The organism is Humibacillus xanthopallidus (assembly GCF_006716675.1).
Lineage (GTDB): Bacteria > Actinomycetota > Actinomycetes > Actinomycetales > Dermatophilaceae > Humibacillus > Humibacillus xanthopallidus_B.
Window position 1 is genome coordinate 230687 of sequence record NZ_VFPM01000001.1, and the last position, 230686, is coordinate 461372.

General features: G+C 71.6%; 184 protein-coding genes, 3 rRNA genes, 1 pseudogene and 1 riboswitch (2 of these 189 cut by a window edge). Of the genes and pseudogenes, 76 read left to right on the forward strand and 112 right to left on the reverse strand.

Annotated elements, in window-relative coordinates:
* The 6 genes from FBY41_RS00995 to FBY41_RS01020 all read right to left on the reverse strand — a co-directional run.
* A protein-coding gene (locus FBY41_RS00995; RefSeq protein ID WP_141841570.1) for a hypothetical protein crosses the window boundary here: on the reverse strand, positions 1–940 show its beginning. It extends 3443 nt beyond the left edge of the window; 940 of the gene's 4383 nt are visible here — the first part of the coding sequence; it begins with the start codon at positions 938–940; its stop codon lies off the left edge, out of view.
* On the reverse strand, positions 937–6018 hold the full coding sequence (locus FBY41_RS01000; RefSeq protein ID WP_141841571.1) for a DUF3892 domain-containing protein: 5082 nt from the start codon (positions 6016–6018) through the stop codon (positions 937–939). The genes FBY41_RS00995 and FBY41_RS01000 overlap by 4 nt, the downstream gene beginning before the upstream one ends.
* Positions 6015–9527 carry a DUF6603 domain-containing protein gene (locus tag FBY41_RS01005; protein WP_141841572.1) on the reverse strand — a complete coding sequence of 1171 codons (3513 nt, stop codon included), beginning with the start codon at positions 9525–9527 and terminating at the stop codon, positions 6015–6017. The genes FBY41_RS01000 and FBY41_RS01005 overlap by 4 nt, the downstream gene beginning before the upstream one ends.
* Entirely contained in the window at positions 9524–13942 is a 4419-nt protein-coding gene (locus tag FBY41_RS01010) for a hypothetical protein (RefSeq protein WP_141841573.1), read from the reverse strand. Before FBY41_RS01010 ends, FBY41_RS01005 begins: the two co-directional genes overlap by 4 nt.
* Positions 13943–14314: 372 nt before the next feature.
* Positions 14315–15265, reverse strand: coding sequence for an acyl-CoA thioesterase (locus FBY41_RS01015; protein WP_141841574.1), 951 nt, complete (start codon positions 15263–15265; stop codon positions 14315–14317).
* Between the two features lie 89 nt (positions 15266–15354).
* Complete coding sequence (locus FBY41_RS01020; RefSeq protein ID WP_185748831.1) at positions 15355–19839, reverse strand: FtsK/SpoIIIE domain-containing protein; 4485 nt, start codon at positions 19837–19839, stop codon at positions 15355–15357.
* 227 nt (positions 19840–20066) lie between these two features.
* Between FBY41_RS01020 and FBY41_RS01025 the strand changes: the two genes are divergently transcribed.
* The 7 genes from FBY41_RS01025 to FBY41_RS01055 all read left to right on the forward strand — a co-directional run bounded on the left by FBY41_RS01025 (position 20067) and on the right by FBY41_RS01055 (position 24820).
* On the forward strand, positions 20067–21305 hold the full coding sequence (locus FBY41_RS01025) for a CpaF family protein (protein WP_141841576.1): 1239 nt from the start codon (positions 20067–20069) through the stop codon (positions 21303–21305).
* Complete coding sequence (locus FBY41_RS01030; RefSeq protein ID WP_141841577.1) at positions 21302–22171, forward strand: type II secretion system F family protein; 870 nt, start codon at positions 21302–21304, stop codon at positions 22169–22171. Before FBY41_RS01025 ends, FBY41_RS01030 begins: the two co-directional genes overlap by 4 nt.
* Complete coding sequence (locus tag FBY41_RS01035; protein ID WP_375869850.1) at positions 22168–23145, forward strand: type II secretion system F family protein; 978 nt, start codon at positions 22168–22170, stop codon at positions 23143–23145. Before FBY41_RS01030 ends, FBY41_RS01035 begins: the two co-directional genes overlap by 4 nt.
* A gap of 49 nt (positions 23146–23194) precedes the next feature.
* Complete coding sequence (locus FBY41_RS01040) at positions 23195–23410, forward strand: hypothetical protein (RefSeq protein ID WP_141841578.1); 216 nt, start codon at positions 23195–23197, stop codon at positions 23408–23410.
* Positions 23411–23478: 68 nt separating this feature from the next.
* Entirely contained in the window at positions 23479–23850 is a 372-nt protein-coding gene (locus FBY41_RS01045; protein WP_260439624.1) for a TadE/TadG family type IV pilus assembly protein, read from the forward strand.
* Complete coding sequence (locus FBY41_RS01050; RefSeq protein ID WP_260439486.1) at positions 23847–24323, forward strand: pilus assembly protein; 477 nt, start codon at positions 23847–23849, stop codon at positions 24321–24323. Before FBY41_RS01045 ends, FBY41_RS01050 begins: the two co-directional genes overlap by 4 nt.
* Entirely contained in the window at positions 24320–24820 is a 501-nt protein-coding gene (locus FBY41_RS01055) for a pilus assembly protein TadG-related protein (RefSeq protein WP_141841580.1), read from the forward strand. Before FBY41_RS01050 ends, FBY41_RS01055 begins: the two co-directional genes overlap by 4 nt.
* Positions 24821–24877: 57 nt before the next feature.
* Here the strand turns inward: FBY41_RS01055 and FBY41_RS01060 are convergent, their stop codons facing one another.
* Genes FBY41_RS01060 through FBY41_RS01070 form a run of 3 tightly spaced genes read right to left on the reverse strand, consistent with a single transcriptional unit; the run spans position 24878 to position 28804 of the window.
* Complete coding sequence (locus FBY41_RS01060; RefSeq protein WP_141841581.1) at positions 24878–26662, reverse strand: Dyp-type peroxidase; 1785 nt, start codon at positions 26660–26662, stop codon at positions 24878–24880.
* On the reverse strand, positions 26659–27600 hold the full coding sequence (locus FBY41_RS01065; protein ID WP_141841582.1) for a hypothetical protein: 942 nt from the start codon (positions 27598–27600) through the stop codon (positions 26659–26661). The genes FBY41_RS01060 and FBY41_RS01065 overlap by 4 nt, the downstream gene beginning before the upstream one ends.
* 10 nt (positions 27601–27610) lie before the next feature.
* On the reverse strand, positions 27611–28804 hold the full coding sequence (locus FBY41_RS01070; protein ID WP_141841583.1) for a glycosyltransferase: 1194 nt from the start codon (positions 28802–28804) through the stop codon (positions 27611–27613).
* A gap of 170 nt (positions 28805–28974) precedes the next feature.
* Here FBY41_RS01070 and FBY41_RS01075 point away from each other — a divergent pair, with 170 nt between their 5' ends.
* Positions 28975–30717 carry a hypothetical protein gene (locus FBY41_RS01075; RefSeq protein WP_141841584.1) on the forward strand — a complete coding sequence of 581 codons (1743 nt, stop codon included), beginning with the start codon at positions 28975–28977 and terminating at the stop codon, positions 30715–30717.
* Between the two features lie 246 nt (positions 30718–30963).
* On the forward strand, positions 30964–33018 hold the full coding sequence (locus FBY41_RS01080) for a PhoX family protein (RefSeq protein ID WP_141841585.1): 2055 nt from the start codon (positions 30964–30966) through the stop codon (positions 33016–33018).
* 160 nt (positions 33019–33178) lie between these two features.
* On the opposite strand, the gene FBY41_RS01085 is transcribed toward FBY41_RS01080, so the two are convergent.
* A complete protein-coding gene (locus FBY41_RS01085; protein ID WP_141841586.1) occupies positions 33179–34138 on the reverse strand; it encodes a DNA-3-methyladenine glycosylase family protein in 960 nt (319 codons plus the stop codon).
* A gap of 116 nt (positions 34139–34254) precedes the next feature.
* Here FBY41_RS01085 and FBY41_RS01090 point away from each other — a divergent pair, with 116 nt between their 5' ends.
* Positions 34255–34998, forward strand: coding sequence for a DUF3105 domain-containing protein (locus FBY41_RS01090; RefSeq protein WP_141841587.1), 744 nt, complete (start codon positions 34255–34257; stop codon positions 34996–34998).
* A gap of 15 nt (positions 34999–35013) precedes the next feature.
* Entirely contained in the window at positions 35014–35448 is a 435-nt protein-coding gene (locus FBY41_RS01095; protein WP_141841588.1) for a nitroreductase family deazaflavin-dependent oxidoreductase, read from the forward strand.
* On the opposite strand, the gene FBY41_RS01100 is transcribed toward FBY41_RS01095, so the two are convergent.
* Together FBY41_RS01100 and FBY41_RS01105 are read right to left on the reverse strand one after the other, a co-directional pair.
* On the reverse strand, positions 35417–36427 hold the full coding sequence (locus FBY41_RS01100) for a lysylphosphatidylglycerol synthase domain-containing protein (RefSeq protein WP_141841589.1): 1011 nt from the start codon (positions 36425–36427) through the stop codon (positions 35417–35419). The two genes, FBY41_RS01095 and FBY41_RS01100, sit on opposite strands and share 32 nt — an antisense overlap.
* A complete protein-coding gene (locus FBY41_RS01105; protein ID WP_141841590.1) occupies positions 36427–38565 on the reverse strand; it encodes a glycosyltransferase family 4 protein in 2139 nt (712 codons plus the stop codon). Before FBY41_RS01105 ends, FBY41_RS01100 begins: the two co-directional genes overlap by 1 nt.
* Before the next feature lie 217 nt (positions 38566–38782).
* Here FBY41_RS01105 and FBY41_RS01110 point away from each other — a divergent pair, with 217 nt between their 5' ends.
* Genes FBY41_RS01110 through FBY41_RS01125 form a run of 4 tightly spaced genes read left to right on the forward strand, consistent with a single transcriptional unit; the run spans position 38783 to position 41820 of the window.
* On the forward strand, positions 38783–39469 hold the full coding sequence (locus FBY41_RS01110; protein WP_141841591.1) for a glycosyltransferase family 2 protein: 687 nt from the start codon (positions 38783–38785) through the stop codon (positions 39467–39469).
* Positions 39466–39954, forward strand: a complete 489-nt coding sequence (locus FBY41_RS01115; RefSeq protein WP_141841592.1) for a DUF2304 domain-containing protein — start codon at positions 39466–39468, stop codon at positions 39952–39954. Before FBY41_RS01110 ends, FBY41_RS01115 begins: the two co-directional genes overlap by 4 nt.
* Positions 39944–41077: an LCP family protein gene (locus FBY41_RS01120; protein ID WP_141841593.1), complete on the forward strand. Its 1134-nt coding sequence runs from the start codon at positions 39944–39946 to the stop codon at positions 41075–41077. The genes FBY41_RS01115 and FBY41_RS01120 overlap by 11 nt, the downstream gene beginning before the upstream one ends.
* A 5-nt stretch (positions 41078–41082) precedes the next feature.
* Positions 41083–41820, forward strand: coding sequence for a TIGR03089 family protein (locus tag FBY41_RS01125; protein ID WP_141841594.1), 738 nt, complete (start codon positions 41083–41085; stop codon positions 41818–41820).
* Positions 41821–41885: 65 nt separating this feature from the next.
* Here the strand turns inward: FBY41_RS01125 and FBY41_RS01130 are convergent, their stop codons facing one another.
* Complete coding sequence (locus tag FBY41_RS01130; protein WP_141841595.1) at positions 41886–43748, reverse strand: peptidoglycan-binding domain-containing protein; 1863 nt, start codon at positions 43746–43748, stop codon at positions 41886–41888.
* A gap of 309 nt (positions 43749–44057) precedes the next feature.
* On the opposite strand from FBY41_RS01130, the gene FBY41_RS01135 reads away from it, so the two are divergent.
* Both FBY41_RS01135 and FBY41_RS01140 read left to right on the forward strand, forming a co-directional pair.
* Complete coding sequence (locus FBY41_RS01135; protein WP_141841596.1) at positions 44058–44882, forward strand: CoA transferase subunit A; 825 nt, start codon at positions 44058–44060, stop codon at positions 44880–44882.
* A gap of 1 nt (position 44883) precedes the next feature.
* Positions 44884–45540, forward strand: coding sequence for a CoA transferase subunit B (locus FBY41_RS01140; RefSeq protein WP_141841597.1), 657 nt, complete (start codon positions 44884–44886; stop codon positions 45538–45540).
* A 95-nt stretch (positions 45541–45635) separates the two neighbouring features.
* Here the strand turns inward: FBY41_RS01140 and FBY41_RS01145 are convergent, their stop codons facing one another.
* Complete coding sequence (locus tag FBY41_RS01145) at positions 45636–46208, reverse strand: 1-acyl-sn-glycerol-3-phosphate acyltransferase (protein WP_185748832.1); 573 nt, start codon at positions 46206–46208, stop codon at positions 45636–45638.
* Positions 46209–46330: 122 nt separating this feature from the next.
* On the opposite strand from FBY41_RS01145, the gene FBY41_RS01150 reads away from it, so the two are divergent.
* Positions 46331–47743, forward strand: a complete 1413-nt coding sequence (locus FBY41_RS01150) for an FG-GAP repeat domain-containing protein (RefSeq protein ID WP_141841598.1) — start codon at positions 46331–46333, stop codon at positions 47741–47743.
* Between the two features lie 256 nt (positions 47744–47999).
* Positions 48000–49613: a glycosyltransferase family 39 protein gene (locus FBY41_RS01155; protein WP_141841599.1), complete on the forward strand. Its 1614-nt coding sequence runs from the start codon at positions 48000–48002 to the stop codon at positions 49611–49613.
* On the opposite strand, the gene FBY41_RS01160 is transcribed toward FBY41_RS01155, so the two are convergent.
* Positions 49589–50821, reverse strand: coding sequence for a lipopolysaccharide biosynthesis protein (locus tag FBY41_RS01160; RefSeq protein ID WP_141841600.1), 1233 nt, complete (start codon positions 50819–50821; stop codon positions 49589–49591). The genes FBY41_RS01155 and FBY41_RS01160 overlap by 25 nt on opposite strands.
* Before the next feature lie 73 nt (positions 50822–50894).
* Positions 50895–51929 (reverse strand): glycosyltransferase family 2 protein, encoded by a 1035-nt coding sequence (locus FBY41_RS01165; protein WP_141841601.1) that lies wholly within the window; start codon positions 51927–51929, stop codon positions 50895–50897.
* A 163-nt stretch (positions 51930–52092) separates the two neighbouring features.
* On the opposite strand from FBY41_RS01165, the gene FBY41_RS01170 reads away from it, so the two are divergent.
* Both FBY41_RS01170 and FBY41_RS01175 read left to right on the forward strand, forming a co-directional pair.
* Positions 52093–52800: a glycosyltransferase family 2 protein gene (locus tag FBY41_RS01170; protein ID WP_141841602.1), complete on the forward strand. Its 708-nt coding sequence runs from the start codon at positions 52093–52095 to the stop codon at positions 52798–52800.
* Positions 52800–53183 carry a DUF2304 domain-containing protein gene (locus FBY41_RS01175; RefSeq protein ID WP_141841603.1) on the forward strand — a complete coding sequence of 128 codons (384 nt, stop codon included), beginning with the start codon at positions 52800–52802 and terminating at the stop codon, positions 53181–53183. Before FBY41_RS01170 ends, FBY41_RS01175 begins: the two co-directional genes overlap by 1 nt.
* A 79-nt stretch (positions 53184–53262) precedes the next feature.
* On the opposite strand, the gene FBY41_RS01180 is transcribed toward FBY41_RS01175, so the two are convergent.
* The 11 genes from FBY41_RS01180 to FBY41_RS01230 form a co-directional block, all read right to left on the reverse strand.
* Positions 53263–54249, reverse strand: coding sequence for an NAD-dependent epimerase/dehydratase family protein (locus tag FBY41_RS01180; RefSeq protein ID WP_141841604.1), 987 nt, complete (start codon positions 54247–54249; stop codon positions 53263–53265).
* Positions 54246–55274, reverse strand: coding sequence for a glycosyltransferase (locus tag FBY41_RS01185; protein WP_260439487.1), 1029 nt, complete (start codon positions 55272–55274; stop codon positions 54246–54248). The genes FBY41_RS01180 and FBY41_RS01185 overlap by 4 nt, the downstream gene beginning before the upstream one ends.
* 41 nt (positions 55275–55315) lie before the next feature.
* Positions 55316–56179, reverse strand: coding sequence for a glycosyltransferase family 2 protein (locus FBY41_RS01190; RefSeq protein ID WP_141841605.1), 864 nt, complete (start codon positions 56177–56179; stop codon positions 55316–55318).
* Between the two features lie 3 nt (positions 56180–56182).
* Positions 56183–56755 carry a GtrA family protein gene (locus FBY41_RS01195; protein ID WP_141841606.1) on the reverse strand — a complete coding sequence of 191 codons (573 nt, stop codon included), beginning with the start codon at positions 56753–56755 and terminating at the stop codon, positions 56183–56185.
* Between the two features lie 317 nt (positions 56756–57072).
* Positions 57073–57474: an adenylyltransferase/cytidyltransferase family protein gene (locus FBY41_RS01200; RefSeq protein ID WP_141841607.1), complete on the reverse strand. Its 402-nt coding sequence runs from the start codon at positions 57472–57474 to the stop codon at positions 57073–57075.
* 113 nt (positions 57475–57587) lie between these two features.
* Positions 57588–58622: a glycosyltransferase gene (locus FBY41_RS01205; RefSeq protein WP_141841608.1), complete on the reverse strand. Its 1035-nt coding sequence runs from the start codon at positions 58620–58622 to the stop codon at positions 57588–57590.
* Positions 58622–59428, reverse strand: coding sequence for a CDP-alcohol phosphatidyltransferase family protein (locus FBY41_RS01210; protein ID WP_141841609.1), 807 nt, complete (start codon positions 59426–59428; stop codon positions 58622–58624). The genes FBY41_RS01205 and FBY41_RS01210 overlap by 1 nt, the downstream gene beginning before the upstream one ends.
* 70 nt (positions 59429–59498) lie before the next feature.
* A complete protein-coding gene (locus FBY41_RS01215) occupies positions 59499–61358 on the reverse strand; it encodes a hypothetical protein (protein ID WP_141841610.1) in 1860 nt (619 codons plus the stop codon).
* Positions 61355–63343 carry a DUF5941 domain-containing protein gene (locus FBY41_RS01220; protein ID WP_141841611.1) on the reverse strand — a complete coding sequence of 663 codons (1989 nt, stop codon included), beginning with the start codon at positions 63341–63343 and terminating at the stop codon, positions 61355–61357. Before FBY41_RS01220 ends, FBY41_RS01215 begins: the two co-directional genes overlap by 4 nt.
* Positions 63340–64086: an ABC transporter ATP-binding protein gene (locus FBY41_RS01225; protein WP_141841612.1), complete on the reverse strand. Its 747-nt coding sequence runs from the start codon at positions 64084–64086 to the stop codon at positions 63340–63342. Before FBY41_RS01225 ends, FBY41_RS01220 begins: the two co-directional genes overlap by 4 nt.
* Positions 64086–64886: an ABC transporter permease gene (locus FBY41_RS01230; protein ID WP_185748834.1), complete on the reverse strand. Its 801-nt coding sequence runs from the start codon at positions 64884–64886 to the stop codon at positions 64086–64088. Before FBY41_RS01230 ends, FBY41_RS01225 begins: the two co-directional genes overlap by 1 nt.
* 276 nt (positions 64887–65162) lie before the next feature.
* Here FBY41_RS01230 and FBY41_RS01235 point away from each other — a divergent pair, with 276 nt between their 5' ends.
* On the forward strand, positions 65163–68831 hold the full coding sequence (locus FBY41_RS01235) for a bifunctional glycosyltransferase/CDP-glycerol:glycerophosphate glycerophosphotransferase (RefSeq protein WP_185748835.1): 3669 nt from the start codon (positions 65163–65165) through the stop codon (positions 68829–68831).
* 53 nt (positions 68832–68884) lie between these two features.
* On the opposite strand, the gene FBY41_RS01240 is transcribed toward FBY41_RS01235, so the two are convergent.
* Positions 68885–71371, reverse strand: coding sequence for a glycosyltransferase (locus FBY41_RS01240; RefSeq protein ID WP_141841615.1), 2487 nt, complete (start codon positions 71369–71371; stop codon positions 68885–68887).
* A gap of 243 nt (positions 71372–71614) precedes the next feature.
* Here FBY41_RS01240 and FBY41_RS01245 point away from each other — a divergent pair, with 243 nt between their 5' ends.
* Positions 71615–73636 (forward strand): DUF6541 family protein, encoded by a 2022-nt coding sequence (locus tag FBY41_RS01245; RefSeq protein ID WP_185748836.1) that lies wholly within the window; start codon positions 71615–71617, stop codon positions 73634–73636.
* 94 nt (positions 73637–73730) lie between these two features.
* Here the strand turns inward: FBY41_RS01245 and FBY41_RS01250 are convergent, their stop codons facing one another.
* Positions 73731–74711 carry a glycosyltransferase family 2 protein gene (locus FBY41_RS01250; protein ID WP_260439488.1) on the reverse strand — a complete coding sequence of 327 codons (981 nt, stop codon included), beginning with the start codon at positions 74709–74711 and terminating at the stop codon, positions 73731–73733.
* Between the two features lie 269 nt (positions 74712–74980).
* Between FBY41_RS01250 and FBY41_RS01255 the strand changes: the two genes are divergently transcribed.
* Positions 74981–76657, forward strand: a complete 1677-nt coding sequence (locus FBY41_RS01255) for a CocE/NonD family hydrolase (RefSeq protein WP_141841617.1) — start codon at positions 74981–74983, stop codon at positions 76655–76657.
* A 31-nt stretch (positions 76658–76688) separates the two neighbouring features.
* Here FBY41_RS01255 and FBY41_RS01260 read toward each other — a convergent pair whose 3' ends face one another.
* The 3 genes from FBY41_RS01260 to FBY41_RS01270 form a co-directional block, all read right to left on the reverse strand.
* Positions 76689–77174, reverse strand: a complete 486-nt coding sequence (locus tag FBY41_RS01260; protein ID WP_141841618.1) for a hypothetical protein — start codon at positions 77172–77174, stop codon at positions 76689–76691.
* 99 nt (positions 77175–77273) lie between these two features.
* Positions 77274–80816, reverse strand: coding sequence for an esterase/lipase family protein (locus FBY41_RS01265; protein WP_185748837.1), 3543 nt, complete (start codon positions 80814–80816; stop codon positions 77274–77276).
* A gap of 222 nt (positions 80817–81038) precedes the next feature.
* Entirely contained in the window at positions 81039–82202 is a 1164-nt protein-coding gene (locus FBY41_RS01270; RefSeq protein WP_141841620.1) for an acyl-CoA dehydrogenase family protein, read from the reverse strand.
* 135 nt (positions 82203–82337) lie between these two features.
* Positions 82338–82454: riboswitch (SAM riboswitch) on the forward strand.
* Between the two features lie 24 nt (positions 82455–82478).
* Between FBY41_RS01270 and FBY41_RS01275 the strand changes: the two genes are divergently transcribed.
* On the forward strand, positions 82479–83855 hold the full coding sequence (locus FBY41_RS01275) for a bifunctional o-acetylhomoserine/o-acetylserine sulfhydrylase (RefSeq protein ID WP_260439489.1): 1377 nt from the start codon (positions 82479–82481) through the stop codon (positions 83853–83855).
* Between the two features lie 47 nt (positions 83856–83902).
* On the forward strand, positions 83903–84985 hold the full coding sequence (locus FBY41_RS01280) for a S66 family peptidase (RefSeq protein WP_260439490.1): 1083 nt from the start codon (positions 83903–83905) through the stop codon (positions 84983–84985).
* 31 nt (positions 84986–85016) lie between these two features.
* Here the strand turns inward: FBY41_RS01280 and FBY41_RS01285 are convergent, their stop codons facing one another.
* The 9 genes from FBY41_RS01285 to FBY41_RS01325 form a co-directional block, all read right to left on the reverse strand.
* Positions 85017–86906, reverse strand: a complete 1890-nt coding sequence (locus tag FBY41_RS01285) for a Na+/H+ antiporter (protein WP_141841623.1) — start codon at positions 86904–86906, stop codon at positions 85017–85019.
* A 74-nt stretch (positions 86907–86980) separates the two neighbouring features.
* Positions 86981–88156 (reverse strand): DegT/DnrJ/EryC1/StrS family aminotransferase, encoded by a 1176-nt coding sequence (locus tag FBY41_RS01290; protein ID WP_141841624.1) that lies wholly within the window; start codon positions 88154–88156, stop codon positions 86981–86983.
* Complete coding sequence (locus FBY41_RS01295; protein ID WP_141841625.1) at positions 88153–89190, reverse strand: SDR family NAD(P)-dependent oxidoreductase; 1038 nt, start codon at positions 89188–89190, stop codon at positions 88153–88155. Before FBY41_RS01295 ends, FBY41_RS01290 begins: the two co-directional genes overlap by 4 nt.
* Before the next feature lie 91 nt (positions 89191–89281).
* Positions 89282–90337: a nucleotidyltransferase family protein gene (locus FBY41_RS01300; protein WP_141841626.1), complete on the reverse strand. Its 1056-nt coding sequence runs from the start codon at positions 90335–90337 to the stop codon at positions 89282–89284.
* A complete protein-coding gene (gene neuC / locus FBY41_RS01305) occupies positions 90334–91575 on the reverse strand; it encodes a UDP-N-acetylglucosamine 2-epimerase (RefSeq protein ID WP_141841627.1) in 1242 nt (413 codons plus the stop codon). Before neuC ends, FBY41_RS01300 begins: the two co-directional genes overlap by 4 nt.
* Positions 91556–92623, reverse strand: a complete 1068-nt coding sequence (locus FBY41_RS01310; RefSeq protein WP_141841628.1) for an N-acetylneuraminate synthase family protein — start codon at positions 92621–92623, stop codon at positions 91556–91558. Before FBY41_RS01310 ends, neuC begins: the two co-directional genes overlap by 20 nt.
* Positions 92620–93255 (reverse strand): NeuD/PglB/VioB family sugar acetyltransferase, encoded by a 636-nt coding sequence (locus tag FBY41_RS01315; RefSeq protein WP_141841629.1) that lies wholly within the window; start codon positions 93253–93255, stop codon positions 92620–92622. Before FBY41_RS01315 ends, FBY41_RS01310 begins: the two co-directional genes overlap by 4 nt.
* 1 nt (position 93256) lies before the next feature.
* Entirely contained in the window at positions 93257–94693 is a 1437-nt protein-coding gene (locus tag FBY41_RS01320; protein ID WP_260439491.1) for a hypothetical protein, read from the reverse strand.
* Positions 94694–94747: 54 nt separating this feature from the next.
* A complete protein-coding gene (locus FBY41_RS01325; RefSeq protein WP_141841630.1) occupies positions 94748–96172 on the reverse strand; it encodes a lipopolysaccharide biosynthesis protein in 1425 nt (474 codons plus the stop codon).
* Between the two features lie 172 nt (positions 96173–96344).
* Here FBY41_RS01325 and FBY41_RS01330 point away from each other — a divergent pair, with 172 nt between their 5' ends.
* The 3 genes from FBY41_RS01330 to FBY41_RS01340 are packed head-to-tail and all read left to right on the forward strand — an operon-like array spanning position 96345 to position 98922.
* Complete coding sequence (locus FBY41_RS01330; protein ID WP_260439492.1) at positions 96345–97382, forward strand: Gfo/Idh/MocA family oxidoreductase; 1038 nt, start codon at positions 96345–96347, stop codon at positions 97380–97382.
* Entirely contained in the window at positions 97379–98140 is a 762-nt protein-coding gene (locus FBY41_RS01335; protein ID WP_141841631.1) for an acylneuraminate cytidylyltransferase family protein, read from the forward strand. Before FBY41_RS01330 ends, FBY41_RS01335 begins: the two co-directional genes overlap by 4 nt.
* Entirely contained in the window at positions 98137–98922 is a 786-nt protein-coding gene (locus tag FBY41_RS01340) for an SDR family oxidoreductase (RefSeq protein WP_141841632.1), read from the forward strand. Before FBY41_RS01335 ends, FBY41_RS01340 begins: the two co-directional genes overlap by 4 nt.
* 130 nt (positions 98923–99052) lie before the next feature.
* Here FBY41_RS01340 and FBY41_RS01345 read toward each other — a convergent pair whose 3' ends face one another.
* Positions 99053–100072, reverse strand: a complete 1020-nt coding sequence (locus FBY41_RS01345) for an LLM class F420-dependent oxidoreductase (protein ID WP_141841633.1) — start codon at positions 100070–100072, stop codon at positions 99053–99055.
* Between the two features lie 65 nt (positions 100073–100137).
* Here FBY41_RS01345 and FBY41_RS01350 point away from each other — a divergent pair, with 65 nt between their 5' ends.
* A complete protein-coding gene (locus FBY41_RS01350) occupies positions 100138–100602 on the forward strand; it encodes a CoA-binding protein (RefSeq protein WP_141841634.1) in 465 nt (154 codons plus the stop codon).
* A 79-nt stretch (positions 100603–100681) separates the two neighbouring features.
* On the opposite strand, the gene purE is transcribed toward FBY41_RS01350, so the two are convergent.
* From purE to FBY41_RS01405, 9 genes are all read right to left on the reverse strand, one after another.
* Entirely contained in the window at positions 100682–101230 is a 549-nt protein-coding gene (purE, locus tag FBY41_RS01355) for a 5-(carboxyamino)imidazole ribonucleotide mutase (RefSeq protein WP_141841635.1), read from the reverse strand.
* Complete coding sequence (locus tag FBY41_RS01360; RefSeq protein ID WP_141842990.1) at positions 101227–102471, reverse strand: 5-(carboxyamino)imidazole ribonucleotide synthase; 1245 nt, start codon at positions 102469–102471, stop codon at positions 101227–101229. Before FBY41_RS01360 ends, purE begins: the two co-directional genes overlap by 4 nt.
* Before the next feature lie 38 nt (positions 102472–102509).
* Positions 102510–103160, reverse strand: a complete 651-nt coding sequence (locus FBY41_RS01365) for a GtrA family protein (protein ID WP_141841636.1) — start codon at positions 103158–103160, stop codon at positions 102510–102512.
* Between the two features lie 264 nt (positions 103161–103424).
* On the reverse strand, positions 103425–105266 hold the full coding sequence (locus FBY41_RS23725; protein ID WP_260439493.1) for an HNH endonuclease signature motif containing protein: 1842 nt from the start codon (positions 105264–105266) through the stop codon (positions 103425–103427).
* A gap of 477 nt (positions 105267–105743) precedes the next feature.
* A complete protein-coding gene (locus tag FBY41_RS01375) occupies positions 105744–106772 on the reverse strand; it encodes a sensor histidine kinase (RefSeq protein WP_141841637.1) in 1029 nt (342 codons plus the stop codon).
* Positions 106773–106774: 2 nt separating this feature from the next.
* Complete coding sequence (locus FBY41_RS01380; RefSeq protein ID WP_141841638.1) at positions 106775–107452, reverse strand: response regulator transcription factor; 678 nt, start codon at positions 107450–107452, stop codon at positions 106775–106777.
* Positions 107453–107617: 165 nt separating this feature from the next.
* Entirely contained in the window at positions 107618–108421 is an 804-nt protein-coding gene (locus FBY41_RS01385; RefSeq protein WP_141841639.1) for an enoyl-CoA hydratase-related protein, read from the reverse strand.
* Between the two features lie 41 nt (positions 108422–108462).
* Positions 108463–109644: an adenylate/guanylate cyclase domain-containing protein gene (locus tag FBY41_RS23730; RefSeq protein ID WP_260439494.1), complete on the reverse strand. Its 1182-nt coding sequence runs from the start codon at positions 109642–109644 to the stop codon at positions 108463–108465.
* Between the two features lie 45 nt (positions 109645–109689).
* Positions 109690–110598 carry a biotin--[acetyl-CoA-carboxylase] ligase gene (locus FBY41_RS01405; protein WP_141841640.1) on the reverse strand — a complete coding sequence of 303 codons (909 nt, stop codon included), beginning with the start codon at positions 110596–110598 and terminating at the stop codon, positions 109690–109692.
* 23 nt (positions 110599–110621) lie between these two features.
* Here FBY41_RS01405 and FBY41_RS01410 point away from each other — a divergent pair, with 23 nt between their 5' ends.
* From FBY41_RS01410 to FBY41_RS01430, 5 genes are all read left to right on the forward strand, one after another.
* Positions 110622–112253: an acyl-CoA carboxylase subunit beta gene (locus FBY41_RS01410; RefSeq protein WP_141841641.1), complete on the forward strand. Its 1632-nt coding sequence runs from the start codon at positions 110622–110624 to the stop codon at positions 112251–112253.
* Positions 112254–112281: 28 nt separating this feature from the next.
* On the forward strand, positions 112282–112509 hold the full coding sequence (locus tag FBY41_RS01415; protein ID WP_141841642.1) for an acyl-CoA carboxylase subunit epsilon: 228 nt from the start codon (positions 112282–112284) through the stop codon (positions 112507–112509).
* 63 nt (positions 112510–112572) lie between these two features.
* Positions 112573–114324, forward strand: a complete 1752-nt coding sequence (locus FBY41_RS01420; protein ID WP_141841643.1) for a protein kinase domain-containing protein — start codon at positions 112573–112575, stop codon at positions 114322–114324.
* 52 nt (positions 114325–114376) lie between these two features.
* Positions 114377–116092, forward strand: a complete 1716-nt coding sequence (locus FBY41_RS01425; protein WP_141841644.1) for a DUF885 domain-containing protein — start codon at positions 114377–114379, stop codon at positions 116090–116092.
* Between the two features lie 70 nt (positions 116093–116162).
* A complete protein-coding gene (locus FBY41_RS01430; protein ID WP_141841645.1) occupies positions 116163–116840 on the forward strand; it encodes a Maf family protein in 678 nt (225 codons plus the stop codon).
* Here the strand turns inward: FBY41_RS01430 and FBY41_RS01435 are convergent.
* The 3 genes from FBY41_RS01435 to FBY41_RS01445 are packed head-to-tail and all read right to left on the reverse strand — an operon-like array spanning position 116831 to position 120859.
* Positions 116831–118138 carry a hypothetical protein gene (locus FBY41_RS01435; RefSeq protein WP_260439495.1) on the reverse strand — a complete coding sequence of 436 codons (1308 nt, stop codon included), beginning with the start codon at positions 118136–118138 and terminating at the stop codon, positions 116831–116833. The genes FBY41_RS01430 and FBY41_RS01435 overlap by 10 nt on opposite strands.
* Complete coding sequence (locus FBY41_RS01440; protein ID WP_141841647.1) at positions 118092–119684, reverse strand: acyl-CoA carboxylase subunit beta; 1593 nt, start codon at positions 119682–119684, stop codon at positions 118092–118094. Before FBY41_RS01440 ends, FBY41_RS01435 begins: the two co-directional genes overlap by 47 nt.
* Positions 119681–120859 carry an acyl-CoA dehydrogenase family protein gene (locus FBY41_RS01445; RefSeq protein ID WP_141841648.1) on the reverse strand — a complete coding sequence of 393 codons (1179 nt, stop codon included), beginning with the start codon at positions 120857–120859 and terminating at the stop codon, positions 119681–119683. Before FBY41_RS01445 ends, FBY41_RS01440 begins: the two co-directional genes overlap by 4 nt.
* 87 nt (positions 120860–120946) lie before the next feature.
* Between FBY41_RS01445 and FBY41_RS01450 the strand changes: the two genes are divergently transcribed.
* Genes FBY41_RS01450 through FBY41_RS01460 form a run of 3 tightly spaced genes read left to right on the forward strand, consistent with a single transcriptional unit; the run spans position 120947 to position 122701 of the window.
* Entirely contained in the window at positions 120947–121351 is a 405-nt protein-coding gene (locus tag FBY41_RS01450; protein WP_141841649.1) for a MerR family transcriptional regulator, read from the forward strand.
* 13 nt (positions 121352–121364) lie between these two features.
* Complete coding sequence (locus tag FBY41_RS01455) at positions 121365–122240, forward strand: sulfurtransferase (protein WP_141841650.1); 876 nt, start codon at positions 121365–121367, stop codon at positions 122238–122240.
* A gap of 5 nt (positions 122241–122245) precedes the next feature.
* Complete coding sequence (locus FBY41_RS01460; protein ID WP_141841651.1) at positions 122246–122701, forward strand: SufE family protein; 456 nt, start codon at positions 122246–122248, stop codon at positions 122699–122701.
* Between the two features lie 65 nt (positions 122702–122766).
* On the opposite strand, the gene FBY41_RS01465 is transcribed toward FBY41_RS01460, so the two are convergent.
* From FBY41_RS01465 to FBY41_RS01480, 4 genes are all read right to left on the reverse strand, one after another.
* Positions 122767–124212 carry an APC family permease gene (locus FBY41_RS01465; protein ID WP_141841652.1) on the reverse strand — a complete coding sequence of 482 codons (1446 nt, stop codon included), beginning with the start codon at positions 124210–124212 and terminating at the stop codon, positions 122767–122769.
* 105 nt (positions 124213–124317) lie between these two features.
* On the reverse strand, positions 124318–125193 hold the full coding sequence (locus FBY41_RS01470) for a tryptophan 2,3-dioxygenase (RefSeq protein WP_260439496.1): 876 nt from the start codon (positions 125191–125193) through the stop codon (positions 124318–124320).
* 46 nt (positions 125194–125239) lie between these two features.
* Positions 125240–125737, reverse strand: coding sequence for a DUF3806 domain-containing protein (locus FBY41_RS01475; RefSeq protein WP_141841653.1), 498 nt, complete (start codon positions 125735–125737; stop codon positions 125240–125242).
* 40 nt (positions 125738–125777) lie between these two features.
* Entirely contained in the window at positions 125778–126617 is an 840-nt protein-coding gene (locus FBY41_RS01480) for an aldo/keto reductase (protein ID WP_141841654.1), read from the reverse strand.
* Between the two features lie 37 nt (positions 126618–126654).
* On the opposite strand from FBY41_RS01480, the gene FBY41_RS01485 reads away from it, so the two are divergent.
* Positions 126655–128442: an acetyl/propionyl/methylcrotonyl-CoA carboxylase subunit alpha gene (locus tag FBY41_RS01485; RefSeq protein ID WP_141841655.1), complete on the forward strand. Its 1788-nt coding sequence runs from the start codon at positions 126655–126657 to the stop codon at positions 128440–128442.
* A gap of 99 nt (positions 128443–128541) precedes the next feature.
* On the opposite strand, the gene FBY41_RS01490 is transcribed toward FBY41_RS01485, so the two are convergent.
* Positions 128542–129027 (reverse strand): antitoxin, encoded by a 486-nt coding sequence (locus FBY41_RS01490; RefSeq protein ID WP_141841656.1) that lies wholly within the window; start codon positions 129025–129027, stop codon positions 128542–128544.
* A gap of 113 nt (positions 129028–129140) precedes the next feature.
* On the opposite strand from FBY41_RS01490, the gene FBY41_RS01495 reads away from it, so the two are divergent.
* Complete coding sequence (locus FBY41_RS01495) at positions 129141–129380, forward strand: hypothetical protein (protein WP_141841657.1); 240 nt, start codon at positions 129141–129143, stop codon at positions 129378–129380.
* A 4-nt stretch (positions 129381–129384) separates the two neighbouring features.
* Here FBY41_RS01495 and FBY41_RS01500 read toward each other — a convergent pair whose 3' ends face one another.
* Positions 129385–130788 (reverse strand): NAD(P)H-quinone dehydrogenase, encoded by a 1404-nt coding sequence (locus tag FBY41_RS01500; RefSeq protein ID WP_141841658.1) that lies wholly within the window; start codon positions 130786–130788, stop codon positions 129385–129387.
* A 94-nt stretch (positions 130789–130882) separates the two neighbouring features.
* Here FBY41_RS01500 and FBY41_RS01505 point away from each other — a divergent pair, with 94 nt between their 5' ends.
* Both FBY41_RS01505 and FBY41_RS01510 read left to right on the forward strand, forming a co-directional pair.
* On the forward strand, positions 130883–131716 hold the full coding sequence (locus FBY41_RS01505; protein ID WP_260439498.1) for a purine-nucleoside phosphorylase: 834 nt from the start codon (positions 130883–130885) through the stop codon (positions 131714–131716).
* Positions 131716–133410, forward strand: a complete 1695-nt coding sequence (locus FBY41_RS01510; RefSeq protein ID WP_141841660.1) for a phospho-sugar mutase — start codon at positions 131716–131718, stop codon at positions 133408–133410. Before FBY41_RS01505 ends, FBY41_RS01510 begins: the two co-directional genes overlap by 1 nt.
* 27 nt (positions 133411–133437) lie before the next feature.
* Here the strand turns inward: FBY41_RS01510 and FBY41_RS01515 are convergent, their stop codons facing one another.
* Positions 133438–134067 carry a PH domain-containing protein gene (locus FBY41_RS01515; RefSeq protein WP_141841661.1) on the reverse strand — a complete coding sequence of 210 codons (630 nt, stop codon included), beginning with the start codon at positions 134065–134067 and terminating at the stop codon, positions 133438–133440.
* A gap of 210 nt (positions 134068–134277) precedes the next feature.
* Here FBY41_RS01515 and deoC point away from each other — a divergent pair, with 210 nt between their 5' ends.
* Genes deoC through FBY41_RS01535 form a run of 4 tightly spaced genes read left to right on the forward strand, consistent with a single transcriptional unit; the run spans position 134278 to position 138313 of the window.
* Positions 134278–135264 (forward strand): deoxyribose-phosphate aldolase, encoded by a 987-nt coding sequence (gene deoC, locus FBY41_RS01520; protein WP_141841662.1) that lies wholly within the window; start codon positions 134278–134280, stop codon positions 135262–135264.
* 18 nt (positions 135265–135282) lie between these two features.
* Positions 135283–136752 (forward strand): aldehyde dehydrogenase family protein, encoded by a 1470-nt coding sequence (locus tag FBY41_RS01525; protein ID WP_141841663.1) that lies wholly within the window; start codon positions 135283–135285, stop codon positions 136750–136752.
* Complete coding sequence (locus FBY41_RS01530; protein ID WP_141841664.1) at positions 136749–137636, forward strand: aldehyde dehydrogenase family protein; 888 nt, start codon at positions 136749–136751, stop codon at positions 137634–137636. The genes FBY41_RS01525 and FBY41_RS01530 overlap by 4 nt, the downstream gene beginning before the upstream one ends.
* Positions 137637–137638: 2 nt before the next feature.
* On the forward strand, positions 137639–138313 hold the full coding sequence (locus FBY41_RS01535) for a uridine kinase family protein (protein WP_141841665.1): 675 nt from the start codon (positions 137639–137641) through the stop codon (positions 138311–138313).
* 8 nt (positions 138314–138321) lie between these two features.
* Here FBY41_RS01535 and FBY41_RS01540 read toward each other — a convergent pair whose 3' ends face one another.
* From FBY41_RS01540 to FBY41_RS01600, 12 genes are all read right to left on the reverse strand, one after another.
* On the reverse strand, positions 138322–139500 hold the full coding sequence (locus FBY41_RS01540; protein WP_141841666.1) for an adenosine deaminase: 1179 nt from the start codon (positions 139498–139500) through the stop codon (positions 138322–138324).
* On the reverse strand, positions 139497–139868 hold the full coding sequence (locus tag FBY41_RS01545) for a cupin domain-containing protein (RefSeq protein WP_141841667.1): 372 nt from the start codon (positions 139866–139868) through the stop codon (positions 139497–139499). Before FBY41_RS01545 ends, FBY41_RS01540 begins: the two co-directional genes overlap by 4 nt.
* A 171-nt stretch (positions 139869–140039) precedes the next feature.
* Positions 140040–140156, reverse strand: a 5S ribosomal RNA gene (gene rrf / locus FBY41_RS01550).
* A gap of 77 nt (positions 140157–140233) precedes the next feature.
* Positions 140234–143363: ribosomal RNA gene (locus FBY41_RS01555) — 23S ribosomal RNA — on the reverse strand.
* A gap of 403 nt (positions 143364–143766) precedes the next feature.
* Positions 143767–145294, reverse strand: a 16S ribosomal RNA gene (locus FBY41_RS01560).
* Together the 16S, 23S and 5S rRNA genes form the textbook arrangement of a ribosomal RNA operon.
* A gap of 583 nt (positions 145295–145877) precedes the next feature.
* Positions 145878–147167 carry a thymidine phosphorylase gene (locus FBY41_RS01565; RefSeq protein ID WP_141841668.1) on the reverse strand — a complete coding sequence of 430 codons (1290 nt, stop codon included), beginning with the start codon at positions 147165–147167 and terminating at the stop codon, positions 145878–145880.
* A gap of 66 nt (positions 147168–147233) precedes the next feature.
* Positions 147234–147632 carry a cytidine deaminase gene (locus FBY41_RS01570; RefSeq protein ID WP_141841669.1) on the reverse strand — a complete coding sequence of 133 codons (399 nt, stop codon included), beginning with the start codon at positions 147630–147632 and terminating at the stop codon, positions 147234–147236.
* 176 nt (positions 147633–147808) lie between these two features.
* Positions 147809–149089 carry an ABC transporter permease gene (locus FBY41_RS01580; RefSeq protein WP_141841671.1) on the reverse strand — a complete coding sequence of 427 codons (1281 nt, stop codon included), beginning with the start codon at positions 149087–149089 and terminating at the stop codon, positions 147809–147811.
* Positions 149086–150204, reverse strand: a complete 1119-nt coding sequence (locus tag FBY41_RS01585) for an ABC transporter permease (RefSeq protein WP_141841672.1) — start codon at positions 150202–150204, stop codon at positions 149086–149088. The genes FBY41_RS01580 and FBY41_RS01585 overlap by 4 nt, the downstream gene beginning before the upstream one ends.
* The gene (locus FBY41_RS01590) at positions 150201–151856 is read right to left on the reverse strand and encodes an ABC transporter ATP-binding protein (protein ID WP_260439499.1); all 1656 of its coding nucleotides are present in this window, start codon (positions 151854–151856) and stop codon (positions 150201–150203) included. Before FBY41_RS01590 ends, FBY41_RS01585 begins: the two co-directional genes overlap by 4 nt.
* A gap of 287 nt (positions 151857–152143) precedes the next feature.
* A complete protein-coding gene (locus tag FBY41_RS01595; protein ID WP_141841673.1) occupies positions 152144–153208 on the reverse strand; it encodes a BMP family lipoprotein in 1065 nt (354 codons plus the stop codon).
* Positions 153209–153320: 112 nt separating this feature from the next.
* Positions 153321–154574, reverse strand: coding sequence for an amidohydrolase (locus tag FBY41_RS01600; protein WP_375869851.1), 1254 nt, complete (start codon positions 154572–154574; stop codon positions 153321–153323).
* Between the two features lie 120 nt (positions 154575–154694).
* Here FBY41_RS01600 and FBY41_RS01605 point away from each other — a divergent pair, with 120 nt between their 5' ends.
* The 4 genes from FBY41_RS01605 to FBY41_RS01620 all read left to right on the forward strand — a co-directional run bounded on the left by FBY41_RS01605 (position 154695) and on the right by FBY41_RS01620 (position 158388).
* Entirely contained in the window at positions 154695–155393 is a 699-nt protein-coding gene (locus FBY41_RS01605; RefSeq protein ID WP_141841675.1) for a (2Fe-2S)-binding protein, read from the forward strand.
* Positions 155394–155428: 35 nt separating this feature from the next.
* On the forward strand, positions 155429–156466 hold the full coding sequence (locus tag FBY41_RS01610; RefSeq protein ID WP_141841676.1) for a pseudouridine-5'-phosphate glycosidase: 1038 nt from the start codon (positions 155429–155431) through the stop codon (positions 156464–156466).
* Positions 156463–157341 (forward strand): carbohydrate kinase family protein, encoded by an 879-nt coding sequence (locus tag FBY41_RS01615; RefSeq protein WP_141841677.1) that lies wholly within the window; start codon positions 156463–156465, stop codon positions 157339–157341. The genes FBY41_RS01610 and FBY41_RS01615 overlap by 4 nt, the downstream gene beginning before the upstream one ends.
* A 159-nt stretch (positions 157342–157500) precedes the next feature.
* Positions 157501–158388 carry a DUF559 domain-containing protein gene (locus tag FBY41_RS01620; protein ID WP_141841678.1) on the forward strand — a complete coding sequence of 296 codons (888 nt, stop codon included), beginning with the start codon at positions 157501–157503 and terminating at the stop codon, positions 158386–158388.
* Between the two features lie 86 nt (positions 158389–158474).
* Here FBY41_RS01620 and FBY41_RS01625 read toward each other — a convergent pair whose 3' ends face one another.
* Both FBY41_RS01625 and FBY41_RS01630 read right to left on the reverse strand, forming a co-directional pair.
* Positions 158475–160067: an acyl-CoA mutase large subunit family protein gene (locus tag FBY41_RS01625; RefSeq protein WP_141841679.1), complete on the reverse strand. Its 1593-nt coding sequence runs from the start codon at positions 160065–160067 to the stop codon at positions 158475–158477.
* Between the two features lie 96 nt (positions 160068–160163).
* A complete protein-coding gene (locus tag FBY41_RS01630) occupies positions 160164–160673 on the reverse strand; it encodes a GbsR/MarR family transcriptional regulator (RefSeq protein WP_141841680.1) in 510 nt (169 codons plus the stop codon).
* A gap of 83 nt (positions 160674–160756) precedes the next feature.
* Here FBY41_RS01630 and FBY41_RS01635 point away from each other — a divergent pair, with 83 nt between their 5' ends.
* The 5 genes from FBY41_RS01635 (at position 160757) to FBY41_RS01655 (ending at position 167093) form a co-directional block, all read left to right on the forward strand.
* Positions 160757–161659: an ABC transporter ATP-binding protein gene (locus tag FBY41_RS01635; protein ID WP_141841681.1), complete on the forward strand. Its 903-nt coding sequence runs from the start codon at positions 160757–160759 to the stop codon at positions 161657–161659.
* A complete protein-coding gene (locus FBY41_RS01640) occupies positions 161656–163308 on the forward strand; it encodes an ABC transporter permease (RefSeq protein ID WP_141841682.1) in 1653 nt (550 codons plus the stop codon). The genes FBY41_RS01635 and FBY41_RS01640 overlap by 4 nt, the downstream gene beginning before the upstream one ends.
* Positions 163309–163463: 155 nt before the next feature.
* Entirely contained in the window at positions 163464–164552 is a 1089-nt protein-coding gene (locus tag FBY41_RS01645; RefSeq protein WP_141841683.1) for a mannose-1-phosphate guanylyltransferase, read from the forward strand.
* On the forward strand, positions 164549–166231 hold the full coding sequence (locus FBY41_RS01650) for a hypothetical protein (RefSeq protein ID WP_141841684.1): 1683 nt from the start codon (positions 164549–164551) through the stop codon (positions 166229–166231). The genes FBY41_RS01645 and FBY41_RS01650 overlap by 4 nt, the downstream gene beginning before the upstream one ends.
* 58 nt (positions 166232–166289) lie before the next feature.
* The gene (locus tag FBY41_RS01655) at positions 166290–167093 is read left to right on the forward strand and encodes a GNAT family N-acetyltransferase (RefSeq protein WP_141841685.1); all 804 of its coding nucleotides are present in this window, start codon (positions 166290–166292) and stop codon (positions 167091–167093) included.
* 36 nt (positions 167094–167129) lie between these two features.
* Here the strand turns inward: FBY41_RS01655 and FBY41_RS01660 are convergent, their stop codons facing one another.
* Positions 167130–168113, reverse strand: coding sequence for an SDR family NAD(P)-dependent oxidoreductase (locus FBY41_RS01660; RefSeq protein ID WP_141841686.1), 984 nt, complete (start codon positions 168111–168113; stop codon positions 167130–167132).
* Between the two features lie 247 nt (positions 168114–168360).
* Between FBY41_RS01660 and FBY41_RS01665 the strand changes: the two genes are divergently transcribed.
* Genes FBY41_RS01665 through FBY41_RS01675 form a run of 3 tightly spaced genes read left to right on the forward strand, consistent with a single transcriptional unit; the run spans position 168361 to position 171808 of the window.
* Positions 168361–169017, forward strand: coding sequence for a succinate dehydrogenase cytochrome b subunit (locus tag FBY41_RS01665; RefSeq protein ID WP_141842994.1), 657 nt, complete (start codon positions 168361–168363; stop codon positions 169015–169017).
* A 5-nt stretch (positions 169018–169022) separates the two neighbouring features.
* Complete coding sequence (locus tag FBY41_RS01670; RefSeq protein ID WP_260439500.1) at positions 169023–171068, forward strand: fumarate reductase/succinate dehydrogenase flavoprotein subunit; 2046 nt, start codon at positions 169023–169025, stop codon at positions 171066–171068.
* Entirely contained in the window at positions 171065–171808 is a 744-nt protein-coding gene (locus FBY41_RS01675) for a succinate dehydrogenase/fumarate reductase iron-sulfur subunit (protein WP_141841687.1), read from the forward strand. Before FBY41_RS01670 ends, FBY41_RS01675 begins: the two co-directional genes overlap by 4 nt.
* A gap of 123 nt (positions 171809–171931) precedes the next feature.
* Here FBY41_RS01675 and FBY41_RS01680 read toward each other — a convergent pair whose 3' ends face one another.
* Positions 171932–172774: a class I SAM-dependent methyltransferase gene (locus FBY41_RS01680; RefSeq protein WP_185748839.1), complete on the reverse strand. Its 843-nt coding sequence runs from the start codon at positions 172772–172774 to the stop codon at positions 171932–171934.
* Positions 172775–172825: 51 nt separating this feature from the next.
* Here FBY41_RS01680 and FBY41_RS01690 point away from each other — a divergent pair, with 51 nt between their 5' ends.
* Positions 172826–174388, forward strand: a complete 1563-nt coding sequence (locus FBY41_RS01690) for a serine hydrolase (protein WP_185748840.1) — start codon at positions 172826–172828, stop codon at positions 174386–174388.
* 46 nt (positions 174389–174434) lie between these two features.
* Here the strand turns inward: FBY41_RS01690 and FBY41_RS01695 are convergent, their stop codons facing one another.
* A complete protein-coding gene (locus FBY41_RS01695; protein WP_141841691.1) occupies positions 174435–175589 on the reverse strand; it encodes a YihY/virulence factor BrkB family protein in 1155 nt (384 codons plus the stop codon).
* Between the two features lie 3 nt (positions 175590–175592).
* A complete protein-coding gene (locus FBY41_RS01700) occupies positions 175593–176123 on the reverse strand; it encodes a 2'-5' RNA ligase family protein (protein ID WP_221629189.1) in 531 nt (176 codons plus the stop codon).
* A gap of 69 nt (positions 176124–176192) precedes the next feature.
* Between FBY41_RS01700 and FBY41_RS01705 the strand changes: the two genes are divergently transcribed.
* The gene (locus FBY41_RS01705; protein ID WP_141841693.1) at positions 176193–177368 is read left to right on the forward strand and encodes a glycosyltransferase family 4 protein; all 1176 of its coding nucleotides are present in this window, start codon (positions 176193–176195) and stop codon (positions 177366–177368) included.
* Here FBY41_RS01705 and trpS read toward each other — a convergent pair.
* Together trpS and FBY41_RS01715 are read right to left on the reverse strand one after the other, a co-directional pair.
* Positions 177342–178397 carry a tryptophan--tRNA ligase gene (gene trpS, locus FBY41_RS01710; RefSeq protein ID WP_141841694.1) on the reverse strand — a complete coding sequence of 352 codons (1056 nt, stop codon included), beginning with the start codon at positions 178395–178397 and terminating at the stop codon, positions 177342–177344. The genes FBY41_RS01705 and trpS overlap by 27 nt on opposite strands.
* A gap of 25 nt (positions 178398–178422) precedes the next feature.
* Complete coding sequence (locus tag FBY41_RS01715; protein ID WP_141841695.1) at positions 178423–179223, reverse strand: exodeoxyribonuclease III; 801 nt, start codon at positions 179221–179223, stop codon at positions 178423–178425.
* A gap of 97 nt (positions 179224–179320) precedes the next feature.
* Between FBY41_RS01715 and FBY41_RS01720 the strand changes: the two genes are divergently transcribed.
* Positions 179321–180316: a MauE/DoxX family redox-associated membrane protein gene (locus FBY41_RS01720; RefSeq protein ID WP_185748841.1), complete on the forward strand. Its 996-nt coding sequence runs from the start codon at positions 179321–179323 to the stop codon at positions 180314–180316.
* A 152-nt stretch (positions 180317–180468) separates the two neighbouring features.
* Here FBY41_RS01720 and FBY41_RS01725 read toward each other — a convergent pair whose 3' ends face one another.
* From FBY41_RS01725 to FBY41_RS01760, 8 genes are all read right to left on the reverse strand, one after another.
* The gene (locus tag FBY41_RS01725) at positions 180469–181089 is read right to left on the reverse strand and encodes a hypothetical protein (protein ID WP_141841697.1); all 621 of its coding nucleotides are present in this window, start codon (positions 181087–181089) and stop codon (positions 180469–180471) included.
* A 131-nt stretch (positions 181090–181220) separates the two neighbouring features.
* The gene (locus tag FBY41_RS01730; RefSeq protein WP_141841698.1) at positions 181221–181520 is read right to left on the reverse strand and encodes a PqqD family peptide modification chaperone; all 300 of its coding nucleotides are present in this window, start codon (positions 181518–181520) and stop codon (positions 181221–181223) included.
* Positions 181517–182299: a hypothetical protein gene (locus tag FBY41_RS01735; RefSeq protein ID WP_141841699.1), complete on the reverse strand. Its 783-nt coding sequence runs from the start codon at positions 182297–182299 to the stop codon at positions 181517–181519. Before FBY41_RS01735 ends, FBY41_RS01730 begins: the two co-directional genes overlap by 4 nt.
* Positions 182296–183450: a glycosyltransferase gene (locus FBY41_RS01740; RefSeq protein ID WP_141841700.1), complete on the reverse strand. Its 1155-nt coding sequence runs from the start codon at positions 183448–183450 to the stop codon at positions 182296–182298. The genes FBY41_RS01735 and FBY41_RS01740 overlap by 4 nt, the downstream gene beginning before the upstream one ends.
* A complete protein-coding gene (locus tag FBY41_RS01745) occupies positions 183451–184470 on the reverse strand; it encodes a glycosyltransferase family 4 protein (RefSeq protein WP_185748842.1) in 1020 nt (339 codons plus the stop codon).
* On the reverse strand, positions 184467–185687 hold the full coding sequence (locus FBY41_RS01750; RefSeq protein ID WP_141841702.1) for a glycosyltransferase family 4 protein: 1221 nt from the start codon (positions 185685–185687) through the stop codon (positions 184467–184469). Before FBY41_RS01750 ends, FBY41_RS01745 begins: the two co-directional genes overlap by 4 nt.
* Positions 185684–187033 (reverse strand): O-antigen ligase family protein, encoded by a 1350-nt coding sequence (locus FBY41_RS01755; RefSeq protein ID WP_141841703.1) that lies wholly within the window; start codon positions 187031–187033, stop codon positions 185684–185686. The genes FBY41_RS01750 and FBY41_RS01755 overlap by 4 nt, the downstream gene beginning before the upstream one ends.
* Positions 187030–189048: a glycosyltransferase gene (locus FBY41_RS01760; RefSeq protein WP_260439501.1), complete on the reverse strand. Its 2019-nt coding sequence runs from the start codon at positions 189046–189048 to the stop codon at positions 187030–187032. Before FBY41_RS01760 ends, FBY41_RS01755 begins: the two co-directional genes overlap by 4 nt.
* Before the next feature lie 112 nt (positions 189049–189160).
* Between FBY41_RS01760 and FBY41_RS01765 the strand changes: the two genes are divergently transcribed.
* Positions 189161–190627 (forward strand): polysaccharide biosynthesis tyrosine autokinase, encoded by a 1467-nt coding sequence (locus FBY41_RS01765; RefSeq protein WP_260439502.1) that lies wholly within the window; start codon positions 189161–189163, stop codon positions 190625–190627.
* A gap of 48 nt (positions 190628–190675) precedes the next feature.
* On the opposite strand, the gene FBY41_RS01770 is transcribed toward FBY41_RS01765, so the two are convergent.
* Together FBY41_RS01770 and FBY41_RS01775 are read right to left on the reverse strand one after the other, a co-directional pair.
* Positions 190676–190963, reverse strand: coding sequence for a PqqD family protein (locus tag FBY41_RS01770; RefSeq protein ID WP_141841706.1), 288 nt, complete (start codon positions 190961–190963; stop codon positions 190676–190678).
* Positions 190960–191862: a nucleotidyltransferase family protein gene (locus FBY41_RS01775; protein WP_185748843.1), complete on the reverse strand. Its 903-nt coding sequence runs from the start codon at positions 191860–191862 to the stop codon at positions 190960–190962. Before FBY41_RS01775 ends, FBY41_RS01770 begins: the two co-directional genes overlap by 4 nt.
* 68 nt (positions 191863–191930) lie before the next feature.
* On the opposite strand from FBY41_RS01775, the gene FBY41_RS01780 reads away from it, so the two are divergent.
* Positions 191931–192557 carry a phosphatase PAP2 family protein gene (locus FBY41_RS01780; RefSeq protein WP_141841708.1) on the forward strand — a complete coding sequence of 209 codons (627 nt, stop codon included), beginning with the start codon at positions 191931–191933 and terminating at the stop codon, positions 192555–192557.
* Here the strand turns inward: FBY41_RS01780 and FBY41_RS01785 are convergent.
* Positions 192546–193601, reverse strand: a complete 1056-nt coding sequence (locus tag FBY41_RS01785) for a glycosyltransferase family 4 protein (protein WP_141841709.1) — start codon at positions 193599–193601, stop codon at positions 192546–192548. The genes FBY41_RS01780 and FBY41_RS01785 overlap by 12 nt on opposite strands.
* Positions 193602–193688: 87 nt before the next feature.
* On the opposite strand from FBY41_RS01785, the gene FBY41_RS01790 reads away from it, so the two are divergent.
* Positions 193689–194888 (forward strand): glycosyltransferase family 4 protein, encoded by a 1200-nt coding sequence (locus FBY41_RS01790; protein WP_185748844.1) that lies wholly within the window; start codon positions 193689–193691, stop codon positions 194886–194888.
* Here FBY41_RS01790 and FBY41_RS01795 read toward each other — a convergent pair.
* The 6 genes from FBY41_RS01795 to FBY41_RS01815 all read right to left on the reverse strand — a co-directional run bounded on the left by FBY41_RS01795 (position 194819) and on the right by FBY41_RS01815 (position 201510).
* A complete protein-coding gene (locus FBY41_RS01795) occupies positions 194819–195907 on the reverse strand; it encodes a glycosyltransferase family A protein (RefSeq protein WP_141841711.1) in 1089 nt (362 codons plus the stop codon). The two genes, FBY41_RS01790 and FBY41_RS01795, sit on opposite strands and share 70 nt — an antisense overlap.
* The gene (locus tag FBY41_RS01800; protein ID WP_185748845.1) at positions 195904–197517 is read right to left on the reverse strand and encodes an oligosaccharide flippase family protein; all 1614 of its coding nucleotides are present in this window, start codon (positions 197515–197517) and stop codon (positions 195904–195906) included. Before FBY41_RS01800 ends, FBY41_RS01795 begins: the two co-directional genes overlap by 4 nt.
* On the reverse strand, positions 197514–198461 hold the full coding sequence (locus tag FBY41_RS23245; protein ID WP_185748846.1) for a hypothetical protein: 948 nt from the start codon (positions 198459–198461) through the stop codon (positions 197514–197516). The genes FBY41_RS01800 and FBY41_RS23245 overlap by 4 nt, the downstream gene beginning before the upstream one ends.
* Positions 198458–199447, reverse strand: coding sequence for a glycosyltransferase family 2 protein (locus tag FBY41_RS01805; RefSeq protein ID WP_141841713.1), 990 nt, complete (start codon positions 199445–199447; stop codon positions 198458–198460). Before FBY41_RS01805 ends, FBY41_RS23245 begins: the two co-directional genes overlap by 4 nt.
* An 81-nt stretch (positions 199448–199528) precedes the next feature.
* Positions 199529–200602 carry a glycosyltransferase family 4 protein gene (locus tag FBY41_RS01810; RefSeq protein WP_141841714.1) on the reverse strand — a complete coding sequence of 358 codons (1074 nt, stop codon included), beginning with the start codon at positions 200600–200602 and terminating at the stop codon, positions 199529–199531.
* On the reverse strand, positions 200599–201510 hold the full coding sequence (locus tag FBY41_RS01815) for a glycosyltransferase family 2 protein (RefSeq protein ID WP_185748847.1): 912 nt from the start codon (positions 201508–201510) through the stop codon (positions 200599–200601). The genes FBY41_RS01810 and FBY41_RS01815 overlap by 4 nt, the downstream gene beginning before the upstream one ends.
* A 43-nt stretch (positions 201511–201553) precedes the next feature.
* On the opposite strand from FBY41_RS01815, the gene FBY41_RS01820 reads away from it, so the two are divergent.
* Both FBY41_RS01820 and FBY41_RS23735 read left to right on the forward strand, forming a co-directional pair.
* A complete protein-coding gene (locus FBY41_RS01820) occupies positions 201554–202660 on the forward strand; it encodes a glycosyltransferase (protein WP_141841716.1) in 1107 nt (368 codons plus the stop codon).
* A gap of 53 nt (positions 202661–202713) precedes the next feature.
* Positions 202714–203802: pseudogene (locus FBY41_RS23735) on the forward strand (acyltransferase family protein); the annotation flags it as partial.
* Positions 203803–203910: 108 nt separating this feature from the next.
* Here FBY41_RS23735 and FBY41_RS01830 read toward each other — a convergent pair.
* Positions 203911–204495, reverse strand: a complete 585-nt coding sequence (locus FBY41_RS01830; RefSeq protein ID WP_141841718.1) for a hypothetical protein — start codon at positions 204493–204495, stop codon at positions 203911–203913.
* 66 nt (positions 204496–204561) lie between these two features.
* Here FBY41_RS01830 and FBY41_RS01835 point away from each other — a divergent pair, with 66 nt between their 5' ends.
* On the forward strand, positions 204562–205620 hold the full coding sequence (locus tag FBY41_RS01835) for an LCP family protein (RefSeq protein WP_260439503.1): 1059 nt from the start codon (positions 204562–204564) through the stop codon (positions 205618–205620).
* 45 nt (positions 205621–205665) lie between these two features.
* Here FBY41_RS01835 and FBY41_RS01840 read toward each other — a convergent pair whose 3' ends face one another.
* The 5 genes from FBY41_RS01840 to FBY41_RS01860 all read right to left on the reverse strand — a co-directional run bounded on the left by FBY41_RS01840 (position 205666) and on the right by FBY41_RS01860 (position 210246).
* Positions 205666–206646: a WD40/YVTN/BNR-like repeat-containing protein gene (locus tag FBY41_RS01840; protein WP_141841720.1), complete on the reverse strand. Its 981-nt coding sequence runs from the start codon at positions 206644–206646 to the stop codon at positions 205666–205668.
* A gap of 75 nt (positions 206647–206721) precedes the next feature.
* Positions 206722–207348 (reverse strand): arsenate reductase/protein-tyrosine-phosphatase family protein, encoded by a 627-nt coding sequence (locus FBY41_RS01845; protein WP_141841721.1) that lies wholly within the window; start codon positions 207346–207348, stop codon positions 206722–206724.
* Positions 207345–207980: a dTDP-4-dehydrorhamnose 3,5-epimerase family protein gene (locus FBY41_RS01850; RefSeq protein ID WP_141841722.1), complete on the reverse strand. Its 636-nt coding sequence runs from the start codon at positions 207978–207980 to the stop codon at positions 207345–207347. The genes FBY41_RS01845 and FBY41_RS01850 overlap by 4 nt, the downstream gene beginning before the upstream one ends.
* A complete protein-coding gene (gene rfbA, locus FBY41_RS01855) occupies positions 207980–208867 on the reverse strand; it encodes a glucose-1-phosphate thymidylyltransferase RfbA (RefSeq protein WP_141841723.1) in 888 nt (295 codons plus the stop codon). Before rfbA ends, FBY41_RS01850 begins: the two co-directional genes overlap by 1 nt.
* A gap of 41 nt (positions 208868–208908) precedes the next feature.
* Positions 208909–210246: a UDP-glucose dehydrogenase family protein gene (locus tag FBY41_RS01860; RefSeq protein WP_141841724.1), complete on the reverse strand. Its 1338-nt coding sequence runs from the start codon at positions 210244–210246 to the stop codon at positions 208909–208911.
* A gap of 63 nt (positions 210247–210309) precedes the next feature.
* Between FBY41_RS01860 and rfbB the strand changes: the two genes are divergently transcribed.
* The 8 genes from rfbB to FBY41_RS01900 all read left to right on the forward strand — a co-directional run bounded on the left by rfbB (position 210310) and on the right by FBY41_RS01900 (position 219804).
* Positions 210310–211323 (forward strand): dTDP-glucose 4,6-dehydratase, encoded by a 1014-nt coding sequence (gene rfbB / locus FBY41_RS01865; protein WP_141841725.1) that lies wholly within the window; start codon positions 210310–210312, stop codon positions 211321–211323.
* Complete coding sequence (gene rfbD, locus FBY41_RS01870; RefSeq protein ID WP_141841726.1) at positions 211320–212207, forward strand: dTDP-4-dehydrorhamnose reductase; 888 nt, start codon at positions 211320–211322, stop codon at positions 212205–212207. The genes rfbB and rfbD overlap by 4 nt, the downstream gene beginning before the upstream one ends.
* 495 nt (positions 212208–212702) lie before the next feature.
* Complete coding sequence (gene aqpZ / locus FBY41_RS01875) at positions 212703–213518, forward strand: aquaporin Z (RefSeq protein WP_141841727.1); 816 nt, start codon at positions 212703–212705, stop codon at positions 213516–213518.
* 28 nt (positions 213519–213546) lie between these two features.
* Entirely contained in the window at positions 213547–215313 is a 1767-nt protein-coding gene (locus tag FBY41_RS01880; RefSeq protein ID WP_141841728.1) for a glycosyltransferase family 39 protein, read from the forward strand.
* 1 nt (position 215314) lies between these two features.
* Positions 215315–217165, forward strand: a complete 1851-nt coding sequence (locus FBY41_RS01885; RefSeq protein ID WP_141841729.1) for a glycosyltransferase family 39 protein — start codon at positions 215315–215317, stop codon at positions 217163–217165.
* 46 nt (positions 217166–217211) lie between these two features.
* Positions 217212–217862: a SatD family protein gene (locus FBY41_RS01890; protein WP_260439504.1), complete on the forward strand. Its 651-nt coding sequence runs from the start codon at positions 217212–217214 to the stop codon at positions 217860–217862.
* Positions 217859–218671: a hypothetical protein gene (locus tag FBY41_RS01895; protein ID WP_141841730.1), complete on the forward strand. Its 813-nt coding sequence runs from the start codon at positions 217859–217861 to the stop codon at positions 218669–218671. The genes FBY41_RS01890 and FBY41_RS01895 overlap by 4 nt, the downstream gene beginning before the upstream one ends.
* A gap of 143 nt (positions 218672–218814) precedes the next feature.
* On the forward strand, positions 218815–219804 hold the full coding sequence (locus FBY41_RS01900) for a malate dehydrogenase (RefSeq protein WP_141841731.1): 990 nt from the start codon (positions 218815–218817) through the stop codon (positions 219802–219804).
* A gap of 128 nt (positions 219805–219932) precedes the next feature.
* Here the strand turns inward: FBY41_RS01900 and FBY41_RS01905 are convergent, their stop codons facing one another.
* The 7 genes from FBY41_RS01905 to FBY41_RS01935 all read right to left on the reverse strand — a co-directional run bounded on the left by FBY41_RS01905 (position 219933) and on the right by FBY41_RS01935 (position 228930).
* A complete protein-coding gene (locus FBY41_RS01905; RefSeq protein ID WP_141841732.1) occupies positions 219933–220901 on the reverse strand; it encodes a glycosyltransferase in 969 nt (322 codons plus the stop codon).
* A gap of 17 nt (positions 220902–220918) precedes the next feature.
* Entirely contained in the window at positions 220919–221233 is a 315-nt protein-coding gene (locus tag FBY41_RS01910) for a DUF3017 domain-containing protein (protein ID WP_141841733.1), read from the reverse strand.
* A 9-nt stretch (positions 221234–221242) separates the two neighbouring features.
* Positions 221243–222103: a bifunctional methylenetetrahydrofolate dehydrogenase/methenyltetrahydrofolate cyclohydrolase gene (locus FBY41_RS01915; protein ID WP_141841734.1), complete on the reverse strand. Its 861-nt coding sequence runs from the start codon at positions 222101–222103 to the stop codon at positions 221243–221245.
* Between the two features lie 66 nt (positions 222104–222169).
* Positions 222170–223354 carry a glycosyltransferase family 4 protein gene (locus tag FBY41_RS01920; RefSeq protein WP_185748848.1) on the reverse strand — a complete coding sequence of 395 codons (1185 nt, stop codon included), beginning with the start codon at positions 223352–223354 and terminating at the stop codon, positions 222170–222172.
* 354 nt (positions 223355–223708) lie between these two features.
* Complete coding sequence (locus FBY41_RS01925) at positions 223709–224971, reverse strand: NAD(P)/FAD-dependent oxidoreductase (RefSeq protein ID WP_141841736.1); 1263 nt, start codon at positions 224969–224971, stop codon at positions 223709–223711.
* A gap of 54 nt (positions 224972–225025) precedes the next feature.
* Positions 225026–227038: an ABC transporter ATP-binding protein gene (locus tag FBY41_RS01930; protein WP_141841737.1), complete on the reverse strand. Its 2013-nt coding sequence runs from the start codon at positions 227036–227038 to the stop codon at positions 225026–225028.
* Complete coding sequence (locus tag FBY41_RS01935) at positions 227035–228930, reverse strand: ABC transporter ATP-binding protein (RefSeq protein ID WP_141841738.1); 1896 nt, start codon at positions 228928–228930, stop codon at positions 227035–227037. The genes FBY41_RS01930 and FBY41_RS01935 overlap by 4 nt, the downstream gene beginning before the upstream one ends.
* A gap of 259 nt (positions 228931–229189) precedes the next feature.
* Between FBY41_RS01935 and FBY41_RS01940 the strand changes: the two genes are divergently transcribed.
* Positions 229190–230206, forward strand: a complete 1017-nt coding sequence (locus FBY41_RS01940; protein WP_141841739.1) for a hypothetical protein — start codon at positions 229190–229192, stop codon at positions 230204–230206.
* Positions 230207–230451: 245 nt separating this feature from the next.
* Here the strand turns inward: FBY41_RS01940 and FBY41_RS01945 are convergent, their stop codons facing one another.
* Positions 230452–230686 carry the 3' end of a DUF1116 domain-containing protein gene (locus FBY41_RS01945; protein WP_141841740.1) on the reverse strand. 2831 nt of this gene lie beyond the right edge of the window, so only the last 235 of its 3066 coding nucleotides appear in the window; its start codon lies beyond the right edge, outside the window; the stop codon is at positions 230452–230454.

Below are 230686 nucleotides of genomic sequence, written 5' to 3' on the forward strand. Positions count from 1 at the left end.
CGCCGGCAAGTCCCACGCCGAGCGCCGAGGCCAGGCGGTCGCCCGCGAGACCCCGGCCGGGTGCCGCATCGGTCACGGTGACCCGGGCGGCGAGCATCTCGCTCGGCGATCCGCTGTCGTAGCCGGAGCGCACGTCATCGGTCGTGTTGGTCGCGGTGCCGGGGGTGAGCAGCGCCAGGCCGTCGTCGGCCGCGTGCGCCTCGAGCAGCTGCGCGAGGGTGGCTCCGCCCTGCTGCGGGGTCGCCGTCTCGTCCACCCCGACGACGACGAGACGGTCGATGCCGCCCTCGAGCATCGCCGCCGGGAGCGGCTCGATGACGAGGCCCATGCCCGCCCCGCAGGCGGCGTCGAAGTCGACGAGCCAGTCGAGCGCGCTCGGCACCGGAGGCAGCTCGTCGTCGGTCGGCACCTCACCCTGCCCCGGCCCCGGCCCGACCGCGAGCTCCTCACGCACCTCCGACGACATGCCGTATGCCGGGGGGCTGCCGTCGCGGGTCGCCATCGCCCACCAGCGGGTGGGCAGGGCGCGGGCCAGCGGCGGCCTCGTCCACGCCTCGGCGGGCTCGACAGCCGGGAAGACCGGGCTCACGGGCGCGTCGACGGGAAGCGGCGACGTCGGGCGACCGTCGGGGGCCGGCTCGAGGACGCGGGCGACCCACCGGGCCCGCTCGGCCGTCCCGACATCACCGAGCAGGCGGTCCCAGGCTTCGCGCTCGCGCTGGCCGTTGCCCCCGGCGCGCCACATCGCCGTCCAGTAGTCACGGCCGCGCAGGATCTCGTCGGAGGTCAGGTCGACCTCGTGGGCGTCGACGTGGACGGTGTCGGGATAGATGCGCACCTTGAGGGCGCTGCCGGAGAACCGCGTCTCGAGCCGGACCGGCAGCAGGGTGACCGGCCAGCGCGTGGACAGCGACCAGGTGGCGGGTGGGGTGACCGTCATCGCGGTGAGACCTCCGGCAGGGCGAGCAGGTTGTTGGGCGCCTCGGCGTCGCCACGAGTGCGCACGTAGCGGCGGCCGTCGGCCCGGTCGACGACGACGATCGGGGTGCGGCGAGAGCCGATCTGCACGTAGAAGTGGTCACCGTGGGCGGCTGCGTCGGCGACCTCGTCGACCGTGAGGCGCCACACCGAGCCGGGGTCGGCGTGCTCACCGTGCAGGGCGACGATGTGCCCGTCACGGCGCTCGATGCCGGTGATGCGCCAGCCGTCGAGCAGGGGGCCGAGCATTCGCGCTGCATGGACGGCGATCTCGACCGGCTGTTGCAGCAGGGCCCTCGCCACGTGGGCACCGTTGCGGCCGAAGGTCGCTCCGTCGAGAGTGAGGCCGCTGACGGAGGTGGCGCCGACGGGCAGGAAGCGCGCCGTCGAGACGGCGGCGGGCCCGACGAGGTGCGCCCAGTGCAGGTCGGACCAGTGACTCGGTGGCGTGGCCCACCTCGTGCGGTCCTCGGGCGGGTCGTCGACACCGAACCGCAGGGCCGTGGCCTGCTCGCGCAGCACGATGAACCACCCCGGGGCGCTTCCCCCACCGCGCGCTGCCGCGACCGACAGCGGGAAGCCGAAGAGGAGCAGGTCGGGCGAGAGCCAGCCGCTGAAGATCGGCGCGACCTCCTGGTCCTGCGGGGCGAGGTCCCGGCGGCTGCGCGCGTCATCGGCCCAGACCGCGGGGCGCATGGCGACCGTCGTCGAGGGGTAGCGTCGCAGCAGCTCGCCGCGCACGGCGAGGACGAGGTTGCCCTCGCCGCTCGCGCCCACCCCGGTGGCGTGGCTGCCGAGCGGGCCGCCCCAGCCACTGATCGGGGGGATGTCGGGCGCGCCGCCCTTCGTGCCACGGACGTCCCAGAACTGACGGAACCAGGTCGTCCGGAGGTCGACGGGCACCTCGCGCCACAGCAGCTCGCGGCTCAGCTCGTGGTTGAGCCCGACGAGGAAGGCCTCGATGAAGGCGGGATTGGCACGGAGCAACGTCATCGTCTCGGGCGGGATCTGCTCCACGCCCGGCACGATGTGCTCCTGGCCCACCCGCCGCAGCAGCTCGTAGGACGGCTGCGGGAAGCCCACCTGCCGCACGACCGGCCGCAGCGAGTCGGCGACGGGGTCACCCGTCGTGCTGCCGGGGGGCCGCTCGGGCAGGGCCCGTCCTCCGACGACGATGCGCCCGAGCGTCGCCCCCGGGACCGTCTGGGCGGGGTCGAGCGCCGTCACCAGGCGGGTGGCGGTCTGCGCGACGTCGACGACCTGCTCTCGCGCGGCCTTCGCCAGCGACTGGGCCGGTGCGAGGTAGGCCTGGTGGGCGGCCGATGCAGCGGTGAAGGCCGCGCCCATGGTGGCGCGGCGCTGCACGAGGGCGGGGTCGAGGTCGTAGACCGTGAGCGCAGCACCCTGGTTCTCCCAGCCGAACCAGTAGGGCACGACCTGGTCGCCCGACCAGACCCGCGCCTGCCCGGTCTCGTCCGCGTCGAAGCCGATGCGGATCCGGCCCTCGTTGTCGTACTGGGGGTCGGCGAGGAAGAGCATGACGAGGTCGGGCTTGCGGCTGCCTGTGATGTCGACGACGCACAGCCCTGCGCCTGCGTGTCGCGGTGCGATCGGCGGGCCACCGACCGGTCGCGGCGCGCTCCATGAGCCGACGACGTTGCCCCGGCGGTTGAGCACGTGTCCGATCCGGACGCTCGCACGGTCCGCTCCGCCCGCGTCCTCGACGACGAGCAGGGCGAGGTCGGCCCGGTCGTCGTCGTCGAGGTCGGCCACGTCGACCCCGAGACCCCGCACCGTTCCGACGCCGTCCCACGGGATCGGCTTGGACTCGGACCAGCCGTCACTGACGTTGCCGTTCGCGTCGAGGCGCCAGCCGACGCGGTAGTAGAGCCTGGTGGCGACGCCGGGGCCCGAGACGGCATACGCGACGACGAGCTCCGGTCGACCGTCACCGTCGAGGTCCGCCAGGGCGATGTCGCACTCGGTGACGAGCGTGTTGAGCTGCGAGTGCAGCGCTTTGGGGCCGATCCAGCCGGTCGGCACGCCGTTGGCGTCGAGGTCGGTGCCGATCCAGTAGCGGGCGTCGCACCCCGCCGTGCCCGGCTCGACGGTGAGGACGACGATGTCGGGACGGCCCGTGCCCGTGACGTCGCCGACGGCGATGCCGAGCCCACGACTCTCCGCGCCGAGGACCGGGCCGGCATAGGGGCTGCCGGCCGGCAGCCAGCCGCCTGCGACAGTGCCGTCGAAGCCGAGGTCGCGACCGACCCGGTGATAGACCCGGTTGGCGCCGCCGGGGTTGTCGACGTGGGCGACGACGGCCGAGCCGAACATCGCGAGACGAGGTGCCCACCGCTCCTCGGCCGGCGGCTGGGCCGTGACCGATCCCTGCCCCCCGCTGTCCTTGGGGATGCCGTGGTCGACCCACTGCCACCCGTTCGCGCCGTAGGTGCGTCCCCACAGGTGCCCGTCGGAGGCGGCGCAGAAGAACGTGTGGGCCTGCACGGCGGCGTCGGGCTGGGCGATGATGCTCGCTCCGCTCGGCGGCTTGCCGTGGTAGACCCAGACGTACGCGCTGCCGTTCCACACCCGCTCGGCGACCCCGCCGTCGGAGACCCGCACGAACTGCTTGGACCCGAGCATCGGCGCGCCCGACGGGCTGACGACGGCGCCCTGCGGCGGGCGGCCGTGCGCCACCCACTGCCAGCCGCTCGAGCCGAGGTAGCGCTCCCAGAGGTCGCCCTTCTGGGTCGTGACGAAGAGCTTGGAGCTCTGGAACGACGGCCCGATGTCGGGGATCAGGCCGCCGTCGGGGAAGCCGTGGCGAACCCATGTGTAGGTGCTGGTCACGAGGCTCAGCTCCCACAGCTCACCGAGGTTGCTGATGACGAAGACGGAGCCGTTGATGACGCCACCGGGGCGGCCGACCGCCGACTGGGACGGCCACCAGATCGGCCCCACCGGGTAGCGCGGGATGCGGCCGTGGTCCACCCACCGCCACGTTCCCGGCAGGTCCGGCCGCAGCTCGGCCATCGAGCCGTTGGTGCACGTCACGAAGACGCTGCTGCCCGCTGCCGCCGCGCCGCTCGTCGTGACGTACGTCCCCTCGGGGCGGCCGTGGTCCTGCCACAGCCAGCGGTCGCCGTCCCAGTAGAGGGAGCAGAGCCGGCCGTCGGCCGTGGCGACGTAGACCCTGCGACCTACGGCGGCGCTCACCGAGGAGGCGGCATTGCCCCCCGGCGGACGGCCGTGGTCGCGCCAGACCCAGGTGCCCCCGATGAAGCGGACCTCGAAGACGCGGCCGTCCTCGCTCGCGGCGAAGAACCGGTCCTCGAAGACGAGGACGCCCGGCGGGCTGACGATCTTCGTCGGCGCCTCGACGATGGGGGGCGCGGCCGCACCGGTCTGCAGCAGCCACCACGGGGCGAGCTTCTCGATGTAGGACTGGGTCACGGACTTGAGCGCGAGCGGCACGGAGGCCTCGGCGAGGGCATGCAGCTGCACCGTGCCCGCCGGCGGGTCGAGCGTCGGCGCCTTGCTGATCGTCGTGGCCGCGAGCGCCGCGACGGGGGCACGGAGCGCGGCCCCACCGGCCCGTCGAGCCACCGGCCCGTGCGGCCGCGCGACTCGCCGGAAGGCCGACGACGACACGGCGGCCAGCCCGGGGTTGCCCGAGACGAGCGAGCCGATGCTCTGCCCGCTCCGCGGGGTCACCGACACCAGGCGCGAGACCGGCGCGGTGAGGGCGAGGACCTCGGCCTGCGTGAGGGGTCGCCCCGGACCCTCATCGGTGAGGCGTCTGCGGTGCAGCTGCTCCGAGACGGCCCGCGCGAGCTGTGCCCGCCGCAGCAGGTCGTTCGCCTCACGCAGGCTCGCGGCCTGCGTCCACGCTGCCTCCGCGAGCTCCTCCTGGTGGTCCCGGACGACTCGGGCTCCGAGCCCCGCAGCCACCCGGTGGCGGGGGTCGAGGTTGAGCTCGCGCAGCCACTCGGGGCCGCTCCCGTCGGGCGGGACCTCGACGGTGCCCGCCTGTCCGGAGCCGTAGAGCGGAGGGGTGAGCCGCTCGGGGTGGCCGAGCAAGGCCCGCATCGCGGCCCGGTGCTCCGACCGCTGGGGGTCGGGCCAGGGCGTCGGCCGCGAGGCCGGTGCGCGCAGTGCCCCCTCGAGTCCGAGGACGCCGCCCGGCGCGTCCTCTGCGACCTCGGGCAGGCCGGGGTCGGCCGCCCCGACGAACATCGGACGGCGGCCGACCGTCTCCGGCACCGACCGTGGCTCGATGCGCCGCACGAGGGTCTCGAAGTCACCGCCGACACCGGTGCGGAAGCGCCACGAGTCGTAGACGGGCAGGTCGATCTCGTCGGCCGACGCTGTGTCCCACGCGTCGGTGAGGTCGCCGGTCTCGTGGTCACCGAGCGGCAGCCCGAGACCGGCGAGCCGGCCCGCCTCGAAGGCGGGCACGAGCGCTGCGACGTAGTCGGTGCCGGCGACGAGACGGCGCGGGGAGACGATCCGCGAGAGCGACCGCTCCGTCGCCGCGAGCGCAGCAGCGGGCCCCTCGGCGGTGTCCGCGACGGCGAGCTGGGCATGGGCCCAGGCCCACGACTCCGCAAGCGGGGGCAGCTCGTTCTGCGGGCAGGTGAGGACGGGGAGCGGATGGTCGGCCTTGCCCGTCACCTGCGCGGGTGGCTCGGGCACGACGACGAGGACGAGCCACGGCCGAAGCCGCCCGTCGGCGTCGGGGCCACCGGTCGTGAAGGCCCAGGGGGCATCGGGGTTGTCGAGCTCGACGCACGCGAAGCCCGTCGTCTCCGCGCCGTCCGTGTCGGGCGCGGGGAACCGCCGCACGACCTGCTCGCCGTCGAGGCCGAGCACGTCGCCCGGACCGAAGGTGCCCACCTCGCGGGGCACGGTGACGCCGGCACCATCGGCCCCGAGGACGACCGTCACCGTCACGTGACCGCGGGCCGGCAACGCTGCTGTCGAAGGGAATCCGGCTGACAGACCGGCTCGGACCCACGGCAGGAAGCGCAGCCCGCTCATCGGGTCGCCTCGGCCAGGGAGACGACGGGGACCCGGTCCTCGCCGCGGACGGGGCCGCCGAAGTGCTCGAGCACGGCGGTGTACGTGTCGGGCACGGGACGCAGCCCTCGCGAGCCGTCAGCGGGTGCCATGAGCCCGGAGACGGCATACCTCGGCTCGAGGACGGTGACCTCGGCGACGTCGGTGGCGAAGCGGGCGGCGCCGCCGCGGCGAGCCGGCGCCACGGCTGCCGGGCCGGTCTCGATGCTGCGGGCGAAGCGCTCGGGGGCGAGCGGCTCGGGGGCGAGGGAACGGACGGGCTGCGTCGGCGCGTCGAGGATGCCGCGCTCGTAGGCGACCTCCGTGAACACCCCGGCCGTGGCGTCGGCGGGAACGGAGTAGCCCGGCGAGCCGAACCACGATCCGGACTGGAGCATCTCGAAGTCGGGCCGGCCCAACCGCTGGTCGTCGGTGAGGTCGAAGAACTCCCCGGGGGCGAACGCCGCGAGGATCGGCGACCCCGGCTCGACCGTGGTCGCGGCCCCGAAACGGGCGCCCGCGATCGTGTACATCCGCGGGCGGTCGAGCGGCACCCGGCCGAGCCGCTGAACCGAGACCGCGAGCGGCAGGACGGCCTGCTGCACGCCGACCTGGCCGAGGGGGTGGACGAGGAGTCCGTCGGCCTCGACCGAGCGGAGCGTCGCGACCGAGGAGGCCGAGGGAGGGCGCACCGACCAGGCGCCTGCTGCCGAGAGGGCCTCCGTCGTGCGGCCGGTCGGGTCGAGCGGCATGGGCGCGTCACGCTCGGGCTCGGGCGGCCCCCACCGGCCCTCGACCGGCACGGAGCCGTTGATGAACCACAGGCTGAAGGACGCCTTGCCCTTGAAGACCCACGGCTCCGGGCCCGTGAGCGAGAGCTGGAGCAGGACGGCCATGAGGACGCGGTCGCCGCGCTTGAGCGAGACGCTGGCCTCGAGGTAGAGGTCGAGACCGAAGGGGCTCCAGCGGATGAGCGCGTCGAAGACGAGATGGCCGTCGACGCTGAAGCCGAGCGCCTCGGCGTGCACCTCCACCCGCGCCCCGAGCTGGAGGCTGTTGGACGTCACGGCGAGGTAGGCCGTCAGGGTGATCTTCGGGTTCTTCTTCTTCGAGATCGCGAGCGTCAGGCGCCGCACCTCGGGGAAGCCCGGTGGCGGCGTGTAGCGCGGGTGGAAGCCGCCGGCGCTGAACGCGAAGACCGAGCGGTCGCCCCAGGCCGCCCGCACGAGCATGTCGCCCGTGAGCTCCATCCCGGCGATCTTCGAGTCGACGAAGGTCGCGTCGAGCGAGAACTCCTTCTTGTCGAGGTCGAGGATGCCGACGGCGTCGAGACGCAGCTCGACGGCGGGTGACTTCTCGGGGAGCTTGAGGGCGACGCGTCCGAGGACGATGAGCCGCAGAGGCGCGGGGATCTCGAGCAGCAGCGCGAGCTCGAGGCTGAGCCAGGCCTCGGGCCCCCACGTGAACTTGGCCATGAGCCCGAACACGTGTCGGTCGGGCGCGACGGGGAAGAGGGCGCCGAGGGTCGAGAGCAGCTGCGGCGCGTTGCCCACGGGGTCGGGCGGGAAGAGCACGGCGTCGAGCGCCTTGGTGCGTACCCCCGCCCGCAGCGCGGGGAGGTCGGTCGTGCGATGGAGCCCGACGACGAGACCTGCGCCGGCGATGTGCACGCCGAAGGCGATGTGTACCGGCTTCCACTGCGCGGCCGCCACGACGATGAGCGACCACGTCTCCTTGCCGTCACGGCCGAGGATCGGTGAGCCGTCGGGGAGCTTGGTGTTGAGCAGGCCCAGGGCAGCGAGCTTGAAGTCGCCGAAGCCGAGCTCGAGCGCCCCGGCGTACTGCCCTTTCAACTCGTCGACGAAGAGGTAGCCGCCACCCTTGACCGGGCCGGCCTTGATCGTCATGCCGACGCCGTCGGGCGCCTTGAACCTCGGGACGAGCTGGACGGGGCCGAGGGCCCCACCGCTCGTCTGCGGGAAGGACAGCTCTCCGGTGATGCCGATGCGCTCGACGACGGCCTTGAGGGCGCCGATCTCGAGCTTGACGGTCAGTGCCGCGGTGGCCCCGAGGGTGCGGGTCGCGACGTCCGCGTCGAGGGCGAGGTAGACGGAGTCGATCTCGAACGGGCCGAGCCCGAGGTGGATGGGCAGCGTGACGGCGGTCGAGAGGCCGCCGGCGATGGCGAGGCCGCCGCGCCGCGACCACGCGAGGCCGAGGTCGAACTCGACGCGCAGGCCCTCGGTCGGCAGCACCCGCTTGAGGAAGGCGTCGCCGTCGCCGGCGCGCACGACGACCTCCGCCTTCTGGGCAGCGAGCCCGAGGCCGAAGTCCTCGCGGCCGGTGCCCATGACGGCGAAGGCCTCGAGCACCGCCGAGCCGACCGCCAGGTGGGTGCCGTCCGCCGGGCCGAGCAGCAGGGCGAAGCCCGACCCGTCGGGCAGCCGCGAGGCCCGCGCCCGGGCACTCAGGGACGGCGTCGACCCGTGCAGCTCGAAGCCGTTCTCGTTCAGCTCGATCGCGCCAGGGGCACCGGCGTCGAGCTCGAGCTCGTAGCGCCACCGCGCGACCGCGTGGCTGAGCCCGACGCCGACACGCGGCACGACGACGAGCCCGAGGGTGCCGGTCGTGCCGCTCGAGCCCGGGTGGTAGCGCAGGGCGATCGTCGCACCGAGGGGCAGGGTGACGCTGCTGCCGAGGCGGATCGTCCCGGCGATGGAGAGCATGTGGCCGGACAGGGCGACGCCCGCCGGGCTGAGCGCCGACACGATGTCGTCGGAGATGCCGTAGCGCGCGGGCACGCCGAGCTCGCCGAGGAGGGCCGCGACGCGCGGGAAGGCCATCGACGCGAGGCGGTCGGCGTCGCCCTGGCTCGTCACCCCGTTGGGCAGGTAGACGTCGTGGAAGTGACCAGCAGGGTCGGCCAGCAGGTCGATGATCCGGTCGAGGTGGATGGTGTCGCGCCGCCGCGGCAGCCGCACCGGCGGGGTGCCGTCGACGTCGGGCTGCGGGATGCTCGGGGCGCGGTCCGCCGCCGGGGTGATGAGGCCGAGCAGGACGGCCGTGCGGTAGGCGACGGGCGACGCCGCGTGGAGCCGGTTGACGGTGAGGTAGGAGAGCAGGTCGACCGACATGTCCTCGGCCGAGAGCCCGGCCGGGAGGGTTCCCTTGAGCAGCGGCGGCACAGACGCGACGGCGCTCGCCTTCGACGCCTCGTCGGCGATCCGCTTGACCTTCGCGAAGCCCCACTCCCCCTGGTCGGCGATGACCGCCGCGAGGGCGCCGAGCGCCGCCTCGACTCCCCCGAACCAGGCCGTCAGCTGTTCCTCGCTCGCGCCCGTCAGCGCGGTGAGGTCCCAGCCCAGGGCCTCGAGCAGCCGCGCGCGGGCCCACGGGTTGGTCGCGGCCGCGACGACCGGCGCGCTGAAGGCCACCGCCTCGTCGGCGATGATGTGGACGAGGTCCTTGCCCTCGCTCGGCGGGTCCGTCATGCCGGGCTCCTCGGTAGGTCGGAGACATCGAGCCGGAAGGAGCCGCGGCCTCCCAGCAGCGTGCGCTCCCCGGCCGGGAGCGCGTCGACGGGCAGGGCGAACCCTCGCGGGTTCGTCGCCGTGACCGTGCCGCCCGAGGGTGTCCAGGCGGGCCAGGCGAGCACGGCGACAAGGGCGGTATGCAGCGTGGCGTCGGTCGTCGTGCCCGCGAGCAGCGCTGCGGTCAGCGCCTGCTCGTGGGTATCGGTCCACGCCGTGGTGGGCGCGCTGAAGTCCGCTGCGCCGGAGGCCTTCGCGGCGTCGAAGGCAGCGTGGAGGCGGGCGCCGGCCCGGGGCTTGGCCCGCTCCTCCTTGGGCATCTCGGTGTCGGGGCCCGGCCCGACGACGGCCCCCGGGTCGGCCTGGTGCCAGGCGAGGAGCAGGGCGACTCCGCGCTCGCTCGTCACGAGGTCGCCGATCCGCGCACGGCGGGTCTTGTCACCGGCGGGCAGGTCGGGCACCGTGGGCGCGCCGAGCGGCCCGTCCCACGGGGCGCTGAGCAGGTCGGCCAGCCGCTGCCGGGCGAGCAGCCACATCGAGCGCCTCAGCCCGTCCTGCTCGGCGACGGCGGTGACGACCCGGTTCACCCAGTGCCACGACCGGAGGTAGTCGTGGTCTGCGACCTTGTCGATCGCCTTGGCCTCGCCGCTGCGGTCGGTGAGGGCGGGCAGGGCCGCGAGCACGAGGTGGGTCTTGTCGAGCAGGTCGCCGCCGTCCTTGCCCCAGGCCTTCGACGCCGAGAGCCCGAAGCGACCGGCGACGGCCTCGAAGGTGTCCGGGTCGCGCCGTCGCAGGTAGGCGAGCAGCGGCAGCAGGTCGCCCTCGGCGACCGACCAGTCGCGCAGCGGTTTCGGCCCCTCGATCTGTGGGGGGCTCACGGGGCGACCGGACCCCCAACCGCCGAGCCCGACGGCGAGCGCCGGCTCGGCGTGGGCCCGGACCGCGTCGAGCTGCCCGTCCGAGCGCACCTCGGAGACGGCGCGCAGGACCTTGAAGCTCGAGAGGCGCTGGGCCGCCCGCGTCGCCACCGACGTGTCGGACGACCCCCGGTCGGCGACGAGAGCGGCAAGGCTGGGCCCGGCTGCGCCGTCTGCCACCCGGGGCAGCAGCACCTCCGGACGCACCTCGAGCTCGGGCGAGCGCTGGCCGCGGAGCGGGTCGCGACGGGGACCGCCGAAGCCCTCGACCGTGGCGTAGGCGTCCCAGCCCGCGAGGAGCCGTGGCGCACCGGCTGCTGCGCCTGCGGGCACGGTGGAGAGGTCGGTCACGAAGTAGCTCGCGGTCGCCACCGGGCACTCGTCGTGGCGCCACAGGTTCTCGGCCGGCCTGCTGGGCACCGTCGGTGTGGCGGGGATCGTGGCGAGCGAGAGCCGGTCGCCGGCCGCGTTCGTCGTCCATCCCTCGACGATGACCGGACACCGCCAGCGCCGCTCCTTCCACGTCGTGATGACCGCCTCCGTCGGCAGGTCGACCGAGCCGTGCACGATGCCTCGGTAGCGGTCGCCGGTCGGCACGTCGACGGCGCGCAGGGACTCGACGTAGCGCGAGGGACGGGGCACGGGCTGGACGTCGACCGCGACTCTCGAGCGGGCGGCATACACCTGCAGCTCACGGACGGCGAACTGTGTGAGCCGGTCGAACTCACCTGTGGCCGTGCGGTGCTGGGCGAAGCCCAGCTCGAGCAGGTCACGCTGGAGGGTGGCGACGTGAGCCGGTCCGGTGTAGCCCTTGCGCTCGACGCCGCCGTAGGTGGGCGGCTTGTCGGCTGCCGCGTCCTTGTCTCCCCGCTGGAGCAGGAAGCCGCCGTAGCGCGGGGGCTGGAAGAGTGTCGAGCCGAGAGCCAGGTCGACGACGTAGCGCGTCAGTGGGGCGGCGGTCTGCCGGTCGGCGCCGCGCTCGAGGCGCCACCACAGGGTCTGCGCGACCGACTTGCGGTCCTCGGCGCCCCAGAGGAAGCGGATCTCGCCGAGGTTGACGCGTCCGACGATCTCCTTGCCCGAGCCCCACGGCCCGAGGTAGTCCTGATGGTTGCCCGCGGCGGCGAGGTACTGCGCCAGCGCCTGCTGCGTGTCCCCGCCCGGGGCCGAGACGTCGCGCGCGGCGACGTCGCGCGGGGGCACCTCGGGATCCGCCTCGTCGTGCTTGACGAAGGAGATCTCGGCCCGGATGTCGGGCTCGCTCGTGACCACCCTCGTGTCGGTGACCTCCCCGACGGCCGGGCGCCCCGAGACCTTCCACGGGCGCAGGCCCGACCCGCCCCAGCCGAGGCCGAGCTCGTTGCCGACCTGGATGCTGGCGCCGGCCTCGTTCCGCCATCCGACGATGCGGCGCTCCGGGAGGCGGTCGAGCACCGGCTCGAAGCCCGTCGAGTGGAGGAAGCGGGTCTTGCCCTCCTCGTTCTTCAGCGACGACGAGACGAGCTGGGCGGCCACCCCCTCGACGCGCGTCGAGGCGAGGGCCGCGGGCGCACCCGGTGCGGTGTGGGGCGCCCGTGCCGAGAAGCGCAGCCGTGCCGCGTAGCCGTAGTGGACATCGCCCGAGAGCAGCACGACCCGCCGCGAGTGGGTGCCGTCGGCGGCAGCCGTCGCAGCGGTGCACAGCCGCGGCAGGAAGGACTGGAGCCCCGCCTGCTGCAGGCCCCAGGCCTCGTTGTCCGTGAAGACGCTGCCGGCATACGACCGCCCGACGAGGGGCTGGATGAAGTCCTCGATGAGCGGAACGCCCACGACGGGCGCCGGAGAGACGACGACGGTGACACCGTCGTCAGCCGGGTCGCCGAGGTCGTGCAGCATCGCCCGCAGGGCGACGTCGTCACCGATGAGGGCGGGCGGGTCGGTCGGACCACCGGGGAAGCCGCGACGGGTGCGGGTGTCGAGCACGATGAGCTGGTAGCGCGGCCAGCGCACCTCGTAGTGGTAGTCGATCGCCGTGTCCGCGCGCTGGAGGAGCTTGCCCCGCTCGCGGGGTGGGTCCACGTCGGTGTCCTTCGGGGCGTCCGAGAGGTCGACGGGCGTGCCGACCCGCTGGGCGATGTCCTCGGCGGCTGCGACGCTCGCGTCGTCGCTGCCGGCCGTCCACGCGGAGAGCTTGGTGAGCAGGTCGCGACCCTTCTGGCCTGCGTCGCCCTGCGCGGCGAAACGGTCCGGCGTGTTGCCCCATGCCTGGAAGATGGCGCACGCAGCCATGGCGTTGGCCGCGATGCGGCGGCCGAGCCGGCTCCCGGTGTCGGCGTCCTTGGCGATGACGGAGTCGGTGCACCAGCGGCGGCAGAGCAGCCAGTCGTCGGTGACCTCGTGGTCGTCGAACATCATGAGCGTGGGGACGTTGGCGAGGGCCCGACGCACCTCGGGCAGCGAGTCACGGAAGTCCTGCAGGGGCTTGGCCTGCTCGACCCACCGCTGCATGCGCTTGACTGACTCAGGCACCACCATGGCCGGATAGGCCTCTCCCGCAAGGGTTTTGCTGTAGGTCTCCTCTCCCATGTCACGCTTGAGGTGGGGGAACTCGTCTCCGAACTCGGGGAGGGTCTGCGGCCAGAGGACATCGGCCCACACGAGCAGGTACATCCCGACGAACTCGGCGAAGCTGAACAGGTGGCTCGCACCGACGTCGCACGTCAGCTTGGCGATCTCGAGGACGGCGTGCTGGCGCATGCCGACCTCGGCGTGGCGGTCCTCGAGGAGGGCGCCGCGCTTCTTCGCCGGGAGCTGCTCTCGCGGCATCCCGAGCGCCGCCATCGCGTGGGCGGCGATGGCGAGGAGGGGGTCTGCGACGTCGTCGGCGTAGATCTGGTCGCCGGTGAGGAGCAGCTGGTGGGGTCGCAGCTCGGCCGAGTCGGCTGCGGGGGCGATGATGTCGGCGACGACCGGGAGCATGTCGAGCCCGCCGCCGTGGGGCTTGCGGCAGGAGCCGTGCAGCAGGCGCAGCGTGGCCGGCGTGGGGGGCGGCGTGGCGAAGCTCGGCAGGCGGGGAGCACCGGCAGTGCCGAAGGTGAGGGCCGCCCGGGCGGCGGCCTCTGTCGGCGCGACGACGCCGGCACTGAAGAGGGTGGGGGCGCTCTCGGGGGCTTCAGCCCCACCGGCGGCGCCGAAGAAGACCTGGTAGCGGTAGAGGCGTCCCGGCGCCAGGGGCGCGGCCGCCGTGGCCGTCACGGCGACGACGTGCAGGTTGGTGCCGAGGCTCACCGTGCTGCGAGAGCCGGTGGCGACGACCCCGGAGCCCGCGCCCCCGGACTCGCTGTCGTAGACCCGGAGGGTCGCGGTGCGGGCTTCCTTCAGGGCGAGGAAGACCGTGACGGAGGTCGGGTCGACGCGCCGCAGCATCGGCCCGACGAGCACGAGCGGCAGCTCCGCGGGCTGCTTCGGACCCCAGACCATACGTCCCCTCAACGTCACACGGATCCCGTCGAGGCGGCGAGCACCATCCCCGTCGAGGAACCGCACCATGGCCGTGCGCCGGCGCTGCGCACGACACAGAATGTAGAAGCGACGCGGCGGGGCTCGTGAGGAGATCGGCGCATTCCTTTGCCAACTATTTACCTTTGCAGGCCCGGTCGGCCCCGGGCACGGGGATCCTCGACGTCGTCGTCATGACGACCACGTGGCGCCCCCGGGCCACCCGCACACTGTGGGGTCAACCGCACACCTCGGGGTCACCCGCGCACCGTCGGCGAGGTGCGCCTGACCTCGTGCGGTGTCGCTCGCGGCACTGTCCTCACGCTGTCGCGCGACGCGACTCGGTGGCTGGCCTCAGGGCACGTGCCGCTCGGAGTCGATCTGGTGGCGCAGCGCGACGAGCTCGAGCGCGTGGTCACGCAGCGCGACGTCCTCCGCCGAGACCGGCTCCCAGGAGGGCGCCGGCACCGCGTTCCCGTCCTCGTCGAGCGGCACGAAGACGATGAGCGAGTGCGTCGTCAGGTCGAGGTCGCCCGTCGCCGGGTCGCCGGAGCGCACGTGCACGCTGATGTGCATGCTCGAGGTGCCGGTGAGGACGAGCCTCGCCTCCACCTCGACGAGGTCACCGATGCGCAGTGGACGGTAGAAGCGCACGCCGCCGGCATAGACGGCGACGTTCGCAGCACTCCCGGTCCAACCCGTGGCGAGGACGTGCGCGGCCTCGTCGATCCACCGCATGACGATGCCGCCGTGCACCTTCCCGCCCCAGTTGACGTCGGTCGGGGCGGCCAGGAAGCGCAGCACCGTCCGCGGCGCCGTGCCCGCCTCGCTGTAGGTCTGGGCCGCCATCGCGGTCGCGATCTCGGACCGCAGGTCGATGCGCCGCTTCGCGCTCTCCTGCCAGCGCCGGTCCTCGTCGTCCTGGGGCTCGTAGACGGGGACGGGTATCGGCCGCCCGTCGGCCCCGACCGCGACGAACACCATGAGGCACTCGGTCGTCGGCACCAGGTCGGGATGGCGTGGGTTGCCGGCCGACACGGTGACGAGGATGTGCATGCTCGAGGTGCCGGTGTGGATGATCCGTGCCGTCGCCTCGACGAGGTCTCCGACCTCGACCGGACGGGTGAAGCGCACGTTGCCGACGTAGGCCGTCACGCAGTAGGTGCCGCTCCAGCCGGCGGCCGCCGCATAGCCGGCCTTGTCGATCCACTCGAGCACCCGTCCGCCACCGACGGTCCCGGAGTAGCCGACGTCGGTGGGGCCGGCGAGGAAGCGGAGGGTGATCTCGCGGGCACCACGCGGCATACGGGCTCCTCGGTCGGGCGGCGGGGGTGGAGCGAGCGTGGCAGCCTACTGACGAGTCGCCAAGGAACCACGTCGAAGTGGAGCGCAGGTCACACTCGAACCTCCCCCGCTCGGCCGCGCCCGGGCGACCCGTCGACCGCAGGTCGGCTGCCGTATGCCGTCTGCCCGGGATCGTGCCCCTCCGGCACCTCTGCACGCGCCGCGCGAGCGACCTGGATCGGCACGCAGCGCGAGTCGAGGACGAGACTGCCCCGGCCGGGGATGCCGCGGCCCACCGCATCTGGCCGTGCCTGGAGACAATCGCCGTCGGCCGCCGCTGTAGGACAGAGGACGACGCCGCTCCCGTCCTGCGCGACGGCCGGGATGAGCCCCCGGAACGCCGCGTTGGCCCGCGCCGTGTCGGCACTCGCCCAGATGATGCCGTCGGACTCGTCGGCGAGACCGGCACACTCGACGAGTGCGCGCTCGAGGTCGCTGCTCTCGACGGACTCGGCATCATCGACGAGGACCGCGAGGTCCGGGTGCGCCCGTCGGAGATCGATGAAGCGGCGATCATCGCCGGGCGAGAGCACGTGCACGCCACGCTCGCCGGCCAGCACCTGCAGCGGCGAACGCCGTGCTGCGACGACGGCCACCACGCGCCCCCGCCCGAGCAGCTGCCGGGCAGCGACCTCGAGCACGTTGGACCGGCCCGACCTGGGTGGCCCGACGACGAGGAGCCGTCGAGCCGGGCCCGCCACGTCGACACCGGTCGCGCCCGCATCGTCCCCGCCGACTCCGAGGCAGACCCATTCGCGGTCGTCCGACGTCGAGCTGGACGGGACGCCCGCCTGCTGGAGACGGAACGCGAGCTCGGTCCAGCACACGAGGCGGGGCAGCGGGACGATGCGCCACGGCTCCCGCAGGACGGGCGAGTCGGTGGACCGTCTCAGCGATGCTGCCAGCCGGTGCACTCCGGCTGTCTGTTCGTCGGGGGACGGACCGGAGCCGACCGTGGCGACCTGGAGCTCGGAGCCGTCCGTGAGGTCGACGGCTCGACCGGGGACGCGCAGGTGTCGAGCGGCAGCCGGGTCGAGCCCCACGAGGGTGAGGTCCACGGGGTCGGGCATCGGCAGCACCAGCCGGCGGTCGAGCAGGCCGGACAGGCGGCCGGAGCCCACGGCCCGTCCACCGGTGACGATCACGCGAAGCCCGAGTGCCGCGCCGTCGCGGATGAGCCGGAGCAGGGCGTCGGCTCCGGCCCCACCTCCGGCGCTGCCGAGCGCATCCTCGACGGCTTCCCACCCGTCGACGACGAGGACGAAGAGGCGTGGACGGTCGCTCGGGCTGCGGTAGAGGTCGTCACCGAGTCGCTCGACGACCCGCCGCAGGAGCAGGGAGTCGGTGGCGGCGACCACCGACCCCACGTGGGGGAGCTCCGCAAGGCTGACGAGTGGTCCGGGAGCGCCCTCGAGGACGTGGACATGGACGTCGTCCACCACCCGGCGCTGAGCCAGCGCGGTGACGAGGGTTCGCAGCAGGCTCGTTCTGCCGGAACGGGATCCGCCGATGATACCCAGGTGACCGTCGACCTCAGGATTCCAATGAGCCACCAGCTGCTGTTGCTCGTGTGGCCGGTCGACGAGGCCGAAGGGCACCCTGACGTCTGTCGTCGCATGGTCCGCAGGGGCCGCCGCGGAGGGGTCGAGGGCGGCGAGTCCGGCGAGACCGTCAACACCCACCCACTGCGGCAGCGGCGGCAACCACGGCGACGGGGGCGTGTCGATCTCGAGCGATGCCGCGACGTGGCGCGCGGCGTCGACGAACGCGGCGAGCTCGGTCACCGTCTCGGTGACGTCATCGTGGACGACCTCCGTGGGGGTCTCCGTAGGGGGCTTCCTGGCCCACTTCGTGCGCCTCTCCGGGAGCGTCGTGACGGAGACTCGTCGGGCGGCCGCGGGTTCGTCGACAGCGCCACCCAGGTGGGCGGTCTGCAGCGCCACGAGCTCGCCGTCGCCGCCCCGAAGGCAGGCGCGGCCGGGCGCGCGGTCGGTCAAGGTGGAAGCGCCAGGGTCGTTGATGACGTCCTCGCTGTCGGACCGGTCGCGCACGCGCAGGCAGATGCGCAGAGACATGTTCGAGCGCATGTCACCGGTGATGATCCCCGCCGGCCGCTGGGTCGCGAGGACGAGGTGGACGCCGAGCGACCTTCCTTGTGCGGCGATCCGTACGAGGCCGGTCACGAAGTCGGGCAGCTCGTCGGCGAGCAGCTTGAACTCGTCGACGACGATGACGAGCCGAGCCAGCCGGGACCGGTCGGCCCGTCTCCTGTGGAGACGGCGGAAGGTCTCGAGATCCTTGGCGCCGGCGTCCGCGAGGACACGCTCGCGACGCCGGAGCTCCGCCGTGAGGGAGGCGAGCGCGCGAGCGGTCAGGTGCTCGTCGAGGTCGGTCACGAGCCCAAGCGTGTGTGGCAGGCGGGCGCACTCGCGGAAGGCAGCACCTCCCTTGTAGTCCACCAGGACGAAACCGAGGTCGTCCGGCCGGTGCGTCGCCGCGAGCCCGACAACGAACGCCTGCAACAGCTCGGACTTGCCTGAGCCCGTCGTCCCCCCGACGAGCGTGTGCGGTCCATCGCGCACCAGGTCGATCTCGTGCGGGCCGTCCTTCGTGAGACCAAGAAGGGCGCGCGGTGTGCCTGCCGGACGGGACCAGGCTTTCTCGAGGTCTTGGCGCTCGAGAGGGTCGAAGCCTGCGGCACGGTGCAGCGCGCGGAACGCGACTGTGGGCGGCAGGGCGGCCTCCGGGCCCTCGGGCGTCGCGTCAGTGAGGGGTGCGAGCCCTCGGCCCATTCTCTCCAGCCAGCCAGGATCGGGCAGGTCGAGGGTCACGTCGGTGACGACCTCGTCCGGCAGGGTCACTGTGGCGCGCAGACCCCGGCGGTCCACCTCCACCACGGCCGCAACCTCCCCCGGCAGCGAGGCGCGGTCATCGGCGATGCAGAGGAAGGTCAGCCCTGCTGCGGGGCCCAGCCTCAGGAGGTCGGCCACGCCTGGGACCGAGCGCAGCTCCCGAGCCCCGTCGAGGACGACGAGGATGTCACTCGTCGATGCCGAGGAGTGTAGGACCGCAGGCCCGCTCATCGTCGCGCGTCGGGCCGATGTGCGCTCGACGACGGCAGCGGTCAGCGAAGCGATGAGCGAGGCGAGGTGGCCAGACTCGAGGACGCTCGCCTCGCAGCCGATCTCACCGTCCTGGCGTTCGAGGAGGTGCGGCAGGAGCCTCGCCCATGTCCAGTCGCTCGCATGCACATCGTCTCCCGTGAGCAGCACGATCCGGAGGCGCCTCGGCGAGTGCCAGACGGCAGCCTGGGCCACGAGGCTCGCGGCGAGCGCCAGACCGTGGGAGCGAGAGGCCGCCACTCCCACGACGGCTGTCTGGGACAGGTCGACCACGACGGGCACGCCCACCACCACAGGGTGCTCGCCCACAGGGGCCCCGGCGCGCACGATCCGCGACGCACGATCCGCGCTGCCGAGCCGCAGGACGAGCCAGTCGGCGTCGTGGGTCCGACGCTCCCACAGGCGGGCTCCACGCGCGTCCACGATCTCGACGGCGAGACAGAGGTCGGGATGCTCCGCCCGGCGTCGCCGCACCTCGTCAGCGAGGGCCCCGCGCATCTGGTGCGAGACGGCTTCAAGGCTCTCGCCGTGCTGCCTCAGGAGGCGCCGGTGGGAGAGTCGTCCATGCCTCCGGTCGCTCCACCACTGCCCGATAAGCAGCACGGGCGACATCAGGGCGAAGAGGAGCATCACGGGTGATCTCATCGCGAGAGCCAGCGCGCCGGACAGGACGAGCGGCGCCAGGGACGCGAGCAGCGGCAGGCGACTCCCCTCCGGCCGACGAGGTGCCTCTGGCGTCGTGATCTCGACGCGAGGGGCCTGCCGTGCGAAGCGTGGTCGCACGTGCACGAGGACGCGACCCTCCCGTACGGCGTGTGCCACTGACGGCGTCAACCGCTGCCGCAGCACCAGAGTCGTTGATCCCACGCGGAGCACGGAGTCGGGCCGCAAGATGGCACCGTCGACCGGCAGGGGCCCGTCGTCGAGGAGCGAGGGGTTGGCCGGCTCCAGGTCGCGAACCATGATCTCACCGTCGCCGACGGACAGGAGGCAGTGCGCGCGCGAGACCCCCTCGTCCTCGAGCCTCACGGAGCAGGACGTCGACCGGCCGAGGACGTGCTCTCCCCGGCCCAAGGAGAGGGTGCGACCCGCACCGGGGCCACCCACGACCCGGAGGTCCGCGAGGCCGACCGCGGCGGACGGCATACCGAGGCGGTGAGGAGGAGCTGCGACGACGAGGGCGCCGCGCACGAGCGGAGGCCGGCCGAGGACCGCGTCGTCGTCGAGCCGTCGACGGCCGACCTCGAACTCCACGTCATCTGCGGCACGGAGGTCCTCGTCGCAGTTCACGAGTGTCGTCAACCTCGCCCGGATCTCGCCGAAGGTGGCATCGGGTGGGGCGTCGACGAGGACCTCCGTCAGTCCGATGACCGCGTCGGGTCGGCTGTCGATGAGGCTAAGGCGCAGTCGCACGTCGTGGTCTCCTTCCTGCACCGATGACAGCAGGTGGAGCCGGACGAGATCCCGCGTCATCCACAGGCAGCGGCTGAGACGTCGGCAACCGCCTGGGAGTCGCACAGTTATCCACAGATTTTGTCCGGAACATACGTATTGCGGCGCTTCCACCTACTTTTGAACGCGCCGGATCACGACGTCGCGGGCAAGATGACCGGCACAACAGCCGACCGTCAGGGGGTCCGATGTCGACGCAAGAGGCCGTGCGCCATGTCGAGGGTGAGGTCCGCGAGCTCATCCGGCGCTCCGGCATCGACCCCACGAGCAACACCCTCGAGGTGCGGCGGCTCGTCCAGGACGCCGTGCAGGACTACGACGAGCGCTCGCTCCACGGGGGCTTGCCCTCGCTCGGGGACATGCGGTCGGCGGTGCACTCGATCCTCGCCGTCGTGGCGGGCTACGGGCCGCTCCAGCAGTACTTCGACGACCCTGCGGTCGAGGAGATCTGGATCAACGAGCCTGGCAAGATCTTCGTCGCGCGCGGTGGGATCGCCGAGCTCACACCGACCATCCTCACCTCTGACGACGTTCGCGACCTGGTCGAGCGCATGCTGAAGAGCAGTGGTCGACGGGTCGATCTGAGCAATCCTTTCGTCGACGCGACCCTCCCTGACGGCTCCCGGCTGCACGTCGTCATTCCCGACATCAGTCGCACGCACTGGCAGGTCAACGTGCGCAAGTTCGTCGTCAAGGCCGACCACCTCGACGACCTCGTGCGTCTCGGCACGATGACGCGACAGGCCGCGACCTTCCTCGATGCCGCTGTCGCGAGCGGGCTCAACGTGCTCGTTGCCGGCGGAACGCAGGCCGGCAAGACCACGCTGCTCAACTGCCTCGCGGCCGCGATCCCGCCGCGCGAGCGCGTCATCACCTGCGAGGAGGTCTTCGAGCTGAAGATCCCGCTCAGGGACGTCGCGTCGATGCAGTGTCGCCAGCCGAGCCTCGAGGGCACCGGCGAGGTGCCCCTTCGACGCCTCGTCAAGGAGGCCCTGCGGATGAGGCCGTCGCGTATCATCGTCGGCGAGGTGCGGCAGGAGGAGAGCCTCGACCTGCTGATCGCCCTCAACAGCGGGGTTCCAGGCATGTGCACGGTGCACGCCAACAGTGCCCGCGAGGCCGTCACCAAGATGTGCACACTTCCGCTGCTGGCCGGTGAGAACGTGTCGAGCCGCTTCGTCGTGCCGACGGTGGCGGCGGCTGTCGACCTCGTCATCCACGTCGCTCTGGAGCGAGACGGGGTGCGGCGGGTGCGCGAGATCGTGGCGGTGCCCGGTCGCGCCGAGGGTGACGTCATCGAGATCGCCGACCTCTTCGTGACGAGGCAGGGGCAGCTGAGGCGCGCGGACGGCTTCCCACCCCAGCGCGAGGCGTTCGAACGTGCCGGCTACGACGTCGCAGCGCTCCTCGCGCAGGAGGCTCCATGACATCCCCCGTGGTCATCGGACTGCTTCTGGGCGCCGGGGTCTTCTGCATCTACTGGTCGTTCTGGCCCCAGGTGTCGGGCGACAAACCCGTGCACCGAGGGGGCTTCACCGCCGAGCTGCGAGACCACCTCAACCAAGCCGGTTACCCCTCGATCAGCCCCAGCAACGTCATCGTCGGCTCCGTCGTGCTCTTCGTTGTCACCTTCCTGCTCTTCGCAGTCGTCACCAAGGTGGTGCCGATCGCCCTGTGCTTCAGCGTGATGGCGGCAGCGGCGCCGATCTCCTTGGTGCGTATGCGTGCTCGCACGCGCCGCTCTAAGTTCCGCGACCTGTGGCCCGACGTCGTCGACAACATCACCTCCGGTGTGCGTGCTGGTCTCGCCCTGCCCGAGGCGCTGTCGCAGCTCGCCGAGCGAGGGCCCGTGGAGCTACGCCCCGCCTTCGCGTCCTTCGCCCAGGACTACCGAGCGACGGGACGGTTCCACGACTGTCTCGACCGGCTCAAGGATCGCCTCAGCGACCCGGTCGCGGACCGCATCGTGGAGTCGCTGCGGATCGCCCGAGAGGTGGGCGGCAGCGACCTCGGCCGACTGCTCCGCACCCTCTCGGCATTCCTGCGCGAGGACGCACGGACTCGTGCTGAGCTCGAGACACGTCAGAGCTGGACGGTCAACGCCGCGCGGCTCGCGGTCGCGGCACCCTGGATCGTCCTAGCCATGCTTGCCCTCAAGGGCAACTCCCTGTCGGCCTACTCGTCGCCCGCCGGCTGGGTGATCCTCGCGATCGGGGCCGGCCTGTGCGTGCTGGCCTACCGCGCCATGGTCTGGATCGGCCGACTCCCCGACGAGGAGCGGGTGCTGCGGTGAACGAGCTCGTCACGCGCCTCAGCGCCGTCGTCGAGTCGGGCTGGTCCTGGCTCGGCGCTTCGCTCGGCGTCATGGTGCTCGCAGGGGCGACTCTGGTGCTGGCCGGGCTGCCGATGAGTCGGGTCCCGACCCTCGACGACCGGCTTGAGCCCTACCTGCGTGACACCCCGCGTCCGTCCTCGCTGCTGGCGGCACCGCCGCCGGAACGTGGTCCCTTCGGCCTGCTCGAGCTCCTCCACCCCTATGTCACGGCAGCAGGAGGCGTGGTCGGCGGGATCCTCGGGGGCAGCACCTCCGTCGCGCAACGTCTGCAGCGCGCCGGGTTGCCCGCCGATGTCGACCGGTTCCGCGCCGAGCAGGTGCTCTGGGGCGCCATCGGTGGAGTCGCCGGGCTTGCCGTGACGAGCATCATCTCCGTGGCCCAGTCGAACCTCTCTGCACCCGTGCTCGTCGGTCTGGTGCTCGTCGGGGTGCTCGGCGGCGTCACGGGACGCGACTACGCCCTGTCCCGCACCGCCGCTCGACGAGAGGCCAGAATGCTCACCGAGTTCCCCACGGTCGCCGAGCTGCTCGCGCTGGCCGTCTCGGCGGGCGAAGGGGCGATCGGCGCGCTCGAGCGGGTGTGCCGACTCTCGCGGGGCGAGCTGTCCGACGAGCTGCGGCACTGTCTCGCCGATGCTCGTGCCGGCGCCAACCTGCCGACGGCCCTGCAGGGTCTCGCCGACCGCACCGGACTCATCAGCCTGAGCCGTTTCGTCGACGGCATCGTCGTCGCCGTCGAACGGGGCACACCCCTCGCCGAGGTGCTCCGGGCCCAGGCGCAGGACGTCCGCGAGGACAGCCGCCGCACCCTCATGGAACAGGGGGGCAAGAAGGAGATTCTCATGATGGTGCCGGTCGTGTTCCTCATCCTGCCCGTCACCGTGCTCTTCGCCATCTACCCCGGAGTGAGCTTCCTCCGATTCCAGCTCTGACGATCAACACCCAAACACGCCAGCGCAGTTCACCGACAGGGAGAAGAACATGAAGTCCATCCTCACCGCCCAGCGCCGTTACGAGAGAAAGATGCTCACGATCCTGGCGCGTCGTCTCGGCGGGCGCGCCGACCGCGGGGATGTGCCCGGCTGGGTCCTCATCACCATCATGACCGCGGGCCTCGTCACAGCTCTCTGGGCCATCGCCGGGCCACAGCTGAGCTCGCTCTTCAGCGACGCGATCTCGAGCGTCAAGGGGCCGTGACGCTCGGCAACCGGTGGCGGCGAGCGTGGCACACATTCCAGGCCGGCCACCGTGAGCGAGGTTCGGCCATAGCGGAGTTCGTCATGGTCTCGGCGTTGCTCCTCGTCGTCGCTCTCGCGGTGTTCCAGCTCGGGCTCGCACTCTATGTGCGCAACACCCTCATCTCGGCCGCCTCGGAGGGCGCCCGATACGGCGCCCGAGCAGACGCCGCCCCGGGCGACGGCGCCGCCCGCACATCCGCACTCATCACCTCCTCGTTGAGCGCGTCCTTCGCCGAGGACGTCTCCGCGGCGACGCGGACGACCTCGGGCGGTGTGCAGGTCATCGAGGTGACCGTCTCGGCACCCCTGCCGGTCATCGGACCGGTCGGCCCGTCGGGCCTGCTCACCGTGAGCGGCCGGGCGTTCAGCGAGCAGCAAGTGACGCGAGCCGCGCCATGACCACGCTCCTGACCCGCTGGACCGTGGCCACCGGGGCTGCTGGTCGGGGCCGCAGCCGAGACGAGGGTCGCGCCATCGTGGAGTTCATCTTCCTCGGGCTCCTCCTGCTCCTGCCGCTCGTCTACCTCGTGCTCACCGCCGCGCGTCTCCAGGCTGCCTCCTTCTCTGCGTCGCTTGCCGGTCGCGAGGCGGGCCGCGCCTTCGTCACCGGCGCCGCCGACGGGGAGGCGCTGGCCCGGGCCCGCTCGGCGGCCTCGCTCGCCTTCGAGGACTTCGCCTTCACGGAGGGCGCGACCGTGGATGTCGCGTGCGACGGCTCACCGTGCCTGCGCCCCGACGGGCTGGTCACCTCCACAGCCACGATCGTCGTGCAGCTCCCCTTGATCCCGGACTTCGTCGCCGACCATGTGCCGGCGTCGGTGACCATCAGCTCGACGCACGTCTCCTCCGTCGACCGTTTCGTGGCCCGATGAGCACCTTCCGCCTCCGGTATGCCGTCCGGCCCGTCTCGCTCCGCCAGCCGCCGATCCCTCGGGGTGAGGACGGTCAGATCGGCATCCTCATCCTCGGCCTCTTCAGCCTCGTGCTCGTGCTCATCCTCGGGGCCGTCGATGTGACCGCGGCCCAGCTGGCCCGGATGCGTCTGCTCGATGCTGCCGACGCGGCTGCTCTCGATGCCGCAGACGCGCTCGACGAGCGGGCCGCCTACGAGTCGGGCGTGCTCGACAGCCTTGCCCTCACCGACGGATCCGTGCAGGAGGCAGCGCAGAGCCATCTGGCCCGCATCCCCCGACCGCCGGGCATCACGGCTTGGTCGGTCGTGCCGCAGACGGGCACGACCGACGGAGCGACGGCAGTCGTCACGGTGCAGGGGACCGCCACGCTGCCGATGAGCGGCTGGGTCCTCCAGTCCCTCGGTGGCAGTGTCACGATCACCGTCACCTCCCGAGCCCGCGCCCCGCTCAGCTGAGCACCCGGGCCGGCGCCGGGCAGCGAGCCGAGCCCTCGGGCGATGTGGCCGACCGCGCTACCCGCCGGCGAGGATGCCGTCGAGGGCCGAGATCGGCGGTGCGAAGAAGTAGCCGCCACCGGTCGGGGTCACGAAGTCGCTCTCCAGCCGGAGGGCCACGTCGCCATCCGCTCCCGGCCAGACGACCTCACGCCCGCGCACGCCTGCGCGGTCGACCTGGCCGATGACGGGGTCGACACCACCGGCGTTCGGCTGGTCGACGGAGTTGGCCCAGCGCCGCGAGACGAACTCGAACTGGTCCTCGATCGAGCTCATGCAGGCGACGAAGAGCAGCCCCCGCTCGGCCTCGACGAGCTCCGGCGGAGGGTCAGCCACTCCCACGAGCGCAGGACCGTAGGGAATGCCGCGCCGCAGCATGAGGCGGGTCAGCGTGTCGGCAGGCGCACCGAAGTCCGTCGCACTGTCGCGCGGGTTCACCTTGCGGATGTGCGCTGCATGCGGGCACACCCGGGCGAGCACGTCGGCCGCGGCGGCGGGGTGGGTGTCACCGGCATACCCCTCGATGGGCACGAGCGACGAGGGGCGCGTGTCGTCCTGGAAGAGGAAGTGGTTGCTCGCGAAGTCGTCTCCGGCGAGAGCCGGGTCGTCGTGGTGGGGAGAGCGCATGACCGGTGCCCCGCTCGGCCACCGCCCGACGAGCGCCGACGCGAAAGCGACCGGATCGACGCCCAGCGCCTCGGCGGCTGAGCCCATCCAGTCCCAGAAGCCGACGACGTCCTGGGCGAGTCGACGCACGACGACGTAGGAGCCGAGCCGAGCCCACTCCGGGAAGGCCGTGGCGGCCGGCGCTGCCACCGTCGGGTCCTGCGGGTCCTGCCGCGGCTCCCCGAGGAGGAACTGGCCCGGCCACACGAGCGGCTGACCGGGCTTGCCGAAGAGCGCCGCGTGCGGGTCGTCGCCCGACAGGCAGCGCGGCGTGATCTCGTCGCCGGGCACCGTCGACCGCGCACCCCGGATGCCGGGCTGCGAGATCCCGTCCTTGAAGCCGAAGTGCTCATGGCCTGCGAGATCGCCCGGGAGGTTGTCGCCCCGCTGGCTCAGCACGATCGTGAGGCCATGCTCCTCCGCGGTCGAGACGACCGCTTCCACCGCCGCCTCGAGGTCGTCGACGGCGTCGGCCGCGACGGTGACGAGCACATCCGCCTCGTTGTGAGGACCCCCGACGACCCAGTGGTCCCGGTGACCAGGATGCGCGGGGCCTGTCGGGTCGCCGAGGTAGGTCGACCGAGCGGCCAGCCCCTGCCCGAAGCTCTCGTCACCGAAGCGCCTCGCCTCCGCATCGCCTGCCAGGAGCGCAATTCCCTTGCAGGAGAATGCGACCGACGTCCATGTCGCCGTCAGCTCGGGAACCCTCGACCCCTCCGCGGCCAGCCCCGGGTCTCGCACGCCGAGCCGCAGCCGGGCCGCCCTGAACGCCCGCCGGAAGTCGAGCACCTCGTTCATCGTCGAGATGCGCGGCGCCAGCCACCGCAGCCACGCGCGCGCCCGGTCGACGTCACCGATCTGCAGGAACACGAGCTGCTGGTGGTCCTTGTTGAAGCCCGGCACGACGGCGCCCTGGATCTCGTTGCCGGCCACCCGTCCGTAGACCGGCTCCCCGAGCGCGGTCACGACCGGCGCACCCTCCTGACTGCTCGCCCCGACACCCAGCTCGCGCTCCCGCGATCCCGACGGGTCCGACGTAGCCGACGTCGACGGAACGACCGGCAGCTCGACACCACCCAACAGCTCGGCCCCAGCGGAGCCGAGGCCCGCGAGCACCCCCGCCGTCGCGGGCCTCATCGCCGGCTCCGTCCGACGAGACCGTGCGCACTGACGGTCACGTGCTCGGCGACCTGACCGCCGAACTCGATCGGACGACCCCCGATGCGGATGTCCCCGACGGAGAAGCCCTCCGACTCCGGCACCTCGTAGACGACCCGCAGGGCCGCGCCCGGCGCGCCTCGCACGACTCGCCAGTAGCTGCCCACCGGTGAGCCGTCCGGCTTCTCCCACCCGGTGTCGTCCCAGCCCGCGATGTAGAGCCCTGGCATCTCGTCGGTCGACACGGCATACCCCTTGCGGCTGAGCGCCCAGATGTCGAGGTTGAGCCGTGCGTCGGCCCCCGTCTTTCGCTTGTAGGGCAGCGCGTCGTAGCCGTCGAGCGCGCGACGCGTCGGCTCGGACTCCTGGGACACCCCGAGCAGGTCCCGCATCGAGTTGATCCGCATGACGTAGTGCACGATGCCGTCGGTCGTGTTCCACCGGTTGAGGGGGTCGTATGCCGCACCGCCCGGGAAGAGGTCACCCTCCCTCACGTCGGGGCTGACGAGGTCGCGGTAGAGCTGGAGCACCCGAGCACGGTCGGCCGCGGCGAGCGCCTTCCAGTACTCCGGCGTCTCGGTCGTGAAGATGATGCGCGTGATCGTGTCGCCCACCCGATCCACGCGCCACTCGAGGTACTCGATCTGCACGTCACGGCTCTCCCCCGCCACCCAGGCGGCCCGCCGGTCGTCGCGGTGCTCGACGAGCAGGGGCCTCGGGAAGCCGGTCCACGTGTAGAGACGGCGTCCGATGACCTCGACGTCGCGGCGGCTCGGGTCGACGTAGCGCCCGCTGCCGCTGACGGCGGTGCTCGTCGCGACGAGCCGCTCGACGGTGCGGTGCCACTCCCCGTAGAACGGCGAGCCCTGCGGCAGGTCGCGCACCCGGCCGGGGGTGTCGAAGGTCAACAGCGCCATGTGCGTGAGGCTAGCGGCTCTTTGCGAGTCCTTCGATCGTTTCCACGATCTCCGAAACGTCTGGCAGAGAGGCGATCTCGTCGGCCACCGCCTCCGCGACAGACCGCATACGGCTGTCGGAGAGCACCTGCGCAACGGCCTCCCCGACGTGCTCTGCAGCGTCCTGACGGCCACCGAGCCGTATGCCGGCGCCCACCTCCGCGACCCGCGTCGCGTTGATCTCCTGGTCGAAGGCGAAGAGCGGCACGACGACCTGGGGCACGCCGGCGGTCAGGGCCGACATCGTCGTGCCGAAGCCGCCGTGGCCGACCATCGCCGCCGCGAGGGGCATGACGTCATCCTGCGGCCACCACTGCTCGACGCGAGCGTTGTCGGGCCACGGCCTCAGCTCCTCCGGGTCGCCCGCGTGTCCCGTCGTCAGGAGGACGCGGATCGGCAGCTCACGCAATACCTCGAGGCACCTGCCGAAGACGACGCGAAGGTCCGCGAAGCCACCGGTCACCGAGCCGAACGTCACGTAGACGAGGGGGTGGTCGCCGTCGCCCCACGCCCTCGGCAGCGAGCCCACCCGACCCCTGCGGTCCCCGCCCCGATAGCGAACCGCCCTCGGAACGTTCTGCGCCGCAGCGCCTTTCGGTGACCCGACGGCGCCACCATCGAGGCTCTGCGGCACCGATGTGAAGACCGGAGCGCTTGCCAAGGCTGCCCAGCATGTGCCGCCCGGCAGGCCGACGATGGCATCGAGCTCGTCGAGCGGCTCGACGAGCAGGTCTGAGGCCCACAGCTGCAGCCTCCCGAGGCCGATCGCCACCTCGGCGTGGGGCACGCCGGCTCGCACGGCGGCGGCCAGCGACCCGAACTCGCACGGGTCACGCAGCACGACGTCGGGCCGCCACCGCTCGACGACCTCGCTCACGCCCGGGAAGGCTGCCTGCGCGTCGAGCCGCCCGAAGACGTCACGCACGACGGTGTGGTTGGCCTCCAGCATCGACACCGACGACAGACCCCCGAAGATCGGACCCAGCACGTCGGGTGGCACGTCGTCGAACGGATCGTGCGCGAGTCCCGCCCGCTCCACATGGCTCGCGAACGACGCGGGTGCCGCGACCCGCACCTCGTGCCCCGCAGCGGCGCAGGCCCGCGCAACCGGCACCATCGGGCCGAAGTGGCCCGTCCCGGCGGTCGTGGCGCAGAGCACGCGCATCCGACCAGCGTGGCACCAGAGCCGCACCGACGCTCCCGGAATGGGCTCAACCGACCCGGAAGCCCCGATATCACCTACTTGTCACATGGGATTTCCGCGATCCCGCCCCCTCAGCGCGCTGACGGGAGAACCATGGTCCCGTCAGGGGACCCCCTCACACAGGAGCAGAAGTGAGATCACCACACCGGGCCAGGCAACTGGTCGCCACGGTGGCGGGACTCACCGGTGCCGCCCTGGTCGCAGCCGCCCTCGCGGCTCCGGCCGTCGCCACGACACCCGCGAGATCCGCCGAGCAGGCTCGCCCCGTATTCACCGACAACGTCGCCCACGACACCTCCAGACCGCTCTCCGTCCTGGCACGCGCGCCACGATCGCTCGACGCGGGGTCGGCACGCCTTCCTGAGGAGCGCGGCGCACCGGGCGCTTCCGCCCCCGCCCAGGGTTCTGGCACCGACCCGGTCGCGCAGACGGCTGAGGTCGCTGCCGCCACGGTTGGGGCGCCGCTCGCGAACTTCGAGGGCCTGTCCAACCAGGACAACTTCACCATCTTCGGTGGCCGTGTGAACCCGCCCGACCCGGTCGGTGACGTCGGACCCAACCACTACGTCGAGATGGTCAACCTCGCCTACGCGGTCTACTCGAAGACCGGCACGCTGCTGCTCGGGCCCGTCGACACCGGCACGCTCTGGCAGGACTTCGCGGTGCCGGACTGCACCGACCCCTCGGGTGACCCGATCGTCCTCTACGACCAGCTCGCCGACCGGTGGATCCTCAGCCAGTTCACGACGCGCGGCCTCGACGACCCCACCCTGCCGTTCTACAACTGCGTCGCCGTCTCGACGACCGGCGACCCCACGGGGTCGTACTACCGCTACGCCTTCGAGACAGAGAACTTCAACTTCTTCCCTGACTACCCGAAGTACGGCGTGTGGACCGACTCCTACGTCATCACGACCCGCGAGTTCGGCCCGACCGTCGAGTACGGCATCGGCGTCTACGGCCTCGAGAAGAACAAGATGCTCAACGGCCAGCCGGCCCGCGCTGTCACCTTCTTCCTCGACGGAAACGACCCCGCGGTCCTGCCACTCGTCGGCGACGGCCTCCTGCCCGCCGACATCGACGGCAAGCAGAAGCCGATGACCGACGCGGCGATCCCGCTCGTCGGCACGCAGGACGACGGCGGCGGCTACGGCGCGACCATGGACGCTGTCAATGTCTGGGACCTGCGCGTCAAGTGGCGCTCGACCCCGACCGCCAGCCTCGAGCTCAAGGCTCAGCTGCCGACGGCGGCCTTCGACTCCATCTTCCCGTGCGCACCGACGTCCCGTGACTGCCTGCCCCAACCCGGGATCACGAACCCAGCGCAGTACCTCGACATCCTCAGCTACCGCCAGCGGCCCACGTGGCGACTCGCCTACCGCAACTTCAAGGGCTACGAGTCGCTCGTCACCACGCAGTCGGTCGAGGCCGCGCCCAACGTCGCAGGCATGCGGTGGTACGAGCTGAGGCGTGACGGCTCCGGCACCTACAGCCTGTACCAACAGGGCACCTACGCCCCTGGCGACGGCGTGAATCGCTGGATGGGCAGCGTCGCGCAGAACAAGAAGGGCGACATGGCCCTTGGCTACAGCGTCGTCAACGGCACGACCGTCTTCCCGGGCATCCGCTACACCGGACGCCTCGCGGGCGACTCCCTCGGCCAGATGACGCTCGGCGAAGGTGTCGTCATCGACGGCACGGGCGTGCAGAGATCGACGAACTCCCGTTGGGGTGACTACACGTCGATGAACGTCGACCCCGTCGACGACTGCACGTTCTGGTACGTCAACGAGTACTACACCGCCGAAGGTCAGGCCTCGAGCACTGTCGGCTGGCAGACCCGGATCGCGAGCTTCAAGCTGCCCGGCTGCTGACCCGTTCGAGACCCATCCACCACGAGAGGCGCGTATGCCGTCGGGCTGAGCCCGGCGGCATACGCGCATCTGCGGCCTGCCGCCGGGCTCGCACCGGCCAAGCGCTCACGCGGTGTTCACCGAGCGGCCACCTCGGGCACACCCGGGGACCCGGGGCGGGCTCCTAGCGTCGGAGTCGGCGATCGCCGCGCCGACCTGGAGGAACGCGGCACACGCCTACCCGCTGTCTGCCGAAGGAGCACCCGCGTGACCCCCCAGCCACTCCCCCTCATCTCGTCGCCGCGTCACGGATCCCGCAGCCTGGCGACGTGCCACTACCGCTGCAACAACGCCTGCGACGCCCCGGTGCCCAACGAGACGGACCACCCGGCCATGCGGGACCTCGTCGAAGGCGCCCTGGCCCGCCGATCCCTTCTCAAGGGCAGTGCCGTCGGCGCCGGAGCGCTCGTGCTCGCTGGCCTGGGCACCGCATCCCCCGCTGCAGCCGCACCGAATGCGCTGTCCGCCAAGGACGCCCGCTCGACGCCGAACGTCGGTCGGGCATCCTTCACGCCTGTCGCTCCCAACCGGGTCGACGCCGTGACGAACGCACCGGAGTTCACCCACAACGTCGTCATCCGGTGGGGAGACCCCGTCGAGGCGGGGGCGCCCCGCTTCGACGTCGACGCCCAGACCCCCGAGGCCCAGGCGAAGCAGTTCGGCTACAACAACGACTACGTCGGCGTGCTGCCGCTCTCGGGCCGGCAGTCGCTGCTCGTCACGAACCACGAGTACACCGACGAGAACCTCATGTTCCCGACCGGCGCCTACGACGACGCCACGACGAAGAAGATCGCGATGGCCGCCCACGGCATGGCTGTCGTCACGATCGAGGGTGGGCGCGCCACCGGGTCGTGGGTGCGGGCCGACCACCGTCGCGCCGAGCACAACCGCCGCATCACGGTCCACACCCCCTTCGCGTTCGAGGGCCCCGCTGCCGGTCACGAGCTCCTGCGCACCGCCGACGACCCCACCGGGCGCACCGTGCTCGGCACCTTCGGCAACTGCGCCGGCGGCACGACCCCCTGGGGCACGGTCCTGTCCGGCGAGGAGAACGTCAACGGCTACTTCGACGCGAGCGGGCCGGTCGACCCGGCCAACGCCACGTCGTTCAAGCGCTACGGGCTCGCGACCGCCGCGGTGACCAACCGCGGCTGGTCGAGCGTCGACGAGCGCTTCGACCTCGCCAAGCACCCCCACGAGGCCTACCGCTTCGGCTGGGTCGTCGAGCTCGACCCCTACGAGCCCGAGTCGACACCCGTCAAGCAGACGATGCTCGGACGCTTCAAGCACGAGGGCGCCAACGTCATCATCAGCAGGAGCGGTCACGCCGTGGCCTACATGGGCGACGACGAGCGCGGCGACTACCTCTACAAGTTCGTCTCGGCTGACACCTTCCGCAAGGGCGGCTCGCGTGCCGCTCGCTCCCACAACAAGAGCCTTCTCACGCGCGGCACGCTCTACGTCGCCCGCTTCACCGGCGACGGCACGGGCGACGGTGAGTACGGCGGCGCCGGCACGTGGGTCGCGCTGACGTCGGACACGACCTCCTTCGTGCCCGGGATGTCGGTGGCCGAGGTGCTCATCAACACCCGCCTCGCCGCCGACACGGTCAGCCCCACGAAGATGGACCGGCCCGAGGACGTCGAGCCCAACCCCGTCAACGGCAAGGTCTACGCCGCCCTCACGAACAACAGCAACCGCGGCACGAGCTACCCGACCGACGAGGTGAACCCGCTCGGCGCCAGCATGACGCGGCCCGCCCTCGGAGCCCCGCTGCGCACCCAGTCGGGCAACCGCAACGGCTACGTCCTCGAGCTCGAGGAGCGCCGGGGCGACCACACGAGCACCTCCTTCACGTGGGACCTCTTCCTCGTCTGCGGGGACCCCGAGGCGCCGGAGACCTACTTCGCCGGCTACGACAAGAGCCGGGTCAGCCCGATCAGCTGCCCCGACAACGTCGCCTTCGACAAGGTCGGCAACCTCTGGATCTCGACGGACGGCAACGTCCTCGGCTCCAACGACGGCCTCTTCCGCGTGCCGGTCGACGGGCCGGAGCGCGGCAGGGTGCAGCAGTTCCTCACCGTTCCCTACGGCGCGGAGACCTGCGGTCCGCTCGTCACCGACGACCAGCTCTCGGTCTTCGTCGCCGTGCAGCACCCGGGTGAGACCGACGGCGCCACCTTCGAGGCGCCGACGAGCACCTGGCCGCACACCGACGGCTTCCCGCGCCCGAGCGTCGTCGTCTCCTACCGCACGTGAGCCGGCGCTCCTGACCCGCGACGGCCCGGCATCCACAGGGGGGTGCCGGGCCGTCGTGCCCCGTCTCGCCGCTCCCGTATGCCGGGTGGCCGGCTCCCGCGTCCAGCGGACGTCACGCGAGCCGACGGAGTGCTCTCTCGATCGGGGCGTGCTGTGGTTCTCAGCGGGGGCGGCGGGTGGGCAGGTGGGTGCGGGGTGCCATGCGCGGGCCGCGGCGCGGCCGGTGGTGGCCGGCGAGGCCGAGCAGGTGCTGCACGCGGTAGCGGTGACCGGCATACGGCTCGAGCAGCTCGGCGAGCCCGTCGTCGTCGACGGGCGTGCCCGTGAGGGCCCAGCCGATGTCCTTCGCGACGTGGTAGTCGCCGAACGACACGGAGTCCGGGTCGCCGAGGGCGCGCTGGGCCACTTCGGCGGCGGTCCACACGCCGACTCCCGGCAACGCGCGCAGACGACGGTGGGCCTCCGCGACCGACACGCGGGCTCCCTCCTCGAGCCGGCCGGCATACCGCGCGGCGCGGACCACGGTGCGCGAGCGGGCGCCGTCGACGGACGCCTGCAACCACGCCCACGACGGGATCCCCGCCCACCCGGCCGGGGTCGGCGGGGCCATCAGATCGGGGAAGGGCCCCGGTGCCGCGGCGCCGAAGCGGCGCACGAGCATCCGGTAGCCGGCGAAGGCCTCCTGCCCCGTCACCTTCTGCTCGATGACCGCGGGCGCGAACGCGTCGAAGACGAGACCCGACCGAGGCACCCGCCAGAAGGAGAACCGGCGCCACGCCTCGGCCACGAGGTCGTGCGCCGGCTCGAAGCCGGCCGGGTCGTCGTCGTCGCCGAGCAGTGCCGGCACCTGGTCGAGCAGCCAAGCCGCCCCGGGGCCCCACGCCAGCGCCTCGACCTCGGAGCCGTCCGGACGGCAGAGGAGGTGGAGCGTGCCGATGCCCTCGGGAGTCTGGCTGGCCCGGACGACCGACCGGTCGGCGCCCCACCGCATCGTCGGGTCGCCGGCCCCGCGGCGGAAGACTCCGAGCTGCGCCCGGAGGTGGATCTCCCGGTCGCTGTGCCAGACCCGGCGGAGCGCGGTCGCGGAGGGTGCCGCGACGGGGTCAGGGGGTTCGGCCACCCTGACATCCTCGCCTAGACTCGGCACGATCGCCGAGGGCCGGTCGTTGGATGCACGACGCCGCCCGCAGCCGGCAGTGCAGCTCACACGCCCCCTGGAACGAGGAACGAGGAACGATGGCCCGCGAGACGAGCCGAGACAGACGCGAGCGAGTGGCCGCCATGCAGGCCGCCCAGAAGAAGGCCGAGCGACGCCGGCTCCTCGTCGTGATCGGCGCCTGCGTCGCCGTCGTGGCCATCATCGGCGCCGCTGTCGCCTGGGCCGTCCTCGGCGAGCAGAACAAGAAGGAGGAGGCCCTCAGCGCGATCAGCGGTGACGTGGCGGCCGCCGCGTGCGACCCCATCACCAACGACCCCGCGAGCGGGTCGAGCGAGCACGTCGGCCCGGGCACGAACCAGCCCAACCTCACGACGGTGAAGTACGCCACCGTGCCGCCGTCGAGCGGGCAGCACTTCGCCGCGCCGGCCGTCGACTCGCGCCGCGTCTACACCGTCGCCGACGCCCCGAAGATCGAGACCCTCGTGCACAACCTCGAGCACGGCTACACGATCCTCTGGTACGACCGCTCGGTGGAGACCGAGCAGGCCGCGGCCTTCCAGGCGCTCGCGACGAAGGTCAACGCGATGAAGGAGTCGGCCAACAAGTTCCTCATCAGCCCGTGGGACCCGGCCTACGGCGCCTTCCCGGCCGGCAAGAAGTACGCCCTCTCGCACTGGGCCGCCGACGTCGACCAGAGCACCGGCAAGGTCGGCCAGCAGATGGGCCACCGGCAGCTGTGCGGCGGTCTCAACACGACCGTCGTCGAGGACTTCGTCAAGAAGTTCCCGTGGAGCTCGGCACCCGAGCCGGGCGCGGCCTGAGGCGGGCGGGGAGCCATGACGACCCCGGGCGAGTACGTCCCGAGCCCCCGCAAGGGCTCCCGCGACCAGGTCAGTGAGATCGAGCGCACCGGCACCACCGAATCGGTCGACATCATGGGCCTGCCCGTGGTCCTGCTGACGATGGTCGGGGCGAAGACGGGCGCCATCCGCAAGGTGCCGCTCATGCGGGTCGAGCACGACGGGCTGTATGCCGCCGTGGCCAGCATGGGCGGCTCTCCCGAGCACCCGAAGTGGTACTGGAACCTGCGTCGCCACCCCGAGCTCGACCTGCAGGACGGCACCGTCGTCACCCGGCGGCGTGCCCGCGAGCTCGATGGCGCGGAGCGCGACGAGTGGTGGGAGCGCTGCGTGGCGGCCTTCCCGCCCTATGCCGGCTACCAGCGCAAGACCGACCGGCTCATCCCGGTCTTTGTGCTCGAGCCGGTCTGACGCCCGGACCACCGGGACCGTCCGCGTCGTTGCTGTCGTTGCTGTCGTCGCTGTGCGCGGTGACGAGGTGGTGCCTGCGCGCGTAGAGCCAGCCACCGAGCGCGGCCAGCACGTCGATGATCGTGACGATGAAGCGCGACACGATGGCGACGGCCGCGGCTGCCGGGGGCGGGATGGCGACGGACAGGATGATCGTCAGCAGGCCCTCCCGGGCACCGAGGCCGGCAGGGAGCACGATCGTCAGCATGCCGAGCGAGACGGACAGGGCGTAGCCGCACATCGCCGCTCGCGTGAGGTCGGGGTGCGGGGCGTCGCCGGCGACGGCCTGCGCGAGCAGCAGCGTGTGCACCCCGAAGGCGATCCAGACGAGCACGAAGATGCCGACCGACGCCAGCACCGCGCGACCTGACAGGTCGTGCTCGAGCGGCTCGCGCCGCAGGGTGCGCAGCATGAGCGCGATGATGGCGTTGAGCAGCCGCGGCCAGCAGAGCACGACGACGAGCGGGATGGCGAGCAGCACCCACCACGAGAAGGCGTCGGAGTCGCGCCGCAGCAGGAACGACGTCGCCGGCAGGCCGACGAGCAGCCCGGTCAGCAGAGAGAGTCCGAGGGCGAGCAGCCCGGTGACGGCCGTGCGGCGGCGAGGCACCTTGAGGTGGCTCGCGATGTCGGCCTGCACGAGGACCGACCACAGCGAGCCGGGGAGGTACTTGCCCAGCTGACCGACGAAGTAGACGCCCGAGGACGGCGCGAGGTGCAGCTCGGAGCCGAGGTCGCGCAGGATGACCCGCCACCCGAGCATCGTCAGCCACGTGCCCACCGCGGCGGCGAGCGACGAGAGGGCGAAGACCGGCCAGGAGATCTGCTTGAGGTGCACCGACACCTCGGTCCAGTTCTTCGCGACCGCCCACACGACGGCGGCCAGCACGGTGACGGAGAACGCCACCCTGACGACGGTCAACACACGCGTGCGGGTCATCAGCGCCGCCTCAGGGTCAGTCGGACGAGACCGTATGCCGCGTCGTCGGCTCGCGCCCGGGCGGCGGCGTCGCGCATGCGCGCGGTGACGTCGCCGTCGAGGTCGCCGACGAGGACGAAGCCGAGGTCATGGGCCCGAGCGAGGATGCCGCGCACGTCGGCCGGACCGACGGCGCCCTCCGCCGAGGGGGGACCGATGGGGACGGTGACGATGAGCAGGCCGCCGGAGCGCAGCGCCCACGAGGCCTGCTCGAGCACCTGGGTGATGTCGCTGGCATCGCAGCCCCGCGGGTGGATGCGCACGATGACGTCGAGCGAGCCGGTGTCGACGTCGAGGGCGGCGACGCTCGGGTGGGCCCCGGTGAACTCGATCTCGACGGGCGCGAAGCCGACGGCCCGCGCCCATCGCGACAGGAGCGACCGCGAGCCCGTCTCGTCGACGATGACGGCGCTGCGCCGCCCGTCGTCGCGCACCCGGAGGATCGCTGCGAGAGCCCCCAGCGCGGCCCACGACGAGACCCCGTCGAGCGATCGCGGCAGGCCGAGGATGCGGGCGAGGTGCTTCGCGTCGTCGGCCTCGGCAGGGTCACCGAGCACGTCGGTCGCGAGCACCCAGTCCGGCACGTCCTCGGGGCGCAGGTCGAGCACGTCGCGGTGCGATGCGAGCGACTGCCGGACGCGGTGGCGGGCGGCGCCGGTGAACGCCGTCCACGAGCGACCCACGGCGACGCCGGCCCGCGCAGCGAGGTCACCCACCCGGGTGCCAGCACCGCCCACGGCCCCGGACTCCGAGGAACGTTGCGCCGCAAGCGAACCCGAGCGTGCGGCATACCCCTGCTCGGGATCGTCGAGACTGTCGAAGCTGTCGTCGCTGTCGCTGTCGGACGTGGCGTCGGCCTCGGTGTCATGCGGCTCGGCGCCGAGGCCGAGGAGCGACTCGTCGAGCGACAGGGCCTCGATCGTGCCGAGGTAGTGCGCCCAGGGGCCTGAGAGGTCGGGCGTCTGGACCCCGTCGGCGAGGCGGCGCCGCACCTCGGGGTCGCCCAACCGACGCAGCGCGCCGGCGAGGGCGCGCTCGTCGTCAGGAGGCACGAGCAGCCCGTTGACGCCGTCGACCACCTGCTGCGAGAAGGGCACGACGTCGGAGGCGAGCACCGGCAGGCCGTGGGTGTGACCGAGCACGACGTTCTGCGAGGCCGTCGCCGAGCGGTAGGGCAGCGCGAGGACGTCGTGGTCGGCGAGCAGCGAGGCGAGGGCGTCTGCGGGGACGTAGCCCTCGCGGATCTCGACCCGCCCGGCGAGCAGAGGGTCGGAGGCGAGGTCGCCGATCACGCGCCGGACGGGCCCGCTCATCTCGCCGGCGATCGTGAGGGTCACCTCGGGCACGGAGCGCATGGCGCGCAGCAGCACGTCAATGCCTTTGTGCTCGCGGATGAGGCCGAGGGCGAGCAGCCGGGTCGGTCCCGGGCGCGGGCCGCGCGAGATGGGACGACCCCCCGGCACGTGCGGTGGCAGGTCGGCGACGGACACCCGCCGGGCGCCGAGGTCGTGGGCCAGCCGCGCCTGGTCGGCGCTGTGCACGAGCACCGAGTCGACCCGCGAGAGGAGCAGGCCCATGAGGCGGGCGTCGCCGGGGCGCAGCTCGATCGGGAGGACGTTGTGGCAGACGACGATCGACTGCGGGCGCGGCGTCGGGACGGCGTCAGAGCCCTGGGCACTGGGCAGGGCGCCCGCCGCGCGCAGGAGGGCGAGGTGGGCCGGGACGGCCGGCGCGATGGCGTGCACGACGACGACGGCGTCGAGGTCGCGCAGGCGGCGTCCCACCCGCACCCACGTGTCCGGCCGCGCCCAGCTGAGTGCCCGGATCGTGCGCGGGAACGGCGGCACCTCGGGCACGTCGACGCCCCCGCGGGGCACCGTGACGTCGTCGCGGTGGAGGCGGGACGGGTGCAGGTGGGCCCAGGAGACGAGGACGACGTCGTGGCCCGCATCGTGCAGGTGGTGGGCGAGCATCGTCGTGTGTGCGGCGATCCCACCGGTGTGCGGGTGCGTCGGCCCGACGACGGCGATGCGCAGCGCCGCCGCTCCCGCTCCGTCGGGCACGGGCTGACCCGTGTGCTCGATCCTCGCCTCCGTCATGGTGCTCCGACTCTAGTTGGCTCGTGGGGGCGCGCGAGCCACCTGCACCGTGGCCGAGCCGTGGCCGAGCCGCGGCTGCGGTGTGGCCGAGCCGCGGCTGCGGTGTGGCTGAGCCGCGGCTGCGGTGTGGCTGAGCCGCGGCTGCACCGTCGCACCGTGCCGGTGTCCCCGGGAGTGCTGGTCGGGCCCGACCGCGGACGGCCCTACGCTTGTCCGCATGCAGAACGACGACGTGTGGCTGGTGGTGCCGCTCTACAACGAGGCCACCGTCATCGCCGAGGTCGTCCAGCAGGCCCGTGCCACCTTCCCCCACGTGGTCTGCGTCGACGACGGCTCACGGGACGGTTCGGCCGAGGCGGCCGAGCGCGCGGGCGCCGCGGTCGTCCGTCATCCCGTCAACCTCGGGCAGGGCGCGGCCTTGCAGACCGGCTTCGACTACGCCCTGAGCGACCCCGCGATGCGCTACGTCGTCACCTACGACGCCGACGGCCAGCACCAGGTCCGCGACGTCGAGGTCATGGTCGAACGCATCCGACACGGTGACGTGCAGGTCGTCTTCGGCTCCCGCTTCCTCGACGAGCGCACCGAGGCATCGACCATGAAGCGGCTCGTCCTTCGCGCCGCCGTCGCCTACACGAACCTCACGACCGGGACACGCCTCACCGACGCCCACAACGGCCTTCGGGTGCTGCACCGTGACGTCGTCGAGCGGCTCGACATCACCCAGAACCGGATGGCACACGCCTCCGAGATCGTGGCGCAGATCGGCGCGATGCGTTTCGACGGCGCCAAGGTCGCCTACGCGGAGGAGCCCGTGCACATCCTCTACACCGACTACTCCAAGGCCAAGGGCCAGTCGCTCTGGAACGCCGTCAACATCCTCGCGGAGCTGATCTGGCGATGAGCCGGCAGAGCATCATCCAGGTCCTGCTCATCGCGGGCGTCCTCGCCGTCGCGTGGCGGCTGCTCGCCGGATCGGGGCAACGCACCCAGGCGCTGCGCCGGCTCGGCCTGCTCCTGCTGCTCGCGCTTGTCGTCTACTCGATCATCGACCCGAGCAAGACGTGGACCGGCCTCGCCCGGGCCCTCGGCGTGGGTCGAGGCGCCGACCTCATCCTCTACGGCCTCGCCATCGCGTTCTTCGGCTTCGTCGTGACGACCTACAAGCGCTTCCGCGCCATGGAGACGCGCTACACGCGGCTCGCCCGACGGATCGCGCTCGACGAGAGCGAACCGCCGGCGGTCCACAGGTCGAGAGCCGACACTGGGTCCCCCGCTGCGCCGGGGACCCGCACCGACTCGGGGAGCCACGGCGACGCCGCAGCTCCTAGCGAGGCGTGGCCCCGCAGTGCGCGACCCACCCAGCACGAGGTTTCTGATGCCGACTGACGCCCGCCGCCCACAGGGCCAGCCCGACGACGCCTACGTCGTCGACACCCGTCGACGACGCAGGAGCCCGTCAGGTGCCGCCGTGGCCCGACCGTCGGGGTCTCCGACCGGCCCGGCATCCGAGCCGGGCCACCGGGTGCGCAAGGGACGGGTCGTCGCGCTCGTCGTCGGCCTGCTGCTCGTCGCCTGGCTCGCTTTCCTCATCTGGGTGCCGGTGAGCGCTTGGAACTCCGTCGCCCGCGTCGACAACATCCCCGACGGCGAGCGCCCGGTCGACACCTCGGGGCACAACTACCTGCTCGTCGGCTCCGACAGCCGTGCCGGCCTCACCAAGGAGCAGCGCAAGAAGTACGCCACGGGCAACGCCGCCGGCACCCGCACCGACACGATCATGCTCGTCCACGTGTCCGAGAGCGGCGGCAAGCCGGTCATGGTCTCGCTGCCCCGTGACTCCTACGTGCCGATCCCCGGCCACAACTCCAACAAGATCAACGCCGCCTACTCGATCGGCGGCCCCAAGCTGCTCACGGCGACGGTCGAGAACGTCACCGGCATCCACATCGACGGCTACGTCGAGATCGGCCTGGGCGGCTTCGCGTCGGTCGTCGACAGCGTCGGCGGGGTCTACATCTGCGTGCCCCGCAACATGAAGGACCCCAAGGCCGGCATCGACCTCAAGAAGGGGTGCCAGACCCTCGGCGGCGCCGACGCGCTCGGCTTCGTCCGTTCCCGCTACGAGGACCCGCTCGGCGACATCGGACGCGCCGCCCGCCAGCGGCAGTTCCTCGGCGCGCTCATGAAGCAGGCGGCCACGCCCGCGACGGTGCTCCTCCCCTGGCGCTACAAGGCGTTCGCCGACGCCTCGGCCGCTGGTCTCGCCGTCGGCACCGAGACCGGCCTCATCGACGCCGTCAGGGTGCTCCAGGCGATGCGGGCCGTGAGCAACGACCAGGGCCTGTCGCTGTCGGTGCCGACGAGCGACCTCGCCTACCGCACGAACGCCGGCCTCGCGGTGAAGTGGGACACCGAGCGGGCCAAGGCGCTCTTCGCAGCGCTGAAGAACGACGAGCCGCTCACCGAGCCGCCCGCAGGCACCGTCCCGACCGAGCCGTCGGGGAGCTGACGACGGTGGCCGACCGACCGAGCACCCAGCCCCTGCCCGCAGCCCTCCTCGCCCGGCTGCTCGCCGCCGACTCCGCCCGGCCCCGGCTGACCTGGTACGACGACGAGCCCGACGCCACCGCCGGTGAGCGCATCGAGCTCTCGGGTCGGGTGCTCGCCAACTGGGTGTCCAAGGCGGCCAACCTCCTGCAGGACGACGCGGCTGCCGAGCCGGGCACCACCGTGGGCCTCGACCTGCCCGCCCACTGGCGGTCGGTCTACTGGGCGCTCGCGGCCTGGTCGGTCGGTGCGACCGTCGTGCTCGGCGAATCCGCCACGGGCGCAGACGTGCTCGTCACCGACTCACCCGAGCGGGCTGCCGCTCACGGCCGTGACACCGTGCTCGTCACCCTCGCCGCCCTCGCGCGGTCCAACCCCCGGGCCGCCGAGGCTCCCGGAGCCGTCGACGAGGCCCGTGAGCTGTCGACCCACGGTGACACGTTCTCGCCGATGGCCGATCCCGAGCGAGCCGACGTCGCGCTGGCCACGGAAGCCGGCGACACGGCATACGGCAGGCTCGTCATGCCGGAGACGGGCTGGGGCGAGGCCCCCCGGGTCGCGCTGCGCGGCCCGGTGGAACGGGTGCTGCGGGGCTGCCTGTCGGCGTGGGCGGCCGACGGCTCGGTCGTCATCATGCGCGGCGAGAGCGCCCGCGACGCCGAGCGGCTCGCCTCCGAGGCCGTGACCGTCGACGCTCGTGACTAGGCAGGGCGTATGCCGTCCGGCGCGCTGCGAGTCCCCTCCTCCCTGTCGCTGAGAGACGGTTCTCGCTAGGCAGAGAGCCGGTCGAACAACGACCACGTGCGTGATGCGACGACGCCGGTGCTCGCCAGCCCCGCCCGGGCCTGGGCCTTCTTGACGGCGTCGCGGGTCACGCTGTCGAAGACGCCGGTCACGCGGATGCCGAGGAGCCGCTGCACAGCGACGACCTGCGGACCCGAGTCGCCCTCGCGCAGGACCGTGGACCGGCTCGTCGCGAACGGGAAGTCCCGTGCCTCGAGCACCTCCCACACGTCCGGCGTCACGACGCCGGTGGCCGGCAGCGCGACGGAGCGCTGGAGCGCCGCGACCTTGTCGCGCGTGACCGAGCCGAACACGCCGTCGACGGCGAGGCCGCCGAGGCCGCGCTGGAGCACCCGGACGGCGGCGCCTCGCGAGCCGACCGCGAGCGTGAGGTCCTTGAAGCGGGTGTAGGCCGTGTCGACCTCGACCCGGGCGACCCCGGGGCTGGAGTCGGCGCGTGCGGTCGCGAAGGTGGTCATCGCCTGCTCCTTCTGGGTGGGTGCCGAGGTGGCGAAGGACGCCGGGCTGGCGGTCGACCAGCCACGGGAGTAGAGCACCTGCTGGGTCCGGGAGTCGGCGACCCCCGTCGCCGGCAGGCCGACGAAGCGCTGGTAGGCCGTGACCCGCGCCTGCGTCAACGTGCCGTAGTAGCCCGTCGTCGGCAGGCTGCCGAGCTTGGCCTGGAGGGTCTTGACGGCCGCCGACGTCATGCCGAAGCGCAACGTCGGGTAGGTCGTCGGTGCCGGCGCTGCGGGTCGGGTCCACCCGCGGACCCACAGGCGGTCCTGCGTCACGGGGTCGGCGACGCCGGTCGTCGGCAGGCCGACGTACTTCTGGTAGGCCGTGACCCGGGCCTTGGTCAGCGTGCCGTAGTAACCGGTCGTCGAGACGCCACCGAGCTTGGTCTGCAGGGTCTTGACCGCGGCCGACGTCATGCCGGGCCTCAACGTCGGGTAGGCGGCAGCGACGGTTCGCCAGCCGCGGCGCGCGAGGATCTCCTGCGTCTTGAGGTCGGCCACCCCGGTCTGGGGCAGCCCGACGAACTTCTGGTACTCGATGACCCGCGCCCTGGTGAGGCTGCCGAAGTAGCCCGTGACCGGCAGGCCGCCGAGCCGGGTCTGCAGCGTCTTCACGGCGGCGCTCGTCATCCCGAAGGAGAGCACCCCCGCCGGGGCAGGCACGGGCGTCGAGGGAGTCGGGGCGGGCGGCGTCGTCGGGCTCGACGGCAGCGTCGTCCCGGCCGGCGGGAGGGTCGTGAGGACGGTCTTCTGCGCCACCCCCGTCCACCACGACGTGCGACCGGCGGCGCCGTTGTAGTTGAAGCTGAAGTGGATGTGGTCGGTGTGGGGTGAGCTGCCGTAGTAGGGGGCCCAGCCCCGCTCCGGAGCGTAGGAGCGCCACATCTTGCGGTTGTGGATGATGTACATGATCCCGAACCGTCGGGCCATGGCGCCCTGCACGCCGTTCTTGTCGGGGGCCGTCAGCCAGGCGAGCACGGACTGCGCGACGGCCTCCTGCGACGGGTTGTTGACGTTGAGCATCCAGTCCCACGCCCGGCCGTCGTAGTGCTCGGACGGGCCGCTGCCGCAGGTGCGGCCGATGAGCGCGAGCGAGCCCATGGCGTAGTGGGTCGTCATGAGCGTCGCGAAGGCGACCACGCCGGGGCGCGGTCGCGGGTCGCAGATCGTCTGTCCCTGGTAGGGGACGTAGACGTCGAGCGCGGCGGGGAGGCTCTTGGTCGGCGGCGCCTTGACGGCTGCACCCGCGGGGGCGGCCGGCATGACCACGGCCGGCGCGACGAGGGCCGGGAGGGTGAGGACGAGGCCCAGCTGGCGTCGGCGGGAGGTCATGGGGGTCTCGATTCAGCGCAGGGACGGCACAACCTGACCATTTATGCACTCCCGTCACACGCATCACAAGGGGCCACTTTGAATTACATGAGTGTTCTTTCGCCCCACCCGTCACCCGCCAATGTCCGGTGAGCATGGGTGGCGCACACAGGGGCGGCTGGGCGAGACGGGGATCACAGGGGCGCCGGGGCCCCGGCGCCCCTGCCGGGTGGCGCCGGCTGGTCACGTGGGTGGGCGACATGTCCGGCACGCGCCGTGTGGGCTCACCCCACGTCCGGCACGACCCGCGGCGCGGATAGAGTCCGGAGCATGGACAAAGTCGTCTCCTCCCCCCAGGAGGCCATCGCCGGCATCACCGACGGCATGTCGCTGTCGGTCGGCGGGTTCGGCCTCTGCGGCATCCCATCCGTGCTCATCTCCGCCATCCACAACGCGGGCACCAGCAACCTCGAGGCGGTGTCGAACAACTGCGGCGTCGACGACTGGGGCCTCGGGATCCTGCTGCGCGACAAGCGGATCCGTCGCATGGTCTCCTCCTACGTCGGCGAGAACAAGGAGTTCGAGCGGCAGTACCTCTCTGGCGAGCTCGAGGTCGAGCTCACCCCGCAGGGCACCCTCGCCGAACGGCTTCGCGCCGGCGGCTCGGGCATCGCCGCCTTCTTCACGATGACCGGCGTCGGCACCCAGATCGCCGAGGGCGGGCTCCCCTGGCGGTATGCCGCCGACGGCACCGTCGCGATCGCCTCGCCACCCAAGCAGACCCAGGACTTCGACTGGATGGGCGAGACGAAGACGTTCGTGCTCGAGCAGGCCATCACCACCGACTTCGGCCTCGTGCGGGCGGCCCGCGGCGACCGCCACGGCAACCTCGTCTTCCACGAGTCTGCCCGCAACTTCAACCCGCTCTGCGCGATGGCCGGCCGGGTCACCGTCGCCGAGGTCGAGGAGCTCGTCGAGCCGGGCGAGCTCGACCCCGACCAGATCCACCTGCCGGGCATCTTCGTCCAGCGCGTCCTGCCCCTCACCCCGGAGCAGGCCACCGACAAGCGCATCGAACGCCGCACCGTCCGCCCCCGCCCCACCAGCACGACCGGCACGACCGGCACGACTCGCACGAGAGAGCAGGAGGCCTGAGATGGCACTGACCCGCGAGCAGATGGCCGCCCGCGCGGCCGCCGAGCTCTCCGACGGCGCCTACGTCAACCTCGGCATCGGCCTGCCCACCCTCGTGCCCAACTACGTGCCCGACGACGTCGAGATCGTCCTGCAGTCCGAGAACGGCATCCTCGGCGTCGGCGCCTACCCCCTCGACGGCGACGAGGACCCCGACCTCATCAACGCCGGCAAGGAGACCGTCACCCTGCGCAAGGGCGCCGCCTTCTTCGACTCCGCCACCTCCTTCGGCATGATCCGCGGCGGCAAGGTCGACGCCGCCATCCTCGGCGCCATGCAGGTCAGCGAAGGCGGCGACATCGCCAACTGGATGATCCCCGGCAAGATAGTCAAGGGCATGGGCGGCGCCATGGACCTCGTCCACGGCGCGAAGAAGGTCATCGTCCTCATGGAGCACAACGCCAAGGACGGCTCCTACAAGATCGTCAAGGACTGCACCCTGCCCTACACCGGCCGCGGCGTCGTCCAACGCATCATCACCGACCTCGCCGTCCTCGACGTCACCCCGACCGGCCTCGTCCTGCGAGAGCTCGCCCCCGGCGTCACCGAGGACGAGGTCCGCCACCGCACCGAACCCGACTTCACCGTCGACCTCCAGCCCGCGCCCACGCACGGCTGACGACCCGTGAGGACCCCGCGCGACGCAATCGTGTCGCGCGGGGTCAGCGGGACCACAGGATCAGCGCGGCAGCGTGAGTATGGCCGCGAGCTCGGTCAGCTGCCGCCAGCCGCCAGCTCCTCGCGCAGCCGCGGCTCGGTGCGGCGCTCGGGGTGGATGCCCCGCTTGTCGCGGTAGAACTCGCGGACCTTGTCCATGTCGGCGACGACGTCGGCCGTCGCCATCAGGGTCGGGCCAAAACCGGCAGTGCGGCTCGGCCCGTCGATGAAGGCCAGCACGATCGGCAGCTTGGCCGAGCGGCCGATGCGCCAGAAGCCGGACTTCCAGTACTCCCCCTTCTTCCGCGTGCCCTCGGCGGCGAGGATGAGCAGGAACGGCTCGCCGCTGCGGGCCTCACGCATCAGCTCCCGGACGACACTGCCCGGGTTGGCGCGGTCGACGGGGAGCCCGCCGAGGCGGGTGAGGAGCCAGCCGAGCGGCCCGCGGAAGAGCTCCTTCTTGATGAGGACCCGCGGCGTGACCCCACCGCTCCACATGATGAGCAGCATCATGACGAAGTCCCAGTTGGACGTGTGGGGCGCACCGACGAGCACCCCGGTTCTGGGCACCTCGCCGACCGCGGTCCAGCCGCTCAACCGCAGCACGAGCCTGGCAAGTCGGGTCCTCATGGCGTTCCTCTCCTGCGGGCCGGCTCAGCGTGTGCTGACTCCTCACAACCTAGGGGACGGCGAAACGGCGGCAGGCCAGACGCCACCTCACGGAATGGTGCCGAATCGCCCACTCGGTGCATATGCCGCGCGAGCCGCTAGCATCACGGCGTCAGCGGGTCGCTGGCAATCAGGGAGAGAAGGCAACAATGTCAAGACGACGACGTCTAAGCGCCGCGGTCGCTGCCTCGGCGATGGTGCTCGGGGGCACCGCAACCGCAGCGAGCGCAGATACGACCGGCAACTGGTACTACCTGCAAGGCGCGATCAACAGTGGTCCGTCGGCCTACGCGCAGTTCGGCACGGCGACCGACAGGATCCTCGTCGGGGACTGGGACGGTGACGGTCGCGACACGCTGATGATCCGGCGCGACAATGTCTACTACGTGACGAACTCCCCGACGGGCGGTGCGACGTCGTACTCGTTCCGGTACGGGTCCGGGAGCGACGAGGTGATCGTCGGGGACTGGAACGGCGACGGACGGGACACCCTGGGTGTCCGGCGCGGGAACGAGTACTTACTCACGGACGGGACACGGGGCGGTACCGCCACCCACGTGTTCCGCTACGGATCGGCGATGGATGAGCTCGTGGTCGGCGACTGGAACGCCGACAAGCGCGACACGTTCGGGGTCCGCCGCGTCAACGAGTTCTACCTGACGAACCGCGAAGGCGGGTCAGCCGAAGTGGTCGCCAAGTTCGGTTCGGCGGGCGACATCGTCATCGTCGGAGACTGGAACCGGGACAACCGCGACTCCCTCGGGGTCCGAAGAGGCAACGAGTACCACTTGGCGAACGCCATCGTGGGTGGCCGAACCGATGTCATCAACCGCTACGGAGCGGCCGGTGACACGTCCTACGTCGGGGACTGGAACGGCGACGGAGTCGACACCATCGCTGTGCGTCGCCCGGTCGGGCCGCCTCGCGCCTATGGGGGCGACCGCACGTACGCGGTCGGCAACGGATTCGTCCCGGGCCTCTACCGTGGCAGCGCCGCCAGTGGCGCGGGGTGCTACTGGGAGCGAGCATCGGACTTTTCGGGTGACCCGGGTGCCATCGTCGCAAACAACTTCGTCGTTGGCCCGACCGCGCCCCTGTACGTCGAGGTCAAGAGCAGCGACGCAGTCTTCGCCTCACAAGACTGCGGGACATGGACGGAGGCCCGATCCTCCGACGCCGCTCGATACCTGACTGTCGATGATGGCGAGTACCGCATCTCGAAGGACATGCCGCCGGGCGTCTACACCGCCCCCGGCGGGTCCGGCTGCTACTGGGAGACGTCGACCTCGTTCGACCACGAGTTCGGCTCCGTCCTCGCCAACGACTTCGGAACGACATCCCCCATCGTGGATGTCACCGGGGCCTTCGGTTTCCTCTCGTCGGACTGTGGGGTCTGGACCCCTCTCGCGACGGCGTCGAAGGCGGCTCCGACGAACACCGTCGACCGGCAGGCATTCGAGAAGCACCACTCCGACACGGGGTCGGCCCTCAGATGATCTGAAGCCGCGCGGCGCCCGGTGCGCCGCGCGGCGCTGCGGGCCCGTCGCCCCCTGGCGAGTGGCCCGCAGCGCGGTGTGGGGTCGCTGGCGGAGCGGCAAACCTGTCGCCTCGGTTAGAATTGCGACTTGTCGGGCACTGCCCCGTCGACGGTTGGGCCTTGCTGCACCACCGTCGGATCACTCGACAGCCACGACAAACACACACGTGACCAGCCCGGTGGATGACTCCGCCCCAGAGCGAAATGCGTAATTGATGGCGAGCCAGACCCCGGCGACGATCTCGAACACCCACGAAGCAGCAGCCCCCCCGTCGGTGACCAGGCCCGACGGTCTGGCGGGTCGCCCCTGGACGCGGAGCGACTTTGCCGTCGCCGCGGTGGTCGCCTTCGCCACGATGGTCATCGCGACGGTCTTCCGGACCGAGATCGTGTCCAGCGACCCGTGGCACTACGGCATGGCCGCCATCGAGTTCCCGCAGGACACCTGGGTGCCCTTGGGCTACACGCGCTACGGCATGATCATTCCGCTGGTTCCCGTGGCACTGCTCTTCGGCCAGGCTGCGATGACGTTCTACCTCCCCGCAGTCCTCGCTTCAGGCGTGCTGGCAGGCAGTCTGTATCTTCTCGGCCGGAGGTGGTGGGGCCGCATCGCGGGAGTCACCGCCGTGGTCCTGCTGGTCACGAACTGGATCGTCTTCACCAACCTCTCACGGTTCTACCCGGACATCCCGTCGATCTCTCTCGTCATGGCCGCACTCGTGCTCGCCGTCGCAGCACGCGGCCGGCAGCTCACGGGTGGGCGCGGGAGCGACCTGCTGCCGCTGGCGGCCGGCTTCCTGCTCGGGTGGAGCTTCGAGGCCCGTGAGACCGCCCTCTTCGCGTGGCCGGCGCTCATCATCGTTCTCTGGGTCCATGGGCGCGTGTGGCGCAACGCCGTGCTCACGGCTCTCCCCGTCCTCTTCTGGGCTGCGGTCGACGTCACCGTGAGCGCTGTTGCCTACGGCGACCCACTGCTCAAGCTGCACACGTTCACCCGGCAGGACCTCAGTGCCACCACCAACCCCGGTGACCTCGCGGTGGTCGACCAGTTCGTGGGCCTGCCGCGCATGGACTACCTGACGTTGATTCCGCGGTTGACGCTCGAGCGCGACGTCCCGGGAGGTGTGTGGTTCCTCGTCCTCGGAGGCCTCGCTCTCCTGGCCCTGCTCGTGCGCAACACCGCGGTCCGTCTCGCTGCGGGAAGCTTCCTTGCCTCGTACGTGCTGTTCGTAGGGGTGAGTGGTTTCTTCGTGCCCAGCCACCCCGCAGGACGTCTCGACGTTCAGCGCTACTGGATCCAGTTCGTACCCTGGATCGCCCTCGCAGTGGCCGGCGCCCTGCACGTGCTGGTGAGGGGTGCCATGCGCCGGGCCGACCCCCCTCGGCCGCAGCTGGCACACGCCCTCGCGGCCGCCCTACTGGTGGCGGTGCCGCTGATGGCCCTCGTGCCGGCTGTGTCGTCGTCGCCGCTGGTCGCGCCCAACGGGGGTACGCCGATGGCGGGAATCTCCGCTGAGCTGGCGAGAATCAGCCCCTCGAAGGACGTCTCCGTCTTCACCGACTGGCAGAGCGCCCGCATCCTGCCCATCTATCAGCGGCCGGCCTTCGGCGGCGAGAAGCTGTGGCAGGCGACCGTGCGGTCCATCACTGGTCAGCGGCAGCCCCAGAGCGGGGACTACGCCCTGCTCGTCGCCAGCAAGGACAGTCCGTGCGGCTTCTGCACGGATGCGCTCGAGCGATGGCGGGAACGCAACCCCACGGTTCCTGACAACTGGGAACGCGTCTACGCGTCACGCAACGACGGCTACGTCCTGTACGCGGTGCGCTGAGCGAAACCGCCGGACGACAGGCCGCGCCGGACGACCCATCCCAGTCCGGCGGACACGGTGAGGCTGACCGTCGCGATGGCGATGCTCACCGCGGTCGAGGCGTCTGTGGGTAGTAGCCATGCCACCGCGAAGGTCAGGGCTCCCACGACCCAGACCACAGCACTGGCTCGGTGTTTGCCGAGCGCGACCGCTGAGGGCTGGAGGACGAGAGTGAGCAGATAGCAGGCGTATGCCGCCGTCAGCAGGACCATGTCGAGGCGCGGGAGGTCGTACTGCGGCCCCGCGAGGAGAGCCAAGAGCCACGGGCCCGCGACGGCGACGCCCACGACGCCGATCAGTCCCAGCGCCAGCGTGGGCACCAGAACTCGTAGCACCGTGGCGCGGAAGTCGGCGGCGTCGTTGCGAACGACTGCACGCGCGAGCCGCGGCATGAGGACTGCCTGGACGGCTGCGAAAGCGAAGATGGGCAGCCGGGCGATGAACGCTGCTGCCAGATAGCTGCCGTCATGGGTGGGGTCGGGCACATCCTGGACGTATCTGATGGCCACCGGCCCCAAGTTGACGAGGGTCAGCGAGATCAGTGAGGCGACGACCAACGGTGCCATCGACAGGGCCACGTCGCGGACCAGGGAGGGTGACGTACTCATGAGCCTCTCGTCACGTCGCCAGGTCACTGCGACTGCCACCAGCAGCGCCACCGGCACCACAGCCGCATAGCCCCAGGGATTGGCGACCCCGATCGCCACGCAGAGACCCACCAGCGCGAGTCGAACCGCTCCCTCGGCCACGAACTGTGCGCTGTAGCGGCCGAACGAGCTGCGACCGGAAAGCAGTCCGCGGGACACGTAGGCGATGCCAAGGGCCACGAACGAGGACGTCGTGACCAGCCACAGCAGGCTGTTCGCGCCGCCCGACGCGTGGAGCACGAACGGCAGGACAAGGGCTGCGAGGACGACGGAGAACGCCAGTGCGACGGTGACGCCCGCGGTGAGGGTCCGCCCGACCCTCCCGTCGGTGTGAACAGCAGTAGCAGTGCGGCGACTCACCTCCTGCTCGAAGGGCAACATGGCCCCGAGACCCACTCCGTATGCGAGCCCCCAGAAGAGATTGAAGTCTGCGAACCGCTCCGGCCCGAGCGCCCGCAACACGACCGCTGTGAACACGTAGGTGGACAGCCCGAAGAAGCCCAGGCCCATGGCGACCGTCATCGTCCCGTTGCGCAGAGCACTTAAAGACGCGAGCCGGCTCCTCGAAGCCGAGCGAGGGCGCTTAGGGATGTGATCATCGAGCACGGGCCACCAGCGACCTACGGGCTCGCCTCCAGTAGGCCTCCAGACCGCCGTTGACCACGCCCATGCCCGGCGGGAGCGACATCATGGGTGGCTCGACTCGGGAGACGAGGAGTCGGGCAATGTCCGCGTCAGATGCGGTCACGTGCGCCTGTACTCGTGCCCGCCGATCGCGCAGCACTCCGACATGGCGCGCGATCCACCACCAGGAACGGAGCTTCTGGGCCGACCAGCCTTGGAGGAGTGCCTGCACCAGAAGCAGCGCCTCCATGCCGAACATCGCGGGCAGCACCACACGAAGGAGCCGGTCCGGGTAGTCGGTGAGCACTGTGACGAGACGGTTCCGCTCCACCAGGTACATCTTGAGAGGCGAGCGCCCGAACTCATAGTGATGCTCCGCCACGGCATCTGGGACGTACAGCACGCGCCAGCCACGAAGCCAGGCCCGCAGTGACAGATCGGTGTCCTCGTTGTAGGCGAAGTACATCTCGTCGAACCCGCCCAACGCGTTCCACATGTCGCGATTCATCGCCAGAAGACCCCCCGTGGCCACGGTGACGTCCTGCTCGATCTCATGGTCGACCGCCGGTTCGCCGCAGGCGCCAGCCCACGAGATACCGCTGAAGTGCAGGGGGTTGCCGACAGAGTTGACGAGGTCGGGCTGGTCTGCGAGCAAGAGACAGCCGCACGCGATCGCGACCCCCGGCTCGAGCGTGCCGCGTGTCAGCGCGTCGAGAGTCCCACGCCTCAGGATCGCATCTGAGTTGACGAACACCAGGATCTCCCCTTCAGCTGCGTCAGATCCCCGGTGGCAGCCGCCCGCGAAACCACTGTTCTCGCCGTCGCCGACGACTCGGACCCGCACAGGCCACGCGTCCTGGCGTACCGCACGCGACTGGATGCCATTGTCGACCAGGATGATCTCGTCATCCGAGGCGCAGTCGGCATCGATGGCATTCAGAGCGTCCTCGAGGAGGGGCTCCGGGCCGAAACCAAGGACGATGACACTGCGTCTGAGCGTGTTCACGGGCTCTCATCCTTGTCGGGTACAGTGATTCATCGGAACGGAGCAGGCCGCCATCGGCTAGCCCATCAGCGCCCGTAGGCCGCGACAATCCTCGGAGATCGTTGCAGCAAGCCTAACTCTCGCTCCGGCGGGCTCGACAACGTACGCGAAGGAACACAGCTACATGGAGTCAGGCCCCACGCGCCGCAATGACGACGTCTGGGTGATCGTACCCTGCTACAACGAGGGACCTGTCGTACGAGGGGTTCTCGAGAGGGTGCGGGAGCACTTCCCGCATGTGGTTGCCGTCGACGACGGCTCGCGCGACAACTCCGCCAGCGAGATAGCCGCTGCCGGCGCGCGGCTCGTACAGCATCCCGTCAACATGGGGGCGGGGGCGGCCTACCAGACGGGCATCGAGTTTGCTCTTCGCGATCCCGAGGCCCAGATCTTTGTGACCTTCGATGCGGACGGCCAGCACCGCGTGGAGGACGTTATGGCCATGGTCGACCACTTGCGCAAGTCCGATGTGGACGTCTTGATCGGCTCGCGCTTCCTCGGAACGGTGGACGGCATGTCGATGTCGCGACGGGCGCTGCTCCGGGCCGCAGTCGTCTTCGAGCGCATGACCACAGGCATCGCCCTGACTGATGCGCACCAGGGCCTGCGCGTGTTTCGTCGTTCCTTCGCACGCGTCCTAGACCTCAAGGCGCATGACATGAGCTGGGCCAGTGAGTTCCTCACCCGGATGTCGGAACACCAGACATCGTACGAGGAGTACCCGGTTCACGTGCTCTACACCGACTATTCGCGAGCCAAGGGCCAGAGGTCCATCAACTCGGTCAACATTGGCGTGGACGTCCTGATCAACAAGTTGCTGCGAGGTCGCTGATGCAATACATCAAGATTCCTCTGGTCTTGGCCGCGGTCCTCATCCTGGTGATTGTCTTTCGCAACAGGCAGCGTGTCGAGCTGCGGGCAGGATCTCGCGTCCTCGTTCTGGCTCTGGCGGCTATCGCGATCGTGTCGATCATCGATCCGGACATCCCCCAAGCGATTGCGAATCTCCTCGGGGTGACCAGAGGCACGGACCTCCTGCTCTACCTACTGATCGTTGTCTTCGTCCTGACGAGCTTGGGACTCTACTTCCGGCTGCGAGACACGGACCAACACCTCCGGCGGCTCGTCCGCTCCCTTGCGATCGACGACGCCATCCGGAAGGACGGCCCTCCCAGAAGCGATGCGGACCTCGGGCCCGACTCGCAGTCCACCTGAGAGCGGGCTCGACACTGCCGATCTCAGCTCGCCCAGCACTGACATGTGAAGGGAGAGTCGGTAAATCAGGGCCGATGCTTCAGCTCCCGCGCGACTGCAGACGCTCCCGAAGATCCTGAAGTGTCGCTGACACGCCAGCCGGAAAGGTTGTCAGCGTCCTCTGGTCGAGCTCGGGCCATACCCGCGAGCGAAGGCTGAGATCACGCGACTGGAGGGCGGACACGGGTGAGGCGCCCAGGACGATCGTCGGACGCCGACGGAAGATCCTCCGCAGGTCGGCGATCACTGCGCCGACGGTGATCGCTCGCTGGGTGGCGAGGATCTTCACTACGACGAGCGGCTCCTGAGAATCCGCCGTAGACGTGAGGTGCTGGGGGGCGCGCTCCGAGCGGGCTCGGTCGAGGCAGTCGAGCACCATCTGGGCACAGTCGGGCGCATAGAGGTAGTCGCGCAAGGTGTCGAGGGAGACCCAGATCGACGCCGGTCGGCGCTCGAGGTAGGCGGCGCAGAGCTGCGACACGAGACCTTGCGGCTTGTCGAGGTTCTGGCCGGGCCCGTAGAGGTTGGCGATGCGCCCGATGACGACCGGGGTGCCGCCTCGGGCCCAGTCGGTCACCGTCTGCTCCGCCCTCAGCTTGGCCCACCCGTAGGCAGCCAGCGGCTTGGTCGGCGAGCTCTCGTCGTAGGGAGCTGCACCTGCTCCGGCATAGACCCCGCCGGCGGAGGACGCGAGGAAGAAGACGCCGCGAGCCGCCTGCGCCGGAACTGCGTGCAGGCCCTCGAGCGCGGCGACGAGCAGGCTGTGCTCGGCCTCGAAAGACTCGGCCGAGGAGCCCGTGACACCCGCACCCGCACACCAGACCACCTGCCACGGTCCGTCACCCGCGGCCGCGAGGAGCGCACGAGCCGTGTCGGCGAGCACCCGAGCAGCCTGGTCCGGCTCGGTCCACGGCACACGCGGCGCGTCGAGGACCTGGGCTCGGCCTCGCAGGACAGCCACGACGTGCTGCCCGAGCAGACCTCCGGCCCCCACCACCCAGGTGAGCGGGGGCTGGCCCGCGGTCATCGAGGGATGCTTCGGGACCCGGGACGCCGGCCGAGCGGCCCGTTGCCGGGGTCGCTGATGATGAGGTAGGGCGGCTTACCCATCGCCATGCCGACGGCAACCCCGATGTACTCGGCGATGACCCCGAGCGAGAAGAGGATGGCGCCGGTGCTGAGCAGCACCACAACCATGTTGGAGGTCCACCCCTCGGGGGTGCGCCGGCCAAGGCTCACCGAGATGACGAGGTAGATCGCGAAGAGGATGCCCGCCAGGCCGAAGACGACTCCGAGGCCGCTGACGACGCGCAGGCCGCGCGTGCCGCTCGAGAGCACGAGCCGCCAGAAGTGCGAGAGCAGCCGGCGCAGGCTGTACCCCGAGGGACGACCGCCCTCCTCCCGCAGCTCCACGTCGACGTGCGAGATGCGGTCGACGACCCACCCGAGGGCCACGTCGAGGTAGACGCCGGCGCCGGCATACGCGGCCACACTGCGGCCGAGCTCTCCGAGGACGAGGCGGTAGCTCTGGAAGGTCTGGACGGCGCCGCCTGCGAGAAAGCTCGCGAACACCCACTTGGCACCCTTGGACGCGAGGTTGCGTAGCGCCCCGTGCGGTGGCTCGTTGGTCGGCGCCGCGTAGACGAGCTGCGCGTTCTCGTTGAGCGCGACATCGAGGAAGCGGCCGATGTCAGCGGGGTTGTGCTGTCCGTCCTCGTCGAGGGTGACGATCCAGTCGCCGCTGCTCGAGGCCATGCCCGCGAGCGTCGCGGGGTGCTGGCCGTAGTTGCGGCTCAGCCAGATCGGACGAACGAAGTCGTGCTCCCGGGCGAGCGCGGCCATGGTATCGGCCGAGGCGTCCGGTCCGTTGTCGTGCACAAGCAGCCACTCGGTCAGCACCCAGCGGTGCCCGTCGGGAGTGACCTGCTCGCCCATCAGGGCCGTCATCTCCTGCGCGAGGCCCGGGAGGGTGTGCTCCCCCTTGTAGACCGGTGTCACCACCGAGATGCGGTGCGTGCGTTCGGGCTGCTGATCGGCCTGCGGGTCGGACACGGTACGAGCGTAGGGGATCATGATGGTCGCGCCCGCCGGTGTCAGACCGTGGCCTGCTCGACAGCTGAGTCGGGCGGCGTCATCTTGCGACCGAGCCAGATGTAGGCGAGACGCCGGACGTAGGCCATGGCTCGCGCGAGGTTGTCCCCGCGCACCAGGTCGGCTCGCGAGAGCAGCCCGGGATTCTCGGCCGCGAGGCGATGGTGGAAGCGCACGACCTGGTCGGACTGCTGCCGGGCGAGGTTGACGCTCCACTGCGAGGAGCTGAGACGGAAGCTTGCTAGCGACTGGGGCAGCGCATAGAAGTCGCCGAACATGAGGACGTTGCAGTAAGTCTGCTGATCGATAACGTAGGGCTCCGAGTCGGCCCAGCCCCCTACCCGCTCGAGGGCGTCGCGGCGCATGAGGACGCAAGCAGGCTCGCCGAAGATGTTGGATCCGACGATCACCGCGCGCCGGGCCGCGGTGCGCCCTGGCTGCAGCCCGGTGAGTCCGGCGAGACCGCGGGCCTCGGTGATGGTGTTGCTGCGCGCGTCGATGAGCGTGCGTCGGCAGGAGGACAGGACAACCTGGGGGTGCGCCGCCATGGCCGCGACCTGCTGCTCGAGGCAGCGCGGGTTTATCAGGTCATCGCCGCAGACGAGCTTGATGTAGTCGCCGGTCGCCTCACGGGTGACACGGGACCAGTTGGCCGGCGCCCCTCCGCCTGCGGGCGTCTGCATGAGCCGCACCCGAGGGTCCTCGGCGTAGCACTGGATGCGCTCCCACGTGTCGTCGGTGCTCGAGTGGTCGGCGACGAGCAGCTCAAAGTCCGAGAACGTCTGAGTCAGGATCGAGTCGAGGGTCGCTTCGATGAAGTCGGCGTTGTTGTAGGCGGGCACGACGACGGAAACGGTCGGCGGCACAGATCACTTCTCCTGGGGTCGGACGGTGATGGTTTGCGCGCCCGGCGCCGTGGCGACGGGGTCGTCCTCGACGGCGGGCCGGCGGAAGGAGTAGCGGTTGTGACCGACCCAGCTGAGCACCGTCGTCACGAAGGTGATGAGGCACTGGGAGAGGAACGGGTGCCAGTGGAAGAGGTGGACCATCACCCAGAGGAGCACGAGGTTGATGGCGAAGGCCGAGATGTAGACGGTGCTGAACCGTGCGAGGTCGCGCAGCACGTTGCCGTGGACCTTGAAGACGATCTTGCGGTAGAGCACGAACGCACAGAGGATCGAGACAATGTAGGTCAGGACCAGTGCAGGGTAGTGGCCGTAGCCGTTCCACTTCGTGCCGAGCCAGAAGTCGAAGAGCAGGAACCACATCGTGCCGATGGCGGTGTTGAGCCCACCGACGAAGAGGAAGGCGACGCGCCGGTCCTTGATGATGCGAAAGAGCAGTCCGTCCTCACCGCCGACGCCGGGCGGCAGGTCGTCGTGCGGCCTCGGGTCGCTGACGACGACGGGGGCGCCGCGGTCGTGGTCGGAGGGCTGATGCACCCATCGATGGTAGTGGCAGGCGCGTGCAGGGCCCCAATCGACGCACCCGCCCGCGCGCGTCGCACCGTGCGCAGTCCCCGGGGATTCGCCCTCGACCGCACCTTCCGTAGCCCGGGCGACGTAAGTGCCGGGAATGTGCGTCCAAAACCGCACTTCCGGTAGCCCGGGCGACGAAACCGCCGGCACGTGCGACGAAACCGCACATCCGGTAGCCCGGGCGATGGAAATGGCCGGGTATGGGCGGTTGAGCGCACTCTTGGTAGCCCGGGCGGCGAAAAGCTGCCGGTGGGGCAGCCGCGGACTCGGGCCGAGACCCGTCAGGACATGCCGGCGATGTGCTCGATGAGCCCGGTCGTCGACACGGAGGGGGTGCGCGGCAGGTAGACGACGTCGCAGACGTCCTTGACCCAGTCGAACTTGCCGGCCCAGTCGTCACCCATGACGAGGACGTCGGCCTGCTGCTCGATGATGTAGTCGCGCTTCTTCTCGAGCGACTCCTCGAGGAAGACGCCGTCGACGACGCGCAGGCTGCTGATGATCTCGAGCCGCTCGTCCTCGTTGAAGACCGGGGAGCGGCCCTTCTTGGCGAAGTTGAGCGCGTCGGACGAGACCCCGACGACGAGGCGGTCGCCGAGCTCGGCGGCGCGCTGGAGCACCCGGACGTGCCCGACGTGGAAGACGTCGAACGTGCCGAAGGTGATGACGGTCCTCTGGGACAACGGGCTCCTCCTTGAGAGGACGTGCTGGAGTGGTGCGCCGGGCGCAGGAGCGCGGTCGCGCGGTCGCAGCCACGCGGCGCCACCGCGTCAGAGGCTACCGCCTCGCCGCCGCATCACCGAGCGAGGCGGGTGAGGGCACGGGACGCCGCCTGGGCGAGGGTCGTCTCGACGAGACCGGCACCGTCGCTGACCCGGCCCCCGTGCAGCACCGCCTCGGCGACCGCCGCCGGGTCGATGCCGGACAGCTCGACGCCACGCGGACGGGGTGCGAGGTCGCTCGCGACGACCCGCGCACCGAGGGCCAACGCCTCACGCACGATGACGGAGTCGCCGTCCCAGCTCGTCGGCCGCAGGAAGACCCCGGCCCCGGCCAGCACGGCGCTGACCTGCTCCGGGGTGAGGTCGAAGGAGAGGTCCACCCAGTCGAGCGAGGCGACCACCGACCGCAGCGCCTCGAGCTCCGGACCCTGGTGGCCGTAGGCCAGCAGCCGGAGGTGCGCATCCGGCCACTCGGCCCGGACGAGCCGCACGGCCTCGACCCCGGCCTGCGCGTTGTAGTGCGGGAGGCCGGCGTTGGTTGCCAGCACGAGCGCGTGCGGGTCGCGCGGCGTCGCCCCCCGGGCGGCCACGCCCCTCGCGTCGAAGGGGGTGACGACGGTGGTGCGGGCGGCGAGGTCGGCGGGGAGGAGCTCGCGGATCGCGGCGTTGACCACCCAGAGCTCGTCGAAGGTGCGGAGCACGCGGAGCACGGCTCGCCGGCGGGAGGGGGTCATCGCCGACAGCTGCCCGGCGGTCGAGCCGGAGTGGAGCACGAGCGCCTTGGCCCCCGGCAGGGTGGCGAGCAGCGGGGCGAGCTGGGCGGCTCGCCAGAGCCGGGTGATGTGCAGGACGTGAAGAGCACGCCGGCTCCACAGCGACGGCACCGCGCGCGCGGCTCGCGAGGCCGAGCCGGTGTCGACGTAGCTGACGTCGTGCCCCTCGGCTCGCAGCACCTCGGTCATCTGCCGGTGACTGGTCAGCACGCCGCCGACCTCGCCGTGCTCCTGGGCCCACTGCACCACCCGCCCGGGGGTATCGGCGCGGCGCGGCCCGCCTGCGCCGTCGGTCGGGCCGGTGGGGTCGGGGAGGTCGGGGAGGGTCTGCGGCATCAGTCCAGCCTCGAGCTGGTGAGCACGCCGAGCAGGTGCCCTGCTGCAGTGAGGAGGGCCAGCGGAACCATGACGACGACGAGCACCTGGGTGCCGAGCAGGTCACCTCGCAGCACGTCGACGACTGCCGCCGCGAGGGCGAGGAGGCTCGCCTCGACCGCGACGAAGGCCCGGAAGAAGGGCAGGTGGCCGGCTGCACGACGCACGGCGGCGATGCCGGAGACCTTGGACGCAGCGGTCTGCGCGACGTCGTCGAGCAGCGGCCGGCCCGTCTTGGCCCGCGCCACGACGACGAGGTCGGTGAAGGCCTTGTTGACGAGGACGATGACCGCGACGACCAGACCGAGGACCGTGTAGCCGCCGACGTCGGCCGGCTGCGCGAGCGACCAGTCGTCTGCGCGCAGGCCGATCGCGATGGGGATGGAGGCCTCGGTGAGGTAGTGGCCGATGCGGTCGAGGTAGATGCCGGCCGGTGAGAACCGCTGCCGCCAGCGCGCCACCTCGCCGTCCGAGCAGTCGAGCAGGATCTGCAGCTGCATCGCGAGCACCGCGACGAGGGGGCCGACGAGACCGCCGAACGGGATCGCGAACGCCCCGACGACCCCGACGAGGATCATCAGCCAGGTGACCCCGTTGGGCGTGATGTGCGTCGGCAGCAGGGCCCGCGTCGCGTAGATCGACAGGTGCCGGATGTAGAGCGCTCCCGCCCAGTGCTCGGCGTTGTAGCGCGCGATGTGCTCGGGCGGCTGCGCGACGGCCTTGAGCTCCGCGATGCTCGGGCGGTCGTTCGTCGGGTCGTGCGTCACGAGCGCCCATCTTGCCCTGTATGCCGTCGCGCCGGGTCACGAGATCGCACCTCGGGCCGCACGTCTCGGCTCACGAGGACGGACAGTTCCGGTCCACCGCCCGGCCGAGGATGGTGTAGCGCGGCCCGATGAGACTGACGCGGCTCACCCTGAGGACCTCACCTGCGTAGGGCGCGCGCTGGGTCGGGCGAGGGGCGTACTCGCCGAGGACGCAGACGCGCGCATCCGTGAACAGGGACGTGACGTAGCTGGGGTAGCCGGGCTCGCGGCGGTAGTCGTAGATGATGGGCCCCGGCTGGTGGAAGCCGAACCACTCGTAGCCGGCGTCGACCGTCTCGGCGGCGTAGCCCAGTCGCGTCGCCTCGGTGCCGAGGCTCCACTTCGTGCCGTCCAAGGTCGCCGAGGCGTCGACCTGGGCCACCCCGACGAGCGCGAGCACGGCGACCGCGGCGCTCGCGACGATGCGGCCGAGAAGCTGTGGCGCCCGCGACCGTGAGGCGTGGATGGCTGCCGCGGCGAGGAAGGGCACGGCGCCCACGACGTAGCGGTCGAAGGGCCGGCCGTGGGTGATGATGACGACCACGACGACGAGAGCCACGGTGACCACGCCGAAGCTCAGGGCGATGCGCGGCGAGGGGTCCAAGGATCGCAGCGGAGTCGCGCGAGCGACCGCCGGCACGGTGCCCACGTCCGTCGCTGAGCGCCGACGACGACGCCAGGCCACCAGCACGCCCACGCTGCGGGCCACGGCGAACGTGATGAGCAGCGAGGTCGCGACGTTGGCGGCGGCCATGATGCTCCACCAGGCCCGGCCCGAGAACACGGCCGGAGCCACGCCCGCGATGGTGCCGGAGTAGGAGCCGCCGAGCCGCACGTAGTTGCCGACGAGCAGGGGGTAGCCGAGCACGCTCGAGGTGTAGGTGAACAGCGCGACGAGGGCGACGGCGAGCGGCCACCAGCGCAGCAGCATCCGCCAGAGTCCGCCGCGCCACACGGCGAGGGCGACGGGGAACATGAGGAAGCCCGTCGTCGTCAGCAGCCCGGCGAGGACGTAGAAGACCCGCTGTCCGAGCTCGATCTCGGCGCTGAGCGCCCGCGGCCCGACCACGAGGGTGTCGCGCCACAGGAAGAGCGCGGCCGCGAGGAGCACCCAGACGACGCCGACCGCGACGACGGCGAGCAGCAGCGTGACGCGACCCGTGGGCCGGCGGCCGTGCGTGAGCAGCGCCGCGATGAGCACCGCCGCGGCAGCCGCGAGCGAGTACTCCCTCACGCTGAAGGCCAGCAGGGCCAGGCCGAGCGACAGGGCGAGCCACCCCCAGCGCAGGCGCGGCCCGCGCAGGGCCGGCACCGCGGCGCAGAGGCAGAGGACCTGCAGGGCGATGGCCGGCACGTCGGACATGAACGACACGCTGAGTCCGCCCCAGATGGGTCCCACGGCGATCAGGGCGACGCAGAACGCGGCCCAGAAGGCGGCGAGGAAGTGTCGGAAGAAGAAGTAGGCGGCCGCGAGAGCCACGGCCGACAGGAGCGCGACGGCCACCTGCAGCGGTGCGATCTCGGCGCCGAAGACGGCGATGACCGGCTGGGCGGCGACCACCTGTCCCACGAGCAGGGTGCTCGAGTACGGGTCGAACGAGAGGTGGCCAGTGCTCGCGAGCGAGAACGCGAGCCGGTAGTAGACCCAGTCGTCGTTGCGGGCGGCACCGAGGGCGCCGTGCGCGGCGGCGTCGACGAGGTAGAGCCCTGCGACGGCGAGCGCGGCGCACCACGCGAGCACGACCTCGACCCGGAGCAGGCGGGGGCGCGGGACGTCCGTGCCCGCCTGCGGTTGGGCCTGGCCAGAAGGTGGACGGGTCGCATCCGGCGCGGCAACCGCCGCCGTGGCGTCGTTCGGGGCGAGGTCGTCGACCCCCTGCTGGTCGCTCATCCGCTGCCTTCCTGTGGTCGCAGGTGCGCGCGCCATCCGACAGCGGACTCAGCCGCGTAGAGGACGGCCAGCACGGCCGCCCCGGCGAGCAGGGCGAGCGCGGGCTCGGTCAGGGCACCTCCGATGAGGGCCAGCACGACGACGCGCACCTCGAGGCCGGTCCCCCGACGCAGCCACGTCGCCGAGCCGCGCCCGGTCTCGCGGAGGCGGTAGACGTTGTCGTAGACGTGCCAGCACACGACGGCCAGCCACGCGTAGGCAGCGGCGCGGGCCGTCACGTCGGCGCCGGCGGCGAGGAGCAGGGCGGCGGTCTCGATGGCGAGCAGCAGCGCGGGAACCTGCCAGGAGAGCCGCCCGCGGCCGGTGGGCCGGGGCAGCACGGCGAGGTCGCAGAGGTCGGCCAGCTGCCGGTCGGGACGGTCGCCCCGGAACCCGTCGCGGCGGGTGACGGCGCGCAGGAGGCGGCCGCTCTGGGTCCATCCGAAGGCGATCACCGAGGCGACCCCGAGCGCCCAGAGCACGACGGCCGGACTCATCGTGAGCAGTCCCACCGACATGATGAGGTAACGCTCGGCGATCGGCAGGTGGAGCACCTGCTTGACGGCCCGCACCCGTCGAGCACGTGCCCCGGGCGGCGGGGGCACCTCGGTGGGAGCCCCCTCGGGCCCCCCGTCACCGAGCGCCTGGCCGTCGCCGAGCCCGCCACCGAGCCCACCCTCGGGTCCATCAACGAGCCCACCGCCGAGACCGGCGACGACCGGGTGCTCGGGCCAGCCGGGCGCGCCGAGGAGCTGGGCCCTGCGGCGCATCGCGTAGGCGTGGTCCTCGACGTGGCGTGCCGCGAGGACGGCGAGCACGAGCACGGCCAGCCACCAGAGGTCGCTGCCCCTCCGTGCCGCGCCCCAGGCGAGGGCCGCGACCATCGTGAACTCCTTGACGCGGTCGCTGACGGCGTCGAGCCACCCGCCGAGGGGGTTCGAACGGCGAGTGAAGCGGGCGATCTCGCCGTCGACGCAGTCGACGACGAGCGAGGCCTGCAGCAGGACGGCACCGAGCAGCCAGGCCCACCACCACCCGGTGGCGACGGCCGCACACGCAGCCAGCCCCAGCGCGAGGCTCACCGCCGTGACGACGTTGGGCGACCAGTCGCGCCCGAGGCCGTATGCCGTGAGCCTGCGTGAGAGCGGGCGGATCGCGACCGTGGAGAACAGTCCGTCGTTGCCGCGCGAGGCGGCCCGCAGCCGCTGCTGCCACGGTGACCCTGCCGCTCCGGGCGCCTGCCAGTCGCCCCGCTTCACGCCCTGGTGCGTGAGGGTGACCGCGCGCACGGGCAGCCCGGTCCGCACGGCGGCGAGCAGCGCCGCGTCGAACGGCGCGGAGTCGTCCCACCCGGCACGAGCACCCGCGGTCGCCGCGGCCTCGGTCGCCGCGGCCTCCGCGGCCTCCGCAAGGGCGGCCCCCAGCGCGGGGCGGTCGGCGGCGCGGACGCGAAGGACGCCGACGGCATACCCCGTCGGGCCGGTGACGACGCGACCCGCGGCCGCGACGGAGACGACGCGGCGGCCGGCCTCGGAGACCCGCACGACGGCGGGAGCGCCGTCCCGGTCGGCGACCGAGGGGCCGTCGAGGACCGCGGCACACGTGATGTCGGACGCGTCGAGCACGTCGAGCAGGCCGACGGGGCTCATGACGAGGTCTGCGGCCACGAGCACGAGCGGAGAGGCGGCGTCGGACGTGGCGATCGCCGCAGCCTGCGCGAGCACCGCCGGGAGCTCGCCCGACAGCGGGCGCGGCGTGAGGTCGTAGTCGACGGCGAGCCCCGACACCCCGTCACCCCCGTCACCCCCGTCACCGCCGTCGGCCGCGGACGCCGCGGCAGGAGCAGCGGGCTCGGCGCCGAGGACGAGGAGCGTGCCTCCGGCGGAGGTGCCCCGGAGGGCGCGGGCGCGCGGGCTACCGACGAGCGGAGGCCGGCTCCAGGTCACCTCGCCGCGTCCGCGTCCGCGTTGTACTGCTCGATGATCTCCTCGACCGGGCCGTCACCGACGAGCCTTCCCTGCTGGAGGTAGAGCCCGCGCTTGGCGAAGCGGCGCAGGTCGGCCTCGCTGTGCGACACCATGAAGAGCGTCTTGCCACCGGCCAGCATGTTCTCCATGCGCAGATAGCACTTCTCGCGAAACGCGCGGTCGCCGACGGCGAGCACCTCGTCGACGAGCACGATCGGCTCGTCGAGGGTCGTGATGAGCGCGAAGGCGAGACGCACCTGCATCCCCGAGGAGAAGTGCCGGTAGGCCATGTCCATGCCCGCCCGCACCTGGGGGCCGGCGAAGTCGACGATCTCGTCGTAGCGCTCGTCCATCTGCGCCTTGCTCAGCCCGTGGAGGCCGCCGGCGAGGTAGAGGTTGTCGCGGGCGGTGAGCTCGCCGAGGAAGCCTCCGGTCAGCTCGATGAGCGGGGCCACTCCCCCACGCACCTTGACGCCGCCCTCGTCGGGGATCATGACGCCGGCGATCATCTTGAGCAAGGTGCTCTTGCCGCTGCCGTTGCCTCCGACGAGGCCGACGGCCTCACCCTGCTCGACCGTGAACGAGATGTTGCGCAAGGCCCAGAAGGTGTCCTTGGGCGCGAGGTTCTTGCCCTTGAAGACGATCTCGCGCAACGACATCTTGCGCCGGCGGCTGCGGTAGAACTCGATGCCGAGGTCCTTGGCCTCGATGACTGGACGCATCAGATTTCCTTGAGCACGGGGGCTTCGAGCCTCTTGAACACGATGGTGCCGGCGATGAGGGTCGCGAACGTGATGACGAAGGACGAGATGATCGACGGCACGTTGAGCTCGTGCGGGAAGAACCCGGCACGGTACATCTCGAGGATCCCGGCCATCGGGTTGAGCAGCAGGATCTTCTGCAGCACGGGAGGCGCCGCGTGCACGCCGTAGATGATCGGGGTCGCGTAGAAGCCCATCCGCAGCGCGATGCGCACGATCCTCGGCATGTCGGTGAAGAGCACGGTCACCGGCGCGAGGATGAGGCCGACCCCCACGGAGAGCAGGAACTGCAGCACGATCGCGACCGGCAGCAGGACGATCCGGTAGTGGATCTTCGTCTCACCGACGGCGATGAAGAAGATCGCGAAGCCGAACATCACCGGCAGCGAGAGCAGGAACTCGATGCCCTTGGCGACGACGATGCGCACGACCCAGAGCTCGCGCGGGAGGTTCGTCGAGCGGACGAGGCGCGACTCCGCGAGCAGGGCGCGCGACGTCTCGGTCGCGCACTGCGAGAACCACTGCCAGGCGAGCACCCCGATGACGATGAAGAGGACGTAGGGCTGGTAGCCGACGTGCCGGGCCTCGAAGATGTAGGTGAAGACGACGAAGTAGATCAGCGCCATCGCGAGCGGGTCGAGGATGGTCCACAGGTAGCCGATCGGGCTACCGGCATAGCGGACGTGCAGGTCGCGCCTCACCAACGTGTCGAGGACCTGCCTCCGGGCGATGATGCCTCGCGCCTGGGGCAACAGGATCATGCGAGCGAGTCCTACCTTCTGAGGTGTGGGGCTGAGAGCGGCGGCGCGGCGTGAGCCGCCCGGCCGGGCCGGCGCCGAGGGGAAGTCTAGGCCCCCGATCATGGGTGGCGCCCGCGCCGTGCCCGTATGCCGTCCGGGAGGAGTCTGTGCCCTCGGGGTCCCACCGTTACCCTTTGCCAGACACAACTGACTCCGACGACGACGACACCTGACGGACACCAAGGGGCGAATCACGTGCTGGGCCGATCTGAAGCGAAGCAACGGGCGAGTCGGGCGATGCACGCGGTGCGTCGCTCGATCCCGCACCACAGGTGGGAGGCCGTCCGCGACCGGCTCCACCCGGCCCTGCGCCAGACGCTCGCCGCCGCGCTGACGCCGTCGACCCCGAGCCTCGGACGGGTCTCGGTCATCGTGCCCTGCTACAACGTCGAGGAGTACCTGCCCGACTGCCTCGACAGCATCATCGGCCAGAAGTACCGCGACCTCGAGATCATCGTCGTCATCGACGGCAGCCCCGACGCCAGCGCCGAGATCGCTCGCGGCTACGCCCGCTGGGACCGGCGCGTCACCGTCGTCGAGCAGCCCAACGCCGGCCTCGGCGCGGCCCGCAACACCGGGATCCGCGCCGCCCGGGGCGAGTTCATCGCCTTCGTCGACTCGGACGACACCCTGCCCCCCAAGGCGATCGCGACGATGGTCTCCTGCCTGTCGACGTCGGGCTCCGACTTCGTCGTGGGCAACCTCCAGCGCCGCAACGCCGCCCGCAGCTGGGTGCCGGCCTGGGCCCAGGAGGTGCACCGGCGCGACCGCACGGGCCTCACCCTCGACGAGTTCCCCGAGGTGCTCGCCGACGTCTTCGCCTGGAACAAGCTCTTCCGCCGCAGCTTCTTCGACCGCGCCGTCGGCTCCTTCCCCGAGGGCATCCGCTACGAGGACCAGGAGCCGTCGGCAAAGGCCTACGCGAGCGCCGCCGCGTTCGACGTGCTCCACGAGGTCGTCTACTCCTGGTACGTCCGCGGCGACGGCACCTCGATCACCCAGCAGAAGTCCAACATCGTCGACCTCGCCGATCGCCTGACCGTCATGTCCAACGTCGCCGACGTGCTGCGCGAGCGGGCGAGCGCCAAGGTCCGGCACGAGTGGCAGGCGAAGTCCGTGGGCCTCGACCTGCGCGCCTACTACAACGAGGTCCCCCGCACGGGCGACGACTACTGGCACGCGCTCGCCTCCGGGGTGCACGCCGTCACCAAGGACATGGACGATCACGCCTGGGGACTCGTCAGCCTCCACGACCGGCTCCTCGCCCGGATGGTCGAGCAGGGGCACCGCGACGACATCCGCATCGCGCTGCGCCGGCGCAACGAGGTGGGCGACGCGTGGGAGACCGACCTCACGGTGGAGCCGCCCCAGGCCCGACCGCTCTACCTCGAGGACCTGCAGACCTACCGTCCGACCGCGAGCGACCTCGCCCTCACCGACGTCGACAACCGGATGCGCATCGTCGGCTTCGGCTACGAGGTCGACGGCGACGAGCTCGTCGTCAGCGGCATGGCCTGGGTGCCCGGGCTCGACCTCGCGAGCACGCCGTCGACGCTCGAGGCGCACCTCGTCGACGAGACCGTCGAGGGGCCCCACACGCCCGACTCCGACATCGTGCTGTCGGTCGAGCGCTTCGACGACGCGACCCTCGACGAGCTGGCCGGCTGGTCCTCGCCGAGCCAGGCCACCACGGGTTTCCGCGTGCGCATCGACCTCGCCGACCTCGCCGCGGCCCTCGAGGCCCGGCACCCGGCCGTCGACGACGTCGTCGAGTCGCACCCTGGCTGGCACCTCGAGCTCGAGCTCGCCGTCGCGCGACCGGACGGCGCTTTCTCCCACAGGTGGCGCTCGCCGCTGACGTCGTGGGACCGGCGCTGGACCGGCAACGACCTCGAGGTCTCGCCGCTGCACGACGGCAAGCGCGTCGTCGCCCTGCACTCCGCTGCGCGCGGCGTGCACTTCCACCTCTTCGCGCCGCAGGTCACGGCGACGACGGCCCGTCTCGAGGGGCGCGACCTGCACCTCGTCGCGACCACGACCGGTCCCGACCCGATCACGGAGTTCACCCTCTCGTGCGGCAAGGTCGGCCTGCGCCGCTCGTTCCCCGCTGTCGCCGTGGACGGCGGCTACGAGGCCACCCTCGCCGTGCCGCCGCTGCCCCTCGGCGCCTCGCCGGTCGTCGACCACCAGTGGGGGGTGCGTGCCGTCGTCGGCGGCGAGTCGCTGCCGATCGTCTGGGCGGGCTCCACGGGCGAGCTCTCGAGGATCTCCCCGCACACGAGCGGCCTGCGTCTGGGCGTCTTCGGCCCGGGCCGCGTGCGGCTGCTCGACCGCAAGCTGCACGCCACCGTCCACCGGGTCGACGTGGCCGACGACCTGCGCTCCTTCACCGTCACGGGGTATGCCGCCGCAGACGTCGGTGCGCAGCCGCGCCTCGCGCTCGTGTCCCACCAGGGAACGGGGCTCTGGACCCCCGAGGACGTGCGCCACGACCTCGCCACGGGACGCTTCGACGCCGACTTCTCCCTCACGACGCAGGCCTGGGGCACGACGGTGGCTCGGGCGACCGGCGCCTACTCGCTCCGCCTGCTGCACGGCGACGGCGACGTCGACCGCGCCGTCTGGCTCCCCGTCGCGCCGCACGCCGTCGACGACGTCAGCCCGCGCTTCCTGCACTGGCACCGGGCCGGCGACATCGCCTTCCGTTTCACCCTGACCTCGCGGGCCCGGGCGCTCTGGGTCAACACGCGGAGCGCGGTGCCCGAGGAGGACTGGAACCGCGCCGGGCAGTGGTCGATGCGACGCGGCATACCGGCGCTGCTGTCGTCACCGATCGAGGACGGCGTGCTCTTCTCGACCTTCGGCGGGCGGTCGGCGGGCGACTCGCCTCTGGCCCTGCACGACGAGCTCGTGCGGCGCGACTACCCGCACCGGCTCGTCTGGGAGGTCGCCGACGGCACGTCCGTCGTGCCCGACGGCGCCGAGACCGTCGTCATCGGCACCCGCGAGCACCTGCGTGCGCTGCACACCTCGCGCCACCTCGTGGCCAACAACAACTTCCCCTTCTACTACCGCAAGCACCCGGACCAGACCTACCTGCAGACGTGGCACGGCACCCCGCTCAAGAAGATCGGCCAGCACGTGCCGGCCCAGGGCCTGTCCCTGTCCTACCGCGACCTCATGAGCCGCGAGGCGAAGGCCTGGGACCTGCTGCTCGCGCAGAATGACTTCGCGAGCACGACCCTCCCCGAGGCGCTCGAGTTCGAGGGTGAGGTCCTCAACGTCGGCTACCCCCGCAACGACCTGCTGAGCACGGGCTCCGACGCCGACCGCGCCCGCATCCGGACGCGCCTCGGCGTCTCGCGGGACGCCCGGCTCGTGCTCTACGCGCCGACGTGGCGCGACAACGTGCGCACGGCGACCGGCGGCTACGCCATGGTCAACCACCTCGAGCTCGATGCCGTCTCGCACGCCTTCGGGGCCGACTCCGTGCTGCTCGTGCGTGGTCACAGCAACACGCCGGGGCTCGGCGACGCGACGGCGTCGAACGTCGTCGACGTGTCGCGCTACCCCGACATCACCGAGCTGATGCTCGTCGCCGACGTCCTCGTCACCGACTACTCGTCGATCATGTTCGACTTCGCGAGCACCCGCCGGCCGATGCTCTTCCTCACCCCCGACCTCGCGGAGTACGCCGGCTCGACGCGCGGCTTCTACCTCGACTTCGCCGAGATCGCGCCGGGTCCGCTGCTCACCTCGACCGACGAGGTGTTGCGCTCGCTCACCGCGCTCCCCCAGCTGGAGACGACGTATGCGGACCGCTACGACACCTTCCGCACCACCTTCGCGCCGCGTGACGACGGTCGCGCGGCGGCACGGGTCGTCGACGCCGTCTGGGGCCGCTGACGGGCCCTCCCGCGCGGCTGACCTGTCGCTGACGGGCCCGCGGCCCGTCAGGCCTACGGGACGGCGCCGATGGCGCGCTCGAACTCCTGCACGACCGCTGCGTTGTAGCCCTCGGGGTCGAAGTCCGTGCGGGGCACGCGTCCCTCGACGGCGGCGACCATCCCGTCGGCCAGGGCGTCCACGGTGCGCTCCACGACGAGGCCCTCCCCCGGGCCCAGCGCCGAGCCGACGGAGTCGAACGACGTGGACACGACGGGCAGTCCGAGGGTACGCGCCTCGAGGATGACCATCGGCTGCCCCTCGTAGTCGCTCGACAGCACGAAGCACTCGGTGGCGGCCATGATCGACCAGGGGTTGCGCTGCAGCCCGACGAAGAGGACGAGCCCGCTGAGCCCGAGCCGGGCGACGAGCGCCTCGAGGTCGACGCGCAAGGGGCCGTCGCCGACGACGACGAGCCGGATCTCGGGGTGCCTCCGGTGCGCGAGCTGGAAGGCCTCGACGAGCCGGGTGTGGTTCTTCTCCGGCGACACGCGCCCCACCGTGACGAAGACGTAGGGATCGGCGCCGTCGTCGGTCGCTCGCAGCCGGTCGAGCGTGCCCTCGGGCGCCGCCTCGCTCGCCCCGCTCACAACCCGCTGGACGTCGATGGTGTTGCGCGCGGCGGCGAACTTCTCCCGGGGCGCCCACTGCGCCAGGGACCGGGCGTTGATGTCGCGCAGTGCCTCCGACACCGAGACGACGTGGTCGAAGCGGGCGTAGCTCGTGAAGACGGCACGCAGGTTCGCCTCGTGCGGTCTCCTGCCCTGGACCTCGCGCATCTGGTCGGCGAGCAGGTCGTTGTGCTGCCACACCGAGCGGGAGCGCGCCGGTGCGTGCCCGAGCAGGAAGGTCCACGCCGGCGAGTAGCCGCTGAAGTCGACGACGTGGTCGAAGGAGGCCGAGCCGACGACTCGTCGCCAGTCCTGGGCGAGCGCGGCGTCGATCTTGGCCAGTGCCTCGGGTGGGACCGCATCGATGTGGCCGCGCATCATCCGGCGGCGATTCAGCCAGTGCGCCTTGCTGATGGCCGGCGTGCCCTGGCGCACGAACAGGCGCACCCGGGGGTCGATCGCCTCGGCGTTGGCCCGGCGGTCGTCGTTGTCGATCGGGCCCGTGACGACCGAGACGTCCCACCGGGTGTGGTCGAGGCTGCGCAGCAGGTTGAGGGCCGAGCTCGTGATGCCGTTCGACATCATCCCGCCGAGGTAGAGCATGAGGGTGCGGCGCCCGTCGCGCCGGGTTCGCCGCACCAAGTGCCCGTCCCGGCGCCCCCGCACGACGACGTCGATGACGCGCTGGGTCGCCCCGCCGTCGTCGCGAGGAGCGAAACGGGCGCGCGCGGCGGCATACGGACGTCCGTGGCTGACGGCGGGGTCGAGGGCCGTGCCCGTGCCGACGGCAGCGACGACGTCAGCGAGCTCACGCGCCGAGCCGACCTGGGGGCCCGGCAGCTCGTCGGGAGTGAGGTAGCACCCGCGGTAGCCGTCGTACTCCTCGCGGTCGGGCGTGTGGAAGACGATCGGGCGACCCGTGCTCAGGAAGTCGAAGAAGATGCTCGAGTAGTCGGTGACGAGCACGTCGGTGATGCCGAGGACGGCGTTGGTCGGCAGGTGGTTGGGCACGAGCCGGCCGGCGAGGCGCGGCTCGGCGGCTGCGAAGCGGTAGACCTGCTGGTGCACCTTGAGCAGCACCCGGTGCCCGGCCGGCAGCAGCTGCTCGAGCTCGTCGACGAGGGCGGCGAGGTCGGCGGCGTCGTTGCGCGGGGTGTGGAACGACTCGCCCTTCCATGTCGGGGCGAGCAGGACGAGGCGCTGCCCGGCTCCGATCACGACACCCTCGGCCCGCAGGCGCGCCCGGGTGCGCTCGAGCCGGTCCGCGTCGGCGAGCTGGAGGTCGGTGCGGGGGTAGCCCACCTCGACGAGCTCGCCCGGAGCGATGTTGACGAGGCGGTAGGCGTGCTCGTACATCTGCTCCGACATGAACGCGCTCGTCGAGAGCAGGTAGTCGGCCATCATGAAGTTGCGCAGCACGTTCCGGGCCCCCCAGCCGCCCTGCGCCTCGTCGTAGCCCATCGCTTTGAGCGGCGTGCCGTGCCACGTGTTGAGGTAGGTCTGGCCCGGTCGCTTGCCCCAGTCGGGCGGGAAGGTCGCGTTGTTGACGAGCAGCCCCGCCGTCGCCAACGCCCGGTGGTAGGGGACCGAGCCGCGCCGCACGAAGCGCACCCGCGGGTCGTCCGCGAACTCCGCGACGGTCGAGGCGTATGCCGCGAGGTCGGCGAGCACCCAGACGTGACGGAGGTGCTGCTGCTCGGGGTCGGCGAGCAGCGCCCGGAAGATCGCCTCGGGGTTGCAGAGCATGCCGTTGCCGGCGAACGACTCGTAGACGACGAGGTCGGGGTCGACCGGCAGCGACCGCGCCGCCGCCTTGAGCTCGTGGGGTGCGGCCTGCCCGACCTTGCGGGCAAGGCGTCTCAGCTCGCGCACCGGGCGGGGCAGCTCCATGAGGGTGGACTCCTTGGTCTGCGGGGGTTGCTGGGGGTTCGTTCCGGGCCGCCGGGTGTGCCCGGCGCTGCTCCGGGTGCCCGGTGCTGCTCCGGGTGCCCGGGGCCGCCCGCAATCGTAGTGACCCCCGCACGATCACCCGCAGTCCGTCCGAAGGGGGCCAGCCCGATTGCCGTGCTGGGTGACGATGTCGGTACAGTCGCCCCGGCCATCGACGACGACTGCCGGACGACGAGAGGGGTGGTGCAAGTGCTCACGCCGGGCACCACGTCGTGGAGCGACACCGCTCTCGTCTTCCTGGTCGCGGCGGCACTCGTCTTCCTCCCCGGTCTTGCCGGAGGGCTGCTGCTCCGCTTGCGCCCCCTTGCCGCGCTGGCGGTCGCTCCGCTGCTGTCGACGAGCTGTCTCTCGGTCTCGACCGTTGTCGCATCGGCACTCGGACTGCGCTGGGGGGTCCTACCACTCGTCGTCGGATCGCTCGTGACAGCCGCCGTGGCGGCCCTCCTCGGGGCCATCGCTCCCCGTGTCAGCGCCTCGCTGGCGGCTCGTCGCCCGGGCCCGAGCCGTTGGCTGGAGCGACCGGTCGGACCCCGCTTCGACGCCGTGTGGTGGACGACCGTCGCGAGCGCGCTCGTGGTCCTGCTCCTCGTGCTCGTCACCGTGCGGACCGAGCTGCGCACGCCCGAGGCGCTCCCCCAGGGCCCCGACACCATCTTCCACGTCGCCGCGCCGCAGTGGGGGCTCGAGAGCGGCACCCTCTCGTCCTTCGAGATCGGACGATTCAACTTCCCGACGTGGTCCGGCTTCTACCCCGCCGCGTTCTACGCCTTCACGGGGACGATCGCGCTCATCACGGGTGCGTCGGTCGTCGTCTCGACGTCGGTCTTCGTCCTCGTCCTCGTCGGGCTGGTCTGGCCGCTCGGGTGCATCGTGCTCGCGCTCACCCTGCTCGGCCGCCGGGTGGTCGTCGTGCTCTCAGCCGCGTTCCTCAGCGTGGCCTTCACGACCTACCCCTACATGCTCATGGGCTTCGGGGTCCTGTGGCCCAACCTGCTGGGTCAGGCGATCCTGCCTGCTGCACTGGCGGCCCTGGTGGGGGTCTTCCGGGCCCTCGGCAGACCGCCGTATGCCGTTGCCGACCGCCTGCGCTCGGGTCTCGTCCTCGTGGCCGGGCTCCCCGGTGTCGTCATGGCGCACCCCAACGCTCTCGTCAGCCTGTGTGTCTTCGGTGGTCTGCTCGTCCTCGGCCGCGTCCTGGGGTTCATGACCCGTCAGCCGACGTGGCCACGCCGGCTCGCGGTCCTGGGCGCCATCGTCCTCACGCTCGGCGCCGGTGCGATGGCCACCGTCGTCCTGCGGCCGGCATCCATGCTCGGCACGGGGGCCGCGGGCCCGGAGCGGCCCACTGACCTCGCGTGGCTGGACCTGCTGACCTTCGCCCCGCGCCTGACCCGCCCGTTGCCGCTGCTCGCCGCGGTCGTCGGCCTGGGAGTCGTGGCGCTGCTCGTGCGCCACCGTGGAGCCCGTTGGGTCGTGCCCGCCCTGATCGCGATGCTCTCCCTCTACTGGTTCAACATCGCGGTCGACACCGACGTCACGCGGTGGTTCACCTGGCCCTGGTACAACAACGCCGTCCGCCTCCACTCCGTGGCGATCCTGCCGGCCGTCGTCGCGGCGACTGCGGGGCTGCTCGCCCTCGTGGACCTGGTCGCGCGACTCGCCTCCCGTCGCTGGAGCCCCACCGTCGCCACCACCGTCGCAGCAGTCGTGGTGCTCGGCGCGATGAGCCTCGACGTCGGTGCCCAGCTCGACGCGCACCGGCACATCCTGCACCGCTACTTCCATCCGAAGCCGCCCGACTCCTGGGTGAGTGGCCCGGAGCTGCTGGCGCTGCGGCAGCTCTCGACGCACCTGCCAGAGGATGCGGTCGTCGCCGCCAACCCGTGGAACGGCGCCACGTACCTCTACGTCGTCAGCGGTCGGCACCTGCTGGTCCCGACGGAGAAGACCAACACACCCGGTGACCGCCGGCTGCTGGCCGCGAGTCTCGACCGGGTCGGCACGGACCCGAAGGTGTGCGCCGCGGCCAGCCGGCAAGGCGTCACCCACGCCATCACGGGCGGACAGCCCTTCTCCTGGGCGGGCAGCCGGGTCGAGGAGTACTCCGGCATCGACGGCGTCGGCAGCTCGCCGGCGTGGCGACGCGTTGCGACGTCCGCGCCGTTCACGCTGTACGAGCGGGTGGGCTGCGCAGCCGGCTCGTGAGCGCACCCCACCACCCCGGCTGCCTCTTGGCGAGCGGTGGGCGGCCGGTCTGCCACCGTGGTGCTGCCGGTCTGTCGGCCCGGCGGTGCTCTGGTCAGCGGGTCAGGCGGCGCGGGCTGGTGATGAAGCCGATCCCCCACGCCCAGTGCATCGTCGCGAGCACGGCCGGCGTCGCGACCCGGGTGCGAGCGGACTCACCGCGCGAGATGGCGGCGCCACCCGCGACGATCCCGGCGGCATACGCGGCGGGCACGGCCCACGCGGGGGCCCAGAAGAAGCCCGCCACGGTGGCGGCGGTCGTCACGACGACCATCGTGGGGGGCGCGAGGTAGCGGGGGTTGATCGTGCCCTCGTGGTGACGAGCCACGACGCGGCGCCACCGGCCGTAGTGGAAGTACTGCTTGGCGAGGGCCGTGACCGAGGCCCGGGGCCGGTAGGTCACCCGCAGGTCCGGGGTGAACCACACGGTGCCGCCGGACTCGCGGATGCGGTGGTTCATCTCCCAGTCCTGGGCGCGGGCGAAGTGGGGGTCGTACCCGCCCACGCGCTCGAGCGCCGAGCGACGGAACACGCCGAGGTAGACGGTGTCGGCCGGACCGGGCTCACCACCGGTGTGGAAGCGAGCGCTGCCGACCCCGATGGGGCTGCGCATCGCGCACGCGACGGCGCGCTCGAAGTCGGTGCTCCCCCGGGCGTCCATGATGCCGCCGACGTTGTCGGCGTCGACCCGCTCGAGCTCCGCGACCGCGACGCGGATGTAGTCGTCGGGGATCTCGGCGTGGCCGTCGACACGGACGATGATCTCGCCGGTCGCGGCGCCGATGGCGGCGTTGAGCCCGTCCGGGGTGCGTCCGGACGGGTTGGGTACGAGACGGACCCGGGGGTCGTGCGCGGCCACGTCGGCTGCCACCTCGTCGGTGCGGTCACGCGACGGGCCGAGGGCGAGCACGACCTCGAGCGGCCCCGGGTAGTCCTGGGCGAGGATCATGGCCACGGCGTCGCGCAGGTGCCGCTCCTCGTTGAGCAGCGGCATGATGACGCTGACCGGAGGGGTGGCCCCAGAGGTGGCGGTCACGCTGTCGTCCTTCGTCGTCGTCGGGCTTGGGCCGCAGGCGGCCGAGGGCGGCTGAGTCCGATCCAGCCGGCCGGGTCGAGCGCGGGCAAGCCTACTTGAGCGACCAGCCCGGGCTGAACCGTCGCGGCCCGGGCGGGACGGGAGCGAGACGGAGCCGTGCGGGGGCCGGTCGGGCGCCGCGGTCCGGGTGGTTGTCGCGGTTGCGGGTGGCGTGCGGGGCTCGTGTGACACCATCGTCGCGTCCAGCACCCAGCGACGGGACGACCTCGATGACGACACCTGCCCGGCACGGCTCCGAGACCCCGCGTCTGCCGGCCTTCGAGCGGGTGCGCCACTGGCAGCTGACCCGAAGCCTCGAGTCCGTGCCGGTGAGCGAGGTCGTCGTCGAGCGTGGCGTCCGCGTGGCCATGTCTGACGGCACGGTCCTGCTCACCGACCACTGGGTGCCGACGACGCCCAGCCCCGGCGCGCCCGTCCTGCTGACGCGCACGCCCTACGGGCGGGACGGGTTCGGCGCCGAAGCACTCACCTTCGCGGAGCGCGGCCACCACGTCGTCGTGCAGAGCTGCCGGGGGCACTTCGGCTCGGAGGGGACGTTCAACCCCTTCTTCGACGAGACCTCCGACGGTCTCGACTGCGTCGCGTGGATCGAGGAGCAACCCTGGTTCACCGGGCGGATCCACACCTACGGCGGCAGCTACGTCGGCATGACGCAGTGGGCGCTCACGCCGCGGCTGCCCGACTCGGTCGAGGCCATGGTCATCGGCATCTCGGCCCGGTCGTTCCTGCGCTCGATCATCCACCACCGCGGGGGGTTCGGCCTCGAGACCGCCGTCGCCTGGCACGTCGTGCTCGGCTCGATGGAGGACTCGGCCGTGAGGCAGGTCCGCACCCAGCTCGCCGCGCGGGGCGCCGTGGCGCGTGGCGGCGACGCGATCCCCCCGACACGGGCGGTCGAGCGGGCGACGGGCACCGACACCCCGTTCTTCCAGGACTGGTTGGCCCACGACCCCGACGACCCCTGGTGGGCACCGACCGACTTCGAGCTGTCTCCCTCCGTCGTGCCCCCGCTCGTGCTCGTCGCCGGCTTCTACGACCTCTTCGGCCATGCCCAGGTCGAGGACTTCGTCGCCCTCCGTGCGGCCGGTCGGCCCGTGCGGCTCGTCGCCGGTCCGTGGACGCACGTGTCACCCGAGATCAGCCGGGTCGCGATCGCGGAGTCGTTGCGCCAGCTCGCCGGGGTCGAGGCCGCGCACGCCGAGCCGGCAGTGCGCATACGGCCGATCGGCGGGTCCTCCTGGCTGAGCTTCGACGCGTGGCCCCCGCCCGGCCACCTCCTCACCCTGCACCCGCACGAGGACGGCAGCCTGCGCCCCGACCCTCCGGCGCGCGCGGCGCGGGTGGGCTACCACTACGACCCCGCGCAGCCCACCCCGATGGGCGGTGGCCGGTCGCTCAACGTCTGGACCGCCGGGCGCCGTGACCAGAAGGTCCGTGAGGAGCGCGACGACGTGCTCGTGTGGACGAGCGGCCCGCTGACCCGCGACACCCTCGTCGCGGGCGAGGTCGAGGTCACCGTCGAGATGGCCTCGACCAACCCGACCGTCGACCTCTTCGCCCGCCTCTGCGAGGTCGACCGGCGGGGCCGGTCATGGAACCTCGCCGACGGCTACCTGCGCGCCACGCACGACGGCACCGAGCGCGGGCGGCTCGGACCCGTCCGCCGCCACGTCGTCACCCTCGGGGCGATGGCGGCGCAGGTGCGCCGCGGCCACCGCCTGCGGCTGCAGGTCTCGAGCGGCGCGCATCCCCTCCACCTGCGCAACCCCGGCACCGACGACCCCGTGCGCGACTTCAGCAAGCTCGTCGGCAGCGACCAGCAGGTCGGGCTCGGCCCGGCCTCCACCCACGTCGTCATCCCGATCGCCGAGGTGCCCGGCTCCTGAGTGCGGACTCGGAGCCGTCGCGGGCCCGGCCTCAGCCCGGACGGGTCGCCGACACGGTGACCGTGACGACGGATCGGCTGCCGGCCGGGGCCTTGTCGCCGGACGCGACGGCGCGGGCCACGACGTTCGCCACCGTGCCGGGGTCGCTCGCGAGGGCGCCACTGCCCTGCCAGCCACCGATGGGTCCGCCGCGGTTGTCGATGAAACGCCACTGCGCGTCGAACTTCGCGTGCACGTCCTGGCCGACCTCGGCGGGCGTGCGGGGAGAGGCGTAGACGACCGTGGCCGTCGACGAGTTGCGGATGGCCGCATTGCCCCCGCCCTTGGCACTCGTCCTCGACAGCTCCGCGGCTCCAGGGGGGACACTCAGGACGTCGAGCGTGAGGAGCCTGTCGATGACCTGCTGGTCGGCTGCATCGGTGTTCGTGCAGGCACCGAGCCCGGCCGCGACGACGACCACGGCGGCCGCCGTGAGCGTCGTCGCCACCGCGAGGCGTCTAGCCCGTCCACGCATCATGCCTCCAGTCTCGTCCGTCGCGGGGCACCCTCGGGGCGCATTCGCACCGCCCCGCCGCTACCCCGTCGCGCCCCCACGGGAGGCAGTCGGCTGCGGCGTTCACAGCGTCGCCTGCAGCGTCGAGGCATACCCGGTGAGGCGTGCGCGCCAGTCCGGGTCGACGCCGGTCGCCTTGCCCACGTCAGTGACGAAGACACCGAGGAGGCTGCGGGCCGTTGCCGGATCGCCGCCGGCGATGGCCCGGGCGACCCGCTCGAGGCGGTTCGACTCCGAGACGTAGAGACCGAACGGCGACACGGCGTCGCTGTCCTGCGCCGCCTTCCACATCTGCTGCAGCGTCGTGACGTTGGGGGTGCCCCCGACCCACTGGCTCGAGTCGAGGACTCGGGTCTGGACCTGGTGGACCCGGTCGGTGTTGCGAGGGTTGTCCACGGCAGTGAGGGTCAGCCCGGTGAGCGAGTACCGGCCGGAGCCGTTGGCTCCGACGAGCTCACCCGGGAAGTCGACGGAATACGCGGGCCGTCCCGCTGGGAGGGTCACCGTCCTGTCGAACGTCCCGACGACGAGCCCGGTCGGCGAGAGCAGCGTGGCCGAGAGCAGGTAGTCGCCGGGCGTCGGAACCGACACGGCACCGGCGAAGCGCAGCGTGTCATAGCGCCCGTCGCGGTTGCTGTCGACGCTGCTCGGGGCAGGACGCGACAGGACCACCTGCGCCGTCGGCACCTGAGCCGTCGCGAAGGGACCGGTCGAGCCGATCGTCGTCTGTCGAGCGACGATCCGACGGGTCGCGGTCCCCTCGGTGAGGACGGCGGCGGTGACGTCGTAGGGCCCGTCGACACCGGTCAGGAGGAGCTCGCGGACGGGGACGTCGAGGTTGACGACACCGGCTCCCTCCTGCAGCTGCGCGCTGCCGCCCGCGCTCAGGACGGCGCCGGCGCTCGTCGCGAGGTCCACCGCGACCTGGTAGGTCCCGGCGGCCGCGACGTCGACCCCGACGGGAATCCGGAACACGTCCGGCTTGCCGTCGCCGGTCGTGTCGACGAGCGACGTCCCGCCGACTCCGGTGAACGACCCGGTGCCGTCGGCCACGACGACGCCGCTGGTCAGCATGCGCGAACGGCCGGCGACGTCCACGCTGATGTCGACCGGGACGAAGCTGCCGGCCGGCGGCAGGAACGAGCCGCGGAAGACGTCTGCCGCGGAGTCGTACGTGAGCGTCGTCGTGCGCTGCGTCGCCCCGTCCTGCCAGGCTGCGGAGACGGTGCCGGCCTTGGCCGCGGCCGAGCTGACGCCCGGGACCTTGACGGCAAGCTGCGTCGCCGCTCCGGGCGCCCCCGGGGTCACGGTCACGGTCGCCGTGGTCGGCCCTGCGAGGACGGTGCTCAGCAGGCCGACCTGCGCGGCGCCGCTCGGCGTGACCTGGACGCGGCGAGTCTGGCCGGCGAGACCCGTCAGGGCGACCTGGTAGCCGGTGTCACCGAAGAGGTCGACCGGGGTGACGGTCGCCGACGTGTCGGGCGCCCCGGCCGTGTCGGTGACACTGACGGTCGCCGTGACACCCGCCGGGAGGACGACGGTCGCCCGCGCGCGGTCGCCCCCCTCCGGGTCGACGGTGAACGCCGCCGGAGTGGTCGGGGAGCCGAGGGCCGTGCGCGGCACCTGGTCGGCCGACGCCGCCGAGCCGAAGACGTCATCGGTCGACGTGGTCGAGGTGCTCGACGTGCTGGCCGAGGCGCGAAGCGCGGTCCGGCCCCCGCAGGAGCCGCCCGCCAGCCACTGGTTGCCCACGCTGTCGAGCGGGTAGAGCTCGGCGAGCACTCTCGTGATCGGGCAGGCGCCGGTGCGCATCCCCGTGTGGTCGGCGTCGAAGAGGGGCGAGAGGGCCTGCGCCAGCCCGTCGCTGTATGCCGTGGTGCGCGCGAACGCACTCTCGACGCAGACCACCGTGTCGCCGTGCATGATGCCGTCCGCCCCGCCCTTGCACTTGGCCAGGGCGTTGGCGCCGTTGCACGACACGCGTCCCGTGCCCCCGCAGTCCCCCGCGGCCACGACCTTGAGGTGCTCCGGGTGGTCACGGACGATGACGTTGAAGACGTCCCGCATGTAGCCGGTCTGGAGGTCGAAGAGGCCGTCCGCCTCCGTCTCGCAGGGACCCATCTCGGCGAACGGCTTGTCGCCGATTCCGAACGGCAGGCGCCGCAGGACGCACAGCGTGTCGGCCGAGCCGGAGCCGCCGTTGGGTGTGGCCAGCATGCCGAGCGAGTCGAACAGCTCGGGGTGGTTCCACATCGCCACCCGTGTGTCGAGTCCGCCCTTGGAGTGGGCGATGACGTTCGCCTTCGGCGCGCCCGCCTGCGGCAGCAGCGTGCCGCGCGTGTAGTCCACGATGGCCTGACCGTTCGTCCACACGCTCGTGATCGCACCCGTCGGCACGCTCTGGCGACCGCTGAGGTTGGGGACGGTGTTCGCGGCCTCCTGCAGGGCCACGTCCATGTCCGACGCCTGCCCGGTGATGCCGTGGGCGCCGAGCAGCGGGTAGGTCGTGACCGGCCGGCCCCCGGAGACGACCTCGATGTCGCGGGTCACGATCTTCTCGGCGGCGTTGTCTGCCAGCGTCGTCACCGAGATCGGCTGCATCCCGACGAGGAAGGGCTCGACCGGGGTGACGGTCCACGTCACCTGCTGCGTCTGGTTCGTGTCGAGCGGATCGGTCAGCGCCACCACCGTGGGCTCGGCGACGGTGAACCCGGAGGGCACGTAGAGCCTGGCGAACCCGTTCGTCGCAGGCCCGGTGCCGACGTTCGTGACGTAGACGCTGACCTGGAACGGCGAGCCGAGCGCTGCCTGCGCGGGCGCGAGCACCGTCATGCTGAGCGGGGGTCGCAGGTCCGAGCTCGTGCTCGCCCGCCCGTAGCGCGTCGTGAAGGTCACCGACTCACCCGCGGGGATGGTGCCCCCGGTGGACGGGGGGCGGAAGTATGCCGCGACAGCACTGTCGTAGGTGATCGGCGTGGCCGGGTTGGTCGTCACGTCCCAGACGTTGCGCGAGAGGTTCGGCCACGTGCCGAAGACCACCCGGCTGGGGACGATCTCGCCGGGGACCTTGAGCAGGCCCGCGCCGATGTGCTCGGGGTCCTGGAAGTTGGCGAAGGCGGCATAGAAGTCCGGGACGTCCGACCCGGAGAACTCCCGTTCGGTCGTGACCGGCCCGACTCCGGGGATCTGGAAGGGGGCACCGTCGTTGTAGTTCAGCTCGGTGTCGAGCATGACGCGCAGCTCCGCCGGCTGGGCCTCACCCGTCGGGTTCGCGATCGTGTAGCTCGCCTTGACCATGTCGAGACGGTTGGGGGTGAACCCCTCCCCGATCTCGAGCCGCTGGGTCACCCGCAGCCCAGAGGGCAGGAGGTACTCGCGCTCCGAGACCGTGTCGGGGCTGCCCGGTGCGGCGTCCACCGATCGCACGGGGGAGACATCCTCGCCGAGGACGTACGTGCCGCTCCCCGACTTCACCGTCGTGAAGGAGGTGCCCGGCCCGTAGGGCCACCGGTACATGAGATCCCAGCTGCCCGCTTGGGGCTCGCACCGGTCGTTCGTCCCCACCCCGGCGTTGAAGAACCCCGCCGCGTCGACCTGGTAGGCCACGTGCTGGGTACAGGGGTCGGGCGCCGCAGGCGGCGTATCCTTCCCCTCCGCGGTCGCCGATGCGACCGGGAAGACCAGTGCCGACACGAGAGTCGCGCACACCGCCAACAACCATCCACGACGCATCTTTGCCCCTGACCGCGAACCAGTGATGGTCGGACGCTAGCGAGGCAACGGCCGGTTTGGACCGAAATGGATAAGTTGCGTACAGGCGATGGTCGGCTACCGCAGCAGCGACCGCGCCATGACGATGCGCTGGACCTGGTTCGTGCCCTCGTAGATCTGGGTGATCTTCGCGTCGCGCATCATCCGCTCGAGCGGGAAGTCCGTCGTGTAGCCGGCCCCACCGAGCAGCTGCACGGCGTCGGTCGTGATCTTCATCGCGACGTCGGAGGCGTAGCACTTGGCCGCAGCGCCGAAGAACGTGAGGTCCTTGTCTCCCCGCTCGGACTTCGCTGCCGCGACGTAGACCATCTGGCGCGCGGCCTCGAGCTCCATCGCCATGTCGGCGAGCATGAACTGGATGCCCTGGAAGTCGGCGATGCGCTTGCCGAACTGCTTGCGCTCCTTGACGTAGGCCAGCGCCTGGTCGAGCGCACCCTGCGCGATCCCGACCGCTTGCGCCCCGATCGTGACGCGGGTGTGGTCGAGGGTGTGCAGCGCGAGCTTGAGCCCGCCGCCGACCTCGCCGACGACGCGGTCGGCCGGCAGTCGCACGTTGTCGAAGTGCAGCTCACGTGTGGGGCTGCCCTTGATGCCGAGCTTGCGCTCCTTCTCACCGAAGGTGAAGCCGGCGTCGGACTTCTCGACGACGAAGGCCGTGACGTTGCCACCGCGCGGACCGTCGGGGTCGGTGACGGCGAGCACCGTGTAGTACTCGGAGACGCCCGCGTTCGTGATCCACGACTTCTGGCCAGAGAGCACCCACTCGTCGCCGTCTTGGCGCGCGCGGCACTTCATGGCGGCCGTGTCGGAGCCGGCCTCGCGCTCGGACAGGCCGTAGGAGAAGGTCGTCTTCCCCTGGGCGAGCGGCGTGAGGTAGCGCGCCTTGAGCTCCTCGCTACCGGCGAGGATGAGCGGCAGCGACCCCAGCTTGTTGACCGCGGGGATGAGCGAGCTCGACGCGCAGACCCGCGCGACCTCCTCGATGACGATGCAGGTCGCGAGCGCGTCGGCGCCGACACCGTCGTACTCCTCCGGCACGTGCGGTGCGAAGAAGTCGGAGGCGACGAGGGCGTCGTGCGCCTCCTGCGGGTAGCGGGCCTCCGCATCGACGGCCGCGGCATACGGCGCGATCTTGTCCTCGGAGACCGCTCGGACCGCCTCACGCAGGGCCTCGTGGTCCTCGCTCGTGCGGAACAGGTCGAAGTCGGTGTCGGTGCTCACGGTGGGATCCTACTCACCGGTTCGGATTAGTAGGACGTCCTCGTGATCGACGCCACGCCCGCCCCGGCCCCGCGCCCGTCCACGATGAGGACGGCCGTTTCCGGCCTCGGAATCCTCCCTCGTAGACTGCCCTCAGGTCATGAGCGCCAGCGACAAGCCCCGGCTCGCTGGCCGGCAACCCTCCAACCGCGGTGGGGTGCCCCGGGTGAAGACCTGGCCCGTCGCCGTCCGGCGCACGGGCAAGCGCGGAGACTCCTCTCCCGCACCGCCTCGTCGGTGCTCGGGCCATCGCCGGCCCGGTCGTCGACACGAACGAGAAAGTCGAGCACCACGATGACCGACGGCCCCAACTGGTCCTTCGAGACCAAGCAGATCCACGCCGGGCAGAGCGCCGACAGCGCCACGGGCGCCCGGGCCCTGCCGATCTACCAGACGACGAGCTACGTCTTCAACGACACCGACCACGCGGCAAACCTGTTCGGGCTCAAGGAGTTCGGCAACATCTACACGCGCATCATGAACCCGACGACCGACGTCGTCGAGCAGCGCATCGCCGCCCTCGAGGGCGGCGTCGGGGCCCTCCTCGTGGCCTCCGGCCAGTCGGCGACGACCCTCGCGCTGCTCAACATCGCCGAGGCCGGCGACCACATCGTCGCCTCGCCCAGCCTCTACGGCGGCACCGTCAACCTCCTGAAGTTCACCTTCCCCAAGCTCGGGATCGAGGTGAGCTTCGTCGAGGACCCGACCTCGCTGGAGTCGTGGCGCGCGGCCGTGCGGCCCAACACCAAGGCCTTCTTCGGCGAGACGATCGCCAACCCCAAGGCCGAGGTGCTCGACATCGAGGCCGTGGCCGCGCTCGCCCACGAGCACGGCGTGCCGCTCGTCGTCGACAACACCATCGCGACCCCCTACGTCATCCGTCCCATCGAGTGGGGCGCCGACGTCGTCGTGCACTCGGCGACGAAGTACCTCGGTGGCCACGGCACGTCGATCGCCGGCGTCATCGTCGACGCGGGCCGGTTCGACTACGCGGCGGACCCGGAGAAGTTCCCCAACTACAACACCCCGGAGGAGAGCTACCACGGTCTCGTCTTCGCGCGCGACCTCGGCGTCGGGAGCGCCCTCGGCGCCAACCTCGCCTACATCCTCAAGGCCCGGGTGCAGCTGCTGCGCGACCTCGGCCCGGCGGCGGCCCCCTTCAACGCCTTCCTCGTCGCGCAGGGCATCGAGACGTTGTCGCTGCGCATCGAGCGCCACCTCGACAACGCCGCGAAGGTGGCAGCGTTCCTCCAGGACCACGACCAGGTCGAGAGGGTCGTGTGGGCCTCCCTGCCCGACAGCCCCTCCTACGAGCTCGCGCAGAAGTACGCCCCACGAGGCGCCGGCGCCGTGCTCTCCTTCGAGATCGCGGGAGGCCTCGAGGCGGGCAAGAAGTTCGTCGAGGCGCTGACCCTGCACAGCCATGTCGCCAACATCGGCGACGTGCGCTCGCTCGTCATCCACCCGGCGTCGACGACGCACTCGCAGGGTCCCGAGGAGGACCGGCTCGCCGCCGGCGTCACCCCGGGGCTCGTCCGCCTCTCCGTCGGCATCGAGCACATCGACGACATCATCGCCGACCTCGAGCAGGGCTTCGCCGCCGCCAAGGCCTGACCCCCAGCCGGCCCGCCCCGCCGAAAAGTGGGCTGAGGCGGATCGGCATGACTGGCACAGTGGCAGTCATGCCGATCCGCTACCCCGCTCCCCTGCGCCCCGGTGACCGCATCGGGGTCACCTCCCCGAGCTCCGGCGTCGCCGACGACCTCTGGCCCCGCTTGACGTATGCCGTGGACTTCTTGCGCCACAAGGGTTTCGACGTCGTCGTGGGCGAGCTCAACCACACCTCTCGCCACTCCCCCTCGCACGTCAGCGGCCCTCGCGAGGCGCGCGCCGCCGAACTCATGTCCATGCTGCTCGACCCCTCGATCCGCGCCGTCGTGCCGCCGTGGGGCGGCGAGACGTGCATCGACCTCATCGACCTGCTCGACTGGGGCGCCGTCGCAGCGGCCGAGCCGACGTGGTGCGTCGGCTTCTCCGACACCTCGACCTGGCTGACCTCGCTGACGGTCACCACGGGGATCGCGACGATCCACGGGCAGAACCTCATGGACACCCCCTACACGCTGCCGGACGGCATACGGCACTGGGTCGACGTCGCGACCACCCCACCCGGCGGCGAGATCGTGCAGCGCTCCCCCGGCGTCTTCCGGACGACGGGGCACGACGACTACGCGGCCGAGCCGGAGGTGTCCGACTACCGGCTCGACGGGCGCGGCGGCTGGGTGCGTCTCGACCCGGGCCACGCGGGCGAGCCGGTGACCCTCGCCGGACGGCTTGTCGCGGGCTGCGTCGAGACGGTCGGCTTCCTCGCCGGTGGGCGGTTCGCCGACCTCGACGCCTTCGCCGACACCCACGCGCCCGAGGGCATCGTCCACGTGCTCGACATCGCCGAGTGGGCATCGACCGACATCTGCAGGGCCCTGCACGCGATGCGGCTGCGCGGCTGGTTCGACCGCTCCACCGGCATCGTCGTCTCACGCACGCGCGCACCGGGCCTGCCGGACTTCTCGCAGCACGACGCCGTGCGCGACGCCCTCGGGATGCTCGGCGTGCCGATCCTCGCCGACGTCGAGTGCGGGCACGTGCCGCCCTTCCTCGCGCTCGTGCAGGGAGCCGAGACGACCGTCTCCTTCGAGGAGGTCGACGGGGTGGGGCTGGGCACCGTCACCCAACGGCTGACCTGAGCGTCCAAAGGTCCGACGGCCGACGGCCTGCTCAGCCGGTCAGCTCGTCGACGTAGCACCAGCGCCACGCCTCGCCGGGCTCGATGGAGCGCATCACCGGGTGCCCCGTCTCGTGGAAGTGCGCGGTGGCGTGCTTCATCTCCGAGGAGTCGCAGCACCCCACGTGGCCGCACGTGAGGCAGAGGCGCAGGTGCACCCATGTCGTCCCGTCGCGCAGACACTCCTCGCACCCCTCGGGCGTGCGCGGCTCGACGCACGACTCGGCGACGTCGCGCAGGTGGTCGCAGGCGGGTTCGATGGTCTCCATGGGCAGCACCTCACTGTCTGCCAGGCGCTCGGCCTGGTCGTCGATCCGGTCGAGCATCGTCTCCTCGAGGTCGAGCGCGCTGAGCACGACCCGGAGCACCTCGTGGTCGGCGCGGCCCTCGTCGCGCAGCCGGAGCACCTCGGTGCGCTCGGCCTGCAGCATGGCCAGCCGCCCGCGCCGGTAGCGGTCGCTCGGGGTCTCGTCGACGCCCGCGCCGCGCGCGCCGAGCCGCTCCCACATCGCGTTGACCCGGTCCTCCGACCGCGACGTCAGCAGCTCGCGGGTCTCGGCATCGATGGCCGGCGTCGCGGCCAGCTCCGCGAGCCCGGCCCGGCTCGCCGCAGCGAGGACGGTGGCCGCCTGCAGGGCGTCCTCGCGCGGGTCGGGCCCTCGCACACCGAGCCGGCGCGCGAGGGCCGGCAGCGTCGTGCCCTGGATGAGCAGGGTGCCGACGGTGACGACGACGGCGATGAGGACGAGCACGTCGCGGTAGGGAGTGTCCGTCGGCAGCAGCAGGGCGGCCGCGAGCGTCACGACGCCGCGCATGCCCGCCCACGACAGCACGGCCGAGTGCGTCCACGGCGCCGGCGCCTCCCGGTGGAGCATGCGCGTGGTGAGGAACCGGAACGGGAAGACCCAGACCGGCCGCAGCAGGAGCACGACGACGAGCGTGCCGACCGCCGCGAGGGCGATCTGTCCAGCGGTGAGCTCCGAGGCACGCACCCGGTCGAGGACGTAGAAGACCTGGAGGCCGATGAGGAGGAAGACGGCGTTCTCGAGGAGGAACTGGATCGAGCTCCAGTTGATCCGCTCGCTGAGGCGCGAGGCGGCCGACTGGGTCCGGGGCGACTTGTGCCCGAGGATGAGTCCCGCAGTCACCACGGCGATGACGCCCGAGGCGTGCAGCTCCTCGGCCGGCACGTAGGCGGCGAAGGGCACCATGAACGACAGCACGGTGTCGAAGGCGGGCTCGCCCGAGAAGTGCTTGCGCAGGACGGTGACGACGAACGCGACCGCGAGCCCGACCGCGACGCCGCCGAGCGAGGCCCAGAGGAAGTCGCCGACGACCGTGCCGACCGTGACCTCGCCGCCGAAGGCGCTCGCGGCGAGACCGGCCGCGGCCAGGGCGGTGCGCAGGGTCACGAGCGCGGTGGCGTCGTTGACGAGCGACTCACCCTCGAGGATCGCGACGAGGCGTCGTGGCAGCCCGATCTGGCGACCGATCGAGGTCGCCGCCACGGCATCCGGCGGAGCGACGACCGCGCCGAGGGCGAAGGCGACCCAGAAGTCGATGCCGAGGGCCCACTGGAGGAAGACGGCGACGCCGAGCGCGGTGAAGAGGACCAGCCCGACCGAGAGGCTGAGGATGACGCCCCGGTTGTTGCGGAAGTCGACGAGCGACGTCCGGATCGCGGCGGCGTAGAGCAGCGGCGGCAGGATGCCGAGCAGCACGATCTCCGGGCTGAGGGCGACCTCGGGCACGAAGGGCAGGTAGGACCCGACGATGCCGATGACGATGAGCACGAGCGGTGCCGACACGCCCAGCCGTTCGGCGACCCACGCCCCGGCGAGAACGGTGGCCGCGATGGCGAGCAGGCCGATGGCGATCTCCACCGGCCCATCCTGCCGCACCCCGTCACCCGGCGCGCGACCCGCCCATCCCGCTCGAGTGAACTGGGGCCGCTGGCTCAGGAGGAGAAGAAGGACCGGACGCCGGCGATGACGCGCTCCTGGTCGCTCTCGGTCAGCTCGGTCGCGCACGGCAGCGAGACGCCGCGCTCGAAGAGCCCGTCGGCGACCGCTCCCCCGACGACCGGGGCCGCCGCGAAGGGCGGCTGGGCGTGGAGCGGCCGCCACAGCGCGCGCGCCCCGATGCCGAGAGCGCCGAGGTGGTCGAGCAGCTCGTCGCGGCCGCGGCCGTCCGCCTCGGGCACGAGCACGGAGTAGAGCCAGTACGTCGCGTCCAGCCCGTCGACCCGCGGCGGCAGGACGACCGGCAGGTCGCCGAGGGCCTCGTCGTAGCGCGCCGCGATCCGGTGCTTGGCCGCGACGAAGTCGCCCAGCCGCTCCAGCTGGGCGAGCCCGAGGCCGGCGGCGATGTTGGTGAGGCGGTAGTTGTAGCCCACCTCGTCGTGCAGGTAGCCGACGTCGGGCACCTTCGCCTGGGTCGTGAGGTGACGCGCCCGGGCAGCCAGCGCGTCGTCGTCGGTGACGATCATGCCGCCGCCGCCGGTCGTCGCGATCTTGTTGCCGTTGAAGGAGAAGCACCCGATCGCACCGACGGTGCCCGTGTGCCGGCCGGCATACCGTCCACTCGACCACGTGGCACCGAGCGACTCCGCGGCGTCCTCGAGCAGGGGTATGCCGTGTCGCTCGCACGCGTCGACGAGCGGTTCCATGTCGGCGGGCTGGCCGAGCACGTGCACGACCTCGACGACCTTCGGCAAGGGTTCCCCGGCGGCGGCACGGCGGTCGAGCTCACCCGCGAGCAGGTCGGGGTCGAGGTTCCACGTGCGGGTCTCGCTGTCGACGAGCACGGGCCGGGCCCCGAGGTAGGCGATCGGGTTGACCGAGCCGACGAAGGTGAAGTCGGAGCAGACGACCTCGTCGCCCGCCTGGACGCCGAGCAGGATGAGGCCGATGTGGATGGCAGCCGTGCCCGTCGAGCAGGCGATGGCGTGCTTCGACCCGACGTGGTCGGCGAAGCGCCGCTCGAACTCCGAGACGAAGGGTCCGACGGACGAGACGAAGCCGGACTCCACCGCCTCGAGGACGTAGCGCCGCTCGAGCTCGCCGATGTTCGGGACGGCGAGCGGCACGGTGCCCTGGGGTCCCCGCGCTCCCGGTGCGTGCGCCTCGGTCACCGGTGGTACCGCGCTGCCGTGTCGGGGTCGACCCGGGGGCGCAGCCACTCGGCGGTGGCCGCGAGACCCTCCTCCAGCGACACCGTCGGCGCCCAGCCGAGAACCTCGTTCGCGAGCGAGGGGTCCGAGAGCAGGATCTGCACCTCGGAGCCCTCGGGGCGGATGCGTGCCTCCTCGGTGACGATGCGGGCCTCGCTCGAGGTCACCTTCGCACAGAGGTCGACGACCTCGCCCACCGAGACGGTGCGGCCGGTGCCGAGCTGGATCGTCGTGCCGGGCGCGACGTCGGAGAGGGCCGCGCGCACGAAGCCGTCGGCGGTGTCGGTGACGAACGTGAAGTCGCGCTTGGGCGTCACGTCGCCGAGCCTGATCTCGGCCGCGCCGGTGAGCATCTGCGAGAGCACGGTCGGGATCACCGCCCGGGTCGACTGGCGCGGGCCGAAGGTGTTGAAGGGCCGCAGCGTCATGACGGGCGTCTCGAAGGACAGCGCGTAGGACTCGCACATCTTGTCGGCCGAGATCTTGGTCGCCGAGTAGGGCGACTGCCCCCGCAGCGGGTGCGCCTCGGTGATCGGCACGGACTCGGGCGTGCCGTAGACCTCGGACGTCGACGTGTTGACCATCCGCGGCGTGCCGTGGCGCCGCACGGCCTCGAGCACGTTGAGCGTGCCGATGACGTTCGTCTCGACGTAGGAGCGGGGCGCCACGTAGGAGAAGGGGATCGCGATGAGCGCCGCGAGGTGGAGGACGACGTCGACGCCCTCGGTCGTCGCCATGACGTGCTCGGGGTCGCGGATGTCGCCGAGCACGACCTCCGCCTGCCCGTCGCGCACAGCCGCGCGGAACGTGTCGGACTCGTCGAGCCAGCCCGTCGACCCGTTGGAGTTGTAGAGGCAGAAGGCCCGCACGTGGGCCCCGTCGGCGAGCAGTCGCTCGACGACGTGGGAGCCGATGAAGCCGTCGGAGCCCGTCACGAGCACCGTCTTGCCGGCCACGGACCCCTCGATGGGCCGGGTGGTCAGTTCGTCTGTCACAGCTGCCTTCTCGTCGATCGTGAGTGATGTCGTATGCCGTCCGGCCGGGTGTGCGAGTGCCTGCCCGGAGCTGGGTGGGGCCGCCGTGGGCTCACGCGTGGCCCTTGGCCCGCGCGAGGTCGATGGGGGTGCCGACGTCGATCCACTCGGCCGTGATGGGCCAGGCAGTGACGACCTCGTCGCGCTCGAGGCAGGTCTCGACGAGCTCGGGCATGGTGCTCGCGCGACCGGCAGGGAGCCAGGCGAGCGCTCGCGGCTCGACGGCATACACGGCGGCGTTGATGTCGAAGCTCAGGGTGGGCTTCTCGGAGACGTCGGTGACGCGGCCCCCTGTGATCTCGACGACCCCGAACGGGACCTCGTGCTGGTAGGTGCGCGTCGCCATCGTCACCGTGGCGCGGGTGCGGCGGTGGGCGTCGAGGAGGTCGTTCGCGTCGAACTCGACCATGAGGTCGCCGTTCATGACGAGCACCGGGTGCTCGAGGTCGGGCCGCTCGGCGCGCAGGAGGGTCAGCGAGCCCGCGGTGCCGAGCGGCACGTCGGGGTCCTCGCGGAGGTAGCGCACGGTGCAGCCGAGGCGCGACCCGTCGCCGAGGTGCTCCTCGATCTGGTCGGCGAGGTAGTTGACGCTGACCCAGATCTCGCGCACGCCGTCACCGACGAGCCCGAGGACGATCCACTCGATGATGGAGCGTCCGGCCACCGTCATGAGCGGCTTCGGCGTGTGCTTGGTCAGCTCGCCGAGCCGGGTGCCACGGCCCCCGGCCATGATGACCGCGATGTTGGGCAGCGGTGCGGACCCCACGACGTCGGAGAGGGTGTGCAGGCCGACGAGTGTGCGGTCGTCATCGAGCTCGGGCACGACCGAGATGCGCAGGGCCTGCATGAGGTCGAGGACGAGCGCGCGCGGTGAACCGGCCGCGACGAAGTGCGGTGACCTCGTCGCGTGGTCGATGGCGGCGTCGTCGAGCGAGCTGCCCTTGAGGAACGCTCGGCGCAGGTCGCCGTCGGTGAGCAGCCCGGCGAGGTGGCCGGCGTCGTCGACGAGGAGGCAGACGGCCGTTGCGCTGCGGTCGACGACCTCGAGGGCGTCGCGGATCGATGCGGTCGTGGGTGCGCACGCGGCGCGCAGGTCGCGCTCGGTCACGGCTCCTCCTCCCGGTCTCGCTCGCCGCTGCCGCCCTCGGGGTCGTGCGGCAGGTCGACGAAGTGCTTGGCCCGGCTGCTGCCGGGCGCTTCCCGAACGATAGCGAGGATGCGCCGGCTCGCCCCACCCGTGCCGTAGGGGTTGCTCGCGGCCGCCGTCCGGTCGCGCCACGCCGGCGACAGCGCGGTGCGCAGGGCCGCCTCGACGGCGGCGCGCCCCTCGTCGGCGTGCACGACGTTGTCGCCGCGCAGCCTGCCCCGCTGGCGGTCGCCGACGTCGACGGCCGGCACGTGCACGGTCGCCGCCTCGATGACGCCCGAGCTCGAGTTGCCGACGACGACGTCGGCCGCGGCCAGCACTGCGGGGTAGCTGCGGCCGAGAGCGGTGACGAGGTGCAGTCGCGGCTCGGCGGCGGCGAGGTCCGTGAGGGCGGCGAGCACCTCGTCACGCCCCTCGTCCATGCCGGGGTGGGTCGCGAGCACCGTGCCGCACACGGCGAGCGCCGCCTCGGCCGCCTCGCGGACCCACTGCCCGACCGGGGCGCCGTGCTGGGCCGTCGGTGGGTGGTAGGTGAAGAGGGCGAACGGTCGCTGCACCGACGCCACCCCGAGGAGGCGGGCCAATACCTCGTCGTCGGCGGGCCCGGCCACGGCCAGACGATCGAGTCCCGGCGCGCCCGTCACGTGGATGCGCTCGGGCGCCTCCCCGAGCTGGCGCAGGCGGGAGGCGGCGTCCTCCGAGGCGACGCAGTGCTGGTCGGCGAGCTTAGTGACGGCGTGACGCACCCGCTCGTCGAGCGCGCCCTCGGTCACCTCGCCCCCGTGCAGGTGCACGACCGGCACGCCGAGCAGCACGGCCGGAGGCACGACGTAGAGCAGCTCCCAGCGGTCGCCGAGCACGACGAGCACATCGACGGACTCCTCCTGGAGCGCCCGCCCCGATCCCCGGGCGAGGACGGCTCCCTGCTCGAGCTGGGCACCGACGGTGACCTCGGCCATCGGGTCGGCGAGCGAGATGATGCGCTCGTGCCACGACGGCACCGACCCGCTGGGGGGCAGGGCCTGCGCGAGGTCGTCGGCGGCATACATGACGCCGGTGAGGATGCGCAGCCTCACGTCGGCAGCGCCCGCGAGCGCCTCGATGACCGGCAGCAGCGGCCCGAGGTCGGCACGCGTGCCGACGAAGACGGCGACGGTGAGCGGGGCGGTCACGCGCGCCTCAGCGGGCCAGGTCGTCATCGGTGACGGGAGCTCCTGCGGCGACGTCACGGGCGAGAACCCGGCCGCGGATGTCGACCGCCGGGCTGATGCCGCCCTCCGGTCGGAGCAGCAGGAGGTCGGCGCCGCTCAGCGCGGCTCCGGCCGCGAGGTCGTGCGCGGCGTGCCAGGAGCGGCGCACGAGGACGGCGTTCTCCTCCTCCGAGGGCATCCGCACCTTGACGCCGTCGCCCAGAGCGCGGGCGAGCTGCTTGGTCTGCGTGACGTAGTCGGCGAGCGCCTCCGGCTCGAGGCTCGCGAGGTGGTCGGGCCCCGGCAGGGTGCGGTCGCTCGTGAAGTGCTTCTCGAGGACGGGCGCCCCGAGCGCCACCGCGCCGAGCGCGGTCGTCAGCCCGGGCGTGTGGTCAGACCACCCCACCGGTATGCCGTGTCGCTCGGTGAGGCGCGGGATGACCCGCAGGTTGCACTCCTCCACGGGCGCCGGGTAGGCGGAGACGCAGTGGAAGAGCACGAGTCCGGGGGCGCCCCCGCAGGCCTCGACCGCCGCGGCCACCTCGGCCTCGGTGCCCATGCCGGTCGAGACGAGCAGGGTCACCCCGAGGCGGGCGAGCTCGCGCAGGTAGGGCAGGTTGGTCAGCTCGCCGGAGCTGACCTTGAGCGCCGGCAGCCCCAGGCCCACGAGCATCTCGGCGCTGTCGAGGTCGAAGGGCGTCGACAGGAACGTCGTGCCCGCCTCGGTGGCGTGGTCGCGCAGCTCGACCCACGCCTCCGTCGGCAGGGTGAGGGCCGCGAGCAGGCTGCGCTGGTCGGCCGAGCCGCCCCGGTCGCGTTGGTAGGGGGTCGTCGCCGCGGCGGATGAGACGAGCTTGTCGGGCGAGAAGGTCTGGAACTTCACCGCGTCGGCGCCGGCCTGCGCCGCGATGTCGACGAGGCGGTGGGCGAGGTCGAGGTCGCCGTTGTGGTTGACGCCGGCCTCGGCGATGACGTAGACGTCGCCGGCGGTCGGCACCGCCCGCCCGGCGATGTCGACGGGCGTGACGGCGGGCTGCTGCCTGGGCGGGGTGGTCATGCGGATCCTCCACGTCTGGTCGCCGGGACACCGACGACGGTCTGGCCGTCGCTCACCGGGCTGGTGACGACGGCCCCCGAGCCGATGGTCACGCGGGCGCCGACCCCGACGCCCGGCAGCACGCGGGCTCCGCTCCCGACGAGCGTGGCGTCACCGACCGAGGCTGCTCCGAGGAGCACGGCGCCGGGAGCGACGTGCACCCCCACCCCCACGACGCAGTCGTGCTCGACGACGGCTGCGGTGTTGACGATGACGGCGTCACCGAGGTCTGCGGCCGGGCCCACGTGGGCATGCTCGAGCACGACGGTGCCCGCGCCGAGGCGGCTGCGCGGCGAGACGGTGGCGGTGCTCGCGACGACCGGGGGCGCGCTGAGCCCACGGGCGAGAAGGTCGGCCACGAGTCGGGCCCGCGCGGCGTTGGCTCCGACGGCCACGCAGGTGTGGAGCCCGTCGCGCTCGGCGAGGGCGAGGGCCTCGGTGTCGTCGGCGAGCACGTCGACGTGCCAAGGCTGCCCGCCGGTCAGGCCCGAGACGGCGACGACGCTCTGCCCAGCTCGCTCGAGCACGTCGACGACCGAGCGGGCGTGGCCACCGGCCCCGAGCACGACCCAGCCCCGGCTGGTGGTTGCCACGTCAGGCCGTCCCGGCGGGAGCCACGTCGTCGGCGTGGTGGCCGAGCGAGACGGCCGCCTCGCCGAGGGCCGCGCCGACCTTGCGGATGTTGGCGGGCTCGAGGACGGCGGGCACGCGCGGGGGGTCGAGCACGAGGCCCTCCCACGAGTTGCGCACGTAGTCGTTCACGAACCACTCGTCGATGCTCGCCCGGTCGGCGTGCAGCGACTCCCAGCCGCGCTGCGCCACGAACGCCGTGAGGTCGTCGGGCGCGTCGAGCGTGAGGACGTTGGCGAGGCCGCTCCACGGCATCTGCGCACCCGCGACGACGGGGAGGCCGAGCAGGCCGGCCTCGAGGCCGACGGTGCCGGTCGCCGTGACGGTGAAGACGGCGTCGCGCATGAGCTCGCGCGAGTCGGCGAAGGGGTCGATCGTGGCGATGTTGGGGTGGGCGTCGAACTGCGGCCAGTAGTCAGGGTCGCGACGCCACATGAAGTGAGCGTGCTCCTTCACGGCGACACCGATGTCGAGCGGCGCGAGCGCATCAGCGAGAACCCTTGCGGTGTAGGCCTGGTCGCGCCACTCCTGGCCCATGACGTCGACGCTCGACTCCGGCTGCACCTGCAGCGGGAGGAAGACGAAGCGATCGGGCAGGGGGTCCCACCGGCGGCTCTGGTACTCCCGGAGGTTGAGCCGCGCCTTGACCGGGTTGAGCCACGGCAGGCGCGCGTAGTCGCTGGGCTTGGGCAGCTGGAGGTTGGCGCCACGGTCGACGGCGAACTCCTTGACGCGGTCGGTGGCGAGGCGCCAGACCTCCTGACCGGTCTCGACCTGGAGGTTGCGCGCGAAGCCCATCGGCCGGCCCTGCTCGGCCCGCCACGAGCGGATGAACTCCTCGCCCGCCGCGAGCGCCGAGGCGTCCTCGACCTGTCGCTGCCAGAGCGTGATGCCCTTGGGAGCGCCGATGAGGCCGAAGCGGTCGGACGGGAGCCGGATGCCGCGTGGCCAGGTCGCGAGGCCGCCGTGGTGGGTGACGAGACCGGCCGTGAGCAGCTCGGAGGTCACGGTGAACTCCGTGAGGGCGAGCACCGGCCCGCGGCCCGCGATGACCGACTCGAGCTCCTCCGCCGCGAGGTTGAGGAAGTTCATCGCGGTGTCGACCCGGTTGCGGCGCAGGGCCCGCTCCGAGACGAGCAGGTCGAGCACGTCGAGACCGACCCCGGCGCACGCGCGCTTGAGAGCGGCGTGGGGCGCAAGGCCACTGACGACGTTGGCCTTGCGTGCTGCGGCATACGGCAGCCGGACCGTCGTGGCGCGTGGGGCGTGCTGGCGCACCCAGGCGAGGTTGGCGTCGGTCCGCACGACGAGGACGAGGTCCTTCGTCTCGAAGCCGGCGTGCACGAGGGCCGGCACGAGCAGGTCGTCGTAGCCCAGTCCCATGTGGACCAGTGGTGTCACCACGAAAGCGTCTCTCCTGCGGGTCGGTCGGAGCGGGTGGGCGGGCGCCTCATCCTAGCCGCGGAGCGTGCGCAGGATCCGCGGCGCGAGCAGCAGCCCGACCGCTGCGACGGCCGCAGCGGCCACGAGACGCAGCCAGAGCGCCCCACCCGCTGACGGCGCCGCCGCACCGGCGAGGGCCACGAGCACGGCTCCCACGGCGACGAGCCACAGCCTCGGCGGCCATCGCAGCGGGCTGTGGGCCCGGGTGAACCACGTCGTCAGGGCCATGAGCGCGGCATACCCGAGCGCCTTGGCGACCGCGACGCCCACGATGCCGTAGGCGGGGGCCAGCCACAGCGCGAGCACGACGAGGACGGCGAGCGCGGCCAGTGCCGCCCACGCGAGGCGACCGGTCCGCTCGGCGTCGAGCACCGCGAGCGACGAGCCCTGGTAGATCATGTAGGAGACCGACACCGTGCAGATCACCCCGAGCGCCGCGACCATGGCGACGCGGTCGAAGCCGGAACCGGCCATGAGCGTGACGAGCCACGGGCCGAGCAGCGACACCCCCGCTGCCCCGAGGCCGACGACGGCGGTGAGGGCCGTGCCGGTGCGGGCGGTCCAGCGCCACCGCCGGTCGAGCGGGTGCGACAGGACGAGCGGGCCCCAGGCGTTGAAGAGCGCGACGGCGAGGACGAACGGCATGTTGCCCAGCTGGAGCGCCACCTGGTAGGCCCCGGTCGCTGCCTCGCCGACGAGCCACCGGGTGAGCAGCACGTCGCCGGAGAGCAGGCCCAGCATCGCCGCCGCCTGCGGCAGGAGGGGGGCCGCGAGGCGCACTCCCGCGCGCACCCGCTCGCGCTCCGCCGTGGGCCAGAGCGGTCGGCCGAGGAGCGCCGCGACGATCGCCGCCACGACGACCACCCCCGCGTATGCCGTGAGGTAGGCGCCAGCCGTCGGCTCGGCCCGCGCGGCGAGCAGTCCCGCGAACTGTGCGGCAACCGTCGAGAGCACCGCGAGCGCGAGGAAACCCCAGGGCTGCAGGCGAGCCCGCATGAGCGCCTGCCCGGAGACCACGGTGGTGAGACCCGCGCTGGCGAGCACGAGTGGCACCCACTGCGAGAGGTCCGCGTGACCCGCTGCCGACAGGACGAGGGCGAGGCCGATGCCGAGCGCGGCGAGGACGAGGGCGAGCAGGATCATCGTGCCGGCGAGCGCGCGGGCGGCCCGCGGGCCCTCGGTGCCGCGGTGGTGCTCGCGCAGGATCACCTGGGGCAGGCCCGCGGCGGCGAGGGTGCCGATCATCTGCACGACGACGAGGCCGGTGGCGACCCGGCCGAACTCGGCCGGGCCGAGGGCTCGTGTGGCGAAGGGCAGCACGAGCAGGACGCCGAGGCCCTGCAGGGCCGTGCCGACGAGGTAGACGACCGAGTGCGCGCCGAGCGAGGCGCCTGCCCGGTCGGCGGGGGGCGCGGTGCCTTCGGGCGGGCTCGTCACAGACCCGAAGGTACCGGTGCGGGCGGCGCGATCCGGCCACCTGCACGCGTCAGCGCCGGCCGCACACCCCGAGCCGGGCGCACACCCCGGAGCCGGCCGCAAACGGCAGACGCGGTGCCGCTGACCCCGAGGTGTGCGCGCCGCGGGCCGGTGCGTCCTCTAGCCTGCAGGTGTGCCCAGCCCGTCCGCCCCTGCGCTGCGCGTGGTCGTGCGCGGCTCCGGCTCCATCGGGCGACGGCATGCCCGGGTCTTCCGCCAGGTCGGCGCCGACGTCTCGCTGTGGCCGGTGCGCGACCGCGGGCTCGCAAACGGCGCCGCTGACGACGCGACGGGCGCCCGCCTGCTCGACGACTCGACGGGTCCAGCCAGCCTGCGCGACGCGTTCGTCGTCGTCGCGACCGACACGTCCCGCCACGTCGGTGATGCCCTCGAGGCCCTCGACGCCGGCGCCGAGATGGTTCTCGTCGAGAAGCCGGTGGCCCCGACCGCGGCCGCCGCGCATGCCCTCGACGAGCATCCTCGCCGGTCCGCGGTCTGGGTCGCGGCCCCGCTGCGCGCCCACGAGGGGTTCCGCCACCTGCGCCGCCTCGTCGGCCGCCTCGACCGCGGCGGCGCGGCTCACGTCCGGTCGCAGTCGTGGCTCCCGGACTGGCGACCGGACCGCGACTACCGCGAGTCCTACTCCGCTCGGCCGGACGAGGGCGGGGTGCTGCGTGACCTCGTCCACGAGATCGACTACGCGACAGTGCTTTTCGGCCAGCCCGCCCTGGTCGGGGCTAGTATGGTGACCGGCGGCCCGCTCGACATCGAGGCCGAGCAGGGGGCCACCCTCCTCTGGGGCAGCGGGCTCTTCGACGTCACGACGCGGCTCGACTACGTCACGCGCCCGACAACCCGCGGCGTCGTCGTCACCTCGCCCGACGGCATCCTCGAGTGGGACGTCGTCCGCGCCACGGTGCGCCACACGACGCCGGGGGGAGAGCGCACCGAGCAGGTGTTCGACCACGACCTCGACCGTGACATCGTCATGGGCACGCAGGCCCGCGCCGCCCTCGCGCTGCGCCCGTCGTCGCCACTCGACGAGCGCATCGCGCGCGGCGCGCCGGCGACGTTTGCCGACGGCATCGCGGCCGTGCGCCTCTGCGACGAGGCTCGCGCCTTCGGCACGCGGGGGCCTGCCGCCATCTCGAGCCCGGAGAACCCAGCGTGAGCGAGCAGAAGCCACCCCGCGTCCTCGCCGTGATTCCCGCCAGAGGCGGATCGAAGGGCCTCCCGGGCAAGAACACCCGCCGGCTCTTCGGCCTGCCGCTCATCGTCCACAGCATCCGCGCCGCCGAGCTCACCCCGTCGATCACGCGGTGCGTCGTCTCCACCGACTCCGGGGAGATCGCCGCGGTGGCACGGGCATTCGGCGGCGACGCCCCCTTCCTGCGCCCCGCCGAGCTCGCCGGCGACGACGCCCCCATGGCGCCGGTCGTGCGGCACGCGCTGGAATGGTGCGAGGCCGCCGAGGGCGAGCGCTACGACGCCGTGCTGCTGCTCGACCCGACGAGCCCCGCCCGGGTGCCGGAGCAGCTCGACGACGCCGCGCGACGCCTCGCCGCCCACCCCGAGCTCGACGGTGTCATCAGCGTCTCGGAGCCCACCTTCAACCCGGTGTGGGTGGGCGTGCGACCAGCCGCAACCCCCGACGGCGCGCTCCAGCGGTTCTTCGACGCCGGTGCCGGGGTCACCCGCCGCCAGGACGCCGACCGCTTCCTGCGCATCAACGGCAACTTCTACCTCTGGCGCGCCGACTTCGTGCGCCGACTCGAGAAGTCGTGGTTCGACGAGGGCAGGCACGCCGGGGCGGAGATCCCCGAGTCGCAGGCCTTCTCGATCGACGACGAGTACGAGTTCCGCCTCATCGAGGCGCTCATCGTCGCCGGCATCATCCGGTTGCCGTGGATCGAGAGGGAGACCCCATGACGTCCGTCCCCACCGACCTCAGCGGCCGGACGGCCGTCGTCACCGGCGGCGCCGGCCCGCTGGGAGCCGTCCTGGCCGATGCGCTCGCGACCGCGGGCGCCCGGGTCGTCGTGGTCGACCTCCACCCCGACACGTGCGCGGCGACGGCTGACGGCCTGCCCGGCGAGGGCCACGTCGCCGTAGCCGCGAATCTGCTTGAACCACAAGGACTCTCGAGCGTCGTCGCTGCAGTCGGCGAGCTGGGTGCTTGCGATGTCCTCGTCAACAACGCCGCCTTCACCGGCACCTCCGGAGTGCCGGGGTATGCCGTGCCCTTCGAGGAGCAGACCGACGAGTCCTTCGCGATGGCGCTGGCTCTCAACCTCACGGCACCCTTCTCGCTGACGCGAAGGCTCGCTCCCCTGCTGCGAGCGGGTGGCCACGGCAGTGTCGTCAACGTGTCGAGCATCTACGGCCTCGTCGGGCCCAACATGGGTCTCTACGAGGGGACACGCATGGGCAACCCCGCCGCATACGCGGCGAGCAAGGGCGGGCTCGCCCAGCTGACCCGCTACCTCTCCACGGTGCTGGCGCCCGAGGTCCGGGTCAACGCCTTCGCCCCCGGTGGCATCGCGCGTGGCCAGGACGACGCCTTCGTCGAGCGCTACGAGCGGCTCACCCCGCTGGCCCGGATGGGCACGGAGGACGACTTCCGCGGTGTCGTCACGTGGCTCGCCTCCGATGCCTCGGCCTACGTCACCGGCCAGGTCGTCGCCGTCGACGGCGGCTGGACCGCCTGGTAGCCCATCGAAAGAGCAGTTCGTCGGGAGGCCGCCCGCCCGCAGCCAATCGAAAAAGCAGCTCGTCGGGAGGCCGCCCCGCGGCCGAGGCGACGAACTGCTCTTTCGATTGGGGCTGGGAGAGCCCCCTGGTTCAGCTCGTGAGCTCGGGGGCGACCGTCTGCTCGAAGAGCTCGATGCCCGAGCGGTCGTAGGCGGCCTCGGCGAAGTACGTGATCGCATACGTCATGCCGCGCGACTCCATGTCCTTGAGGGTCGCGACGATCTTGTCGGGCGTGCCGACGGCGGGCTGCGTGCGCAGGTCCTCGACGGAGGCGGCGGCCTTGTCGTCGGCGACGCCGCCCTTGCGCAGCAGCTCGCCGTAGAACTGGAGGCGGTCCTCGACGTCGGCGTCGGTCTCTCCGATGACGACGTTGTAGTTGGCCGACCGCACGATCTCGCCGAAGTCGCGGCCGAGGTCGTCGCAGTGGCCCTTGAGGATCTCGCTCTTGTGGTCGAAGCCCTCGGCGGTGCCGTCGAAGTTCGTGTAGTCGGCGTACTGGGCCGCGATCTTCAGCGTCACCTTCTCACCGCCGCCGGCGATCCACATCGGGATGCCGTTGAGGGCGCTACCCGGGTGGCTCGTGCCCTGGAGGGGTCGCGGTGCGCAGATGGCGCCGTCGACCTGGTAGTACGTGCCGTCCAGCGTGGCCGAGCCGGACATCCACATGTCGCGGAAGACCTGGACGCCCTCACGGAGCGCGCCGAGCCGGTCGCCGGCCTTGGGGAAGCCGTAGCCGTAGGCGCGCCACTCGTGCTCGTACCACCCGGCGCCGATGCCCATCTCGGTGCGGCCACCGGAGATGACGTCGACCGTCGCCGCGACCTTCGCGAGGTAGGCGGGGTTGCGGTAGGCCATGCACGTGCACATCTGGCCCAGGCGCACCCGGCTGGTCACGGCGCCAAAGCCGGCCATGAGCGTCCACGCCTCGTGGGTCGCCTCGCCGGACGGCTGGGGCACCGTGTGGAAGTGGTCATAGACCCAGATCGACTCGAAGGTGTCGCCGTCGTCGGCATGCCGGGCCAGGCCCGCCATCACCTCCCACTGCCGAGCCGGCTCGATGCCGACGAGATCCATGCGCCAACCCTGGGGAACGAACAGTCCGAATCGCATGGCGCCCATCCTGTCACTCCGCACCGCTCGGCGCCCGGGTGGCAGGTCGTGCCACGATGAGCGACATGAGCCCCCACCACAACGCGCCCGAGGTGGTCCGCGACCTGCTGCACACCCCCGCCACGTGGGCGGTCGTGGGCCTCGGCGACAACCCCGACCGGACGGCATACCACGTGTCGCTCTGGCTGCAGCGCGAGCTCGGCATGCACCTCGTCCCCGTGCACCCGAGCGCCGCGACGGTCCACGGCGCGACGGGCTACGCGAGGCTCGCCGACATCCCCGACGGCACCGTCGTCAAGGTCGTCGACTGCTTCGTCAACAGTGCGCACGTGGGCGCCGTCGTCGACGAGGCGATCGCCGAGCGCGACCGCCTCGGCATCGAGGCCCTGTGGCTCCAGCTCGGCGTCGTCGACGAGGCCGCGGCGCAGCGAGCGGAGGCGGCCGGGCTCGCCGTCGTCATGGACACGTGCCCCAAGATCGAGTGGCCCCGCATCCAGCCGGGCGACGGAGCCGACGCCGTCACCGGCTGACGTCCTCACCGGCCGACCGGCTGACCTGGCTGACCAGCTGACCCGGCTGACCAGCTGACCCGGCTGCCCGGTCGCCGCCTCAGTCCTGCAGGCCGCGCGCCACCTGCTCACGCAGCGCCGCACCCTTGGCGTGCGCCTGGTCGCGCAGGTCGGACTGGAAGGTGAGCATCTGCTCGCGCACGTCGGCGGCGAGGTCGTCGCTGCCGGAGCCGATGATGCGGGCAGCGAGCAGTCCGGCGTTGCGTGCCCCACCGATCGACACGGTGGCGACCGGTACCCCCACCGGCATCTGGACGATCGAGAGCAGCGAGTCCATGCCGTCGAGGTAGCGCAGCGGCACCGGGACCCCGATGACCGGCAGCGGCGTCACCGAGGCGAGCATGCCGGGCAGGTGCGCAGCTCCCCCGGCCCCGGCGATGACGACGCGCAGCCCGCGGCCGGCAGCCCCATGCCCGTAGGCGATCATCTCGTCGGGCATGCGGTGCGCCGAGACGACGTCTGCCTCGTAGGCGATGCCGAACTCCTGCAGGGCCGCTGCCGCCTCGCGCATGACGGGCCAGTCGCTGTCGCTGCCCATGACGATGCCGACGACAGGGTCGCCGGCCGGGACGGGATCGCTCGCGCTCATTCGGTGATCACTCCTCGGAGGTAGTCGGCGGCGTGGCCGGCGCGCCCGCGGGCGTCGGCGAGGTCGGGTCCGCTGACGTTGACGTGACCGATCTTGCGGCCGGGTCGCACCCCCTTGCCGTAGACGTGGACCTTGGCGCCGGGGTCACGCGCCATGATGTGCCGGTATGCCGGGTAGAGGTGCTCGTAGTCGCCGCCGAGCACGTTGGCCATGACGGTCCACGGCGCGGTCGGGCGGGGGTCGCCGAGCGGGAGGTCGAGCACGGCGCGCAGGTGCTGCTCGAACTGCCCCGTCACGGCGCCGTCCATCGACCAGTGCCCGCTGTTGTGGGGGCGCATCGCGAGCTCGTTGACGACGTATGCCGCCCTGCCGCCGCCCGCGCGCACCTCGAACATCTCGACCGCGAGGACCCCGGTGACGCCGAGCTCGCCCGCGACGCGCAGCGCCGCCTCCGTGACGACCGAGGCGAGGTCGGGGTCGAGACCGGGTGCGGGCGCGAGCACCTCGGTGCAGATCCCGTCGGTCTGCACCGTCTCGACGACGGGCCAGGCCGCGGCCTGGCCCGAGGGGCTGCGGGCGATGAGCACGGCGAGCTCGCGGACGAAGTCGACCTTCTCCTCGAGGAGCAGACCGTCCTCGACCGGCCCCGGCCGACCCACGCGGCCCAGCCAGTCGGACAGCTCGTCGGCCGACGCGACGACGCTCACGCCCTTGCCGTCGTAGCCGCCGCGCGGGGTCTTGGCGACGATCGGCCAGCCGACGTCGTCGCCGAAGGCCGTCACCTCGTCGGCGGTCGTGGCGCGGGTCCAGCGCGGACAGGCGATCCCGAGCCCGTCGAGGCGCTCGCGCATCGCGAGCTTGTCCTGCGCGAAGCGCAGCGCGGCCCGGGTGGGGTGGAGGGCGACACCGTCCTCCTCGAGGGCCTGGAGGATGTCCTGGGGCACGTGCTCGTGGTCGAAGGTGACGACGTCGCAGGAGGCCGCGAAGTCCCGGATCGCCTCAAGGTCGGTGTGGTGGCCGACGGGGGAGCTCGGCACGACGAGGGCTGCAGCGGCGGTCTCGCTCTCGGCGAGGATCGACAGCTGGATGCCGAGCTCGACGGCCGGACCCTGCATCATCCGCGCGAGCTGCCCTCCGCCGACGACTCCGACGACGGGGAATCCGCCCGGGGCCCGTAGGGGCCGGCTCGCCTTGCTGGGCCCGCTCTGCTTGCTCGGTTGGCTCGGTTGGCTCGTCGGCACGCTCACGACGCCCCAGCCTAGTCGCCGCTCGCCGGTGCTCAGGCCGCCGGGTCGCCGCGGCCCGCGCCGGTCGGGGCGGGGGCCTGGAGCCCGGCGCTCGCCCGGTCGCCGGCCGGCTCGCCGAGCGCCTCCTCGAGGTGGCTCGGGTCGGCGAGGTCGGGGTGGTGGGTGCGCACGGCCGTGAAGGTCCACAGCTTGTTGAGCACGAACGACACGGGCGTGACGACCGCGATGACGATGAGCTGCGCCCAGTAGAGGCGGGTCCGCAGACCCGTCGAGTTGTCGAAGACCGCCTCCGGGAGGTGCAGTGGCGACCCCTCGTGCATGAGCAGCGTGAGCAGCACGAGCCCGACGAGCTGGCCGAGGAGCCCGACGGTGAAGAACGGCAGGTACTCGCGCCACCACGCGGCGCGCTGGCTCGAGCGGAAGGTCCACGACCGGTTGAGCTGGAAGTTCCAGAGGTTGGCCACGAGGAAGGCGATCGTCGAGTAGACGTGGTACCACCGCACGTTGAACTCGGTGAAGGGGATGCCGACGATCGCCTCGCGAGCATCCGGGCCGAGCTTCTTGACGACGATGAGCGTCAGCATGTTGACGAGCACGCCGGAGGCGCCCACCAGCGCGAACCGGCCCAGCAGGACCCAGTTGTGGCGGTGGCGCACGAAAAGGAAGTGGTGCAGGCGCCTCACTCGGGCACCCTACCCCGCGAGCCTTGGAGTCCTTTCGGGATCGCGGGCGTGAACACTGACCGGCAGCCGGCCTGCACCCTGCCGCCGGGGCGCGCGTCAGGTTGGCGGTGTCGGGGCCCGGGCCTGGCCAGAGGACGCGCTCGCGGGTGCTTTGGCGCAGGGTGCCGTCGGCACAGGATCGTGAGATCGTCGGACCGGGTAGGGCTTCCCGTGCCGGGCATACCGGGGTCCCCGCCGGGGTCGGCGGGGGGCGGGGCGGGTGGCTCAGGTGTGCCAGGTGACGCCGTGGGCGGTGACGGTTGCGGTGAGGTTGCGGCGGTGGACCTCGGTGTGGTGTCTCGGGCACAGCAGGGCCGCGTTGAGCAGGTCGGTCGGGCCGCCGAGGGCCCAGTGGGTGACGTGGTGGGCGTCGCACCAGCTCGGGGGCATGGTGCAGCCCTGCCAGCTGCAGCCCTTGTCGCGCACGCCGAGGGCGAGGCGTTGGGAGCGGGTGAAGAGGCGTTTGCGGTGGCCGACGTCGAGGGGTTTGCTGTCGCCGCCGAGGACCATGGGGATGATCTGGGCGTCGCAGGCCATGCGGCGCACCACGCCCGGTGACAGGACGTCGCCGCTGAGGGTGATCCCGGTGCCGGTCCCGGTGCGGGTGCCGGTGCCGGTGCTGGTGCTGGTGCTGGTGCTGGTGCTGGTGCTGGTGGGGGGCTTGCGGCGGAACGGCTGGGGGATGTCGTCGGGGGTGTCGTGGGGGGTGTCGTGGCCGAGGTCGTCGCTGAGGTTGGTGAGGAGGGTGTCGAGGTCGATGAGGACGACGACCTTGGCCTTGTCGGTGGTGGGGACCCGGTCGGCGGAGGCGACGCCGCGCTGGAGCATGGCGAGCAGGGCGTCCATCCGGCGGCGGGCGGGGGTGCGGTCGTCGGCGGTGATGGTGTGGCCGTGTTCGTCTCTCTCGGGGCGGGGGAGGGAGAGGGGGTCGATGGCGGACTTGAGGATGGCGGCGCCTTCGGGGTCGAGGGTGCCGCGCAGGCCGACCATGCCGGTGGCGTTGGGTGGGGTGAACCACAGCCCGCGCGCGGTGCGGCGGCGGTGGTCGAGGTCGTCCTGGTCGCGGGGTGGTGTGATCTGTTCGGTGTGGTGGCGCACGAGCCGGGCGAGCTCCTCGGGGCGGAGCTGGCGGGCTTGGTCGGTGAGGTCGGCGAGGGCGGTGGTGAGGTCGCCATCGTCGGCGACCGGGGCGGTGCGGGTGTGGAAGTCGAGGATCTGGGCGGCGTTGCCGGCGGTGACCTGCCCGGTGGTGACGAGCAGGCGCAGGCGCGCCCAGCGGGGGTCGGTCAGGGCGGTGCCGACGGTGACGAGGGCTTTGGCCTGCCCGGCGGTGAGGGAGGCGTCGTGGCGGCGGAGCCAGTCGACCCGTGAGAGTCCGTCCGGAGCCTCGGTGCCGCGGGAGACCAGCTCGGAGACGATGCCGACGAGGGTGACCTCGAGGGTGGCGCGCTGCGCGGCGACCCGCTCGGCCGCGGCCGCGAGGTCGGTGTCGGCGTGAGCCACCAGGGACCGGCCGACGACCGCGTCGAGCTGCACAGCCTGCTGGGCGTCGGCGCGGCTACGGTCGCTCTCCCAGGTTGCGGCGCGGGCTGCGGTGGCCTCGATCCACTCCGGGTCGTCGACCATCGCGAGCCACTCCGTCTCCGAGAGGGGCTCGAGCCCTTGCGGGTCGATCGCGTCCAGCACCTCCACAGGCACCCCGGACCACGGCCCCCGCGGCGAGGTCACCGGCCGCACCTGCGGCGCGACCCGACGGCTCGGCCCGCGCCGCGACGTCCCCGTCGATCCTTGGGACGGCCCCGGCTCTGCCGGGCCGCTCGTGGTCCTGCCCCACTCGGCCCACACGCCCGCCCCGTCAGCCTCCGCGGGTGCAGTCGTCACAGACGGTCGCGACGGGCCCGACGCGGTCGCGGAGGACGCGTCGGGCGCGGACGGGCCGGACGGCATACCGCCCGTGAGGCGCTGCCAGAAGTCGCTCGCGGACGTGCCGCCGCTGGAACGCTGCCGCGTCTCCAGGTCGGCGAGCCGGCTCCTCAGGAGCTCGAGCACGTCTGCGTTCTCTGCCATGAAACGACACTAGAGGCGACCACCGACAGTGCCCGTTCCGCCAACGCACGACAGGTGTGCGTCGGGTTGATGGTTCTCGGTTCGGCCCGGCCAGAGGGGTGTTCGCAGCTGACCTGGCGCAGGGTGCGTAGCTCATGTGACCAGGTCGGCTGCTCGCTCGTCGAGGTGCAGTCCTTGGACTGCCCTGGCGATGGCTGGGTGTTGCCGCGTCACGGGCGTCAACCGAGTGTTCGAGCGTGACTGGGGTCGGCGAGGGACGCTCTTGGCGTAGGAGCATCTCCGCGTCAACCAACGCGCACGACCCGCCCAGGGCCCGGGAACAGGCGCGGCCGGCGTCACCGAGAGGGCCATCGAGGGATGCGGCGACTCACGATCGGCGCAGGGTGGACCTGCGCTCACTCATGGACCGACACGTCCATGACTCACAACCGTCCCGCTCCACACCGGCGCGGGCCGGGCGACCCGGCGCGGCCGCGCTCAGTCGGTCTCGGCCTCGGAGAGGAAGAGGGCGAAGCGGGCGGGCTGGGCCTGCACGAGGTCGAGCCGGCCGCCGTTGGACTCGGCGAGGTCGCGGGCGAGGGCGAGGCCGAGGCCGGTGCTGCCGCCCGCGCCACTGCTCACCGACCGCTCGAAGATGTGCGGCGCCATGGCCGAGGGCACGCCGTCGCCCTGGTCGCTGACCTCGACGACGACGGAGGGCCCGGAGCGGCGCGCGTGCACGTCGACCGTGCCGCGCCCGTGCACGAGGGAGTTCTCGAGCAGGGTCGAGAGCACCTGCGAGAGCGCGACGGGGGTGGAGCGTACGAAGAGTCCCCGCTCGCCCCTGACCCGCACCGACCGCCGGGCCTGCTCGAAAGCCGGCTGCCACTCCCGCTGCAGCGCGGCGATGACGGAGTCGAGAGACACGGCCGGGGCCGGCCCGCCCGACCCCCGTGTGCGACCGAGGAGGTCGTCGACGACCCGCGTGAGGCGCTCGACCTGGGCGATGGCGATGTTCGCCTCCTCCTTGACGACGTCGGCGTCGTCGGTGAGCGAGATCTCCTCGAGGCGCATGAGCAGGGCCGTGAGCGGGGTGCGCAGCTGGTGCGAGGCGTCGGAGGCGAAGTCGCGCTCGGCAGCGAGCGACTTCGTCATGTCGTGGGCGCGGCGGGTCATGACCTCCGAGACCGTGTCGATCTCGGCGATGTCGGAGCGCACGGGGGCGAGGCGCGCCTCCCCCGCAGCCAGCCGCTTGGCGACGGCGACGAGGTCCTGCGACGCTCGCTCGATGTGCGCGCGCGTCCCTGTCGTCGCCAGGTGACCGGCGAGCACACCGAGCAATCCCGCCCCGATCATGACGGCCGCGAAGCGCGCCACCCCCGTCGTCGGGTCGGCCGTCAGCCATTCCGCGACGACCGAGGCTCGGGTGGTCAGGACCCACCACACGACGCCCGTCGCGAGCACCGCCGCGACCACCGCGCAGACGAGCGCACTGGTGAAGGAGGTGCGCGCCAGCAGCCGGCGCACGGTCAGTCTGCCTGCGGCCGCTCGAACCGGAAGCCGACACCACGGACGGTGGCGATGTACTGCGGCGACGTCGCGTCGTCACCGAGCTTCCGGCGCAGCACCGAGATGTGCATGTCGAGCGTCTTCGTGGAGCCGAACCAGGCGGTGTCCCAGATCTCGCGCATGAGCTGCTCGCGCGAGACGACCTTGCCCTGCTCGCGCACGAGCACGCGGAGCAGGTCGAACTCCTTGGCCGTCAGCTGCAGCTCGATCCCCTTGAACCAGGCCCGGCGGCCGTCGGAGTCGATCCGCACGAGCTCACCGGTCACGGCGGCGTCGGACGGGGTGCGGCGCAGCAGCGCGCGCACCCGGGCGAGCAGCTCGGCGAGGCGGAAGGGCTTGGTGACGTAGTCGTCGGCGCCGGCGTCGAGCCCGACGACGGTGTCGACCTCGTCGGCGCGTGCCGTGAGGATGAGCACGGGGATCGTGCGGCCCTCGGCCCGGATGCGCCGGCACACCTCGAGACCGTCGATCTTGGGCAGGCCGAGGTCGAGCAGGACGAGGTCGGGGTTCTCCTTCGCGCCGTCGAGGGCTGCTGCCCCGTCCTCACGAACGTCGACCTCGTAGCCCTCACGCCGCAGGGCACGGGCCAGTGGCTCCGAGATGGCGGGGTCGTCCTCCGCCAGGAGCACTCGAGTCATGTCACCGTCCTCGTTCCATCGCACATCCGTCGCCCCCGACGCGTCGAAGCCTATCCACAAGGCCCGCGGGCGCACGTCGTGGCAGCCCCCAGCGCCGGGGCCGGTCGGTGTCGGCGACGCTCGCCGAGCGGACGCCCGACGAGCAGACGCTCGCCGAACGGGGCCTCACCGACCGGGCCAGACCGGCGTGCGCTTCTCCGCGAAGGCCGCGACCCCCTCGCGCCGGTCACCGGAGAAGGCAGTGGCCCGCCAGCACGCGTCCTCGACCTCCAGCCCGGTCGCGAGGTCGACGTCGGCGCCGAGGCGCATGGCCCGCTTGGCGTTGCGCAGCCCGACCGGCGAGTTCGCGGCGATCGCCCCGGCGAGCTCGAGCGCACGCGCCCGGGCCGTGCCCGCAGGCACCACCTCGTCGACGGCGCCGAGCTCGAGCGCGGCCGCGGCGCCGAGCCGCTCGGCCGTGAAGATCGCCCGGGCCGCGCGCGACCAGCCCACCCGCCGCACGAGCAGCTGGGTGCCCCCGCCACCGGGGATGACGCCGACGCTGACCTCCGGCAGCCCGACGAGGGCGCCCTCGCCCGCGATGACGAGGTCGCACGACAGCGCGAGCTCGAAGCCTCCGCCGAGCGCGAAACCGTCGACGGCCGCGATCGCGGGCACCGGCAGCGCCAGCACCCCGCCGTATGCCGCCCGCGCCACCGGCCGCTGCTCCATGAGGTCGGCGTCGGTGAAGGAGTTGCGCTCCTTGAGGTCGGCTCCGACGCAGAACGCGCGGTCGTGGCTGGAGCTCAGCACGACGCAGCGCACCGAGTCGTCGGCCGCCACCTGGGCGGTGGCCGCCGCGATGGCCTGGGCCATCGCGGTGGACACCGCGTTCATCGCCTCGGGACGGTCGAGCACGATCTCGGCCACGTGCTCGAGACCGGGCACCTCGAATCGGTCGACGCGCACGAGGGCGGGGCGGGGCGGCATACGGGCTCCTTGGTCTGCGCCCGAGAGGGCGGGTGGGTGGGTCAGGTGGTGCCGCGGCCGGCGCTCGAGGCGCGCCGCAGCACCGAGGGGGTGACGGCGCCGACGCCGCGCAGCACGCGGCGGCGCTGCCCGGTGAGGACGAAGCCCGACATGCTCGCGAGCTCGCGGGCCATCGGCGCGTCGACGAGCACGGAGCCCGCTCCGGCGACGGCGGTGAGGCGCGACGCCCGGTTGACCGTGGTGCCGAAGACGTCGCCGAGGCGCGAGATGATCGGCCCGCGGGCCATGCCGCACCGCACGTCGGGGAGCACGTCGTCCTCGGTCATCGTGTCGACGAGGTCGAGCGCGATGGCGGCGGCCGGCGCTGCGCCGACGGTCGTGAAGAGCACCTCGTCGCCGACCGTCTTGATGAGGCGCCCGCCGTGGGCGGTGATGACGTCGGCCGACAGGGCCTCGAAGCGCGAGACGAGCCGGGCGAGGTCGCGCTCCGACAGGCGGCGCACGAGCGCCGTGAAGTTGACGAGGTCGGCGAAGCCGACGGAGCGCATCTTCGTCAGGCCGAAGGACTCCGGGTCGGCGTCGGCCATCATGCGCGAGACCGTCGCCGACAGGTGCCGTCGCCACGCGTAGACGAGCAGCGGCTCGAGGCGGTCGGTCAGCTCGGCGAGGCGGCGCGCCGTCTCCGCCGCCGTCTCGACGCCGGGCACCGATCGTGACTCCGGGGACTCCGGGGACTCCGGGGACTCCGGGGACTCCGGGGACTCCTGCGACTCCGGCGACTCCGGCGACTCCGGCGACTCCGGCGACTCGGCACCGTCCGCCGCGACAGCCAGCTCGGCCGGTGCCCCGTGCTCGGCCTCGATGCGCAGCGTCGCCTCCGCCTCGACGGCCTCGGCGATGAGCTGCGACTGCCAGCCGGCGAGACGGTCGGCCGACCGCGCGAACGCGCGGGTCATCGCGAGCGCCGTCGGCTCGTCGAGCAGCCCCTCCCGGACGATGCCGGCGACGGTCGCGAGCGCCTGCTGGTCGGCCTCGGTGAACAGCTCGTCGTCGGTGTCGACGACGGGGAAGCCCAGGGCGTGCCAGAATTTGCGCGCCGACAGGAGCGACACCTCGGCTCCACGGCTCACGTCGCGCCGCCGGAGCACGCGGGGCTGGCCGAGCAGCTGCTCGGTGAAGTCCTGCCCAGCCCGGTCGGCTGGATCTGAGCCCGGGGCGGTCATGGCTCCGATCATGCCAGCCGCCCGGTCAGGCGCATCACGGGATCATCAGGGCCGGCGCACGTGCACGACGTCACCCGCCGCGAAGGTGCGGCGCCCGCTCGGGGTGACGACGACGAGGCCGCCGTCGCGGTCGATGTCGACGGCCTCGCCGACCGCTTCCACACCGCCCGGCAGGTGCACCCGCACCCGCGCACCCACGGTGGCGCACGCGGACACGTAGGCCGCGCGGGTCGACTCGTCCACCGCCCCGACGGCGGGAGACCCACCTGAGGTCGTGCCCTCGAGGCCTCGCAGCAGCGCGGCGAGCTCGCGCAGGTAGGCGACGACGACGTCCTCACGCCGCACCGTCGCGCCGGCGAGGGCGAGGGAGGTCGCCGTGTCGACGGGCAGCTCGTCGCGCGACTGGTCGACGTTGACCCCGGTGCCGACGACCACGACGTATGCCGTGTCGTGAGCTCCCGGCCGCTCCGACGGCAGGGGGACGAGCTCGCAGAGGATGCCGCTCACCTTGCGGTCCTCGTCGTCGCCGAGAAGGACGTCGTTGGGCCACTTGAGGCGCGGGTCGAGCTCGTGGCCAGCCGCCCGGCTGACCGTCCGCAGCGCCCGCGACAGGGCGAGCCCCGCGAGCAGCGGCAGCCACCCGGCCACGGCGGGCTCCGTCACCGGCACGGCGCAGGACACGGCCACGGAGGCCCGGTCCGGCACCTCCCAGACCCGACCGAGACGCCCGCGGCCGCCGGTCTGGTGGTCGGTCAGCACCACCCACCAGAGGCAACCGTCGCGCGCACCCGGGGCGGCGGCATACGGACCGGTAGGGGTGGCGGCACGGGTGACGAGCTCGCGCAGCCGGGTGTTGGTGGAGGCCAGCGCAGCATGGAACTCGACGCCGCGCCACGGCTGCCCCGACGTGACCAACCCCGCACCGACGATCTCCGCGTCAAGCGAATCGCGCACGTCGCCAAGACTAGAGTGCGGCCATGGCACCCGATCAGGCACTCGCTGCCGCCCAGACGGCCGATCGCACCGACCTCGACCTGACGACCACGGCGGGCAAGCTCGCCGACCTCAAGCGTCGCGTGGCCGAGGTGGCCAACGCAGGCTCCGAGCGGGCCGTCGAGAAGCAGCACGCCCGCGGCAAGAAGACGGCCCGCGAGCGCATCGAGATGCTGCTCGACGAGGGCAGCTTCATCGAGATGGACAAGTACGCCCGGCACCGCAGCAACCAGTTCGGCCAGGAGGCCAAGCGGCCCTACGGCGATGGCGTCGTCACCGGCTACGGCACCGTCGACGGGCGACAGGTCGCGATCTTCGCGCAGGACTTCACCGTCTTCGGTGGCTCCCTCGGCGAGGTCTTCGGCGAGAAGATCGTCAAGGTCATGGACTTCGCGATGAAGATCGGCTGCCCCGTCATCGGCCTCAACGACTCCGGCGGCGCCCGCATCCAGGAGGGCGTCGTCTCGCTCGGGCTCTACGGCGAGATCTTCCGCCGCAACGTGCACGCCTCTGGGGTCATCCCGCAGATCTCGCTCATCATGGGCCCGTGCGCCGGCGGTGCCGTCTACTCGCCCGCCATCACCGACTTCACGGTCATGGTCGACAAGACCTCGCACATGTTCATCACCGGCCCCGACGTCATCAAGACCGTCACGGGTGAGGACGTCGGCTTCGAGGAGCTCGGCGGCGCGCAGGCGCACAACACCCGCTCCGGTGTCGCGCACTACATGGGCAGCGACGAGCAGGACGCTGTCGACTACGTCAAGGCGTTGCTGTCCTACCTGCCGAGCAACAACCTCGAGACGCCGCCGGCCTACGGCGAGGGCGAGGCCGACCTGTCGGTGACCGACGACGACCTCTGGCTCGACACCGCGATCCCCGACTCGCCCAACGTGCCCTACGACATGAAGCACATCGTCGAGCACGTCGTCGACGACGGCGAGTTTCTCGAGGTGCAGCCGCTCTTCGCGCCCAACATCATCACCGGCTTCGCCCGCGTCGACGGCATGTCGGTCGGGGTCGTCGCCAACCAGCCCATGCAGTTCGCCGGGTGCCTCGACATCGACGCCTCCGAGAAGGCGGCTCGCTTCGTGCGCACCTGTGACTGCTTCAACGTGCCGGTCCTCACCTTCGTCGACGTGCCGGGCTTCCTCCCGGGCACCTCGCAGGAGTGGGACGGCATCATCCGTCGCGGCGCCAAGCTCATCTACGCGTACGCCGAGGCGACCGTCCCCAAGATCACCGTCATCACGCGCAAGGCCTACGGCGGCGCCTACGACGTCATGGGCTCCAAGCACCTCGGCGCCGACATCAACCTCGCGTGGCCGACGGGCCAGATCGCCGTCATGGGCGCGCAGGGCGCCGTCAACATCCTCTTCCGCAAGGAGCTCGCCGCCACGGCCGCCGAGGGTGGCGACGTCGAGGCCCACCGCAGCCAGCTCATCCACCACTACGAGGAGACGCTGGCCAACCCCTACATCGCGGCCGAGCGCGGCTACATCGACACCGTCATCTCCCCGTCCAACACGCGGATGAACGTCACCCGGGCCCTGCGGGCGCTGCGCAACAAGCGCGAGTCGCTGCCACCCAAGAAGCACGGGAACATCCCGCTGTGACCCGGCTGTCCACGACGAGGAGGCTGCGGTGAGCGAGACCACGGCGCCCACGGGCGCGGCGAGCCCCACCCTGTCCGTGTCGGGCAACCCGACGCCCGAGGAGCTGGCGGCGCTCGTCGTCGTGCTCTCGGCCCTCGGCGGCGGCGACGAGTCCGACGCGGGCACGCGCCGCTCCGCCTGGGCCGACCCCGCCTGGCGCCTCGTCGGCCCGTCGACGCGGATCGGGGGGTGGCGCGCGAGCGCCCTCCCCCGCTGACGGGCAGCCGGCGGACGCCTGCGTTTGACGCCCGCCCCGACCGCTGCCCTAGGGTTGTCCGTCATGTCCGCCGACTCCTCCACGCCGGTGCGGCTCTCGGGACGCTACGTGCTCGGCGAGCCGCTCGCTGTCGGCGGCATGGGCGAGGTCCACGTCGCCACCGACGAGCGACTCGCCCGACGGGTTGCCGTCAAGCTGCTCCACCGCGCCCACGGCGGCTCCGCGGAGGCCGTCGAGCGCTTCCGCCGTGAGGCTGTCGTCGTGGCCGGGCTCATCCACCCCTCGATCGCGCAGGTCTACGACTACGGCGTGCACGACGACGGCATCGACGAGCCGTCGCACTTCATCGTCATGGAGCTCGCGCCGGGCACCGACCTCGCTGACCTGCTCCGTCGCCGCGGGCGCCTCGACCCGCACGAGGCCGTCTCCATCGCCACGCAGGTCTGTGCCGCTCTCACCGCGGCGCACCGCGCCGGCGTCGTGCACCGCGACATCAAGCCCGGCAACGTCATCGTCTCGCCCGAGCTGCGGGTCAAGGTCACCGACTTCGGCATCGCGCGCAGCCTCGGGCACAGCGCCCTCACCGACGTCGGCACGATCCTCGGCACGGCCGCCTACCTGCCGCCGGAGCAGGCCCGCGGCGAGGCCGCCACGCCGGCGTCCGACCTCTACTCGCTCGGGATCCTGCTCTACCAGATGCTGACCGGGCGGCCTCCCTTCGAGGGTGACACGCCCGTCGCCGTCGCCCTGCGCCACCTCGACGAGCCGGTCCCGGCGCCGAGCGCCTCGGCCCCGGGGGTGCCGGCCGGGCTCGACCGCGTCGTCGCGGTCGCGACGGCCAAGGACCCGGCCGACCGCTATGCCGATGCCGCAGCCATGGCTGCGGCTCTGCGGGACGCTCTCCCCGACGACCCCGCCGCTAAGGCACAGGCGGCACAGGCGGCACAGGCGGCACACTCAGGGCAGCCGGCGAGACCTGCTGCGGCCGGCACGGACGCCACGGCGCTCGTGGCCCTGCCCCTCGACGCGACGCGCGCCATGCCGGCCCTGCCGCCCGCCGTCCCCGCAGCCCCCCGGACAGCCCTGACAGCCCGGACAGCCCGGCACACCGCGTCGTCCGCCGCCCGGTCCGGACGCCGTGTGGCGTGGGCCGCCGCGGCCGTCGCAGCCCTCGTGCTCGTCGTCGGCGGGGGCATGCTCCTCGCCGACCGCCCCGAGGCCCCGCGCGTCGCGTCCGGGCCCTCCGTGGCCCCCGGGCCCGCTACGACGACAACCGGCTCGCCCACCCCGACCCGCGTGCCGACGTCCAAGGCCGAAGCCCCCACGCCCGAGCAGCCCACCTCGACCCCGCCCGCGGACGAGGTGCGCCTTCCCGACGGGCTCGTCGGCACGCGGTCCGCGGACGCGAGGCGCACCCTCGAGGTGATGGGCCTGAAGGTCCAGACCGTGCAGGCGCGCTCCCGCGCCGACCGTGGCCAGGTGCTCGCCACGGTGCCGGGCGCCGGTGCCACCGTGCCTGCCGGACAGACCGTCGTTCTCGTCGTCAGCCGCGGAGGGGTCAAGTCCGAGAGCAGGTCGGACGGTGGCCCGTCCCGAGGCGACACCCTCACCGTGCCCGGGTGGATCGTCGGGTCGTCGGCAGCAGACGTGCGCGACGCCCTGCCCGACAACCTCCGCACCGACCTGCGCGTCACGACCGTCTCCGTGCCGTCAGCCCAGCCGAAGGGCACCGTCGTGGCGACGTGGCCCGCGGTGGGCGAGCCGCTGACCGACGGCCAGCTCGTCCTCGTCGTCGCGAGCGGGCGGGGCGACTGAGCGACCCGAATTGCGTCGCCACGCAGGCGGGGTCGTGCAGTACGTTCGGCGGGTGACCGACACCCCTGACACCCAGACCGATCCGTCGCAGGCCACCCGCCCCCAGACCGACGTCGACCGCATCGCCGAGCGCTACTTCGACGCCGCGGTCGCGCTCAGCCCCATCAACGCCACCTTCCTCGGCGTGCCGGGCGGCGAGGAGGATCTCGACGACCTCTCCCCCGCCGGCAATGCCGCCGCGTCGCAGGTGCGCCGCACCGCGCTCTCCGAGCTCGCCGGCGCCTCTCCCGTCGACGACGTCGACCGGGTCACCGTCGCCGCGATGACCGAGCGGCTCCAGCTCGCCGAGGACCGGTATGCCGCGGGCCTCGACGAGATGTCGCTCAACGTCCTCGCCTCCCCGCTCCAGAGCGTCCGCGACGTCTTCGACCTCATGCCCCAGGACTCCGAGGGCGACTGGCGCGTCTTCGCGACCCGCATGGGCAAGATCCCGGCCGCCCTCGAGGGCTACCAAGAGGCGCTCCTCGTCGCGCGCGACCGCGGACAGGTCTCGCCGCGCCGCCAGGTCGAGGCTTGCGCCGAGCAGTCACGCGACCTCACCGCCGACGACGGCTACTTCGCGAAGGTCGTCGCCGACGCGACGGTCGGCGACGAGCCGCTCACGGGTGAGGTGCGGGAGGCGCTCGCCGCGTCCGCGAAGGCCGCCGCGGCGGCATACGGCTCGATGGCCGACTGGCTCGAGCGTGAGCTGCTCCCCCACGCTCCCGAGGACGACGCGTGCGGGCGCGAGCGCTACGCGCTCGAGTCGCGCTACTTCCTCGGGGCGACGGTCGACCTCGAGGAGACCTACCGCTGGGGTCAGCAGGAGGTGGCACACCTCCACGCCCAGATGGCCGAGATCGCCGAGGGCCTCGAGCCCGGGGCGAGCGTGCAGCGCGGCGTCGAGATCCTCGACGCCGACGAGAAGTACCAGCTCCACGGCACCGACGCGCTCAAGGCCTGGATGCAGGAGCGGGCCGACGAGGTCATCGCCGACCTCAAGGACGTCCACTTCGACATCCCCGGCCCGGTCCAGCGCATCGAGTGCATGATCGCGCCGACGCAGACAGGCGGGATCTACTACACCGGGCCGTCCGACGACTTCAGCCGCCCGGGCCGCATGTGGTGGTCGGTGCCCAAGGGCAACACCGAGTTCCGCACGTGGAACGAGCTGACGACCGTCTACCACGAGGGCGTCCCCGGCCACCACCTCCAGGTCGCCCAGACCGTCTACCGCTCGGGGCTGCTCAACAAGTGGCGCCGGCTCGAGGCGTGGACGTCGGGCCACGGCGAGGGGTGGGCGCTCTATGCGGAGCGCCTCATGGCCGAGCTCGGCTACATGGACGACCCCGGCAACCGGATGGGTTGGCTTGCCGGACAGTCGCTTCGGGCCGCCCGCGTCGTCATCGACATCGGTGTGCACTGCGGCTTCGACGCCCCTGACGAGGTCGGCGGCGGGGCGTGGGACTACGACAAGGCGTGGACCTACCTCACCCGCTACGGCTTCATGGACGAGAAGGTCCTGCGCTTCGAGCTCAACCGCTACCTCGGCTGGCCGGGGCAGGCCCCGAGCTACAAGATCGGCGAGCGCCTCTGGCTCCAGCTCCGCGACGAGGCGAAGGCACGCCAGGGCGATGCGTTCGACCTCAAGGCCTTCCACCGCCGCGCCCTCGACATCGGCGGGGTCGGGCTCGACACCCTCCGGGCCGCGGTGCTCGACGAGATCTGACCGTCGCAGCCACGCGCCGCGCCGTCCCGACCGCCACGGTCGGGGCGGCGCGGCCGTCCTATGCTGCGGTATGCCGCGCAGCCCGCTCACCTCGCAGCCCGCCGTCCGTCTCGTGCTGGCCTCCGCGTCGCCGGCCCGGCTCACGACGCTGCGCGCGGCGGGGATCTGGCCGACGGTCGTCGTCAGCACCGTCGACGAGGACCTCGTCGTCGCCGAGGCGCTCGAGCGCTACGGCCCGCTCGAGGCGGGCGACATCGCGTTGCTCCTCGCACGCTCCAAGGCGGAGGACGTCGCCTCGGCCGGTGACCGGGGTGCGGTCGTGCTCGGGTGCGACTCGGTGCTCGAGCTCGACGGCCAGGTGCACGGCAAGCCCGCCGACGCTGATGAGGCGAGGGCGCGCTGGCGCCGGATGCGCGGCCGGTCGGGGGTGCTGCACACCGGTCACTGGGTCGTCGACGACCGCGACGACCACGGCGGGGCGACGCTCGGGGCGACCGCCTCGACGACGGTCCACTTCGCCAAGCTCTCCGACGACGAGATCGACGCCTACGTCGCCACGGGCGAGCCGCTGCTCGTCGCCGGCGCCTTCACGATCGACGGCCTCGGCGGCGCGTTCGTCACGGCGATCGAGGGCGACCACCACAACGTCGTCGGCCTCTCGCTCCCGCTGCTGCGTGACCTGCTCGCAGACGCCGGCATCGGGTGGTTCGACGTCGTCGGCGCGGCGGCCGGAGACGATCAGGGGTAGAGGTCGTCGGTGAGGTTCTCGATGACGAGGTAGTGCTGCAGCCAGTACCACATCTGCGCTGCCCCGAGCAGGACGATGCCGAGCAGCAGCCAGTAGCGGTAGCGCCGCCACCATGGCAGCTTGAGGAACCACGCGATGATGAGCGTGAAGGGGAAGGCGAGCATCGCGTAGCGCACCCGGCTCGGCGTCGTGCTCGTCACGAGGATGATGTAGGCCGGGTAGGCGCCGGCCCAGCCCCAGATCTCCGGGCCCCAGCGCCACGAGTTCTTCGAGAGCATGAACCACGTGAAGCCCGCGACGCCGAGGACGCCGAGCACCTGGCCCGCGATGCCCCAGTAGTCGTAGAGCAGCCCCCACCAGAGATAGAGCTTGAGCTTGGTCTCGATGTTCCAGGCGAGCATCGTCTGGTTGTAGGCATCCGGGGTGTCGGTGCCGATCGAGACGATCGTCGGCCACAGGAAGGTGAGGGTCGCGGCATACGCGGCGAGCGCAGCCATCCCCCACCGGAAGCGCACCGGGTGGGCGCCCTCGTCGTGCTGGCGCCAGCGGACGACGGCGTGAGCGATGATCACGGGCACCATGGCGATGACGACGTTGCGGGTCAGGGAGAGGGCGAGCAACGCGACGACGACCCACGCATACCGCCTGGCCCGCAGCAGCAGCATGACGGTGACGACGAGCAGCAGCGCGGCCGACTCCGTGTAGGACGCCGAGAAGGCGACCGAGGCGATGTAGAAGCTCGTCGCCGTCACGGCGACGATGGCCTCCCAGCGCCCGACGGCCTCGTCGACGAGCTTGAAGAGCAGGTGCATCGCGACGAAGCCGAGCAGCGTCGACAGGAGCGGCCCGACGATCTCGAAAGGCAGACCGGTCACCTTCATGATGGCGCCGACCGTCATCGGGAAGACGGGGAAGAACGCCCACGGGTTCATGTCGATGCCGCCCCACCCGGCGCGCGGCAGCACCGCCGGGTAGCCCTGCTCGGCGATGACGCGGTACCACTGGCCGTCCCAGCCGCTCATCACCGTCCAGTAGCCGGGGCTCTCGGGCGAGGGGTAGAAGATGCGGATGTTGGCCGTGCCGATGGGCAGGGCGATCTGGGTGCGGGCGAGCACGATGCCCGCGATGAGGACCCAGATGCGGGAGAGTCCGTAGACGGCGAACGGGAACCAGACCGGGAAGCGCCGGTAGAACGGCTGACGGGCCTCGGCCTCGCGGTCGGGGTGCTCGAGGCGGTGACCGAGGCGCGGCTCAGACCGGCGGGACGGAGCGTCGGCGCTCGCTGAAGTGACGGTCACGCCGGGAAGCATAAGCCAGGCGTCGGCTGACCTCCGAGCGAAGCTCATCGGCCTCGACGACCGCATCGAGCACGAGGTCGGCCGCGAGACGCTCGATGTCGACGTCCTGCTCGTACTCCCGACGACGCTCGGCGACGAACGCGTCGCGGGCCTCGGGGCCCTGCTCGGCGCCGATCTCGGCGATCTTGTTGGCGTAGACGGCGTTGACCGCGGCTTCCGGTCCCATGACGGCGATGCGGGCCGTCGGCAGGGCGATCGTCGCGTCGGGGCCGAAGCCGGGACCGCCCATCGCGTAGAGGCCGGCGCCGTAGGCCTTGCGCACGACGACACAGAGCTGCGGCACGGTCGCGGAGGCGACGGCGCTGACCATCTTGGCGCCGTGCCGGATGATGCCGCCGCGCTCGACCTCGGAGCCGATCATGAAGCCCGGCACATCGGCGAGGTAGAGCAGCGGGATGCCGAAGGCGTCGCAGAGCCAGATGAAGCGGGCCGCCTTGTCGGCGCTGTCGGTGAAGAGCACGCCGCCCTTGACCGCCGAGTTGTTGGCGACGATGCCGACGCTCTCGCCGTGGATGCGCCCGAAGCCGATGACGAGCTCGCCCGCCCAGAGCGGCTTGAGCTCGAAGAAGGAGTCCTCGTCGACGAGTCCGTCGATGACCTCGTGGATGTCGAAGGGCACCGACTCCCGCTCGGGCACGGTGTGCGCGGTGAGGGGCACCTCGGGCTCCTCCACGGCATACGTCGGCGGGTGGTCGCGCCACGTGCCGGGGACGTAGGAGAAGTAGAGCTTGGCGAGCTCGATGGCCTCGGCGTCGTCGTGCGCGAGCAGGTCACCGACCCCCGAGACGGTGCAGTGCATGCGCGCCCCGCCCATCTCCTCGAGGGTCACCTTCTCGCCGACGACCATCTCGGCCATGCGCGGGCTGCCGAGGTACATCGAGGCGTTGCCCTCGACCATGATGATGAGGTCGCAGAAGCTCGGGATGTAGGCGCCGCCGGCAGCGCTCGGGCCGAAGAGGCAGCAGATCTGCGGCACCCGGCCCGAGAGGGCGACCTGGTTGTGGAAGATCCGCCCGGCGCCGCGGCGGCCGGGGAACATCTCGACCTGGTCGGTGATCCGCGCCCCCGCCGAGTCGACGAACCAGAAGACCGGCAGCTCCTCGCGCAGCGCCATCTCCGTCGCGCGCACGATCTTCTCGACGGTGCGCGCGCCCCACGACCCGGCCTTGACGGTGGGGTCGTTGGCGATGACGATCGCGGGCCGCCCGTCGACCGTGCCGCGTCCGGTGACGACGCCGTCGGCGGGCAGCCCGGGCTGCAGCGCGTTGGCGTAGCGACCGTCCTCGACGAAGGAGCCCTCGTCGAAGAGCAGGGCGATGCGGTCGCGGACGTAGATCTTGCCCTGGGCGTCGAGCTTGGCCTGGGCCTTCTCGGGGGCGCTCGCCGAGGCGAGGTATGCCGCGTGGAGGCGGGCCCGCACGTCGGCGACCCTCGGGTCGGCGTTGGGGTTCACCGCCGCGGCCGTGCCCGTGTCGAGCTCGGTCATGCCGGCAGGCCCAGTCCACGGGCGATGAGCATCCGCTGCACCTCGGAGGTGCCCTCGCCGATCTCGAGGATCTTCGCGTCGCGGTAGAAGCGGGCCACGGGGTACTCCTCCATGAAGCCGTTGCCGCCGAAGACCTGCGTGGCGATGCGGGTGGCCGACACGGCGGCCTCGGTCGAGTAGAGCTTGGCGATCGACGCGGCGTGCTTGACCTCCGCGACCGAGCGCCGCCCCGCGTGCAGCTCGTCCTTGAGCCATGCCGCCTTGTAGGTCATGAGCCGGGCGCCCTCGACCATGACGGCGAGGTCGGCGAGCTGGAAGGAGATGCCCTGGTTGACGCCGATCGGACGGCCGAAGGCGATGCGCGTCTTCGCGTAGTCGGTGGCGAGCTCGAGGCAGGCCTGGGCGCAGCCGACGGCGAGCGCGGAGATCGCGATCCGGCCGTCGTCGAGGGTCTTGAGGAACTGCTTGAAGCCCTGCCCCGGCTCGCCGAGCAGGTTGTCGACCGGCACCCGGCAGCCCTCGAAGGTGAGGCCGTGGGTGTCGGAGACGTGCCAGCCGAGCTTGTGGTAGGCGGGCTCGACGATGAAGCCGGGGGTGCCCGCCGGCACCATGATGGCCGAGATCTCGGGCGAGCCGTCGGCGTTGGTGCCGGTGCGGGCGGTCACGGTGACGACCGAGGTGATCTCGGTGCCCGAGTTGGTGATGAAGGCCTTGGCGCCGTCGATGACCCACTCGTCACCGTCGCGGACGGCTCGGGTGCGGCTCGCTGCGGCGTCCGAGCCGGCCTCGGGCTCGGTGAGGCCGAAGCCAGCGAGGGTGCGACCGGCGACGAGGTCGGGCAGGAAGCGCTGCTTCTGCTCCTCCGTGCCGTAGGTGAGGATCGGGTTGATGCCGAGCCCGACACCGGCCGACAGGGTGATGCCGATGGACTGGTCGACCCGGCCGAGCTCCTCGATCGCGACGCAGAGGCTCGTGAAGTCGCCGCTGTCGCCGGCGCCGCCGTACTCCTCCGGCACGACGAGACCGAAGAGCCCGAGGTCGCCCATCTTGGGCACGAGGTCGGTGGGGAAGTAGGACGCGGCGTCCCACTTGGCGATGTTGGGCGCGACCTCCTTCTCGGCGAAGTCGCGGACGACCGCGCGGAAGTCCTCGTGGTCCTGGCTGAGCTCGAACATCGCTGTTCTCCTGAAGGTGGTGGGTCGCCATCACGCGCTCGTGGCCCGTGCTTGACGTTGACGTAAACGTAAAGCATGATCGGGCCCATGACAAGTGCCGCGGCGACCCGCACGTCCGAGCAGACGTGGACCATCGCCCAGGTGGCGGAGGAGTTCGGCGTCACGCACCGCACCGTTCGCCACTACGAGGACCTCGGCCTCATCTCCCCCGAGCGTCGCGGCACGCAGCGGGTCTACCGCCGCCGCGACCGGACGCGGCTCGGGCTCATCCTGCGCGGCAAGCGCCTCGGCTTCCCGCTCGAGGAGATCCGCACGATCATCGACCTCTTCGACGCCCCGCGGGGGCGGCGCACGCAGCTCGAGTACGTCCTCGGCCAGATCGACGAGCGCCGGGCCGACCTCGACCAGCGGCTCAAGGACGTCCAGGACGCCATCGCCGAGCTCGGGGAGTTCGAGCGACGGTGCCGCGAGGACCTCGACAGGCTCGCGTGACACGATGGGTCGCATGAGCGCTGACCCCAAGATCTCCGAATACGCGCACCCCGAGCGGCTCGTGACCACCGAGTGGCTCGCCGAGCAGATCGCGGCCGGCCGGGTCGGCGGGCCCGACGGCATCGCCCTGCTCGAGTCCGACGAGGACGTCCTCCTCTACGCCACGGGCCACATCCCCGGTGCGGTGAAGATCGACTGGCACGTCGACCTCAACGACCCGGTGTCGCGCGACTACGTCGACGGCGAGGGCTTCGCGAAGGTCATGGGCGAGCGCGGCATCCGGCGCGACACGACGGTCGTCATCTACGGCGACAAGAGCAACTGGTGGGCGGCCTACGCCCTCTGGGTCTTCAGCCTCTTCGGGCACGACGACGTGCGCCTGCTCGACGGCGGGCGGGCGAAGTGGATCGCCGAAGGACGTGAGCTGACCCGCGACGTGCCGACCCCGACCCCGGTCGACTACCCGGTCGCCGAGCGCGACGACGCCCCGATCCGTGCCTTCAAGGACGACGTCCTCGCCCACCTCGGCAAGCCGCTCGTCGATGTCCGCTCCCCCGGCGAGTACTCCGGCGAGCTGCTGCACATGCCCGACTACCCCCAGGAGGGGGCGATGCGCGGCGGCCACATCCCGGGAGCCAAGTCGGTGCCGTGGGCCCGCGCCGCCAACGACGACGGGTCGTTCAAGTCGCGCGCCGAGCTCGAGGCGATCTACCTCACCGAGCAGGGGCTCGCGCCGACCGACGACGTCGTCGCCTACTGCCGCATCGGCGAGCGGTCGTCGCACACGTGGTTCGTGCTGACGCACCTGCTCGGCTTCCCGTCGGTGCGCAACTACGACGGCTCGTGGACCGAGTGGGGCAACGCCGTCCGCGTGCCGATCGAGAAGTGAGTGCGGTGAGCGACACCCCACTGCCGGCGCCCCTCGCCGAGATCGCCGACGACTTCCGCTCCGCGAGCAACGACCTCAAGCTCCAGCTGCTGCTGGAGTTCAGTGACGAGCTGCCGGCGCTCCCGGAGCGGTATGCCGGCCGGCTCGACCAGTTCGAACGTGTCGACGAGTGCCAGTCGCCGCTCTTCCTCACCGTCGAGGTCGACGACGGCGCCTCGCTCGAGCAGCGCGAGGTGCACCTCTTCTTCGACGCGCCGGCCGAGGCCCCGACCACACGGGGGTTCGCCGGCATCCTCCACGAGGGGCTCGACGGGCTATCCGCGGCGCAGGTGCTCGCGGTCCCCGACGACGCGCCGATGCGCTTCGGGCTCGCCGAGGCGGTCTCGCCGCTGCGCCTGCGCGGCATGGTCGCGATGCTCGGGCGGATCAAGCGCCAGGTCCGCGCCAAGACCGCCACCTGACCCAACCCGCCCCCGGGCACTCCCCCGGATCGAGGTGATCCCGGGCCCGACGTGGGGTGCCGGCATCACCTCGACTCGCGGTGCGGAGGGGGCGAGGTGAGGTCGTCGGGGTCGCGGAAGTAGGTCTTCTTGGCCCGCAAACCCCGGTTCGCCAGCCAGGTGAGCACCCAGAGCAGGACGCCGAGAACGAGCAGCCCACCGCCGATCCGGTAGTGCTCGGCGGGCCGGCCCGAGAGCGGCAGCACGAGGAAGAAGCAGGCGAGGGCCCCGACGACCGGCAGCGCCGACGGGGTGACGAAGTGCGGGCCGGGCCTCGGGTCGCGGCGCAGCACGAGGACGACGATGTTGACGATCGTGAAGACGCCGAGGAGCAGCAGCGACGTCGTGCCCCCGAGGGCTGCGATCGCATCGGTGCTCGCGAAGGAGACGTATCCGATGAGGCCGAATGCGATGAGCGTCGTGAAGACGATCGCGGCATACGGCGTGCGGCGTCTCGGGTGCACCCTGCCGAGGACGTGCGGCAGCACGTCCTGACGGCTCATGCCGTAGAGCAGCCGCGAGGCCATGAGCATGTTGATGAGCGCCGAGTTGGCGACGGCGAACATCGAGATGAACGGCAGCAGGTCCTTGATCGGCACACCGGGGGCCGCCGTCTCGACGACCGTCACGAGCGGTGTGTCGCTGTCGGCGAGCACCCCCACGGGCACGAGGGCCACCGAGCACAGCGAGATGAGCACGTAGATGACTCCCGTGATGCCAAGTCCGGTGAGCATCATCTTCGGGAAGATCCGCACCGGGTCCTTGGTCTCCTCGGCCATGTTGACCGAGTCCTCGAAGCCGACCATCGCGAAGAAGGCGAGCGAGGTCGCCGCCGTCACGGCGAAGAAGGCCGACTTGTCGCCGGTCGAGTCGAAGATGAGGGTGCGCGACCAGTCCCCCTTGCCGCCGAAGAGCGCGAAGAACCCGACGAAGATCACGAGCAGCAGGCCCGACAGCTCGACGAGGGTGAGCACGATGTTGGCCTTGACGCTCTCGCCGACGCCCCGGAAGTTGATCGCCCCGACGAGGGTCATGAACGCGAGCGCGATGACGAGGATGAGCCCGCTGTTCTTGTCGTCGAGGCCGAACCCCTTGGCGAGGTTCGAGGCGAACGCCCGCGAGGCCGTGGAGGCCGAGGTGATGCCCGAGCACATCACCGTGAAGCAGACGATGAAGGTGAGGAAGTGGATGCCGAACGCCTTGTGCGTGTAGAGCGCCGCACCGGCCGCCTGCGGGTACTTCGTCACGAGCTCGAGGTAGGAGAACGCCGTGAGGATGGCGATCGCGAAGGCGACGAGGAACGGCGCCCAGGCGGCTCCCCCGACCTCCGCCGCGACGTCGCCGGTCAGGGCATAGACGCCGGTGCCGAGGATGTCTCCGACGATGAAGAGCAGGAGCAGCCCCGGCCCCATGACCCGTTTGAGCTCGCCGGTCTCCTCGGCCTCCCGCTCCTTCGCTGCAACGTCAGCCATGTCGCCTCCCTGCGTCTGGTGGCCGTCGCGACCAGAGTCGCTCCTTTCACCTTGGCCGAGACGGCACGGGTCGGCAACGCGAGAGTCTGCTCCGACAGGGCCGCGTCAGGCGCCGACGCGCGTGCGCACCTCGTAGAGCTCGGGGAAGAACGTGAGGTCGAGGGCCCGGCGCAGGAAGTCGACACCGGTCGATCCGCCGGTGCCGGTCTTCTGCCCGATCGTGCGCTGCACGACCTGCAGGTGCCGGAAGCGCCACTGCTGGAAGTTGTCCTCGACGTCGACGAGCTCCTCGCACGTCTCGTAGACGCCCCAGTGCTCATTGGGTCGGGCGTAGACGTCGGCAAAGACGTCGACGAGGCCCTCGCTGAGGCGGTAGGGCTGCGACCAGTCACGGTCGAGCACCTCTGCGGGGACGGCATACCCCCGCCTGCCGAGGTACGCGAGGAACTCGTCGTAGAGGCTCGGCTCGCGCAGCAGCGCGTCGAGCGCGATGCGGGCGCCCTCGTCGTGCGAGAAGACCGCGACCATGTCGGCGTTCTTGTTGCCGAGCAGGAACTCCACCTCGCGGTACTGCGCCGACTGGAAGCCCGAGCTCGCGGCGAGGAACGGCCGGATCTCGGCGTACTCGCTCGGGGTCAGGGTCGCGAGCACCGACCACTGGTCGGTGAGAGTGTGCTGGATGTGCTTGACCCGGGCCAGCCGCTTGAGCGCCGGGCCGAGGTCGTCGCTCATGAGCAGCGTTCTCGCAGAACGCAGCTCGTGGATGAGCAGCTTGAGCCAGAGCTCAGACGTCTGGTGCTGGATGATGAAGAGCAGCTCGTCGTGCTGAGGCGGGTCGCTGAGCGGCTGCTGGGCGCTGAGGAGCGTGTCGAGTCGCAGGTAGTCGCCGTAGGACATCTTGCGCGTGAAGTCGCGCTGGATGCCCTCCTCGAGATCGCGCTTGCTGCGGGGGTCGGTCACTCCGTCGACGGCACTGTCCATGCCGCCGATCCTAGGCGCCGCCGGATCTACCCCGCCGCGAGACGGCTCAGGAGGGTCGCGGGCGGATGCGCACGAGGTGCGACACCACGCCGGGGACCCACCCCGTCTCGCGGCGCATCCACCGGGCGCCGACGAGGTTGTGCGGAACGATGACGGTGTCGGCGCGCGCCGCGACGAGACCGAGGTCGGTGCCGAAGACGTCGGTGACGACCGCCCACTCGCGGGCGCTGTGCCGCGCGAGGTGCTCGCCGATGGCGATGGCGTACGTCTCGACCACGGCGTCGGGACTCACCGCGCCGGGGTCCTCGGACGCGCGGCGGAAGGCCTCGTCGTAGTGCGAGCCGATCGACTCGAGGTCGTCGACATCGACCCCCTCGGCGCTCGCCGCCTCGAGGGCGGCCGCGATCCGGGCCCGCTCCGCGTCGTCGAGCGGCCGTGCCACGGGCCGGTCGGGCAGATCGGCGTCGAGGTCGTCGTCACCGGTGAGGTCCGGCTCGACCTCGAGTGTCGCTGCGTCCTTGTCCTTGCGGGAGAACAGTCCCATGACGCCAACCTAGTACGGCCCGGCCTGTCGCGCTCCGGCGTCAGCCGAAGGTGTCGGGGTCGGGACCGGTGCGGGTGCCCCGGTCGAGGGCCGAGAGGGCCTCGAGGGCGTCGCCGCCGAGCGTGAACCCGCCGACGCCGAAGTTCTCCTCGATGCGGGCGGGGGTCACCGACCGGGTCAGCACGACGTTGCCGAGCTCGATGTGCCAGCGCAGGACGAGCTGGGCCGGCGTGACGCCGTGGGCGGCGGCGAGGTCGAGCACGAGCGCATCCTCGAGCAACCCCGCACGCACGGCGAGCGGGCTCCAGGCCTCGGTGACGATGCCGTGCTCCGCGTGGAAGGCACGCAGCTCGCGCTGCTGGAGGTAGGGGCTGAGCTCGATCTGGTTGATCGAGGGCAGCACCCCGGTCTCGTCGAGGAGCCTCTGCAGGTGCGGCACCTGGAAGTTGCAGACCCCGACCGAGCGCACGCGCCCCTCGCGCTGCAGCTCGAGCAGGGCCTTCCACGCGTCGACGTAGGCGTCCTGCTTCGGCGCGGGCCAGTGGATGAGGTAGAGGTCGAGGGTCTCGATGCCGAGGCGCGCCATCGAGGCGTCGAAGGCGGCGGCCACGTCGCGGTGGTCGTCGTTCCACACCTTCGTCGTCACGAAGATGTCGTCGCGCGGCACGTCCGACGCGGCGAGCACGCGGCCGACCCCGGCCTCGTTGCCGTAGATCCGGGCGGTGTCGATGTGGCGGTAGCCGATCTCGAGCGCGCGACCCGCGGCCGCGTCGACCTCGGCGTCGGGCACCTCCCAGACTCCGAAGCCGAGCTGCGGGATCGCGAGCCCCGGCGTCGAGGCGTGTCCGAGCGGTAGGGAGGCAAAGGTGTCCGACGTCATGATTTCACCGTACCCACGTCCCGCTAGGCTCCGATCCATGGCATCCATCAGCAAGGTCCTCATCGCCAACCGTGGGGAGATCGCGGTCCGCATCGCGCGGGCGTGCACCGACAGCGCGATCGCCTCGGTCGCCGTCTACGCCGACCCGGACCGTGATGCCCTGCACGTGAAGGTCGCCGACGAGGCCTACGCCCTCGGCGGCTCCACGCCCGGTGACAGCTACCTCGACCAAGCCAAGCTCCTCGATGTCGCGCGCCGCGCCGGAGCCGACGCCGTGCACCCGGGCTACGGCTTCCTCGCCGAGAACGCCTCGTTCGCCCAGGCGGTCATCGACGCCGGGCTCATCTGGATCGGCCCCGGTCCCCAGGCCATCGACTCGCTGGGCGACAAGGTGAAGGCGCGCCACATCGCGACCCGCGCCGGCGCCCCGCTCGTGCCCGGCACGAAGGACCCCGTCTCCGGAGCCGACGAGGTCGTCGAGTTCGCCAAGGAGCACGGCCTGCCCGTCGCGATCAAGGCGGCCTACGGAGGCGGCGGCCGCGGCCTCAAGGTGGCCCGTGACATCGACGAGATCCCGCACCTCTACGACTCCGCCGTCCGCGAGGCGGTCACGGCCTTCGGTCGCGGCGAGTGCTTCGTCGAGCGCTTCCTCGACCACCCGCGCCACGTCGAGACGCAGTGCCTCGCCGACCAGCACGGCAACGTCGTCGTCGTCTCGACCCGCGACTGCTCGCTCCAGCGGCGCAACCAGAAGCTCGTCGAGGAGGCACCGGCGCCGTTCCTCACCGAGGAGCAGCACACCGAGATCCTCCGCGCGAGCAAGGCGATCCTCAAGGAGGCGGGCTACGTCGGCGCCGGCACGTGCGAGTTCCTCGTCGGCCCGGCCGGCGACATCAGCTTCCTCGAGGTTAACACCCGCCTCCAGGTCGAGCACCCCGTCACCGAGGAGGTCACCGGCATCGACCTCGTGCGCGAGCAGTTCCGCATCGCGGACGGCGAGAGCCTCGACTACCCCGACCCCGAGCCGCACGCGCACTCGATCGAGTTCCGCATCAACGGCGAGGACGCCGGCCGCGGCTTCCTGCCCGCCCCCGGCACCGTGACCCGCTACCGACTGCCCACCGGCCCCGGCGTGCGTGTCGACTCCGGCGTCGTCGAGGGAGACACGATCGGTGGCGCCTTCGACTCGATGCTCGCCAAGCTCATCGTCACCGGACGCACCCGCCAGCAGGCGATCGAGCGCTCCCGCCGGGCGCTCGCGGAGTTCGAGGTCGAGGGCATGCCGACGGTCATCCCGTTCCACCGCGCCGTCGTCTCCGACCCCGCCTTCGCGCCCGAGGACGGCTCCCCCTTCACGATCCACACCCGCTGGATCGAGACGGAGTTCGACAACACCATCGCCCCGTATGCCGGTGGGTCGGCTGACGCTGCCGAGGTCGAGCCGCGCCAGACCGTCGTCGTCGAGGTCGGTGGCAAGCGCCTCGAGGTCTCGCTGCCCGGCGACCTCTCGCTCGGTGGCGGAGGTGGTGGTGGCGGCGCGGCCGCCCGCAAGAAGGCGCCTAAGCGCTCCGGCGCCGGCAAGGCCGGTGCGGCCGCTTCCGGAGACTCCCTCACGGCGCCGATGCAGGGCACGATCGTGAAGATCGCGGTCGAGGAGGGCGCCACGGTGGCCTCGGGCGACCTCGTCATCGTCCTCGAGGCGATGAAGATGGAGCAGCCCATCACCGCGCACCGCGACGGCGTCGTCACCGGTCTCACCGCCAAGGTCGGCGAGACCGTCTCGTCCGGAGCCGTGCTCGCCGAGATCAAGGACGCCGAAGCCTGACCGACGGTATGCCGCGGGCCGAGCCACGCGGCATACGCCGGCGGCGACGCCGAGTGGCCACGACCTGACGGTCGTGGCCACTCGTCTGCGTGCGGTCGGTCAGGGGCGCTGCGGAGGGTCGCCGAGGGTGATGTCGCCGTGGCCCCCGGCGGGGAGGTTGGGGTTCGGCACACCCGGAAGGTCCTGCTCGCCCGCGGGCTCACCGGCCGGGGGGATCTCCGACGGTCCCGGGCCGCCCGGAAGGCTCGGGTCGACCGGCGCCGGGTCGACGGGGTCGACGGGCGGAGGTGTCGGGGCGGGCTCGGGCGTCGGGGCCGGCTCCGGCAAGGGCGCAGGCTCCGGGCTCGGCGCGGGCTCCGGCGTGGGGGTCGGTGCGGGCGACGGCGGAGGGACGGTCTCGGCGTCGTCGGCCTCGGGCGGCAGGCCGAGCCCTTCCCGGATCTTGTCGGTGCCCTGGTCGAGCTGGTCGGCGTAGCTCCCGCCGGTGCGCTCGTTGATGATCTCCTCGGCCTTGTCGATGCCCTGCCCCGCCTGGTCCGGGTGACCCTTGATGAAGTCCTTCGCCTTCTCGATCCAGTCGCTCATGCGTGTCCTCGTGGTTGGGTCTCGCGCAGCCGCGGGTCGCTCTCGTGGCCACCCCCGACGCGGCGGCAGGCGCCGCCACAGTCGGGAGGCTACGCCTCTGGCACACTGCTGGGGTGCTTGCGACCCTGCCCGTTGCCACCTCGTCCCAGCCGGGGTTCTCCTTCACCAACCTGCTCATCCTCGCGGTGGCGGTGGCTGTGCTCTATCCCGTGCAGAAGAAGATCCGCGAGGTGGCCTCGCGGCGTCGCCGGGAGCGGTGGGCGCGCGAGGACCGTGAGGCGGAGGAGCTGCTCCGCCAGCGTGACCGCGACGACTCGGACGGCTCCGCCGGTCGGGGACCTGACGGGTTCTGAGCCGTCAGTCCGACTGGTGCAGCTGACGCGCCGCCTCCGCGATCGAGCCCGAGAGCGACGGGTAGACGGTGATGGTGCTCGCCACCTGGTCGACCGAGAGCCGGTTCTGCACGGCGAGCGCCACGGGGTGGATGAGCTCTGACGCCTTCGGCGCGACGACGACGCCGCCGAGCACCGTGCCGTAGCCCTTGCGGCAGAAGAGCTTGACGAAGCCGTCGGTGATGCCCTGCATCTTGGCGCGCGGGTTGCGCGCGAGCGGCAGCATGACCGACTCGACGTCGGCTGAGCCGTCGGCTGCGGCCTGCCCGATGCCGACCGTCGCGATCTCGGGCTCGGTGAAGATGTTGGCGGCGACGCCGGTCACGTTGAGCGGCGACACGGCGTCGCCCAGCGCGTGCCACATCGCGATGCGTCCCTGCATGGCGGCCACCGAGGCGAGCGGGAGCACGCCGGTGCAGTCGCCGGCCGCATAGATGCCGGGAACGGTGGTGCGCGAGACCCGGTCGACCTGCAGGTGGCCCTGGGGTCCGAGCTCGACCCCGATCTCCTCGAGGCCGAGACCGGCTGTGTTGGGCACGGAGCCGACGGCGAGCAGGGCGTGCGACCCCTCGACGGTGCGGCCGTCGACGAGCGTGACGACGACCCCGTCAGCGGTGCGCTCGACAGCGGCTGCGCGCGACTTCCCGAGGACCTCCATCCCCCGCTTGCGGAAGACGTCCTCGATGACGGTGGCGGCGTCGGCATCCTCGCCGGGCAGCACGCGCTCGCGCGACGAGACGAGCACGACCTGCGAGCCGAGTCCGAGGTAGGCCTGGGCGAGCTCGGCACCCGTCACGCCGGAGCCGATGACGATGATGCGCTCGGGCAGCTCGTCCAGGGTGTAGATCTGCTGCCAGGTGAGGATGCGCTCGCCGTCGGGTCGCATCGTGTCCATCACCCGGGGCGAGGCGCCGGTCGCGACGAGGATGACCTCGGCGGCCAGCTCCTGCGCCTCGCCGTCGGCGAGCTCGGCGACGATGAGTCCCCGGTCGGCGATGCGGGCCGTCCCGCGCAGCACGGTGACGCCGACCTGCTCGAGGCTGCGCTGGATGTCGGTGCTCTGCGCCGCTGCGAGGTCGAGGATGCGGTCGTTGACGGTGTGCGCGAGCGCCACGGCGTCGGAGACCTCGTCGCCGTCGGCGTCCTGCAGCCGCACCCCCAGTCGGGCGGCGACCTCGAAGTCGGACATGTAGTCGGCCGTGGCGATGAGCGCCTTGCTCGGCACGCAGTCGGTGAGCACCGCCGCGCCGCCGACGCCGTCGCGCTCGACGACGGTGACCGTGGCCCCGAGCTGGGCTGCGACGAGGGCGGCCTCGTAGCCGCCGGGGCCACCGCCGATGATGACGACGGACGTGTCTCGCGTGATCACGCGTCCATCCAACCATCCGCCTCGCGGCCGCCGACGTCGGCTCGTGCGGGGCATCGGGGTCCGCGCTTCTCCGGGCGTCGCTAGAGTCCTGTGCGTGACGACGACACCCGACCTCCTGTCCGACCCGGCCACCGACCCCTTCGCCGTCGCGGAGCAGGCGGCAGCCGTCATCGCCGAGCGCACCGGCGCCGAGCGGCACGACGTCGCTCTCGTGCTCGGCTCGGGATGGGGCCAGACCGCCGATCTCGTCGGCGAGACGCTCGCCACGGTCGACCAGGCGCAGGTGCCGGGCTTCCACGGCGCGGCCGTCGCCGGGCACTCGAGCGTCATCCGGTCCGTCGCCATCGGCGACACCGGGCGGCGGGCCCTCGTCTTCGGCACCCGCACCCACTTCTACGAGGGCCGCGGCGTGCGGGCCGTCGTGCACGGCGTGCGCACGGCCAGGGCCGCCGGCTGCTCGACGATCGTGCTGACCAACGGCTGCGGCGGGCTCAACCCCGCCTGGGGCCCCGGCACCCCGGTGCTCATCCGCGACCACATCAACCTGACGGCGCACTCCCCCATCGAGGGCGCGAACTTCGTCGACCTCACCGACGTCTACACCCCGCGCCTGCGCGACATCGCCCGCGAGGTCGACCCGGACCTCGACGAGGGCGTCTACGTCCAGTTCCGCGGGCCACACTACGAGACGCCGGCCGAGGTGCAGATGGCCAAGGTCATCGGCGGCGACCTCGTCGGCATGTCGACCTCGCTCGAGGCGATCGCTGCCCGGCAGGCCGGCCTCGACGTGCTCGGCATCTCGCTCGTGACCAACCTCGCCGCCGGCATCTCGGACACCCCGCTGTCGCACGCGGAGGTCCTCGAGGCCGGCCAGGCGGCTGCCGCGCGCTGCGGCCGCCTCCTCGCCGAGGTCGTCGGGAGGATCTGATGGCTGCGGTCCCCGCCACCGACTCCGCCGAGACGCTGTATGCGGCCGCGCGGGCCTGGCGCGACGACGACCCCGACCCGACGACCCGCTCCGAGCTCGAGTCCCTCCTCGCGTCCGCAGAGTCCGGCGACGAGGCTGCTCGGGCCGACCTCGCCGACCGGTTCGTCGGCATGCTCGAGTTCGGCACGGCCGGCCTGCGCGGGGCCCTGGGCGCGGGCCCCAACCGGATGAACCGCAGCGTGGTCATCCGTGCGGCAGCCGGCCTCACGGCATACCTCAAGCAAGAGGGCAGGGCGGGCGAGCGACCTTGCGTCGTCATCGGATTCGACGCGCGCTACAACTCCGACGTCTTTGCCCGTGACACGGCTGGGGTCGTCGTCGCGGCGGGCGGCCGGGCGCTGCTGCTGCCCCAGCCGCTGCCGACACCGGTGCTCGCCTTCGCCATCCGCCACCTGGGCGCCGACGCCGGCGTCATGGTGACGGCGAGCCACAACCCGCCGCAGGACAACGGCTACAAGGTCTACCTCGGTGACGGCAGCCAGATCGTGCCGCCCGCCGATGCCGACATCGCCCGCCACATCGCCGCCGTCGAGCACGTCGCCGACGTGCCGCGGGCCCACGAGGGCTGGGAGACCCTCGGCGAGCGGCTGCTCTCCGACTACCTCGACGCGGTCGTCACCGTCGTCGACCCGAGCTCCCCGCGCGACCTGTCGATCGTGCACACGAGCCTGCACGGTGTCGGGCACGGCACGGTCCACGAGGCCTTCATCCGAGCCGGGTTCGCGGCCCCCGTGGCGGTCGACGAGCAGGCGGTGCCCGACCCCGACTTCCCGACCGTGGCGTTCCCCAACCCGGAGGAGAAGGGCGCGATCGACCTCGCGCTCGCCCGGGCCCGCGAGGTGCGCTGCGACCTCGTCATCGCCAACGACCCCGACGCCGACCGGTGCGCCGCGGCGATCCTCGACCCGGCGACCGGCGACTGGCGGATGCTGCGCGGCGACGAGGTGGGCGCCCTGCTCGGCGCGCACCTCGTGGCCCGGGGCGTCGAGCGGCGCGATGTCTTCGCCAACTCGATCGTCTCCTCACGCCTCCTGGCCGCCATCGCGCGCGCCGCCGGCATCCGGCACGAGGAGACGCTCACCGGCTTCAAGTGGATCTCTCGGGTCGAGGGCCTGCGCTACGGCTACGAGGAGGCCCTCGGCTACTGCGTCGCCCCCGACCTCGTGCGCGACAAGGACGGCGTCAGTGCTGCGCTGCTCCTCGCCGAGCTCGCGGCGGGGCTCAAGGCGCAGGGCCGCACGTTGTCAGACCTGCTCGACGACCTCGCCGCCGAGCACGGCGTGCACGCCACGGACTCCTTTGCAGTACGGGTCGAGGACCTCGGCCAGATCGACACCCTCATGGGTCGGTTGCGCGCCGAGCCCCCGAGCTCCGTGGCCGGCATCGACGTCGTGAGGCTCGACGACCTGAGCCGCGGCGACGGCGGGCTGCCTCCGACCGACGGGTTGCGCTTCCTGCTGTCCGACGACTCGCGCGTCATCGTCCGCCCGAGCGGCACCGAGCCGAAGGTCAAGGTCTACCTCGAGGTCATCGAGCCCGTGCACACGCGCGACGACCTGAGCCGGTCGCGGGCGCTCGCCGAGACGCGGCTCGCGTCGGTGCGCGCAGACGTCGAGCGCCTCACCGCCCTCTGACGAGCCGGCAGGCATCCTCGAGAACTCCTAGAGGACGCCGATCCCCAGGGCGAAGAAGGCAAGGGCGACCGCGAGCAGCCCCACCGAGACGGGGTCCCAGCTCTGGTGGGCGATGCGAGGGGTCGGGTCGCCCTTGCGCCGCCGGTCGGCCTCGATGAGCGCCTCGACCTCGGCCGCCACCGACTGGGCCTCGACCTTGGCCCGCTTGACCGGCTCCTCGGCCGGCCGGGTGCCCGAGGCGGTGACGCTGCCGGCCTTGGCCATCCGGTTGGCGGGCACCGTGAGCAGCGACCGGCCGTACTTCGGACGGCCGGGGTCGGCGGGCACGCCCCACGCGGTGTACTTCTTGCCGTCGGCCACGAGCTCGAGGGCCCACTTGGAGCGCACCTCGGTGATCGTCGGCCACGTGAGGTCGACGACGCGCATCGGGTTGACGAGCCGGATGCCCTCGTCGTGGATGACGGCGGCCGGCCGCACGACGAAGAGCCACAACAGCACGAGGGCTAGCGTCACCGAGGAGACGAGCGCCCAGCTGCGGGGCTCCGTGAGCAGGGCCGGCACGAGCAGTGCGAGCCCGGCGACGGCCGCGATCGCACCGACGGCGATGCTGGAACCCGGTCGGAGCGTTCGGCCTTTCGGCCGGCTCGTATCGCCCATCGTCACTGCTCCTCGCCTCCACGCTCGTCCAGCCGCTGTCTCGCCGGGGCGACGTCAGGACGTTTCGACCCTGTTCGTCCCGGTGTGCGCACCGGTCGGTCCCGGTCTGGCAGAGACTGTCTCACGCCCGGCTGTCAGAACGCTGTCCCGGGTCACCCGTCGACCCGTCGGGCGGACGTCGCCGTCTCGAATCGTGGATAGACTCCCCGGGTGACTGTAAGCACCACCACCCGCTCGGCTGCAGAGCTGACGGCCCAGGCGCGCGACGTCCTCGGCGTGTCACGCCTGACGAACCGTGCGCTCACGTCCTGGCTCCACGGGCTCCCCGGCGTCGACCAGGTCGGCTGCGAGGGCCGCGTCGCCGGGCTCGGCACCCGGTCGATCAAGACGACGAGCAAGGCCTGGGCGATCGACACCGCGATCGCCATGATCGACCTGACGACCCTCGAGGGCTCCGACACCCCGGGCAAGGTCCGGTCGCTGTGCGCCAAGGCGCTCGTGCCCGACCCGCTCGACCCGACGACCCCGCGGCCCGCGGCGATCTGCGTCTACGGCGACATGGTCGCGACGGCGAAGGCCGCGCTCGGCGACAGCGGCATCCACGTCGCCGCCGTCGCGACGGCGTTCCCGTCGGGCCGGGCGAGCATGGCGGTCAAGCTCGCCGACACGCGCGACGCCGTCAAGGCCGGCGCCGACGAGATCGACATGGTCATCGACCGCGGCGCGTTCCTCTCCGGCGACTACCTCACGGTGTTCAACCAGATCGCCGAGGTCAAGCAGGCCTGCGGCGACGCTCACCTCAAGGTCATCATGGAGACCGGCGAGCTCGTCACCTACGACAACGTGCGCCGGGCCTCCTACCTGTCGATGCTCGCCGGCGGCGACTTCATCAAGACCTCCACCGGCAAGATCCAGCCGGCGGCCACCCTCCCCGTCACGCTCATCATGCTCGAGGCCGTCCGCGACTGGCGCGAGCTCACCGGCGTGCAGGTCGGCGTCAAGCCCGCCGGCGGCATCCGCACGACGAAGGACGCGATCAAGTACCTCGTCATGGTCAGCGAGATCGCCGGGGAGGACTGGCTGACGCCCGAGTGGTTCCGCTTCGGCGCCTCCGGCCTGCTCAACGACCTTCTCCTGCAACGGCAGAAGCTCGCGACGGGTGCCTACTCCGGCGCCGACTACGTGACGATCGACTGACCGACGAAGGAACTGCGCATGCCCACGTTCGACTACGCCCCCGCGCCCGAGTCGCGATCGGTCGTCACGATCGCCCCGACCTACGGCTTCTTCATCGACGGCGCCTTCACGCGCCCCAAGGCCACCTTCGCCACCCTCAACCCTGCTGACGAGTCGGTGCTCGCGGAGGTCAGCCAAGCCGGTCCCAAGGACGTCGACAAGGCGGTCGCCGCCGCCCGGCGCGCGTTCGAGGGCGAGTGGGGTCGCCTCAGCGGCGCCGAGCGCGGCAAGTACCTCTTCCGCATCGCGCGGATCCTGCAGGAGCGGGCCCGCGAGTTCGCCGTGCTCGAGACCCTCGACAACGGCAAGCCGATCAAGGAGACCCGCGACTTCGACGTGCCGACGGCCGCGGCGCACTTCTTCTACCACGCGGGCTGGGCCGACAAGCTGGAGTATGCCGGCCTGTCGGCTCCCGGGGCCACGGCCCGTCCGCACGGGGTCGTCGCGCAGGTCATCCCCTGGAACTTCCCCCTGCTCATGCTCGCGTGGAAGATCGCCCCGGCGCTCGCGACCGGCAACACCGTCGTGCTCAAGCCGGCCGAGAGCACTCCCCTGTCGGCGCTGCTCTTCGCCGAGGTGTGCCAGCAGGCCGACCTGCCGGCGGGCGTCGTCAACATCGTCACGGGTGACGGCCGCACCGGCCAGGCGCTCGTCGAGCACCCCGACGTCGACAAGATCGCCTTCACCGGCTCGACGGAGGTCGGCAAGATCATCGCCCGCTCGATTGCCGGCACGGCGAAGAAGGCGACGCTCGAGCTGGGCGGCAAGGCCGCCAACGTCGTGTTCGACGACGCCCCCATCGACCAGGCCGTCGAGGGCATCGTCGGCGGCATCTTCTTCAACCAGGGCCAGGTCTGCTGCGCCGGATCGCGCCTGCTCGTGCAGGAGAACGTCCACGACGAGGTCGTCGCCAAGCTGAAGCGCCGCCTGCAGACCCTGCGCGTGGGCGACCCGATGGACAAGAACACCGACCTCGGCGCCATCAACTCCCGCGAGCAGCTCGACCGCATCACGACCCTCGTCGACGCCGGTGTCGCGGAGGGCGCGGAGCGCTGGAGCCCGGCATGCACCCTGCCGACCAAGGGATTCTGGTACCCCCCGACCCTGCTCACCGGCGTCGCGCAGACCCACCGGGTGGCGACGGAGGAGATCTTCGGGCCGGTGCTGTCGGTCCTCACCTTCCGCACACCCCAGGAGGCCGTCGCCAAGGCCAACAACACGGCATACGGCCTCTCGGCGGGCGTCTGGACCGAGAAGGGCTCGCGCATCCTCTGGATGGCCGACCAGCTGCGGGCCGGCGTCGTCTGGGCCAACACCTTCAACCGCTTCGACCCGACGTCGCCCTTCGGTGGCTACAAGGAGTCGGGCTACGGCCGCGAGGGCGGACGCCACGGCCTCGAGGCCTACGTGACGACCACCCCTGCGACCCCGACGGGAGCCACCCGATGAGCCGCCTCGACGTGCGCAAGACCTACAAGCTCTACATCGGCGGGAAGTTCCCGCGCAGCGAGTCCGGACGGTCGTATGCCGTGCAGTCGGCCTCCGGGGAGTTCCTCGCCAACGCGTCGATGGGCTCGCGCAAGGACGTGCGCGACGCCGTCGTCGCGGCCCGGGCGGCCTTCGGTGGGTGGGCCGCCGCGACGCCGTACAACCGTGGTCAGGTGCTCTATCGCGTGGCCGAGGTGCTCGAGGGCAGGCGGGCGCAGTTCATCGACGAGGTCGCCGCCGGTGAGGGCCTCACGGCCCGCGCTGCCGCGGGTGTCGTCGACGCCGCGGTCGACCGTGTCGTCTGGTATGCCGGGTGGACCGACAAGATCGCCCAGGTCCTCGGCAACCTCAACCCCGTCGCCGGTCCCTACTTCAACGTGTCGGCGCCCGAGCCGACTGGAGTCGTGGGCGTCCTTGCGCCGCAAGCCTCCTCGCTGCTCGGACTCGTCTCGGTCGTGGCTCCGGTCATCGCCTCGGGCAACACGGCCGTCGTCGTCTCGTCGGCCGCGCGGCCGCTGCCCGCGGTCACGCTCGGTGAGGTGCTCGCGACGTCTGACGTGCCCGGCGGCGTCGTCAACATCGTCACGGCCCAGACCGCCGAGGTCGCGACGTGGCTCGCCGCGCACCGCGACGTCAACGCCATCGACCTCACGGGAGTCGCCGGCGCCGAGGGCGTCGACTGGGCCGGTCTCGAGGCCGAGGCTGCCGGCAACCTCAAGCGCGTGCTTCGCCCCCAGGTCGCCGGCGGCGTGCCCGTGGAGCCGGACTGGACGGCCGCGCCGGGGCTCGAGCGCATCCGCGCCTTCGTCGAGACCAAGACCGTCTGGCACCCCAAGGGCCTCTGAGGTTGGCCCCGACACCCGGCCCGGCCGGCTCCGAGTCTGCGGCTGCTGGTCCGGCCGCCGGCCGTCGCCGCGTCATCCTGCTCACCGGTCCCAGCGGGGCGGGCAAGAGCAGGCTGGCGGAGCGCCTGAGCGCCGCCCACGGCTGGCCGGTCGTGCGGCTCGACGACTTCTACCGGGAGCACCACGACCCGCACCTGCCCCGCTCCCCCCTCGGCATCCCCGACTGGGACCACATCGACTCCTGGCACGCGGACGCAGCCGTGGAGGCGCTGCGACAGCTCGTCGACGAGGGCCGCGTCGAGGTGCCCGTCTATGACATCGGCACGTCGGCCGTGACGGGTCGCCACGTCGTCACGGCGGGCCCGCACGACTACGTCCTCGCCGAGGGGCTCTTCGCCGCTCGTCTCGTCGACCAGCTCCGCGAGCAGGGGCTGCTCGCGGAGGCGCTCTGCGTGCGCCAGAACCGCTTCCTCACCGCGCTGCGTCGCTTCGCTCGTGACCTCGCCGAGCGGCGGAAGCCGCCCCACATCCTCGTCCGCCGCGGTCTGGCCCTGCTGCGCGACGAACCACGGGTCATCGCCGAGGCGCAGGCCCACGGCGCACGCTGCATCCACCCCAGGCAGGCCGAGAGCGAGCTCTCCGGCCTGCCTGCGACGGCCCTGCCGGCGGGTCCCTGAGACGACCGTCAGTGGGTGGGGGCCCCGTCGTGGCCCAGGGCGGCATACCCCGGCTTGATGACGTCGTTGATGAGCGCGAGCCGCTCGTCGAACGGGATGAAGGCCGACTTCATCGCGTTGATCGTCACCCAGCGCAGGTCCGCGAGGTCCCAGCCGGCGGCCTCGGCGAGCAGGGCAGCCTCGCGGCTCATCGACGTGCCGCTCATGAGGCGGTTGTCGGTGTTGAGCGTGACGCGGAAGAGAAGCCGCTTGAGCAGGGTGATGGGGTGAAGGGAGATGGAGAGCGCGGCCGAGGTCTGCAGGTTGCTGCTCGGGCACATCTCGAGCGGGATGCGGGTGTCGCGCACGTAGGCCGCGAGACGCCCGAGGCGCACCCGCTCGAGCTCCACCTCGACGAGCGCTGCGGGGTTGCCCTTGGCTCCCTCGAGCCACTCGGCGAAGGGGGCCCCGTCGATGGTGATGTCGTCGACGATCCGCACGCCATGGCCGAGACGGTCGGCGCCGCACCACTGGATGGCCTCCCAGATGGAGGGCAGCCCGAAGGCCTCCCCCGCGTGGATCGTGAAGTGGGCGTTCTCGCGCCGGAGGTACTCGAAGGCGTCGAGGTGGCGGGTCGGCGGGTGCCCGGCCTCGGCGCCGGCGATGTCGAAACCGGACACGCCCTCGTCGCGGTAGCGCACCGCCAGCTGCGCGATCTCCGTCGACTTGGCGGCGTGACGCATTGCGGTGAGCAGTGCCGTGACGCGGATCGGGTGGCCCGCCTCCGCCGCCTTGGCCTCGCCGTCGCGGAAGCCGGCGTTGACCGCCTCGACGACACCCTCGAGGGTCAGGCCTGCGCGCAGGTGCTGCTCCGGCGCGTAGCGGCTCTCCGCATAGACGACGCCATCGGAGGCGAGGTCCTGCGCGCACTCGCTCGCGACGCGGAAGAGCTCTTCGCGGGTCTGCATGACCGCCAAGGTGTGGTCGAAGGTCTCGAGGTAGCGCGGCAGCGAGCCTGAGTCGGCGCTGTCCCGGAACCACTGGCCGAGCGCGTCGGCGTCTCCCGCCGGGAGTGCGTCATAACCGTTCTCAGCCGCCAGCTCGATGATCGTCGCCGGGCGCAGACCGCCGTCGAGGTGGTCGTGCAAGAGCGCCTTGGGCGCCTTCGCCGCGGTGTCGGCGTCGAGAGCCGTCACCGTGCCGGTCACGCCTCGTCCTCGCGGTGCACGGAGTCGGGTGAGAAGGCCGGCAGGCACACGGCGACGTACTCGGCCCCCTCGGGCCCGCAGGAGTAGCGGATGCGTTCGCCGCCGCGGGTGATGACCGTCTGGCCGGCCGGGACCTCGAGGGTCCCGCCGTCGTGGTCGACGAGCACGGTACCGGCGAGCACGAGCGTGATCTCGTCGAACTCCGGCGTCTGGAACGGCTCCGACCAGCCTCCGGGAGCCTTCATGTGGGCGACGGACACGGAGGCCTGGAGGCCGGCATTCGGCGTCGTGACGCCGCCGACGTGTTCCTCGATGACCTTGCCGCCGGGCACGGGGATACGAGTGGGTGAGGGGATCAGCTCTGGCACGCACCAACCCTACGCCCTGGTCACCGCCCCCTTGCTCACGCCCGCTCAGCACGGTCCCGCGCTGAGCTGTGCAGGCCCCGGAGTCGTCCAGCACGGTGCCGGTCCTGCTCGAACAGGACCCGGAAATGCGACAACCCCGCCGGGATACCCGGCGGGGTTGTCTTAAAGTATGTCCGGCTGCGTCCTACTCTCCCACACCGTCACCAGTGCAGTACCATCGGCGCTGAAGGGCTTAGCTTCCGGGTTCGGAATGGAGCCGGGCGTTTCCCCTTCGCTATGGCAGCCGTAACTCTATGGAGATATCAATCAGTGGGTGGTTCCCGTTTGTATCTCGGGAACTGCACAGTGGACGCGTAGCATCTTTGTAAGTCAAGTCATCGGCTTATTAGTACCGGTCAGCTCCACACATTACTGTGCTTCCACGTCCGGCCTATCAACCCAGTAGTCTAGCTGGGAGCCTCTCGCCCTCGCGGGCCTGGAAACCTCATCTTGAAACGTGCTTCCCGCTTAGATGCTTTCAGCGGTTATCACTTCCGAACGTAGCTAATCAGCGGTGCCCTTGGCAGGACAACTGACACACCAGTGGTTCGTCCATCCCGGTCCTCTCGTACTAGGGACAGCCTTTCTCAAGTTTCCTACGCGCACAGCGGATAGGGACCGAACTGTCTCACGACGTTCTAAACCCAGCTCGCGTACCGCTTTAATGGGCGAACAGCCCAACCCTTGGGACCTACTCCAGCCCCAGGATGCGACGAGCCGACATCGAGGTGCCAAACCATGCCGTCGATATGGACTCTTGGGCAAGATCAGCCTGTTATCCCCGGGGTACCTTTTATCCGTTGAGCGACGGCGCTTCCACAAGCCACCGCCGGATCACTAGTCCCGACTTTCGTCCCTGCTCGACATGTCTGTCTCACAGTCAAGCTCCCTTGTGCACTTACACTCGAAACCTGATTACCAACCAGGCTGAGGGAACCTTTGGGCGCCTCCGTTACCTTTTAGGAGGCAACCGCCCCAGTTAAACTACCCACCAGGCACTGTCCCTGATCCGGATCACGGACCGAGGTTAGATATCCAGAACGACCAGAGTGGTATTTCAACGTTGACTCCACCATCACTGACGTGACGGCTTCACAGTCTCCCACCTATCCTACACAAGCCGTACCGAACACCAATACCAAGCTGTAGTAAAGGTCCCGGGGTCTTTCCGTCCTGCTGCGCGTAACGAGCATCTTTACTCGTAGTGCAATTTCGCCGAGTTCGTGGTTGAGACAGTGGAGAAGTCGTTACGCCATTCGTGCAGGTCGGAACTTACCCGACAAGGAATTTCGCTACCTTAGGATGGTTATAGTTACCACCGCCGTTTACTGGCGCTTAAGTTCTCAGCTTCGCCGTGAGGCTAACCGGTCCCCTTAACGTTCCAGCACCGGGCAGGCGTCAGTCCGTATACATCGTCTTGCGACTTGGCACGGACCTGTGTTTTTAGTAAACAGTCGCTTCTCCCTGGTCTCTGCGGCCGATCACGCTCACCCAGCTAGTGGGGTCACGATCAGGGCCCCCCTTCTCCCGAAGTTACGGGGGTATTTTGCCGAATTCCTTAACCACGATTCACTCGATCGCCTTGGTATTCTCTACCTAACCACCTGAGTCGGTTTGGGGTACGGGCGGCTCGAACCTCGCTAGAAGTTTTTCTCGGCAGCATAGGATCACCCTCTTCCCGCATTCGCGGTCACTATCAGGTCTCAGGCTTCATGCGGTCCGGATTTGCCTGGACCGCGCCCTACACCCTTGGACGTGGACTACCATCGCCACGCGGAGGCTACCTTCCTGCGTCACTCCATCGCTTGACTACTACAAGGTCGGGTCGTGCGCTCCACACACCCGGTGACCCCGAAGGGTCGATGGGCGTGCTTCAGGCACTTAGCATCACTCGGTTCATCAGGGGCGGTTCTTCGCCGGTTCCGGAATATCAACCGGATGTCCATCGACTACGCCTGTCGGCCTCGCCTTAGGTCCCGACTTACCCAGGGCAGATTAGCTTGACCCTGGAACCCTTGGTTATTCGGCGGACGGGTTTCTCGCCCGTCATTCGCTACTCATGCCTGCATTCTCACTCGTGTGGCCTCCACGGCTGGTTCACACCGCCGCTTCCCTGGCCACACGACGCTCCCCTACCCATCAACACGCCTGGACACCGAACCCGCAGGTGTCGGTGCCGAGCAAATATGTCAATGCCACAGCTTCGGTGGTGTGCTTGAGCCCCGCTACATTGTCGGCGCGGAATCACTTGACCAGTGAGCTATTACGCACTCTTTCAAGGGTGGCTGCTTCTAAGCCAACCTCCTGGTTGTCACAGCAACTCCACATCCTTTCCCACTTAGCACACGCTTAGGGACCTTAGCTGGTGATCTGGGCTGTTTCCCTCTCGACTACGGAGCTTATCCCCCGCAGTCTCACTGCCACGCTCTCACTTACCGGCATTCGGAGTTTGGCTAACGTCAGTAACCTGGTGAGGCCCATCAGCTATCCAGTAGCTCTACCTCCGGCAAGAAACACGTGACGCTGCACCTAAATGCATTTCGGGGAGAACCAGCTATCACGGAGTTTGATTGGCCTTTCACCCCTACCCACAGCTCATCCCCTCAGTTTTCAACCTAAGTGGGTTCGGTCCTCCACGCAGTCTTACCTGCGCTTCAACCTGGCCATGGGTAGATCACTCCGCTTCGGGTCTAGACCCAGCGACTCATTCGCCCTGTTCGGACTCGCTTTCGCTACGGCTTCCCCACACGGGTTAACCTCGCCACTGAGCACTAACTCGCAGGCTCATTCTTCAAAAGGCACGCTGTCACCCCACACGCCCAACGGCGGGAGGCTCCAACGGATTGTAGGCACACGGTTTCAGGATCTATTTCACTCCCCTCCCGGGGTACTTTTCACCTTTCCCTCACGGTACTTGTCCGCTATCGGTCACCAGGGAATATTTAGGCTTAGCAGGTGGTCCTGCCAGATTCACACGGGATTTCTCGGGCCCCGTGCTACTTGGGAAATCCACCGGGAGTCCACACCATTTCGTCTACGGGGGTCGCACCCTCTGTGCCGAGCCATTCAATGCTCTTCGACTATGACGCAGATTTCTCACTCCCTGCCGGCCTGTCAGAGCCAGCTGGCGGGTCCCACGACCCCGGACATGCAACGCCTGACAGCTATCACACACGCCCGGTTTAGCCTCATCCGCTTTCGCTCGCCACTACTCACGGAATCACTGTTGTTTTCTCTTCCTGTGGGTACTGAGATGTTTCACTTCCCCACGTTCCCTCCACACACCCTATATATTCAGGTGCGGGTGACTGGACTTGCCTCCAGCCGGGTTTCCCCATTCGGAAATCCTCGGATCACAGTCTGGTTATCGACTACCCGAGGCTTATCGCAGATTCCTACGTCCTTCTTCGGTTCCTGGTGCCAAGGCATCCACCGTGTGCCCTTAAAAACTTGAACACTACAAAGATGCTCGCGTCCACTGTGAAGTTCTCAACATACAACCGGCACCCCACACCCGAAGCAGCAACGCCGCTCCATCGATGAGGCCCACGACCAGAAGAAACCAGCCGGCACACACCACCACCACGACCACACCCTCAAGGTGCCGCCGTGCCGGCCAGTGCGCGTCGCCCGATCCTTCAGGACCCAACAACGTGTCAGGCACCCACTCCGAACCACCCCCACGTTCCACTGCTGATTCCACTGCTGAAACCAGCCTGTACTTGCGGGAGCACCCCATCACGAGCGCCGATAATCGATGTTCCACCCTTGAGCACCCGCTGCCCCACACTCGGGGACAGACCGGGCTCTGGACCACACCCAGACCCCGCAGGGACCGGTGTGGGCAGATGCTCCTTAGAAAGGAGGTGATCCAGCCGCACCTTCCGGTACGGCTACCTTGTTACGACTTAGTCCCAATCGCCAGTCCCACCTTCGACGGCTCCCCCCACAAGGGTTGGGCCACCGGCTTCGGGTGTTACCGACTTTCGTGACTTGACGGGCGGTGTGTACAAGGCCCGGGAACGTATTCACCGCAGCGTTGCTGATCTGCGATTACTAGCGACTCCGACTTCATGGGGTCGAGTTGCAGACCCCAATCCGAACTGAGACCGGTTTTTTGGGATTCGCTCCACCTTGCGGTATCGCAGCCCTTTGTACCGGCCATTGTAGCATGCGTGAAGCCCAAGACATAAGGGGCATGATGATTTGACGTCATCCCCACCTTCCTCCGAGTTGACCCCGGCAGTCTCCCATGAGTCCCCAACCACCGAAGTGTTGCTGGCAACATGGAACGAGGGTTGCGCTCGTTGCGGGACTTAACCCAACATCTCACGACACGAGCTGACGACAACCATGCACCACCTGTACACCAGTCCGAAGACGCACCCATCTCTGAGTGATTCCGGTGTATGTCAAGCCTTGGTAAGGTTCTTCGCGTTGCATCGAATTAATCCGCATGCTCCGCCGCTTGTGCGGGCCCCCGTCAATTCCTTTGAGTTTTAGCCTTGCGGCCGTACTCCCCAGGCGGGGAACTTAATGCGTTAGCTGCGGCACGGATCTCGTGGAATGAGACCCACACCTAGTTCCCAACGTTTACGGCATGGACTACCAGGGTATCTAATCCTGTTCGCTCCCCATGCTTTCGCTTCTCAGCGTCAGTAGTGGCCCAGAGACCTGCCTTCGCCATCGGTGTTCCTCCTGATATCTGCGCATTCCACCGCTACACCAGGAATTCCAGTCTCCCCTACCACACTCTAGTCTGCCCGTACCCACTGCAAGTCCGGGGTTGAGCCCCGGATTTTCACAGCAGACGCGACAAACCGCCTACAAGCTCTTTACGCCCAATAATTCCGGACAACGCTCGCACCCTACGTATTACCGCGGCTGCTGGCACGTAGTTAGCCGGTGCTTCTTCTGCAGGTACCGTCACTTGCGCTTCTTCCCTGCTGAAAGAGGTTTACAACCCGAAGGCCGTCATCCCTCACGCGGCGTCGCTGCATCAGGCTTCCGCCCATTGTGCAATATTCCCCACTGCTGCCTCCCGTAGGAGTCTGGGCCGTGTCTCAGTCCCAGTGTGGCCGGTCGCCCTCTCAGGCCGGCTACCCGTCGTCGCCTTGGTGAGCCACTACCTCACCAACAAGCTGATAGGCCGCGAGCCCATCCCAGACCGAAAAAACTTTCCACCCCCTGCACATGCGTACGAGGGTCATATCCGGTATTAGCTCCGGTTTCCCGGGGTTATCCCAGAGTCTGGGGCAGGTTACTCACGTGTTACTCACCCGTTCGCCACTGATCAGACCAAGCAAGCTTGATCGTCACCGTTCGACTTGCATGTGTTAAGCACGCCGCCAGCGTTCGTCCTGAGCCAGGATCAAACTCTCCGTTGATGTTCAAACACCCACCACCCAAAAGGCAGCGAGCAAACTTTGAACCCAAAAAGGGTCCGAAACCCAGCTGAAGCCGAACAACCAGCTCAAAAAGCTAGGTCATTCGTTCAACCAAAGGATAAATCACCCCGAAACCAACCAACCACACCAAACGATGCGACCAGCCAGCCCCGAGACGAGGTAATTGGCATCGATTATCTGACACGCTGTTGAGTTCTCAAGAATCGGACACACACCGTTTCACCGCTTCGTGAGCGATGATCAGGGGCAAGGCCATCTAAGTTACCCGCCGGTCTGATCGGAGTCAAACTCGCCGCGGCTCCAGGAGCCGCACCTCGCTTGACCCGCCAGAAGCGGGCCCCGCCACGAGACGACCGGGCGAACCGACCGTCCATCTGTCTTGGGGATCAGCCCCGGGACCGGCCAACTTCGCTTGGTGATCTCTCACCGCCGCGGTGGCGTCCGTTCCTCCCTGTCGGGCTGACGAAGAGAACATTACACGGGGCCTGCGGCAAACGCCTAATCGGTCCTCCGGCCCTCCTCGCCGCCCACCCCGACAGGCCTCTGACCTGCGCGAACGACCTCAGGAGACGCGTTCGATGACGATCGGCGGCAGATCGGGCCTCGACCCCTCCGGGGCGATGAGGAAGCCACCCTCGAGCGACTCCAGCGCACGGTCGAAGCGCTCCGGCTCGTCGGTGTGCAGCGTGAGGAGCGGTTCGCCGCCGCGCACGACGGCTCCGGGCTTGGCGTGGATCTCGACACCGGCGCCTGCCTGCACGGGGTCCTCCTTGCGCGCACGGCCCGCGCCGAGCCGCCACGCGGCGACGCCGACGGCGAGTGCGTCGAGCTGGACCAGGACTCCGTCGGCCGGCGCGACCACGACGTGCGTCTCGCGGGCCGTCGGCAGCGGTGCGTCGGGGTCGCCGCCCTGGGCGCGGATCATCCGGCGCCACACATCCATCGCGCGACCGTCGGCGAGCACGTCTGCCGGGTCGACGTCGTCGCGACCCGCGCCGGCGACCATCTCGCGGGCGAGCGCCAGGGTCAGCTCGACGACATCGGGCGGTCCCCCGCCCTGGAGCACCTCGACGGACTCGCGCACCTCGAGCGCGTTGCCGGCAGTGAGCCCGAGAGGGGTCTCCATGTTGGTGAGCAGCGCGACCGTCTTGACCCCCGCGTCGGTGCCCAGACGCACCATCGTCTCGGCGAGCTCACGCGCCTGGCCCAGCTCCTTCATAAACGCGCCGGAGCCCACCTTGACGTCGAGCACCAGCGAGCCGGTGCCCTCCGCGATCTTCTTGCTCATGATCGACGTGGCGATGAGGGGCACGCAGGACACCGTGCCCGTGACGTCGCGCAACGCATACAGCTTCTTGTCGGCAGGGGCGAGCCCGGTGCCGGCGGCGCAGATCACCGCGCCGACGTCCTCGAGCTGGGCGAGCATCTCCTCGTTGCTCAGCGAGGCGCGCCACCCCGGGATGGACTCGAGCTTGTCGAGCGTGCCCCCGGTGTGGCCGAGCCCGCGCCCGGAGAGCTGCGGCACCGCCACGCCGCACGCGGCGACGAGCGGCGCGAGGGGCAGCGTGATCTTGTCGCCCACTCCCCCGGTCGAGTGCTTGTCGCTCGTCGGGCGCGAGAGCCCGGAGAAGTCGAGCCGCTCACCCGAGCGGATCATCGCGTCGGCCCAGCGCGCGATCTCGCGTGGGCTCATGCCGTTGAGATAGATCGCCATCGCGAGGGCCGACATCTGCTCCTCGGCCACCACCCCTCGGGTGTAGGCGTCGATCACCCAGTCGATCTGGGCGTCGGACAGCTCCGCCCGGTCGCGCTTGGCAGAGATGACGTCGACGGCATCGAAGGCTTCGCTCACGTGCCCATCCTCACCCATCCACGCCTCTCGACGCAGGTTCTCGGTTGGGCACGTGGCGAACGAGGTTCACGGCCGTGCGTCCCCGCCCCCGAGGTTGGCGGGCCCGAAGGCCTGTGGCAGGACCTCGGACATCGGCAACACGCCTTCAGGTGTCATGACGAGGCAGCCCGGCCCGCCGTTCTCCCAGAGGAGCTGGCGGCAGCGCCCGCAGGCCATGAGAGGCGCACCGTCGCGCCCCACGCAGTAGACCGCTGTCAGGCGCCCTCCGCCGGTCGCGTGCAGCTCCGAGACCATGCCGCACTCCGCGCAGAGCCCGACGCCGTAGGCAGCGTTCTCGACGTTGCACCCGGCGACGACGCGGCCGTCGTCGACGAGCCCGGCCACCCCCACGGGGAAGTGGGAGTAGGGCGCGTAGGCCCGCTCCATGAGCTCGACCGCACGAAGGCGCAGCGCCTCCCAGTCCACCGGGGCAGGCTCCGCGCTCCCGCTGGGGTCGGTGCCACCGGGGGGAGCCGAGGTATGCCGCGAGGCGCGCCCCGCGGCATACCCGGGCTCGTCGGTTGGCTCGGTGGGCTCCGACGGCTCGGTGGGCTCCGTCGGCTCGGTGGGCTCCGTCGGCTCGGTGGGCGGCGAGGACGCCACTAGTGGCCCTCGCCCTTGCGGTAGACCTGCCCGTCGGCCGCCGGCATGCGCAGGCGTTGCGAGGCGAAGGCGAGCACGAGCAGGGTCGTGACGTAGGGCGTCGTGCCGGACAGCTCGGGAGGCACGATGTCGGTGAGGGCGTACCACGTGCCGACGAGCGCACCGACGACGATGGCGAGGATGCCCTGGACCTTGCGGCCCTTGCGCACGATCTGCCACACGCCGATGGCGATGAGCAGCACGGCGAGCAGGAGCAGGAAGGCGTGGACCGTCGTGCCACCCCCGCGCAGCTGGGCCGCGTCGGTGTAGCCGAAGAGCGCCGAACCTGCGAGCAGCCCGCCGGGGCGCCAGTTGCCGAAGATCATGGCGGCGAGGCCGATGTAGCCTCGGCCGCCGGTCTGGCCGTCACGGAAGACGTTGGCCGCGACGAGGGCGAGGAAGCCACCGCCGAGACCGGCGAGACCGCCGGAGATGAGCACGGCGACGAACTTGTAGCGCAGCACGTTGACGCCGAGCGACTCCGACGCCACTGGGGACTCGCCGACCGACCGCAGCCGCAGCCCGAAGGCCGTGCGCCACAGCAAGAAGTACGTGAGGACGAAGAGCAGCACCGCGAGGATCGTCACGACCGAGACGTTCGTGACGAACGCGCGCAGGATGCCCGCGAGGTCGGAGACGAAGAAGAGGCGCTGCCTCTCGAGCGTGCCGAGCGCGTCCGACAGCCCGGGGATCGTGACCGTCGGCAGCTCGGGCAGCGGCGGCGACTGGGTCGGGCCACCGCCGGGCAGCGGGCTGAAGAAGCGCACCGAGAGGTACTTGGCGAAGCCGAGGGCGACGATGTTGAGCGCGACGCCGGAGACGATGTGGTCGACGCCGAAGGTCACCGTGGCCACCGCGTGCACGAGGCCGCCGACGACCCCGCCGATGACGGCGCCGACGAGGCCCCACCACGGACCCAGGTGGTAGCCGAGGAAGCCGGCGCCCCATGTGCCGAGGATCATCATGCCCTCGAGGCCGATGTTGACGACGCCCGCGCGCTCCGACCAGAGACCGCCGAGGCCGGCGAGGGCAATGGGCACGGCGAGACCGAAGGCCGCGATGAGCAGGCCGGAGGAGTCGATGTCGTTGGCGCCGGTGACGACGCGCAGGACCGACACGACGAACACTCCGGCCAGCAGGACCCCCACCCACTGGAGCCGGGTCAGGTTCAGCCCGCGCTTGCGCATCGGGGTGCTCTCGGGCACGACCTCGGTGCCCACCTGGAGATCGGAGGCGCTCATGCGGCCGCTCCTTCCACGCTCGGGGCATCGGATCTCGTGCCGGCCAGCTCCCTCGCGACGCGCTGCTGCTCGAGCCGCACGTCGGCCCGTCGGATGAGCTCGTAGGCGATGACGACGGCGAAGAGGATGACGCCCTGGATGATGAAGACGACCTCGGAGGCCACGCCGGCCTTGATCTGCAGGGCGTTGGACTGCACGTCGAGGAACGACCACAGCAGGGCCGCGACGGCGATGCCGAGCGGGTGGTTGCGTCCGAGCAGCGCGATGCCGATGCCGGCGAAACCGAGGCCGGCCTGGAAGGTCGTGCCGTAGCTGTGGTCCTGGCCGAAGAGCAGCGGCATCCCGATGAGGCCCGCGAGCGCGCCGGAGATGACGAGGGTCGAGACGACCATGCGGGGCACCTTGACGCCGCTCGCCACGGCCGCCGTCTCGGACCGACCGGTGGCGCGCAGGTCGAAGCCGAAGCGGGTCTTGCCGATGAAGAACCAGTAGGCGACACCGACGACGATGGCGAGCAGGAGGAGCGTGTAGACCTTGTTGCTCGCCCCGGGGACGATGGCGAGCCCGTCCAGCTGCGACGACTCGGGGATCGGCGGCGTCGAGATCGTGTTGCTGCCCTGTTGCTTGACGGCCACCTTGAGCAGGAGCCACTGGACGACGCCGGTGGCGATCGCGTTGAGCATGATCGTGCTGATCACCTCGGAGACACCGCGCTTGACCTTGAGGTAGGCGGCGATGCCGGCCCACATGCCGCCCGTGGCCATCGCGACGACGAGGGTCAGCAGCACGTTGAGCGGTCCCGGGAACCACGCCTGGCCGGCGAAGAGGGCACCGGCGAAGGCGGCGACGCGGTACTGCCCGTCGACGCCGATGTTGAAGAGGTTCATCCGGAAGCCGACGGCGACCGCGATGGCTGAGAGGTAGTAGACGGTGGCGCCGTTGATGATCTGGACGAACTGGCGTGGACGCGGCCAGGACAGGATCGTCTGCCAGACCTCGACGACGGGGTCACCGAGGGCGAGCAGGATCGCGGAGGTCACGAGGAAGGCGACGAGCAGGGCGAGCAGCGGCGCAGCGAGGCCGAGCAGCGCCTTGCGGGCGTTGAAGGTGCTCATCGGCTCTCCTCGGCGTCGCCGGTGTGGTCCGTCGGCGGGGCCACAGCGGGCGGGGCGGTGCTTCCGTCGCCGGCCGGCGCTTCGCTGGGCTGGACGTCGCTGGGCTGGGCTTCGCTGGGCTGGACGTCACTGGTCTGGACGTCACTGGTCTGGACGTCACTGGTCTGGGCATCACTGGTCGGAGCCCCAGCGTGGGCGGCCGGGGCCGCGGCGCCGGTCATGGCTGCACCGAGGTCCTCGGCCGTGACCGTGTCGGGGTCGAAGGTGCCCGTGAGGCGCCCGCGCAGGAGGACCTGGATGGTGTCCGAGAGGCCGATGAGCTCCTCGAGGTCGGCCGAGATGAGCAGGACGGCGAGGCCGTCGCGGCGGGCCTTGCGGATGATGTCCCAGATGCTGGCCTGCGCGCCGACGTCGACACCGCGGGTCGGGTGCGAGGCGACAAGCACCTTGGGCTCGTGGCTCATCTCGCGACCGACGATGAGCTTCTGCTGGTTGCCACCCGAGAGGGAGCCCGCGGTGACGAAGATCGACGGGGTGCGGACGTCGTACTCCTTGACGATCCGCTCCGTGTCGGCCTTGGCACCGGCGGCGTTGATGAGGAAGCCCTTGGCGTTGGGCTCCTCGGTCTGGTGGCCGAGGATGCGGTTCTCCCAGAGGGGCGCCTCGAGCAGCAGGCCGTGACGCGTGCGGTCCTCGGGGATGTAGGCGACGCCGGCCTCGCGGATCTCGCGGGTGCGCCAGTCGGAGATGTCGGTGTCACCGAGGAAGACGAGCCCTGAGGTGGGCTCGCGCATGCCCATGATGACCTCGACGAGCTCGGCCTGGCCGTTGCCCTCGACGCCGGCGATGCCGAGCACCTCCCCGGCGTGGATCGTCAGCGAGATGCCGTCGAGCACGTTGCGGCCGTCGCCGACGCCGGCGAGGACGAGGTCCTCGGTGCGCAGCACGACCCGGTCGGTGACGGTTGACTCCTCCGTCTGCGGAGTCGGCAGCTCGGCTCCGACCATGAGCTCGGCGAGCTGGCGGGCATTGACCGACGCGGGGTCGACCGTGTCGACGGTCGTGCCCCGGCGGATCACGGTGATGGTGTCGGCGACCGACAGCACCTCGTCGAGCTTGTGCGAGATGAACAGGACGGTGAGCCCCTCCGACTTCAGCTCGCGGAGGTTGTCGAAGAGCTCGTCGACCTCCTGCGGCACGAGGACGGCCGTCGGCTCGTCGAGGATGATGACCTTGGCGCCGCGGTAGAGCACCTTGAGGATCTCGATGCGCTGGCGCGCGCCGACGCCGAGGTCCTCGACGAGCGCGTCGGGGTCGACGTCGAGGCCGTAGGCCTCGGAGATGCGCCGGATCTCGCGCCGGGCGCCGTCGCCGATGCCGTGCAGCTTCTCGGCGCCGAGGACGACGTTCTCGAGGACGGTGAAGTTGTCGGCCAGCTGGAAGTGCTGGAACACCATGCCGATGCCGGCATCGATGGCGTCGGACGGTGAGTTGAGGTGCACCTCGCGACCGTCCACTCGGATCGTGCCCTCGTCGGGGCGCTGGACGCCGTAGAGGATCTTCATCAACGTCGACTTGCCGGCGCCGTTCTCGCCGACGATGGCGTGCACGGTGCCGCGGCGGGCGGCGAAGCTGATGTCCTTGTTGGCCACGACGCCGGGGAAGCGTTTGGTGATCCCCTCGAGCTCTACGGCGTTATCGCTCGCAGCCGGATCGGCGGCTCGCTCGGGTGCTGCAGCAGTGATGGCGACAACTCCTCGTCCGGGCCCGGGCGCGGGGTCCGGGCTGAAGTGGCGGCTCCCTGAGCCGGGGACGGACACGGCCCGCGATGACGCTACCGCGCCTCGCGGGCCGTGTCGCCCTTCTCAGGAATCTGGCTGGTGAGCCTCTGTGCTCGGACCAGTCAGCCGTACGGGGTCAGACTCTGATCAGGCTGAGATCAGGGGGCCGTCGGGACGGTGATCTCGCCCGAGATGATCTTGGCCTTGTACTCGTCGAGCTTGGTCTTGATGTCGTCGACCTTGCCACCGGTCGTCGCGTAGTCGACACCGCCGGCCTTGAGGTCGAAGACCTTGTTGCCCGTGATGTCCTTGCCCTCGGAGCCGGCCTTGAGGAAGCCGTAGACCGCGACGTCGACCTTCTTGATCATCGAGGTGAGGATGACGTCACGCACGTCGGGCGTGGCGGTCAGGGCCTGGTCGGAGTCGACGCCGATCGCGAGCGCGCCCGCAGCCTTGGCGGCGGTGAAGACACCGGAGCCCGAGCCACCGGCCGCGTGGTAGACGACGTCGGCGCCGCCCTGGTAGAGGCCCTCGGCAGCCGTCTTGCCCTTGGCGGGGTCGTTGAAGCCCGAGAAGTCCGGCGGCTGCGAGAGGTACTGGCTCTTGACCGTGATCGACGGGTTGGCCGCCTTGGCGCCGGCGATGTAGCCCGCCTCGAACTTCTTGATGAGGTCGGTCGCGACACCACCGACGAAGCCGACCTGGTTGGTCTTGGACTTGAGGGCAGCCGCGGCGCCGACGAGGAAGGAGCCCTGCTCCTCGGCGAAGGTCAGCTGCGCGACGTTGGGGCCGGCGGAGTCGGCGGAGGCGTCGTCGATGATGGCGAACTTGACGTCGGGGTTGGCCTTGGCGACCGCACCGATGGCCTTGGCGTAGGCGAAGCCGACGCCGATGACGTGGGTCGCGCCCGCGTCGACGAACTGCTGCAGACGCTCCTCGGTCGCGGCCTCGCTCTCGCCGTTGACCTGCGTGGCCTCCTTGTACTCGATACCAAGGTCGGCCTTGGCCTTGTCGAGGCCGGCCGCGGCCGAGGCGTTGAAGGACTGGTCACCGCGACCGCCGACGCCGTAGGCGATGCCGACGACGAGCTTCTTGCCCGCCGCAGCGCTCGTGCTTCCGGCGGCCGCGGTGCCCGCGGGGGTCTCCGGGGTGCTGCTTCCGCAGGCCGCGAGGCCGAGCGCGGCGGCGGCGACGACGGCCGCGACCTTGGTTGCGTGACGCAAGGGGTGCTCCTTAAATTCCGCGGGGCCGACGACGACATCGGCCCACATAGCACGGAACCATAGACCCGCAACCGCGAGGATCTGCGCCGACTGGGGGATCTACCGGGAAGTGTTATCGATCCGCGACCGCAGCAAGAGGAGCAATCCCGCCCAGGCCCGGCGAACCAGCTGCCGAGGACGCGGCGGTGAAGACGGCTCCGGCGAGGGTGCGGGCGCCGATGCCGATGGCCGCCTCGTCGACGACGAGGTCGCCGCGGTGCAGGTCGTAGGTCGGGCCGCCCGGTGTGCGGGTGCCGAGTCGCGCCATGGCGCCGACGACGTGGGTGAGGTACCACGCGAAGTCCTCGCCACCGAGGGACTGCGGCGTCGGCGCGACGTGGGCGCCCGCCCCGGTCACGGCGGCGGTGAGCGCGTCGATGCACGCGGCGTCGTTGACGACGGGCGGCACGCCCTTGGTGATGAGGACCTCGGCCTGGACGGCATACGGCGCCACGACGGCGTGCACGACCTCCTCGAGGAGGCGCTCGACGCCCTCCCACACGCTCGCGTCGAGCATGCGGAGCGTGCCCCCGACCTTGCCGATGCTGGGGATGACGTTGTGCGCGCCACCGGAGTGCACCGAGCCCCAGACGAGGGCGGCACCCGCGCGGGGGTCGAGCCGGCGTGAGAGCACGCCGGGGACGTCCGTGACGACCTTGGCGAGGGCGTACGTGAGGTCCTGCGTGAGGTGCGGGCGCGACGTGTGGCCGCCGCGACCCGAGAGGGTCACCTCCACCTGGTCGGCGGCGGCGGTGATCGCCCCGACCCGCAGGCCCACCTGGCCGGCGTCGAGGGACGGGTCGCAGTGGAGGGCGAAGATGCGGTCGACGCCGACGAGTCCGTCCTGCGCGACGACGTCCTCGGCGCCGCCGGGCATGACCTCCTCGGCAGGCTGGAAGATGAGGCGCGCGCCGATCCCGGCGGCGACGAGGCGCTCCTCGACGGAGCGCAGCGCGAGCGCGGCGCCGATGAGCGCGGTCGTGTGCACGTCGTGTCCGCACGCGTGGCTGACGCCGTCGGTGGCCGAGGCGAAGTCGAGGCCGGTCTGCTCACGGATCGGCAGCGCGTCGATGTCGGCGCGCAGGGCGATGCGCCGGGTCGGCTGCGTCGCGCCGAGGTCGGCCACGAGGCCCGTGCCCCGCAGGTGGCGCACCCCGATGCCGGCGCGCTCGAGCCGCTCGGAGACGACCGAGGTCGTGCGCACCTCGCCGCGGGCGAGCTCGGGGTGGGCGTGCAGGTCGCGCCGGATCGCGACGAGCTCCGCAGCGTGCTCGGAGACGGCACGGGCGATGGCCTCGAACGGGATCGCGAGAGCGGACTGGGTCACGAGCACGGGAGTCTAGCGAGAGGATGGCCCTGCCACCGACGCTCACCCCGAACGGCCGGTCCCGGCTCGACCCCGGTTGGCCGGCCTCCCCCGACGCCCACAGAGAGCAGGACCGACGCCGTGAGCGAGCCCGTGCCGCAGGCCGCAGGCCGTGCGCTGCTCATGCGGATCGACCGCGCCCTGCCCTTCACGACCGTCGTCACGGCGGGCTCGGACGCGACGGTGTGGTGCGCCGACGTCACGTCGCGCGCGCGTGCCGGTGAGGACCCCCTGAGGCCCTGGCGCGACGCCCTCCAGGGGCAGCAGGAGCGGATGCACGGGGTTCCCGTGCCGCCGCACGTGCCCGCTGCCTTCGTGCTCCAGTGGTGGTGCGAGGTCGTCGCCACCCCGCTGGCGTATGCCGTCCGGCTCGGTGAGGGGGTCGTCGTGCCCGACGCGGGTGGGCTCGGTTTCGAGCTCGCGCCGGGCCTGCACCCGCACCGGATCGTCGTCGACCCGGACCGCCTCACGCGCCTGTCACCCCCCGAGGGGGACGCGGGTGCGACGGCTCACGGTGCGGGCGCCGAGGCGGCGCTGGAACTGGCCCGGACGGCATACCTCGGGCTCGTCGAGGACGTCGTGCGCGACTTCGCGCCGGACGTCGTCATGGGATCGCGGCAGCGGTGGGGCGTCGTCGACGACATGTGGCAGACGGCCGTGCGGCTGGCCGACGGCGCGGCCGGGGTGTCGGTCGGGCCGGCGCCGAGGCGGGTGTCGTGCTGCTTCATCTACGCGCTGCCGGGCATGCGCGAGTGCGCGTCGTGCCCGCGTGGGGGCTGAGGCCGGGCCGGCGCCCGGGCCCTAGGGTTGCTGTCATGTCGAGCGTGACCGTGCCCCCGTCGCCCGTGTCGCCGCGGTCGACCCCGTCGACCCCGTCGACCCCGGTCGTCGTGCAGGAGGAGGTGCAGGCAGCGCTCGCGGACGGCCGCGGTGTCGTCGCGCTCGAGAGCACGATCCTTGCCCACGGTCTGCCGCACCCCGACAACATCGAGATCGCCGCCCAGATCGAGGACGCCGTGCGCGCCGGCGGCGGCGTGCCCGCGACGATCGCCGTGCTGGGCGGTGTCGTGCACGTGGGCCTCGGGCCCTCGGAGCTCGAGCGCATCTGCACCGCCCCCGACGTCGCCAAGCTGTCGATGCGCGACCTCGGCGTCGCCGTCGCGCTCGGGCTCGACGGCGCGACGACCGTCGCCTCGACCTCGGCGGTCGCCCACCTCGCCGGCATCCGCGTCTTCGCCACGGGCGGCCTCGGCGGGGTGCACCGGGGCGCCTCCGCGACCTTCGACGTGTCGGCCGACCTCGGCGTGATCGCCTCGACGCCGGTCCTCGTCGTGTGTGCGGGCGTCAAGTCGATCCTCGACGTGCCGGGCACCCTCGAGACCCTCGAGACGCTCTCGGTGCCGGTGCTCGGCTACCGCACCAACGCCTTCCCCGGCTTCTACCTGTCGGACTCCGGCCACGAGGTGCCGTGGCGGGTCGAGTCGGCGGCCGAGGCGGCTGCGGTGGTCGTCGCGCGAGACCGGCTGGGCACCGATGCCGCGGGCGTCGTGCTCGCCAACCCGCTGCCGGTGGACCGGCAGGTCGAGCGCGGACTGCACGACCGGCTCGTCGCCGAGGGCCTCGCCGTGCTCGAGCGCGAGGGCGTGCACGGCAAGGACGTGACGCCGCGGCTGCTCGAGTACTTCCACGACAACTCCGGCGGCGAGTCGCTGCGGGCCAACGTCGAGCTCGTGCTGTCGAACGCGCGGCTCGCGGGTGAGGTGGCGGCGCAGATCGTCGCGCAGTCGGCGGCTGCGACCGACGTGGCCGGCGTGGCCGGCACGGTCGCCGACGCGACCGGGCTCGGCTCGTGAGCGGTCGCCCGGTCGTCGTCGTCGGTGACGTCGGGCTCGACGTCATCACGCGGCCACGGGGCGAGATCCACTGGCACTCCGACACTCCGTCGGCCGTCGCCCTCGTGCCCGGTGGCGCCGGGGGCAACTCGGCGTCGTGGCTCGCAGCGGCCGGTGCCGACGTCACCCTGCTGGCGCGCATCGGTCACGACGCCGCCGGGCTGGCCTGCCGCAGCGAGCTCGAGGCCGAGGGGGTGCACTGCGCCTTCAGCGTCGACGAGACGCTGCCGACGTGCATGGTCGTCATCCTGCTCGACGCGCACGGCGACCGGACGATGTTTCCCGACCGCGGCGCCAACAAGGCGTTCTCGGTGGCAGACGTCGACCTCGCGTCGCTCGGACTGCCCGACGACCCGCTCCCCCACCTGCACCTGTCGGGCTACGTCCTCTTCGACACCGGGTCCCGCGCGGCCGGGCTCGAGGCGTTGCGCCAGGCCCGCGCGCTCGGCTGGACGACGTCGGTCGACCCCCAGTCGCCTGCCCTCATCGCGCGCGAGGGCGTCGGCACCTTCCTGTCCTGGGTCGACGGTGTCGACCTGCTGCTGCCCAACGAGAACGAGGTCGCGACGCTCGGCGGCCTCGAGGCGATCCTGCGCCACACCCAGCAGGTCGTGGCGACCTTCGGAGCCGCCGGGGCCCGGTGGGTCGCTGACGGTCTCGACGTCTCGGCCGAGGCGCCGCACGTCGCCAACGTCGACGCCACCGGGTGCGGCGACGCCTTCAACGCCGGCCTGCTCGCGGCCTGGCTCGCGGGCGAGGCGCCGGCCGACGCCCTGGCCGCCGGGGTCGCGGCAGGCAGCGCGGCGGCAGCCCGCGTCGGCGCCCGACCCCGCTGAGCGGCATACCCCCTCCTCGCTCGCGGGCACACGGACCTCCACGAACCGAGCGGAGCGCCGAGGCCACGCTCGCGTGCGCTCGACGGCGGTGCTCGTGGCGGTCCGCCTGCCTGTGGAGGGCGACCGCGCCGGTGACCTCGGGCCGGGCACGCTTGCCCCATGGACGTCCACGCACTGCTCGCCCAGCGGGGTGGGACGTGCACGTGGCGCGACCTGCGACGGTGCGTCCCGCGTCACCGGATCAGGGTTGCCCTCGCATCGGGCGCGATCGTGCGGGTGGCCAGAGGCCGGTATGCCCTGCCCAGCCTGGCCGCCGCCCGCTGCCTCGCCGTGGGTGCCAGCGCGATGGCATCGCACACGACGGCGGCGCTGCACTGGGGCTGGCAGGTGAAGCACGAGCCGGAGCTACCTCACCTCACCCTGCCGCGCGGCCGCAAGCTCCGCGCCGCCGCGCGCACCGGGGTGCGACGCCACTGGCGCGACCTCGAAGCGACAGAGGTTGTCGACGGCTGGGTGACGAGTCGCGAGCGCACGGTCATCGACTGCTGCCTCGACCTGCCCTTCGACGAGGCTCTCGCCGTCGCCGACTCCGCTTGGCGCGACGGGCTGTCACCCATCGCCGCCATGACGGCCGCCGCTCGGCTGCCCCGACGACTGCGTCGGCGAGTCGCGAGGGTCCTCCAGCATGCCGACCGCGGGGCGGCCAACCCCTTCGAGTCGGTGCTGCGTGCCCTGTGCCTCCAGGTCGAGGGACTGAGCGTCGTGACGCAGCACGTCATCGCTGATCGGACGTTCTACGCCAAGGTCGATCTGGCGGACGCGGCGCTGCGAATCGTCATCGAGGCAGAGGGTTTCGAGAACCACGGCACACGAGCGGCGCTCAAGCGCGACTGCCGGCGCTACACCGGGCTGGGCGCACGCGGGTGGGTGGTCATCCGGTTCACCTGGGACGAGGTCATGTTCGACCCGGACCATGTCCTCACAGCCCTGCGCCAGGTCGTTGCCACGCGCACACGGACCGCCACGACCGCTCCGGTGACGGCGTAACCCCGTCTGAGACCGGGCCACAGCGTCAGTGGTGGCGGTCCGTCTGCCCGGGCTCAACGGCATACCGCGGCGGTATGCCGGGTGGCTCAGAAGGTCTCGCGCGGCTGGTAGACGCCCCACACCTCGCGCAGCGCGTGCGCGACCTCGCCGCCCGTCGCGCGGGCGGCGAGCGCCTCCTTCATCGGGTAGAGGAGGTTGTCGGTGCCGCGGGCGGCGTCCTTGAGCCGGCCCAGCGCGGCGTCGACGACAGCCTGGTCGCGGTCGGCGCGCAGGGCCTCGAGCCGGGCCCGCTGGTCGGCCTCGATCGTCGGGTCGACGCGCAGCGGGTCGTAGCGCTCCTCCTGGTCGAGGGTGAAGCGGTTGACGCCGACGACCGTGCGCTCGCCCGAGTCGATCTCGAGCTGCACGCGGTAGGCGGAGCGCTCGATCTCCGACTTCTGGAAGCCCTGCTCGATCGCCGCCACTGCGCCGCCGAGGTCCTCGACGCGCTGGATGAGGGCGAGCGCAGCCTCCTCGATGTCGTCGGTCATCGACTCGACGACATACGAACCGGCAAACGGGTCAACGGTTTTCGTCACGTCGGTCTCATAGGCGATGACCTGCTGCGTGCGCAGCGCAAGCCGCGCGGCCTTCTCGGTCGGCAGCGCGATGGCCTCGTCGAAGGAGTTGGTGTGCAGCGACTGCGTGCCACCGAGCACCGCGCCGAGACCCTGGAGCGCCACGCGCACGAGGTTGACCTCGGGCTGCTGGGCGGTGAGCTGCACGCCGGCCGTCTGGGTGTGGAAGCGCAGCATCATCGACTTGGGGTTCTGCGCGCCGAACTGCTCCTTCATGATCTTGGCCCAGATGCGCCGGGCGGCGCGGAACTTCGCCACCTCCTCGAGCAGGGTCGTGCGGGCGACGAAGAAGAAGGACAGGCGGGGTGCGAAGTCGTCGACGTGCAGGCCCGCGGCCTCGGCCGCGCGGACGTACTCGATGGCGTTGGCGATGGTGAAGGCGATCTCCTGCACGGGCGTCGCCCCGGCCTCGGCCATGTGGTAGCCGGAGATGGAGATGGTGTTCCAGCGCGGCATCTCCTTGTGGCAGTAGGCGAAGATGTCGGCGATGAGGCGCAGCGACTCGCGCGGCGGGTAGATGTAGGTGCCGCGCGCGATGTACTCCTTGAGCACGTCGTTCTGGATCGTGCCCGTGAGCTTGTCGCCCGGCACCCCCTGCTCCTCGGCGACGAGCTGGTAGAGCAGGAGCAGCGTCGAGCCGGGCGCGTTGATCGTCATCGACGTCGAGATCGTGTCGAGCGGCAGCCCGTCGAAGAGGGTTCGCATGTCGTCGAGGCTGTCGATGGCGACACCGACCTTGCCGACCTCGCCGTGGGCGATCGGCTCGTCGGAGTCGTAGCCCATCTGCGTGGGCAGGTCGAAGGCGACGGAGAGACCGCCGGTGCCGGCCTTGACGAGCTGGTGGTAGCGCTCGTTGCTCTCCTTGGCGGTGCCGAACCCGGCGTACTGGCGCATCGTCCACGGGCGACCCGTGTACATCGAGGGGTAGACCCCGCGGGTGAAGGGGTAGCGCCCGGGGGCGCCGAGCTTGACGTCCGGGTCGAAGCCCTCGAGGGCCGACGCGTCGTAGACGGGCTCGATGGGCAGGTCGGACTCGGAGCGCGCGCCAGTGCTGTCAGCCATGGTGCCGAGCGTAACGGCGGGGTGCTCGCCCGCACCCCGAGCGCGGCGGATCGTTGCCGATGTCACGTCGCCGCTGCCGTATGCCGTCCGGCGGGGTCAGTGGTCAGCAGGCCAGTCCCGGGTGATCTCGGCCTTGCGGACCTGCCACTCCTGCTCGATGTCGCCCATCCGCTCGGCGAGGAAGGAGAGGAACTCGACGGAGAGCTGCAGCCTCCGGCCGGCGGCGGCCGAGGTGCCGCCGACGGCGGGCACCCCGGACCTCAGGCTCGACTCGATCTGCGCGAGCACCCGGTCACGGCTCAGCATCGCGCCGTGCCACGCGTCGCTCTGCACGACGTAGACGTCTCGGCGGGAGCCGCGCTCGCGCTCCTTACCGATGAGGTAGGTCTGGGTGAGGTAGCGCACCGCCCCCGAGATCGCGGCGGGGCTGACTTCGAGGGCCTCGGTCAGCTCTGCGGCCGTCATGCGGCCGTCGTCGTCCGAGAGCAGGCAGGCGAAGACGCGCGAGGCGAGGCGAGGCATGCCGGCGTCGGTGAGGGAGGCGCCGAACCTCTCGACGTAGGCGGCGACCGCGCGCTCGTCGCGGACGGGTGGTCGTGCGGCCACCGCACCTCCTGGATCGTGATCGATGACATTTCGGATGACTCACTATATTCAGTTAATCGTGAATCCTGTGTATCGTCGAGACCATGACCTCTGCGATCCAGGTGCAGGGCCTGCACAAGAGCTTCGGACGGACGGTCGCCCTCGACGGCCTCGACCTCGACGTGCAGACCGGCGAGATCCACGGCTTCCTCGGCCCCAACGGCGCGGGCAAGTCGACGACGCTGCGCATCCTGCTCGGGTTGATGCGGGCCGACGGCGGCAGCGCCACCCTGCTCGGCGGCGACCCGTGGCACGAGGTCGAGTCGCTGCACCGGCGCCTCGCCTACGTGCCCGGAGACGTGGCGCTGTGGCCCAACCTCACCGGCGGCGAGGTCATCGACCTGCTCGGCAACCTGCGCGGAGGGCTGCACGATCAGCGCCGCGCCGACATGATCGAGCGCTTCGCCCTCGACCCGACCAAGAAGGGCCGGTCCTACTCCAAGGGCAACCGGCAGAAGGTGGCGCTCGTCGCGGCCCTGGCCGCCGACGTCGAGCTGCTCCTGCTCGACGAGCCGACCTCGGGGCTCGACCCGCTCATGGAGGCGGTCTTCAAGGACGCCGTGCGCGAGTTCCGCGCGGCGGGCGGCACCGTGCTGCTCTCGAGCCACATCCTCAGTGAGGTCGAGTCCGTCTGCGACCGGGTGAGCATCATCCGCGACGGCCGCAACGTCGAGTCCGGCACGCTGACCCAGCTGCGGCACCTCTCGCACACGACGCTCGAGGCGACGCTCGATCGCCCGGCCGACCAGGCCGACATCGCCGCGCTCCCCGGGGTCACCGGCGCCGTCGTCTCCGGCACGCACGTCACGTGCGCGGTCGAGAGCGGCCACCTCGGCGCCGTCCTCGAGCACCTCGGCACCTTCGGCATCCACAGCCTCACGAGCGCGCCGCCGACGCTCGAGGAGCTCTTCATGGAGCAGTACCGCGTGCCAGCGGCGACGCCATGACGAGCACCAGCGCACCCACCGCACCGAGCAGCCCCCGGGTGGGCAGCGCCAGGGGCAGCGGCCTGACGGGCACGACGCGGCTGCTGCGCCTCGCGGCCCGGCGCGACCGGGTCCTCATCCCGGTGAGCGCCGTGACGCTCATGGCCGTCGTGGCGGGCTCGGCCCAGGCGACCTTCGACCTCTACCCCGACCCGTCGCTCGCGTCGCCGGCGCTGCGCGAGACGCTCGACAACCCGGCCCTCGTCGCGATCTACGGGCCGGTCGCCAGCCTGACCGTCGATGCCCTCGCGACCTTCAAGACCGTCCTGCTCGGTGGCGTCTTCCTCTGCCTGCTCGCCTATGTCGTCGTGCGCCGGCACACCCGCACCGAGGAGGAGGAGGGGCGCCTCGAGCTGCTCGGCAGCGGGGTCGTCGGCCGACGCGCGCCGCTGGCTGCGGCGGTGCTCCTCGCCACCGCGGCGGTGATCGGCACGTCGGTGCTGACGATCCTCGGCGCCGTCGCCGTCGGGCTCGACAGCGCTGGCTCGGTTGCACTCGGGGTGTCCTGGGCTGTCATGGGCCTGACATGGGTCGGGGTGACCGCGGTGTCTGCCCAGATGACCGAAACTGCCCGTGGCACAGCGGGATTCGCGCTGGGTGCGCTCGCGGCGGCATACCTCCTGCGGGCGCTCGGCGACGCGGCGGGCAGCGACAGTCCGGCGCGCGTCCTCACGTGGATCTCCCCGCTGGGCTGGGCCGAGAAGGTCGAGCCCTACGGCGCCAACCGCGTGTGGGTGCTCGTCGTCGGCGTCGTCGCGTATGCCGTCCTCGTCCTCGTCGCCTTCGCGCTCCTCGAGCGCCGCGACCTGGGCGCCGGCGTCCTGCCGAGCCGCCCGGGGCCGGCTCGCGGCTCGCTCCGCACGGTCGGTGGCCTCACCCGGCGTCTCGCGCGCGGAACCGTCATCGGGTGGACCATCGGTTTCGTCGTGCTCGGCGCGGTCGTCGGGTCGCTCGGGGGCAGCGTGCAGTCCTTCGTCGACTCGCCCGAGATCGCCGAGATGCTGCGCAAGCTCGGCGGCGGGGCCGGCACGATCATCGACACTTTCTTCGCCACCGAGCTGCGCTTCGCGGCGATCGCCGCTGCGGCTCTCGGGATCGCCCTGACCACGCGGATGCGGACGGAGGAGACGTCGGAGCGGGCCGAGGCCGTGCTCGCCACGCCGGTCACCCGGCTGCGCTGGGGCGTCTCGCACATCGTCGTCGCCGTCGCCGCGACCGCCCTCGTGCTCGCCGTGGCCGGCGTCGTCGCCGGTCTGCTCGACGGGCGTCGCACGGGCGACGTGGCCGGCTCAGTGGGCCGGCTCACCGGCGGGGCGCTCGCGGCGCTGCCCGCGGTGTGGGTCTGCATCGCCGTGGCCGTGCTGCTCGTCGGGCTCGTGCCGCGCCTGACGGGGCTCGTGTGGGCCGTGCTCATCGGCTTCCTCGTGCTCGGCGAGTTCGGCCCGATCATGAACCTCCCGTCGTGGATGACCGCCGTGTCCCCCTTCGACCACCTCTCCCACCTGCCCGGCGGCACCCTCGACACCGCGGCGGTGCTGGGTCTCGTCGTCGTCGCGGTCGCGCTCACGGCAGTCGGGCTCGCCGGGCTCCGTCGCCGCGACATCGCCTGAGCGTTTCGACCTCTTCCCCGATCGAAAGAGCAGTTCGTCGGCTTTCGGTCAGTCCCCGGTTCACCCCGGACCGCTCTCCGATTCGAGGTGCACACGGCATACCGCGGAATGTCGACCCGCGCGGCGACGACCGCGGTTGTCGCTACCCTCTGCCCATGACGGGCATCGATGGGTTCTGGGCGGTCATCCCGGCCGGCGGGTCGGGCACGCGCCTGTGGCCCCTCTCGCGCAGGGACTACCCGAAGTTCCTCCACGACCTCACGGGGTCGGGGCAGACGCTCCTGCGCGCGACCTACGACCGGCTCGAGCCCCTCGCCGGCGACCGCATCCTCGTCGTCACCGGAGCGGCCCACCTCGATGCCGTGCGCGGCCAGCTGCCGATGCTCGCGCGAGACGCCGTCGTGGCCGAGCCGAGCCCGCGCGACTCGATGCCGGCCATCGGCCTCGCGGCCGCGATCCTCGAGCGCCGCGACCCCGAGGCGGTGCTCGGCTCGTTCGCCGCCGACCACGTCGTGACCGACACCGAGGCCTTCGACCGCGCCATCGCGGAGGCCGTCGTGCTGGCCCGCCGCGGTGACCTCGTGACCATCGGCATCGAGCCGACCCGTCCGGCGACGGGCTTCGGCTACATCCGCCTCGGCGAGGCGCTCTCGGTCGAGGGGGCGCCGTCCGCCCGCCGCGTCGCGGACTTCGTCGAGAAGCCCGATGCGGACACGGCGAAGGACTACGTCGCCACCGGTGAATACCGCTGGAACGCAGGGATGTTCGTCGTCGGCGCCACCACCCTGCTCGAGATGCTCGCCGAGGAGCACCCCGAGATGACGAGCCACCTGCGCACGATCGCCGGTGACGAGTCCCGCATGCGCGACCTGTGGCCGGCACTGCGCAAGATCGCGATCGACCACGCCGTCGCGGAGCCCGCCGCCCGGGCCGGGCGCGTCTCCGTCGTTCCGGCCGCGATGGGGTGGGACGACATCGGCGACTTCACCTCACTCTCGGACCTCATCGAGGTCTCGGAGACCGTGCCCGGGGTCAAGGTCATCGGGCCCGCCGACGACGTCATCAGCATCGACTCCACCGCCACGGTCGCGACGGGCGGCCGGCTGATCGCGCTCATCGGCGTCGACGACCTCGTCGTCGTCGACACGCAGGACGCCCTGCTCATCACGCGCCCGGAGCGAGCGCAGGAGGTCAAGAAGATCGTCGAGACCCTGACCGCCCAAGGACGTCTCGAGCTGACATGACGGCACGACAGACCGAGAGCGCCGCCTCCTCGGGGCAGCCGACCGCCCCCGAGCAGCCGACCTCCGCGGGGCAGCCGACCTCCCCAGAGCAGCCGACCACCGCGCCCGAGGGCTCGGGGCACGGGCTGAGCGGTGGCTCCGTCGCCGCGATGACCGGCATCGTCCTCGTCTGGCTCGTCACCCTCCCGCGCATGGTGCCGAGCCTCTTCGGTGACCACGGCAGCTACGTCTCCATGGCCGAGCGGCTGCTCGCCGGAGACCGCCTCTACGTCGACGTCGTCGACAACAAGGGTCCGCTCTTCTACGCCGAGCTCGCGGCGGGCCGGCTGGTCAGCCCGTATGCCGACATCGCGATCGAGATCGCGTGGGTGATCATCGCCTGCCTCGCCGTCCGCTCGCTCGCCCGAGCCGCGGGCGTCGGCTGCGTCGTCGGTCTCGTCGTGGCCTTCGCCGGTGTGCCGGTCGTCGTCACGGGCAACGCCTACGGCCCCGGCATGACGCACCTGCCGGGCGTCGCCCTCTGCCTCGCCGTCGCCGCCCTGGCGGTGCGGCGGCGGTGGGTGGTCGCGGGTCTGCTCACCGGGGTGCTGCTGCTCAGCAAGGAGATCATGGTGCCGATCGCCGTCGCGGCGATCCTCACGGCGGCCTGGCACCGCCGCACCTGGCTCGGGGTCGCACGCGCCGCTGCCAGTTCCGTCCTCCTGGCCGCCGCGGTGCTCGTGGTCATGTGGGTGCGGGGCGAGCTGGGCGCCTTCGTCGACATCCTCGTGTCCAACGTGCAGTATGCCGACGGCTCCCTCTCCCAGTCCCGCTACGGCAGCTTCGTCGGGCACCTGCTCAACGCCATCCCCGAGGACGGCCGGGGCGGCGGGCTCATCACGATCTCCGCCGTCCTCCTCGCGCTCCTGGCCGTGGGGCGTCGCCGCGACCAGCACGGGCCGGACGACGCCGAGGACGCCGGCGCCGCCCCGGTCGTCAGCAAGGAACTGGTCTGGGACCTCACGGCAGCGACCCTCGTCGCCGCAATCCTCGTCATCGGCGCGAGCGGCCAGTGGGCCCACCACAGCCAGTCGCTCTACGTCGCGGGCTGCCTCGCCCTCGTCCTCGTCGCGTTCAGGCTCTCGCAGGCGGTCGCTGCCGGCGACCACGCAGACTCCCCCGCCCCGCCCGGGTCGCTCGCCTCGCGCCAGCCCTGGCGCGCGGTCGGGATCGTCGTCCTCGCCGCCTTCATCACCGGCGGCACCCTGCACCCCTATTACTACCTCGAGTCCGCACGCGAGCTCCCGAGCAGGGTCGCGGCACTCGGGCGCACCTCCGTCGAGAGCGTCGTGCTCGACCAGCAGCCCAAGGTGCGCACCTACGCCCGGGCCGGCGCCAACGACGACGGTGCGCACGCAGTAGGACTCCGCTCCCTCGATCTGGTCTGCCCGCGCTTCCACCACTACTCGTTCGAGGGCAAGGCCGTCTTCGACAAGATCTACGCCTGCCTGCCCAGGGCCGATGCCCTCATCGTCGACCAGAACATCCGCGACGAGGTCGACCGCCCGGAGTGGAATGCCTATGTGGCAGAGGTGCGCCGGCTCGTCAGCACGGGCTACACGTGCGTTCCGACGTCGCGGTCGCAGGTGTGCATCAAGAGGGACCTCTACGTCGCGCCCAGCCCGACGCCCGCGGGCTGACCGCGCCGATCTCCCGAAATCCCGACCACACAACGCCGCCCGGCGCGACAGTGGAGCCATGAGCTCGATGTTGCCCGAGGAGGGCGAGTACCTCACGACCGGCTGGGAGGACGACCTCGACCCCGGCGACTCGGTCGAGCGTCAGGCCGTCCTCGCCCACGTCTCCTGGGCCCGTGCGCTGACGGGAGCCGCGCGCGGCGACTTCGCCGAGGGTCCGCACTGGTGCGCGGGCAGCGGCGGCGGGGCCTCGGCGCTGCTCAACTGGGCGATCGTCACCAGCCCACCGCGCGACTGGGCCTCGACCGTGGAAGGCCTGTCGGCGGCATACCCCGCCGGGGTGTCGGCGATCGTCATCAGCCCCTTCCCGACGCCAGACCTCTCGGCCCACGGGCTCGCGCTCGTGGGGCACCCGCCGCTGATGTTCCGGCCCACCTCGACCGTGACGGCGACGCCGACCACGCCTCTCGAGGTGCGTGAGGCGACGACGGCGCAGGAGCTGCAGGACGCGGAGCGCGTGCTCATCGAGGGCTACCCGATGCCCGACATGGCGGGCCTGCCGCCGGGCGACTTCTACCGCCCCGACGTCGTCGTCGGCCCGACGCGGGTCTTCGTCGGCTACGACGACGGCGTGCCTGTCGCGACCGCTGCCGCCCACTCCGCCGCGGGCGTCACCGTGGTCGAGAACGTCGCCGTCCTCTCCACCGCGCGCGGCAAGGGCGCGGGCGCGGCACTGACGTGGGCGGCGACGACCGCCTGGCCCGAGCAGGCGGCCGTGCTCATCGCGAGCGACGACGGCCAGCCGGTCTACGAGCGGCTCGGCTACCTGCGCATCGTCCGCTGGACCTGCTGGCTGCGCCCCTGACGCACCGCGCACCCCGGCGTATGCCGTCCGGTCGGATCAGCGCGCCGTCCCGGGCACTCCCGTGGTCTCGCAGACAAAGGCCCAGAACCGCTCGACCTCACCCGGCGTCTCGACGCGCACCGGCGCGTAGTGCATGGCGCGCTGGCGCCGGTCGTGCCAGAACCTGCCCGAGGGGATCGGCTCTCCGGTCGCGGCCAGCCACACCGCGGTGTCGGCGCCCTGCTCGGCATCGCGCAGCAGCGGCCCGGTGACCTTGGCGAAGCCCGGCAGCGACTCCGTCACACCCGGCGTGTCAGCCCATCCGGGGTGCATCGAGGAGACGGTGACGCCGTCGACGGCGAGCTCTCGCGCCCACAGCGGCGCGAGCACCAGCTGCATCCGCTTCGTGCGGGCGTATGCCGCCGTGCCCGAGTAGGTGCCCCGCGTGAACTCGGGGTCGTCGACGTCCAGGCGCTGCGCGTAGGCGCCACCCGAGGTCACGATGACGACGCGCCCTCCGGCGGCGAGCGACTCGCGCAGGCCGAACGTCAGGACGTGCGGGCCGAGGACGTGCGTCGCGAGGGCGAGCTCTTTGCCCTCATCGGTCGTCGTGCGCTGCGGCGGCATCACCCCGGCGTTGTGCACGACGGCGTGGAGCCGGGGCACCCGGGCGGCGAGATCGCGAGCGAACTCCGCCGTGCCCGCGAGGTCGCTCACGTCTGAGACGTGCGTCTCGACGGTGGCACCGGGCTGGCCCCCGAGCAGCACGGCGCGGGCCCGGTCGAGCCGGCCGGCGTCCCGCCCGGTCACGTGGACGACGGCGCCGAGCCCGGCGAGTCCGCGAGCCGTGGCCAGTCCGAGGCCGCCCGTGGCGCCGGTGACGAGCACGTGCCGTCCGGTCAGTACCCCGGGCTCGGGGTCGGCGGGCCACCACCGGCGACGCAGCGCCGGACCGACCTTCGTGTAGCCGAGGACGAGGGACTTGTCCATGACCCAGTCGAGCGCTGCGGTGACGCCGGAGACCGGCTGGGAGGCGACCATGGGCCCACCCTACGGACCGCCCCACGGAGCGCGGCTGCCACCATGAGGCCACCGGACGGCATACCCGCGTGGCAGACGCACCCCGCGGGAGGTTGTCGAGGGTTCTTGTTGAGATTGTCACAGTGGGGGTGCTACCCGGGGGTACGAGATGGGGCTCGCGCAAACGCGGCGATAGGGTGCGCCTGTGGCCACCAACACCCTCCCAGTGACGGGAAAACCCCGACCCGCGTCGGCGCGTCGCACCACCGTGTTCATGAAGCTGCTCATGGCACTGTCGGGCGCGCTCTTCGTCTTCTACGTGCTCGTGCACATGTACGGCAACCTCAAGATCTTCGGAGGCGTCGAGGCCTTCGACGAGTACGCCCTGCACCTGCGCACGATCCTCATGCCGATCCTGCCCTTCGGCGGATTCCTCTGGCTCTTCCGTGCGCTGCTCGTCGTGGCGCTCGTCGCCCACGCCTGGTCGGCGTTCTACCTGTGGAGCCGGGCGCGCGGCGCGCGCACGACGCGCTACGTCGCCAAGGAGGCGGCGAAGGCGACGCTGAAGTCGCGGATGATGCGCTGGGGCGGCGTGGCGCTGCTGCTCTTCCTCGTGTGGCACCTGCTGCAGTTCACGATCCTCAAGTTCAACGTCGGCCCCGAGGCCGCCGGTGACAGCGCCGGCAAGCTCGTCATCTCGAGCTTCCAGGTGTGGTGGGTCGTGCTCATCTACCTCCTCGCGCTCGTCGCGCTCGGGATGCACCTGTGGCACGGCGTCTGGAGCGCCTCGCAGACGCTCGGCTGGACCTCGTCCGCGCGGTCGCGCCGCACGGCGAAGTCGGTGGCCACCGTCATCGCGCTCGTCACGGCCATCGGTTTCGCACTGCCGCCGCTCGCCATCCTCTTCGGAATCGTGAAGGGCTGAACCGCATGACCGACCTGCACAGCGACACCATCGCCCCCGAGGCCCCCGAGGCTCCCGCCACGGACTCTCCGGAGGCCCCCGCACCCGACACCCTCGTGCACGGCCTCTACCGCGAGGGCGAGCCGATCGTCGACACGAAGGCTCCCCGCGGCCCGATCGCCGAGCGCTGGAACACCCGCAAGTTCGAGGCGGCCCTCGTCAACCCGGCCAACCGCCGCAAGCTGACCGTCATCATCGTCGGCACCGGCCTCGCCGGTGGCGCGGCGGCGGCCACCCTGGGCGAGGCCGGCTACAACGTGAAGTCCTTCTGCTACCAGGACTCCCCGCGCCGAGCCCACTCGATCGCCGCGCAGGGTGGCATCAACGCCGCCAAGAACTACAAGGAGGACGGCGACTCGACGTTCCGTCTCTTCTACGACACCGTCAAGGGCGGCGACTACCGCTCGCGCGAGTCGAACGTCTACCGCCTCGCCGAGGTCAGCGCCAACATCATCGACCAGTGCGTCGCCCAGGGCGTGCCGTTCGCCCGCGAGTACGGCGGCCTGCTCGACAACCGCTCCTTCGGCGGCGTCCAGGTGTCGCGCACGTTCTATGCCCGCGGCCAGACGGGCCAGCAGCTGCTCATCGGCGCCTACCAGGCCCTCGAGCGGCAGGTCGCGGCCGGCACGGTCGAGATGTTCGCCCGCCACGAGATGCTCGAGGTCGTCATCGTCGACGGCAAGGCCCGCGGCATCATCGCCCGCGACCTCGTCACCGGCGAGATCGAGACGCACCTCGCCGACGCCGTCGTGCTCGCCTCCGGTGGCTACGGCAACGTCTTCTTCCTCTCGACCAACGCCATGGGCAGCAACGTCACGGCGACGTGGCGTGCGCACCGCAAGGGCGCGCACTTCGCGAACCCCTGCTACACGCAGATCCACCCGACCTGCATCCCCGTCGCCGGCGAGCACCAGAGCAAGCTGACGCTCATGTCGGAGTCGCTGCGCAACGACGGTCGCATCTGGGTGCCGAAGAACGCCGCCGACTGCGAGAAGGACCCCCGGCAGATCCCCGAGGAGGACCGCGACTACTACCTCGAGCGGATCTACCCCTCCTTCGGCAACCTCGTTCCCCGCGACATCGCCTCGCGCCAGGCCAAGAACGTCTGCGACGAGGGTCGGGGTGTCGGCCCCAAGGTCGGCGACTTCCGCCGCGGTGTCTACCTCGACTTCACCGACGCCCTGAAGCGCATGAGCGCCGAGGCCGTCGCGGAGAAGTACGGCAACCTGCTCGACATGTACCAGCGGATCACGGGTGAGAACCCCTACGAGGTGCCGATGCGCATCTACCCCGCGGTGCACTACACGATGGGCGGCCTCTGGGTCGACTACGACCTCCAGTCGACCATCCCCGGCCTCTTCGTCACGGGCGAGGCGAACTTCTCCGACCACGGCGCCAACCGCCTCGGCGCAAGCGCCCTCATGCAGGGGCTCGCCGACGGCTACTTCGTCCTGCCGAACACCATCCGCGACTACCTCGCCAAGGGCCCCTTCCCCAAGCTCGAGGAGTCGCACGAGGCCGTCGTCGAGGCGCGTGCCTCCGTGGACGCCCGCGTGCAGAAGCTGCTCTCCATCAACGGTGACCGCTCCGTCGACTCCTTCCACAAGGAGCTCGGCAACATCATGTGGGAGTACTGCGGCATGGAGCGCTCGGAGGAGGGCCTGCTCAAGGCCATCGACCTCATCCGGGGCCTGCGTGACGAGTTCTGGCGCAACGTCAAGGTGCTCGGCGCGGCCGACACCCTCAACCAGAGCCTCGAGAAGGCCGGCCGCGTCGCCGACTTCCTCGAGCTCGGCGAGCTCATGTGCATCGACGCGCTGCACCGCCGCGAGTCCTGCGGTGGCCACTTCCGCGCCGAGAGCCAGACCGAGGACGGCGAGGCGCTGCGCCACGACGACGAGTACGCCTACGTCGCGGCCTGGGAGTGGGGTGGCCAGGACGGCGCACCCACCCTGCACAAGGAAGACCTGGTCTACGAATTCGTCGAGATGAAGCAGCGGAGCTACAAGTGAACCTCACCCTCAAGATCTGGCGCCAGGCCGGCCCGAAGGCCACGGGCGAGATGGTCACCTACCCGGTGAGCGGCATCTCCGAGGACATGTCCTTCCTCGAGATGCTCGACGTGCTCAACGAGCAGCTCAACGCCCGCGGCGAGGAGCCGATCGCCTTCGACTCCGACTGCCGTGAGGGCATCTGCGGCATGTGCGGGCTCATGATCTCGGGCAAGGCCCACGGCCCCGAGGTCACGACGACGTGCCAGCTGCACATGCGCAGCTTCTCCGACGGTGACGAGATCACCATCGAGCCGTGGCGGGCCGACGCCTTCCCGGTCATCAAGGACCTCGTCGTCGACCGCAGCTCCTTCGACCGGATCATCCAGGCCGGCGGCTTCATCAGCGCCAACACCGGCTCTGCTCCCGAGGCGCACTCCGTGCCGGTGCCCAAGCCCAAGGCCGACCGCTCCTTCATGGCGGCCGCCTGCATCGGCTGCGGCGCCTGCGTGGCGGCCTGCCCCAACGCCTCCGGCATGCTCTTCCTCGGCGCGAAGATCACCCATCTCGGTGAGCTGCCGCAGGGCCAGCCGGAGCGCGATGCTCGGGTCGTCAACATGCTCACCCAGCACGACGACGAGGGCTTCGGTGGCTGCACGAACATCGGCGAGTGCTCCTCGGCGTGCCCCAAGGAGATCCCGCTCGACGTCATCAACCAGCTCAACAAGGACCTGCGGCACGCCCTCGCGCACGGCGAGTGAGCGTGACCGTCGGTCGCCCGTGACAACGGCCCACCCCGCGTGACGGGGTGGGCCGTTGTCATGCGCGGGGGTATGCCGTCCGGCCCGGGAGCCGTCGCGCGCACCCGTCGAGGGTGGCGGGTGTCAGACCGGACGGGCGACGGTGCGCAGGTAGCCGCCGAGACCGGCCCGGCCGAGTGCCCACTTCGCGGACTGCTCGCCGGCCTCCCGCAGCCGCCCCCGGCGGGCGGCATCCACGGCGAGCCGCCCGGCATGGGGGTAGGGCGTCGAGCTGTGCACCACCTCCCACCCGGCGAGACCCAGGGTCGTCGCGAGGCTGCGCCGCGAGAAGAAGTTGATGTGCTCCGGCGGACGGAACTGCGCCCAGGCCGAGCGCCGCACGATCCGTCCGGCGCTGTGCCACTGGGGCAGCTCGATGACGAGGTAGCCGTCCGGCGCGACGGCCCGGCGCGCCAGCCGCAGGACCGCGAGGGGGTCGATGAGGTGCTCGAGCACGTGGTACATGCTGATCACGCCGAAGGCTCCCGGTGCCTCGTCGATCGTCGCAACGGCGGTCAGGCCCTTGGCCCGTGCTGCCTCTCGAGCGGTGTCGCCGACCTCGCAGGCCACGGCCTCCCACCCGTCTGCCTGCGCCCGCAGCGCGAACTCGCCGGTGGCGGCTCCGACGTCGAGGAGTCGACGGCTCGACACGCCCTCGATCTCCGGCGCCCACTCGTGCAGCTCGTCCCAGGCCCGCACGGCCTGGACCCCCGCCCAGCTCGCCCCGTCGTAATCGCCGTAGCCGAAGCCCGTGTCGGCGGTGAAGTAGGCGGCACCGTAGAAGTCGGCGAGATCCTGCTCCGTCGGGCGCGGGAAGGCCCAGGCGGTGCCGCAGGCGGTGCACCGGTGGAGCCGGTACTCGCGGTCGGTGGTCCGCGACAGGCGGAGCTCTCGGGTGGGGCTCGCACACACTGGACACGGGTTCACGTGCGCAGTGTATGCAGCCCGCCGCGGGCCGGGGGCTAGTCTGGCCCGGCAATGACGGTCGAGCCCCCTCACCGCCGCCGCAGCCTGCCGGTGCACGCCGCGGGGGTCGCGCTTGCACTCCTGCCGCTCCTCGCGGGCGTCACGACGGCGTATGCCGCCTCGCCCGTTCTCGAGTCAGCCCGGGTCGTCGGGGTGGCTGGCAACGCGCCCGCCGCGGCGCCGACGTGTCGGCCCTGGCAGACCCCGACGACGGTGCCGCCGGGAGTGGTCCTGACGCCACGGGTCTTCCCTCCCCCGCCAGCTGCCCCGTCGACCTCGGCGAGCGCGCCCTCGACGGCGCGCGCCAATTCCCCCGCAGCGACGGCGTCGTCGACCGCGAAACCGGCGACGCCCACGAAGCCTGCCAAGCCCGCGAAGCCACGAGTCATCTGCCGCAACGCCCCGCCGATGCCCTTCGATCACCCGCAGTGGGCGCCCGGCTCCGTCGTCGGAGGCGAGCGGCTCGGCGAGAGCGGGGTCGTCGCAGAGCTGGGTGCCGGCGTGGCTCCTCCCCCGGAGGTCTATGACGTCTCCTACGTGATCGCCGACCTCGACTCCGGCGAGATCCTCGCTGCGAAGTCACCGCACGCCTGGCTCCGGCCGGCCAGCACCCTCAAGACGTTGACGGCACTGACCCTCATGCCCCGGCTCGACCCGCGCAGGGTCGTCGTCGCGAGCGAGGACGCGCAGGAGGCTGCCGGCTCGCGGGTGGGCATCCTCGCCGGCAATCGCTACACCGTCGGCAACCTCGTCGACGCGATGCTGATGTTCTCGGCCAACGACGCCGTCTACGCCCTCGCCGACGCAGCCGGCGGCTACGACAAGACGGTCGCCCTGATGAACGACACGGCCCGAGAGATCGGTGCCCACGACACGGTCGTCGTCGACCCCAGCGGGCTCGACGAGGGCAACCAGCGATCGAGCGCCTACGACCTCGCCCTCATCGCCCGCGATGCGATGCGCCTGCCGGCCTTCCGCGCCGCGGTGGTGAAGCGTGACGCGGTCTTCCCGGGCGGCAAGGACAAGCAGGGCAAGGAGTGGAAGCCGTTTCACGTCTACAACATCAACGAGTTGCTCCGGCACTACCCCGGCGCCATCGGTATCAAGCCCGGCCGCACCGACCGCGCCCAGCACACCTTCATCGGTGCCGCGACGCGCGGTGGCCGCACCCTCGTCGTCGCGCAGATGGGAAGCATCACGGGCTCGTGGAAGCCGACGGCAGCTCTGCTCGACTGGGGCTTCGCCAACGCCGACAGGGTGACCCCCGTGGGCACGCTCGTCGCCCCCGGCGAGGCCGGGCCGCCGACGCCGCAACCGTCGCTCACGAGCCTGCCCGACGGGTCGGCCGCCACGACGCCGGGGTCCGCACCCGAGACCGGCACGCCCGCACCGGCCCCTGCGACCGCCGACGGGTCGATGTCAGCGACGGCCGCCGCCACCCCCACGGCGGCCGACCACCTCTCCCTCGTCACGGTCAGCGCCGCGGGAGCCCTCCTGACCGCGGCGGTCGCCGGCCTCGTGATCCGCCACCGGCGGCGTCGCGAGCACGCCGATCCTCCGGGCCCCACGCCGTAGACCGGTGGGGCAGGGTCGAGCTCGGCCCTGCTCGTGGTGCGCTCGGTCAGCGGCGCCGACGACGGAGGGTCGCAGCAGCCCCGGCGCCCACGGCCCCCACGACGGCACCTGCCGCGATGCTGACGCGGTCGACCCCCCTCGACGACCCGCGGTCGTTCGCCGCGTCCCCGGCGGGCCGCCCCGAACCGCCTGTGGAGGAGGCTTGCGACACGGTGAGCGTTCCCGCGACCGGGGGCGACGCGGCATACGGCAGCAACGACGTGTCGGCGGTGGCCGGCAGCGGGGCGAGGAAGCGGGGGCGGGCAGCGGTCGCCAGTGCCGTGCGGCGGGCCTCGTCGGACAGTGTCGCCAGGTCGACGTCACCGGCCGACCACGAGCTCGCCAGCAGCACGACTCGCGACATCAGGTTGAGCCAGAAGAGCAGGCCGACCGGGATCGCCACAGCGCTGAGCAGCGGGTTTGAGGTCGCATGGCTGATGAGGAAGCCGCCGAAGAGCTTCATCACCGTGATGATCGTGCCGCCGAGCAGGGCGCCCTGACGGACGTTGCGCCACGGCAGTGGGGCGCTCGTCAGCAGACGGAGCAGGACGACCATGATGAGCGTGTCGAAGACGATGCCGGCGAGCAGTCCGACCACGCCGACGAGCACGGCTCCCCCGGTCAGCCCGACCCAGTCGGCGATGGCGCCGGCGAGTCCACCGATCGCGCTCGAGAGGATCGCCGAGACCGCGATGAGCACGCCGAGGACGCTGAGGACGCCGAGGTCGCGCAGCTTCGTCGTCACGGCGTTGCCGGTGGAGGCCTTGAGCCCGAAGACCGTGCGGATGCCGGTGCGCAGGGCGCCGACCCAGCCGAGCCCGGCGAGCAGCAGGGTGACGAAGGCGATGATGCCGGTGATCGTCAGGGTGAGGCTCGCCGGGGCCGTGAGGCTGATGATGCCCTCGGGATTCTCGGCCGTCTTCACGCTGCCGGGCAGCGCCTGGTCGAGCGAGTCGGCGATGGTCGCGAGCAGCTCGGGGTGGCCCTGGAGCACGAAGCCGAAGATCGCGAAGGCGAGCGCGAGGGCGGGGAAGATCGAGAAGAAGGCGAAGTACGCGACACCAGCGGCCAGCAGGTCGCCGTTGACGTTCCCGTAGCGCTGCCACGCCGACCACCCGCGCGTGGTCTTCAGCCAGTCAAGCGCCCGCTGGAACGCCCCCACCCATCAACCCCCCGACAGCTCGAACTCGTGGACGGGACGCCACACGTCATCCGTACCCAGTTCGTAGAGATGGAAGGCGGGCACACGGAAGGCCACCGAGTAGTCGGCGAGCTCGGCGAAGGCGCGATCGAGCGCGACCTCGCCGACGTTGTGCGCCACGGTGACGTGCGGGTGGTAGTAGAACTCGAGCTGGCGCTGCACCGGCCCGCGGCGCAGGTCGACCTCGAGAGCCTCGCACGCCGAGACCCCCTGGGCGACCTGGATGAACACGACGTCGGAGAGCGGGCGGAAGGTGCCGGTGCCTCGGAGGACGACGTCGAAGGCCGTGTGCGCGGACGCCACGCTGCCGCAGTGAGCGAGGAAGGCGGCATACACCGCCTCGTCGACCGGGGTCGGCGGCAGCAACGTGATGTGGGCCGGGATCTGCCACGCCGACGGGTCGCCGAACTCGGCACGGCGGGCCTGGAGGTAGTCGCCGTGCGGGTCGGGGATCGGGATGGACACGCCGATGGTCGTGGAGGGCGCAGACGTCACGGAGCCGACGGTATCGAACGTTGCCGCACCAAGCCGAGCCGAGGCCACCCGGCACTACGCTGGCGGGCGATGAGCGCGCTCCCGCACCTGGCCCACGTCCCCATGCCGCTGGCTGGTGACGGCAGCTCGGTGGCCCACGTCGTCCGGGCCCTCACCCACGAGCACGCGCGGCGTGGCGGGCGGTCGACGGTCGTCACGTCGCACAACCGCGAGGCGACCTACCCTGACGCGACGATGCTGCCGGTGGACTACACCGAGAACTGCCCCAGGACGCACTTCACGACGGCGGAGTACCGCCAGGACTGGGCGCTGGGCGCCCTGCTCGTCGAGCGACCGCACGCGGCGCGCCTCTTCGAGCCGGCAGCCCGAGCCCTCGCGGCTACCGCACCCGACTGGGTCATCGTGCACGAGGGCCACTACGCCGTGACCTCGCTGCCGCTCTTTCGCCGGATGCTGCCGCCGCGCACGCGCATCGCCCTGCACCTGCACAACGCCATCTCCGGCTCGGTGCTGCGGCCCGAGCTCACGCACCTGCTCCGCGCTGCCGACGCCCTCGTGTCGGTGAGCGCCTTCATGGCCGAGGGGGTGCGGCGCCGGGCGTGGTTCGACGAGGCGAAGCTCATCACGGTGCCCAACGGCGTCGACCTCGAGCGCTTCCCTGCCGTCGAGCGGGAGCCACGGCCGCAGGGCGCGCCGCTCCGGCTGCTCTTCGTCGGGCAGGTGGCGCCGCACAAGGGCGTGCACCTGCTCCTCGGCGCGCTCGCGGCGATGGGTCGGCACGCCGAGCACCTGGAGACGCGCATCGTCGGGAGCTCGGAGCTGCGGGAGTCCGAGAGCCTCAGCGACTACGAGAGAGAGCTGCGCGCGATCGCGACCTCTGTGCGGGGGTCGGTCACCTTCGAGCCCTACCGGTCTCAGGCGGGCGTGTCCGAGCTCTACCGCTGGGCCGACGTCGTCGCCGTGCCCTCGCAGGCCGAGCCCTTCGGGATGGTGCCGCTCGAGGCGATGGCGTCCGGCGCCCTCGTGCTCGGCAACCACTCGGGGGCGCTCCCCGAGGTGCTCGGCCAGGCCGGGCGGCTCGTGGAGCCGACGGTCGCCGGGTGGGTGGACGCGCTGACGACGCTCAGTCGCGCCCAGGTGGAGGGCGCGCGCAGCGCCGCGAGTGCACGCGGTCGCTCGTTCACGTGGGAGCGCAGCCACACGGCCCTGCTGGAGGGCCTACAGCGCCTCGACGCGACCGGCTGAGGGCAGCAGGCCCACGCGGTCGTAGACGCGGCGCACCGTGGCCTCCGCGACAGCGCGTGCACGCTCGGCGCCGTCGGCGAGGATGCGGTCGAGCTCGGCCGGGTCGGCCATGAGCTCGAGCGTGCGCTCGCGAAACGGCGTGACGGCCTCGACGACGACCTCGGCGACGTCCTTCTTGAGGTCGCCGTAGCCCTTGCCCTCGTAGGCGGCCTCGAGCTCGATCATCGGCGTGCCGGTCAGGGCGGCGTGGATCGAGAGCAGGTTGGAGACGCCCGGCTTCGCGTCGACGTCGAAGCGGATCTCCCGCTCGGTGTCGGTGACCGCCGACTTGATCTTCTTGACGGTGCGGGCCGGGTCGTCGAGCAGGCTGATGAGCCCGGTGTCGGTCGCGGCCGACTTGCTCATCTTGGCCGTCGGGTCCTGGAGGTCCTGGATCTTCGCGGTCGCCTTCATGATGTGCGGCTCCGGCACGACGAGCGTGTCACCGAAGCGCGCGTTGAAGCGGCCGGCGAGGTCGCGCGACAACTCGAGGTGCTGGCGCTGGTCCTCCCCCACGGGCACGACGTTGGCGTCGTAGATGAGGATGTCGGCGGCCTGGAGCACGGGGTAGGTGAAGAGCCCGACGTTGGGGCCGGCGCCCTTGGCCGACTTGTCCTTGAACTGCGTCATGCGCCCCGCCTCGCCGAAGCCGGTGAGGCAGGAGAGGACCCACGACAGCTCGGTGTGCTGCGCGATGTGGCTCTGCACGAAGAGCACCGACCGCGCGGGGTCGACCCCGCCGGCGATGAACTGGGCCGCCGTGAGCCGGGTCCGCTCGCGCAGGACGGCCGGGTCGGGCGAGACCGTCAGCGCGTGGAGGTCGGCGACGAAGTAGAACGCGTCGTGCGTCTCCTGCAGCCGCACCCACTCGACGAGCGCACCGATGTAGTTGCCCAGGTGCAGGGAGTCGCTCGTGGGCTGCATGCCGGAGAGGCTGCGCGGCTGGTGCGTCGGCGTTGCGGTCGAAGACATGGCTGCATTCTGGCCCATGGCGGCGGTATGCGGTCCGGCGGGCTCAGACGTCGTAGTCGACGACCACGGGGGCGTGGTCGCTCCACCGGGCGGCATACGTCGGGGCGCGGCCCACCCACGCGTCGGCGACGGTGGCGGCGACCGGGGCCGACGCGAGCTGGTAGTCGATGCGCCAGCCGGAGTCGTTGTCGAACGCCTTGCCGCGCCAGGACCACCACGTGTAGGGCCCGGGGCCCACGCCCGCTGCCCTGCGCACGACGTCGACCCAGGCGCCCTCGCCGAGCCAGGCGTCGAGGTGGGCCCGCTCCCCCTCGAGGAAGCCGGCCTTGCGCAGGTTGCCCTTCCAGTTCTTGAGGTCGGCCTCGCGGTGCGCGACGTTGAGGTCGCCCGTGACCACCATGCGCTCCCCCGAGCGTGACGCCCGGGCCATCCGCTGGGTCATGGCGTCGAGGAAGGCGTACTTCTCCTCCTGGCGCTCGGTGCCGGCCTCGCCGGTGTGCACGTAGGTCGAGGCGATCGTCAGCGGGCCGGATGGGGTCTCGACCTCGACCTCGACCCAGCGCCCGGCGTCGGCGAACGCACCGCCGGCGAGCCCGACGGTCTGCGCGCGGTGCGGTTCGCGGCTGACGACGGCCACCCCTGCTCGGCCCTTGGCGGCGCCCTCGGTGTGTGCGACCGACCAGTGCCCCCAGCCAGCCTCGGCGAGCACCTTGCCGAGGTCGACGTCGCCGGCGCGCACCTCCTGGAGGCAGAGCACGTCGGGCTCTACCGCCTGGAGCCACGGCACCGCTCCGCGACGGGCCGCCGCACGCACGCCGTTGACGTTGGCCGAGATGATGCGCATGCCGCAGATTGTCGCCGACCGGCCTGCGGTGGCGTGGGTGGGGTCCAAACCCTCGCGACTGCACCTGTGCACGGCGAGGGCCTGCCTAGAATGCGCTGTGCCCACAGATGCCCTCGTCATCGCCCCTGCGATCCTCGCCGTCGTGCTCGTCGTCAGCGCGGTGGGCAAGCTCCGGTCGCCGGCCGCGTCGGCCCAGGCCTTCACCGCCCTGAAGGTGCCGCGCCCGCTCGCGTCACCGCTGGTCGTGAGAGCCCTGCCCTGGGTGGAGATCGTGCTGGGGCTGGTCCTCATCGTCGTGGGCGGGTGGTTGGGCGTCGTCGTCTCGCTCGCCGTGCTCGCGCTCTTCGGCGCCTACTTCGCGCTCGTCGTGCGAGCCCGCGGCTTCGAGACCGACGTCGACTGCGCGTGCTTCGGCAGCCTGGGACCGGGACGGATCACGAGGGTCACGGTGTGGCGCAACACCTGGCTGCTCGCCCTGGCGGTCGTCTCGGTTCTCGTAGCAACGACGGGCGAGGCCCTGCTCGCTCGGATCATCGACGGGACGGCGCCCTGGCCGTGGCTCCTCGCGGCGGCTGCGGCCGCACTGACCGTCCTGCTGGTTCTCGGCACCGAATCCTCGCCCGCGTCGGATGCTCCGACCGCCGTCGTTGGCGACCTCGCCGTCGAGGAGGGTGACTACCTGCGTGTGCGCACGCCAGCCCTGCCCGTCATGCTCGGTGACGGGACCACGACCCACCTCCGACGTCTGAGCGAGCAGCGCCCGCAGCTGCTGCTCTACGTCTCGCAGTCGTGCGGAAGCTGCGCCGAGGTGATCGACGCGGTGCCCGGGTGGCGTGGCGAGCTACCGATGCTCGACGTCCGCCTCGTCCTGCGCCAAGCACCAGAGTCGACCACGTTGACATCGACAGCAGAGCCGCTGACGCTCCACGACACGGACGGCCTGCTCGCCGAGACCTTCGAGATGCGGGGGACCCCGAGCGCGCTGCTGCTTGGTGCCGACGGCCTGCTGGCGGGTGGGCCCACGGTGAGCACCCCGGCGGTCATGGAGTTCGTCGGAGACATCAAGGCAGAGCTGGCCAGCATCGAGGTCTGATCCACTGGCGGGCGGTCGCCAGGACGTCGCCTGGACGCAGGACCTGCCGCCGCCCCCGTTGGACGGGAAAGGCCCCGGAGGAACGGAGAGGCCCCGGCCCCCCAGTGGGGGGCCGGGGCCTCTCGCGTGGCCTTACTGCATGCGACCGACGATCACGGGCCGGCGCAGGCTGCGCTGAGGGTGGGTGCAGGCACCGCGCCCTGGATGTTGCAGGAGCCGCCGCCGCCGGTCGCCGGCGGGGTGGAGAGGCTGCCGCTCGAGATCGACACCGGAGTCGGGTCGATGGCGGTGCAGGTGCTGCACTCGTAGCGCTGGTAGTCCAGGCTGAACGAGGTGTTCTGGCTGTTCTGCTGGCTGTTGGTGTAGACGAAGATGCGCTGCGTAGCCCCATCAGGCGTGCAGAAGGTGTTGCAGGTGGTCGACCCGGGAGGCGTGCAGGTGCCACAGGTGCAGGTGCTACCTGAGTACACGACGACCTGGTAGCCGGTGACCGGCACATTGTTGATCCGGACGTTGGTGATGACCGTGACGCCGGTGACCGGGTTGGGGCCGGGTGCGTTGTAAGCCGAGAGCTCGAAGACGTAGCCCTTGAAGATGTCGTTGGCGTTTCCGGGGAGCTTGCAGGCACCTCCGGTGAACGTCAGCGGACCCTGCGAGGCGGCGACGGTCGGAGCAGCAGCGGCGACCGCGACGGCCGGCACGGCCCAGGCAGCGCCCTTCACGACCGAGCGACGGCTCGGAGACGTCGGAGTGACGCCGTGGTTGTGCGACATGGATGAATCCCCCACTCGAAGACTGAACCCCCAAGAACGGAGACAACATACCGCACGGCCAAGGGGGCTCGGGACCTGAATCCACCCCTCGATCACGCCCGTTAATGTCACGATTGCGTCACATCAGGCGCTCAGGCGACGCTCAGGAGCCCTGCGTCGACCAGTCCCTTGACCGCTGCCTGCACCGCCCGCGAGAGGTCGCCGTCGGGCGGCGGACCGAGCCGCTCGAGCATCGCGGCCTCGAGTGCGCCGAGCGTCGTGCCCCCGTCGACGGCCGCGAGCACCTCCACCCCGAGGCCCGACAGGCGCACGATCCGGTGGGCAGCACCCGACTCCACCATGACGACGGTCCCGCCCTCTGTCTCGAGCCGGTCGACGACGGGCAGGACGGACAGGGCGGTCGTGGGCAGCCAGACGGCGTCGTCGCTCATCGGACCGCCGCCAGCACGTCGCTCACGAGGGGGTCGAGATCGGCGGCGTCGTGGTAGCGCACGACCCGGAGACCGCCGATCGTGTGCAGCAGGTCGGACAGCGCGTGGAGCGGCCGGTCGAGCCGGGCCAAGGACGAGGTCTCGGGGCCAAGCATGACGAGGGCGTCGAGCGGGTCGACCTCCTCGACCTCGACGGGCTCGCCGGGCTCGAGGTCACGCCGCAGAACCACGACCCCGGCGAGCCACGGCGTCACGCGCGGCAGCTCGAGACCGAGCGCGAGGGGCGACGTCTCGTCCTTGGGGCCCCCGCTCGGTCTGCGCACCGACAGCGGCTTGCTGTAGGTCTCGATGACGCGGTCGGCCCGCACCCCCACCGTCTCGTCGGTCACGTAGCCGCGACCGGGACCGAGGGTCCGCACGAGCGTCGTCTTGCCGGTGCCCCCCGGAGCGACGAAGGCGAGCGTGGCACCGGATGCCTGGTCGCTCAGCGCTCCGGCGTGGAACATGAACAGCTCCCCCGCGCGGGCCTGGATCGCCGCCCGCGTCACCTCCTGGGTGATGTGGCTCAAGGTGGACGCGAGCTCGTCGGTGGTGCGGTCGGCTCCCTCGCCGGACGGCCCCGGGGTGCGCACCCGCGGGCCGTCGTCGGCCGGCTCGCAGAGCACCGCCTCCCAGGCCCGCTCGAGCGGCGCGACGAGGGCCTCGTCGGCCGCGTCGATGGCCACCGTGGTGCCGAGCGCCCGCACGTGCAGGACCGACCCGATGCTGTCGGCGCTCATGCCGAGCCCCGGGCGCCCAGCCCTGCGAGCACCGTCGCCATCTGGCCGACGCGTCGTGACCAGTCGATGGAGGCCAGTCGCTCGGGGTCGACGCGACGGGCTGCGAGAGCGCCCGATGACCCTTCTGCGTCGAGGACGCGCGTCACGGCTGAGACGAAGCCGTCGGCATTTGCCACCGTCACGAGCTCGTCGTCCACGTCGCGGAAGCCCGCGACCGGCGTCGAGACGACCGGCCGGCCCGCCGCCTGGTACTCGTAGAGCTTGATCGGGTCGAGGCTGTCGGTGAAGGGCGTGACGACGTGCGGCACGAGGAGCACATCGGCGTGCTGGAGGTGGGCGGGCACCTCGCCGCTAGGTCGCGCCCCGAGGAGCACGACTCCGGCGTCCTCGAGCACGGATCGCTGGGCGGCCTCGAGTGCGTCGGGTCCGAGCAGCACGAGGTGCGCTCGGCCCTCCAGGGCGAGAGCGACCCGGGCGCACAGCGCAACGTCGAGGCGGTCGCCGTGGAGCGTGCCGGCATACAGCACGACGGGACCGCCGGGCAGGCCGGCGGGACGCTCGTGCGCCACCGCGTAGGCCGCCGCATCGACGCCGTTCGGGATGAGGTGGACGACACGGCCCTCACCCTTGCTCGCAGCCAGAGCCGGGGAGCAGACGACCACCTCGTCACAGCGCGACAGCAGCACCGACTCCTGCGCCCGGATGCGAGCCGTCTCGGCGGGCGGGCGGTCGGCCAGGGTCCAGTCGTCGGTGATGTCGTAGAGCGAGCGCCACGTCGTCGCCTCGACCAGCAGCGCCCCGCGGGGGTCGTTGACCCAGAGCGCCGGGTCGCCCATGCCGAGCCCCCGCGCGGCCCGCACGACCTGCCGCGCCCACCGCTCGTCGACCGACCGGTCGACGCGGCGCGGGAGCCACTTCGTCGGCTCGAGGAGCCACAGCGACCCCGCGCGTATGCCGTCCGCCTCGTGGGCGCGTAGCCCGCGGCCGCGTCGTGGCCGGCCGCCGCCCAGTCCGGCATGGAGGGGATCGGTCGCCGGCTCGACGAAGAGCACCCGCAGGGCGGGGTCGCGTCGGAGCAGGCCGGCCACGAGGTGCTGGTTGCGTCGCCACACGGTGTCCCAGGCCTCGAGCGACGTCACGACGAGGTCCACTCAGATCACCTCGCGATAGACGGCCGCGGTCTCGAGCGCCTGGTGCTCCGGGGTGAACCGCTCGCGCTGTGCTCGCTGGAGCGCGGCGCCGTAGGCATCCCGTGCGGCGGGGTCGCGAGCGAGCTCGGCGAGCAGCGAACCGGCGGCGTCGGCGTCACCGGCGGGATGCAGCGCCGCGCCCGGCACGCTGCCGACGGTCTCGAGGTGGCCCCCCGCAGCCACGGCGACGACGGGCAGCGCCTCGGCCATCGCCTCCAGCACGGTGAGGCCGAGCCCCTCGACCCGGCACGGGGCCAGCAGGACCGAGGCGCGCCGCATCAGCTGCGTCACGTCGCCGCGGTGCCCGAGGAAGTCGGTGGAGGGTGCGATGCCGAGCCGGCCCGCCAGGGCCTCGAGGCGCTCCCGCTCGGCTCCGCCCCCCGCGAGCTCGAGGCGCCAGCCTCGCCCGGCCAGTCCCGACCGGGCGAAGGCCGTCATCGCGACCTCCGTCTCCTTCTCCGCCTCGAGGCGCTGGGCGACGAGGACGACCGGGCGCCGCTCCGACGCGGGGATCGTCGAGGCGGTCGACAGGACGCCGGGGTGGATGACCGTGCTGACTCCCCCGATGCTCCGCGCGACGTAGTCACTGATCGCCATCTGAGCCGAGACCCGGGTGGCGGCTGCAGTGGCTGCGAGAGTCGACGCCGGGTTGCTGCCGCGCACTCTCGCGAAGTGCCGGGTGACGACGAGCGGCGTCGATGAGCCGAGCAGCGCTGTGGCGCAAGCGATCTCGGCAGCAGTCATGTGGGCGTGGACGATGTCGGCGCCGCGCTGCCAGTGGCGCACCGCTCGCACCACCTCGGCGACGGTTCGGGCGGGCACGAGACGGGCAGCGCCCTCGACGGCGGCGGCCATCCGGTCCGGGTCGCCGCCGATGACGACGACCTCGTCGCCGGCGGCCACCTGCGCGCACGCGAGCCGTGCCACGTGGCTCTCGACTCCGGCGAAGGCGTCCGAGCGCACGGCGTGCAGGACCCTCACGGACGGCCCCCGTTCGACACCGGGCGGGTCGCAGCGATCGGGTCCGCGCCAGGCGGCTCGCCGAGCAGGTCGTCTCCGCGCGCGTCGGCGAGCGGGTCGATGCCGCGCACGGTGCGCAGCAGGTCGAGGTAGCGCCGGGCCACCCTCGACCACGAGTGCTGCTCGGCTGCGGCCCGGGCGTGACGCGAGAGCTCTGCGGCATCCCCGTCGAGCACCGCGGCGAGGCCCCGTGCGACGGCGTCGGGAGTGGCGTCGACGACCGCGCCGTTGACCCCGTCGACCACGAGGTCCGGCACGCAGCCTGTCGGAGTCGCGACCACGGGCACGCCCGTCGCGAGCGCCTCGAGGACGACGAGACCGAAGGACTCGTAGGCGCTCGGCATCACGAGCACGTCGGCAGCGCGCAACCACGGCCGCGGGTCGGCGTGCGGACCGTCGAAGTGCACCCGCTCCCCGAGCCCGGCCGCGGCGGCCGAGGACGAGGCCTGCGCGACGAGGTCGGGGGTCCCGCCGACGACGTGGAGGTGGGTGCGGTCATCGAGTCTCGCCATCGCCTCGAGGAGCAACGGCAGGCCCTTGCGACCGAACTCGTTGCCGATGAAGAGCACGACGCGGTCGTCGGGCGTGCGACCGAGGGCGGCCCGCGCGTCCGCCCGCTCCGTGTCGCTCGGGGGGCGGAAGCGCTCGATGTCGACCCCGTTGCCGATGACGACCGTCGGGATCGCGAGCCGCGGGTAGCTCTGGCGCAGCAGAGCCTCCTCGGCGCTGACGAGGTTGACGACGACTCGGTGCGACCCGCGCCGGGAGTAGCGGAGACGGTCACGGGTCGTGGTGAAGAGGTGGAGCGGGTTGCGCAGCATCCGCAGCCGGTAGTGCCCCCGGGCGCGCATCGCAGCCTGGACGATGCCGTGGTTGACGTAGACGTCACCGGCCACCACGTCGTTGTGGCAGACCGAGAGCTCCTCGGGGTGGGCGCGCAGGTAGGCGCGGGCGCGACGCGTGCCGACGGTCGAGAACCAGACGACCCGGGTGATGAGCGCCAGCCGGCCTCGCACCCCGCCGCCGGGCTGGGGCAGCCAGTCGCCGCCGGCCTCGCTCAGGGAGAAGCGCCGGACGTCGATGCCGAGCCGGGTCCACTCCTGCTCGAGGTGGTGGGCGACGGCACCGACCCCCGTGCCGGGGCCGATCTCGGGGGTGATCTGCACGATCACGGTCATCGGGCGACCAACGGCTTGGCGGCTCCGGTGGCCTCGGCCGCGGCGTGGGAGTCAGCGCTCTGCTCGGCATGACGTTGCGCGCCCAGGCAGAGACCGAGCACGACGAAGGGCAGCGAGGACTGCACCGCCGCCCAGTAGAGGTCGAACTGGCCCTGGACGAGCCGCGAGACGAGGACGGCCACCGCGAGGGAGCCGTAGACCGGGTCGAGGCGCCACGACACCCGCAGCGCCACGACCATGAGCACGACGAAGCCCAGCAGCCCCAGCACACCAGCCGACGTCAGCACCTCGATCTCGGCGTTGGGGGGCTGGAACTGGAAGGGGAAGCGGTCGGTGTACCACCACCGCAGGCCCACGCCGAACCACGGGTCCGTGCTCCACACCGTGAGCGAGTCCTGGAACCACGAGAGCCGCTGGAGTGCGGAGTTGAACTGGTTGTCGGACTGGAGCTGGTCCTGCACGAGGTTGGTGACACCGACGAGGATCGGCGCGAGGAGCAGCAGGAGGAGCTTGGAGCGTTTGCGGTCGGTGTTGGACCGGAGCACGAGCACGAAGACAGCACCGATGAGGCCGATGAGGGCCTGACGCGACTGGGTGAAGAGGACCGCCGCCACCATGAGGGTCATGAGGACGATCGACAGGGGCTTCGAGAGGCCCGCCCACCGCGGGCGGGCGTAGACCATCGCCGCCCCCAGACCGCAGAGGGTGCCGGCGAAGTTCTTGTGCATGGGGAACGGGATGCTGGGATAGACGGGTGAGAAGTCGCCCTGCGCGAAGTGCATCAGTCCCTCGAAGACCGTGACGACCGCGAGAGCGGCGATCGTGAAGACGAGCAGGCGCACCCCCAGCCGTCCGTAGCCGTTCGCGCCGACCGCCCACCCGACGAGCAGTCCCCCGGCCACCATCATCCACGCGTGGGCCCACTCGACGGCGTTGGCGGCATACGGGTTGTTGACGACGGCCATGAGGGTCGTGAACTGGTAGAAGGCGGAGGCCCAGAGGACGGCGCGCAGCCCGGGTGCGAAGGGTCGCCGTGCCATGAAGAGCGCCGGGATGGTCGCCGCGGCGAGCACGAAGTCCGAGAGGGACAGGTCGACCCCGCCGCCGCCGACGCGGAGCACGACGAGCAGCAGGGGCAGGCACACGAGGGGGATCAACCCCGGCTGCAGGGCCGTGACGCCCATGGCCAGCACGGCCGCGGAGATGACGACCGCAGCCTCCGGCGTCGTCACCGCGAGGCGCGCCACGACAAGCGCGAGCACCACGCCGCCTGCGACGAAGAGGGCCTGCAGGGCGCGCTCTCGCGTCATTGCGCTCTGGAGGCGCTCGCGCACCCGCACACTCATGACGCCTCCGTCGGGGCCGGCACGGTCCGGGCGTCTGCGGGGCGGCTCTCGTGCCGCGCCGGGCCCCGCAGGTAGAGCAGCGCGCGCTCGCGCGCGGCCCGCCGTCCGTCGCCGCGGAGCAGCGCCGCGCGCACGACCGAGCCGGCGACGTTGCCCGCGCGGCTCACCTGCCACCCGAGCGCGCCGTAGTGCTTGCGGAGGTAGATCTCGTGGGCGGCGAGGAAGTGCCCCTCGCGCCGGGACTCGTCGGTGCTCGTCGCGGCGCCCTCGTGCTCGACGTTGACCTCGTCGACGACCCGGTGCCGCCACCCGAGGCGCGTCGCCCGGTAGGCCCAGTCGGTCTCCTCCGAGTAGAGGAAGAAGCGCTCGTCGTCGAAGGGCCCGACCTGCTCGAGCGCCTCCTGCCGGAGCAGCAGCACCGACCCGATGACGTAGGAGCTGCGCCGCAGCCTGCCGAGCCCGGCGGCGTCGACCCACGTGCCAAGCGGCGTCGGGAAGGGCCACGCGACCCGGGAGGGCCGCCCGGTGGCGTCGAACTGTGCGGGACCCACGGTTGCCAGCGTGCCGTCGGCGGCGAGCGCGGCGCGAAGCGTCTCGATGGCTGGCCGGTCGATGACCGCGTCGGGGTTGACGAGCAGCACATCGGCGCGCGGGTCGGCGCGGCGAAGCCCCTCGTTGACTCCAGCGGCGAATCCGCCATTGCGCCCCGGGTCGACGTAGCGGGCCCGCGTCCGCTCCACGACGGCGCGCACCTCGGGCGAGGAGGAGTTGTCGACGACCGTGACGGAGAGCCCGTCGAGCGGTGCGAGGGCGCGGGCGAGCAGCGCCGGCTGGCCGTATGCGACGACGACCACGTCGAGGGGACGCTCCGCGATCGACGCGCTGCCGCCTGTGGTCTCGGTGATGCGATCGTGCGCCGCGAGCCGGTAGAGCCGTTCGTATGCCGTCGCGACCTCGTCCCACGAGCTCGCCTGGGCTCGGCGCAGCCCGTCCGCCACGAGCCGCGAGCGCACGACCGCATCGCTCGTGACCTGCTGGAGCGCCTTGGCCAGTGCCGCCGGGTCGCCCTCCGGCACCACGAGGGCGGCACCGTCGACGGCGCCCGGGAGCGCACCGCTGTCGCTGACGACGACCGGAGTGCCGCAGGCCATCGCCTCGAGGGCCACACGGCCGAACTGCTCGACCCAGCTCGCCGTCGTCAGGGACGGCACGGCCAGGGCGTCCAGGGACCGGTAGAAGTCGGGGAGCGCCTCGGCCGCGAGCGGGCCCACGAACTCGACCCGGTCGGCGATCCCCAGCTGGTCGGCGAGCGCCTCGAGCGACTCCCGCTCCGGACCGTCGCCCGCGACCCGGACGCGAACGGTCGCCTCGAGGGCGGCAGCCCGCACCAGGACGTCCACGCCCTTCGCCGGGTCGAGCCGGCCGGCATACCCCACCAGCGGTGCATCGGCCTGCCCGGAGCGTTCGGCCGCCCCGCCGGCGCGGCGGTCGGCCGCACCGGCGGGGGTGAAGACGGAGAGGTCGGTGCCGAGGTCGATCGTGCGTGCCCGGCCCGGGAAGCCCTTGCGCTCGGCGATGCGCGCTGCCGCGGCGTTGCAGGCGCTGACGCCGCGTGCCCCCCGCAGGGCGGCCCGCTCGACCCAGCGGAAGGGCACCGGGTAGCGCTTGTCGAGGTTCTGCGCCGTGTAGAGCACGTAGGGAGCACGCTGCCGGCGTAGCCAGCGCAGCAGGAGGACCTCGGCTGTCGCGAGCGCGAAGGGCTCCTCGTGGACGTCGATGACGTCGAGGGGCTCGCCCAGCGCCGCCCACAGCGGCCTCGGGTCGTAGACGAAGAGCGCCGGGTGGTGACCGAGGGTCGGGGCCGCGACGACGGCCTCCCCGGGGCGTGGCACGAGGGGCACCTCGCGGCCGCCCTCCTGCCACCGGGCGGCGGAGACGACGGTGACGTCGTGGCCCCGGCGGCGCAGCGCACGCTCGCGCTCGCGCCACGAGTCGACGACGGCGCTGTGGGACACGCGAAGCACCCGCATGCGCCACCCACCCCGCTCTCGTTCGATCCCGGCCCGGTCCGTCCGTGTGGCCCCGCTGCCCACGATGTCTCGGACCCGGCACAACCCCCTCGATCCTATGGGAGGATGCTCGCACGTACTGTCGAGTTGGGCCGGGGGCAAGGTGACGTTCCGGGAGTTCCTCAACGTTCTGGTGGCGCGTTGGCGGATCATCGCACTGACACTTCTCACGGTGATCGCGGCAACGGCTGTCCAGACGATGCTGACGCCTGCCCTCTACACGGCGAGCGCGAAGATCTACCTCTCCGCCACCCAGCCGGCCAACGCCAACGGCCAGAAGGTCGGCGCCTACGCGATCGGCGCCAACGACCTCGCGACCTACGTCGACGTCCTCAACGCACCCTCCGTCCTCGGGCCGCTGCGCCAGACGTTGGGCCTGGCTCCCAACGCGCCGGTCTCGGTGACGGCAGACGTCTCGCAGACCTCCAACATGATGACGATCACCGCGACCGACGGTGATCCGGAGACGGCCGCGCGCATCGCCAACGCGGCCGGGCCCATCCTCGCCGGGGTCGCGACGGAGAAGTTCGCGCCGCTGCTGGCCGCCAACGGCCAGGCCGTCCAGTCCCAGACCGTCGCGGAGGCCGGGGTGCCCGGCGCACCGTCGTCGCCCAACGCCAAGCGCAACCTCATGCTCGGTGCCCTGCTCGGCCTCGCCCTCGGCATCGGGCTCGCGCTGCTCGCGCACTCGCTCGACACCAAGGTCCGCAACGAGGACGACATCAAGGCCCTCTCGAAGCGGCCCATCCTCGGCGACATCCCCATCGTCAAGTCCGCCCGCGACGGCCTGCTCAGCATCGAGAGCGACCCCCACGGGCGCCATGCCGAGGCGATCCGGCGCCTGCGCACCAACATGCTCTTCGTCGACGTGACGACCGGCGGGCACTCCTTCGTTGTCACCTCGTCGGTGCCCGGTGAGGGTAAGACGACGACGACGATCAACCTCGCCATGGCCATGGCCGACGCCGGCTCCAAGGTGCTGCTCATCGACGGCGACCTGCGCAACCCGTCCGTCGCCTCGACGATGGGCCTCGACGGCTCCTTCGGGCTGACGACCCTCCTCCTCGGGCAGGCCGACCCCGGCGACGTCATCCAGCGCTGGCGCGAGAGCACCCTGCACGTGCTGCCGGCCGGGCCGGTGCCGCCGAACCCCTCCGAGCTGCTCGGGTCCGAGCCCATGGAGACGCTCTTCGGCAAGCTCTCGCACGACTTCGACTTCATCCTCGTCGACAGCCCCCCGGTGGTGCCCGTCATCGACGCGGTGCTCATCAACAAGCTGACGCACGGGCTCATCATGGTCGTGGCCGCCGACCGCACCCGCAAGCGCGACCTGGCGAGCGCCGTCCACTCGCTCGAGACGGTCGACGCGCCGGTCGCCGGCTTCGCCCTCAACATGGCGCCCGCCACCTCGACCGCACACCGCTACGGCTACTACGGCCAGAACCGCGCGGTGGGCATGAAGCTCTCCCGGAGCGAGCGCAGGTCGCGCGAGCAGCGCGCCCGCAGGGCTCACAGCCAGGCCTGACGACCAGCGGCCCGCGTCGCTCCGCGTGCGGGCGCTCGGCCCCTCGTGTCAGGTCGCTCGGACCGCGTCGGCCTCGTCGAGCAGTCCGTCGCCGCACAGCGAGTGCACGAAGGCGAGAGCGTCGGCGGCGATGCCCGACGCGGGCACGTCGAAGGCATCTGCCACCCGGTCGATCCACCCGTCGGCGGGGCCCTCGGTCGCCTCGGCCCAGATGACGGCTCCCGCTCCGTCGAGCACGAGGATCGGTCCCGCCGGAAGTCGTGCCACATAGACGGTCGCGCCGTCGCGGCTCACCGTCACCCCGACGTCGGCCGCGGGACGGAAGGCCGGCGTCACCGGTTCCTCCCCTGCCGCGCCGACCGCAGCCGTGCGAGCTGCTCGCGCGCACCGCGCAGCGGGCGGTCGAAGAACTCGGCGATCACCTCGCGTCGCGAGACCGGCCGTCCCCGCACGATGGTGAGGTGCTCGACGTTGACGAGGACCGAGCGTCCGGCGACGTGCGCTTTGGCGCGCAGGCCCCGCGCGGCCCGCACCCGAGCCCGCCACTCCTCCATCCGCGTGCCCCCGCGGGCCGCGACGCGCCACAGGTCGTATGCCGGGTCGTCGCGGTGCTCGTCGAGCTCGCCGAGGATGACAGAGAAGCCCAGACGGGCGTCGAGCCGGTCGACCCAGTCGAGCACCTGCTGACGCTCGTCGTCGGTGGCCCGGTGCCAGAGGTAGTCGACGTCACGGGCCGCCTTGGGGTCCGCGCCCCCGCGCGCCGCGTGGAGCAGGAGCAGGGCCGCCTGGGCCCCCCGGGCGGGCACGGCACAGCTGCGTCCCCCGAGCGTCGTCGTGCGCCGCTCGGACCAGAGCGTCGCGAAGGCCGCCTCGGGCGTCGGACCCGCTCCGGGATAGAGGCGGTGCAGGTCGAGCAGCCCGAAGTCGTGGTGTCGCAGCGTCGCCGAGTGCTCGAACGAGGAGCCGTAGGCGAAGGAGTTGATCAGCTCCCACCCGTGCTGGCGCAGCTCGGCAAGCACCCGGGCCACATGAGCCGGCCGCACGAGCACGTCGGCGTCGGAGAACCCCCGGTCCGGCACGAGCGTGGGGTCGAGGGCGGCACCCTTGACGTGGAGGAGGTCGGCGCCGCACCGGTCGGCGATCCACTGCACGGAGGCGTGAGCGAAGCCGATCCGCACCTCCAGAGGCACCGTCGCCCCCGCCGCGGGGACCTCGGCGACCTCACGGGCTGCCATCGAGCGAACCCCCATAGACTGCAAACGGACTGGTTGACCGCACCTTAACAGCACCTCGGGAGGCGCACGTGTCGCTGCGCACTCGCCTGCAGTGGGCCCTCGCAGGGGTGGCGCTCGGTCTGCTCTTCCTCGCCGCCGCGTGGCTGACCCTGCGCACCGGCACCGGGGCTCGTCTCGACGCCGACGTCCGCGACACGGTGCTCAACTCCATCGACGAGCGCATCCGCCAGGACCTCTCGACCGTCGCGCGGCCGCTCGTCATCGTCGTGCTCGGACCGCTCGTGTGCGTGCTCGCGCTCCTCGCCCTCGTGCGGGGCTCCTGGCGCCGGGCGATCGCGGGCGTCCTCATCCCGACCGTGTCGACCGCCCTCGCCCTGTGGATGCGCGAGGCAGATCCCTTCCACACCGGGCAGACGGCCTTCCCGTCCAACCACGCCGCGGTCGGCCTCAGCCTCGTCGTGGCCGTGATGATCGTGTGGCCGACCCGCGTCAACCGGTGGGGGGTCTTCTCGGGCGCGATCGCGGCCGTCGCCGTCGGGCTGGGCAACGTCTCCTGGTATGCGCACCAGCCGCGCGACGTCGTGGGCAGCGCCCTGCTCGTCGGGTGCGTGACCGCCCTCGTCGTGGCGCTTCTCGGGGGTGACACGCCCAACCTCACGGACGACGTCGGGCGGCGAAGGCCCTCAGACGACTGACTGCCACACCCGCGCGTGGCCCTCGGCGCTCGCCTCCCACGTGAAGCGCCGCGAGCGTTGCCGACCGCGCGCCACCATCGCGGCGACGTCGCTCCCCCCGGAGAGCACGTCGAGGACCCCCTCGGCGAGGGCGGCGCCGTCCGGCTCGACGAGCAGCCCGCCGTCGCCGACGACCTCCGGCAGCGAGGACCGGTTGGCAGCGACCACCGGCACCCCCGCGGCCATGCCCTCGAGCGCCGGCAGCCCGAACCCCTCGACGAGCGAGGGCACGACGACGACGGCGGCGGCGGCATACAGCCCCGGCAGCACGGCGTCGGGAAGCCGGCCGACGAGCCGCACGCCCGGCAGCGATGCGAAGAGCGCGGTGCGCCGCGGGTGCGGCGGGCCGGCGAGCACGAGGGTCGTGTCGGGCCGCGCGGCCTGCACGCGTGGCCAGGCGTCCGCCAGCGCCGCGAGATTCTTGCGTTCCGAGGCACCGCCGGCGGCGAGCACGAAGGGCGTCGTCACGCCGAGATCGGCGAGCTCGTCCACGCCGAGCGGCGCGGCGTCGAAGAAGCGCTGCTCGACGCCGTTGGGCACGACGACCGGCGCGTCGAGACCGAGCAGGTCGACGGCCTCCGAGGCCGTGAACTCGGAGACGCAGATGACCGCCGCCGCACGGCGCAGCTCGGCGGCGGCCGCGGCCACGGGCGGTGACTCGTCGGGGTAGCGCCACGCGACGACGTCGTGCAGGGTGACGACCTCGTGGGGCGCCGGCGGCAGCTCGAGGGTCATCCGGTGCACGAGGTCGGCCCGCCCGTACGCCACCCGTCCGGCCGCACCGCGCACGCGCTCGGAGGCTGCGGTGAGCCGGCCCATCGGCAGCCGGCGGGTGCCGGGCAGGGTCGAGCGGAGCGACCTGACCACGATGTTGCGCACGCGCCAGTCCTCCCCCGGGGCAACGGCCGCCAGGGCCGCCGGGGCCCGCGAGATGACGTGCTGCTCGTAGGCCTGGGCGCCCATCGGCACGGCCGTGGCGGTGGAGACGATGCTGAGCCGGGGCACGCTGTTCCTGACTGTCGTGGGGTGCACCCGCATCGTAGGCGGGACGGGACGGCGCCACGGCGCCTGCCGGTGGGGAAGGATGAGCCGGTGCCCACTCGCGTCGCGCTCGTCGCCTCGTCCTACCACCCCCACCTCGGCGGGGTGGAGTCCCACGTGCGTCACGTCGCGAGCGAGCTGCGCGCGGCCGGCACCGACGTCGAGGTGTGGACCGTCGACCGGGGCGAGCACCTCGGCACGACGGAGCTCGACGACATCCGGGTGCGGCACCTGCCGACCCCGATGCCCGCCCGCAGTGTGGGCGCGATGGCCCGCTTCGCGCTGGCGGCCCCCGGGGCTTGGCGCGCGTGGCGCTCCGCCCAGCGCTCCTTCCGCCCCGACGTCCTGCACGTGCAGTGCTTCGGCCCCAACGGGCTGTATGCCGCCGCGCTGGCGAGGCGCGCCCGGCTCCCCCTCGTGCTCTCGTCGCACGGCGAGACCTTCATGGACGACCACGACGCCTTCGGCACCTCTGCCCTCCTGCGCCGCGGCTTACGCGAGGCGATCTCGGCGGCGACCGTGACGACGGGCTGCTCGCAGGAGGTGCTCGACGACCTGCGCGACCGCTTCGGCCTCGTCGGTGGTGTCGTCGTGCCCAACGGCGTCGGGCCGGCACCGGAGCAACCGTCCGGACCGCCGCGACGCGGCCTGCTCGGTCTCGGCGCCGGTGACCGCGTCGTCTTCGCCGTCGGCCGCCTCGAGCGGATGAAGGGCTTCGACCTGCTCGTCGACGCGGTTGCCGCCCTCGACGACCCGTCGGTGACGCTCGTCGTCGCAGGCTCCGGCTCGCAGGCGGACCCGCTCGCTGCCCTGGCCCAGAGCCGTGGCCTCGGCGACCGCTTCCGGCTCGTCGGTCCGCTCGACGAGGCCGGTGTCGATGCGTGGATGCGCGACGCCCAGGTCGTCGCGATGCCGAGCCGCCGTGAGGCCTTCGGCATCGTCGCGCTCGAGGCGTGGCGGGCCGGATCGCCTTTGGTGGCAACGAGTCTCGGCGGCCCGTCGACGTTCGTGCAATCCGGGGTCGACGGTCTCGTCGTCGATCCCCGCGACACCGCCACCCTCGCAGCGGCCCTGCGGCGGGTGCTCGACGACCGCGCCTTCGCGGCGTCGCTCGCCGCTGCGGGCCGGCGCTCGGTCGAGGCCTTCACATGGACCCGCGTGGCGCGGGACTACACCGCGATCTATGCGTCGGCCGTCGTGCCGCCGTCGGGGCCGTCGGGGCCGTCGGGCACGCTGCCGAGCAGGTCCTGAATCGAGGGGGCCGGCCGGCGTTCTCGTCGCCGGTGCACGAGGCGCCACACGACCGGCTCGGGCACGAGAAGCAGGGCGCGGTCGGAGACGTGCGGCAGCAGCGACCACGCGGCGCGGTAGGTGCGGGCGAACTCGCCGAGGTGGCGGTCGCGCAGCAGGGGCCAGAGCAGCCGCCGGAGCTCGCGCCGGTAGACCGGCCCGTAGGCCGTCAGCGGCAGGGGCGCCCGGTCGCCGGCACGCTGCCACGCGAGCTGGCGAGAGCGGATGATCGACCGCGCCGCAGCGGGGTCCGGTCGGCGGGTGTCCTGCCCCGGATGGAGGCGGTAGTAGAGCAGGCGCTCAGGGATCAGGAGCCACTCGGCGTGGCGTGCCACGAGGGTGAGGAGCAGGTGGTCCTCACCGGGTCGCACACCCTCGGGCACGGGCGCCAGCGACTGCAGCAGCGAGCGCCGCACGACGCTCGAGCCGATGACACCCCGGTTGCGCTCGAGCATGAGGGCGAGGCTGTGGCCCTCGATGTCGAGGTATCGCATGTCGTTGAGCTGCGCCGCGTGCTCTGCTGCGGACTCGAGCTCGGCAACGGTCGCACCGACGAGCTCGGCCCGCAGCTCGCTGACCCGCTCGAGCCCCGACCCGGGCGTCGTGAAGGTCCAGAAGGCCGTGCGCACCGCGGCGCACCCCGGGTGGGCCGCGATGTGCTCGGCGGTCACCTGCTGCTTGCGCGGGGCCCACAGGTCGTCGTCGTCGACGAAGGCCACCCACTCGGCCCGGGCCCGCTCGATGCCCCGCTGTCGGGCGACCCCGGCGCCGACCGGCCGCTCGGTGACGAGGACGTCGAGGTCGGGCTCGGTCCGCCGCAGGTGCTCGGCCGCCGCCGGGTTGCCGTCGACGACGACGATGACCGACCGCGCCGGCAGGCTCTGGCCCCGGACGCTGTCGAGCGTCGAACGGAGCATGCCGAGGTCGCGCCCGTGGGTGGGGATGACGACGTCGTAGTCGAGCCGTGCGGCCGACGTCATGCGGCGACCCGGCCGGTGATGAGCCGGACCACGATGCCGCCGACGGGCCGGACGGGTGCCGGCAGTCCGCGCGACAGCACCTCGGCGTCCGTCGGGGTGAGGCCGCTGCGCAGGAGGCGCACGCCACCGAGGTAGGCCGCGGTGCCCAGCAGCCCGAGGGCGATCGCGCGCACGAGGGGTGGCACCCCCACACCTTCGCTGGCGAAGAAGGCGACGGCCGCCACGACGCTGCCGTGCAGCACCGGCACCGTGTCGGTGAGCAGGTCCACCACCCGGAGCCCGAGCTGGCGCAGCTCGAGGCGCAGGAGGATGGACAGCGTCGTCAGGGCGCCTGCCGCGTTGGCGATCACCGCGCCCCACACGCCGATCGACGGGATGAGCGCGAAGGCCAGACCGAGGTCGAGGGCGAGCGCGACGAGGTTCGCCTTGAGGATGGAGCCTCCGGACAGGCGCGAGGTGACGAAGGCATAGACGGGGTTGAAGCAGGTGACGAGGCCCGCCGAGATGCTGAGGGCCACGACGACGGGCGCGGCCTGCGCGAACTCTGCCCCGTAGAGGCTCGGCACGAGCGCGGCGAGCGGGGCGATCACGCCGGCGCACAGGAGCCCGACGACCGTGCTCCCGACTCGCATGACCCGGCGAAAGGCCGGCTGCACCGCAGCGCTGTCGACCTCGCGCAGCCCCGAGATCGCCGGGATGAGCGGGCCGAGGAAGGCCTGCGCCGGCGCGAAGACGTGGCTCGACAGGCCGAAGGCGAGCGCGAAGATGCCGACTGCCGCCGGTGTCGCGATCGCGTTCATCACGAAGATCTCGCTGCGCGAGGTGACGAGGCCCCCCACGACGCCCGAGGCGCCCATGAGCACGGCGAAGCGCAGGAAGCCCGGCGGCAGCTGCCGGGGCAGCGTCGGCCGCAGCACGGCGCGGCGGTACGCCTTGGAGATCGGGATGAGGCACATCGCGATCGCGACGCCCGAGACGATGAGCCTCGTGAACCACACCGCCTCGGGGGTGCCCACGAGCAGGAGCACCGCGACGACGGCGGCCTGGGTGACGAGCGAGGTGATGAGGGTGATCTTGGCGCCCGCGGCGGTCTTGTTCTCGATGCCGAGGCAGGCGGCCGCACCGTCGAGCGTCGAGGGCAGCACGACGCCGAAGACGACGGCGACGGCGATGGCCGCCGGGGAGACGTCGGTGGCGAAGACGACGACGAGCGAGAGGATCGGCATCGCGAAGAGCACGCGGAAGCCCTGCCACTTCGACAGGAGCGCGGCCACCTCCTGGGTGCGCCCGGCCGCGTGGGCCTTGGACCCGAACTGCATGACGGCAGCCCCGAAGCCCGACGCGAGCAGGCCCGAGACGAACTCCATGAGCGCCGTGAGGAAGGCGAGACGCCCGTAGTCGGCCGCACCGAGCACCCGGGCGATGAGCAGGTTGACGACGAAGGCGACCGGGATGGCGATGACGGTGTGGATCATCGTCCACGTCACCCCGCGCACGGCCCGCTCCTGCAGCGCGCCGCGGTTGAGGGCCTCCTCCGTGGGCTGGCCGAGCACGGCCGCCGGGCCGAGCTCGTCGGGGTCTTGGGGCGGCATACCGTCGGGGGTGGTCACGCCGCCCCGCTCAGCTGGTCGAGCCGCTCGAGCACGGCGGGGTCGGCGAAGTCCTCGACCTTGCGGCCGAACGGCGAGCCGGAGGCCTCGATGTCGTGCAGCTGCTCCTGCCACGACAGCACCCGGTCCTCGGGCAGCCGGTGGCTCACGGTGCGGGCGGAGACCGGTGCGCGGTGCCGGGCGAGGACGGTCTGCAGGGCGCTCTCGTCGGGGATGATCGTGTGGCGGTAGACCCGCTCGAGCGGGGCACCGGGTGCCAGCTCGGTGAGCACCTGGTCGAGGCCGGTGCGGTCGAGGGCCACCCACTGCGACCCGAGCTGGCACGGCGTGCCAGTGGTGAAGGGGTTGCGCACCCGACGCACCCCGACGTGGGCGCCGGGCCCCCGCTCGACGAGCCGCACCGAGACGAGTGGCTCGGTGCGGTGAGCGACCGCCCAGACCAGCCGGGCGAGCCGACCCTTGCGACGGAGGGTGGCATCGAGCAGCGGCGCGCGCCACCAGCGGTAGGCGTAGCGCGTCATCGTCTGGTCGCCGGTGCCGTCGGCCCCGCCCCAGCGCGGGCGGTAGGTGACGGGGCGCACCTGCCCCTGCCATCCGCCGGCGGCGACGAGCTCGCGCTCCCACGCGGCGAGGTCGACGGCCGGGTGGCACTGCCCCGACACGAGCACGACGAGGTCGGGGTCGACCGCCTCGCGGGCGCGGCGGAAGCCCCCGAGCGTCGCCTCGACGAGCTCCCAGGAGCCCCAGTCGGTCGCCAGCCCGTGGGTCCACACCTGCACCCGCTCGTCGTCGAACCGCGGCGCCGGCGTGGCCCGCGCGTCGTGGGCGACGAGCACGAAGCTGTGCGGGCTCGACCTGCGGATCGCGCCGACGAGGTGCGCCAGCCGGTCGGCCGACGCGTGCGAGAGCACGACGTATGCCGCGGTGACCGGCGGCGCGGTCACCCGCCCGTCACCCGCCCGTCACCGGTGCGGCGCGCAGCGAGACGGGTGCGCGCGGCGACCGTCGTGCCGGCCGCGAGCCCGCCCAGGGTCGCGGAGGCGTGCAGCGCCTTGCCGCCGAGCGAGCGCACCCGCTGGCGGGGGCTGCGGTCGCCGTCGACGAGCGCCTTGGCCCCCTCGGCGACGGTGCCGCCGACGCCACGCAGCGTGGTGCCGACGTAGCGCCGCAGGATCGGGGCACCCATGCCGAAGGTGTGCGAGAGCAGCACGATGTGGTTGCGGTGGCCGTAGTAGGTGTAGCGCACGTCGAAGCGGCGGCCCCGCGTGTAGGGCGCGGCGACGTGCTCGACGAGGGCCGACGGCGTGTAGACGATGCGCCAGCCGGCCCGCCCGATGCGCAGCATGATGTCGCTTTCCTCGCGCAGGCACGTGCCCGGGAAGAGGTCGACGATGCCGCCGATGCCGTCGACCGCCGTCCGGCGCACCGACATGTTGGCTCCGAGCACGTGGTCGACCTCGATGTCGTGGCCGGTGTCGGCGGCGAAGTTGCCCGTCAGCGTGCCGTCGGGCAGCAGGCGCCCCACCTCGTCGAGGCCCTCGAGCTCCTCACCCGGTCGCCCGTTGCTCGCGCGACCGCCCACGGCGCCCACCGCCGGGTCGGCGTAGCGGGCCACGATGTTCTCGAGCCAGTCGGGCTCGGCGTACGCGTCGTCGTCGATGAAGGCGATGATGTCGGAGCGCGTCTCGGCGACCCCGATCGCGCGCGAGGTGGCAAGGGTGCCCGGCCCGGCGTCGTTGCGGATGTAGCGCACCCCCGGGAAGTCGGCGACGACGTCGGCGGTCAGCCGGTGCGGCGAGGAGTCGACGACGACGATCTCGTCGGGGGTGAGGGTCTGCTTCTCGAGGTGCTCGAGGCAGATCCGCACGTTGTCGGGGCGGTTGAACGTCGCGACGACGACGTCGACCGACGGGGACGTGGCGTCAGACATGGCAGGAGTATCGCACTGGCCGAGGGCCGCGGTGACCGCCCCGGGTGCCCCGTGGGCGCCCGCTCGCCCGCGGCGGTCGCGTCACCACGACCACCCGGCCCGGGTGAGTGCGTCCTCCAGCCGGTCGGCGGAGGCGTCCCAGCGGAAGCGCTCGGCGTTGCGGCGCCCGGCCTCGACCGTCGCCGCGCGCAGGTCCGGCTCCTCGACGAGTCGGCGCACGGCCTCCACGACCTGTTCGGGGTGCCCGGGGTCGCAGAGCATCACCGCGTCACCGCCCACCTCACGCATGGGGCCGGTGTCGAGCGCGACGACGGGGCAGCCGAGTCGCTGCGCCTCGACGACGGGGATGCCGAACCCCTCGTAGAGAGAAGGGAAGACGAGCGCGGTCGCGTGGCCGTAGAGCCAGGTCAGCTCCTCGTCCGAGAGACGTCCCGCGAAGTGGGCGCGGCTCCACCGCTGCGCGCCGGCCTCGGCGAAGACCGCCGCGCTGCCGCGAGCGCCGACGACGACCGACGCGATGCCCGCGGACTCGAGGGCGTCGAGCGCGGGCCCGAGGTTCTTGTGGCGCGCGAACGTGCCGACACACAGCACCCACGGCTCCCCCGCGGCCAGGCCGGGGTATGCCGTGAGGTCGGGTTGCGTCGCCACGACCCGGTCGACGTGGTCGGCGCCGTTCGGCACGATGCTGACCCGCGAGGGCGGCGCGTGCAGCACTCGCTCCAGCTCGTCGGCACTGAACTGCGAGACGGTGAGCACCCGCACGGCCCGGCGCGACAGCACGCGGTACATCGCGCGGTACCACGTGCGGAAGGCCCGGCTGTAGGTCTGCGGGTGGCGGAAGACGGAGACGTCGTGGATCGTCGCGACCTGCCGGCGTGCCGCGACCGGCGCCGGCCCACCGAGGCTGAGCAGCAGGTCGCGTCGCGTCGCCCACGGCAGGGCAACCTGCTCGAAGACCTGTCCGCGGGCGCGGGACTCCCGCACCTCCGCCGCACCGGCGACGCCTGCCGGCACCTCGGTGCCGCGGGGCACGTGGAGCACGACGGTGCCCGGGTGACGCTCGACGAGACGGGTGACGAGCTCGAGGGCGTAGCGCTGCGTGCCGGTCGTCGCCTGCGAGAGGAACCTGCCGTTGACGGCGAGGCGAGCGCTCACGCGCGTTCCCCCGACCCTCGGCCGCGGCCGTGCACCCGGGCCGCGACGGCCTGCCCCACCGCGGTCGCGACGACGGCGGGGCTGAGCCGCCCGGCCCGCGTCCCGTGCTCGAACACACCCCGACCGTCGTGGCTGCGGCCGGCCTCACGGGCGGCGTCGACCGCCTGGTGGGCGAAGAGCTCGCGCGTGCGGCTCCGGCCGCGGTCGACGGCCGCGAGGGTCATGCCGTCGCCGAGGCGCCGCGCCCGCGCCTCGTGGCGGTCGAGGATCGAGAGCCGCTCGCGCATCGCCGTGGCGTAGTCGCGAGACGCGTTCTCGCCGTGGAGGTGGTAGCGGACGAGCCGGTCCGGCACCATCACCGGGTCGCGGCCGCCCATCGTGAGGCGCAGGAAGAGGTCCCAGTCCTGCATCTGCACGAGCAGCGGGTCGTGACCCCCGACCGCCTCGTAGTCCTCGCGGGCGACGAGCATCGAGCTGAGCAGGGCCGACTGGGTGCTGAGCAGCCCGCGGTAGGTCAGCCGTGCAGGGTCGCCGTGCACCGCACCCTCCGGCCGCACCCAGTCGAATCCCGTGCAGCAGAAGGCCGCTCGCGGGTTCGCGGCCACGAGGTCGAGCTGCAGGGCGAGCTTCTCGGGCAGCCACTCGTCGTCCTGGTCGAGGAAGGCGATCCAGTCGGAGCGTGCCGCAGCGACGCCGACGTTGCGCGCGCTGGAGACACCGCGGTTCTCCTGGCGCACGTAGGTGACCCGGGGGTCGAGGCCGGTCACCCACTCCTGCGGCTCGCGCGACCCGTCGTCGACGACGACCACCTCGAGGTCCGCCATGCTCTGGGTGAGCACAGAGGACAGCGATCGGGTGAGAAGATCCCCGGGGTTGTAGGCCGGCACGACCACACTGACTCTGGGCACCTGCCCGAATCTAGCGTCCCCACCCGTCGACTGATCGGACACCATGACGGAACGACCGCGCGTCGCCATCGCGCACGACTACCTCACGCAGCGCGGCGGCGCCGAGCGCGTCGTTCTCGCGCTCCACCGAGCCTTCCCCGACGCGACGATCCACACGACGCTCTACGACCCCGAGGGCACCTACCCGGAGTTCCGCGACGCCCGCATCGTCACGTCGCCGATCAACCGCATCGGCCTCCTGCGTCGGGAGCACCGCGCCGCGCTCCCCCTGCTGCCGTATGCCGTCTCGCGCCTTCGCGTCGACGCCGACGTCGTCGTGGCGTCGAGCTCCGGGTGGGCGCACGGCGTGCCGACGACCGGGCGCAAGATCGTCTACTGCCACGCCCCGGCGCGGTGGCTCTACCAGGCGGACGCCTACCTCGGCGACGAGGCCGGTCGCGGGGCGAAGGCCCGAGCCCTCGACGTCCTCGGCGGCTGGCTCCGGCGCTGGGACCGCCGGGCCGCGGCGTCCGCCGACGTCTACCTCGCGAACTCCACGGTGGTCCGCGAACGCATCGCGGCGGCATACGGCATCGACGCGGCGGTGGTGCCGCCGCCCTACGGCGTCGACGCCTCCGGCGAGCTGAGCCCGGTCGCCGCGCTGGCCGACTGGGAGGACGGCTACCTGCTCGTCGTCTCGCGCCTGCTCCCCTACAAGAACGTCGACGTCGCGATCGACGCGGTGCGGGGCCTGCCCGAGCGCCTCGTCGTCGTCGGTCACGGCCCCCAGGCCGAGCAGCTGCGCGCTGCGGCGCCGGAGAACGTGCGCCTCCTCAGCGGCCTCACCGACGCCGAGCTGCGGTGGACCTACGCCCACGCGCGGGCGCTCGTCGGGCCGAGCCTCGAGGACTTCGGCCTGACGCCGCTCGAGGCGGCCACCTTCGGGGTGCCCACGCTCGCCCTGCACGGTGGCGGCTACCTCGACACGATCGACGAGCAGGTCAACGGCCTCTTCTTCGACGAGCCGACCGTGGCGGCCGTCCGCGCGGCCATCGTAAGCGCACGCGACCGGGCGTGGAGCGCGGAGGCCATCCGCGCGCACGCCGAGGCGTTCTCCGAGGAGCGATTCCACGAACGCATCCGCACCGAGGTCTCCCGCTTCCTAGACTGACCCCCTGTGCACGCCCCGAGGGCAGGACGGGCGACGGTGACGGAGGAGGGGCCATGGCCGCGACCAACGACGCGCCCGAGCGCTCCACGGCGACGCGGCGCCTCGCCTACGTCGACACCCTGCGCGGGTTCGCCGCCCTCTGGGTCTTCCTCCTGCACATCCACGGCTACTGGCTCGACAACGTGCGGCCCCCGACCCTCACTGCGGACGGGCTCCTCGTGCGGGTCATGGGCTTCGGCGGGGCGGGTGTCGACATCTTCATCGTGCTGTCGGGCTTCTGCCTCACCCTGCCGCTGCTGCGGGGCGGCACGATGCGCTCGCTCGACGCGCGGCGCTTCTTCCGCCGGCGCGCCTACCGCCTGCTCCCGGCCTACTACGCCGCCGTCGCGCTCGTCATGGTGCTCGAGCTCGTGCCGGCACTGCAGGAGCGGCTCGTGTCGCGGCCGCTCAACGGCTTCGACGTCGTCACCCACCTCACCCTGACGTTCCCCTTCTTCCGCGCGACCCTCGGCTCGGTCAACGGCTCCCTCTGGTCGATCTCGCTCGAGGCGACGCTCTATCTCGGTTTCCCGCTGCTGCTGCTCATCCACCGCCGCTGGCGCATGCGCGGCGCCCTGCTGACGACGCTGGCCGTCGCCCTCGTGTGGGCGGTCTTCACGGTCTGGTGGGTGGCTCAGCCGCACCCGCTGGGCTTCCTGCCCGACCCGGGCAAGCTCTTCCCGGCCCGGTGGTTCCAGTTCGCCCTCGGCATGTGGGCGGCGACCCTCGTCGTGTCGGCCGCCCCGGCGCCCGGCTCGCTCGTGCGCGACCGCACGAGCCGTGCCGCCTGGCTGGTGCTGCCGCTCTCCGCCGCCCTCGGCGCGCTGGGGTATGCCGCGGGCTGGGGTCCCGTCAGCGCGCTCGGTTTCGGCGTGACGGCCCTCTGCCTCCTCGTGCTGCTCGCCCACGTGCCGTCGCGGGTCTTCGAGCGGGGGCCCCTGCGGTGGCTGACCGCCCTCGGGGTCATCTCCTACAGCTTCTACCTCCTGCACCAGCCCGTGCTCCTGCTCACGTCGGGCCTCGCCGACCCGGAGACGTGGGGCATCGGTCTCACGACGCTCGTCGCTCTGGCCGTGGGCGGCACGGTGACGGTGCTGCTCGCGTCGGTCTTCTACCACTTCATCGAGAAGCCGTTCCTCGTGCGCGGCAGCATGCGCAGCGTCGTGCGCGACGCGCCGGTCGACGACCGGCACGCCGCCGCGCCGGGTCCGTCAGAGCGTGCGCATGACGAGGAACCACGCCACGACCGGGGCACCGACGGCGAGGATGATGCCGATGACGCGGTAGGCAGCCGCGTGGCCGTAGACCTTGACGATGACCGCCGCACCGACGCCGACGGCAAAGACCCCGAGCGAGTAGGTAGCGAACTGCGCGCTCAGCTCGACGATCTCCGGTGACTTCGTGATGTTCGCGATGGTCGCGGCCTTGCCGGCAGGCCCCCAGGGCGCCGGCAGCGGCACCTGGGCGAGCAGCAGGAACGCCAGGCCGAGCACGTCCGTGCGCAGGAACGACCGGTTCCGTTCGCGCAGCTGCCGGCGGCTGCGCACCGACGGCACGACGGCAGGAGGCGGGGCGCGGAACGCTCTCGGGAGGGTCCACAGCAGCCCGGGGAGGCCGACGAGCAGGGCGAGGAAGGCGGCATACAGCTCCGGCTTGTTGTCGGAGGCGAAGGAGAACGCCGTGACGACGACCGGCGTCGCCTTGGTGAGCACCCAGACATAGGCGACGAAGACGACCAGCGCGCCGAGCCCCACGAGGACGTCGGCGCCGCGCGATCGCCGGGGTCCGCTGGGCATGGCGGACAGTGTAGGCATCCGTGGAAGGGCGCCATGAACGGCCGCCGCGGCACTTACACTGACCGCGTGGAAGACACAAGAGCGGCCCTGGTCGGCGATCCGGACGCAGATCCGGAGGAGCGCCCCACGCTCGACGTGGGGGCAGACGACGACGACCCGATCGAGCGGTCGCGGCGCAAGCGTCGCAACCGCAAGGTGCTCATCGTCGCGCTCGTGCTGCTCCTGGTCCCCGTCCTCGCGGTCGGGGGCTATCTCGTCTGGCTCAACCAGATCGTCAGCAACAACGTCAAGCAGGAGATGCTCCTGCCTGACACGGGTCCGCCCGTCGACGCGAACGGCCAGGCCGTGCCCCAGGTGACCGGCAGCGGCACCAACTACCTCATCATCGGCAACGACGCGGGCCCCGACCGTCAGGGCGCCCGCTCCGACGTCATGGTGCTCGTCCACGTGCCGGCCGACCACCGCGACGTCACGCTCATCCACTTCCCGCGTGACCTCTGGGTGCCGATCCCCGGCAAGGGCGAGGCCAAGCTCAACGCGTCGTATGCGTGGGGCGGGGCGCCGCTGCTCGTCAAGACGATGCAGAACATGCTCGGGGTCAAGATCGACCACGTCGCGATGCTCGGCTTCGAGGGTTTCAAGAACATGACCGACGCCGTCGGCGGTGTCGACGTCAACGTCGAGGAGGCCTCGACGGGCGACGGGAAGGTCTTCAAGGAGGGCATCCAGCACATGGACGGCGAGACGGCCCTCGTCTTCGTCCGCCAGCGCTACATGCTGAGCCAAGGTGACATCAGCCGTGGGCAGCGCCAGCTCGCCTTCGTCAAGGCGCTCATGCTCAAGACGCTGAGCAAGGACGTGCTGACCAACCCGATCAAGCTCAAGGACTTCATGGACGCGGCCACGAGCAACCTCACGGTCGACCAGAACCTCGACGTCGCCGACATGCGCGCCGAGGCCTTCGCGATGCGCAACCTGCGCGGCGGCGACGTCCGCTTCATCACGGCGCCGTTCAGCGGCTTCGGCACGAGCAAGGACGGCCAGTCGATCGACATCGTCGACAAGGGCCGGATGGCCGACCTCGGCAAGGCGATCCGCGAGGACGCCCTGGAGTCCTACCAGTGACCGGTCGGTTGGCTGCCCGCTGGTGCTGTCAGGACCGGCTCCCGGTCAGGGCTGCTTCCACTTCGTGAGGTTGGCGTTGCCGGTGTAGACGGCGTCGCCGGCGACGATCCAGGCCCCCGCGCTGACGACCGACACCCCGACCTGACCGGCCTCTGACGGCACCTTCGTGCCGACGCAGGCGACGCTCTCGAGCTTTTCGCCCTTGACGACCCGCACGAGGTCGATGCCCGGGCAGTCGCCGCCGACGCGCGCGACGTAGGTGGCGAGGCGGTTGGACTCGAGGCGGTTGCCGAGCGCCAGCCCGCCCTTGACGGTGCCGTCGTCGGTCCAGCGCTGGCCGCCGTCCTCGGTCAGCATGACGCTGCCGTCGGCGCAGAGCGCCTGCGCCTGGTCGGCCGAGGTGCGCGAGAGGTCGATGACGTCGGTCGAGGCGCCGCACGGCTGGGCGCGGTCGTCCTGCGGGGTGAGCACCTCGGTCGGCTCGTCGAGCTGGCGGGCCCACCCGCCGGACACGGCGGTGCCCGCCTGCCACGTAACGCCGAGGTCGTTGCTGGCGTACTGCTTGAGGTCACAGCTCGAGCCGGCTCCGATCGCGAAGACCCGGGCGGCGGTGAGCGGCTGCACGCGGATGAGGGCGCGGGCCGGGGACTCGGTCTTGTCCCACGTCTTGCCGCCGTCGGTGGTCACGAACATGGCCGAACCGCCCTTGCCGCAGGTGCCCGTCGTGGCGCGCCACGCGGTCGTCGCGTCGAGGGCGCCGACGAGCTCGGTCACGGGGGCTGGCTTGGGACCGGTCGGGGCGGCCGAGCCACCGGTCGCGCCGCTCGAGGCGGTCGTCGTGGGGGTCTTCGTCGCGCCGGTTGCGCCGGTCGCGCCGCTGGCGCCCGGGGTCGTGAAGGAGGTGACCGGTGTGGTGGCCGCGGGACTCGCGTCGTCGGGGCGGCTGGGGCGCAGCGCGAGCGCTACGAGAGCGACGTCGACAGCGAGGAAGCCCACCAGTCCGATCGTGGCCACCTTGTTCTGCATGCCTGTCCCCACTCCTCACCCGAGATCTGCCGGGTCACATCGTACGAGTCCCCGCGGAGCCGGACCGCATCCTGTCTAGAGGATGGGGGGTCTCAGCGCCGGACCGACGACGAGCAGGGCTTTCTCGATCTCGTTGGCCATGATGGCGTAGGCGTCGCGCCCGCGCTGATAGGGGTCCGGGATGTCTGATTCCTCCGGCGGTCGGGCGCGGAAGAGCCCACGGCGGTGGAGGGCGATCTCAGCGAGGCGCCGTGCCCACGGCAGCTGGGGGTCCGTCTGCGCCGCCTCCGTCACGAGGTCGGCGTCGCGCAGCAGGTCCGCGAGCTCCCCGAGGGTGAAGGTGCGGCGCAGCACGCGCGGGTTGACCCGCACGGACTCGGCCCGATGCATCTGGGTGGCCGCGATGACGAGGTCTGCCTCGGCGAGCAGAGCCGGCGTGATCTGCCGCGAGGCGAAGTCGTCGGTGCTCCCGCCGGCAGCCGCCAGCAGCTCGGCCGAGCCGGGCTCGATCGGGGCGCCGATGACGGCCCGCGTGCCCGCACTCGACACGACGACGTCGGTGTCGGCGAGCAGCTGAGCGAGGCGGCGCTCGACGTAGGGAGACCGGCAGATGTTGCCGGTGCACACGACCATGATGTGGCCCACTGCCGGTGGGTTGCCGTCGCCACTGCCCTGCGCTCCCCCGAGCGGTGCCTCGGTCATGCCGTTCCCGAGCCTCCCGAGAGAGGCGCCCGCGAGGCGGCCAGCGTCTCGGTGAAGGCCGTGCACACCTCGAAGCTCGGCAGCAGGCCGTCGTCCAGCGCCGCCCGAAGGGTCGGCGCTGCCGAGTCCTTGGGCGACAGGAGCGGTTCGACGCCCTCCGGCAGGGTCAGGCCCACCTCCGGGTCGAGCGGGTTGATGCCGCGCTCCGCCGCCGGGTTGTAGGCCGACGAGCAGAGGTAGTGGGCCGTCGTGCCGTCCTCGAGGGCGCAGAAGGCGTGACCGAGACCCTCGGAGAGGTAGACGGCCCGCCGGTCGCCGGTGTCGAGCAGCACGGAGTCCCACTGGCCGAAGGTCGGCGACCCCACGCGCAGGTCGACGACGTAGTCGATGAGCGACCCCGCCACGACGGTGACGTACTTCGCCTGCCCCACGGGAACGTCGGCGAAGTGGATGCCGCGCACGGTGCCGCGCGACGACACCGAGACGTTGCACTGCACGACGTCGAGACGGTGACCGATCACCTCGGCGAGCTTGTCGCCGCGGAAGGACTCGAGGAAGACACCCCGGTCGTCGGGGAAGACCCGTGGAGTCACCTCCCAGGCACCGGCGATCGACAGCGGTCGGATCTCCATCAGCTCTCCTCGTGCCCGTCGTGGGCGTCGGCCAACAGGGCGTGCAGGTAGAGACCGTAACCGCTCTTGGCCTGGGCGTCGGCGTGCACTCGCAGCTCGTCGTCGTCGATCCAGCCGTTGCGCCAGGCGATCTCCTCGACGCAGCCGATCTTCTGCCCCTGTCGCGCCTCGACGACGTGGACGTACTGACTGGCCTCCATGAGGCCGGTGAACGTGCCGGTGTCGAACCATGCCGTGCCGCGGGGCAGCGGCGTCACCGTGAGGGTGCCGCGCCGGAGGTACTCGTCGTTGACGGCCGTGATCTCGAGCTCGCCGCGCTCGCTCGGGGTGAGCTTGCGCGCGATCTCGACGACGTCGTTGTCGTAGAAATAGAGGCCCGGCACCGCGTAGTTGGACTTCGGGTGGACCGGCTTCTCCTCGATGGAGAGCACCGTGCCGTCATCGTCGAACTCGACGACGCCGTATGCCGTCGGGTCGGCGACGCGGTAGGCGAAGACGTGCCCGCCGTGGACGTTCGTGTTGTCACGCAGGCGCGAGCCGAGGCCCGGGCCGAAGAAGATGTTGTCGCCGAGCACGAGAGCGACCTGGTCGTTGCCGATGAAGTCGGCGCCGAGGATGAAGGCCTGGGCGAGCCCGTCGGGGCTGGCCTGCACGGCATAGGTGATCGCCATGCCCCACTGGGAGCCGTCGCCGAGCAGCCGCTCGAACTGCGGGCCGTCCTGCGGCGTCGTGATGACGAGCACCTCGCGGATGCCCGCCATCATGAGCGTCGAGAGCGGGTAGTAGACCATCGGCTTGTCATAGACGGGCATCAGCTGCTTGCTGATGCCACGCGTGATGGGGTGCAGCCGCGTGCCCGATCCCCCGGCCAAGATGATGCCCTTCATGGTGGGCAACCCTATCCGTCACAGCGACGGCCGAGGACCGCTCACCAAGTGGACGCGGTCCGTCCCATCCCGCGGTAGTCCCAGCCGGCCTGCGACCACGCCGTGGGATCCAGGGCGTTGCGTCCGTCGATGATGCGTGGCACGGCCACGAGCGACTTCGCGTGGGCCGGGTCGAGCGCGACGTAGTCACGCCAGGCCGTGAGGAGCATGACGAGGTCGGCTCCCTGGAGCGCCTCGTCCGCCGTGTCGACGATCTGCAGGTCGGGGCGCACCCTCCGGACGGCGTCGGCGCCGGCCGGGTCGGTCGCCACGACGTTCGCGCCGCGACCCCAGAGGCGCCCGGCGATGTCGAGCGCCGGAGAGTCGCGCACGTCGTCGCTGTCGGGCTTGAAGGTCAGGCCGAGCACGGCCACCTTGAGACCGACGAGGCGGCCGCCGCACATCTGGGCGGCGAGCTCGACGGCGTGGTCACGCCGGCGCATGTTGATCGAGTCGACCTCGCGCAGGAAGGTCAGTGACTGGTCGACGCCGAGCTCACCGGCGCGCGCCATGAAGGCACGGATGTCCTTGGGCAGGCACCCCCCGCCGAAACCGATGCCGGCCTGGAGGAACTTCGGCCCGATGCGGTCGTCGTGGCCGATCGCCTCGGCGAGGCGGGTGACGTCGGCCCCGGTGGCGTCGCAGAGCTCGGCCATCGAGTTGATGAAGGAGATCTTCGTGGCGAGGAAGCTGTTGGCGGCGACCTTGACGAGCTCGGCGGTCGGGTAGTTGACGAGTAGTCGTGGGGTGCCGGAGTCGATGATCGGCCGGTAGACCTCGTCGAGCGCCGCGCGGCCGATCTCGCCACGCTCGGCGTCCTCCGGGAGGCCGTAGACGACACGGTCGGGGCGCGTCGTGTCCGCGACGGCATACCCCTCGCGGAGGAACTCGGGGTTCCAGACGACGACGGCGTCGAGACCGCCCTCGGCGAGCCGGTCGGCGATCGACTGGGCCGTGCCGACGGGCACGGTCGACTTGCCGGCGACGACGACCGGCTGCTCGTCGGAGCGGGCGTGGTCGAGCAGGAACGCCACCGCCGTGTCGACCTGGCTGAGGTCGGCGGCGTAGCTGCCGCCGCGCTGCGGGGTGCCGACCGCGATGAAGTGCAGCTCAGCCTCTCCGATGGCCGACGGGTCCGTCGTGAAGCGGAGGCGGCCCGATGCGAGCGCGCGTTTGAGGACGTCCTCGAAACCGGGCTCGTGGAAGGGCGGGATGCCCTGCCCGAGACGCTCGACCTTGGCTGCGTCGATGTCGAGGGCGATCACCTCGTGGCCGAAGTCGGCCATGCATGCAGCGTGCACGGCGCCGAGGTAGCCACATCCGATGACCGAGATCTTCACGATCGGCAGCATAACGATGGTCAGGGCAGGAGCCACCGACGCAGGCTCGGTAGGGTGTGGCCCATGCGTCTGCTCGTCACCGGCGGTGCCGGTTTCATCGGCTCGAACTTCGTCCTGCGCGCTCGCGAGACGCGCCCCGACTGGTCGCTCACTGTCATCGACTCGATGACGTATGCCGCCAACCGGGCCTCGCTCGCGCCGGTTCTGTCGGACCTCGGCGGTGACGGCTCGGTCGAGCTCGTCGAGGGGTCCGTCGCCGATGCGGCCCTCGTCGACCGGCTCGTCGCCGACCACGACGTCATCGTGCACTTCGCGGCCGAGTCGCACAACGACAACAGCCTCGACAGCCCGTGGCCGTTCGTCGAGAGCAACGTCGTCGGCACCTTCACGATCCTCGAGGCGGTGCGCCGACACGGCAAGCGCCTCCACCACATCTCGACCGACGAGGTCTACGGAGACCTCGAGCTCGACGACCCGGAGCGCTTCTCGGAGTCGACGCCGGTCAACCCGTCGAGCCCCTACTCCGCGACGAAGGCCGGGGCCGACCTGCTCGTCCGCGCGTGGATCCGGTCCTTCGGAATCCAGGCGACGGTGTCGAACTGCTCCAACAACTACGGCCCGCGCCAGCACGTCGAGAAGTTCATCCCGCGGCAGATCACGAACATCCTCGAGGGCACCAAGCCCAAGCTCTACGGCTCGGGCCTCAACGTGCGCGACTGGATCCACGTCGACGACCACAACGACGCCGTCATCGCGATCCTCGAGCAGGGGCGCCTCGGCGAGACCTACCTCATCGGCGCCGACGGCGAGAAGAACAACCTCGAGATCGTCACGCTCCTCCTCGAGATCATGGGCAAGCCGGCCGACTGGTTCGACCACGTCAACGACCGCCCCGGCCACGACCTGCGCTACGCGATCGACTCCAGCAAGCTGCGCGCCGAGACGGACTGGCGCCCGCGCTACTCCGACATCCGCGCGGGTCTCGCCGCCACCGTGGAGTGGTACCAGGCGAACGAGGACTGGTGGCGCCAGTCCAAGGTCGACGCCGAGCGCGTCTATGCCCGGCTCGGTCGATGACGTCAGCCACGAGCGACGGCTCCGGGGGTGTGGCGGCTGAGCCGCTGCGCGTGCTCGTGACAGGTGCTGGCGGCATGCTCGCCTACGACCTCGTGCCGCGACTGCACGCGGCCGGCCATCAGGTCACCGCTTTCAGCCGCGGGGACCTCGACGTGACGGACGCGGGCGAGTGCATCGCCGGGGTCGCCGGCCACGACCTCGTCATCAACACCGCCGCCCACACCGCAGTCGATGCTGCGGAGACGGAGGAGGGAATCGCCTTCAGCATCAACGCAGTCGGCGCCGCCAACCTCGCCCGTGCGTGCACCCACGCCGGTGCGCGCATGGTGCAGATCTCGACCGACTACGTCTTCGACGGCACCGCCACCGAGCCGTATGCCGTCGACCACCCCATCGCTCCGCGCTCGGCCTACGGTCGCACGAAGGCGGCCGGCGAGTGGGCCGTCCAGGCGCTGTGTACGGACTACTGGATCGTGCGCACGGCCTGGCTCTACGGCCACGGCGGACCCAACTTCGTCTCGACGATGCTGCGACTGGCCGGTGAGCGCGAGACCCTCAGCGTCGTCGACGACCAGCGGGGACAGCCGACCTCGACGGTCGACCTCTCCGACCTGCTCCTGCGCCTCGTCGAGGCAAATGCCCCGTCAGGGACCTACCACGGCACGTCGTCGGGCGAGACGACGTGGTGCGGGTTCGCTCGCGCCATCTTCGAGGAGTCCGGCCTCGACCCCGCTCGGGTGCAGCCGACGACCACGGAGGCCTTCCCCCGGCCCGCGCCACGGCCTGCCTACAGTGTGTTGTCGCACGCCTCCCTCGCCGCCGCCGACGTCCCCGCCGTAAGGCCATGGCGGCCGGGTCTCGCCGCCCACCTCGCATCCCGCTGACAGGACGCCAGGGAGCTGGGCACTCGTTGCTCCCCGGCTGACCCTTTGCCAGCTCGACGACCGGCGACCGGCGATCGACCCGCGATAGATGGAGGAGGCGAGCCGCCCGGGCGCGATCCGTTGAGTCAGCGCCGCCCCCCGTCAAGCAGCCACTCGGATCGGCTCGTGATGCCGTGGTCGCCCAGCAGTCGCTTAGCTCCCGAACCGTCGGTCGGGCGCGGCGGATGTCCAACACCCCGATCGCTTGTGCGCAGCCGACCACGACGATCTGGGTGCCCTCAGGGATGGAAGCCGCGTCGAGGTCGATGCTCGGCCGGTTCGTGTGGCCGACGTCGCGGGGTCGCCGTGGGCAATCGGCCGAAATCGGCCACATCGTCTCGGGCCCGCGTCGCCGATCGGGGCCTGGAGGTCCATTACGCTGCGAGCACCGGAGTGCCGGACGGTCCGACGCCGTCGCCGCCACCCGCCCGTCACCGTCATGCTGGAGGACACCCGATGTACACCCCCAAGCTGCGCTCACGCCTCGCGGTCGAGGCGCTCGGCACCTTCTGGCTGGTCTTCATCGGCTGCGGCTCGGCCATCTTCAACGGCAAGTTCCTCGTCGCGGCCCTCTCCGACAGCAGCCCCGTCAACTACGGCATCGGGCACCTCGGGGTCGCCATCGCCTTCGGTCTCTCGGTGACGACGATGGCGTACGCGGTCGGCCATGTCTCCGGGGCCCACTTCAACCCCGCCGTGACGATCGGGATCGCGATCGCGCGCCGTTTCGAGTGGAAGGACGTGCCCGCCTACGTCGGCGCCCAGGTCGTCGGCGGCCTGCTCGCCGGTGGCGCCCTCGCCGGGCTCGTCAAGAGCCGCGGCCTGCCGGTCACCGGCAACCTCGCGGCCAACGGCTACGGCGAGCACTCCCCCGGCGGCTTCGGTCTCGGCGCCGTGCTCGTCGTCGAGGCCCTCGTGACGGCCTTCTTCGTCTACATCATCCTGGGCGCGACCAAGTCCGACGCTCCTCAGGGCTTCGCCCCGCTGGCGATCGGCTTCGGGCTGCTCATCGCCTATCTCGTCGCGATTCCGGTGAGCAACGGGTCGATCAACCCGGCGCGCTCGACGGCCGTCGCCTTCTTCAACGGCAACGACGCCGGCCTGCAGCTCTGGGCCTTCTGGGTCGCGCCGATCGTCGGCGCCCTCATCGCGGGCGTGACCTTCGCGTGGATCACCGGTGAGGACCGTGCCGACATGGACATCGACGGCTCCACCGACGACGTCGACAACGCCGCTCGCGACGCCGCCGGCAACCCGGTGCTGGACAGCTGAGCCCGATCTGACTCCCCCACCGGGCCCCGTGCCCGACCTCTCCTCTCCGCCCGGGCCGGCTCCGGTGACGGGGCGCGAGCGACTCGTGTCGCTGGCCGTCTGCGTCGCCTGGGCGGCCGCCGTCGTCGCCCTGGCCGCAGCGACGGGCGCCCTCGGCATCTCCCGAAACGATGACTGGGTCTACTACCGCGTCGCCTTCGCCACGTGGCAGGACGGCGGCTTCGCGCCCGACCCCTACACACGCGCCATGCTCGTCGGCCACATCGCACTCGCGCGTCCCGTCATGGCGCTCTTCGGCCCGTCGATGCTCGCGCTCCAGCTGCTCGTCGCCGTCCTCAGCGTCCTCGCGCTCTGGTGGACCTACCTCCTCGTCCGCGGCTTCCTGAGGCCGGGCCTTGCCCTGCTCGCCGTGGCCACGCTCGCACTGGGGCCGATCTACGCCGGCATCACGCCGACGTTCATGACCGACGTGCCGACCTTCACGTTCCAGTCGCTCGCCCTCCTCCTCGCGGCACGGGCGATGCGCGAGCGCCGGCTGAGCCGGGCGTGGCTGGCAGCGGCCCTGCTCGCGGCCTTCGCCGGCTTCACCGTGCGTGAGTATGCCGCCGCCGCAGCAGCAGCCATCGTCGCGGCCGCGTGGTGGCGGGTGAGGCCCGGCACCTCCGCGCCCACCGACCCTGCAACGGATGCCGCCACGTCGCGGTCGGACCGCTGGTTCGTCGTGGCTCTCGGCATCGGGTGGCTCGCCGTCGCGGCCGCGCTCTACCTCTGGCGCACGAGCTCCTTCCCGGGCCCGAGCGTCGCACTCCGCCTCCTGCCCGACCTCGCGGACGTGCACCTCGCCGGCCGGGCGGCATACACCATGGCTCTGCTCGTGTCGCCCGCGACGATCTACGTCGTCTTCCGCGGTGGGTGGCACCTGCTCGTGCGGCACCGGTGGGTGACGGTCGTGAGCGCCGTGCTCTTCCTCGGCGGCACGCAGGTGATGAACGGGGTCTTCCTCGGCAACTACCTGGGAATGCGCGGGTCCTACACCGGCACCGTCGCGGGGGTGCGCCCCGTGGTCGTCACGCCGTGGGTCTGGTCGCTCGTCGTGGCGGTCGCCGTGCTCAGCGCCGTGATGGCGGTGGTGCTCGCCGGCGCCGCGGTCGGCCGCGTGCGAGCGCGGCGCCTCGCCGGGGAGCGAGCGCCGCGGCACCCGGCCGCCGCCACTCTCACGCTGACGTATGCCGCCGCCTACGTCGCGCTCACCGTGACCCTTGCGATCTTCACCACGAGCCCGTTCTTCGACCGCTACTTCGTGCCGGTCGTGCCCGCGGTGGCAGCGGCCCTGCTCTGGGCCTGGCAGCGCGAGCCGAGCCTCGACGAGGAGCGCTGGCCGAGCCGGGCCGCCGCCTGGGGGTCGGGGGTCGTGACGGGTTTCGTCGCGGTGGTCGCCCTCTCGCTCGTCGTGACCTCGGTGCAGTTCGACGCGGCGAAGTGGCGGCTCGGAACGCAGCTGCAGGCTCGGGGCTGGAGCGCGCCCACCATCGACGCGGGCTTCGAGTGGTTCGGCTTCCACCAGGAGCAGCCGATCGACCCCCACCCTCGCGTGCTCCCCGGGCACCCCTTCTGGGTGAGCCGGGTCTTCGCCAACCCGCGGGTCTGTGTCATGGTCTCGCACACCCGGGGCGTGCTGCCGATGAGTGCCGGTGACGTCGTGGCGCGGTCCTCCGTGTGGGCGCCGCTCGGTGGCACCTTCGACCTCGTCGCCCGACCCGTCGACCTCGACTGCCCCCACGAACGGAAGCCCTGACATGACGGCCACGATCGTCGACGACGCTCCGACCGTCGAGCGGTTGGGACGCCGCGAGGTGTGGCTCGCGGCGGTCGCCTGCCTCGCGCTGGCCGGTCTGCACCTGGTGATCGCGGCGTGGTTCGGCGCTCTCGGGGTGGCGCGCAACGACGACTGGACGTACTACCGGGTGGCCTTTGCCTCGCACCTCTCCGGTGGTTTCGCTCCGGATCCGTATACGAGCACCATGCTGGTCGGCTTGATCGCGTTTGCCACACCCGTGATGTCGGTCTTCGGTGCCGCCATGGCGCCCCTCCAGATCATGGTGGCGCTCCTCGGCGCGCTGGGTCTGTGGGCGGTGTGGGTGTTCGTGCGACCGTGGCTCGATCTCGGAGCGGCGGCGGTCGCGGTCCTGACCCTTGCCCTCGGACCGATGTGGGGCACGGTCTCGACGTCCTTCATGTCGGATGCTCCTGCCTTCACGGCGCAGGCGCTGGCGCTCGGAGCGGCGAGTACGGCGCTCCGTGGACCGCGCATACGGTGGGGCTGGTTCACGACGTCACTGGCTCTGTGCTTCGCTGCGTTCACCGTCCGGGAGTACGCCGCTGCCGCCCTGGTCGCCGTCTTCGTGGCCGCCACCCTTCGGAGCGTCGGACGGCGCACGGCAGTCGGACTGTGTGTGGCGGGACTCATCTGGCTCGGCGCGGCAGTGTTGCTTCTCAGCTGGCGAGCAGGGCTCGTGGTCGGCGCACCGTCGCGCCCGCTGCAGGTCCCAGGACCCGGTGAGTTCAAGTCGTTGGTCCGCACCCTCTACACGATCGGGCTGCTCCTCTCGCCTGCTGTGGTTCTGGTGCTCGTGCGCACGCGGGGGGCGATCGTGCTCCGTCACCGGGCGTGTGCCGCCGTGACGTTCGTCGGGCTCGCCCTCGGCGTCGTGGCGACTGACGGCTCAGTGCTGCTCGGCAACCTGGTGGCGAGCTCCGGCTCCTACCCGGAGACGGTCGGCGGCCCCATCCCCGAGGTGGTGGCCACGCCGATCTGGGCACTCATCGTCGCGATCGCACTGCTCAGCACGACCATCGTCGTCACCGTGACCTGGGCATCGCTGAGCACGCTGCGCGACAGCCACGGCCCGCCGGACCTGATCCGGCGACTTCGCGCCGCTGAGCCGGGACTCGTGCTTGCGTTGGTGTTCTCGGTGACTGTCGTGGTCGGGGTGATCACCATCGGCTTCGTCCTCCACAACCGGGTCTTCGACCGCTATCTCATGCCGATGACGCCGTATGCCGCAGCCGCGATCCTCTGGACGGTCCGGCGGCACGCTCCTGTGGGGACGGCTGCGGAGTCCGGGGCGGCGCTGGATGGGGCCGGGGCGGCGGACGGGGCCGGGGCGGCGGACGGGGCCGGGGCGCTCGACGAGGCCGGGCCGGCGGCGGAGCGGCGTGGCTCCCGGTGGGCCGGCGCCGTGGGTGCCGCGTGCCTGGTCGTCCTCGCTGTCATCGGCACCGCGTTCGTCGCTGGGGCGGCCGCCTTCGACGGGGCCAAGTGGCGTCTGGGCGAGCGAGCAGTCGCCGCGGGCTTCGAGGCCGACACCGTCGATGCCGGCCTGGAGTGGTTCGGGTTGCACCAACCCGCCCCGATCGTCATGCAGCCGACGACCCTCTCCGCGGACTCCTGGTGGGTGACCGGGCTGTTCACCGAACCGCGCGTCTGTGCCCTCGTGACCCACCTGCCGCAGGGCACCGCCGAGGGCGAGCCCGACCTGGCGGTGCCCGGCCAGGGTGGCGTGCTCGCGACTGAGCAGGTGTGGGCCCCGCTCGGCCCGTCGTTCGAGCTGGGCCTTCGCCGCACCGACGTGCACTGCCCGCGCTGATGAAGCAAGGATCTTCAGATCGGCCCAATGAAGGTATGATCTGTAGATGGACCTTCTGAAGCACGATGCTTCACCCGTGGCGCTCATCGGAGACGTCGTCCGATCGCGGACGCGGACCGACCGTCAGGCGCTGCACGACGAGCTGTCGAGCGCGATCGACGAGGCAAACCGCGCCGTGGTCAGCGAGGACCCACTCGTCATCACGGTAGGCGACGAGTTCCAGGGCGTCTATGCCTCGCTCGGGCAGGCCCTGCACGCGAGCTTCGTCGTGCGGGCGGTCCTGCACCCTCGGACCGACGTGCGCTTCGGGCTCGGCCGCGGAACGGTCACGACCCTCGACCCGGTGCGCGGCATCCACGACGGCCCGGCCTACTGGGCGGCCCGAGACGCGATCGTCATGGTGGAGGAGCGCGCCCGCAAGGCGCAGACGCGCACGTCGCGGACGGCATACGTCGGCCCGGAGGACGCGCCCGCGACGGTTGCGGCCGTGCAGTCGGCGCTCGACTGTCTGGACTTCATGGTTGGGTCGATGTCGAGCACCTCACGCGAGATCTTCGGAGGACTGATGAGCGGGCACACCCAGCACCAGCTGGCCGAGCGGCTCGGCCTCAGCGCGTCCGCGGTGTCGCAGCGGGTGCGGCGCGACGGCATCGGCGTGGCACTCGAGGCGGCGCAGCGGCTGTGGGGTCTGCCGTGACCTGGCTGTCGATCGTGCTCATCGGTCTCGGGGTCGGCGACCTCGTGCGCTCGTCGTCGTGGTCACGGGCGCGCCTCGTCGCCCACATCACGACCCCCGTCGTCGTCGCGGTCGTCGCGGTGCTCACCGACGTCGACGCGTGGCCCGACGTGATCGCCCTGATGCTGGCGCTCGGGGTGGCGGCCGCGTGGATGGAGCTGTCGCGGCGCACCCAGCGCACCGGCCACGGAGCGCTCGCCGCCCTCGGCACGTTCGCCGTGCTCGTCGCGGGTCTCATCGGCTTCTCGGGGGCGGCGAGCACCCCGGGCGGCCCGGTCGCGAGCTGGCTCTCGTGGGCCGACCTGCCCGGCACGACGACGCCCAGCCCTGCGCGGCTGCTCGTGCTCGCCGGCCTCGTCGCCTTCAACATCGCCACCGCCAACGTCATCGTGCGCCTCGTCCTGCTCGCCATCGGCGCGCTTCGCCCCGACATGGTCGCGGCCGCGGCATCGCCTGCCGGGCTGTCGCCGGCCTCCCCCGCACCGCCCGGCCAGCCTGCCGACCGCCTCAAGGGTGGCCGGCTGCTCGGGCCGATGGAGCGCCTCGTCATCCTCGGCCTCGGCCTCGTCGGCGAGTTCGGGGCAGCCGGCATCGTCATCGCGGCCAAGGGGCTGCTCCGCTTCCCCGAGATCCAGGCCGCCGCCCGCAACAACGCGGCGGGCGGCTACACCGGCGGACCGGCCGGCATCGACGACGTCACCGAGTACTTCCTCGTCGGCAGCTTCGTCAGCTGGCTCATCGCCCTCGCCTCCCTCGCCCTCGCCGCCTGACCCCGATCGAAAGAGCAGTTCGTCGCCCTCGGACCGGCGTGAGCAATGCCGCACCTCCGCCTCCGCTCCCCCGGACGGTGCGCCCCGCGGGCACTGGTAGCGTCGGAGCGTCCAGCGACACACCGACGTGAAGGGTCTTTCCCGTGAGCACAACCCCCGTCAAGGTCGCCGTCACCGGCGCCGCCGGCCAGATCGGCTACAGCCTCCTCTTCCGCATCGCGAGCGGGGCCCTGCTCGGGCCCGACACCCCGGTCGAGCTGCGCCTGCTCGAGATCACGCCCGCTCTCAAGGCCCTCGAGGGCGTCGTCATGGAGCTGGACGACTGCGCGTTCCCCACTCTCGCGAAGGTCGAGATCGGCGACGACGCGACCACGGTCTTCGACGGCGTCAACCTCGCCCTCCTCGTCGGCGCGCGTCCGCGCGGTCCCGGCATGGAGCGCGGCGACCTGCTCGAGGCCAACGGCGGCATCTTCGCCCCGCAGGGCAAGGCCCTGAACGAGGTCGCGGCCGACGACATCCGCGTCACGGTGACCGGCAACCCGGCCAACACCAACGCCCTCATCGCCATGAGCAACGCGCCCGACATCCCCACCGAGCGCTTCTCCGCCCTGACCCGCCTCGACCACAACCGCGCGATCAGCCAGCTCGCGGCCAAGCTCAGCGTCCCGGTCAGCGAGATCAAGAAGATGACCATCTGGGGCAACCACTCGGCCACGCAGTATCCCGACCTCTTCCACGCCGAGGTCTCCGGCAAGAACGCCGCCGAGGCCGTAGGCGACCAGGACTGGCTGGCCGGCACCTTCATCCCCACCGTCGCCAAGCGCGGCGCAGCCATCATCGAGGCCCGTGGCGCGAGCTCGGCGGCCTCCGCGGCGTCGGCGACGATCGACCACGTGCGCACCTGGGTCCAGGGCACGCCCGACGGTGACTGGGTGTCGATGGCGGTCCGCTCCGACGGTTCCTACGGCGTGCAGGAGGGCATCATCTCCTCCTTCCCCGTCACCGTGAGCAACGGCCAGTGGGAGATCGTCCAGGGGCTCGACATCAACGACTTCTCGCGCGCCAAGATCGACGCCTCGGTCGCCGAGCTCGTCGAGGAGCGCGACGCCGTCAAGGCTCTCGGCCTCATCTGAGCCAGACGCGACACGACGAAGGGCGCCGGCCACCAGGTCGGCGCCCTTCGTCGTCCCCGCCGCGCCGGTATGCCGTGCGCGTCCACGCGCTCCGTCAGCGGCGCCAGCCGCGGCGGGCCAGCTGGGCCTCAGCGGCGCCAGCCGCGGCGGGCCAGCTGGGCCTTCAATGACTCGGTGAGGTTGAGGCCGCTGCCTCGCGGTCGCACGTGCGTGCCGCGCAGCCGCCAGAACTTCGCCTCCGCCCACTTCGTGGCCTCGCCCGGGTGGCGCCACCACACGCCCATCAGCCGCAGGCGATGAACAAGCTTCTGGCGCATCAGTTTCGGCAGCGACACCTCCCGCTCATAGACCAGAGCGAGCTCGAACCGCTCGTTGACCACCCGCGGCGAGACGCGCGCCCCCACCGTCATGTTGAGCAGGTTGCTGCCGTGGATGACCTGAACCCACATCGGTGGCGCACTCACCTCACGCACCGGGCCCCACGCGCTCGCGCGGGCGTGCCGGGCGGCATACACCGTCTGCGGCGGACGCCCGGCGTGGCGTCGCTCGACGAGCGTGAGGAACGGGCTCGAGAGCTGGTCGTAGAGGTAGGTGTTGCCGCTGCGGTCGATCTGGATGCCCCGGGGGAAGTCGATGAAGAGGCCGTCGGTGGGGGTGAACTCCCGCTGCACCGCCGCCAGGAAGTCGCGGGCGATGCCGTCATCGCTGTCGAGGCGGGTGGTCAGGAGCCACGGTGAGATCGCACCCTCGCCGCCCCCCGCGCCGTCGCGTCGTGCCTCGATGGCTCGGGCGAAGATCGACGGAGACCACGGCTCGTGCGTCCAGATGGGCGTGAAGACCCCGGCTGCGAGCGACTCGACGTCGGCTCGGAAGTCGTCTGGGCACCGGTCGTCGAAGAGCACGAGCCAGGTGACGTCGGACGCACCCCGCTGCCCGAGCACCGACGACCAGCAGGCATCGACGAAGAAGCCCAGCCGATAGCGCAGCCACTCCTCCTGAGCCGGCTCGCCTGCGGTGAAGGCCGCGCTGAAGCGCGTCAGCAGGTAGTGGTCGAACGGAGCGGACGCGAGCCGTGCCGGGTGTGCCGAGCTCGCCATGGTGTGCCGTCGTGCCGTCAGCGGGTGACCGACACCGACGACCGCGTCACGGGGTCGTTGAGGTTGACCGTCGCCGACGCGATGAGCAGGCCGACACCGAAGGCCACGAGGATGATGACGTCGAGGGTGCGCGAGCGCACGTTGAGGCCGCCCGCCTTGCGGGCGGGACGGGCCACGAGCCGGATGACGGCGCCGAGCAGGAAGCCAGCCGCCATGATGCGGCCGCCCCAGCGCAGGTCGGCGAAGGCGATGACGAGCACGCCGGCCCCGACGATGGCGGCGATGAGCCACCACCACGAGAGGACGACGAAGCCGCTGCCGCGCCACTGCATCGGCGGCGCTCAGCCCTGCCCGGTGTGGTCGACGTGTGCCTCGGCAGCCTCGACGATGTTGGTCAGCAGCAGTGCCCGCGTCATCGGGCCGACCCCGCCCGGGTTCGGGCTGACCCAGCCGGCGACCTCCGCGACGTCCGGGGCGACGTCGCCGGCGATCTTGCCGTCGACGCGACTCACCCCGACATCGAGCACGGCGGCGCCGGGCTTGACCATCTCACGCGTGACGATGCCCGGCACGCCGGCGGCGGCGATGACGATGTCGGCCTGGATCACCTCAGCAGCGAGGTCACGGGTGCCGGTGTGGCACAGCGTCACGGTGGCGTTCTCGCTCTTGCGCGTGAGGATGAGGCCGAGGGGCCGCCCGACGGTGAGGCCACGGCCGATGACGACGACCTTGGCCCCCGCGATCGGCACGTCGAAGCGGCGCAGCAGCTCGACACAGCCCATCGGGGTGCAGGGAAGCGGCGCGGGCTTGCCGAGCGCCAGCCAGCCGAGGTTCATCGGGTGGAGGCCGTCGACGTCCTTCTCGGGGTCGACGCGCGACAGCAGGGCCATCTCGTCGAGGCCGGTGGGCTGCTGCACGAGGAAGCCCGTGCAGGCCGGATCGGCGTTGAGCTCGTCGATGACGGCCTCGACCTCGGCCTGGGTCGCGGTCGCCGGGAGGTCACGACGGATGCTCGTGATCCCGATCTCCGCACAGTCCTTGTGCTTGGCGTTGACGTACCAGTGGCTCCCCGGGTCGTCACCCACCAGGACGGTGCCGAGCCCGGGCACGACGCCACGCTCGGCGAGGCGGGCGACCCGCTCGGCGAGCTCGTGCTTGATCGACTTGAGGGTGGCCGAGCCGTCGAGGATGCGTGCCGTCACGGGTGACATCCTGCCATCCCCTCCCGCGCGGCTGCACCGACTCCCACCTCTGGTCGCCGGCAGCGGTCAGCCGGCGAGCAGACGCATCAGCGTCTGGACGTTGCGCTCCCAGGTGAAGGACTCGGCTCGGGCGCGGAGGGCCTGCCCCCGGCGCTGCCGTTCCGCAGGATCCACCACGAGCGCGTGCAGCGCATCAGCGAGCGCCGCGGTGTCGTGGGGGTCGACATAGACACCCTCGGGCCCGAGGTACTCCGGTATGCCGCCGCTCCGGGCCGCGACCACGGGCAGTCCCGAGGCCATCGCCTCCGTGACGACCTGCCCGGCCGGCTCCTCCCACTCGACCGGCATGCAGAAGAGGTCGGCGCCGGCATAGACGGCCGGGAGGGAGTGCCGGTCGACGAACGGCGTGAAGCGGACGAGGTCTCCGAGCGGCGCCGCCGCGCGCCTCAGCTCGACCTCGTAGGCCGACAGCCCGCAGGAAGGTCTAAGCCCGGCCGAGCCCACGATGTGCACTCGGAAGTCCTTGGTGCGTCTGGCGATCTCGTGAGCGGCAGCGACGAGGTGATGAGCACCCTTGTGGGGCACCACGTTTCCGACGAAGAGAATGGTGCAGGGCTCGCCTGCAGGCCTGTTGGCGGGCCGGAAGTGCTCGGTGTCGACACCGTTGTGCAGGACGTGGAGGTTGTCGGGACGCGATCCGAGACGCTGCGCGACCGTGTCGGCGAGGTAGTCGCTCACCGCTACCGTGGCATGGGTGCGCTCGATGACCCGCCGGATCTCTCGCGGTCTCCAGGTGCGGAAGACCTCGTTGCCGAGGTGGAGCACGATCCTGCCGTCGAAGCTCCGCGTCAGGCGCCGGGTGATGGCACCGGCATAGTTGTAGAGGACCAGCGCCTCTGCATCGGCCGGCACGGCAGCCAGCGCCTCGCGGTGGAACCGCGCGACGCACGGTCGCCGGCCCAGGGCCCGTCCGCAGACCACGTCGATCGCGCGCTCGGTGTCGGTCAGCCACTCTCGCTTCGTCGAGCGGGCCGAGCTGTAGGAGACGAGCGTTCCTTCCGCGTAGTCATGGGTGCGACGATCGCTCACCACGACGTACGTGCGGCCACCCATTGCCTCATGGGCGCGAGCCTGGGCATTGATCTTGGTGGACATCGCATTTCCGGTGTGGTGCGAGTACTCCGAGAAGACATAGGCAACCTGCGCGATCGGACTCACCAAGGGCACCGTGTTGCTCACGATCTCAGACACGCGCTCGACAGCCTCCATGGTCCTCTTTCGCTTACCGGGCAAGAGACTCAGCGGGCCGTGGGCCACGTTGTCGAGGATAGGAGAGGGCCGAGGCGCTGTCCCGAAGAACGATGATTCGGAGGCAACTCGTGTCGTGAGCCGGAACACCGGGACGCCGAAGAGACCTTGAGCCGGCGCATGACGGCGGCGTGCTCGCTCGGGCTTCGGGGACACAGACTGTGTTTGTCCCGGCGGAATCCCTACGGCCGGCTCGGGGGGCCACCTTGATCGAAGGAAGAACCGCACCGACTCGGGGCGGGCACGTGGCAGGGAGGCCGCGTGCCCGCATCTCGGCAGACGCGGCCCCTCAGCCGGTCAGCTGGTCAGCTGGTCCAACGCCACCGCGGGGTCCGCAAGGCGGTCACGGCCCACGACCGTCCTGTCGCGGACGAGCTGCTGGACGGCGTCGATGGTGTCCCACACGTTGACGTGCATGCCGGCCAGCACTCTCACGCCGTCGCCCTCGGGCACGACCCAGAAGGCCATGAACTCGTTGCTCGACGGCTCGCCGCGCAGCACGACCTCCGCACCCGACCCGCGGGGGACGTGGCCGGCATACTCCAGCCCCACGTCGTACTGGTCGGAGAAGAAGAACGGGACGGGGTCGTAGGTCACGTCGGCGCCTGCCATCGATCGGCCCGCCGCGAGGCCACCGTCGTTGGCGTTGGCCCAGTGCTCGACCCGCACGTGGGTGCCGAGGGTCGTGCTCTCCCAGTTCGCGACGTCACCAGCGGCCCACACGCCGTCGGCCGAGGTGCGCAGCCGGGCGTCGGTGACGATGCCGTTGTCGACCTCGAGTCCGGCACCCTGCGCGAGCCCGGTGTTGGGCGTGATGCCGACCCCGACGACGACCACGTCGGTCGGGAGCCGCTCGCCCGTCGTCGTCACGACCGCGTCGGCGCGCTCGGTGCCCTCGATGCGCGACACCCCCTCACCGAAGCGGAAGGTCACGCCGTGCGAGCGGTGGAGGTCGGCGAACCAGCCGCCGACCTGCTCCCCCATCACACCGAGCAGCGGCGCGGCCTGAGGCTCGACGACCGTGACACTGCAGCCCGCATCGGCGGCGGCTGCGGCCACCTCGAGGCCGATCCAGCCAGCCCCGACGATCACCACCCGAGCGCCGTCGGCGAAGGCCTCCTTGAGCGCCATCGACTCCTGCAGCTCGCGAAGGTAGAGCACCCCGTCGAGGTCAGCGCCGGGGGCGTCTAGCGCCCGCGCCGACGAGCCGGTGGCGAGCAGGAGCTTTTCGTACGAGAGGGATTCGCCGCTGCGCAGCGTGACGACGTGCTCGTCAGCGTCGAGCGAGGTGGCCGGGTCGCCGAGCCGCAGCTCGACGTCTTGGTCGGCGTACCACGCCTCCGGGTGGGTGAAAACGCTGTCGACCTCGTCGTCCCCCTTGAGCACCCCCTTGGACAGCGGCGGCCGCTCATAGGGCAGCCGGTCCTCCTCGGTGACGACGACGATGCTGCCCTTCGCGTCGTGCTCGCGGATGCCCTCGACCGCCCGCGCTGCCGTGAGGCCCCCACCGACGATGACGTATGCCGACCGGTCCGTTGCACTGTTCGCCGCGCTGCTCATGGCCTCAACTTTCACACGCCCGGGGCGGTCCGTCGAGGCCGGGGGAAGGGCGGGCTAGGAGGTCCAGGCGCGCCAGAGCGCGGCGTACTCCCCTTCTCGTGCGACGAGCTCGTCGTGGCTGCCCAGCTCGGCGACCCGTCCGTCGATGACGACGGCGATGCGGTCGGCGTCGTGCGCCGTGTGGAGCCGGTGGGCGATGGCCACGACGGTGCGGCCGGTGAGCAGCGCGTTCATCGAGCCCTCGAGGTGACGGGCGGTGCGCGGGTCGATGAGCGAGGTCGCCTCGTCGAGGACGATCGTGTGCGGGTCGGCGAGGATGAGCCGGGCGAGCGCGATCTGCTGCGCCCGGCCGGGCGTCAGCACCTGCTGACCCGAGCCGATGCGCGTGTCGATGCCCTCGGGCAGCCGGTCGACCCACTCGAGCGCGTCGACGGCACCGAGGGCCGCACGCACCTGCTCGTCGCTCGACCCCTCACGGGCGAGCACGACGTTGTCGCGCACCGACCCGATGAAGACGTGGTGCTCCTGCGTGACGAGCGCGACCTCGGTGCGCAGCACGTCGAGCGGCAGGGCGGTGAGCTCCACACCGCCCACGGTGACCGACCCCGTGCGCGGGCCGTGGATGCCCGACAGGAGGCGGCCGAGGGTCGACTTGCCCGACCCGCTCGGCCCGACGATGGCGAGCCGCTCGCCCGTGCGCAGGTCGAGGTCGATGCCGTGGAGCACGTCGTGACCGGCTCGGTAGGCATAGCGCAGGTCGTGGCCGACGAGGTCGCGCCCCACCGGCCGGTCCGGCCCGGCCTCGCGGTCGGGCGGCACCGTGGCGATGCCGAGAAGTCGCGTCGTCGAGGCGATGCCCACCTGCACGCGGTCGACGGTGTGCACGAGCATGTCGAACGGCCCCCACAGCGCCTCGGCGTAGAGGATCGCAGTGGTCAGCTGTCCGAGGGTTGCCCACCCCTGCGCGTAGCCGATGGCACCGAAAAGGAGCACGAGCACGCGCGGCATGCTGAAGGCGATGTCCATGACGACGAAGAGCAGGTTGCGCAGCGTCATCGTGTATCTCTCCGCCTGGCCGGAGACCTCGATGTCGTCGTCACCGCGACGCAACCGCTGCTCGCCGAGGCCGAGCGCCTCGACGGTGCGGGCGCCCTCGACGGTCTCGGTGAGCGTCGTGTTGATGCGCGAGTAGGTGCCGCCCTCTGTGAGGTAGCCCTTTGGAGCCCGCTTGAGATAGCGCCTCACCTGGAAGAGCGCGAGCGTCATGAGCACGATCGAGGGCAGCGACAGGACGAGCGAGTTGCTCACCATCGCGACGAGCGTGAGCGCGACGGTGATGCTCGCGACGATCGACTCGGGCAGCGCCCAGCGCACGCTCTCGCTCATCGTGCCGACGTCGCGGGTCACGCGGGTGACGAGGTCGCCCGAGCTCGCGCTCTCGACCCGCGACAGCGGCAGGCGCAGGATCGCCCGGACGATGAACTCACGGGCGGCGGCGAGGACGTTCTGGCCGAGCACCGTCGAGCTGATCTTGGCGGCGAAGGTGAAGAGGCTCTGCACGACGACGAGGCCGGCGACCACGAGTGCTGCGGTGTTGGCCCCCGCGAGGGCCGCGTCGACGCGCCCCGCCTCGACGTCGGCGACCGTCGAGTCCACGAGGTTTCCGAGCAGGCGCGGCACGAGGAGCCCGGCGGTGGCCGCGAGCGCGTTGGCGAGCACGACCACGACGACGAGCAGGCGGTGGTCGCCGAGCAACCGGCCGATGAATCGGACCACCTGGTGGTTGTCGGCGATGGGCAGGCCCGTGCGGGCGTTCATCGTGTCCGCGACGAACTCCTGCGCCCGCCGCTCACGCAGCAGGTGTCGCCGGTGCAGCGCGGCCACCCGCTCGCGCACGGACGCGGCAGCGGGCGGGCGCAGCTCGTCGGGCACCGCGGGCACCTCCGGCCCGGCATCCCACGTCGCAGCGGACTCAGCCGCGACGACTGGGGAGAGCAACGGGCTGAGGTCGCCGGCGGCATACGGCGACGAGTCGACGCCCTGGAGCGTGCTGTCGGGGTGGCTCATCGCGCCTCCTCCCTGACGGGCGCGAGCGTGGGCGTGCCCTCGGTGCCGCGCACGACGACCGAGCGGTATGCCGCCGAGCTCGCGAGCAGGTCGGCGTGCCGACCGCGCGTGGTGGCCACGCCGTCCTCGAGGAGGATGACCTCGTCGGCGTGGTGCAGCAGCAGGGGTGAGGCGGTCATGACCACGGTCGTGCGGCCCGCGCGGTGGGCACCGAGGCGCTCGGCGATGCGGGCCTCGGTGTGGGCGTCGACGGCCGACGTCGGCTCGACGAGCACGAGCACCTCAGGGTCGGCGGCGAGCGCGCGCATGAGGACGAGCCGCTGGCGCTGGCCACCGGAGAGACCGCGACCGCGCTCCTCGAGCTCGCCCTGCCACCCTCCGGGGAGGGCGTCGAAGACGTCCTCGGCGGCGGCGGTGTGCAGCGCACGCTCGGCGTGCTCGCGGCTCAGCCGGTGGAGTGGGTCGACGGCGTCACGCAGCGTGCCGGCGAAGATCTGGGGCGAGGTGTCGCTGACGAGGATCGCCGCCCGCACCTCGTCGAGCTCGACGCTCGCGAGGTCGACACCGCCCACGGTGACGCCCCAGGGCTGACGGGCCCGCTCGTCGTCGCGGCGAGCCTGCTCCTCGCGCGCACGGGCCCGGGCCGAGCGCTCACGACGGGCGGCCCCGCCCTTGAGGTCCTCCGGGATCTCGTCGCTGACGAGCGCCCCCTCCTCGCTGTGGAGGTAGCGGCCGAGCCGGTCGGCGAGCGCGGCGCAGTCGTCGGGGACGGCCGAGACGACCATGGTGAGCCGGCCCGGCTCGATCGTCGCTCCCGAGGCGCCGTCGACGATGCGCGCGTGCGACGGCAGGCTCGCCGGCTCGGCGGGGTGCACCCACGGCGGACGCTGCGAGAGCACGGCCACGGCTTTGCGGGCGGAGACGATCGACCGGGTCCACTTCTGGGCGAACTCGACGAAGGTGCGCATCGGCTGGATGAGGAAGAGGCCGTAACCGAGGAAGCTGACGAGCTCGCCGACGGTCAGCTCACCCTGTGCCACCTCACGCGTACCGAGCCACATGAGCGCGACGACGAAGCTGCCCGAGAGGAGCACGCCCACCGACTCGACCGCGGCGAGCCAGCGGCCGGCGGCGACGCCGGACTCGCGCACGCGCTGTGACTGGGTGTCGTAGTTGCCACCGAAGGTCTGCTCACCGCCGATGCCGCGCAGGATGCGGAGGCCACCGACGATGTCGGTCGCCATCGAGGTGAGCTCGGAGTTGCGGGCGCGCTCCACGCCCTGCCACCGCTGCATCGGTCGCAGCAGGGGTGCACCGAGCAGGACGAGCAGGGGCGCGGAGATGAGGACGAGCAGGCCCATCCGCACCGACGTCGTGAGCACGATGCCGGCGACGACGAGGTAGGCGGCGAGCTGCGAGAGCGCGCGCGTCGTCACCTCCATGAGCGCGCCGAACTGGTCGCCGTCGCTGCCCGACACCGAGAGCACCTCGCCCGTCGGGGTGCGGCGGGTCAGCACGTGGCCGAGCTGCAGTGCCTTGCGGGTGACGAGCTTCGTCGTGCCGTAGAGGGCGATGAGCCACTCGCGGACGATGACCGTGTGGAAGGCGATGCCGCTCGCCGCACCGAAGACGGTGACGACGGCGAGGAGGAGGATCCACTGCATGGTCTTCGCCGAGTCGCCGGCGACGATGCCCGTGTCGATCGCGCGCCCGACGATCCAGGGGCCGACGGTCTGCGGCACCATCCAGATGAGGGCGACGAGCAGGCCGACCCAGAAGAGCACGCCGTTGGCCCGCACCATCCACCAGAGGAACCTCAGGGGGCTGCGGGTGTCGGGCTCGTCGGCGCCGCGTTCGGTGTAGGCCCGGATGACGGGCGGGAAGTCTCGCATGGCCCATCCACCCTAGGCCGGGCCACCGACACCGCCCCAATCCTTTTTGTCCTCGGCAGAGTGAGCGGCCGTATGCCGTATGCCGCGTGCTGCGGCCCCGCTCCCCCGCCCGTCGAGTGCCCACTTCCCGACACCCACCGCCCCGTCGAGTGCCCACTTCCCGACGACGTTTTCCACACCCCGGTGCGGAAGGTCGCGTTGATCCACAAGTCGATTCGCCCTGGAACATGACGAGAACGTCCTCGGGCAGTGTCGCCGTATGGATCTCCCCATCACGCCGTTCAGCGTCGCTCACGGCAGAGAGCTCGGCATGACCGATCGACAGCTCGATTCGGCGACCTTGAATCGGCCCTTCCGCGGAGTCCGATCCATCTCAGCGCCGTCGAGCCTGATCGAGCGGGCGGAGGCCCTGGCCTGCGTTCTGCCAGTAGGTGCGGCCTTCTCCCACACCACGTCCGCGCAGCTCCAGGGCCTTCCCCTCTCGTACGCGCTTGAAGCGGACGAGCGGCTGCACGTCATCCACCGAATCGACAGACCACACCTTCGCCGAGCCAACGTGGTCGGGCATCGGGCCGTCCATGCTCGAGCAGTCACAACGGTCCATGGTCTCCGAGTTGTCGGCCTCGCTGACACGTGGGTCGACTTGGGCGAGCTCGTCGGCCGAGGCAAGCCCCTGGGCCTGGATGACGCAATCGTCGTGGGCGATGCCTGCGCCACCGCACTGCGTAGCACCGCTCCTCTGAAGGCGGCACTGAGCCGGCGAGTGCGTCCACGTGGCAAGGCTCTCCTCACCGAGGCGCTGGAACTCATCCGGGTGGGCTCATGGTCTCCGCGCGAGACCACCGCGCGAATCATGTTCGTCCGGGCGGGCCTTCCCGAGCCGCTGCCCAACCAGGCGATCTTCGCATCGTGGAATCCCGAGGTCCTGCTGGGCTACGGCGACCTGGTCTGGCAGATCGACCTGCCAGACGGTCGGAAGGTCCGGCTCATCGGCGAGTACCAGGGTGCTGAGTTCCATTCAGGAGACTTGCAGCAGACGCATGACGACTTCCGATGCACACGGCTCGAGGACGACGGCTGGATCGTGATCGAGATCTGGGCCGTCGACATGGCCACCGCCTCAGCGCGTTGGGCGATCATCCGCCGCTTTGCCCAGGAGCTGCATGTGCCGGAGTCTGCGCTGACACTTCACGGGACGGATCCACGCTTCTTCTCCCGCCACGCGATCGATGCGGCGATCGCCCGCGACGAGCTCTGGCGCGCGCGTAGGGCGTGACGGTGTCCGTCGAGAACTGGGCACTCGACCGTCGACGGCCCCACGGCGTACGACCTGAGCCGTCGAGAAATGGGCACTCGACGGGGACGCACCACGTCCGAGAATGGGCACTCGACCCACGACGTCGAGAACTGGGCACTCGACCGTCGACGGCCCCACGGCATATGACCTGGGCCGTCGAGAAATGGGCACTCGACGAGGACGCACGACGCCGGGAACTGGGCACTCGACTGGACGGGGGATCCTCAGCCGTGCGTGGCCTCCGCGAGTGCCGCGAGGGCCGCGGTGAAACACTCGGCCGGAGGCGTGACGAGTCCCGCGCCGACCTGACCGGTGCCTGCGACGCGCCCGGCCATGCCGGTGTTGATCTGCGGCAGGATGCCGGTGCGCACGACCGCGGTGACGTCGATGCCGGTCGGCGTGCCGCGGAACTCGAGGATCGGCACCTGGTGGGCCGTGTGCTCCCCGACCGTGATGGCA

What these genes read in the sequence shown, in the direction of transcription:
- FBY41_RS01420 (WP_141841643.1), top strand. Translation starts at nt 112,573, where the DNA reads ATGTCCGCCGACTCCTCCACGCCGGTGCGGCTCTCGGGACGCTACGTG.
- FBY41_RS01830 (WP_141841718.1), bottom strand. Translation starts at nt 204,495, where the DNA reads ATGCCCAGCGGACCCCGGCGATCGCGCGGCGCCGACGTCCTCGTGGGG.
- trpS (WP_141841694.1), bottom strand. Translation starts at nt 178,397, where the DNA reads ATGGGCCAGAATGCAGCCATGTCTTCGACCGCAACGCCGACGCACCAG.
- FBY41_RS01240 (WP_141841615.1), bottom strand. Translation starts at nt 71,371, where the DNA reads ATGGAGCTGCCCCGCCCGGTGCGCGAGCTGAGACGCCTTGCCCGCAAG.
- FBY41_RS01925 (WP_141841736.1), bottom strand. Translation starts at nt 224,971, where the DNA reads ATGAGCAGCGCGGCGAACAGTGCAACGGACCGGTCGGCATACGTCATC.
- FBY41_RS01145 (WP_185748832.1), bottom strand. Translation starts at nt 46,208, where the DNA reads ATGAGGACCCGACTTGCCAGGCTCGTGCTGCGGTTGAGCGGCTGGACC.
- FBY41_RS01625 (WP_141841679.1), bottom strand. Translation starts at nt 160,067, where the DNA reads ATGGCTGACAGCACTGGCGCGCGCTCCGAGTCCGACCTGCCCATCGAG.
- FBY41_RS01170 (WP_141841602.1), top strand. Translation starts at nt 52,093, where the DNA reads ATGGAGTCAGGCCCCACGCGCCGCAATGACGACGTCTGGGTGATCGTA.
- FBY41_RS01640 (WP_141841682.1), top strand. Translation starts at nt 161,656, where the DNA reads ATGACGAGCACCAGCGCACCCACCGCACCGAGCAGCCCCCGGGTGGGC.
- FBY41_RS01820 (WP_141841716.1), top strand. Translation starts at nt 201,554, where the DNA reads ATGACGGAACGACCGCGCGTCGCCATCGCGCACGACTACCTCACGCAG.
- FBY41_RS01070 (WP_141841583.1), bottom strand. Translation starts at nt 28,804, where the DNA reads ATGCGCGTGCTCTGCGCCACGACCGCCGGGACGGGCCACTTCGGCCCG.
- FBY41_RS01155 (WP_141841599.1), top strand. Translation starts at nt 48,000, where the DNA reads ATGGCGAGCCAGACCCCGGCGACGATCTCGAACACCCACGAAGCAGCA.
- FBY41_RS01455 (WP_141841650.1), top strand. Translation starts at nt 121,365, where the DNA reads ATGAGCGCTGACCCCAAGATCTCCGAATACGCGCACCCCGAGCGGCTC.
- FBY41_RS01225 (WP_141841612.1), bottom strand. Translation starts at nt 64,086, where the DNA reads ATGCGTCCAGTCATCGAGGCCAAGGACCTCGGCATCGAGTTCTACCGC.
- FBY41_RS01090 (WP_141841587.1), top strand. Translation starts at nt 34,255, where the DNA reads ATGGCCCGCGAGACGAGCCGAGACAGACGCGAGCGAGTGGCCGCCATG.
- FBY41_RS01180 (WP_141841604.1), bottom strand. Translation starts at nt 54,249, where the DNA reads ATGACCGCGGGCCAGCCCCCGCTCACCTGGGTGGTGGGGGCCGGAGGT.
- FBY41_RS01150 (WP_141841598.1), top strand. Translation starts at nt 46,331, where the DNA reads ATGCCGCGCGAGCCGCTAGCATCACGGCGTCAGCGGGTCGCTGGCAAT.
- FBY41_RS01845 (WP_141841721.1), bottom strand. Translation starts at nt 207,348, where the DNA reads ATGACCGAGGCACCGCTCGGGGGAGCGCAGGGCAGTGGCGACGGCAAC.
- FBY41_RS01440 (WP_141841647.1), bottom strand. Translation starts at nt 119,684, where the DNA reads ATGACCGAGCTCGACACGGGCACGGCCGCGGCGGTGAACCCCAACGCC.
- FBY41_RS01775 (WP_185748843.1), bottom strand. Translation starts at nt 191,862, where the DNA reads ATGGCAGCCCGTGAGGTCGCCGAGGTCCCCGCGGCGGGGGCGACGGTG.
- FBY41_RS01930 (WP_141841737.1), bottom strand. Translation starts at nt 227,038, where the DNA reads ATGAGCCACCCCGACAGCACGCTCCAGGGCGTCGACTCGTCGCCGTAT.
- FBY41_RS01585 (WP_141841672.1), bottom strand. Translation starts at nt 150,204, where the DNA reads ATGAGCACCTTCAACGCCCGCAAGGCGCTGCTCGGCCTCGCTGCGCCG.
- FBY41_RS01525 (WP_141841663.1), top strand. Translation starts at nt 135,283, where the DNA reads ATGCCCACGTTCGACTACGCCCCCGCGCCCGAGTCGCGATCGGTCGTC.
- FBY41_RS01480 (WP_141841654.1), bottom strand. Translation starts at nt 126,617, where the DNA reads ATGACGTCGGACACCTTTGCCTCCCTACCGCTCGGACACGCCTCGACG.
- FBY41_RS01670 (WP_260439500.1), top strand. Translation starts at nt 169,023, where the DNA reads ATGACCGACCTGCACAGCGACACCATCGCCCCCGAGGCCCCCGAGGCT.
- FBY41_RS01280 (WP_260439490.1), top strand. Translation starts at nt 83,903, where the DNA reads ATGACTGGCACAGTGGCAGTCATGCCGATCCGCTACCCCGCTCCCCTG.
- neuC (WP_141841627.1), bottom strand. Translation starts at nt 91,575, where the DNA reads ATGACGACCTGGCCCGCTGAGGCGCGCGTGACCGCCCCGCTCACCGTC.
- FBY41_RS01735 (WP_141841699.1), bottom strand. Translation starts at nt 182,299, where the DNA reads ATGAGCGCCGACAGCATCGGGTCGGTCCTGCACGTGCGGGCGCTCGGC.
- FBY41_RS01690 (WP_185748840.1), top strand. Translation starts at nt 172,826, where the DNA reads ATGACGGTCGAGCCCCCTCACCGCCGCCGCAGCCTGCCGGTGCACGCC.
- FBY41_RS23730 (WP_260439494.1), bottom strand. Translation starts at nt 109,644, where the DNA reads ATGACCGCCCCGGGCTCAGATCCAGCCGACCGGGCTGGGCAGGACTTC.
- FBY41_RS01610 (WP_141841676.1), top strand. Translation starts at nt 155,429, where the DNA reads ATGTCGAGCGTGACCGTGCCCCCGTCGCCCGTGTCGCCGCGGTCGACC.
- FBY41_RS01655 (WP_141841685.1), top strand. Translation starts at nt 166,290, where the DNA reads ATGAGCTCGATGTTGCCCGAGGAGGGCGAGTACCTCACGACCGGCTGG.
- FBY41_RS01230 (WP_185748834.1), bottom strand. Translation starts at nt 64,886, where the DNA reads ATGATCCTGTTGCCCCAGGCGCGAGGCATCATCGCCCGGAGGCAGGTC.
- FBY41_RS01115 (WP_141841592.1), top strand. Translation starts at nt 39,466, where the DNA reads ATGAGCCGGCAGAGCATCATCCAGGTCCTGCTCATCGCGGGCGTCCTC.
- FBY41_RS01350 (WP_141841634.1), top strand. Translation starts at nt 100,138, where the DNA reads ATGAGCCCCCACCACAACGCGCCCGAGGTGGTCCGCGACCTGCTGCAC.
- FBY41_RS01705 (WP_141841693.1), top strand. Translation starts at nt 176,193, where the DNA reads ATGAGCGCGCTCCCGCACCTGGCCCACGTCCCCATGCCGCTGGCTGGT.
- purE (WP_141841635.1), bottom strand. Translation starts at nt 101,230, where the DNA reads ATGAGCGCGAGCGATCCCGTCCCGGCCGGCGACCCTGTCGTCGGCATC.
- FBY41_RS01255 (WP_141841617.1), top strand. Translation starts at nt 74,981, where the DNA reads ATGACGACACCTGCCCGGCACGGCTCCGAGACCCCGCGTCTGCCGGCC.
- FBY41_RS01380 (WP_141841638.1), bottom strand. Translation starts at nt 107,452, where the DNA reads ATGACTCGAGTGCTCCTGGCGGAGGACGACCCCGCCATCTCGGAGCCA.
- FBY41_RS01000 (WP_141841571.1), bottom strand. Translation starts at nt 6,018, where the DNA reads ATGAGCGGGCTGCGCTTCCTGCCGTGGGTCCGAGCCGGTCTGTCAGCC.
- FBY41_RS01660 (WP_141841686.1), bottom strand. Translation starts at nt 168,113, where the DNA reads ATGGTCGCCTCCCAGCCGGTCTCCGGCGTCACCGCAGCGCTCGACTGG.
- FBY41_RS01850 (WP_141841722.1), bottom strand. Translation starts at nt 207,980, where the DNA reads ATGGAGATCCGACCGCTGTCGATCGCCGGTGCCTGGGAGGTGACTCCA.
- FBY41_RS01160 (WP_141841600.1), bottom strand. Translation starts at nt 50,821, where the DNA reads ATGACGGTCGCCATGGGCCTGGGCTTCTTCGGGCTGTCCACCTACGTG.
- FBY41_RS01110 (WP_141841591.1), top strand. Translation starts at nt 38,783, where the DNA reads ATGCAGAACGACGACGTGTGGCTGGTGGTGCCGCTCTACAACGAGGCC.
- FBY41_RS01050 (WP_260439486.1), top strand. Translation starts at nt 23,847, where the DNA reads ATGACCACGCTCCTGACCCGCTGGACCGTGGCCACCGGGGCTGCTGGT.
- FBY41_RS01055 (WP_141841580.1), top strand. Translation starts at nt 24,320, where the DNA reads ATGAGCACCTTCCGCCTCCGGTATGCCGTCCGGCCCGTCTCGCTCCGC.
- FBY41_RS01725 (WP_141841697.1), bottom strand. Translation starts at nt 181,089, where the DNA reads ATGTCGCACAACCACGGCGTCACTCCGACGTCTCCGAGCCGTCGCTCG.
- FBY41_RS01140 (WP_141841597.1), top strand. Translation starts at nt 44,884, where the DNA reads ATGGCACTGACCCGCGAGCAGATGGCCGCCCGCGCGGCCGCCGAGCTC.
- FBY41_RS01510 (WP_141841660.1), top strand. Translation starts at nt 131,716, where the DNA reads ATGGCTGCGGTCCCCGCCACCGACTCCGCCGAGACGCTGTATGCGGCC.
- FBY41_RS01885 (WP_141841729.1), top strand. Translation starts at nt 215,315, where the DNA reads ATGACGGCCACGATCGTCGACGACGCTCCGACCGTCGAGCGGTTGGGA.
- aqpZ (WP_141841727.1), top strand. Translation starts at nt 212,703, where the DNA reads ATGTACACCCCCAAGCTGCGCTCACGCCTCGCGGTCGAGGCGCTCGGC.
- FBY41_RS01135 (WP_141841596.1), top strand. Translation starts at nt 44,058, where the DNA reads ATGGACAAAGTCGTCTCCTCCCCCCAGGAGGCCATCGCCGGCATCACC.
- FBY41_RS01175 (WP_141841603.1), top strand. Translation starts at nt 52,800, where the DNA reads ATGCAATACATCAAGATTCCTCTGGTCTTGGCCGCGGTCCTCATCCTG.
- FBY41_RS01485 (WP_141841655.1), top strand. Translation starts at nt 126,655, where the DNA reads ATGGCATCCATCAGCAAGGTCCTCATCGCCAACCGTGGGGAGATCGCG.
- FBY41_RS01465 (WP_141841652.1), bottom strand. Translation starts at nt 124,212, where the DNA reads ATGGCTGACGTTGCAGCGAAGGAGCGGGAGGCCGAGGAGACCGGCGAG.
- FBY41_RS01715 (WP_141841695.1), bottom strand. Translation starts at nt 179,223, where the DNA reads ATGCGCATCATCTCGGCCAACGTCAACGGCGTGCGTGCGGCGGCCCGT.
- FBY41_RS01120 (WP_141841593.1), top strand. Translation starts at nt 39,944, where the DNA reads ATGCCGACTGACGCCCGCCGCCCACAGGGCCAGCCCGACGACGCCTAC.
- FBY41_RS01100 (WP_141841589.1), bottom strand. Translation starts at nt 36,427, where the DNA reads ATGACCCGCACGCGTGTGTTGACCGTCGTCAGGGTGGCGTTCTCCGTC.
- FBY41_RS01095 (WP_141841588.1), top strand. Translation starts at nt 35,014, where the DNA reads ATGACGACCCCGGGCGAGTACGTCCCGAGCCCCCGCAAGGGCTCCCGC.
- FBY41_RS01040 (WP_141841578.1), top strand. Translation starts at nt 23,195, where the DNA reads ATGAAGTCCATCCTCACCGCCCAGCGCCGTTACGAGAGAAAGATGCTC.
- FBY41_RS01580 (WP_141841671.1), bottom strand. Translation starts at nt 149,089, where the DNA reads ATGAGCGCCTCCGATCTCCAGGTGGGCACCGAGGTCGTGCCCGAGAGC.
- FBY41_RS01205 (WP_141841608.1), bottom strand. Translation starts at nt 58,622, where the DNA reads ATGCCGCAGACCCTCCCCGACCTCCCCGACCCCACCGGCCCGACCGAC.
- FBY41_RS01005 (WP_141841572.1), bottom strand. Translation starts at nt 9,527, where the DNA reads ATGACGGACCCGCCGAGCGAGGGCAAGGACCTCGTCCACATCATCGCC.
- FBY41_RS01650 (WP_141841684.1), top strand. Translation starts at nt 164,549, where the DNA reads ATGACGGCACGACAGACCGAGAGCGCCGCCTCCTCGGGGCAGCCGACC.
- FBY41_RS01130 (WP_141841595.1), bottom strand. Translation starts at nt 43,748, where the DNA reads ATGACCTCCCGCCGACGCCAGCTGGGCCTCGTCCTCACCCTCCCGGCC.
- FBY41_RS01840 (WP_141841720.1), bottom strand. Translation starts at nt 206,646, where the DNA reads ATGCAGAACAAGGTGGCCACGATCGGACTGGTGGGCTTCCTCGCTGTC.
- FBY41_RS01620 (WP_141841678.1), top strand. Translation starts at nt 157,501, where the DNA reads ATGGACGTCCACGCACTGCTCGCCCAGCGGGGTGGGACGTGCACGTGG.
- FBY41_RS01805 (WP_141841713.1), bottom strand. Translation starts at nt 199,447, where the DNA reads ATGTCTGACGCCACGTCCCCGTCGGTCGACGTCGTCGTCGCGACGTTC.
- rfbD (WP_141841726.1), top strand. Translation starts at nt 211,320, where the DNA reads ATGACGTCAGCCACGAGCGACGGCTCCGGGGGTGTGGCGGCTGAGCCG.
- FBY41_RS01515 (WP_141841661.1), bottom strand. Translation starts at nt 134,067, where the DNA reads ATGGGCGATACGAGCCGGCCGAAAGGCCGAACGCTCCGACCGGGTTCC.
- FBY41_RS01905 (WP_141841732.1), bottom strand. Translation starts at nt 220,901, where the DNA reads ATGGCGAGCTCGGCACACCCGGCACGGCTCGCGTCCGCTCCGTTCGAC.
- FBY41_RS01065 (WP_141841582.1), bottom strand. Translation starts at nt 27,600, where the DNA reads ATGGCGCTGTTGACCTTCGACACCCCCGGCCGGGTGCGCGACCTGCCG.
- FBY41_RS23725 (WP_260439493.1), bottom strand. Translation starts at nt 105,266, where the DNA reads ATGGCAGAGAACGCAGACGTGCTCGAGCTCCTGAGGAGCCGGCTCGCC.
- FBY41_RS01340 (WP_141841632.1), top strand. Translation starts at nt 98,137, where the DNA reads ATGACGTCCGTCCCCACCGACCTCAGCGGCCGGACGGCCGTCGTCACC.
- FBY41_RS01475 (WP_141841653.1), bottom strand. Translation starts at nt 125,737, where the DNA reads ATGGGACTGTTCTCCCGCAAGGACAAGGACGCAGCGACACTCGAGGTC.
- FBY41_RS01410 (WP_141841641.1), top strand. Translation starts at nt 110,622, where the DNA reads ATGGCACCCGATCAGGCACTCGCTGCCGCCCAGACGGCCGATCGCACC.
- rfbA (WP_141841723.1), bottom strand. Translation starts at nt 208,867, where the DNA reads ATGAAGGGCATCATCTTGGCCGGGGGATCGGGCACGCGGCTGCACCCC.
- FBY41_RS01490 (WP_141841656.1), bottom strand. Translation starts at nt 129,027, where the DNA reads ATGAGCGACTGGATCGAGAAGGCGAAGGACTTCATCAAGGGTCACCCG.
- FBY41_RS01530 (WP_141841664.1), top strand. Translation starts at nt 136,749, where the DNA reads ATGAGCCGCCTCGACGTGCGCAAGACCTACAAGCTCTACATCGGCGGG.
- FBY41_RS01010 (WP_141841573.1), bottom strand. Translation starts at nt 13,942, where the DNA reads ATGGTCTGGGGTCCGAAGCAGCCCGCGGAGCTGCCGCTCGTGCTCGTC.
- FBY41_RS01060 (WP_141841581.1), bottom strand. Translation starts at nt 26,662, where the DNA reads ATGAGGCCCGCGACGGCGGGGGTGCTCGCGGGCCTCGGCTCCGCTGGG.
- FBY41_RS01750 (WP_141841702.1), bottom strand. Translation starts at nt 185,687, where the DNA reads ATGACCGTGATCGTGCAGATCACCCCCGAGATCGGCCCCGGCACGGGG.
- FBY41_RS01765 (WP_260439502.1), top strand. Translation starts at nt 189,161, where the DNA reads ATGGGAGGATGCTCGCACGTACTGTCGAGTTGGGCCGGGGGCAAGGTG.
- FBY41_RS01430 (WP_141841645.1), top strand. Translation starts at nt 116,163, where the DNA reads ATGCCGCGCAGCCCGCTCACCTCGCAGCCCGCCGTCCGTCTCGTGCTG.
- FBY41_RS01310 (WP_141841628.1), bottom strand. Translation starts at nt 92,623, where the DNA reads ATGACCACCCCGCCCAGGCAGCAGCCCGCCGTCACGCCCGTCGACATC.
- FBY41_RS01635 (WP_141841681.1), top strand. Translation starts at nt 160,757, where the DNA reads ATGACCTCTGCGATCCAGGTGCAGGGCCTGCACAAGAGCTTCGGACGG.
- FBY41_RS01795 (WP_141841711.1), bottom strand. Translation starts at nt 195,907, where the DNA reads ATGACGTCGGCCGCACGGCTCGACTACGACGTCGTCATCCCCACCCAC.
- FBY41_RS01235 (WP_185748835.1), top strand. Translation starts at nt 65,163, where the DNA reads ATGCACGCGGTGCGTCGCTCGATCCCGCACCACAGGTGGGAGGCCGTC.
- rfbB (WP_141841725.1), top strand. Translation starts at nt 210,310, where the DNA reads ATGCGTCTGCTCGTCACCGGCGGTGCCGGTTTCATCGGCTCGAACTTC.
- FBY41_RS01730 (WP_141841698.1), bottom strand. Translation starts at nt 181,520, where the DNA reads ATGAGCGACGACGCCGTCTGGCTGCCCACGACCGCCCTGTCCGTCCTG.
- FBY41_RS01755 (WP_141841703.1), bottom strand. Translation starts at nt 187,033, where the DNA reads ATGAGTGTGCGGGTGCGCGAGCGCCTCCAGAGCGCAATGACGCGAGAG.
- FBY41_RS01910 (WP_141841733.1), bottom strand. Translation starts at nt 221,233, where the DNA reads ATGCAGTGGCGCGGCAGCGGCTTCGTCGTCCTCTCGTGGTGGTGGCTC.
- FBY41_RS01470 (WP_260439496.1), bottom strand. Translation starts at nt 125,193, where the DNA reads ATGGACAGTGCCGTCGACGGAGTGACCGACCCCCGCAGCAAGCGCGAT.
- FBY41_RS01445 (WP_141841648.1), bottom strand. Translation starts at nt 120,859, where the DNA reads ATGTTCGAGCTCAGCCAGGACCACGAGGACTTCCGCGCGGTCGTCCGC.
- FBY41_RS01940 (WP_141841739.1), top strand. Translation starts at nt 229,190, where the DNA reads ATGGATCTCCCCATCACGCCGTTCAGCGTCGCTCACGGCAGAGAGCTC.
- FBY41_RS01345 (WP_141841633.1), bottom strand. Translation starts at nt 100,072, where the DNA reads ATGCGATTCGGACTGTTCGTTCCCCAGGGTTGGCGCATGGATCTCGTC.
- FBY41_RS01025 (WP_141841576.1), top strand. Translation starts at nt 20,067, where the DNA reads ATGTCGACGCAAGAGGCCGTGCGCCATGTCGAGGGTGAGGTCCGCGAG.
- FBY41_RS01385 (WP_141841639.1), bottom strand. Translation starts at nt 108,421, where the DNA reads ATGCCGCCCCGCCCCGCCCTCGTGCGCGTCGACCGATTCGAGGTGCCC.
- FBY41_RS01935 (WP_141841738.1), bottom strand. Translation starts at nt 228,930, where the DNA reads ATGCGAGACTTCCCGCCCGTCATCCGGGCCTACACCGAACGCGGCGCC.
- FBY41_RS01015 (WP_141841574.1), bottom strand. Translation starts at nt 15,265, where the DNA reads ATGCCGCGTGGTGCCCGCGAGATCACCCTCCGCTTCCTCGCCGGCCCC.
- FBY41_RS01260 (WP_141841618.1), bottom strand. Translation starts at nt 77,174, where the DNA reads ATGATGCGTGGACGGGCTAGACGCCTCGCGGTGGCGACGACGCTCACG.
- FBY41_RS01030 (WP_141841577.1), top strand. Translation starts at nt 21,302, where the DNA reads ATGACATCCCCCGTGGTCATCGGACTGCTTCTGGGCGCCGGGGTCTTC.
- FBY41_RS01105 (WP_141841590.1), bottom strand. Translation starts at nt 38,565, where the DNA reads ATGACGGAGGCGAGGATCGAGCACACGGGTCAGCCCGTGCCCGACGGA.
- FBY41_RS01645 (WP_141841683.1), top strand. Translation starts at nt 163,464, where the DNA reads ATGACGGGCATCGATGGGTTCTGGGCGGTCATCCCGGCCGGCGGGTCG.
- FBY41_RS01215 (WP_141841610.1), bottom strand. Translation starts at nt 61,358, where the DNA reads ATGAGCGACCAGCAGGGGGTCGACGACCTCGCCCCGAACGACGCCACG.
- FBY41_RS01890 (WP_260439504.1), top strand. Translation starts at nt 217,212, where the DNA reads ATGGACCTTCTGAAGCACGATGCTTCACCCGTGGCGCTCATCGGAGAC.
- FBY41_RS01450 (WP_141841649.1), top strand. Translation starts at nt 120,947, where the DNA reads ATGACAAGTGCCGCGGCGACCCGCACGTCCGAGCAGACGTGGACCATC.